This window comes from Rathayibacter sp. VKM Ac-2754 (assembly GCF_009807095.1).
GTDB lineage: Bacteria > Actinomycetota > Actinomycetes > Actinomycetales > Microbacteriaceae > Rathayibacter.
Genome location: NZ_WUCC01000005.1, coordinates 110,721 through 337,735 on the forward strand (window position 1 = coordinate 110,721; position 227,015 = coordinate 337,735).

The window sequence follows — 227,015 nt, forward strand, 5'->3', positions numbered from 1 at the left end:
GCGACCGAGCACAAGCGCCAGGTCCCGCTGTCGATGTTCGACGGCTGGTGGCGCTGACCGGTCGCGCCGGGCCGCCGGACGCGTCGGCGGCCTCCGACACGCTGGTCGAGTAGCCCCGCAGGGGCGTATCGAGACCCACCGGCTTCAGCGGATCGGGCTCGGGGCCCATCGTTCTGACGCTGGTGGATCTCGATACGCCCGCTGCGCGGGCCACTCGATCAGCGGGGGGGGCGGATCCGCCCACCCGCGGCGCGCGCAGGCGCCTCGCGCGCGTCAGGCCGTCGCGACCCGGTCGAGCCAGGCTCCGCTGACGCGGGCGCTGTCGGCGGGGGGCATGCTGGCGCGATCGACCTCGACGATGATCCAGCCGCCGAAGTCGGCCGGCAGCGCGGCGAGGACGCCGTCGAGGTCGATGCCGCCGAGGCCCGGCTCGAGGAAGAGCCCGCTGTCGGTCGCCCGGTCGTACGGCGTCGGGATCGCGCGGCTCGCCTCCGCGATGCCGAGGTGCAGATCCTTCACGTGCAGGTCGATCAGGCGGTCGGAGTACCGCTGGACCATCGCGACCGGGTCCATGCCGGCCCAGACCAGGTGGCCGATGTCGAAGGAGGCGCCCAGCAGGGCCGGGTCGATCGCGGCGAGCACGCGGTCGATCTCGTGCTCGGTCTCGACCCAGGTGCCGACGTGGTTGTGCAGGCCGGCCTGGACACCCTCCGCGCGCAGGACCTCCGCCGCCTCGGCGAGGATCTCGATCACGCGGTCGAGCCGACCCTCGTCGAATCCTGCTCCGACGGCGACCGCCTCGCGGGTGCGGACGACGCCCGGCTCGAAGCTGACCTCGGGCGCGAGGAACACCGTGTCGAGGCCGACGTAGTTGGTCTCCTCCGCCTTGCGCCGGACGCCGTCGAACCAGTGCACCCACTCGGCGCTGCCGCGCTCGAGGGTGCGACCCGAGTCCTCGGGCAGGGCGACGGAGGCGTAGCCCGGCGCGAGCTCGAGGCCCGACTCCTCGATCATGTGCGCGTAGTCCTGGAGGGTCTGCGTCGCGAGCACCTCGAGCATCGTGGCGCCGAATCCGGCATCGCGGATCTCGCGCAGCACCTGCGGGTACTCGTCGCGGAAGGCGGGGTCGGCGAAGCGCCACAGCGACTCGCTCGCGGGGTCGTCGGGATCGGCCTTCACGTTGATCCACTGGATGGCGTTGAGGGCGAACTGCGAACGGCGGAGCATGCGGGGACTGCTTTCTCGAGAGGAGTGGTGACGGTCGGACGCGCGGCGGGTCAGTCGGTGGCGGCGCGGGCGTTGTAGACGAGGGCGGAGCCGGCGTCGACGTGGGCGCGGTAGGCGTGGAACACGGCGAGCGCCTCGTCGCGGAGGACGCCGTCGACGACCTCGATGCCGCGCGCCTCGAAGGCGGCGGCCCAGTCCTCGCGCATGGGTCCCTCGTCGAAGGTCGAGATCTCCTCGAGCTCGGGGCCGGAGCCTGCCACGACGAGGCGGCGGACGCCCGACCAGAGCGTCGCGCCGTAGCACTGCACGCAGGGACGCCAGTTGACGACGAGGTCGTGGGCGGGCAGGCCCTCCCCGCCCAGGTCCCAGGTGCCGAGCGCGGTCTGCGCGAGACCGAGCGCGGTGACCTCGGCGTGACCCGATGAGACTCCGCTGCCGAGGACGACGTTGACGCCGACCGACACCACGCGGCCGGAGTCGCGCTCGACGACGATCGCGGCGAACGGGCCGCCGTTGCCCTCGCGGAAGTTGCGGTCGGCGAGGGCGTGGACGAGTGCCATCCGATCCTCGAGGCCGGGCAGGAACTCGGGGACGTCGCGCACGGCGTCCTCGATCCAGGCGGGCAGGGCGATCTCGTAGCGGGTGGCGAGCTGGTCGATGTTCACGGGTGGCCTCCTGGGCGGGGTGGGAGTGGGGTGAGAGGGGTGCGGCCTGCAGACCGCACGGGGGCGCTCACACGCGCGCGCCCTCCAGCGCGGCCAGCACCGCGCGGGTCGCCCGCACGGCGGTGATCGTCCCGGTCAGCGTCGCGTTGCAGACGACGGGGGTCGGGATCACGCCCGTCCCGGCGAGGTAGAGCCCCTCGACGCCCCACACCCGGCCCGACGGGTCGCAGACGCTGGTGCCGTCGTCCACCGCGCCCGAGCGGACCGTGCCGGTGAGGTGGAGCGAGGACCCGGGCGCGAGCACGACGCACTCCGTCTCGGGGTCGAACGAGCCGAAGCGCTCGGCGACGGTGCGGATCCGCTCGCGGGCGTCCTCGATCAGCGCGAGGTCGCGGTCGGTGTAGTCGAAGTCCACGCGGAGGCGCGGCATCCCCGTCACGTCGGTCTCGTGCTCCGAGAACACCAGCCGGTTCTCGGGTCGCGACTCCACCGGCGTGTAGAAGGAGAGGCCGACCGAGTAGGCGAACGGGGTGCGGTCCTCGTCGAGGAACACCGTGTTCATGATCTGCCCGTGGAAGGGCTGTGCGTCGCCGTTCTGCGGCAGCCAGAGCGAGTCGGTGGCGAACTCGCCCTCGCGCAGCATCGGCAGCCCCGCGGCGTCGAGGCCGAAGCGCTCGAGGTCCATCACCACTCGCGCGGTCACGAACGCGTGCTCGTTGAGGAAGCGCCCGAGCGCCTCCGGACGGATACCCGACGCGAAGAGCAGCTGCGGGGTGCGGACGACGTCGGCGCAGACGATCGTCACTCGCGCGTCGATGTCGTACTCGCGGCCGGTCGCGATCTCGCGCACCCGGGCGCCGATCGCACGGCCGTCCTCGTGGCGCACCGCCACCGCGAGCGTGCCGGCGCGCAGCTCGAAGGCGTCGTCGCCTCCGCTCGCGATCGGCGGGAAGACGCGGTTGGGGCCGGTGCGGGCCAGCGGGCCGGTCGGATTCCCGGCGACGGCCATCGGCATCGGCTGCGGGTGACGACCGGGGGCGCTCACCGACCCGAAGACGTCCTCGAGCACGTCGAGCACCACCCGCCCCGGGCCGGTCGGTCCGAGCGGGGAGTCGTGCACGTCGAGCAGCTGCTCGGCGCGCGCGAGGTCGGCGGCCCACTGCGCGGGGTCGCCGTCGTCGAACACCTCGCCGCCCGCGGGCCGCGGAGTGGCGGCCGTCCAGTGCACGCCCATCCCGCCGACGTTCCACGCGACCGCGCTCGCGGGCATGGCGCCGGCGTCGCCTCCCATCGCCGACAGGTTGTACATGCCGGGCTCGACGGAGCGGAGCTCGTCGGTGATGTCCGGAGTCACGTCGGCCCCGGTGTACAGACCCTGCACCCCGGTCGCGATCTGCCGGTTGTAGCGGCTCCAGATCTCGGGCTCCTCGCTGTCGTGCAGATGGAGGCCGGGAACCGAGCCCGCGGCGGGCCCGCCGTCGACCATGAGGATCGAGACGGCGGGATCGGCGTCGCGCAGGCCCCGGGCGACGGCGGCGCCCATGAGGCCGCTGCCGATGATGAGGACGTCGAGGGAGTCGGACACGGTTCTCCTAGCGGGCCGGTGGGCCGGGGTCAGACGGCGACGCGCGGCCGGATGGGCGGCGCGGCGAGGGTGGGGCCGAAGAAGGCGACGTCCATGCGGTCGAGCACGAACTTCACCGCTCCGATCAGCGGGGCGTCGGCGCCGAGCACGGTCGACCGCACGGCGACGTCGAGGGTGCCGAGACCGCGCATCGACGCGGTGACGCGCGGGCGGAGGAGGTCGTCCGCCTCCTCGAGCCCGCCGCCGAGCACGAAGAGGTCGGGCGCGACCGTCCACGCGAGGGTCGACAGCAGCTCGGCGAGGTGGGCGACGAAGGCGTCGAGCTCGCGCAGCGCCTCGGGGTCTCCGGCGCGGGCGGCCTCGACCGAGCGGAGCGCGCGCTCGCGCTCGGAGCGCTGCGGCGAGGTCAGCAGTCCGAACGGGGTGTTCTCCATCCGCCCCGTCGCGAGGGCGCCCGCCTCGACGAGCTCGCCCGCGGCCCCGCGGAAGCCGCGGTGCACCGCGCCGCCGATGACCAGGCCCACGCCGGTGCGGTTCCCGAGGATGCACCAGGCGAAGGCGGCGGAGTCGGCGGCGACACCGCGCCAGCGCTCGGCCAGCGCCGCCAGGTTGGCGTCGTTGTCGGCGAAGACGGGGACGCCGAGGCGCTCGGAGAGGGCATCGGCGAGCGCGAAGCCGTTCCAGCGCGGCGAGTTGACGAGGCGCCGGACGACACCGTCCTCGTCGATCGCGCCACCGGCGGCGACCGCGCCGGCGTGGATCCGCTCGCGGGGCAGCCCCGACGCGGCGACCGCCTCCTCGACCGCGAGGACCGCGTCGTCGACGGCGGCCTCGGGCGAGAGGTAGTCGTGGAGCGCCCGCAGCGAGCGCCCGAGGATGCGGCCGCGGATGTCGCAGACCACCGCGGAGGCGAAGTCGGTGTCGATCCGCACCGCTGCGACGAGCGCGCGGTCGGCGCGGAAGCGGAAGGTGCGCGGCGGGCGGCCGACGTCGGACCTGGCCGGATCCGGAGCCGTCTCGTCGACCCAGCCCTCTTCGCACAGGCGCGCCAGGATCAGCTCGACGGTCCGCCGCGAGAGGGCGACCTCGCGCACCAGCACGGCCATGGTCACCGGCTCGTCGTGCTCGGCGAGCGCGCGCAGGACGACGCCGGAGTTGAGCCGGCGGAGCGTGCTCGGGGCGACCCCGGCCCTCATCGGTGCTCACCGACCAGGGGCAGGACGTCGTCGAAGCGGCCGGCGACGACGGCCGGCTCGACGTCGTAGACGCGGGCGGAGTCGCCGGCCTCGCAGCGGGCGGGCGGCCAGGCCGGGTCCGCGCCGCTGACGAACGCGACGAGCTCGCGGTGCATGGTGGCGGCGAGCGCCGCGGGGGGCGCGTCGCCGAGGACCCGGGTGGTCGCCTCCGCGTCGAGGTGGTCGAAGAAGAAGGGCAGGTCGAGGCAGTGCCCGGCACCGCCGACCGCGGGCGAGACCCAGTCGAACGCGTACAGCCAGGTGGGCGCGGGGCCGTCGGCGCGGTTGCGCGCGGCCTGCACGACCGCGCGGCGGAAGAGCAGGTCGGTGGCCCGCGGCGGCGCGTCGGCGTCGCGCTCGATCCGCGGAGTGTCGAACTCGTCGGCGGTCGCGCCGATCAGGAGGGGCTTGTCGCGCCCCGCCAGAGCGGTGGCCGTCGCGACGGGCTCGGGCAGCAGGTCGTCGCCGGTCACCGGTGCGAAGACGATCGAGGCCCCCGGCATCATCGTGCGGGCGGCGGTCTCCGAGAGCTCGTCGGGGTCGAGGGAGGCGAACCCCGCGCGGTCCGGTGCGACGCCGAGTCCGAGAGCGAAGGCAGCGACCTGCGCGGACGCCTCCGCGAGCGGCACGCTGCGATCGGTCGGCGAGATCGCCACGGCGCGGGCGAACAGCGGCTGCGCCTCGGCGCAGCCGAGCAGCGTGAGCACCGCCCCGCCGCCCGCCGACTGGCCGGCGATCGTGACGCGGGAGGGATCCCCTCCGAACGCCGCGATGTTCGCCTGCACCCAGCGCAGCGCCGCGAGCCAGTCGCGGACCGCGCGGTTCGCGTCGCCCTCGATCACCGCGAAGCCGTCGACGCCGAGCCGGTAGGCGGCCGTGACGACGATCACGCCGTCGCGCGCGAACGCCGAGCCGTCGTGCCAGTCGCTGGAGGCCGCTCCGGTGACGTAGCCGCCGCCGTGCAGGTAGACGAGGACGGGGAGGGAGGAGGCGCCGACGGGCGCGACGACGTTGAGGGTCAGCGTGTCGGCGCCCGGGATCGAGTGCTCGGGGATCGTCGTGAACTCGAACGGGCGCCCGCGCTGCGGCGTGGCTCCGTAGGCGGAGGCGTCGAACGGCTCGGCGAAGCGGGCGCGCGGCTCGGGGGCGCGGAACCGGAGCTCCCCCGTGGGCGCCTCGGCGAACGGCACGCCGAGGAACCGGGCGATGCCTCCCTCGATGCGACCGACCACTGCGCCGCAGGGCGCCTCCACCGAGATGTCCATGCCCACTGCCCCTTCGGCGCCGATCACTCCGGTGCCCGTCACTCCGTTGCCCGTCACTTGAGGCCCGTCGCGACGATACCCTGCACGAAGTAGCGCTGCAGGAGCAGGAAGAGCACCAGCACCGGCAGCATCACCACCACCGCACCGGCCAGCACGAGCCCGTAGTCGGTGACGTTCTGCGAGGCCTGGCTGGTCGCCGCGAGGCCCACCGGGAGCGTGTAGGTCGAGGCGTTCTGGGCCACGAGCAGCGGCCAGATGAAGTTGTTCCACGCCGCCAGGAACGACATGATCGTGACCGTCGCGAGGGCGGGTCCGGCCAGCGGCAGGAACACCTGGGCGAAGATCCGCAGCTCGCTCGCGCCGTCGATCCGCGCGGCCTCGAGCAGCTCCTCCGGGATGCTCTCGGCGAACTGCCGCACGATGAAGATCGAGATCGGCAGCACGAGCGAGGGCAGGGCGATGCCCGCGAGCGTGTTCACGAGGCCGAGCCGCACCGTGACCACGAACTGCGGCACGAAGACCGCCGAGAACGGCATCATCAGTGCGATCAGCACGGCGATCGTCGCGGCCCGCCTGCCCGCGAAGTCGAGCTTGGCCAGCGCGTACCCCGCGGCCGCCGCGGCGACGAGGTTGCCCGCCACCACGATCCCGGCGACCACGAGGCTGTTGCCGAGGTATCCGGTGAAGCCTGCCTGCGAGAACAGCCGCCCGAAGTTCTCGAGCGTCGCCTCGGTCGGGAGCCATGCGCCGGGGTTCGCGCTGATGTCGGCGGTGGTGCGCAGCGATCCCGAGAAGACCCAGACGAACGGCAGGAGGGTGATCACGGCGAGCACCGTCAGCACCGGGTAGAGCACGGCCCGGCGGAGGCGGTCGGACGAGGCGCGGGTGCGCGAGGGGGGCTCCGGCTCGATCCGCGGCGGCGGCGAGACGGGAGCGAGAGGAGGGGCGGTGACGGTCATGAGCGGGACCTCAGCAGACGGAACTGCAGCACGCTGACGAGCGCGACGATGAGCAGGAGGAGGAACGACGCGGCGGAGGAGACGCCGATGTTGCCGAAGCCGAACTGGTGGTAGGTGTACAGCGCCATCGACTCCGTGGAGCCGAGCGGACCGCCTCCGGTGAGCAGGTAGGGCTCGTCGAACACCTGGAGGAAGAACACCGAGAGCAGCACCGAGACGAGCAGCGTCGTGGGCATCAGCAGCGGCACGGTGATCGACACCAGCCGGCGCCAGGGCCCGGCCCCGTCGAGCGAGGCCGCCTCGTGCACATCCTCGGGGACCGACTGCAGGCCGGCGAGGAAGAGCAGCATCGCGGTGCCGAAGTTGCGCCAGATCCCGAGGAGGATGACGACCGGCATCGCGAGGTTCTCGTCGCCGAGCCAGTTGGGGCCGGCGAATCCGATCGCTCCGAGGAACTCGTTGATCGTGCCGTTCTGGTTGAACGCGTACTGCCAGATCAGCGCCACCGAGACGATGTTGGTGACGACCGGGGCGTAGAACAGCGCGCGGAAGACGCCGCGCAGCCTCCGGATGCCCGTGTCGAGCGCCAGGGCCAGCACGAAGCCGACCGCCATCGTCACCGGCACCCCGATGACGACGAAGTACAGAGTGTTCGCCACCGAGCGGAGGAACGCCGCGTCGCCCAGCAGCACCGCGTAGTTCTCGAGACCCGTGAAGTCGACGCCGAACGGCTGCTGCAGGTCGGCGCCGCGGATGTCGGTGACGCTCATCGCGAGCGACGCGATCACCGGGATCGCGGTGAAGACTCCGAAGATCACCGCGAAGGGCGCGAGGAACAGCCAGGCGATGCCGGTGTGCCGGCCGTGCCGCTGCCGTGCGACGGGCTTGCCGGCGAGTGCGGTCACAGCCACGCGGTCACTCCGTGCCGATCGAGGCGGCCTGCTGCTGGGCGGCGGCCATCGCGTCGGCGGCCGTCTCCTTGCCGCGGGCGACCTTCTCCATCTCCTGGCCGAGGACCGTGGAGGCCTGGGTCCACGTGGTGACGGCGGGCAGCGGCTCGACGTCCTGGAGCTGGGTGAAGAAGGCGGTGAGCAGCGGCTGGTCGGCGATCGAGGGGTCGCTCCACGCGTCGACGACGGCGGGCATGCTGCCGGCGGCCGCGTACTGCGCGACCTGGGTGTCCTCCTGCGCCATCTCGCGCACGACCTTCCAGGCCGAGCTCGCGTTGTCGGAGGCGGCGGTCACGCCCCAGCTGCCGCCGGCGAGCTGGCCCGACCCGCTGTCGGGTCCGGCCGGGAGCACGGCGGTCGCGATGTGCGAGGCGGTCCAGCCCTCCTCGGCGGCGGTGTCGTCGAGCGTCGCCACGACCCACGGGCCGCTGATCATCGAGCCGGTCTGCCCTGAGACGAGGTAGGGCTGCGCGTCGAGGAACTGCGGGGTGTCGGGCGAGGAGACGCCGGAGGAGAAGAAGGAGGCGTTGAACTCGGCCGCCGCGATCATCTCGGGGCTGTCGAGCTGCCACTCCGAGCCGTCGTCGCTGAGCAGGTCGGCGCCCGCCTGGTGCGCGAAGGTCGCGAGGGTCTGGCCGTTGTAGGTGTCCCAGCCGACGTCGGCGCCGTAGCCCGACTCGGCGCCGCCGGCCTCGAGGCCCTGGAAGAACGGGAGCGTCTCGTCCCAGGTGGTCGGGGCGGTGACTCCGCCGGCCTCCGCGAAGTCGGAGCGGTAGATCAGGACGCGCGTGTAGGCGTACCAGGGCACCGAGTAGGTGGTGCCGTCGTACTCGCCGGCGTCCCAGGAGCCCTCGAAGAAGCTGTCGGAATCGACCAGGTCGTCGGGCACGGGGGCGAAGGCGTCGGAGGCGAGGAACTGCGTCTGCGCCTCGGTGTAGAGGAACGCGATGTCGGGCGCGGTGCCGGCGGCGACGGCGGTCTGCAGCTTGGTGTTGTACTCGTCGGAGGGCACCAGGGTCACCTCGAGATCGAGGTCGGGGTTCTCGGCCTCGTAGTCGGCGAGGACGGTGTCGAGCTGCTTCGCGTCGCCGTCGGGGGCCCAGAGGGTGACGGTGCCGGTGGCGGCGGAGTCGTCGACGGTGAGGTCGGCGGAGGCGGCGGCACCGGAGTCGGAGCCGCGGCCGCAGCCGGCGAGCGCGAGGGCGGTGACGGCGAGGACGCCGCCGGTGAGGAGGAGGCGGGAGCGGTGCGGGGCGGTGCGCGTCATGGGGGCTCCTGTTGTTGTGCTACTTCGTAGCGGAAGTGGAGGGAGGAGTCGCACGCGATCCGCGCGGTCGGCGGAGTTATGCGATGTTGTAGCGAAACTGCCTCGAGAAGAACCCGGCCGCAGCCGGGTCGTGTCCGACGGTAGACGCCGCCTGTTTCGGCGGCGTTTCCCGCGGGGCACGTTCTGATGACGTGGGCTGCGGGGCGCGGCTCCCCCTCACCGATCGAGTGGCCCGCGCAGCGGGCGTATCGAGATCCACCGGCGTCGGAAGGCGCGGCGTGCAGACCACCCGTCTGAAGCGGGCGGGTCTCGATACGTCCCTGCGGGGCTACTCGACCAGCGTGCTCGGGCGCACGAGGGTCGGGATGGCACGGCGCTCGATACGCCCCTGCGGGGCAGGCTACGGGCGGACGAGCGTCTTGATGGCGCGGCGCTCGTCCATGGCGGCGTACGCCTCCGCGATCTCGTCGAGGGGCAGCTCGAGGTCGAAGACGAGGCCCGGCTCGATCGCGCCGCTCAGCACGTCGGGGAGGAGCTCGGCCATGTAGCCGCGGACGGGCGCGACGCCTCCGTTGACGCCGACGTTCGAGCCGAACATCTGGCGCACGGGCAGCTCGGGGCCGCCGTTGGGGACGCCGACGTAGCCGACCATGCCGCCGGGGCGGGCGGAGTCGAGGGCCTGCTGCATCGACTCCTTGGTGCCGACGCACTCGAGGACGCAGTCGGCGCCGATGCCGCCGGTGAGCTCGCGGACGGCCGCGACGCCCTCGTCGCCGCGGGTGTCGACGATGTGGGTCGCTCCGAAGCGCGTGGCGAGGGCCTGCCGGGAGGCGTGCCGCGACATCGCGATGATCGTGGTCGCGCCGAGGCGCTTCGCGGCGAGCACGGCGCAGAGGCCGACCGCTCCGTCGCCGACGACCGCGACGGTCGAGCCCGCCGAGACTCCGGCCGAGACGGCGGCGTGGTGACCGGTGCCCATCACGTCGGCGAGCGTCAGCAGGCTGGGGATGAGGGCCGGGTCGGGATCGGTCCCGACGCGGAAGAGCGTGCCGTCGGCGAGCGGAACGCGCACCTTCTCGCCCTGTGCGCCGTCGGCGAAGCCCTGCTCGCCGACCTCGGTGCCCCACCAGCCGCCGGTCAGGCACGAGGTGGAGACGCCGTTGGCGCAGTTGGCGCAGGTGCCGTCGCAGATGTAGAACGGCGCGATGACGAAGTCGCCCGGGGCGATGTCGTGCACGTCGTCGCCGACCGACTCGACGACTCCGACGAACTCGTGGCCGATGCGGTGCGCCTCCTTCGTCGGGGTCACGCCGCGATAGGGCCACAGGTCGGAGCCGCAGACGCACGCCGCCGTGACGCGCACGATCGCGTCGCGCCCGGTCGAGAGCACGGGGTCGGGGACCTCCTCGAGTCGGATGTCGCGCTCGCCGTGGATGAGTGTTGCTCGCATGGGGACTCCCTGGTCGGAGAGGTGGATGGGGTGCCTCCACGCTACGCCGGAGGGGCGACGGACGAGGGCGGGGCTGCGGCGGCGCTCACGGGGGCGCCTCCTCCCAGCCGTCGCTGCCGACGACGACGTGCGCGAGGAAGCGCAGGCCGCACGCCTCCGCCCCCTCGATCAGGGCGCGGGTCGCCGCGCGGTCGGACGGCAGCACGTGGGCTTCGCCCGGGTGCGAGTGCGCGAGCGCGACGGTGGCGGCGCCCCGCGCGAGGACCTCGGCGAGCACGCCGGAGACGGGGAGGTCGGCGTGCGCGGGCGGCCCGTCGGCGAGGGTCAGCACGTCGCGCACGGCGCCGGCCTCGGTGAGCGCGACGGCGAGGACCGTCTCGGCGGGGCGGGCGGCGAGAAGGGGCGTCACGAGGGCGGCGAGGGTCGCGGCGTCGAGGACGCGGGCGGTGCGGCCGACGCGGTTCATCCTCCGCCGCAGCTCGAAGGAGGCGACGATGCGGCAGGCGGCGACCTCGCCGATGCCGCGATGACGGACGAGATCGGCGACCCCGGCCCGCGAGACAGCGTCGATGCCGCCGAAGCGCGCGAGGAGCTGCTGGGCGACGACGGTCGCGTTGGCCCCTCTGACGCCGGTGCCGATCAGGATCGCGAGGGTCTCCGCGTCGGTCAGCGATGCGGCTCCGTGGGCGCGCAGCCGCTCGCGCGGGCGCTGCTCGGGAGCGAGATCGGCCATGCGGGGACTCGCGGGCGGCACGGGAGGAGGAGGCATGGGCGCGACGCTACCGACCCGCGCTCCCCGCCGATCCGCGGATCCTCGCAGCTGTGGACGGATCGCCTCCTCCCCCGCCCTGTGGAGGAGCGCCGCCCCGTCGAGTCCGCAGGAGCGCCGAGTACTCGAAAGTTGCGGTAGTCGAGCGCGACTACCGCAACTTCTGAGGAACGGGCGGAGCCGGCGGCCTACGCCGCGGCGGCCAGCCCGGCCGACACCGTGAGCGCGTCGCCGTCGTCGGCGACCTCGACCAGCACCACGTCGCCGTCGCGGATCGAGCCGTCGAGCAGCGCCGTCGCCAGCTTGTCGTCGATCTCGTGCTGCATCAGGCGGCGCAGCGGCCTCGCCCCGTACTGCGGGTCATAGCCGCGCTCGGCCAGCCACCCGCGCGCGGCGGGCGTCACCGCGAGCTCGAGCCGCCGCTCCCCCAGGCGGCGCGAGAGCCGGTCGACGTAGAGCGACACGATCTCGCCGAGCTCTGTGCGGTCGAGCGCCTGGAAGATCACGATGTCGTCGAGGCGGTTCACGAACTCGGGCTTGAAGGCCTGGCGCACCATCTGCTGCACCGCCTCCTCCTTCTGCGACCGCGACAGGTTCGGGTCGATCAGGAACTGCGAGCCGAGGTTCGAGGTGAGGATCAGGATCGTGTTGCGGAAGTCGACCGTCCGCCCCTGCCCGTCCGTCAGCCGGCCGTCGTCGAGCACCTGCAGCAGGATGTCGAACACCTCGGGGTGCGCCTTCTCGACCTCGTCGAGCAGCACCACCGAGTACGGGCGGCGCCGCACCGCCTCCGTCAGCTGACCGCCCTGCTCGTAGCCGATGTAGCCGGGAGGCGCGCCCACGAGCCGCGAGACGGCGAACTTCTCGCCGTACTCGGACATGTCGATGCGCACCATCGCCTTCTCGTCGTCGAAGAGGTGGTCGGCGAGCGCCTTCGCCAGCTCGGTCTTGCCGACGCCGGTGGGCCCCAGGAAGAGGAAGGAGCCGGTGGGCCGGTCGGGGTCGGAGATGCCCGCGCGGGTGCGGCGGACCGCATCCGACACCGCTGACACCGCCTCGTTCTGCCCGATCAGGCGGCGGTGCAGCTCGGTCTCGAGGTGCAGCAGCTTCTCGGTCTCGCCCTGCAGGAGGCGGCCGACGGGGATGCCGGTCCACGCGGCGATGACGGCGGCGATGTCATCGGCCGTCACCTGCTCGTTGACCATGCGGCCCTCGACGGGCTCCTCCTCCTTCTCGGCGGCGGCGAGCTCGCGCTCGATCACCGGGATGTCGCCGTAGAGCAGACGGGAGGCGCGCTCGAGCTTGCCCTCGCGCTGGGCGCGCTCGGCCTCGATCCGCAGGGCGTCGAGCTTGTTCTTGAGGTCGCCGACGCGGTTGAGGGAGGCGCGCTCGCGCTCCCAGCGCTGCTGCAGCTCGTCGAGCTGGGCGCCGCGGCGGGCGAGATCCTCGCGCAGCTTCTCGAGTCGCGCCTTCGAGGCCTCGTCCTTCTCCTTCTTCAGCGCGAGCTCCTCGAGCTTCAGCCGGTCGACGGAGCGGCGCAGCTCGTCGATCTCGACCGGTGCGGAGTCGATCTCCATCCGCAGACGCGACGCGGCCTCGTCGATGAGGTCGATGGCCTTGTCGGGCAGCTGGCGGGCGGTGATGTAGCGGTTCGAGAGCGACGCGGCGGCCACGAGCGCGGCATCCGCGATGGCGACCTTGTGGTGCGCCTCGTAGCGCTCCTTGAGCCCGCGGAGGATCGCGACCGTGTCCTCGACGGTCGGCTCGCCGACGAACACCTGCTGGAACCGGCGCTCGAGGGCCGCGTCCTTCTCGATGTACTGGCGGTACTCGTCGAGGGTGGTCGCGCCGATCATCCGCAGCTCACCGCGCGCCAGCATCGGCTTGAGCATGTTCGCCGCCGCGACCGAGCCGTCGCCGCCGCCCGCGCCCATCAGGGTGTGCAGCTCGTCGATGAAGGTGATGATGCGGCCGTCGGAGTCGTTGATCTCCTTCAGGACGGCCTTGAGGCGCTCCTCGAACTCGCCGCGGTACTTCGCGCCGGCGATCAGCGCCGAGAGGTCGAGGCTGACGAGGCGCTTGTCCTTCAGGCTGTCGGCGACGTCGCCCGCCACGATCCGCTGGGCGAGGCCCTCGACGACGGCCGTCTTGCCGACGCCGGGCTCGCCGATGAGGACGGGGTTGTTCTTGGTGCGGCGCGTGAGCACCTGGCTGACGCGCCGGATCTCGGCGTCGCGACCGATGACCGGGTCGAGCTTGCCGCTCGCCGCGATCGCCGTGAGGTCGACGCCGTACTGCTCGAGGGCGGACTGCTCGCCCTGCTGACCGGCCTGCATCTGGTGATCTCCTCCGTGGTGATCGAAAGTTGAGTTCGACTGACTCAACTTTACCGCGCGTGGCTGTATTCCCGGGCGGAGACGCGATTCCCGCCGGTGCGCACTCAGGCCGTGCGGAGCTCGCCGCCGCGGAGCGTGCGCAGCGCCTCGCGGAGGACCACGCGGAGTCGCGGCTCGCCGATCCCGGTGAGCGCGGCGATCTCTGGCTGCGTGTAGCGGCCGGCTGCGGCGAGGAGGAGGAGCTCGCGGTCGGGGCAGCTCAGGCCGAGCACGTCGTCGCCGAGCGGGCGGCGGGCGAGGCCGCGCGCCGAGCCGAGCGTCTCGCAGAGCACCTCGAGCAGCCAGAGCACGGGCCGATCGGAGGCGGCGCCGTCTCGAGCGCGCCGCCAGACCTCGGTGAACGCCTCGGTGCAGAGCCGGTCCCGAACGGTGGGGTCGGTGTGCACGGTCGCGACGGAGGCGGCGAACAGAGGAGCGAAGCGGTCGTAGAGCTCGGCGAACGCGGCTCGGTCGCCCGAGGCCACGGCCCGGAGGAGGCGCGACGCCTCCTCGACCGGTGCCGGGCAGCTCTGCCCGTCGATCTCTGCACTCACCTGCTCAGCGTGTCACCGCGACGAGGACGGCGGGACCGCTTGCGCAGATCGACGGACCCGAGTAGCACCCGCGATCGGGGGTCGCGGCCGAGACTCCGCGTCGATCCGCGTGCACAACCGAGGAGGAGAGGAGTCGAATCGGCGCTGCGGGGCCGATCGCCCGCCTCCGCCTCGGTTCTGCACGCCGGAGAGGTCAGAGGCGCGGCCAGCGCGCCCGCGCGAAGCAGAACACGCCGTACGCGATCAGTCCGACCGCGACTCCGCTGAGCAGCGGCACCCCGAACGGCAGCTCGACGAGCGACTTCAGCGCCTCGTCGAGCCCGCCCGCCTGGGACGGGTCGTGCTGCACCGCGGCGAGGATGACGAGCACCCCGAGGACCGCGAGGACGACGCCCTTCGCCGCGTAGCCGACGATGCCGAGCCAGGTGACGACCGTGCCGGTCGTGCCCGCAGGCGTCGCGATGTTCTTCAGGAACCTCTTGGTGACTCCGCGGTACACGAAGACGCCGCCCACGACGAGGATCGCGAGTCCCACGATCACGAGGAGCACCACGCCGCCCGGCGCCTGGAGCACCTGCGCGCTCGCGCTCTCGGACGACTGCGACGAGCTCGAGCTGCCGCCCATCGCGAAGCGGAGGGTCGTGACGCCCAGCGCGGCGTAGACGATCGCCTTGGCCGCCTCCTTCGCGCGCTTGCCCCAGGTCTCGGCGGCGCTGTCGCCGGGCGAGACGAGGAAGACCTCGAGGACGCCCCACAGAGCGAGTCCGAGGAGGCCGATGGCGCAGACCCACAGCACGACGACTCCGCCCGGCTGCGCGGCGAGGGCGCTGAGGGCGCCGGTCTGGTCGGCCTCGCCGCCGCCTCCGCGCGCGACTCCGAGCGCGATGCCTCCGATGAGGAGGTGCACGAGTCCGTTCGCGGCGAAGCCGAAGCGCGCCAGTGTGCGCACCGCCGTCGAGTCCTGCGCCTCGTTCGCCGTGCGCTTGGCCTGATGTCCCGCCTGAGTATTCACAGGCTGGACCGTATCCGTTTCCACATCCCCGCACAGCCCCCTTGCACCCCGTGCTCAGCGCTGTGCGGCGGATGCGGCGCCACCCGGGCACCGGTGGTCACCGGGTTGTCCACACCTCTCCACAGGGTTATCCACACCTGTGGACGGGGGTAGCAAGGCGCACCGGGGGAACCCTGCACCGCTGAGGGAGCCGACCCGCGCGGGCGGCCTGGTCGGCCCGGGGTTCCCTCGCCGCCGAGCCTGCGGCCGGCCCGGCTCAGACGTCGACGGCGTGGACCAGGCCGTCCTGCACGCTGCCCAGCCAGTCGTAGACGCTGCGGATCGCGGCGGCGCTCTCACCCTCGGGCTCGACGTCGTCGGTGTCGACGATGCCGAGGCGCACCGCGAGGGCGAGCCGCATGTCGGTGAGCGCGCGGAGCCAGGAGAGGGCCGGGCCGGGCTCGAGCCGGACGGCGACCTCGCCGAGCCCGGTGAAGATCCGACCGTGCCCCGAGCCGTCGCCGGCGTCGAGCGCCGCGGTGATCGCGCGCGCGTCGTCCATCTTGCGGCCGGCCAGGTCGGCGCCGGTGAAGCGGCGGAACTCCGCCGCCGCCTCGGCGTCGTCGCGGTAGGCGTCGGGCAGCAGCCGGGCGAGTGCCGGGTCGGAGCGCGCCTCCTCAGAGGTGGCGCCGCGGTCGAGCAGCTCGAGCATCTCGCCGGCGAGGTGGCGGAGGATGCCCGCCTCCTCGCGGTCGAAGCGGGCGACGGCGGCACCGGAGGAGTCGCGGCGGAACGCGCGCATCAGACTCCGCCGTTCACTGCGCGTCGGCCGCTCACGCGTCGGCCCTCTGCAGCGTCGCCCACAGGCCGTAGCCGTGCATCGCCTCCACGTGCCGCTCCATCTCCTCGCGGTTGCCGGTCGCGACGACCGCGCGACCCTCCGTGTGCACCTGCAGCATGAGCCGCTCGGCCTCGGCGCGGCCGAAGCCGAAGTAGCTGCGGAAGACGTAGGACACGTACGACATCAGGTTGACCGGGTCGTCCCAGACGAGCACGATCCACGGCACCTCGGCCGCGGAGCGGGTCCCCACGCGCTCGTCGGGGCGCTCGATCGTGTCAGCCATCCCGTCCAGCCTAGGTCTGCGCGCGGTCACCCCCGGCGAGACTCCACGAGTCGTCATGCCCGCCGATCCGCCCGCCCACTCCTCGAAAGTCGCGGTAGTCGAGCGCGACTACCGCGACTTTCGCGGAATCGGGGCGGGCGGGGAGCGCGGGCGGCGTCAGGCCGAGAGCTTCGGCAGCACCTCGCGGGCGAAGAAGTCGACGTGGTCGAGGTCGCGCAGGTCCATGAACTGCAGGTAGACCCGCTCGGCGCCGGCCTCGCGGAGCGACTCGAGGCGGTCGACCGTCTCGTCGACGCCGCCCGCGATGCCGTGCTCGCGCAGCTCGGCCGGCTCGCGGCCGATCGCCGCGGCACGGCGCGTGAACTCGGCCTCGTCGCCTCCGCCGACCGCGATGAGCGCGACCGAGTGCACGAGGGAGGAGGGCTCGCGCCCGATCTCGCGGCAGGCGTCGTCGACGCGCGCGAAGGCCCCCGGGATCGCGTCGAACTCGGGGAACGGCAGGTTGAACTCGCTGGCGAAGCCGGCCGCGAGGGCCGGCGTGCGCTTGGGTCCGCCTCCGCCGACGATGACCGGCAGCGGGAGACGCACCGGCTTGGGCAGCGCCGGCGAGTCGGTCAGCGTGTAGTGCTCGCCCGCGAACGAGTAGCGCTCGCCGACCGGAGTCGACCAGAGGCCGGTGACGATCTCGAGCTGCTCCTCGAGCAGGTCGAAGCGGCGCGACGGGAACGGGATGCCGTACGCGGCGTGCTCCTCCTCGAACCAGCCGGTGCCGAGTCCGAGCTCGACGCGTCCGCCCGACATCGCGTCGACCTGGGCGACCTGGATCGCGAGGATACCCGGCGGGCGGTAGGTGACGGAGGAGACCAGGGTGCCGAGCGCGATCCGCTCGGTCTCGCGCGCGAGGCCCGCGAGGCTCGTCCAGGCGTCGGTCGGGCCGTAGCCGGGGTCGCCGTCGCCCATCCGGAGGTAGTGGTCGGAGCGGAAGAAGCCGTCGTAGCCGAGCGACTCGGTCGCCTGCGCGATGGCGAGGAGGTCGTCGTAGCTCGCGCCCTGCTGGGGTTCGGTGAAGACTCTGAACTGCATCGCTCCAGCCTGCCGCACGGCGGGCGGGTTCGGGGCGGCGGCTCGGCGCGACTGCGTCCGCTCCGTGTGCGATCTCTAGAAGGCGCGCGTGCGATCTGCAGGAGGCGCGCGTGCGATTCGCAGGCGATCGCGCGGATGTGGTCGATCCTGCGTGCATCCGACCGCCGCTCCGCGGGGATCGCCTGCAGACCGCACGACCGCCTGCAGACCGCACCGTCGCCGCGCCGGGTCGAGGTCGGCGGCGATCGGCGCGTACCTTCTGAACGGGACGAGCCGCAGACCCTCGCGCCCCAGGAGGCCTCCGCATGACCACGCCGCTCCGCTTCAACGCGTTCGTGATGAACACCCCCTCGCACACCCACCACGGTCAGTGGCGGCGACCGGAGGCGCGCCACGAGTCGTTCGAGGACCTCTCGTACTGGGTCGAGATCGCGCAGACGCTCGAGCGCGGCGTCTTCGACGCGATCTTCTTCGCCGACGTCGTCGGCACCTACGGCCCGGTCGGCGCCTCGCTCGAGGTGAACGCGCGCGAGGGGCTGCAGCTCCCCAACAACGACCCGTCGATCCTGCTCGCCGCGCTGATCGGCTCGACCGAGCACCTCGGCCTCGCGATGACGAGCTCGATCCTGCAGGCGCACCCGTTCGAGTTCGCCCGGCGGATGTCGACCCTCGACCACCTGTCGAAGGGCCGCGTCGCCTGGAACATCGTCACCAGCTACCAGGAGAACGCCGCCCGCAACTTCGGGCTCGGCCGCCTGACCGAGCACGACGCGCGCTACGCGCAGGCCGAGGAGTACCTCGACGTCGTCTACAAGCTCTGGGAGGGGTCGTGGGACGACGACGCGTCCTCGCGCGACAAGTCCGGCGCCTTCTCGCGCCCCGAGGCGATCCACCGGATCGACCACGTCGGCGAGCACTACCGCGTCGAGGGCCCCCACCTGTCGGCCCCGTCGCCGCAGCGCACGCCGTACCTCTTCCAGGCCGGCTCCTCTCCCGCGGGCCGCGCTTTCGCCGCGCGGCACGCCGAGGCGCAGTTCGTCGGCGGATCGACGATCGAGCAGACCCGCGAGCTGATCGCCTCGACGCGCGCGCTCACCGTGGCGGCGGGCCGGGACGCGGACGACGTGCTCTTCTTCGCTCCCCTCTCGATCATCGTCGGCAGCACCGAGCGGGAGGCCCGCGAGCGCGAGGCCGAGATCGACGCGCACACGAGCATCGAGGCGCACCTTCTGCACGCGGGGATGAGCGTCGACCAGGCCGACGGGCACCCGTTCCCGCCCGAGACGAGGCTCCGCGACATCACGACGAACGGCAACCGCAGCACGCTCGAGTCGATGATCCGCCTGCTGCCCGACCGCGACGCGACGGTCGCCGATCTCGGGCGTCTCGCCGTCAAGCGGCACCCGCGCCTGGTCGGCACTCCCGACCAGGTCGCCGACGGGCTCGCCGAGCTGCGCGACGCCGGCGTCGACGGGATCAACCTCACGCACTGGACGCTGCCCGGCACCTACGTCGACATCGTCGACCACCTGATGCCGGTGCTGCAGGCGCGCGGGCTGGCGCGCTCGCACTACGAGCCCGGCGGGCTGCGCGAGCGCCTCACCGGCTCGCCGCGCGTGAGCCCGCGGCACCCGGCTGCCCGCTACCGCGGCGCCTTCCGCGCCTGACCGGCCCCTCCATTCCTCACAAGTTGCGGTAGTCGCGCTCGACTACCGCAACTTCTGAGGAATCGCGGGCTACTGCGTGTTGGTGAAGATGGCGTCCTGGTAGTCGAAGCTCGGGCTGAGCTGCATGACGATGCTCGCCGGATCCGTGAGCGAGTACGCCTCCTTCCACGTGACCGTGCCGCCGGGCAGGATCACGGTCGAGGGGCTCGTGCTGATGTCGCCGGCCACACCGTCGGTGTCGAAGATGCGCGACGCCTCCACTCCGCCCGAGGAGACGTCGGCGTAGGTGAAGGGGTCGAGGTTCTGGGCGGAGCCGTTCGTGATGGTGAGGGTGAAGACGACGTTCACCGCCTGGTCGGCGCCGGCCGCGTACTCCGTGGGCGTGAACTCGGCGGGCGCCGAGACCGAGAGGGTGACACCGTCGGTGTAGGTGAAGGTCTCGCCGAAGCCGACGGTCAGGTCGTCGGTGGCGGCGGGAGGCGCCTCCTCGGCGGGCTCCTCGTCGAGCGGCAGCGGCTCGGCGGTCGCCGACGTGGAGGGCGCGGAGAAGTCGCTGCTGTCGAAGTCGTCCAGAGTGCTCGCGAGCTGCACGACGGCGACGATCGTGACGACGACCGCGATCAGGAAGCCGAGGACGCTCAGCACGAGGCCGGTGATCGAGAAGCCGCGCGGCGCCTTGCGGCGCACGAGCGCGATGATGCCGACGACCACTCCGGCGATCGCGACGGGGAAGGCGAGCCCGAACACGAGCGGCAGCACGGCCAGTACGACGGAGACGATGCCGAGCACCAGCGCGGTGATCGCGAGTCCGCTGCGCGCCGGAGCCGGCGGCGATCCGTACGCCGGGAGCGGCGCGTCGTTCGGCTCGGGAGCGGGCTGAGCAGGCGGGGCGGGGGGCGGCGGCATCGACATGCCGTCAGTATGCCAGCGCTGGGAAACCCCTGAGGGTGTCGCTCCCGGTGCTGGTGATCGGACCTTCCACGGGGCTCTTCCGCTCGACCGCGCCCGCGGGAACGGGCGCGGGGCCGGTCAGCTGGGCGACGGAACGGCGGGCATCTCCTCGGGGTCGTCGTCGTCCGCGGTGCCCGGAGTCTCGGCCTCGTCGATCTCGGCCGGGTCCTCCGGCGGCACCGGCAGGGAGTCGCCGTCGGGGCGGGTGGTGTCGGTGACGTCCTCGGGGGCGTCGAATCCGAAGCTGCTCATGGTCGCCTCTCCGCAGCGCGCCGGGGAGGCGTCGCCGCTGTCGGCAGCCTAGGTCGCGCATCCGGAGCGGTCAGGGCCTTGACGGCGGCCGGCCCGCAGCGCCGACCTCGGGCTCGCAGGATCCCGTTCGGCTCGCAGGACTCGACCCACACAGCACCTTGGGCTCGCAGAATCAGGCCGGGCTCGTCAGAACCGCGGGATTCCGCGAGCCGAACCCGGTTCGACGAGCCGAAAGTCACTCCACGCCGGGCCCGGCTCGCAGAACCATGTCCGGCTCGCCAGAACCGCCGAATCCCGCGAGCCGAACCCGATCTCGCGAGCCGGACGTCGGACGGCGCCCGCGCCCGGCTCGCAGAATCCCATTCGGCACGTCAGAAGCGTCGAATCCTGCGAGCCGGACCCGGTTGCGCGAGCCGAACCCGGTTCCGCGAGCCGGAGGTCGCGCCCCGGCGCCTCAGTGCACGTACTCCAGCAGGTCGACGCCGAGCGTCCGCATGCCCTCGAGGACGGCGAGGCGGTAGTGCAGGTTCGTGTCGTCGAACTGCGTGACGACCGCGTACGAGACTCCGGCCCGCGGGCCGCGCAGCACGCCCACCTCGGCGCGGACGCCGACGTCGGTGCCGGTCGTGTTGACGAGCAGGACGCCGTGGTCGGGCTGGCGGTGCGACAGCGGGTCGAGGCCGAACGCCGAGGCCACCATCGAGAGGTCGTTGTTGAGCGAGAGCCAGCCGATCACCCGCGAGCTGACGGCGGCGTCGACGACCTCGCCGTTGGCGAGGGTCGCGAGCAGCCAGGTGAGCTCGCGCGCCGAGCCGATCGAGAGCTGCGGGGCGTCGTCGGGGCCGCGCTCGTCGCGCACGACGTCGAGCAGCGCGGTCCGCGAGAGGCCGAGCGACTCGGCGCGCTCGCGCACGGCGTCGAGGCCGACCCGGCGGAGGAGCACGTTGGTCGCGAGGTTGTCGTTCGTGGCGCCCACGAACGCGGCGAGGTCGGCGACCGGCATCGAGGGGATCTGCAGGTGCTGCCAGAGGCCCGCCTCGGCGACGGCGTCGACGGCCGTGCGGTCGACGAGGCGGAGGTTCTCCTGCGGCTCGTTCGCGAGCCGCGCGGCGACCTCGATCAGCAGCAGCACCGTGCCGACGCCCGCCGTGGGCATCGAGACGGAGTCGTCGACGGCGAACAGGGTGCGGCCGGTCGCCAGGTCGACGGCGCGGGCCGAGACCACGACTCCGTCGATCGCGAGTCGGCCGAGCGCGTCGAAGCCGCTCTGGAAGTTGTCGTGCTCGTGCGAGCCCTTGTGACGCCCTCGGCGGGCGCGCCGGTTCTCGCGGCGGGTCTCGGGGGTGGGGATCACCACGGGTACGGCCCCTCTACGGGTCGATGGAGCGGACGTGCGGAGGGAGGGACCGTGGTCCGTCGACGCGCCGCGGCGGCGCGCGATGAACGGACGAGCCCGGGGGCATCGGTCGGCTCTCGATGCCCGGGGTGCCTCGTCCGCGGTGCGGGAAGGCAGTCGCCGGTGACTACCAGATGACGACGCGCTCGCTCGGCGGGAGCCAGAGGGAGTCGTCTTCGGTGACGTCAAAAGTAGCGTAGAAGTCGTCGATGTTGCGGACGATCTGGTTGCAGCGGAACTCGGCCGGAGCGTGCGGATCGATGGCGAGGAGGCGGATCGTCTCCTCGTCGCGGGACTTCTGCTGCCAGGCCTGCGCCCACGACAGGAAGAAGCGCTGGGCGCCGGTCAGACCGTCGATCACGGGCGGCTCCTCGCCGTCGAGCGAGAGCAGGTACGCCTTCCACGCGATGCTCAGGCCGCCGAGGTCGCCGATGTTCTCGCCGATCGTCAGGGCGCCGTTGACGTGGTGCCCGGGAGTCGTGGCGGGCGCGAGCGCGTCGTACTGCGCGATCAGCGCTCCGGTGCGCTCCTCGAAGGCGGCGCGGTCGTCGGCCGTCCACCAGTCGGTCAGGCGGCCGTCGCCGTCGAAGCGCGAGCCCTGGTCGTCGAAGCCGTGCCCGATCTCGTGGCCGATGACGGCTCCGATCGCCCCGTAGTTGGCGGCGGAGTCGCGGGACTCGTCGAAGAAGGGGAACTGCAGGATCGCCGCGGGGAACACGATCTCGTTGAAGCCCGGGTTGTAGTACGCGTTGATCGTCTGCGGCGTCATGAACCACTCGTCGCGGTCGAGCGGGCGCCCGATCTTGCCGAGCTCGCGGTCGAACTCGAACGCGGCGACGCGGCGGGCGTTGCCGACGAGGTCGGCCGGATCGATCGAGAGCGCCGAGTAGTCGCGCCAGCGGACGGGGTAGCCGATCTTGGGGGTGAACTTGGCGAGCTTCTCGAGCGCGTGCTCGCGGGTCTCGGCGCCCATCCAGTCGAGGTCGACGATCGAGCGGCGGTAGGCCTCGATGAGGTTCTCGACGAGGACGTCCATCGCCGCCTTGGCGCTCTCGGGGAAGTGGCGCTCGACGTAGATGCGGCCGACCGCCTCGCCGAGGGAGCCCTCGACGAGCGAGACGCCGCGCTTCCAGCGCTCGCGCTTCTGCGGGGTGCCGGTGAGGGTGCGGCCGTAGAAGTCGAAGTTGGCGTCGACGAAGTCGCTCGAGAGGTAGGCGGCCGCTCCGCGGACGACCTGCCACGAGAGCCAGTCGCGCCACGCGGGCAGGCGGTCGTCGGTCAGGAGCCCCGCGAGACCCTGGAGGAAGCTCGGCTGGCGGACGACGACCTCGGCGAGCGCTCCCTCCGGAGCGCCCATCGCGGTGAGCCAGACGCCCAGGTCGATGCCGGCGGCGAGCTCGTCGACCTCGGCCCAGGTGCGGAGGTTGTAGGTGGCCTGGCTGTCGCGGCTGCGCACCTTGTCCCAGTGCACGGACGCGATGTCGGTCTCGAGCTCGACGATCCGCTTCGCGCGGCCCTCTGCCGCGTCGACGCCGGCGAGCTCGAGCATGCGGGTGACGAAGGGGAGGTAGGCCTCGCGGACGGAGGCGAACTCGTCGTCGCGGTAGTAGCTCTCGTCCGGCAGGCCGAGGCCGCCCTGGTTGACGAAGACGAGGTAGCGCTCGGGGCTGCCCGGGTCGTTGTCGACGAAGAGGCCGAAGAGGCCGGGGACTCCCGAGCGCTCGAGCTGCCCGACGGTGGCGAGCAGGCCGGTGATCGAGTCGACGCGCTGCACGGTCGCGAGGTCGTCGGCGATCGGCGTCGCGCCCAGCTCCTCGGCGCGGGCCTCGTCCAGGAAGGAGGCGTACAGGTCGCCGAACAGGCGCTCCTGCGTGCCGTGGTGCGCGGTCTGCGCCTCGACGATGATGTCGCGGACGGCCTTCTCGGCCTCCTCCTGCAGGACGTGGAAGGAGCCGTAGCGGGCCTTGTCGCTCGGGATCTCGGTGCGGTCGATCCAGAGGCCGTTGACGTACCGGTACAGGTCGTCCTGCGGGCGCGTCGCCGGGTCGAGTTCGGAGAGGTCGATACCGGAGCGAGGCGTCGTCGAGGTCATGCGCACAGCCTACGTCGGGCCTCGGACACCGGGCTCGGGAGTCGGCGCGAGTGGCGCCTCCGGCCCCTGGAAACGCGTCCGGCTCGCGGGAATCGGGGATTCCTGCGAGCCGGACGCGGTCTCACGAGCCGGAGGTCGTCCGGGCGTGTGGCGGGGTCAGGAGACCGGGACGATGAGGCCGTCCCAGGTCTCGGTGAGGTGGTCCTTCGTGCGCTGGTCGGTGAGGAGGCCGTAGAGCGCCTCGATGCGCGGGTCGTCCTCGAGGTCGGGCGTCGTCGCGAGGATGTTGTAGTAGGTGCTGTCGGTGCCCTCGATGAGGATCGACTGGTCCTCGGTGAGGCCGGCCGGCAGCGCGAAGGTCGCGGTCACGAAGACGGCGTCCTGGTCGGGCAGCGCGAGGGCGAGCGACGCGTTCTCGATCTCGGTGAACTCGAGGTCGCGCGGGTTCGAGGTGATCCCCTGCAGGTTGGTCACGTCGTCGTCGACCTCGATGATGCCCTCCGAGGCGAGCAGCTTGAGCGCGCGTCCCTCGTTCGTCGGGTCGTTCGGGATCGCGACCGTCGCGCCGTCCTCGAGGTCGTCGAGGCTCTCGAGCGACTCGGAGTAGAAGGCCGCGGCCGGCAGGTAGACCTCGCCGGCGCTCACCAGGTCGCCGCCGGCCTGCGAGTTGTAGGTCTCGAGGAACGTCGCGTTCTGGAAGAGGTTCGCGTCGGTGCTGCCGTCGGACAGCGCCGGGTTCGGCGTGTTGTAGTCGCTGAACTCGACGAACTCGATGTCGAGCCCCGCCTCCTCGGCGAGGTTCTCGTCGACCCAGGTCAGCAGATCGCCGGCGGGCGTCGCGAGGGCGCCGACCCTGATCGTGCCGAGGTCGCCGGAGTCGGAGCCCGACCCGGCTCCGGCGGAACCGGAGTCGGAGGAGCAGGCGGCGAGGCCGACGAGGAGGGTGCCCGCGGCCGCGAGGGCGCCGAGTCGGACGAGCGGGGTGCGGAAGGAGGTGCGGTTCATGGGTCTTCTCTCGTTGCTGCGGGAGGTGCGGTGGGAGGGGAGGGGGTCAGGCGCGCGGGTCGCGGCCGTCCGCCTCGAGAGCGGCGATGGCCCGCTCGGGCTTCGCGCGCCGGTCGTGGCCGACGAGGCGCGCGGCGAGCGTCGCGAGGGCCTGCACGATCTGGACGATGACGAAGAGGACGACGATGACCGCGACGATGTGGATCCAGCTGTAGCGCTGGTAGCCGTAGGTGAGGGCGACGTTGCCCAGCCCGCCGCCCCCGACCACGCCGACCATCGCCGAGAAGTTGATGATCGAGGTGATCGTCGTCGACAGGCCCAGCACGATGGCCGGCCGCGCCTCGGTGAGCAGAACCCGCCGCACCAGCTGCCAGCGCGAGGCGCCCAGCGAGGACGCGGCCTCGTAGAGCCCTGGGTCCACCTCCTTGAGCGCGATCTCGACCATCCGCGCGAAGAACGGGATCGCGATGATCGCGAGCGGGACGATCGCGGCGGTCGAGCCGATGAACGTGCCGATGATGAGCCGGGTCAGCGGGATCAGCGCGATCATCAGCACGATGAACGGCACGGAGCGGCCGAGGTTGACCACGAAGCCCAGCACTCGGTTGATCGCGGAGCCGAGCGCCCGCGAGCCGCCGACGCGCTCGAGGAACCCGCCGCGCTCGGTGCCGACGAGGACGATGCCGAGCGGCAGGCCGACGAGGATCGTCACCAGCGTCGCGACGCCGACCATGTAGAGGGTCTCGCCGGTGCCCTTGAGCACGACCTCGAGCAGGTCGCTCCAGAAGGTGGGGGAGTCGACGTCGATCATGCGGGTCCTCCCCGGAGCCAGTCGACGGTGAGGCCCTGCGAGCGCAGGTCCTCGACGGCGCGGGCGACGGTGCCGCGGTCGCCGGGGAGCGCGAGGCGCGTGCGGCCGGCCTGGCTGCCTCCGATGGTCTCGATCACGGCCCCGAGGATCGACACGTCCATGCCGTAGCCGCGGGCGAGCTGCGCGATGACCGGGCGGTCGGCCGAGCCTCCCGAGAACGTGATGTCGATGATCGCCGAGCCGTCGTCCTCCGGGAGGGGGCCGAGCGGGAAGAGCTCGCGGGCGAGCGCCGAGCCGGGGGTCGACACGAGGCGGACGAGCTCGCCCTGCTCGAGGATCCGGCCCGACTCCATCAGGGCCGCGGAGTCGCAGATGCGCTTCACGACGTCCATCTCGTGGGTGATCAGCAGCACCGTCAGCCCGAGCTCGCGGTTGAGGCTGCGGAGCAGGTCGAGGATCGAGCGCGTCGTCTCGGGGTCGAGCGCGCTGGTGGCCTCGTCCGAGAGCAGTACCCGCGGGCGGCCGGCGAGGGCGCGGGCGATGCCGACGCGCTGCTTCTGTCCGCCCGAGAGCTGCGCGGGGAAGCCGCCCGCGAGCGAGGACAGGCCGACGAGGTCGAGCATCTCGGCGGCGCGGCGCGAGCGCTCGGCCCCGTGGACGCCGATGGTCTCGAGGGCGAACTCGACGTTCTGCTGCACGGTGCGGTTCGACAGCAGGTTGAAGTGCTGGAACACCATGCCGATGTCGTGGCGCGCGCGGCGCAGGGCGCGCTCGTCGAGATCGGTGAGGGTGACGCCTCCGACCTCGACCGTGCCGGCGTCGGGGCGCTCGAGCAGGTTGATCGCGCGGAGCAGCGTGCTCTTGCCGGCGCCGGACTGGCCGACGACGCCGAAGATCGTCCCCTCCTCGACGTGGAGGCTGACGTCGTCGAGGGCGCGGACAGCGCGTGAGCCGCCGAACGTCTTGGAGAGTCCGGTCGCGGTGATCACGGTCGGTGCTCCTGACGGACGGGGGATGTGCGGTCTCTCAGGCTACGGCGCGCCGAGGAGGCGTCGCGACGCGAGATGACGAAGTGTGACGCGCCGCCGACCTCCGGCTCGCAGGAACGCGTCCGGCTCGCAGGGTGGGGGGAATCCCGCGAGCCGGACGCGATCCCGCGAGCCGGAGGTCGGCCGGAGGATCAGCTCGCGGCGAGCACCTGCTCGACGTACGCGCGGATCGGCGTGGTCGGGTGCCCGATCAGGCGCGCGAGCGAGCCGTCGGTCTCGCCGAGCAGGCCGTCGGCGATGTTCGCGTCGAGGCCGACGACGAAGCCGACGCCGCCCTCGGGCACGCCCGCCCCGGTGAGGATCCGCGCGTGCTCCGCCGAGTCGACGTGCGTGATGGACGCCTCGCGGCCCGCGACCTCGGCGACCAGGGCCGCCAGCTCGTCGGTGCTCCAGGCGACGTCGCCCGAGAGCTCGTGCACCGAGCCGACCAGCGACGCGTCGGTGAGGGCGACGGCCGCCGCCTCCGCGTAGTCGCTGCGCGCGGCGCTCGAGACGCGGCCCTCGCCGGCGCTCGAGAGGGTGGTGCCGGTCGAGGCGAGCTCGCCGATCGTCTGCACGTAGTTCTCGTGGTACCAGCCGTTGCGGAGGATCACGGCGGGGACCCCCGCGGCGGCGATCGCCTCCTCCGTCGCCTTGTGCTCGGGCGCGAGGATCAGCGCGCTCGTGGTCGCCTTCGGAGCACTCGTGTAGACCAGGCGAGCGCCCGCGCGGGCGACCGCCTCGATGACGGCGGTGTGCTGCGCGACGCGCTTGCCCACCTCCGACCCCGAGACGAGCAGGACGGCCTCGGCGCCCGCGAAGGCGGCGTCGAGGGAGGCGGCGTCCTCGAAGGAGGCGACGGCGGTGCGCACGCCGAGGTCGGCGGCGATCTTCTCGAGCTTCGCGGCGTCGCGGCCGGTGGCGACGATGTCGGAGGCGGCGGTGCCGCGAGCGAGCAGGTGCTCGACCGCGAGGCGGCCGAGGTGTCCGGTGGCTCCGGTGACGACGAGAGTCATGGGGGTGGTCCTTCCGTTCTGGGCGGCGTCGGGGCCGCACTGGGGGAGAACCGGAGGGTGATCCGAGAACTTCCCGGAATGCAGTACCCACTATTTGGTTAGTACCTTCATGACCATCACGGATACCGCGGGGAGCCCGCTGCTCGTGGGCGACGTCTACGCCGCCGACTGCCCGAGCCGCGAGATCTTCGGCCACGTCACGAGCAAGTGGGGAGTGCTCGTGCTCGCGGCGCTCACCGACGGCACCCTCCGCTGGGGCGAGCTGCGGCGGAGGATCGGCGGCATCAGCGAGAAGATGCTCGCGCAGACCCTGCGCGTCCTCGAGGAGGACGGCTTCGTGCACCGGGAGGCGCACGAGGTGATCCCGCCGCGGGTCGAGTACCGTCTGACCCCGCTCGGCGCCGATCTGGCGGCGCGCCTGCTGCCGGTCGTCGAGTGGATCTCGGGCAACGTCGCCACGGTGATGGAGGCGCGCACGGCGCAGCGCACGTCCGTCTCCGCGCCGTCCGAGCAGGTGAGGTGAGCCTCACCTCGTTGTGAGACCGTTCACCTCTCGTTCAGGTGGGCGCCGACCCCGGGAGACTCGCGCGACCGCTCCCCCTGGTTTCCTCATCGGACCCCGCCTGCGATCGAAGGACGAACGACGATGACCGACACCTCCCGCCGACTCCTGCTGCCCATGGCCGGGCACGTCAAGGGCAAGCGCAGCCCCGTGACCTGCGCCCTCAAGTGCGCCAACGCGTGCTCGACCGCGACCTGCAACACTTCGCACAACAGCTACTTCCGCGACATCGTCTCGTCGCAGATCTCGCGCCGCTCGGCGCTCGGCCTCGGTCTGGCCGGCGCGGTCACCATCGCCGTCGCCTCCCCCGCCGCACCGAGCGCGGAGGCGGCCGTCGCGACCGCCGCGGACGCCGTCTCCCCTCTCTCCTTCACCCCGATCGCGCCGGTCGCCACCACCGTCGACGAGTTCACCGTGCCCGAGGGCTTCGCCTGGCAGCCGCTGATCCGCTGGGGCGACCCGATCTTCGCCGACAGCCCCGCCTTCGACATCCAGAACCAGACGGAGGCGGCGCAGGCCGCGCAGTTCGGCTACAACAACGACTACACCGACATCGTCGAGATCCCGGGCTCGAAGCGCCTGCGCGCGCTGCTCGTCGTGAACCACGAGTACACGAACGAGAACATCATGTTCCCCGCCGCGCAGCTCGAGGCCGAGCCCGAGCGCGTGCGAGCGGTCGCCCGCGCCGCGCACGGGCTCAGCGTCGTCGAGCTCGTCCGCACCGCCGTCGACCGCCCCTGGGCGTACGTGCGCGGCGGCGAGCACAACCGCCGCTACCTGATCGACACCCCGTACGAGGTGACCGGCGCCGCCGCCGGCTCCGACCTGCTGAAGACGGTCGCCGACCCCGAGGGACGCACCGTCCTCGGCACCCTCGGCAACTGCTCGGGCGGCACCACGCCGTGGGGCACCGTCCTCTCGGGCGAGGAGAACTTCAACGGCTACTTCCGCGCGACCGGCACGAGCGGCGCCGAGAAGCGCTACGGCCTCGCCGACGCCGAGACCGCGCGGCTCTGGGAGCTCGACGACCCGCGCTTCGACGCCCGCACCGCCGGCTACGAGAACGAGCCGAACCGCTTCGGCTGGATCGTCGAGTTCGACCCCTTCGACCCGTCGTCGACCCCGAAGAAGCACACGGCTCTCGGCCGCCTGAAGCACGAGGGCGCCAACGTCATCATCGCCCCCGACGGCCGCGTCGTGGCGTACCAGGGCGACGACGAGCGCTTCGACTACCTCTACAAGTTCGTCTCGAAGAAGCGCTACATCGAGGGCGACCGCGCGCACAACAAGACGCTGCTCGAGGAGGGCGACCTCTTCGTCGCGAAGTTCACCGGCGACTCGCCCGTCGCCGAGATCACGGGAACCGGCGCCGTCCCCTCCGACGGCGGCTTCGACGGCATCGGCGCGTGGCTGCCGCTCGTCGTCGGCGGCGTCTCGGCGATCGCGGGGATGAGCGTCGAGGAGGTGCTCGTGCACACCCGCCAGGCGGCCGACATCGCCGGCGCCACCAAGATGGACCGCTGCGAGGACGTGCAGCCGAGCCTGATCACCGGCCGGATCTACGTCGCGTGCACCAACAACTCCAACCGCGGCACCGAGGGCACGGAGGGGCCGACCGAGGTCAACCCGCGCACCGAGAACCGCGACGGCCACATCGTCGAGATCATCGAGGACGGCGGCGACCAGACCGGCCTCACCTTCACCTGGAACCTGCTGATGCTCTGCGGCGACGTGGCGCAGGGCGACGTCGTCTACTTCTCGGGCTTCCCGGCCGATCAGGTCTCGCCGATCTCGTGCCCCGACAACCTGGCGTTCGACTCCGTCGGCGACCTCTGGATCTCGACCGACGGCGCACCGAGCGGCATCGGCTACAACGACGGGCTGTTCAAGGTGACCCTGGACGGCGCCTCCCGCGGCAACGTCGAGCAGTTCCTGTCGGTCCCGCGCGACGCCGAGACCTGCGGCCCGATCGTGCACGACCAGGACCAGCACGTCTTCGTCGCCGTGCAGCACCCGGGCGAGGAGGGCAGCTTCGAGGAGCCGACCTCGTTCTTCCCGGACTTCGCGGCCACGGGAGCGGTTCCCGCCGGAGCCGTCGCAGCGCCCCGCCCGACGATCGTGCAGATCCTGCCGGCATCGCAGCTGATCGCCCCGACGCCGACGCCGACGGCCGGACCGACCACGGCTCCGACCCCGACGCCCACCGCGGCGCCGACGACCGCGCCGACCGCCGCGCCGACCGCGGGACCGACCGCCGCGCCGACCGCGACTCCGACGATGTCCCCGACGGTCGCGCCCACCGCGACTCCGACGGGCACCGCAGTGCCGCTGCCGACCGGCGGAACCGGAGGCGGACTCGCCTCGACCGGTGTCGAGAGCGTCGGCCTGATCGCCGGGGCGACCGCCCTGCTCGCCGCGGGAGCCGCCGCGGTCGGGCTCGGCGCGCGCCGCCGCTCGGCGGGCGACGAGGACGCGGAGACGCAGGCCTGATCACGGGGGGGGCGGCGGGTCTTCCGCCGCCCCCTCGTGCGCTAGGTTGAGCGCGATGTCGACCCTCCGAAGCCGCGAGTCCGCCGTTGTCGTGGCCGTGCAGCGCGCGCCGCTGACCCGGCCCCTCCTCCCCGTCGCCCGCGGACTCAGCCTCATCGGCGAGCACGCGGCGGGCTGGCTGATCCTCGGGGTGATCGGCGCGTTCGTCGATCCGTCGCGGTTCTGGGCCTGGGCCCTCTGCGACGTCGCGATCGTCGTCGCGCACGGGCTGTCGATCGTCCTGAAGCGCGTCGTCCGCCGCCCGCGCCCGCTGGGCGAGGGGGTGGAGGTGCGCGGCCACGCGCCGAGCAAGCTCAGCTTCCCGAGCTCGCACGCCTCGTCGACCACCGCGGCCGCGATCGTGTTCGCGGTGATGCTGCCCGCCCTCTGGCCGCTCGCGGTGCTCGTCGTGATCGCGATGCTCCTGTCGCGGCTGGCGCTCGGGATGCACTTCCCGACCGACCTGCTGGCCGGCGTCGTGCTCGGCACGCTCTCTGCGCTCGCCGTGCTGCCGCTCCTGCCACTGGCGTCGTTCTAGCTCGGGCCGCCGTCTGGCGGGATTGGCGCGCGACTGACCCTCGCCCGAGCCGCACAACCAAGGCTGAAAGACGGAAAGGCGTGAAGATCCGCCGTTTCGAGACTCTCGTCCTTCGTTGTGAGGGCGAACCCCGCGACAGAGGGCGACGCTGCCCCTGTCGACACTCCCCGCCCCCGCAGGATCGGACCGCATGAGCACCCTCGTCGTCACCGCCCACCCCGACCCGGACTCGCTCACGCACCACGTCGCGCGCCGGCTCGCCGGCTCGACGGGCGCGACGCTCGCCCACCTGGCGCAGGAGGGCTTCGACCCGCGCTTCACGCTCGAGGACCGCCGCGTCTACCTCGGCGAGGGCGCGCCCGCCGCCGACGTCGCGGCCGAGCAGCGGCGGATCGACGCGCACGAGCACCTCGTCCTCGTCTTCCCGGTCTACTGGTGGTCGATGCCGGCGCTGCTGAAGGGCTGGGTCGACCGGGTGTTCATCGCCGACTGGGCGTTCGGGATCGACGCGGCAGGCGGAGTCGTCCCGCGGCTCGAGCGCCTGAGCGTCCACCTGATCCCGGTGTCGGGCACGTCGGAGCGCTCGTTCGAGCGGCACGGGTACACGGAGTCGTTCCGCACGCAGATCGAGCGCGGCGTCATCGGCTACTGCGGGGCGCGGCACGGGGTGACGGCGTTCGTGCACGACTCGGAGGCGGAGGATCGCGACGCGACGGCGCGCTCGGTCGAGTCCGCGGTCGCGCGAGTCGCCGCAGCGCTCGTGCGATCTGCAGGAGGCTGATGTGCGATTCGCAGGCGATGCGGCCGCTCCCGCGCGGCTCATGCGGCGGGAAGCATTCTCCGTCCGCGAACACCTCCAGACCGCACCGGCACCTGCAGATCGCACGGCGGAGGCTCAGAGCAGGCGGCGCGCCGACGCCCACGCGGTGAGCTCGTAGCGCGACGACAGCTGCAGCTTGCGCAGCACCGCCGACACGTGCGACTCGACCGTCTTGACCGAGATGTACAGCTCGGCCGCCGCCTCCTTGTACGCGTAGCCGCGCGCGATCAGCCGCATCACCTCGCGCTCGCGGGCCGACAGCCGGTCGAGCTCGTCCGGCGCCTCCGCCTGCTCGCCGGCGAGCGCTCCGAAGGCGTCGAGCACGAAGCCCGCCAGCCGCGGCGAGAACACCGCGTCGCCGCCCGCGACCGCGAGGACCGCGCGGCTCACCTCGGCCCCCGAGCTCGCCTTGGTGATGTAGCCGCGGGCGCCGGCCCGGATCACGCCGACGACGTCCTCGGCCGCGTCCGAGACGCTCAGCGCGAGGAACCGCACCGACTCGAGGAGCCCGGCGCTGCGCCGCAGGACCTCGGCGCCGCCTCCGCCCGCACCGCCCGGCAGGTGCACGTCGAGCAGCACGACGTCGGGCCGCGCCACCGCGACCAGCGCCACGGCGGCGTCGACGTCGGCCGCCTCGCCCAGCACCTCGAGCTCGGGCGCCAGGTCGGCGCGGAGGCCGGAGCGGAAGATCGAGTGGTCGTCGACCAGCACCACGCGCGTCATCGCTCGGCCCCCGTGGGCAGGCGGAGGTGCACCTCGGTGCCCGTGCCGCCCGCTCCCGGCCGGACGGTCGCGCTGCCGCCGGCGCGCGCCATCCGTCCGATGATCGACTCCCGGATGCCCAGCCGGTCGCCGGGCAGCGCGCCGAGGTCGACTCCCGGCCCGCGGTCGCGGACGAAGACGTCGACGCCCGCGGCGGTGCACTCGAGGTAGACCGACACGTCGCCGCCCGCGTGCCGCGCGGAGTTGAGCATGGCCTCCCGCGTCGCCGCGAGCACCGGAGCAGCGCCCGGCACGGATGCGCCCACCGCGACCACCTCGAGCTGCACCGGGTAGTCGAGCTCGATCGCCGCGGCGATGGCGCGGATCTCGGCGGCCAGATCGTTGGCGACCGGCACGTCGCGTTCGAACAGCCAGTCGCGCAGCTCCCGCTCCTGCGCGCGGGCGATGCGGGCCACCTCGGTCGAGGCGCCCGCGCGGTTCTGGATCAGCGCGAGCGTCTGCAGCACCGAGTCGTGCAGGTGCGCGGCGATCTCGGCGCGCTGCTCCTCGCGCACCCGGGCCGCGCGCTCGCCCATCAGCTCGGTCCAGAGCGTGACGATGCGGGGCGCGGCGAGCACCCCGGCCGCCACCAGCAGCACGCCGACGGCGAGCACGGCGTTGACCGCGCTGGGCCGCGCCACCAGCACCGCGACTCCGGCGACGACGAGCACCGCGCAGGAGGCGAGACGCACCGCGGAGGAGGAGCGCGCCGATCGCGACGGGTCGCCCCGGTCGGGGCCGAGACTCCAGCCGACGGCGCCGCCGGCCAGGGCCGCGACCGCGGCGAGCGCCCGGGTGACCTCGGAGTCGTCGCCGGAGCCGATCGCGACGAGGACGGCGACCGTCGCGACGCCGGCCGCCACGGCGAGCAGGGCGGCGACCGGAGTGGCGCGGCGCACGCCGGCGTCCTCCGAGGCGGAGTCGGCGAGCGGCACGAGCGCCCACAGCCAGAGGTAGAAGAGCGCGCCGCCCCCGCCGAGCAGGGTCGCGACGACGAACACGAGCCGCACCGCTCGCACGCTCCGACCCAGGTGCACGGCCAGGCCCGCGCTGACACCTCCGAGGGCCGCGCTGCGCGGTCGCCGGAGCGATGGGCGGACCGCAGCGACGGGCAGGGTGGGGATGCTCACCCCTGCATCCAAACAGACGGGCGCGTCGCCCGGGGGTCGCGTCAGGGTCCGGTCAGGGGTTCCCCCGATAGCCCGGCGCCCACCGCCCACGGGACACTCGAGCCATGACAGCAGCGAGCACCACCCCGCCGACCGGCGGACCCGACGATCAGGGCGCGGACGACCGGGCGGCCGGACCCGGCGCACCGACCGCCACGTCGACCGCCGACCCGGGCACCGCCGGCGATCCGCCGAAGGAGAACCGCTTCTTCCTCTGGCTGCGCGCCCTCGACCTCCCCCGCCGGCCCGGCTGGATCGGCGGCGTCTGCGCCGGCGTCGCCGAGCGCCTCGGGATCGATCCGCTGATCGTCCGCGGAGTGTTCGTGGTCGTCGCCGTCCTCGGCGGGCCCGCGTTCCTCTTCTATGCGGCGGCCTGGCTGCTGCTGCCCGACCAGGACGACTCGCTGCCGGTCGAGCGGCTGGCCCGCGGCGACCTCGACCGCGTGCACGCCGGGATCGGGGTGCTGGTCCTGGCGTCGATGCTCCCGGTCGCCCAGGGCTTCTGGTCGCTCGGCGGCGTCTACACCGGGGCGACCGCGTGGGGGGCGTCCACGGGACGCGCCCTGTGGACCGCGGTCGTCGTCGCGGCGGCGATCGGCCTCGTCCTCTGGATCGTGCGCCGCTCCGGTCGCGCCTCGACGCCGACCGTCACTCCGGAGACCGTTCCCGCGACGACCGACGGGCGCCCCGAGAGCATCCCGTACCCCGAGCGGCCGACGGACGCCCGCCCCGAGGCGCCCGAGGACGTCGCCGCCTGGCGTGAGCGCCAGGAGCAGTGGAAGGCCGAGCGCGAGGCGTTCCGCGCCCAGGAGGCGGCGACCGCCCGCGAGACCGCGCGGCAGCGGGCGGAGGAGGCGCGCCTCCGAGCCCACGCCGTCACGGCCGCGCGTCTCGAGCGCCAGCGGCTGCGCCGGGCGGCGAACCCGCGGCTGCGGTTCAGCGCGACGCTGCTCGTGCTCGGCGCCGCGGCCCTCGTCGGGTCGCTCGTCTCGCTCTCGACGACCGGATCGACCTCGACCGTCGTCGGATTCGCCTCCGCCACGCTCGTGCTGGCCGCCGCGATCGTGATCGCCGGCCTCCTCCGCCGCCGCGCCGTGCTGCTGGTCGCGGTCTCGCTGGTCACGGTGCTGACGGCGTCGACGGCGGCGTTGCTGCCGCCGGATCGCGCGGTGCTGGGCACGGTCGGGTCGTACAGCCTCTCGAACGCGGCCCCCGGCGACTACGCGGTCCTGGCCGGAGACGTGCAGGTCACCGTCTCGCCCGACTTCGACGTCGCGGGCGGCGCCCTCGACGTCTGGCAGGGCGCCGGGTCGATCCAGCTGACGGCGATGGAGGGGACCGCCGTCAGGCTCGAGTCGTCGTCGAGCGACGGGGCCACCTGGCTCACGCGACGGGACGGCGACGAGTACAGCCCCGCCGAACCGGAGGGCGTGCGCTACGTCGACGGCCGCTGGCGGTGGACGCAGACCTTCGGCGATCCGGACGCAGAGCCGTTCGTCGTGCGTGTCGAGCAGGGCGGCGGATCGATCAGCGTCTTCGACGAGACGGGCGCGAGCGCCTCCGCCGAGACGAGCACCGGCACCGACCCGACCACCGCAGACCCGACCACCACCGACCCGACCACGACCGAGCCGACAGGGGCAGCGCGATGAGCACCGAGACCCTCCCCGAGACCACCGCGGTGACCGCCATCGCGCCCCCGCGCCCCCGGATCCGCGCCGGCGCGATCGTCTGGGGAGCCGTCGTCGCCGCCTTCTCCGTCTTCCTGCTGCTGGTCGCCTCCGACACCGCCCTGCGCGCCGACGTCGTCGACCGAGCGCTCGCCCTCGGCGGGGGAGGCGCGACCGCGCTGACCATCGCCGTCCTCGGCGGCATCGCGCTGCTCGTCGGCCTCGTGCGGGTGCTCGACCGGAGGTAGCCGCCGCGCACCGTCCGCTGAGAGGCTCCGTCATCGACCATCGTGCGTGACGAGGCCTCTCAGCTGACGTCGTGCACGGCACAACCCCCTGCCCCGCCCGAGCACGGGCGCGCAGACTCGTCGGAGTCCCCCGAGCACACCGCGTCTCGCGCGCGCCCGGGGCCCGACCCCGGAGACGAGACCATGCCCCCTCCCGCGCACGCCCCGCAGCACTGATGGAACTCGCCATCGCGGCGATCGTCGCCGTCTCGGTCCTCGTCGCCGTCGCCGTCTTCGCCAAGCGCCTCGGCGTCGCGGCGCCCATCGTCCTCGTGCTCGCCGGAGTCGGACTCTCGTTCCTCCCCGGCGTGCCCGAGGTGGTCGTCCCGCACGAGTGGGTGCTCGACGGCGTGCTGCCCCCGCTGCTCTACGCCGCGGCGATCAGCGTCCCGTTCCTCGACTTCCGCCGCAATCTGGCCACCATCACGGGGCTCTCGGTGATCCTCGTCGTGATCTCGGCCGCCGGAGTCGGGGTGCTGCTCTTCGCCCTGCTGCCCGAGCTCGGCCTGCCGCTCGCGATCGCCGTCGGCGCGATCATCAGCCCGCCGGATGCGGTGGCCGCCACCTCGGTCGGGCGCCGGCTCGGCCTCCCGCCGCGCCTGCTCACCCTGCTCGAGGGCGAGGGGCTGATCAACGACGCGACCGCGCTGGTCCTCCTCCGCTCCGCGCTCGCCGCGGCCGCCGGCACGCTCGCCACCCCGTGGGCGGCCGTGGGCGACTTCCTCTACGCCGTGGTGATGGCGGTGGCCGTCGGCCTCGTCGCGAGCATCGTCACCGTCTTCGTGCGCTCGCGCCTCGAGGATCCGGTGCTCAACACCGTCATCTCGTTCATCGTGCCGTTCGTCGCCTTCATCCCCGCCGAGGGCCTCGGCGCCTCGGGCGTGCTCGCGGTCGTCGTCGCGGGGCTGCACACGGGCCACGCCTCCTCGCGCGCCTTCACCGCGCAGTCGCGGGTGAACGACCGCATCAACTGGCGCACCGTGCAGTTCCTGCTCGAGAACGGCGTGTTCCTCCTGATCGGGCTCGAGATCCGCGGCCTGATCCAGGACGCCGACAGCGCCGTGCTCGGAATCCCGGCCGCGGTCGGCATCGGACTGATCGCGACCGTCGGGCTGATCGTCGTGCGCTTCCTCTGGGTCGGACCCGTGCTGCTCGGCGAGCGCTGGCAGACCCAGCGCGCCGAGCGGCGGGCCCGGCAGCAGAAGGAGCTGCTCGACTCGACCGGCGGCGTGCGCCTGCCGCGCGAGGAGCGGAGGAAGGCCCGGCGGCGCTTCGAGCTGCGCCGTGCCGACTACCGGCACTTCAGCCGCAACGACATCGGCTGGCGCGGCGGGCTCGTGCTCGGCTGGTCGGGAATGCGCGGAGTCGTGACGCTCGCTGCCGCGCAGTCGCTGCCCGAGGACATCCCCTACCGCGCTCAGCTCGTGCTGATCGCCTTCACCGTGGCGGTCTCGACCCTGCTCGTGCAGGGCAGCACGCTCCCCCTGCTCATCCGCGCGACCGGGATCCGCGGAGTCGACGTGCCGGAGGACCAGCGCGAGCTCGCCGGGCTGCTCGACGAGATCACCGAGAAGGGCCTCTCGGTGCTCGAGAGCCCCGGCGACGTGGTCGAGGGGGTCGAGGAGGTGGACCCCGACGTGCTCGAGCGCGTGCGGCAGACGTCGTTCCTGCGGTCGGAGGCGGCGTGGGAGCGGTCCCGCGGCACCCGGCGCGACGTGGCCGACACTCCGCACCGCCTGTACCGCGCCCTGCGGCTGGCGGTCGTCACGGCCGAGCGGGAGGCGCTGCTCGACGCGCGCTCGCGCCGGGCCTACCCGCAGCGCATCCTCGCCCAGGCGCAGTCGATGCTCGACCTCGAGGAGACCCGACTGCGGCTGCGCCGCGGGACCACGACGTGACAGACCGGAACCACGGCATGACGGACCGGGGCGGAGTCGACCCGAACGACTCCGCCCCGATGGCGATCACTGTAGGTGCCGCGCGCCGAGTTCGCTGGGGGCGTTGACTTCCGGGTTGGACGTCCGGAGGAGCGCTCAGAGCGCGCCCGGCGGCACCGGCGGCGCGTCGGGCACGTCGAACACCGCCGAGCGGGGGAAGAGCAGTGTCGGCATCCGCTGCGCCGGTGCGATGTCCAGCAGCTCGCGGGCGTCGGACAGCACGTGTGCGGCGTACCCCGCGTCGACCGCCCCCGGGTCGGCGAACGCGTCGATCAGTGCGCGGAGCACAGGGCGCGACGAATCGCTGAGGGACGGCATGACGGCTCGACTCGTTCGGCGGGTTCCGCGGCGCGAGAGCGCGCAACGGTGAGAGGAGGTTTCGGGCCTCCTGCGGCGTTCCAGGTGCCACGACGCTACCGAAGAGCCCGCCCCGTCCGGAGGACGGTTGACAGACGCCGGGAGCAGCCCGTCGACCCGCGTCCCGAGTGGCCGACCGCGCCTGACGAGGGGGTCAGACCCCCGGCGACCGCGTCAGGATCGCGACGACGAACAGCGCCGCCCAGAGCGCCCCGCAGATCAGCAGGCGCAAGTTGCCGAGCACGATGTCCTCGGGAGCCGACGCGCGGCCCCGCTCGATGTCGAGCGCGTAGAGGAAGAGCGCGGCGCCGAACGGCACCACCGAGGCCATCGACCAGAGCGAGTCGTCTCCGTTGAGGAAGAGGGCCCACAGCGCGTACGAGATCATCGTCAACGACGCCGCGACCGACCAGATGAAGCGCAGGTAGCCCGCCGTGTAGACCTTGAGCGTCGAGCGCGTGTGGCTCTCCTCCTTGCCCTCGCTCTGCAGCTTCTCGGAGTAGCGCTTGCCCGCCACCATGAAGAGCGAGCCCGACGACACGGCCAGGAGGAACCACTGCGTCAGCGGGATGTCGGCCACCGCGGCGCCCGAGATCGCGCGCAGAACGAAGCCGCCCGCCACGATCAGGATGTCGATCACCGGCTCGTGCTTGAGCCAGATGCAGTACGAGATCTGCATGACCAGGTACCCGGCGAGCGTCGCCGCGAACCAGGTGAACCCGGCGAGGAACGTGACCAGCGGCGGCACGATCATCAGCACGAAGGCCGCGATCCACGCCACGCGCACCGGCAGCGCCCCCGACGCGATCGCGCGGAAGCGCTTCTTGGGGTGGGCGCGGTCCGACTCGATGTCGAGCAGGTCGTTGAGCATGTAGCCGCCGGAGGAGGCGAGGCTGAAGGCGACGGCCGCGATGATCGCGGCGACCAGCACCTCGGGCTCGACGATCCGCGCGGAGGCGATCGGAGCGGCGAGGACCAGGACGTTCTTGAGCCACTGCCGGGGGCGCATGGCGGCAACGAGGGCACGAGCGGTACTCACGGCGTCTTCCTCTGCTGATCAGGGGGAGCGGACGCTGAGTGCGAGCCGCGACGGATTTTCGCATGGAGCGACGCTCAATCTACAATCGCCTCTGACCCGCGGTGCCCGCTCCTGGCGCGGCGCGCGGGCGACCACGATCGGCACGGAGAGAAGGCGCATGCGGACCACCGTGCTCTACGTGGCCTTCGCCGCGCTGGCGACCGCGGTGAATCTCGGCACCCAGATGCTCGTCGAGCTGGTGATGACGGGCGACTGGGCGACGATCGTCGCCGTCCTCGCGGGCACCCTGACGGGGGTGGTCGCCAAGTACGTCCTCGACAAGCGCTACATCTTCCGGCACGAGACGATGAACGCGGCGCACGGCGTGAAGACCTTCTTCCTCTACGGCGTGATGAGCGGCGTGACGACGCTGATCTTCTGGGGCTTCGAGTTCGGCTTCCTCCACCTCTTCGGCACCGACGTCGCCCGCTACACCGGTGCCGTGATCGGTCTGGCCATCGGCTACGTCGCCAAGTACCACCTCGACAAGAACGTCACCTTCCAGGGCCCTCGTGAGGAGCCAGCATGACTGCAGCCGTCTCCTCCTGGGGCCTGCTCTCGCGCGACCAGCACCGCGTCGTCGCCATCACGAGCGCCGAGCAGGCGCAGGACGCCCTGTCGCATGGCGACGGGGGCATCGCGCACGGCGTCGGTCGCAGCTACGGCGACGTCGCCCTCAACGGCGGCGGCGTGATCTGGGACTTCAGCGGCTTCGACCGCCTGCTGTCGTTCGACGACGAGACCGGCGTGCTCCGGGCCGAGCCGGGCGTGCTGCTCAAGGACGTGCAGGCGGTGTTCTCGCCGCGGGGCTGGATGCTGCCGGTGACTCCCGGCACCAAGAACGTCACCCTGGCGGGCGCGATCGCGAACGACGTGCACGGCAAGAACCACGCCTCGGCCGGCACGATCGGGCGGCACGTCGTGTCGTTCACGCTGCTCCGGAGCGACGGCTCGTCGTCGCGCTGCAGCCCGACCGAGAACGTCGAGCTCTTCGAGGCGACCATCGGCGGGCTGGGGCTCACCGGCCTCGTCGTCGAGGTCGAGCTGCGGCTCAAGCGCGTGCCGGGCCCGTGGCTGGTGACCGAGGACGTCCCCTTCCAGACGCTCGAGTCGTACCTCGACCTCGTGCACGAGTCGATGGACTCGTTCGAGCACACGGTGGCCTGGATCGACGTGACCACCGGAGGCGGCCGCCGCGGGGTCTACTCGCGCGGCGACACGACCGCGGCTCCCGAACTGCCGTCCTCCCGTGCCGGCTCGCTGCGGGTGCCGTTCGCCTTCCCGCTGTCGGTCGTGAACCGCGCGACACTGCCCCTGCTGAACCGCGCCTACTACCGCCTCAAGGCCACGGGCGCCGGCCGCTCGGTGCAGCACTACGAGCAGTTCTACTACCCGCTCGACGCGATCGAGGGCTGGAACACCATGTACGGCCCGCGCGGCTTCTACCAGTACCAGAGCACCGTGCCGTGGGAGGGGGCGCTCGAGGTCACCCGCGAGATGCTCGCGCTGATCGCGGCGTCCGGCACCGGCTCCTTCCTCGGCGTGCTGAAGACGTTCGGGGCGCTCGAGTCGCCGGGGATGCTGAGCTTCCCCGCGCCGGGCGTGTGCTTCGCGCTCGACTTCCCCAACACGCCCGCCGCCCTGCCGCTGTTCGCGCGGCTCGACGAGCTGGTGACGGCGGTCGGCGGCCGGCTGTACGCCGCCAAGGACGCGCGGATGTCGCGCGAGATGTTCGAGGCCGGGTACCCGCGCCTCGCGGAATTCACCGCTCAGCGCGACCCGGGGATCTCCTCCGGCTTCTCGCGCCGAGTGCTCGGGAGCTGACGTGACCACTGGAACCCCTTCGAAGATCGTCGTCGTCGGAGCGACCTCGGCCATCGCCGAGCAGACGCTGCGCCTCTGGCTCGGCACCGGCGCGCGCTCGGCGCTGCTGGTCGGGCGCGACGCCGCCCGCCTCGAGAAGCTCGCCACCGACCTGCGCGTGCGCTTCCCGGCGGCCGCCCTCTCGGTGTCCGCCGTCGACCTGACCGACCCGGCCGCGATCTCCTCCGTCGTCGAGTCGTCCCTCGAGGGCGGCGCCCCCGACACCGTGCTGATCGCGCACGGCGCGATGACGACCCAGGAGGAGGCGTCGGCCGACCTCGCCGTCGCCCGCGACGTCCTCGTGGTCACCGGCGTCTCGGTGGCCCTGTGGATGGAGGCGTACGCGAACGCGCTGACCTCCGGCACCATCGGCGTGATCGGCTCCGTCGCCGGCGACCGCGGCCGCAAGACCAACTACGTCTACGGCTCGGCGAAGGGCCTCGTCGAGCGCTTCGCGCAGGGCCTGCAGCACCGCCTCGCCGGCTCGCGGCTCTCGGTCGTGCTGATCAAGCCGGGCCCGACCGACACTCCGATGACCGCGTCGATGAAGCAGAGCGGAGCGTCGCTCGCCCCGGTCGAGTCGGTCGCGAAGGACGTGGCGTCGGCGATGTCCTCCGGGAACGCCGTCGCCTACGCGCCGGTGAAGTGGCGCGTGATCATGACCGTGATCAAGCTGCTGCCGGCCCCGATCTTCAACAGGCTCAACATCTGACCGGAGGCCTGCTGCCCGCTCGAAGGGTGCGGGCCCTCTCTCTTTCAAGCTTCAGTGCGATTCATCCGATCCGTAGAGAACGTGCTTCGACGCGGCGCGGTCTGTCGCTGAGCCCGCAGACCGAACGACGAGAGCCGCGTCCGGAACGCTTGCTGTTGTTATACATCGGCCCGATCTATAACAAGAAGCCCGTTACGCCTCCGCCGCGTCGGGCCCTTCCGCCCACACGTCGTACCGTGCGGGCATTCGCACCCTCCGGTACTGGATCAACGTGGCCTGGGCGACGCCGTGCGCCCGCTCTCGGCACCTCGGAGCTCGGGAACGGCGCGATCGCGAGGCGCTACGTCCCGACCGGGAGTCGCTGAGCTCACTCCGACCGACGCCGTCCGCACGGGCGGCACTCGCGTGACCTGCTGGGGCGAGCCCTCCGCCCACGCCGAGCCGCCCGGTCTGCCGGGGGTGGCGCGCCAAGCGGTGAGTGATTCGTGCCGAGGACGTCACTTCGGGCTCTCGGGTCCGTCTCATCACCATGGCACTCACCCTCCCCGCCCTTCAGAACCTCCCCTCGATCGACGCACGCGCGCGCAGACGCCGGCAGCGTCGACTCGACGCTCAGGCGATCGCCGCCGCCGCACTCGTCAACGAGCGCTACCTCGACCCCCGCTTCACCATCCCGGCCCTCGCCCGCGAGCTCCGCGTCCCGCCGCTCCTGCTGCGCGCCCGCTTCCGCCGGTTCTACCGGCTCCCCCTCGACGAGCACCTCGCCCTGCAGCGCATCGAGCTCGCGACCCTCCTGATGTCCGCCGCCCCGCACCGCCTCGGCGCGCTCGAGGAGATCGCGCACTCGAGCGGCTATCCCGACGCGGGAGCGCTCGACCGGGACTTCCAGCACTACTGCCGCACCCCGGCCCTCGCCGCCTGGTTCCGCCGGGGACGCACCCGCGTCGAGCCGACCATCGGAACCAGAGCGTGAGCCCGCAGCCGCGCCTCCGCCGCACCCGCCTGCGTGCCGCGCTCCGCGCATTCCTCGGCCTTCCCACACCCTTCGACGAGGACCAGGACGACTACTGGACCGCCCTCCCCCGCACCGCCCGCAGCGACGGCGGGACCGAGCACACGACGGCCCAGCCCTGAGTGTGGGAGAGGTCCCCCGAGCCCGCGCCGGCCTCGAGCCCCTCGAGGAGAGCGACCCTCGCACGCTGAAGCAGAGCGGGGCGTCGCTCGCCTCCGTCGAGTCGGTCGCCCGCAACGTCGCTCTCACCTCCGGCCGTGCCGTCGCCTGCGCCCAGGCGAGGACCGCCGCTCAGACGATGCGGAGGGAGATCTCCCCCACGCCGTCGACTCCCGCCTCGAGGCGGTCGCCGCGCTGAATCGGCCCGACGCCCGCCGGCGTCCCCGTGAACACGAGATCGCCCGGGCGGAGGGCGACGGACCTCGAGAGCGCCGAGACGATCTCGGGGATCGACCAGATCATGTCGCCGAGGTCGCCGGTCTGGCGACGCTCGCCGTTGACGTCCAGCCAGATGCCGCCCGCCTCGAGCACGTCGTCCCGACGGCGGATCGCGCCGACGGGAGCGGATCGGTCGAAGGCCTTTCCCCACTCCCACGGGCGCCCGTGCTTCTTCGCCTCGGCCTGCAGATCGCGCCGAGTGAGGTCGATGCCCACCGCGTAGCCGAAGACGGTGCGGGCCGCCTCCGTCACCGAGACGTCGACGGCCGCGGTGCCGATGGCCACGACCAGCTCGATCTCGTGGTGCAGGTCTCCGGTCAGCGGCGGGTACGGGATGTCGCCGCCGGCCTCGACGACCGCGTCGGCGGGCTTCATGAAGAAGAACGGAGCCTCGCGCTCGGGGTCCCCGCCCATCTCGCGGGTGTGCTCGGCGTAGTTCCGCCCCACGCAGAACACGCGTCGGACGGGCCACAGCTCGCTCGACTCCGCGAGGGCCACGGTCGTCCGTGCGGGCGGCGGGATCACGTACTGCATCAGCGTCTCCTTCTCTCGATGTCCCGGTCCCGTCACCAGCGGCGGACCTCCTGGTCGCTGCAGGTCAGCCGTCCCGCCAGAGCACCGCGGCGACCGCCCCCGCGACCGACGACAGCCCGAGCACGGCGGCGGCCACCACGAAGCCGGTCGGATCGCCGACGGCCCGCCCCGCGAGCGCCCCGCTGCCCGAGAAGGCGGTGACGACTCCGAACACCGCGGCGGTGCTCAGCATCAGCGAGCCGTTGTGCAGGACGGAGCGGAAGCCGTTGGCGACCGCTCGCCGGTCGGCCGCGACGCCCTGCATCACCCGCCGGGTGAGCGCCGCCATCACGATCCCCTCCCCGAGGCCGACGGGGATCAGCGCCGGCACGATCCACGCGGGCTCCGCTCCGACGGCGAAGTCCACCGCCAGCCAGCCGAGCCCGACGGCGACGAGGACGCCTCCGCCGATGGTGAGCGCCCGCGCCGACACCCAGCGACCGGCCCAGCCGGCGCCGGGTGCTCCGATCATCATGGCCGCGCCCATCGGCACGGCCATCGCGCCGGCCTCGAGCGCACTCGCTCCGCGGATCGCCTGGAGGTACAGGGCGACGAGAACGACGACGGAGCCGAAAGCGAACGAGATGCACAGGCTCGCGAGGTACACCAGCGCCCGCGGCCCGACGATCACCGCGGGATCCAGCAGCGGCTCCCGCGCACCGCCGCGTGCCAGTCGCGACTGCGAGTACGCGAAGACGACCACGACGAGGAGCGCACCGCCGAGGAGGAGCCAGCTCGCCGGCGCGGTCGGCTCGGCCGAGAGCCGCTCCCCCGCGAGGAGCACGCCGCCGATCCCCGCGAGCGAGAGCAGGGCACCCGCGAGGTCGAAGCGGAATCGGCGGATCGGAGGCGCATGCACGTGCGCCAGGGCGCGCCAGCCGAAGCCGATCGCCACGGCGGCGAGGGGCAGGGTCGCCACGAAGACCGCTCGCCAGTCGAAGTGCTCGAGCAGCAGCCCGCCCAGGAGGGGGCCCGCCAGAGTCGACAGGCCGCCGATCGTGACGTTGAGGCCGAGTACGAGGGGGAGCTGCGCGAGCGGGATCACGTCGCTGAGGACGGCGGTGGAGTTCGCGACCGCACTCGCGGCGGCGAGACCCTGCACCGCTCGCGCCGCGATCAGCACGCCGTCCGAGCTCGCGAGGCAGCACACGAGCGACCCGACGAGGAACGCGATCACCCCGCCGAGGTAGAACCAGCGTCGACCGAGCAGGTCGGACAGCTTGGCGAAGACCAGGATCGCCGCCGAGTTGCCGAGCAGGAACGCGAGGATCATCCAGGCCGCCGAGTCGGCGCCGCCCGCGAGCGTCGCGCTCATCGAGGGGATGGCGACGCTCAGCGCTCCGGCGGAGCCGAAGACCATGAAGCCCGAGACGGACGTCGTCGTCAGGACGGCCGCGCGCACCCCCGCGCTGGGCACGACCGGCGACTCGAGCACTGTCGCGCTCATGCCGCGGCCTCGTCCTCGCGGCGGTCGACACGCGGGACGACCGCGATCGACCCCGTCTGCGGCAGCGCGCTCCTCCTCCACGGTCCACCGCGCGCCAGTGCGCAGACGAGCGCGAGCAGCGCGCCGGCTGCCAGCACCAGCATGGCCAGGGTGAACCCCGCCTCCGCGGCCGGGCTCGCGTCGGGCTCGGCGTAGCTGTCGATCCCGGAGGCGGTGATCACGAGGAGCGAGACGCTCGTGCCCAGGGTCGCCGCGCTGTTGTAGAGCATCGACCGCACCGCGTTCGCCACGGTGCGCCGCGCCGGCTGCACTCCGTGCATGATCGCGGCGGTGTTCGGCGTGGTGAAGACGCCGATCCCGACGCCGACGAGCACCAGCCACAGGCTCACGGTGAGCACGTCCGCCCCGCGGGAGAAGAAGGCGAGCCCGGCGAGCCCGAGCACCAGCAGCCCGCCGCCGACCGCCGCGAGCGTGCGCACGGTGAGCACCCCCGAGAGCCGGCCGGCCAGCGGCGTCGCCAGGACCATCGCGAGGGCCATCACCATGATCACGACCCCGGCTTCGGCGGCGGACCGACCGCCGACGATCTGCTGGTGGAGGACGACCAGCAGGGTCACGCCGGCCCGCGCGAAGGAGTTGAAGAACGCGGCCCCGTAGGCCAGGGCCCTCTTGCGATCGTTCACCAGGGCGACGTCGACCAGCGGATGCCGGACGCGCCGCTCCACCAGGACGAAGAGCGTGATCAGCACGGCTCCGAGGGCCAGGCACGCCCAGACCCAGGGGTCGCCGGGCCCCGAGGCGGACACGCGGTTCACCCCGTACAGCACGGCGGCCAGGCCCGCCGCCGACAGGACCGCTCCCGCGTAGTCGAAGCGCTCACCGGCCGCGCCCGACCGGGTCGACGGTAGGAAGCGGATGCCGAGAGCGAGCGCGGCGACTCCGAAGGGCACGTTCACGAGGAACACCGACTGCCAGCCGAAGGTCGAGACCAGCACGCCTCCGACCGCGGGGCCGATCGTGTTCGCGACCGCCGCGGCCGTGAGGTTGAGGCTGAGACCGTAGGCCAGCCGCTTCGCAGGGAAGGCGTCGGCCACCAGGGCGGAGGTGTTCGCGACGATCGTCGCAGCGGAGACACCCTGCAGTGCGCGCACGGCGATGAAGGTGCCGGCGTCGGGAGCGATCACGGCGAGCCCGCTCAGCACCATGAAGGCGGCCATGCCCCACAGATAGATGCGCTTGCGGCCGATCATGTCCGAGATCCGCCCGAAGACGAGGATCGACGCCGTGTTGGCCAGCAGGAACGCGAGCAGGAACCAGTCGGCGAGGGCGGCCGGCGCTCCGAAGTCGTCCGAGAGCGCCGGCAGCGCCACGGTGACAGAGGTGGCGTTGATCAGGATGAGCATCAGTCCGAGGCTGGTGACCGCCAGGACCGAGTAGGCCGAGCGCATCATCGCCGGCTCGACCGCACGTGGTGAGGACGTGGTGGTTCAACTCCTTCAGCGGAACGGGGGTGGAGACGGCGCGGAGGAGAGGAGGGGACCGGTGCACGGCCGGTCCCCTCTGCTCACTCGGTCGCCGAGATGTTCCCGAAGTCGATCGCGTTCTCGGAGCGGTAGGCGAAGCCCGTCACGCTGGTGCGGAAGACCTGCGAGGGCTGGATCGAGCAGACGAAGATCTCGGGCGCCGACTCGATGAGCACCGTCTGCGCCTGGATCCAGAGCTCGCCCGCCTCCTCGCTCAACGGGTCCGGCAGTGCCTGCGCGGCGTCGACGTGGGTCCAGAAGGTCGCAGCCGACGCGTCCTCCCAGCGCGACGGGTTCGAGGCGTCGTTGTCGGGCTTGAAGAAGATGGTGCAGGAGTAGGTGGGCGTCTGGACCTGGCAGCGGTTGCGGTAGATGATCGCCTGACCCGTCGCCTGCGCCCTCGTGGTCCCGAAGTCGGCAGCGGGCATCTGGTTGATCTCGATGTCGAAGCCGGCGTCCTTCGCGTAGGACTGGATCAGCACGCTGGCGTCGATGAGGTCGGTCGTCGCAGTCGAGACCGACAGCGTGTACGCGACCCGGTCGACTCCCGCCTCCTCCAGCAGCGCGAGCGCCTTCTCGGGGTCGTACTCGTAGGTGGGCAGCGAGTCGACCGAGTAGTTCTTCGTGGACGGGTTGATGTTGCCGATCGTCGTCGTCGCCCGGCCCGAGTAGATCTGCTCCATGATCTCCGCGTACGGGACCGCGTAGGCCATCGCCTGGCGGACGCGCTCGTCATCGAAGGGGGCCTTGTTCGTCACAAGGGTGAGGTCGACGTACTCGATCGGGTTCTCGGCCGACGGCACGACGACTCCCTGGGCGTTCGCCAGGCGGCTCTGATCGGTCGGGCGGCAGCCCTCCGCCATGTCGACGTCGCCCGTCGACACGAGGGTCGCCCGCGTCCCCGCATCGCCGACGACCCGGAGGGTCACCTTGGCGATCGAGGGCTCGCCGTAGGCGTAGCCGCTGTTCGCGGTGAGGACCATCTCCTGATCGGGGGTCTGCGACGTGACGTGATAGGGCCCGTGACCCCAGCCTCCGTTGGTCTTCGCCCAGGTGACCGCGTAGGGGTCCTCGGCCGTCGTGTTCGCGAGGAGGGCGACGGAGTCGTAGATGTGGCCCTGCAGGTTCGCCAGCAGGCCCAGGAAGGTCAGACCGAACCCTGCGCTGGTGAGGGTGAAGGTCACCGTCGCGTCGTCGACCTTCGCGAGCGCCTCCGGCCCTGCGAAGCCGGCCAGCCAGACGCTCTTGGAGTACGTCCCGACGTTCCACTTGCGCTCGAAGGAGTAGAGCACGTCATCGGCCGTCAGCGGGTTGCCCAGGGGCGACACCACGTCGGGACGCAACCGGAAGGTGTAGACCAGCCCGTCGTCCGAGACCTCGTACGACTCCGCGAGGTAGCCGACGTACTCGTTGAAGTCCTGCACGACGGTGCCCTCCGTCTCGCCGTCGATGTAGGGGTTCCGGACGAGACCGGCCTGGAGGTTCGCGTTCATCTCGAACGACTCCAGCGTCAGACCGCCTCCGCCGACCACTCCGTCGAGGGTCGGGGCGAGCGCGGGGACCGCGACGACGAGCTCGGTCTTCGAGGCGCCCGACGCCTGCGGCGCCGCAGTCGACGAGCCCGTGCAGGCGGCGAGAGCGAGGGCGGCCAGACCGGAGACGCCTCCGGCGAGCACGGCGCGACGACCGATGGCAGCAGAGAGGATGCCGGCGCCGCGTGCGGAGAAGGAGGTGCTGGAGGGCGGGGCGAGGCGGGAGTTCGGGGTGGGATTCACGGTGATTCCTCTGATTCGGGCACAGCTGGACGAGGGTCCGACGGCGTCGGACCCCGAGTGCAGGGGGACAGTGGTGCGGGCAGTCAGCGAGCTGCGGCGGGGCCCCGGGTCAGCCGGGTCAGTGCTCCGGTCACGCCCGAGGCCGAGGCCACGGCGATGCAGAGCGCGAGAGCGGGGAACAGGGTGGTCCACCAGCCGCCGAGCATGACGTCCGAGACTCCGCTCGAGATCATCACTCCCCACTCCGGTGTCGGCGGATTGAGACCCACGCCGAGGAAGCCGAGTGACGCCGAGACGATGATCGAGATGCCGAAGATGGTCGAGCTGTTCTCGATCGCGGGGCGGGCCGAGTTCGGCAGCACGTGCCGGAGCATGATCCGCCACGGCCGCAGCCCTGCCATCACGGCGGCGTCCACGTAGGCGTCGCTGCGCACCTTCAGCACCTCCGCCCGGGTGAGCCGCACCTGGTTCGGGAGCAGGATCAGCGAGAGCGCGATGCTGAGGCTGAGGACCGATGGGCCGAACAGGCCGACCACGACGACGCCGACGATCAGCGGAGGGACAGCGTCTGTCAGGTCGATGAAGCGATTGACCCCGCGGCCGGCGACCCCCATCACTCCTGTCGTCGCCTCGTTCATCCCGACGATCAGACCGATGACCAGACCGAGGACCGTGGCGAAGATCGTGACCAGGAACGCCATCAGCAGATTGATCTGCGTGGCCGCGATCGTCCGCGAGAAGACGTCCATGCCGGTCGCGTCCGTGCCGAAGAGGTGGGTCGCGTCCGGCGCGAGGTTCGACGGGCCCGCCACCCGCTCGGGGTCGAACGGCACGATGACCCGGGCGAAGAGCGTGATGAGCACCAGGATCCCGAACGGGACGGCGCCGATCCAGACGGGTGCGCGCCTCCGAGTGACCTCGGAGCGGAGGCGCGGCTGCGGGAGCCGCAGGCGGGTGAGGGTGGTCATGGTGTCATCCGTCCACTCGTGCGCCGGGTCGCCGGCGCGGATCGAGGAGCATGTTGGCGATGTCGACGAGGAAGAAGACGACCAGGCACAGGGCGGCGATCACGACCAGGAAGCCCTGCAGGCCGAGGAAGTCGAGAGTCTCGACGGAGGTGATCGCGAACGTGCCGACTCCGCCGAATCCGAAGAGCTGCTCGATCACGACGACACCGCCGATGAGACCGCCGAACATCGCCCCCAGCATCACGACGGAGGAGGCGCTCGCGCGTCGCAGGATGCTGCGGTAGATGGAGGAGCGCGTCGCCCCGGAGGCGATCTTGAACAGCGTCGACGGGGCCGACACCTGCTCCTCGACTCCCAGATTCAGCTGCTTCCACAGGCTGGGCGTGTGCACCAGGACGATCACGGCCAACGGCAGCGCGTAGTGGGCCCAGAGCGACGCGAAGCCGACCCAGTCGCCGCTGATCACCGTGTCGATCAGAGGGAAGCCGGTGACGACGGGCAGCGTGGCTCCTGGATCGACCCGGCCGATGGGCGCCGGGACGATGCGCAGGAATGTGTAGAAGAGCACGAGGCCGAGGATGGCGACCGCGAAGTCCGGCACCGATCCCGCCAGACGTCCGTAGAAGCGCAGCGCCGCGTGCAGCTGCCGGTTGCTCGTCAGCATCGTCACGAGCGCGAGCGTGAGCGCCAGAGCGACGGCACCGAGCAGCCCCAGGGCGACGAGCTCGATCGTCGACGGGAGCCGCGTCATGATCTCTGTCCAGACCGGGCGTCCCGTGATGGGCGAGGTCCCGAGGTCGAGGCCCAGGAGCTGCCGCCAGAACGCGACGAGCTGGTCCCAGAGCGACCCGCCGAGACCCATCGACTCGGCGGCCGCGTCGTAGTCCTCGGTGGTGAAGCCGGCACTCGTGTCCATCCGCGCGAGCACGGGGTCGCCGGGCACGAGCCGGACGAGGAAGAACGCGACGGTCGCGAAGACCGCGATGTGGAGCGGGAGCACCAGGGCGCGGGTGATCCACCAGCGGTTGCGGTTCAGGAACGTGGTCACAGGCCTTCTCCTCTCAGAGCGGGTGTCGGGGTGGTCTCCCGCTGGACAGCGGTGGTCGGAGGGCCGACGGGCCGGGCAAGAGCGAGCCAGGACCCTCCGCGGGAGATCGACGCGACGGTCGCGGCGATCCCGAACGCGGCGAGGAGCAGCCCGGCGGCGACGAAGGCCGAAGCGACGGCCGCCCGATTCGAGACGACTGTGTCGTAGCCGTCGATGCCCACCGCGGCGAGGCCGGCGGTGACGAGCACCAGCGCGACGGCGGTGCCCGTCGTCTGAGCCCCGTTGAAGAGGAGGGAGCGCACGCCGTTCGCGATGCCCCGCCGCGACACGGGCAGCCCTGTCATGATCGCGGCGGTGTTGGGGGCGGTGAAGACGCCGTTGCCGGCACCCACCAGCAGCAGGCCGGCGATCAGCAGGCCGCTCGATGCCTGGCCGAACGAGGCGGCGGTGAGCCCGTAGCCGACCGCCGAGAGCGCGCAGCCGGTCGAGGACACGGTCCGCGACGAGAACCTCCTGGCCAGGACACCGGCCATCGGCGACGTGACCACGAGAGCCGCCGCGGTCACGGCCGCGATCAGACCGGCCTGCACGCTCGAGACTCCGAGCACGAGCTGCTGGTGCAGCACGACCAGCACGAGGACGGCGGACTGCGGGAACGCCATCAGGAAGGCGCTCGTCAGCGCGAGCGCTCTGGCCCGCTCGATCAGGATCGACGTGTCGATCAGGGCGACCGTCGTGCGCCGCTCCACCACCGCGAAGATCATCCCGAGGACCAGCGCGAGGGCGAAGAGGGTCAGCACGCGCGGGTCGTCGAGGCCCCAGACCGACACCCGGTTCACGCCGAGCAGGAGCGCCGCGAGGGCCGCCGCGACGAGGACGGCGCCCACGACGTCGAAGCGATCGCCGGCGGAGCGCGACCGGTGGTCCTTCGGGAGGATGAGCATCCCGAGGATCAGGGCGAGGACACCGAACGGCACGTTCACCAGGAACAGCGAGCGCCAGCCCATCGATTCGAGGAGCACGCCACCCAGGACGGGTCCCACGATCGAGGCGGCGGAGGCGGCCATGATGTTGATGCTCAAGCCGAGAGTCAGCATCGTGGGCGGGAACGTGTCCGAGATGATCGCGTTCGCGTTCGGGATGATCGACGCCGCGGCCACCCCCTGCAGAGCGCGCAGGACGATCAGGGTGATCGGATCGACGACGACGGAGGCGATCAGGCTGGCCGCGATCATCAGGACGAGTCCCGCGAGGTAGAGCCGACGCCGGCCGACCATGTCCGACAGCCGCGAGAAGACGAGCACGGTCATCGACAGCGCGAGCATGTACGCCAGCAGGAACCAGTCGGCGGTCGCCGCGGTCACGCCCAGGTCGCCCGAGATCGCCGGCAGCGCGACGTTGATCGACGTCGCGTTGACGAACATCAGCATGCTTCCGAGCGTGGTGACGACGAGGACCGCCCACGGAGAGCGCAGTGCCGCCATCAGGCCGTCAACTCCGCCTGGATGGGTTCGACCGGAACGAGGTGACGTGGAGCGCGGGTGTACGCGTCGAGGAGGGAGACCGTGTAGGGATGCGCGGGGCTGTCGAGCACCTGATCGGTCGGGCCGTGCTCGACGACCGCTCCGTCGCGCATGACGAGGAGCGAGTCGGCGACGAAGGCGGTGGCGGGCAGGCCGTGCGACACGAAGCCGAGCCCGACCTGATAGGTCTCGCAGTAGTCGCGGATCATGTTCAGCACGGCGCCCTGGACCGAGACGTCCAGGGCCGAGACGACCTCGTCGCACAGGAGCACCCGCGGGCGCACGACCAGGGACCGCGCGAGCGAGAACCGCTGGCGCTGACCGCCCGAGAGCTGGCTCGGATAGCGCCCGAGATGCGCCGGGTCGAGACGGAGCAGCTCGAGCACCTCGAGGATCTCGGACTCCGCGGCGTCGCCTGTGACGCCGCGGAGGACTCGGAGCGGGGTCGCCACCGCATCGCGGAGGGTGCGCCGCGGATCGAACGACGAGAACGTGTCCTGAGCGACGTACTGGACGCTCCTGCGCAGTTCGAGTGTCCCGGCCGCCGTCCGCTGCAGCAGCTGCAGCGACCGGCCGTTCAGGGTCACGTCGCCGGCGGTCGGCTTCTCGAGGCCGACGAGCAGGCGCGACAGCGTGGACTTCCCGGACCCCGACTCGCCGACGATCCCGAGCGAGGTCCGCGAGTTGATCTCGAGATCGACGGGCTTCACCGCGACGTGCCGGCTCGCTCCCCGTCCGAAGCTCTTGGTGACTCCCTCCGCCCGCAGCGAGACGAGCTCACGGACCGCGTTCACGCCGACACTGCTTCGTCGAGGTCGATCCGGCCCTGGTCGGCGAGGGTGGGCAGGCGGTGCATGCGCGCCGTCTGGAGGGTGGGCACGCAGGCCGTCAGCGCGCGGGTGTAGGGGTGGGTCGCGTCCTCCTCGATGCGGTCGGCCCGGCAGATGTCGACGATCCGCCCGTGGTACATCACGATCACCCGGTCCACGTACATCCGGCAGAGCTCGATGTCGTGGCTGACGATCAGGAGGCTCGCACCGGTCCGCTGCGTCATGTCGGCGAGCAGGTCCATCACGTCGCGGCTGACGGAGGCGTCGAGCGCCGACGTCGGCTCGTCCGCTATCAGCAGCCGCGGCTCACTGCAGATCGCCAGCGCGATCATCACCCGCTGGCGCATGCCTCCGGAGAGTTCGTAGGGGCGCAGCTTCAGGATGCGCTCGGTGTCCGAGAGGCCGACGCGACGCAGCCACTCGGCGGCGCGCTCTCTCGCGGCCCGTCGGCCGAGCCGGCCGACGCCGCGGAGCACGTCCGTGAACTGGCTGCCTACCGTGGCGACCGGGTCGAGCGAGGTCATCGCGTCCTGGAACACCATCGACATCCCCGGCGTCCGGTGGGGCACGGTGCGCAGGGCTCCGCGGACCACGTCCTCGCCGTCGAAGCGGAAGGTCCCGAACCGGCGCTGGACCGACGCATCGGTCAGCAGGCCGGCGACGGCCAGGGCCAGGGTCGTCTTGCCCGAGCCGGACTCGCCCACGATGGCGACGTGCTCGCCGCGCTCGAGGGTGAACGCCGCGTCGTGCACGGCGATGTGCCGGTCGGCGCCGCTGCCGTAGCTGACCTCGGCGTCCGTGATCGTGAGAAGGGGATCGGTGCTCACAAGCTGTCCTCGCATCGTCTCTAGAACTCGAGCAGGTTGTCGCGGAAGGTGTCGAACGAGTACTCGGTCCGGGTCAGACCGCGGCGCTGCAGCGCCGGCACCAGCCCGTCGGCGATCTCGCTGACGTAGCGGCGGTTCAGGTCGAAGTTGGCGATCAGGAAGCCGTCTCCGCCGACCTCCTGCATCACCTCGTCCATCTGAGCCGCGACGGTGGCCGGAGTGCCGACCAGTTCGAGGGAGCCGGTCCCCTTGGTCAGGAACTCCCGGGGCGTCTTGCCGATCGCCTGCGCGAGCATCTGCTGGTGGCCGTTCGTCGTCGCCGTGGCCGGGATCGGCTCGTCGATGGGGAACTGCGCGAAGTCGATGCCCGAGTGCCGCGAGAGGTGCAGAAGACCGAGCTCGGGGTGGGCCTGGGCGAACGCCTTCTGCCGAGCCGACTTCTCGTGGGCCTCCGCATCCGTCTCGCCGAGGACCGGCGAGACCATGAACAGCACCTTCACGTCGTCGGGGTTGCGGCCCGCGACGACCGCTTCTCGCCGGATGTCCTCGCGGAACGTCTTCATCGCCTCCGGGCCGCCTTCGACCCCGGAGATGACCGAGTTCGCCGTGCGGGCGGCGAACCTCTTGCCGCGGGGGGATCCTCCGGCCTGCGTGAAGACTGGGCGGCCCTGGGGTGAGCGCGGAGCGTTCAGCGGGCCGCGGGAGCGGTAGAACTTCCCCTCGAAGTCGAGGGTGTGCACCTTCTCGAAGTCGGCCCAGACCCCGTTCTCCTCGTCGACGACCACGGCGTCCTCGTCCCACGACTCCCACAGCTGGCAGGCGAGATCGAAGAACTCGTCGGCCATGTCGTAGCGGAGGTCGTGCTCCTCGAGCAGGTCCTTCCCGTAGTTCTGCGCGCCGCGGTGGCTGGACGAGGTCACCACGTTCCAGCCCGTCCGCCCCTGGGACATGTGATCGAGGGTGTTGATCTTGCGGGCGAGCATGTACGGGTGGTACTCGGTGATCGACAGGGTCGGCACCACTCCGATGTGGCTCGTCAGGTGCGACATGATCGGCGCGAGCACCGAGGGGTCCATCTTGGGAGTCGCCGTGGCGCTCGAGAGGTAGGCCTTCGAGTCGCCGCCGTAGGCGTCGGGGACGTAGTTGGAGTCCTCGATGATGATGTAGTCGAACCGTGCGCGCTCGAGCGCCTGCGCGGTGTCGACCCACAGCTGCGGGCTCGCCCAGTCGACTCCTCCGCGACCCGACCAGGTCCGGTTCCACGACTTCACGCCGAACCCGCCGGCGCCGAACCAGGCGAGGTGGAAGGGTTTCGCTGACATCTCGTTCGCTCCTTGTGACTCCGCTGCTGCGGGAGGGTGGTGCTCGATCGGTTCCGGTGGTGGTCTCCACGGTAGGCAGCCCGTGTTTCATCGCCGGTCGCAAGGGGTGAAGAGGCGATTACGCCATGCCCCCGATTGAGGAATCCCAGGTCAGCGGGTCGTTCCCGCGCGGGATGGCTCGGTGTTCGCCGCATCGGGACCGACCAGCGCTCGGCATCGGAGCGTCGGTGGCTCCGATGCTCCGACGACGAAGGCCGCCGCGGCGCCCTCGGGGGTGCTGCGGCGGCCTCCGTCGTGCTCAGTAGGCGAGCAGGTTGTCCTTGAAGTGCTCTCCGTCGTAGGAGCTGCGGATCAGCCCGCGACGACGCAGCTCCGGGGCGAGGCCGGAGGCGATCTCATCGATGTAGCGACGCGTGTGCGTGAGGCCGGTCTCGGCACGGATGAGGAAGCCGTCGCCTCCGACCTCGTCCACGATCTCCTCCATCCGATCCGCCACCTGGGCGATCGTCCCGACCATCTGCGGCCCGAGCTGGGCGCGCTCGGGCAGCGCCTCCCGGAGGGTCTTCCCCTCGTTGCGCTTCATGAAGTCCTCGAGGATCGACTGGTGGCCGTTCGTCGTGAGGTCCTGCGGCATCGGGGCGTCCAGGTCGAACTGGAAGAAGTCGATCTCGGTGACCGCGGAGATCATCGCGAGCGTCTGCTCCACCTGGAGGGGATCACCCATGCCGTAGGTCCGCTCCCACACCATCCGCGCCTCGGCCTCGGTCTCGCCCAGCACCGGAGCCGCGTGGAAGAGGACCTTGACGTCGTCGGGGTTGCGGCCGGCCCGTTCCGCCCGCTCCCGGACGTCGGCTCGATAGGCCTTCATCTTGGCGACGTTCGGGTTGCTGGCGACGATCACGTTCGCGTTCCGGGCCGCGAAGTCCCGGCCCTTCGGCGATCCGCCCGCCTGGCACAGCACCGGTCGGCCCTGCGGTCCCGCCGGCATGTTGAGGGGTCCGCGCGAGGAGTGGTACCTGCCCTCGTAGTGGATCGGGTGCACCTTGGTATGGTCCGCGTAGAAGCCGGTCGTGCGGTCCTGGACGATCGCGCCCGGTTCCCAGGAGTCCCAGAGCTTCGTCACGATCTCGACGAACTCCTCGGCGCGGTCGTAGCGCTCGTCGTGAGGCGGCAGCGTCGCCATGCCGTAGTTCTGCGCCGCGATGTCCTCGGAGGAGGTGACGATGTTCCAGCCGACGCGACCGCCGGTCAGATGGTCCATCGTGGCCATCACCCGGGCGAGGATGAACGGCGAGTAGAACGACGTCGACCCCGTCGCGACGAAGCCGATGTGCTTCGTCGCGCGCGCCAGCACCGGGAGCAGCGGGAACGGATCGAGCTTGGGCGAGTGCAGGCTGTGCTTGAGGTCCATCAGTGCCGAGCCGCCACCCGCCTCCGAGACCATGGTCGAGTCCTCGAACATCATGAAGTCGAAGCCGGCGCGCTCGAGCTGCTTCGCCATCGAGACGTAGTACTCGCCGGACATCCACTCGGTGCCGGTGTCGCCGCCCCAGTCGGAGCGCCACGCGGGGGCGGTGAACGAGGTGAACCACGCGAGGTGGAACGGTGCGGTCATCAGGCGACCCTCTCTTCGGTCTGCTGTGCCCCGGTCGGCAGGGCTCCGGTCCGGTCGATGCGCGGGTCGGCCGCGCGGGGGTCGATGCTGTCCAGGCCGAAGTGGCTCAGGATGGTCGATCCCTCGTAGGCGGTGCGGAAGAGTCCGCGCTCCTGCAGGATCGGGACGACGGAGTCGACGAAGTCGTCGATGGTCCGGGGCAGGATCGGAGCGACGAGCGAGTAGCCGTCGCAGGCACCCGCGCGGAACCAGGTCTCCATCGTGTCCGCGACCTGCACCGCGGTGCCGGTCGCGACGAACTGCATGTTGGCGAGACCCCCGACGTACGAGCGGTAGGCGACCTCCGCGATCGTCAGGCCCTCCTCCCGGGCCATCCGCGTGAACAGGCTCGCCTGGCTGATGCTCGCGGTCCTGACCGTCGGCAGCAGGTCGAACGGCAGGGGGCCGTCGGGGTCGTAGACCGTGAGATCGTGCTCGAGCAGACCCGAGAGGTGGGCGATCACGTCGGCCCCCTCGGCGTGGTTGTCGTCGAGCGCCGTCTGCAGCGCCCGCGCCTCCGCCTCGGTCTCGCCGAGGAACGGTGCGATGCCGAGCAGCACCTTCACGCTGTCGGGGTCCCGACCGTAGGCGGCCGCGCGCCGTTTGATGTCGTCGTAGTACTCCTGGGCGCGCTCGAGGGTCGAGCCGCCCGCGTAGATGGCGTCCGCCCATCGCGCAGCCAGGTCGCGCCCTTCCGAGGAGGAGCCGGCCTGGACGATCACGGGTCGGCCGGCCGGCGGCTGCGCGACGTCGAGCGCCGCGTCGACATCGAAGTGCTTGCCGTGGTGCCGGATCCGCTCGGCGGCCAGCTCCGGAGTCGCCGCCGCCGCCCAGAGCTTCGTCACGACCTCGATGAACTCGTTCGACCGCTCGTAGCGCTCGTCGTGCGGCAGCTGCGCGGCGCGGCCGAAGTTGCGCGCGGTCGCGTCACCGGAGGAGGCGACGTAGTTGATCCCGAGGCGCCCGCCCATGATCGACGCGGTGGACGCGGCTCGCCGGGCGACGTCGAAGGGCTCGTTGTAGCTCGTCGAGAGCGTCGCGATGATCGCGATGCTGGACGTGCAGGCGGCGAGCGCCGAGGCGAGCTCGAGCGGGTCCAGGCGGGTGCTCGTCGAGCTCGATCGACCCCAGTTGTGCACCGGGGTGTCGGCGATGAACGCCTGATCGAACAGACCGCGCTCGGCCGCCTGCACCGTGTGCACGTAGGCGGCGGTGTTCGGGATCCCCGTGAGGTCGCTCTCGGGATGGCGCCAGGCTCCGGAGTGCCTCCCGTACTCGCTCAGATTCACGCTGAGATGCATCGTCTTCCTCACGCCGCTCGCCCTCCGTAGCTCATCCGATCGGTGATCCCCAGTGCGTCGGCGAGCGTCGGCCCGCCGTCGCGCGCGGCTCCCAGCCGCTGGGCCAGGCTCGCGATCCCGCCGGCCGCCGACAGCGGCCCGCTCAGGCAGACCCCATCGACGCCGAGCTCGTCGACGAGCACACCGATGGATCCGGCGGGGCCGACGGTGAGCCCGTCCCCCCCTGCGCTCGCCGCGATCGCGAGCAGGACCAGCGGGACACCGCGCGTCGCGGCGACGAGGCGCTCCGCCTCCGATCGGTCGCGGGCGACCACGATCCCGACGTCGAGCACCGGGGCGAGGCGGGCTGCCTCGTCCTCGCTCCCGATGCTGCCGAACAGCACCGGACGGCGCGCGGGCGAGGGCGGCACGTCGAGCGGGCCGGCGACGCGGAACGACGTGGAGCGGTAGTCGATCGGGTGGATCCGCGCGTCGTCCTTGAAGTCGCCGGTGACGGCGTCCGGCCACTGGGAGCCGTCCTCCCAGCTGTCCCAGAGCTCGAGGGCGATCTCTGCGTACTCGGTGGCTCGGTGCAGCTCGTCGGCGGGGCCGATCCTCGAGCGCCAGTCGTAGGCCGACGCTTCGGCGGGGCCGGTCACCGTCCTCAGCAGCCAGCCGGAGCGGCCCTGCGCCAGGTGGTCGAGCGTCGCCAGCCGTCGCGCGGCGTGGTACGGGAATCCGTAGAGCGCGGAGTTCGCGGCGATGATCCCGATCGTCGAGGTCGTCATCGCGAGATGAGCGGCGAGGGTCGTCGACTCGAACGGCGCGACGCCTCCGGAGCCGGCCGCGTCGAGGACCGCGACAGCGGCGACGCCGGCGCGCTCCAGGGCCGCGGCGGCTTCGACCGTCTCGGCCAGTGCGGTTCCGGGGTCGAGGGTGGTGCCGGGGTCGAGCGAGAGCAGGGCGGTGACGATCATGTCCGGTCCTTCCGGTCTGTCGGGCGCATCAGTAGGCCATGAGGTTGTCGCGGAAGGTGTCGAACTCGTACTGCTTCCGCGTGAGTCCGCGGCGCTGCAGCTCCGGGACCAGTCCGTCGCAGATCTCGAGCGAGTAGCGCCGCGAGAAGTAGCTGTTCGCGATCAGGAACCCGTCGCCGCCCACCTCCTGCATCACCTCGTCCATATAGCCGGCGACGCTGTCCGGAGTCCCGACGTAGCCGCGCGCCCCCGCGCTCAACGGGTTGCCCGTGATCACCTCGCGGAGGACCCGGCCCTCCCACTGGGCGACCATCGACTGGTGCCCGTTCGAGACCAGCGTCGAGGGAAGCGGCTCGTCGAGATCGAACTGCGCGAAGTCGATCCCCGACTGCCGCGACAGCGAGGCGAGCTGGTACTCGACCTCGTCCGCGTCGAGGACCGAGAGCCGCGTGTAGCGCTCCAGCGCCCGCTCCTCGGTCTCGTCGATGACGGGAGAGACCAGGAACATGAGCTTGGTGCGGTCGGGATCGCGCCCTGCGGCGAGGGCGCCCGCCCGCACGTCGTCGCGGTAGGCCTTCATCTTCTCCGGGGTGCCGGCCGAGACGATGATCGTCTCCGCCCACTCCGAGGCGAAGCGGCGGCCGCGTGCGGAGCCGCCCGCCTGGCAGATGACGGGCGAGCCCTGGGGCGATCGCGGCGAGGAGAGCGGGCCGCGCGAGCGGAAGTACTTCCCCTCGAAGTCCAGCGGGTGCACCTTCGACCCGTCGGCGAACACGCCGTTCTCGAGGTCGAGGACCAGCGCGTCCTCCTCCCAGCCCGCCCAGAGGCCGTGCGCCACCTGCATGAACTCGTCGGCCATGTCGTAGCGCTCGTCGTGGGGGTACTGCTTGTCGCGGCCGTAGTTCTGCGCGCCGCCGTCGTTCGACCCCGTCACCACGTTCCAGCCGATGCGCCCGTCCGACACGTGGTCGAACGTGTTCATCATCCGCGCGAGCATGAAGGGGTGGTACTCGGTCGTCGAGCAGGTGACGACGATGCCGAGGTTCTCGGTCGCCTCGATGAGGAACGGAGCGAGGATCGACGGGTCGAGCTTCGGGGTGTCCACCGAGTGCCGCAGGTAGGCGTCGTGGGAGCCCTGGTAGGTGTACGGCACGTTCGAGGAGTCCTCGATCATGAAGTAGTCGAACCCGGCCCGCTCCATCGCCCGCGCGTGGTCGACCGCGAAGTCGGGCCGCGCGAAGCGGGAGACCGCCGAGCCGGCCCAGGCGTGCTTCCACGCCTTCGGCCCGAATCCCTTCGAGTAGAACCAGCCGAGGTGGAACGGGGAGGCCGTCATGCGGTGCTGCTTTCTCTGCGGGGGAGGGAGGAGGAGTCCGGCCGGCGCATCAGAACGCCATCAGGTTCTCGCGGAGCGTGCTGTGCTCGTAGGCCGTTCGGGTGAGTCCGCGCTTCTGCAGCTCGGGCACGAGGCCGTCGCAGATCTCGGTGACGTACCGGCGCGAGAAGTAGCTCTCGTTCAGCAGGAAGCCGTCGCCGCCGACCTCCTGCATCAGCTCGTCCATCTCGGCCGCAACGTCCTTCGCGGTGCCAGAGAGGGGAACGCACTCGAGACTCCGCTGGTAGCGCAGGACGTCGCGGAGGACCTTGCCCTCCATCGCCGCGGCGCTCGACTGGTGGCCGTTGGAGATCAGGCGCGGGAGCGGCTCGTCGAGATCGAACTGCGCGAAGTCGATCCCCGTCCCGCGCGAGAGCGAGGCGAGACCGAACTCGACCTCGCGCTCCGCGAAGTCGTACCGCGCCTGCCGCCGTTCGAGGGCCGCCTCCGTCGTCTCGTCGATGAGGGGCGAGATCAGGAACAGGACCTTGATCGAGTCGGGATCCCGGCCGGCGAGCGCCGCCTTCGCGCGCACGTCCTCGCGGTAGGCCTTCATCTGGTCGACACCTCGGGCGGCGCAGATGATCGTCTCCGCCCACTGCGCGGCGAACGTGCGCCCGCGGCCCGAGCCTCCCGCCTGGCAGATGACCGGTGAGCCCTGCGGGGAGCGAGGGGAGGAGAGCGGTCCGCGCGAGCGGAAGTACGTCCCCTCGTGATGGATCGGGTGCACCTTCGACCCGTCGGCGAAGACTCCGTTCTCGAGATCGAGCACCAGCGCGTCCTCGTCCCACGAGCGCCAGAGCCCGTGGGCGACGGTGAGGAACTCGTCCGCCATGTCGTAGCGCTCGTCGTGCGGGTACTGCTTCTCGCGCCCGTAGTTCTGCGCCCCGCCGTCGTTGGATCCGGTGACGACGTTCCAGCCGATCCGGCCCTCCGACACGTGATCCAGGGCATTCATCTTCCGCGCCAGCATGAACGGGTGGTACTCGGTCGTCGAGCAGGTCACCACGACCCCGAGGTTGCTCGTGGCGGCCGTGATGAAGGGCGCCAGCACGATCGGATCGAGCTTGGGAGTGTCGACCGAGTGACGCAGATAAGCGTCGTGCGAGCCCTGGTACGTGTACGGGACGTTCGAGGAGTCCTCGAGCATCAGGTAGTCGAAGCCGGCGCGCTCCATCGCGCGAGCCAGGTCGACGGCGTTGTCCGGCTTCGTGAACCGCGCGACGGCGGAACCCGCCCAGTCGTGCTTCCAGGCTTTCGGGCCGAACCCTTTCGAATAGAACCAGCCGAGATGGAAGGGATCAGAAGACATGCACACCACCGGTGAAGTGAGGGATTCGGGACGATTCCGAACCTATCGACGGCGTATTTCGGCTTCGCCCTGCGGCGGTGACATCGTCATTACGCCGGAGGCGGCGCCCGGACCGCAGTCGATCGCGACGGGCTCGCACCGCTCTCCCGCGCGGGATCCAGCCCGGTCGGCGCCCCGCCGACAGCCCGGATCCGGGGCTGATCGCCGGTCGTGGACGGCGCGGCGGGCGCCCGGATGCGGGGGCGGAGGCGGCGGACAGCGCCGCGTCCCCCCGGCGAACGGGTGTCGGAGGCGGCCGGCACAGGACCGCGCCCTCAGTGGCGTAACAGCGATGTAATGCCGAGGCGCACGTGTGTGTAATGCGCGGAGAGGATCCTTGTCGCCCAAGGATCCCAGCGTCGCGAATCCCTTCGACTCGACCGCGCAGTCATTCGTCTGGAGATCACATGGACCACTCGGCTCATCACGGCGGCACTGTCCGAGATCACTCGGCGCAGAACGGTTCGGCACAGAACGGTTCGGCGCAGAACGACTCGGCGCAGAGCGATTCTGCGCAGAACGATTCGGCGCAGGGGAGCTCCGCGCAGAAGGACTCCGCGCAGCGGGAGTTCCGCCGGCTGGCGCGTGAACGCGCCTCCGAGCAGAAGGTCGTGCGGATGCGCTCGGTGCTGAGCGTGCACGGCGCCCTGCGCACCGGACTCCGGACGGGCACCATCGCGCCGTCCGACCGGCTCGAGGAGTCGGTGCTCGTGCGCAAGTACTCGGTCAGCCGGAACGCGGTGCGCGCTGCCCTCCGCCTCCTCGTCGACGAGGGCGTCGTCTCGCGAGCCCCGCGCGCCGGGACGGTCATCCTCTGCGGCCTTGCCGACGTCCGCATCGACAACGGGGTCGCCTGGGCGAGAGCAGAGGACGCCGACCACGAACTGGTGACGACCGAGAGCCGCTGGATCCCCTCCACGCCGATCACACGGACCATGCTCGACACCGACGACGCTCAGGTGCACTGCACCGAGATGGTCGATCTTCTCGACGGCGAGCCGAGCCTCCTGTACGCCAGGTTCTGCCTCGCGGCGGGCGCCGGTCGCGCCTCGGTCTCGGGTGGTCGCGACGGCAGCTTCGAGGCCCTGTTCGCCGAGACCTACGGCAGCCGGATCGGCTCGATCGACTGCTGGGTCGAGGCGAAGGGCGCCGACGAGCGTGCGGCGGCACAGCTCGGGGTGGCTCCGGGCACGGCGCTGCTCGTGAAGTCCCGGCAGATCCGGGGAGAGGACGGCGTGCCGCGCGAGTACAGCGTGACCCACTACCTCGCCTCCCGGGTGGCACTGACGACGGTCCTCGACGGGGCGTCGACGCACGCGCCGACCGCCGTCCCACGGGTCCGCTTCGAGCACGGCGGGCCTGCGGTGTCGGCGTCCGTCGAGGAGCCGGGGGCGAGCGTGCACCGCCGCTCCGTTCTGGATGCGCACTCCGAGCTGCGCGCCGCCCTCCGCGGCAAGCTCTTCCGCGTCGACGAGCAGCTCGTCGAGGACGATCTCGCACGAGAGTTCGGCACGTCGCGCAACACCATGCGCACCGCGCTCGCGCAGCTCGTCGACGAGGGCCTCATCCGCCGCGACCGCCGACACGGCACGGTGGTCACGACGCCCATCGCCGAGCTGACCATCGACAACGCGATGGGATGGTACCCGGAGGACGCCGGACGCCACCGCACCGAGAGCCTCTTCGCCGTGACGATCCCGACTCCGCCGACCGTCGGGGAACGACTGGGCACGGGCAGTCCCACCGTGTCGGTCGATCACTTCCTCTCGCACCGCGATGGACGGCCCTTCGTCATCTACATCCGCTACTCCGAGCCGGCCGAGCACCCTCGCCCGCTCACGGATCCGACCCGGATGGACTTCGACGATCTCTTCCGCCACAGCTACGGGGTATCGCTCGACCGCATCGAGACGAGCGTCCACGCCGTCCGCGCCGGTGAACGCGCCGCCGGACTGCTCGGTGTGGCACCGGGGACGCTCCTCCTCCTCAAGGAGCGCCTGCTCGTGGGCGAGGACGGCCGCGCTCGCGAGTTCAGCCACAGCTACTACGTCGCCGCCGGCGTCGTGCTCTCGACGCGGCGGTCGGCGAGTCCGGAGGCGCGCGCGATCCGAGCGGCCGCCTGAGCCGGTCGCGCAGGCCCGCTCAGCTCCGAGGGGCGGGGTCCGGCGCGAACGACTCCGCAACGGCGAGCAGCTGCTCGACGCTGGGGTAGGCCCAGCGGAGATAGGCCGCCGGGATGCGGCTCCGCTCGGCGACGAGCTCGTGGGTCACCTCGGCCGGGTCGACCTCGACGACTGTTCTGGCGATCGCCGCGAGCCGGTGCGCCTCCCGATCCCGACGGATCTGCTCGAGATCCGCGGTCCGCTTGGGGCCGGGGCGGACGGCGGCGCGTCGACGCGATGACTCCGCCGCCTGCTCGCGCGCCCAGGTCCGGGTCGCCGCGATGTCCCGCCCGAGCTGCTGGACGAGCGCCTCGGTGTCCCGGTAGCGGCGTTGCGGCCGGAGCTTGGCGCACAGCTCGACCGTGATCTCGTGGCCGTAGAGCGAGCCGGAGAAGTCGAGGAGGTGCGCCTCGAGCAGCCGCTGCCCGTCGCGCCCGTAGAAGCTCGTGCGGCGCCCGACCGAGACCGCGGCGGTGTGCACGGAGTCCTCGGCGCTGTCGCGGACGATGCCCGCGTAGACGCCGTCGGCCAGACCGCAGTCGGCGAGCGGGATGTTCGCGGTCGGGAAGCCGAGGAGGCGGCCGCGGCGATCGCCGGGGACGACCACCCCGGTCACGGTGAACAGGGCGTCGGAGGCGTCGAGACGAGTGGTGACGGTCATGGCGGCGATCCTCTCGGGTACACCCGTCGATCGGGCGCCCTCCCAGTAGAGCGCGCCCCCGTTACACCCCGATGACCCGGCCCTTTCGATCGCATTGCGCCGGTTCCCTCCCCTGCGGCGCGTGATCGTGACGGTCATCAAGGCGTCCGTGATGGGGTCGAGCGCTGACCACGGTCAGGCCGTGGGGCGTCTTCTCCCACTTGTGCGGGCTGAAGACGATCTGCCAGGCCGCACGCCAGGCCGAGATCGAGTGCAGCACCCAGTAGACGGGGTTCAGCACCGCGAAGGCCGCGACCCGCCAGTTGTAGCGCTTCCACGCCGCGATCCCCGACACCACGATCATCAGCGCGTTCGAGAACAGCATGTTCGTCGTCCCCGCGACGATCAGCCACTCCGGAATGTCGAGCCCCAGGAACTGCACGCCGATGCAGCACCTGTTTCAGTCTTTACCACGCTTTATCCGATCTGGATAAAGCACCCTAACTCCAGTAAAGTCCGACACGTGGACGCCATCGACAACCCCTACACGCCGAACGCAGGTGCGCGGCCAGAGATCCTCATCGGCCGTGACGAGCAGACGGAGGCGTTCCGAACGCTGCTCGGTCGACTCCGCCGCGGGCGGACGGAGCAGTCGATGATCATGACCGGGCTGCGGGGAGTCGGAAAGACCGTCCTGCTGAACAGCTTCCGCTCCATCGCACTCGAAGAACACTGGGAGGTCATCGAGTTCGAGGCGGTCAAGCACGGCGAGGGTCGCTTCCGCCACACCATCGCGTCCCAGCTCAAGGCCGCGTTGCTCCGCCTGTCACCGCGTGCGAAGTGGACCGCAGCAGGACGACGAGCCGCCGAGGTGCTCAGCTCGTTCGCTGTCTCCGTCAACTCCGAGGGAACCTGGTCACTCGGCTGGGATGTCCCCGCCGCAGAGGGCCTTGCCGATCACGGCGATCTGGGCATGGACCTCGCGGATGTCCTGGTGGCGGTCGGAGAAGCAGCCGCCGAGCAGGGCGAGGGCATCGTCCTGCTCATCGACGAGGTCCAGTTCCTCGATTCGACGCAGCTCGAGGCGCTCATCCAGGCGATCCACAAGACCGTTCAGCGGAGCCTCCCGGTCACGTTCGTCGGCGCGGGTCTCCCTCAGATCGCAGAACTCGTCGGAGACGCGAAGTCGTACGCCGAGCGGCTCTTCAAGTTCCCCCGTATCGACTCGCTCGACGACGAGGATGCCAGAGCCGCCCTCACCGAGCCGGCCGCCACGGAGGGCGCGGTGTACGCGGATGACGCCGTCGACCTCGCCGTCGAGATCACGCGCGGCTACCCGTACTTCATCCAGGAGCTCGGTTACCAGGTATGGACGATCGCGAAGAGCGGCCGGATCTGGAGAGAGGATGTCGAGTTGGCGAGGGACGCCTACGAGGCGAAGCTGGACAGCTCGTTCTTCCGCGTCCGCCTCGACCGCGCCACGCCCCTGCAGACCGCCTACATGCGGGCGATGGCTGAGCTGGGGCCGGCGCCGCAGAAAGCCGGCGATGTCGCCCTGCTGATGAGCCGGACCTCGACGCAACTCGGACCGACTCGCGCGGAACTCATCGAGATGGGCCTCCTCTACACCCCTGAGCACGGCTACGCGGCCTTCACTGTGCCCGACTTCGACCGCTTCATGAAGCGAGCCGTCCCCACGCTCGAGGTGCCCGCCGTCGGCGCGCGACGTCAGCGGCGCCCCTCCGTCTGAGCACGCCGCCTCGATCCATCCGTCGAAGACGGCCCGTTCGAGCACGAGAGCACGGTGCTTTCGTGACGGATCGATCCCACCGACAGGGTGACGAGGCGCCGCGCGAGAAGCCGCCCTACGCCGGCGCCCCGATCGTCGAGTCCTCGTAGTCCTCCGTCAGCCCGTGGGGCGTCTTCTCCCACTTGTGCGGGCTGAAGACGATCTGCCAGGCCGCACGCCAGGCCGAGATCGAGTGCAGCACCCAGTAGACGGGGTTCAGCACCGCGAAGGCCGCGACCCGCCAGTTGTAGCGCTTCCACGCCGCGATCCCCGACACCACGATCATCAGAGCGTTCGAGAACAGCATGTTCGTCGTGCCCGCGACGATCAGCCACTCCGGGATGTCGAGACCGAGGAACTGCACGCCGATGTAGGTGATGATCGTGAAGCCCAGCACCAGCGGGTACAGGAGGAACGCCACCGGCGTCCCCATGATCAGCGCGACCAGGCTCAGCGTGCCGAGGATCCCGTTGACGCGGAACCAGCGCACGGGGTGCCGCGTGTTCACGCCCGCGGTCATCATGTAGCCCTTGATCCAGCGGGTGCGCTGCTTGATCCACGCGGGGACCTCGGCGCACGCCTCCTCCCAGGTGTTCGAGTCGACGACGCCCACGCGGTAGCCGTGCGCGGCCACGCGGAGGCCGAGGTCGGCGTCCTCCGTGACGTTGTACGGGTCCCAGGCGCCGAGCTCGCGCAGCACGCGCGTCTCGAAGTGGTTGGAGGTGCCTCCGAGCGGGATCGGCAGGTGCGACTGGTCGAGGCCGGGCAGCATCGCGCCGAACCAGTGCGCGTACTCGACCGCGAACATCCGGGTCAGCACGTTGTAGTCGGCGTTGAAGTAGCTCAGCGCGCCCTGCAGGCACACCAGCTGCTTCTGCGACGGGTCCACGTGCCGGCGCTCGAACTCGTCCTCGCGGAACAGCCGCACGCACTTGCGCAGCTGGTCGGGGTCGGGCCGGTCCTCGGCGTCGTAGATCACGACGAACTCGCCGCGGGCGAAGCTGAGGCCGTAGTTGCACGCGCGCGGCTTGGTCTGCGGGCCGCCCGGCGGCACGATCACCATGCGCACGTACTCGGGCGGGTTCATCCGCCGCACCGCGCCGATCGTCTCGTCGTCGTCGGCCTCGAGCAGCACGAGCACCTCGAGCTTGGCCTTGGGGTAGTCGAGCGCGCCGAGGTTCACCAGCAGCTTGCTGATGATGTTGGCCTCCTTGTAGGCCGGGACGAGGATCGTGTAGATCGGCAGCTCGTCGTCGGTCATGCGCGGAGGCGACACCGCGAGACCGCGGCGGCCGCGCTCGAGCGCCACCTCCTCCTCCCATGCCGTGACCGAGCTCTTGTTGAGCGGCGCGCGGAGCCCTGCCAGGGCCTTGAAGGCGATGTTCATCAGGAACAGCAGATTCGCGGCGGCGAGCACGATCACGAAGGTGATGCTCGGCGCGAGCACGACCCCCACGATCACCACGGCGGCCAGCACGAGCGGGGTGACGACCTGCCAGCGCCGCAGCCCCGACTTGGCCGACTCGTCGCCGCTCTCGACGGCGAGCGCGTCGGCGGCACCGAACAGCAGCGCGGCGCGGCAGGCGTTCTCGACCGCCATGAAGATGTCCCAGTCGGTGGTCGTGCGCACCGTGATCCGGGAGACGCCCATCAGCTCGCGCGCGCGCGCCAGCACCGTCTCGGTCGGCGGCACCGAGGTGGCGATCACGCCGGTGCCGTCCTCGAGCACCCGCCAGGGCACCCAGCCCTCGTCGACGAGGGTGATCGGGCCGATGCGCGCGAGGGTCTTCGCCTCGGGGGGCTCCTCGACCAGGTCGACCATCGGGGCGTCCCACTGCTCGGCGAGCGCCGCGTACATCTCGCGCCGGGTGACGGCTCCGTCGATGATGAGGTGCCGGCCGAGCAGGCCGCCCTCGCGGGCCTGGCGGCGCAGCGCCTCGTCGAGCTGCTCCCGGCTGATGAGCCCGCGGTCGAGGAGGATCTCGCCCACGCGTGCCGTCGTCGTCGCCATGCTCAGCCTCCGAGCCGCTCGTAGATCACGTAGATGCCCTGCGAGAACACGGGCCGGTAGCGGGTGTCGAACGAGGAGTCGCGCGTGATCGCGTCGTAGACGAGGTCTGCGACGCCGGTCTCGGAGAGCTCGGGGGCGTCGGCGGTGGTCACGAACACCCACTTCGCGTGCGTGTAGGGCGCGGCGAGGGCCTCGTCGAAGAGCTCGCCGGCCGAGCGGTTGTAGTACTCCGAGAGCGGGATGCCGATCTCGGGCAGCAGCGCGTTGCCGGCGGCGCTCTCGTCGATCAGGACTCCTCCGCCGTCGTAGTTCTCACCGAGGAAGCGAGCGGCGGCGGTCGCGCCCGACGCCTCCTTGAGGCCGACGTAGCCGCTCGCCTCGGCGATCACCGCGTTGCGGTCGAGGTCCTGCGCCCACCACGCGGTCTGCGCGCCGAGCAGCACGAGCACGAGACCCAGGGCACCGGCGCCCACCCGCGGGAGGCGCCGCAGCGCGTCGACGAGCACCGCCGCGAGCACCGCGAGGAACGGCAGCACCGACAGCGCGTAGCGGTTGTTCCACCAGTTCGTCGGCAGTGTCTGGTCGTTGTTCATGTGGGTCTGGCCGAGGTAGAGGCTGAGGAGCGAGAAGGCGTACGAGACGATCATCAGCCAGATCACGAGGGCGTCGTCCGAGATCCCGCGGCGCCACGCGAGCACCAGCGCTCCGGCGATCCCGAGCGCGACCGTGACGAGCCCCGAGGTCTCGAGCACCGCCCAGTTGTACGACCACAGCGTCAGGCCGGCGTTGCCCTGGTAGGCGAGCAGCCCCGCGTCGGCGACCGCCTTCTGCAGGTTCGCGGCCGAGTACTGCCCGTTCATGAACTCGAGCGGGTTGCTGTAGACCGTGAAGTTGTAGACCAGCCACCAGACGATCGAGATCAGCGGCAGCACGCCGAACGCGCTCGCCATCTTGATCGCGTACCGGAGCGACCTCTTGCGGCGCCACGCGACGATCAGCACCACGAGCGTGCCGCCGAACACGAGCACCCAGCCCTCGTAGCGCGAGAGCGTCGCGGCAGCGGCGGGCAGGCCGCAGAACACCATCATCTCGCCGGCCATCAGCGTGCGGCGGCTGGTCACCCAGTGCGAGAGCCCCGCGAAGCAGCCGACCATCGTGACGATGAGCACCGGCTCCGTCATCGCGGTCGAGAACGCGTAGAGCACCCCGGGGTTGGCGAGCACCAGCAGCACGGCGGTGATGCGCCCCGCGCGGAGGTGACCCACGCGCGCCGAGATCCGGTACACGCCGCAGGCGGTGCCGGCCAGGCAGATCATGCCGAGCAGGCCCGCCGCCCAGCCGGTGTGCCACAGCCAGAGCGACTGCACGAACGGGATGAGGATGAGGCTCGGGACGGGCAGCCAGACCGTGCCGAGCTGCGTGAACCCGGGCGCCTTCGAGTCGAAGATGCGCCGCGAGATCGCGAGGTGGCTCTGCGTGTCGGCGTAGGCGAGGTTGATGCCGGAGGAGGTGGTCACGAGGCAGGCGGCGAAGCCCACCAGGAGCGACACCACCAGCACGACGACCGTGCCGGGCACCTGCCGGCCGGTGACGGGCTGCCCGAGGCGGTCCCAGGCGCGCAGCCACCACCGGCGGGCCGCGGGCGGCGCGACCGGAGCAGGGGCGATCGTGCTGGTCACGGCATGCTCAGTCGGAGGAGGCGGGGCGCGCCGGCGGAGTAGCCGAGGGGTCGGCCGCGTGCTGGCCGTGCGGTGCGGAGTCCGGCTCCTGGGTGGCGCGCTCCTGCGCGTCGACGTAGGCCGCGACCCGGCGTGCCCGGCGACGGCGGGCGAGCCAGCCGAGCAGGATGAGCAGCCCGATGACGACGACCGCGACGACGAACCAGATCGCGTACGACGAGTAGTCGTCCTTGACCTCGTCCTGCGGCGTGATCTCGTTGCTGTCGATCTGCACGGGCTCGGTCGCCACTGCCCCCGTCACGGCGAGGTTGCCCGAGAGCGAGGTCCAGCCCTCCTCGGCGGCGAACGCGCCGATCGAGGCCTGCAGCGCGGAGGAGGCGGTCGCGTCGCCGTCGGGGCTCCAGCCGCCGAGCAGCACGAGATCGCGGCCCTCGGTCGTGAAGGCCTCGAGGGCCGCGTAGGGCGCGTCGGTGCCCACTCCGTAGCTCAGGCTCGAGGAGTCGATGGCGGTGAACTCGGCCAGGCGCAGCGGGGTCCGCAGCGCCTCCGCCTCCTCGGCGCCGGCCGCGACGACGAGGCCCGAGCGGTCGGAGTCGACGAAGTCGTCGAGGCCGACGACCGAGACGGCGAGCGGCGTGGAGTCGACCCGCTGCAGGGCGGCCACGAGGTCGCCCGCGCTGCGGAGCGCGTCGGCGCCGGTGGCCGACTCGCCGAAGGCCACGGCGAGCTCGCCGCCGAAGGCCTGCGGGAAGCGGCCGAAGCCGGGCGCGGCCGACTCGCCGCGGACCCCGGTGACGGTGGAGGAGGCTCCGTCGACGAAGAACTCGATCGGCACGGAGTCGGCCGAGCCGATGCAGAGCCCGTCGCTGTCGCGGACGGCCGAGAGGCGGACCGAGAGGCCGTTCGAGGATCCGAGCTGGCCGGTCGGGACCGACAGCTCCATGTCGACGGCGGTGTCGGCGCCGAGGACGCTCGAGCCGATCAGGAAGTCGTTCCAGTAGACGTTCGCCGTCGCCGTGATGCCCTCGGGGATCGCGGAGTGCGTGCCGACCAGCTCGAGGTCGACCGCGGAGACGGGGCCGCCGAACGCGGACTGCGTGATGGTCGTGTAGCTCGCCGCCGCTCCGGTGCTGCCCAGCGCGAGGCGGTCGGCGCCGAAGTCGGCAAGGGTGTGCTCGAGCGAGCTCGACGGCACGACCTTCTGCGCGAGGCCGGTCGTGCTGGCGCTCGAGGCGAGCCCGCGGTACTCGCTGCCGAGCGCGGCTCCGGCGGCGGCGAGGTCGCCCGAGGCGCCGGTGAGCGTCAGGACCGGCGTTCCGCCTTCGTCGCTGATCGACGTGACGACGTCGCCGTCCGCCGCTTCGAAGCGCACGATGCGGCCCTGAGCGGCGTCGAGATCGACGATCCCCTCGGTCGCGCCGTCCTCCGCCACGGTGATCGCGACACCGGAGGAGGGGTAGCGCGCGGCCAGGGAGGCGGCGGCCGACAGCCCCGCGGCGCGCAGGGCGTCGTCGGCGGCGTCGGGCACGACGATCGAGACGTCGGTGACCGAGTCGCCGAAGAAGTCGGCGACCGTGGTGGGCGCCGCGGCGACGCCGTCGCCGACGATCCCGACGTCGGAGACGGTGAGCGAGCGGCCCTGCACCTCGCAGAGAGCGCCGGCCGAGCCGGTCGCCCCGGTGAGCTGGAAGCCGATCGCGAGGACGCCGTCGACCGCGTCGCCCGGCTGGAGCGGGACGTCGAGCCGGGTCGCGGTCGCCGCGTCGATCGTCTGCACGGTGCGACCCGACACGATGACCGCGAGCGAGCCGCTCAGCGGCTCGAGCGCCTGGAGCGTGGCGAGCACGCGGGTGGGGGTGACGCCGTCGGCGACCGGGAGGGTCAGGTACTCGAGCCCGGCACCGGCGGTGACGGTGAGGGTCGAGGGGCTGGCGGCGGCCTGCACGACGGCTCCGGTCGCCGGGTCGACGAAGTCGGCCGCGGAGGCGCTCGACGCGGCGCCGAACACGAGGACGGCGCAGAGCGCGGGGGCGGCGACGGCCGCGAGAGCACGCCGGTGCAGGGAAGGAGAGGTCATGGAGCGACGATCCGATCGGCATACGGGAGAACGGGACGGCCGTCACTCGAGGATGGAGTCGAACGGTCGTGCCCGGGCCTCGGCGCGAGCCGTGGAATCGGCTCCGACGCCCCGTTCTGGCGTCAGTCTAGGGAGTGCAGGGCGACCGAGCCGGTCGTCAGCAATCGGTGCTCCGCCCCCGTCCGAGTGTCAGGACGACCGAAGACGTACCCCTGCACATCGGTGACTCCGAGCCCGCGGAGGAGGGCGATCGTCTCGAGGTCCTCGGCCCCCTCGACGATGACGCGCACCCCCGTGGCCACCGCGTACGACTGCAGTGCCCGGACGAGCTCGCGCTTGCGGACCTCGGTCGCGAGCCCGGTGATCAGGGCCCGGTCGAGCTTCACGATGTCGAGCGGGAAGGTCGCCACCGACGCCGCGGAGGAGCCCAGCGCGCCGTAGTCGTCGAGCGCGATCAGCACTCCTCGGTCGCGCAGGCTCTGAGCGTGCCGTCGCAGGTCGTCGGTCGCCGTGTCGAGGGTGCGCTCGTTGAGCTCGATGCAGAGCTGCACCCCGGGGAAGCGCCCGGGCATCTCCGCCAGGTGATCGCCGAGCCGCTCGGGCGCCAGCTGCTCGAGGTCGACGTTGACCGTCATGCACTCGATGCCGACCCCGGTGTCGCGGAAGCTCTCGGCCGCGGCCATCGCCTTCTCGACGACTTGCACGGTGAGGTCGTCGAGGAGGTCGAGCTCGCGGACCTTCTCGATGAGGTCGGGCGGGGCGATCCGGCCGACGACCGGATCCTCGAGCCGCACCAGCGCCTCGAACGCCCAGATGCGGTTGCTCGCGAGCTCGACGATCGGCTGGTAGGCGACGTCGAGGGTGCGGTCGCGGACGGCTCGCGACGCCGCCTCCCGCACCGGATCGGCGACGACCGAGGTGACGTCGATGGCGCTCGCGCGCTCGCGGCCGGAGCGGCCCCTCCCCCGCTTGAGCGCGAGCATGCTGCGATCGGCCTCGATCACGATCGTCGACGGATCGAGCTCCTCGTGCGCCGAGAACGCGACTCCGACGCTGACCACCGGCGCCAGCGTGTCACCGCCGACCGTCGCGGTCGCGCTGACCGTCTCGACCAGCGCCTCCGCGCGCCGGCGCGCATCCGCTGCCGAGCGAAGACCCCGCAGGATCAGCACGAACTCGTCCCCGCCGATGCGGGCCGCGAAGCCGCCCTCGGCGGTGGACTCGGCCAGCCGCTGACCCACCAGGCGGAGCATCTTGTCGCCGACGTGGTGCCCGCGTCCGTCGTTCAGGTCCTTGAAGTCGTCGAGGTCCATGAAGAGCACGGCGATGCCCTCGAACGGCCGGCGGTCGCGGTTGTAGGTCGCGAGGGCCGACTGGAACGCCCGCTGGTTCGGCAGACCCGTGAGCGGGTCGCGGTCGACGTAGCGGCGCAGCGACTCCACGTCGTCGCGGGCGCCGAGCGTGTCGGTGCCCATGTGCGCGAGGGCGTCGAGGATCTGCTCGTCCTCGGTGCTGAACGGCACCGGGCTGAGGCGCTTCGAGGCGACGACGTAGCGGGTGCGGCCGCCGGGCACCAGCATCACCGAGCCGATCTCGCTGCCCGAGGCCGGCTCGTCGCGCACCTCGATCCGGTCGGCCTCGATCGACGTCCGCGCGTGGGCGACGAGGGCGCCCTCGGCCTGCGAGACCCCGCCCCACGGCAGCTCGAGCGCCGCGTCCAGGACGCCGGCGAGCCGCCTCCGCACCCGCCGCACCTCGATCCGCTTCGCCACGCTGAAGACCAGCGCGCTCACGACGAGCAGCAGGAGGGGGCTCTGCTCGATCGCCGGGTCGCCCGCCATCGCCGGGACCACCACGCTGTCGAGGAACCAGACGGCGGTGCCGAGCACCCAGAGCAGCGCGATCATCAGAGCGACCCGGCGCGGCACGAGCGCGCTCGTCCCGACCTCCCAGTCCAGGCCCCAGCGCCCGCGCTGGCGGAGGACGTCGACGAGCAGGATGACCAGGACGAACACGACGGTCGCCGGCAGCAGCGCGAGCGGTTCGCCGATCGGGCCCCGGAGCAGGTCGAACACGTGCAGGTGGGCGTCCGCGGCGAGCGCCCCGAGACCCGTGACGTAGAACGCGATCGGGACGCTGCGGGTCTGCACCAGCTGGACGACGAGCGACGCCGCCGTCCACACTCCGAGCAGGCGCAGCGGATCCACGCCCGGCTGCACGACGACCAGCAGCGTCACCGTCAGCCCCACCACGGGCATCCCGGAGCGACGGCCGAGCGGGATCCGGAGCGCGGCGGTGAGCGCGACGGCCACGCCGAACGCGACGACGAACGCCCAGCTGAGCGGCGGCGTGATGATCAGCAGGCGGGCCGAGTTCGCGATCAGCGCGAGTGCGAACGCCCCGAGCAGCCCGGCGATCACGACGTCGAGGGGCCGGAGCCCGTGGGTGCGCTGCATGGGGGCATGCTAGGGCCTGCCGAACGCGATTCCACCTGCTCCGCACGGCCCGATCTGCGGCGTCTCGGGCTCGATCGACCTCGGGCGGCGGCCGATGCCGACATTCTGTGCAGCGCGAACGCCCCTGTCCTAGGGTCTGTACAGGTCGGGTGCGGACGCATAGTGAGGCCATGCCCCTTCTCTCCGTCGCCGCTGCCGAGCTCACTCGCCGCGGCCTCTTCGCCGCCCCCCTCGGCGCCACCCTCGCCACCGCCGATCCCGACGCCCCCGTCCTGCACTCCGAGATCGCCGCGCCCAGCGGGGTCGCGGGGCTCGACGCCTCCGGTCTCGTGCCCCTCGCGCAGCTCCCCGAGGCGGTGCGCACCGACTCCGGCGAGCGCCCCGTCGCCAAGGGCGAGCTCGTCTACAACGTGCAGGACTACGGTGCGACCGGCGACGGCAGCACCGACGACCTGCCCGCGATCGACGCGGCGATCGACGCCGCCCTCGCCACCTACGGCGGCGTCGTCTACTTCCCCCGCGGCATCTACCGCATCGCCGGATCGATCGGCCGTGCCAGCGGGCTCTCGAGCATCGCGTTCCGGGGGGCGGGCGAGCTGTCGACGCGCATCCGCTCACTGACGAACGCGCCGGTGGTCACCGGGGCCTTCTCGGCCTGCCGCTTCGACAACCTGATCCTCGACGCGAACGGTCTGGGCGGCGCGTGCGTCTCGGCGCACCTCGACAAGACCGTGCTCGACTCGCTGCAGCTCTACGGCTGGACCGACTACGGCATGCGCCTGAACGACGGCACCTTCGGCGACCTCGGGCTGCTCAACCGCATCCAGCGCTGCAGCATCGACCAGTGCACGGGCACCGGCATCTGGACGGGCTACCGGATGATCGACTCCTGGATCGTCGAGAACAACATCGGCGCCTCCTACGCCGACCTCTCGATCGAGGGCGGGCCGATCCGCATCCTGGGCAACCACCTCGACGGCTCGCCGCAGATCAACATCGAGCTGCGCGGCAACCGGCGCGTGACGATCGCGAACAACATCATGGAGGGGGCGCGGCGCCAGTCCCTCGTCTACACGATGCCGCCGTGGCTGACGGAGGATCTGGCGCAGATCCAGATCGTCGGCAACGCGATCAGCAACGGAGGCAAGGCCGCCGCGAACACGTACCCCGCGATCGCGATCACCGGCGTCTCCTCGGCGGCGCGCACCGTGGGCTTCAGCATCACCGGCAACATCTTCGCGTGCGAGGACGCGGGCGCCGGCTGGACGCACTGCGTCGAGGCCGTGAACGCGCGCGCCGTCTCGGTGCTGGGCAACCAGTGGGCGACCGGGCACATGAACGCGAAGCCCGTGCGCGCGGTGGGCAGCACGGCGTACGAGGTGATCGGCAACCACGGCGACAACGCGGTACGGACCACCTGAGCGCGGCCACCTGAGCCGTCGCGGCCAGAATCGAGGGGTGCCCCTCCTCGTCTCCTCCGCCGGCCCGCGCCGTGGCTGACGCCCGCGGCGGCGTCGCCTCGCTCGAGCGCCACCAGATCGCCTGGTACCTCGGTGCGATCGCGGCGGGGCTGGCGCTCGGGCTCCTCCTGCCCGGGGCGGCGCGGCTCGACGTCGCGATCACCCCGGTGCTGGGGCTGCTGCTCTACGCCACGTTCCTCGCGGTGCCATTCGGCTCGGTGCTGCGCGCGTTCCGCGACGGGCGCTTCCTGAGCGCCGTGCTGCTGGTGAACTTCGTCGTGGTGCCGGTCGTCGCCCTCGCCCTGTCGCGGTTCGTCGCCGAGGAGCCGGCGCTGGTCTTCGGGGTTCTGCTGGTGCTCCTCACGCCGTGCGTCGACTACGTGATCGTCTTCAGCGGTCTCGCGGGCGGGGCGGCGGCGCGGCTGCTGGCGGCCGCGCCCCTCCTGATGCTGGTGCAGATCCTGCTGCTGCCCGTCCTCCTCCGCGTGATGCTGGGAGCGGAGGCGGTGTCCGCGGTCGAGATCGGCCCGTTCGCCGAGGCGTTCCTGCTGCTCATCGTCCTGCCGCTCATCGCGGCGGCGGCGACCCAGGCGCTCGCGGCGCGGACGGCGGTGGGGCGGCGGATCGAGGGCGCCGTGCAGGCGGCGATGGTGCCGCTGATGGTGGCGACGCTCCTCACCGTCGTGGCGTCGCAGGCGGGCGCGGTCGGAGCCGCGCTCCCCCGGCTCGGGGTGCTGGTGGCCGTCTACGCCGCCTTCGTCGTGGTGATGACGGCGATCGGAGTCGCAGCGGGGCGGATCGCGCGCCTCGACGTCCCGGCGCGGCGGGCGCTGCTGTTCAGCGGGGTCACCCGCAACTCGCTGGTGGTGCTGCCGCTCGCCCTCGCGCTGCCGCCCGCGCTGGCGCTCGCTCCGGTGGTCGTGGTGACGCAGACCCTCGTCGAGCTCGTCGCGATGGTGGCGCTGGTGCGCCTGGTGCCGCGCCTCGTGCGGTGACCCCCCGGCGGGCGGTCGCCCCGATCAGCGCCGCGGCGCGGGGCGCGCGACCAGCACCAGCAGGCCGGCGACGGCGATCGAGGCGGCGACCACCGCCTCCGTCCACGGGGTCGTGTCGTACGACTGGTAGTTCATGATCATCGGAGCGATGGCGAAGGCGGCCAGCAGGTAGCCGGGCAGCGTGGCGCCGAGCAGGAACACGGCGGCGACCGCCGCGAACGGTGACTCGGTGGCCCAGAGCAGTGCCAGAGCGACGAGCGCGACGGCCGGGATCGTGCTGAGCACCAGCTGCAGCCCGACGTTCTGCAGGGGCGTCGGAGCACCGAGGATGCCCGAGACGAGGGCGTGCAGCCCGAGCAGGCAGAACGAGACCGCGACGAGGAGCGCCAGGAGACCCGCGACGCGGCCCCGCGGGGTGAACGCGCGATGGGCGGCGAGCACTCCGAGCGCGAGCAGGATCGTGCCGATCCCGTGGAGCTGTGCCGCCGACCCGACGTTCTCCCACGGGTCGGCGGGGAAGGAGTAGTCGAAGCGGTGGTCCTCGATCGTGCTGTCCTCGCGGGCCCAGCCGTCGGCCGCGACCACCCAGCGCTCGATCGAGGCGAGGAGCTGGAGCACGGCGGAGGCGAGGAGCAGCCCGGCCGCGCCGAGCGCCCAGCGCCGGCGCAGGGCGAGGGGTCGAACGGCGACGCTCGTCATGCGGCCAGGCTACGGGCGGGCCGCCGGAGCGGCGGTGAACACCCGGCGAACGCGCGACAGCTCGCGCCCGTGGTGTGCCACGGTGTCGGCATGACCCGACTCGACGCCTCCGCGACCGCTCACGTCGACGCGATGGCGCACCCCCGGCGCGAGCAGATCGAGGCTGTGCGGGAGGCGGTGCTCGCCGCCGACGACCGGCTCGTCGAGTCGGTGAAGTGGAACGCGCCCAGCTATGCGATCGGCGCGCACCTGGTGACCCTGCGCCTCCGGCCCGGCGACCGCGTCGAGCTCATCCTGCACCGCGGAGTCGCGCCTCGCGCCGACGCCGTCGCGCCCGTGCTCGACGACCCCCGCCTCGACTGGCGCGCCCCCGACCGCGCCGTGCGAGCCCTCGCACCCGAGGAGGACCCGCGCCTGCTGACCCCCCTCGTGCACCAGTGGCTCGCCGCGGTCGCCCCGCGTGCCGAGGGAACCCCGGACCGTCGAGACGGCCAGGAGTAGCGGGCCCCCTCGACGGTTCGGGGTTCCCTCGACGACCGGGCGCCGGCGCCGCGCCCGATAGCGTCGAGCGGTGAGCACCCGCACCCTCGACCGCAGCATCCTGCGCCTGGCCGTCCCCGCCCTCGGCTCGCTGGTCGCCGAGCCGCTGTTCCTGCTCACCGACTCGGCCCTCGTCGGGCACCTCGGCGCGGTGCCGCTCGCGGGCCTCGCCCTCGGCGGCGCGGTGCTGCAGACGATCGTCGGGCTGATGGTGTTCCTCGCCTACAGCACGACGCCCCGGGTCGGCCGCGCGCTCGGCGAGGGCGACGAGCGCCGGGCGGTGGCCGCCGGGATCGACGGCGGCTGGCTCGCGCTCGCCCTCGGCGCGGCGATCGCGGTGGTCGGTGCGATCCTCAGCCCGGTGCTCATCGGGCTCTTCGGCGCGGAGCCGGCGGTGGCCGAGGCCGGGGTGCGCTACCTGTCGGTCAGCATGGCCGGGATCCCCGCGATGCTCGGCGTCTTCGCCCTCACCGGGCTGCTGCGCGGGTTCCAGGACACCCGGACGCCGCTGGTCATCGCGGCCGGCGGCTTCGCGCTCAACGCCGGCCTGAACGCTGTGCTGATCTACCCCGCCGGCCTGGGGATAACCGGGTCGGCCCTGGGGACAGTGGTGGCGCAGTGGGCGATGTTCGCGGCCTACGCGGGAGTCGCCGTGCGGCTCGCCCGGCGGGTCGGCGCGCCCCTGCGGCCGCACCTCGCGGGGCTCCGCTCCTCCGCCGGCTCGGGCGGCTGGATGCTCCTGCGCACGGCGAGTCTGCGGGCGGCCATCCTGCTCGCGGTCGCCGTCGCCTCGGGGCTCGGGGCCGAGGAGCTCGGCGCGTTCCAGGTCGCGATGACGGTCTTCTCGACCGTCGCCTTCGCGCTCGACGCGGTCGCGATCGCCGCCCAGGCGCTGCTCGGCCGACTCCTCGGTGCCGGGGCTCGCGACGAGGCCCGCGCGGTCACGAAACGCTGTGTGACCTGGGGAATCGGTGCCGGAGTGGTGCTCGGCGCGGTTGTAACCCTCTCGAGCGGTTACCTGCCGTTCGTCTTCTCCAGCGATCCGGAGGTGCTCCGCCTGCTGCCCGCGGCCCTCGCGGTCGTCGGCCTCACGGCTCCGCTCGGCGGCTACGTCTTCGTCCTCGACGGGGTCCTGATCGGCGCGGGGGACGGCCGCTACCTCGCCCTCAGCGGCCTCGTGAACCTCGCGATCTTCGCTCCCCTGGCCCTTCTCGCGCCCTCCGCACCCGCGGAATGGCGCCTCCTGGCCCTGTGGATCGCCTTCGCGCTGGCCTACCTGGGCGCCCGTGCGCTGACCCTCGGACTCCGCGTCCGCAGCGACGCCTGGCTCCGCTGACCCGTCGAACAGAGTTTCGAACAGGCTGTGGACAAGCCTGTGGATAACTTCCCGACCAGCTTCGGTGGATCGGCCGTCTGCCCGGCGCTCTGACGGACGTGGATCTCGATACGCCCGCTGCGCGGGCTACTCGATCAGCGAGTGGAAGGCCCCCCGCCATCAGCATGCTGGTCGAGCCCGCAGCCGCCGCAGGCGGCGTATCGAGACCCACCCGCTTCGGTGGATCGGCCTTCTGCCCTGGCCTTCTGGCGGACGTGGCTCTCGATAGGCCCGCTCCGCGGGCTACTCGATCAGCGAGCGAAAAGGCCCCCCGCCATCAGCCTGCTGGTCGAGTAGCCGCCGCAGGCGGCGTATCGAGACCCACCAGCTTCAGTGGATCGGCCTTCTGCCCGGCGCTCTGACGGACGTGGATCTCGATACGCCCGCTGCGCGGGCTACTCGATCAGCGAGCGAAAAGGCCCCCCGCCATCAGCCTGCTGGTCGAGTAGCCGCCGCAGGCGGCGTATCGAGACCCACCTCCCTACGAAGACCCCCCGCCGCCCCCTCGCGGCCCCGCGCTCGTGTTCCCGCGGTGGAACACCGCACGGAAGCGCACCTCGTCCGCCGCCTCGCCCGCGAGCAGCGCGATCACGGAGCGCCCGGCGGCCCGCCCCTTGTCGACGGCCGGCTGCACCATGGTCGTCAGGTCGTACTCCGCGGCGAGCCCCGGAACCTGCACCCCGTCGAACCCGAGCACCGAGACGTCCTCCGGCACCCGCAGCCCGAGCTGCTCGGCGGCCAGGATGACCCCGGCGGCGAGGAGGTCGCTCTGCGCGATGACCGCGGTCGGCGGCTCCTCCGCACCGAGCAGCACCCGCCCCGCCGCCACGCCCTCATCCACGGTGCTGGCGGCCGCGGCCACCACCTCGACCTCGGCGAAGACGTCGTGAACGCCCGCCAGGCGGTCGACGGCCGTGACGCTCGAGCTCGAGCGCCAGTCCTCCGGGATCGGGCCGCGCCGCCGATCCTTGGCGAACGGCAGGGCGACGGAGGCGACGCGCTCGTGGCCCAGCGCGCGCACGTGCTCGGCGAGGGTGCGGCTGGCCTCGCGGTTGTCGAGCGACACGACGGCCGCACCGAGCTCGGTGAAGCCCTCGACGACGACGACCGGCACGCCGCGCCGCCGCAGGATCGCCAGCGAGTCGTCGACCGACGGGCTGCAGCCGACGAGGATCATCGCGTCCACCGGCGCGGTCGACAGCAGCCCCGCGCCCTCCTCGGTCTCGGTCAGGAGGAGGATGCCGGCGCCCGCCGCACCCAGCACGTCGGCGATGCCGTCGAGCATCGCGATCTTGATCGGGTCGCGGAACGCGTGCAGCAGCCGCTCGTCGACGACGACGCCGACGATGCCCGAGGTGCCCTTCCGGAGCGAGCGCGCCCGCGGGTCGGGTCCGCCGTAGTCGAGCTCGGCCGCCGCCCGGAGCACCCGCTCCTTGGTCGCGGCCGACACCGGCCCGGCTCCGCTGAACACGAGCGACGCGGTCGACGCCGACACTCCGGCGTGCGCCGCGACCCGCGCGAGAGTAGGGCGCGCGGGTCGGGTCCGCCGCGCCTCCGGGCCGCTCGACTCCACCTTGCTCGACTCCACGCTGCTCCTCGACGGGTAGGCGGCCGGCGTCTCCTTGACCGGCCCAGGGGGTTCCGGATAGCTTAGACCGACCCGGCTCGAATCGATTCGACAACGGGTCGCTCCGTCTTGCGGGGACCGGGACAGCACCGGGCCCGGCCCGCTCCCAGGAACACCGGTCATGACCTCCACCGCCGCCCTCACCCGCCCCCAGCTCGTCGCCTGGCGCAACGCCGTCTTCACGATCTTCGTGCTGAGCGGAGTGTCGATCGCGACCTGGGTCTCGCGCACGCCCGCGATCCGCGACGAGCTCGAGCTGTCGACGGCGGGCGTCGGCGTGCTCATCCTCGCGATGTCGATCGGCGCGATCGTCGGCCTCACCTTGTCGACCGCGATCATGGCGCTGATCGGCGCACGCCGCGGCATGGTCGCCGGCCTGACGATCTGCGCATCCGGCCTCGCGATCCTCGGCGTCGCCGCCGACTCGCTCGGCGCGCTCCCCGTCGCCTTCGCGGGGATGGCGCTGCTCGGCTTCGGCAACGGCGCGGTCGACGTGATGATGAACGTCGAGGGCGCCGCGAACGAGGCGGCCTTCGGCAAGACCCTGCTGCCCCTCTTCCACGCCTTCTTCAGCCTCGGGACCGTGCTGGGCGCGCTCCTCGGCGCCGCCGCCTCCGCCCTCGGCATCCCCGTCGCCGTGCACCTCGTCACGATCGCCGTGGTCGTGGTCGCGACCGCCTTCCTGGCGATCCGCTTCGTGCCGGTCCGCGACGCCGATGTCGCCCCCGACGCCGTCAGGGCGCCGGTGCGCGAGCGCGTCGCCGACTCGATCGGCGTCTGGCGCGACACCCGCCTCGTCCTCATCGGCCTGATCATGCTCGGCATGGCGTTCGCGGAGGGATCGGCCAACGACTGGCTGACCCTCGCGATGGTCGACGGCCACGGCGCCGACATGACCACCGCCGCCGTCGTCTTCGGCGTCTTCGTCGCCGCGATGACGGTCGGCCGCGTGATCGGCGGCCCGGTGCTCGACCGCTTCGGCCGCGTGCCCGTGCTGCGCGGCTCCGCGATCCTCGCCGTCGTCGGCATCCTGCTCTTCATCCTCGCTCCGGTCGACGCCCTCGTGATCGTCGGAGCCGTCGCCTGGGGACTGGGCTGCTCGCTCGGCTTCCCGGTCGGCATGTCGGCGGCGGCGGAGGGGCCCCACTCGGCCGCGCGGGTCAGCGCCGTCGCGACGCTCGGCTACGTCGCCTTCCTCGTCGGGCCTCCCGCGATCGGCTTCCTCGGTCAGGAGTTCGGCATCCTGAACGCCCTGTTCCTGGTGCTCGCTCTCGTCGCCGTGGCGGGGCTCGCCTCGCCCGCCGCGCGCAGCCGTCGGATCCGCGACACGGAGCCCGCATGAGCGCCCCCGGGCTCGAGCCCTGCCGCGTCGCCCTCGTCACCGGCGCCAACCACGGCATCGGCGCCGCGATCGCCGAGCGCCTCGCAGCCGACGGACTCGCTGTGCTGGTGGCCTACCTCGCCGAGGAGATCCCGGAGCACGAGCCCGAGCGCCAGCGCATCGCCCACCGGGCCGACGGCGAGCGGGTCGCCGAGCGGATCCGCGCCACCGGCGGCCGCGCGCGGGCCGTGTCCGCCGATCTGCGCGACGCCGCCTCCGCCGCCCTGCTGTTCGACGCGGCGGAGGAGTCGCTCGGCCCGGTCGACGTGCTCGTCAACAACGCCACCGGCTCCCTGATCGACACCTTCCGCGCCCGCGACGCCGACTGGATGGGGCGGCCGCAGCGCCGGGTCACCGCCGACAGCATCGACCGCCAGTTCTCGGTCGACGCCCGAGCGGGTGCGCTGCTGATCGCCGAGTTCGCCGAGCGCTTCGAGCGCCGCGGGGCCCACGGCGGACGGATCGTGTCGCTCACGTCCGGGGGCGAGCGCGGCTTCCCCGGCGAGGTGTCGTACGGCGCCGCGAAGGCGGCCCTGGTCGACTACACGATGTCGGCCTCCCTCGAGCTCGGCCCGCTCGGGATCACTGCGAACGCCCTGCACCCCCCGGTCACCGACACGGGCTGGGTGACCGACGACGTCCGCTCCGCGGTCGACGCCGACGACCGCTTCTTCGACGTCGCCCGCCCCGACGAGGTCGGCGACCTCGCCTCCTTCCTCGTCTCCCCCGCCGGCCGCCGCGTCACCGGCAACGTCATCCGCATGGCCTGACGCCCGCCCCCGGGATCACCTCCGGCTCGCAGAACCACCTCCGGCTCGCAGAAACGCGTTCGGCTCGCAGAAACCCGCGATTCCCGCGAGCCGAACGCGATACCGCGAGCCGAGCATGCGCCTCTCCCGCGCGGATCCGACCAGACGACTCCAGCCCGCGTGCACAACCGAGGACGAGACGCACCGACCCCCTCCGAAGCGCGGCGCCCTCCCCTCTGAGCCTCGTTCCTGCACGCCCACCGCCGTCCACCCCGGCGTCGAGCGCCTCCGTCGACCACCTCCGGCTCGCAGATCCAGCTCCGGTTCGCAGAAACCCGCGATTCCCGCGAGCCGAACGCGAATCCGCGAGCCCGACATCCCCCGCGCACCGGGACCGCGCCGCCAATAGGCTCCTAGGCACAGCGGAGGGGGACGCAGTGCGATTCGAGGCGCGTGACGGAGCGACCCTCCACGTCGACGAGCACGGCACCGCCGACGGCCCACCGCTGATCGCCGTCCCCGGCGGGCCCGGCCGGCACCCCGACTACCTCGGAGCCTTCGCCCCCGTCGCCGCCGCCCGCCGCATCCTCGTGCTCCACCCCCGCGGCGTCGGCCTGTCGGCCTCGACACCCGCGAGCTCGTTCGCCGACCTCGCCGACGACCTCGAGGATCTCCGCGCGCACCTCGGCGTCGACTCCGTCGATCTGATCGCGCACGCCACCGGATGCCGCTCCGCGCTGGTCTACGCGGCCCGCGCCCCCGAGCGGATCGCGCACCTGCTGCTGATCGCCCCCGGGACGGCCTGGCTCGGCATCGACGGCGACGACCGCGTCGCCATCGCCCGGCGCCGTCGCCGTGAGGAGTGGACCGAGGCGGCGATCGACGCGCTCGTGTCCGGCGACACGGAGCGCGATCCGGACCGCCGCCTCGCGCTCGTGCGCCGCGCCGCTCCCCTCGGCTGGTCGACCTGGGACGATGGCGCCCGCGCCCACGAGAGCGCCGCGCGCTGGTATCCGGAGGCGTTCGCAGCCTTCCCCGCCACGATCGACGCCCCGGCGCTCCGCCGCGCACTCGCGCAGGTCGCCTGCCCGGTCGTCGTCCTCGGCGGCGAGGACGACGCGCTGGCCGGCTCGACGCCGCTCGGGGAGCTCGCCGCGCTCTTCCCGCACGGCAGCCTCGCCTGGATCGAGTCGTGCGGGCACTACCCCTGGGTCGAGTCGCCGGCCGAGTTCGCGATCGCCCTCCGCGCCTCCCTGGCCGATGCTCCCCCGTCGCCTCCCCTCGGCCGACGCCGGTCGACACCCGGCCAGGAGTGACGCGGCGTCTATCCTCGACGAGTGCGCCTCGTCATCGCGCGCTGCTCGGTCGACTACTCCGGCCGCCTCAGCGCCCACCTCCCCCTCGCCACCCGCCTGCTGCTGGTCAAGGCCGACGGCAGCGTCCTCGTGCACTCCGACGGCGGCTCGTACAAGCCGCTCAACTGGATGAGCCCGCCCTGCACGCTGATCACCGGCGAGCCCGACGATGCGGCGAAGGAGGCGGGTGTCGTCGAGCAGTGGACGGTCGCGCACAAGAAGACCGGCGATGCGCTGATCGTCTCGATCCACGAAGTCCTCCACGATTCCGCTCACGAGCTGGGCATCGATCCCGGGCTCGTGAAAGACGGAGTGGAGGCGCATCTGCAGCGCCTTCTCGCCGAGCAGATCGACCTTCTCGGCGAGGGGCACACCCTGGTCCGCCGCGAGTACATGACGGCGATCGGACCGGTCGACATCCTCGCTCGGGATTCCCGTGGCGCCGCTGTCGCCGTCGAGATCAAGCGCCGCGGAGAGATCGACGGAGTCGAGCAGCTCACCCGCTATCTCGAATTGATGAACAGGGATCCGCATCTCTCGCCGGTCACCGGAGTCTTCGCCGCACAGGAGATCAAGCCCCAGGCGCGGACTCTCGCTCAGGATCGCGGAATCCGCTGCGTGGTCCTCGATTACGACACCATGCGCGGCGTCGACGACTCGCACACGCGACTGTTCTGATCCCCCGCTGATCGGGCGTATGGAGATCCACCCGCGTCAGAAGGCCAGGGCAGAAGCCTCATCTGCACAAGTCGATGGGTCTCGATACGCCCCTGCGGGGCTACTCGACCAGCGATCTTGCGCTTTCTCTCGGAGAAGAGTCCTCCCGCGGGCGGCTCCGTCCTCGCTGATCGAGTAGCCCGCGCAGCGGGCGTATCGAGATCCACGTCCGCCAGAAGGCCGGGGCAGAAGCTGATCTGCTGACGCTGGTGGGTCTCGATACGCCCCTGCGGGGCTACTCGACCAGCATGCGGGGCGGCAGACGGGCGTGCTCTTCTCGCACCGCTCGAACGAGACGCGTCTGGCAGACGAAAGGCCCCCGCGAGAGATCTCGACGGGGGCCCTCTGCGAAGCGGGAGAGGCGGCCTACTTGTGGGCCGCCTGGTACGCGGCCTGGACCTCGGCGGGGATGCGGCCGCGGTCGGAGACCTGGTGTCCGTTGGCGTTGGCCCACTCGCGGACGGCCTTGAGCTGCTTGGGGTCGCTCTTCGACGCGGTCGCGACGGAGGAGGCGGCAGCGGGGCGCGATCCGACGCGGCGAGCGCTCGAGACGAACTTCTCGAGGGCCGAGTGCAGGGCGGCGATGTTATCGGGGCCCAGGTCGATCTCGTAGTTGGCTCCGTCGACGCTGAATCGAACGGTTCCGCCTTCTCCCGAATCGATAGGGGTGCCATCGATGTCGTCGACGAGCGTGATCTTCTGTGCCACTTTTTCCTCCAGTGTGTGTCGGATCCGAGTCGCGTCGGATCCGGCGTGTATCGGATCCGGTGCATTCTCGGATCCGGTGTCTTCTTCTGACCGGGTGCATTCCGGACCCCGGTGTGTTCTCAGGCTCGATGTGCATCCGGATCCGATGTGCGACTGTCCGCGAGTATCGGACAGGCTCGTATCGAAGGGGATCGAACCCGAAAGGGAACGGACCCGCGGATCCGACCGTGATGAGCATCGGACCGATGAAGACGTTACCCCTTCTTCTGTCGATCGTCACGCTTATCGGCATCCTCCGACGTCTTTCAGTGCATTCGAAGGGTGGATATCCATGACAATGCCTCTCGAGACGGCCTGATTCTCGGAGGTCGCCGTCAACCGTCGATTACCGCGCCCATTCGAGCGGCATGAGATGCGACCCCCGATAGCGTGGAGTCATGACTCCGAGAGGCGGACCCCCCGCACGTCCCCTGAGGCCGGGCCCCGCCCGCAATGCCCCCGCGAGGGAGGCGCTCGAGGCGCTGGTCGCCGAGCCGACCCGCGAGGGAGTGACGCGCCTGCTCGACGCGTGCCTCGCCGGCTCGCTCGTCGTCGACGTGACCGGATCGCAGCCGGGCGGCGTCCCGCACGTGCGCACCGTCGCCACCACCACCGGCGAGCAGGTGCTGCCCCTCTTCACCTCGACCGACGAGGTGCGCGCCGCCGTCCCCCGGCAGCAGCACCCGCGCGTCCAGATGCTGGTGCTGCCCGGACGCGACGCCTTCGCCCTCATCGACACCGCCGACTTCGTGGCCGTCCAGCTCGATCCGGGCTCCCTCGCGCAGGTCATCACGCGCTCGTTCATCGAGGACGCCCTGCGCGCCGAGCCCTGACACGCCGCCGACATCGAACGCCCGTAGAGTGTCAGCCCGGCGGAGCAGCGTCGGAGTCACCGCGTCCCTCGAGGTCAGGAGCCCGCCATGTCCGACACCACTCTCGCGCCCGCCGGCCACGACGGTACCGCGGCGAAGACCTGGTCGTGCATCCTCTTCGACCTCGACGGCACGATCACCGACTCGGCGCCCGGCATCACCGGCACGCTCGTCGACACCTTCGTCGAGCTCGGCCGCCCGGTGCCCCTGCCCGTCGAGCTGCTCGCCTACGTCGGACCGCCCCTGCTCGACGCCTTCCGCGAGCTCGGCGGCATGAGCGTCGACGAGGCGCAGGCCGCTCTCGCCGTCTACCGCCGCCGCTACAACGCGGGCGGACTCTTCGACTCGAGCGTCTACCCCGGCGTCCCCGAGATCCTCGCGCGCATCGCCGAGGCGGGCATCCCGCTCTCGCTCGCCACGTCGAAGCCGGAGTCGGCGGCCATCCGCGTCCTCGAGCACTACGGACTCGCGCAGTACTTCACGATCATCTGCGGCGCATCGGAGGACGAGGTGCGCAGCGCGAAGGCCGATGTCGTCGAGGAGGCGCTGCGCCGCCTCCGCGCGCTCGACGTCGATCTCTCGTCGCCCGTGATGGTCGGCGATCGCGAGCACGACGTGCACGGCGCCGCCGCGCACGGCATCCCGACGATCATGGTCGAGTGGGGCTACGGCTCCCCTGTCGAGGCCGTCGGCACCATCGCCCTGGTCTCCGAGCCCCGCGAGCTCGAGAACCTCCTCCTGCCGTGAGCCCCGTACGATGAGGGCATGACTGGTCTGGGCGTCGTCCTCTCGTTCGTGCTCTTCCTCGGCGGGATCCTCGTTCTCGGCAACTCGTTCCTGCTGCCCGACATCGCCGGCTTCCTCTTCTTCGGCGGGATCCTGATGATCTCGGCGTCGCTCGCGCTCGCCTTCCACGTCCTGCCGAAGTCGCAGTAGCTCCGCTCAGCCGAGCGTGCTCGCGTCGAGGTTGATGACCGAGCCGATGTAGACCGCGGTGCCGGCTCCCGCGATCGTCGGATTCATCCGCAGGAGCTGCTGCACCGGGATGCCGAAGCGCTGGGCGATGTCGAAGAACGTGTCGCCCTGCACCACCGTGTAGCCGACGATCTCGCCCGCGCCGTCGCGCGTCGGCTCGCCGCCCGCGCCGGGCACCGCTCCGTTGTCGACCGCGTAGGCCGTCTCGGGGATCTCGGGCACGGGGTTCGGAGTGATCGTGACGGTCACCTCGGGGACCGGCACGAAGACGGTCGCGGTCGACTGCGGCAGCGCGGCGGTGACGGTCGGGTCGGGTGTCGGCGTCGCCGTGGCGAAGACGGTGACCGTGACCGTCGGAGTCGGGCTGGGCGCGGAGCAGCCGGCGAGTGCCGCGGTGACGGCGAGGGCGACGGCGGCGCCTCCGAGTGCTCTGGTGCGCATGGCGTGCCTCTCGCGGCGCCGACCCCCAGCGCACCCGTCCACCTTAGGAGATCCGCGCCCGGGTCTATCGTCGGAGTCGTGACCCCGCAGGAGCTCGAGAACCTCGCGCATCTGCGGCGCGCCCGCGACCTGATCGACCGCGAGTACGCCCGTCCGCTCGACGTGCCGACGATGGCGGCGCGGGCTCTGATGTCCCCGTCGCACTTCGCGCGGTGCTTCCGGGCGGCCTACGGCGAGACTCCGTACAGCTACCTGATGACGCGGCGTATCGAGCGGGCGATGGCCCTGCTGCGCGCCGGGGCGAGCGTCACGGACGCGTGCCTGGCGGTCGGCTGCACGTCGCTCGGCTCGTTCAGCGCGCGGTTCACCGAGATCGTGGGCCGCTCCCCCTCGGCCTACCGCGACGGCCCGCACGACGCCGTCGAGGCGATGCCCGCCTGCATCGCGCGCTTCCGGACGCGACCGCTGCGCGCGGCCGCGGCGCCCGCGCGCTGACACGACTACCTGCCCTGCATGCCCTCCTTGCCCTCCATGCCCTCCTCGCTGATCGAGTAGCCCGCGCAGCGGGCGTATCGAGATCCACGTCCGTCAGCAGGCCGGCACAGACGCCTGACCTGCTGACGCCGGTGGGTCTCGATACGCCCCTGCGGGGCTGCGGGCTCGACCAGCATGCATTGCGCCTTCCCCCCTCCGCATCGAGCAGGATCGGAGAAGCGGCGCGTCGGACGCGCGGCATAGAGTCGCCGCCATGAGCATCGAGCTGCAGTACGTGAACATCACCGTCACCGACGTCGACGAGTCGATCGCCTTCTACGGCGACGCCCTCGGCCTGGACGTCGTCATGGACGTGGCGAACGGAGGCTTCCGCTGGGTCACTCTCGGCAGCGACGCGCAGCCGGGCCTCGGCCTCACGCTCTCCGTCCCGCACGCCGGGCGCTCGCAGGCCGACGGCGACGCCCTCCAGGAGCTCCTGACGAAGGGCGTGCTGCCCATGCTGGTCTTCCGCGCGAGCGACCTCGACGCGACCTTCGAGTCGGTGCGCGCCTCCGGAGCAGAGGTGCTGCAGGAGCCGATCGAGCAGAGCTGGGGCCCGCGGGACTGCGCGTTCCGCGACCCGTCCGGCAACATGGTCCGCGTCTCGCAGGCCTAGGCGCGCGGCTCGGGCAGGATCCGCAGGCCCCCGCCGCCGTTCGCCGCGTCCATCAGGGCCTCGACCCAGGTCGGGTTGATGGTCGGCTGGCGGCTGCCGGCGAAGTGGAACTGCAGCGCGATGTTCGGGTTCATCCAGAAGGAGTGCCGCCCCCGCGCGCCCTCGGGCATCGAGTCGAGGGTCAGGCTGAAGCGCTCGTCGCGCCGGAACTTCGCGTAGACGACGATCTGGAGGTGGGCGAGGGTCCGGTCCTCGATCTCGATCACGGCCGGCGGAGTGCCGTAGAGGAATTGACCCATGGGGCCAGCCTATATCTAGTCCGACTCTTTACTAGCTTGTCTAGCTAATTCTCGGTCTCGGATGCTTCCTCGGCGTCGATCTCGTCGACCGCCGAGCTCATCCGACGGAGGAAGTTCACCACGGCCTCGGCCTCGCGCGCGTCGAGGTCCTCCGCGATCTCGAGCATCCGCCGATGCATCTGCTTGAGCGTCGCACGCACCTCCTGGTCGCTGTCGGGCGTCGCCTCGACGACGATGCCGCGGCGATCGGTCGGATGCGGCTTCCGGACGAGGTGGCCGCTGCGCACGAGCCGGTCGATCAGCACGGTGGTCGACGCCGACGAGATCGAGAGGTGCGTCGCGAGGTCCTTCGCGCTGACGACGACTCCGCCGCGCTGCTGACGCAGCAGGAACTGGACCGCGATCAGGTCGGTCTCGCCCATCGCCATCTTCTCGCGGGTCCGGCGCCGCATCGAGATCTCGGACACCCGGTAGGTGCGCATCGCGCTGAGCACCTCGACAGCGCGCCGCGTGGACGACTCGTCGGGATACCAGTACCCCGCGCCGCTCCTGGCCGTGGTGTCGCTCATCCGCTCATCCTAGACGCGAGGCCGATCCGGGACGCGGGCGGGGGCGCGCCGCCTACCCTGGAGCGGTGACCGCCACTCTCGTCGCCAAGGGCCTCTCCGGAGGCTATGCGCACCGCACCCTGTTCGACGGACTCGACCTCACGGTCGCTCCGGGAGACGTCGTCGGCGTGGTCGGCGCCAACGGAGCGGGCAAGTCGACGCTCCTGCGCATCCTCGCCGGCGAGATCCCTCCGCTCGAGGGCACCGTCGTGCTCGCGCCGGGCGACGCCTTCGTCGGCTGGCTGCCCCAGGAGCACGAGCGCCGCGACGGCGAGACGGTGGCCGGCTACATCGCCCGCCGCACCGGCTGCGCGGAGGCCTCGGCCGAGCTCGACACCGCCGCCTCCGCCCTCGCCGAGCCGGACCCCGACGGGAGCATCGCCGACCGCTACGCGCTCGCGCTCGACCGCTGGCTCGCGAGCGGCGCGGCCGACCTCGACGAGCGGACGCCGGTCGTGCTCGCCGACCTCGGGCTCGCCTTCGGGGAGCCGGGCGTCTCGGCCTCCTCGACCATGACCTCGCTGTCGGGCGGCCAGGCGGCGCGCGTCGGCCTCGCCGCACTGCTGCTCTCGCGCTTCGACATCGTGCTGCTCGACGAGCCGACCAACGACCTCGATCTCGACGGGCTCGAGCGGCTCGAGGCGTTCGTCCGGGGGCTGCGCGGCGGAGTGGTCCTCGTCAGCCACGACCGCGAGTTCCTGGCGCGCAGTGTGACCCGGGTGCTCGAGCTCGACCTCGCCCAGGGCACGAACTCGGTCTACGGAGGCGGCTACGACGCGTTCCTCGAGGAGCGCGAGACCGCGCGGCGTCAGCGGCGCGAGAAGTACGAGGAGTTCGCCGACACCAAGGCCGACCTCGTGTCGCGCGCGCGGACCCAGCGCGAGTGGTCGAGCCAGGGCGTGCGCAACGCGATGAAGAAGTCGCCCGACAACGACAAGATCCGCCGCAAGGCCTCGATGGAGTCGAGCGAGAAGCAGGGCCAGAAGGTGCGCCAGATGGAGAGCCGCATCGCGCGCCTCGAGGAGGTCGAGGAGCCGCGCAAGGAGTGGCAGCTCGCCTTCACGATCGGCTCGGCCCCGCGCTCGAGCTCGGTGGTGTCGACGCTCAACGGCGCGGTCGCACGGCGGGGCACGTTCACCCTCGGTCCGGTGTCGCTGAAGGTTGACGCGGGCGACCGCATCGGCATCACGGGGCCCAACGGCGCCGGCAAGTCGACGCTGCTCTCGCTGCTGCTGGGGCGGTCGGTCCCGGAGGAGGGTGGCGCGTCGCTCGGCGCGAGCGTCGCGATCGGCGAGATCGACCAGGCCCGCGCGATGCTCGCCTCCGACGTGCCGCTCGCCGACGCGTTCGAGGCGCTCGTGCCCGAGTGGCCGACCGCCGAGGTGCGGACCCTGCTGGCGAAGTTCGGGCTGAAGGCCGACCACGTGTCGAGGCGGGTCGGCGAGCTGTCGCCGGGCGAGCGGACGCGGGCGGCGCTGGCGCTGCTGCAGGCGCGCGGCACGAACCTCCTGGTGCTCGACGAGCCGACGAACCACCTCGACCTGGCCGCGATCGAGCAGCTCGAGCAGGCGCTCGAGGCGTACGAGGGGACGCTGCTGCTGGTCACCCACGACCGGCGCATGCTGGAGACGGTGCAGCTCACCCGCCAGTGGCGCGTGGCCGACGGCCTGGTGACGGAGGCGTAGCCCGCCGATTCCGCAGAAGTCGTCGTACTCGAGTGCCGAGCACGACGACTAGTGGAGACTCGCGCGGCGACCGGGCGCCTTCAGAGCGACGCGGCGCGCGACTCCAGCAGGGCGCGGGTGCGGTCGTTGCCGGCGAGGGAGGCGGCCGTCGCGAACTCGGCGCGCGCCTCCGCCCGCCGCCCGAGACGCAGCAGCAGCTCGCCCCGCACGCTCGGGAGCAGGTGCGAGCCCCGCAGCGCCCCCTCCGACCCGAGGCGGTCGACGATCAGCAGCGCGGAGGCGGGACCGGTCGCCATCGACACGGCCACCGCGCGGTTGAGCTCGACGACCGGGCTCGGCGCCACCCGCCCGAGGACCTCGTAGAGCAGCACGATCCGCTCCCAGTCGGTCTCGGCGACACTCGGCGCGACCGCGTGGCACTCGGCGATCGCCGCCTGCAGTCCGTAGGCGCCGCGTCCCCGGCCCACGCGATCCGCACGGAGGAGAGCCGCACGGCCGCGAGAGATCTGCGCGCGATCCCACCGGGTGCGGTCCTGATCCTCGAGCAGCACGGGCGACCCGTCGGCCGCGGTGCGCGCCGCGAATCGCGACGCCTGCAGCTCCATCAGCGCCACGAGCCCCAGCACCTCGGGCTCGCGCGGCAGGAGCCCCGCCAGCACGCGCCCCAGCCGCAGCGCCTCGTTCGCGACCTCGGTCCGGAGCCAGCGATCACCGGAGGTGGCGGCGTACCCCTCCGTGAAGATCAGGTAGACGACGCCGAGCACCGCGTCGAGCCGCGCCCTCCACTCCGACGGCTCCGGCACCTCGAACGGCACGCCGGCCGCCGCCAGCGACTTCTTGGCCCGGACGATGCGCTGCTGCACCGTCGCGACCGGGACGAGGAACATCCGGGCGATGACGTCGGTGCCGAGTCCACCGACGAGGCGCAGCGTGAGGGCGATGCTCGCCTCCCTCGACAGCACCGGGTGGCAGGCCGTGAAGACCAGTCGCAGGACGTCGTCGTCGATCGGCTCCCAGGTGTCGTCGACGCCCTCCTCGAGATCGCGGGCGAGGAGGCGGTAGCGGTCGTCGAGCGCGGCGCGGCGCCGCCAGCCGTCGATCGCGCGGCGCTTCGCGACGGTCGTCAGCCAGGCCCCGGGACTCCGCGGCACCCCCGACTCCGGCCACTGCTGCAGCGCCTCGACGAGCGCCTCCTGGGCGAGGTCCTCGGCCTGGCCGACATCACCCGTGGCCCTGGCGAGCGTCGCCACGATGCGGGCGCTCTCGATGCGCCACACCGCGGCGACGCTCGCCCGGATGTCGTCCATCTCAGTCGCGGGCGGCCTGCTCCTCGCGCCAGCCCGCCTCCTTCTGCACGAACTCGTTGTCGGCGAAGTCGGCGAAGTCGCTCTCGTCGGTCACGCGGCGCACCTCGAGCTTGTTGCCGGGGACGAGCGGGCAGCGCAGCGCCCACTCCTTCGCCTCCTCCTTCGAGGAGACCTGGATCATCCAGAAGCCGTTGAACAGCTCGTGGGTCTCGCCGTAGGGGCCGTCGGTGACGGCGGGCGGCTCCGAGGCGAAGTCGACGACGAAGCCGGTGGTCGCGACGTCGTCGGCGAGGCCGTCGCCCGCGAGCAGGATGCCGGCCTTCATCATCGACTCGTTGTACTCGCCCATCCTCGTGATGATCTCGTCGAAGGGGATGGCCGCGTAGGCCTCCTTGGCGGCGTCGGTCGCGCGCATGATCAGCATGTACTTCATGGGGTTCTCCGTCTGCTCAGTGGGGCGCTCTCTGCGCCCTCCTACTCTGGCGTCGAACGGCGCAGGCGGATATCGACACCGGTGCGGACATCCGGCGCGCGAGTTCGGCTTCTCGGCTCGAGACCCACCAGCGTGCGAGCGATCGATCCGTCGAAGACGCACCGTGTCACGGGTCGTTCGTGACGGATGGACGTGACCTCAGGCGCGTGGCCCTCCCTCGCTGATCGAGTAGCCCGCGCAAGCGGGCGTATCGAGATCCACGTCCTTCAGAAGGCCGGGGCAGAAGACTGGGCTGCTGAAGCTGGTGGGTCTCGATACGCCCCTGCGGGGCTACTCGACCAGCATCGGGCTCCTACTTCTTGGCGCGCACCGGGCGCGCGGCGCGCGCCGCGCTGTTGCGCGCGATGGCGGCGCGGACGAGCGCGGTGAGCGCCTCCTCGTCCAGCGCGTCGCCCTCGGCGAACTCGACCGAGCGGCGCTGGTTGCCGCCCAGCTCGCCGTTGAAGATCCCGGCGGGATCGGGCAGCGACGCCCCGTACATGAAGCCGAGCTTCACCTTGGTCTTGAAGATGTTGCCGACGACGAGGATCCCGTCGAACTCCCAGACGGGCGCCCCCATCCACTTCCACTCCTCGACGATGCCCGGATCGGCCGCGAGGATCACGCGCCGCGCCTCGGCGAGGAGCGTTCCGCGCCAGTCCGGGTGCTTCGCGATCAGCGCGTCGATCTCTTCGGGAGGCGTCAGCGCGTCAGGACTCTCGTCGGTCGTCATGGGCTCAGGTCTACCGCATCCGCCCGCTCGCCCGCCGCCCCGAACGACGACCGCCGCACCTTGCCCGCGTCGCTGCGCAGCGGCTCCCGCACCATCCGCAGCGCGCGGAGGCGGCGCTCGCGCCCCAGCCGCGCGTTCGCCGACGCGAGCAGCTCGCCACCGTCGACCACGGCGTCCCCGACGTCGACCACCGCCTCGATCGCCCGCCCCAGATCGTCGTCGGGCACGCCGAACGCGACCGCACCGCGCACGAGAGGGTGCGCCTCCAGTACCCGCTCGACCTCGATCGGGTACACGTTGACCCCGCCGCGCAGGATCAGGTCGTCGGCGCGGTCGAGCACCCACAGGTACCCGTCGGCGTCCACGCGGCCGACGTCGCCGAGCGTGTCCCAGCCGTCGGAGGTGCGCGACGAGGCTCCCCCGAGGTAGCGGTAGGCGGGGTCCCCGCGGTGCATCCAGATCCGCCCCGTCTCGCCGACGGCCGCCTCCGATCCGTCGTCGCGCAGGATCCGCAGCGTGGTCCCGCCGATCGGCCGCCCGACGCTGCCGGGGCGCTCCAGCCACTCCTCGCCGCGGATCATCGTGAGCCCGTTCGACTCGCTGCCCGCGTACACCTCGACCACCCGCGACGCCCCGAGCCAGTCGATCAGCGCCCGCTTGTCCTCGGGCGGGCACGGGGCACCGAGGTGGAGCACCAGCTCGAGCGACGAGACATCGCAGTCCGCGCGGTCGCAGAGCAGCAGCCGCCGGATCGTCGTGGGCACGAGCAGCGTCCACGTCACGCGGTGCCGGGCGATCGCCTCGAGCACCCGTCGCCCGTCGAAGCGCGGCAGGATCACCAGCGTCTGCCCCGTCATCAGCCCGCGGAAGGCGTAGGTGAAGGTCGCCGAGTGCATCAGCGGTCCGGCCACGAGCTGCACCCCCGCGAGCGGCAGGAACGCGGCGACCGGCGCCTCCGGATCGAGCAGCGCCGGCCCGCTCGCGAGCACGACCTTCGGCCGTCCGGTGCTGCCGGAGGAGGCGGGTGCCTTCCACGACGCGGCCCAGCGGTCCTCGAGGGGCTCGTCCGACCCCTCCGGCCGCCAGTCGCCCGGGCGCCACGGCACGGTCGCGGAGGCGGCGCCGACCACCAGCGCCGGCGCCGCCACCTGCTCGACCGCGGCGCGCTCCTCCGGTGACAGCTCGGTCGAGACGGGCTGCGGAGTCGCGCCCGCCTTCCAGATCGCGGCGCAGACGACGATCGCGTCGAGCGAGTTGGGGAGCGACACCGTGACGAGGTCGTCGGTCCCGACCCCGAGCTCGCGGTAGGCGCGGGCGAGACGGTTGCTCGCGCGGTCGAGCTCGCGGGCCGTGAGCGATCCCTCGTCGGCGATCGCGACGATCCGGTCGGGGTCCTCGGAGGCGAGGCCCGAGAGGATGCGCGAGATCGAGCGGCGGGTCACCGGGCCGCCAGCTCCTCGTAGAACCGCACGTGCGCCGCCGCGACGTCGTCCCACGAGTGCGAGAACGCCAGCGCACGGCCGGCGGCACCACCGCCCCCGCCGTCGAGCGCCGCCTCGAGAGCGTCCGCGAACGACTCCGGATCGCCGCCGTACCGGACCGCGTCGCCGAACACCTCGCGGATCACCGGCAGCTCCCGCGCCACCACCGGCACCCCCGCGGCGAGCGCCTCCATCGCCGCGAGTCCGAAGCCCTCCTTGACCGAGACGAAGCCGAGGGCCGAGGCGCCGGCCACGAGCGGGGCGAGCCGCTCCTCCGGGATCGTCCCGAGGATCGTCGGTGACATCCGCAGCGACGAGACCCGCCGATCGAACTCGGCCCGGTACTCCCGGTAGTCGAACAGCGTCTCGCCCCCGCCGAGCACCAGCGCCACCTCGCGCCCGCGCGACCGCAGCAGCGCCCATGCCTCCAGCAGCTCGATGCTGCCCTTGCGCGGCTCGATGCCGCCCAGCGCCAGCACGTACGGCCCGAGCTCGTCGCGCCAGGCCGCGGTCAGCGGGTCGGAGGCGGCGGCCGCGAACCGGGCCGCGTCGACTCCGTTCGGGATCACCACAGCAGAGCGACCCCACCCCGCCCGCACGTCGGAGGCGACCGCCGCGGAGACGCAGAGCAGCGCCCGCGGCAGCCGCACGGCCCGGTCGTGGCAGTCGCGCAGCTGCGGCGTCGTGAAGTCGTCCAGGTGGTGCACCGTCCGCACCGGCGCGAGGCCCGCGGCGAGCGCCGCGTTCGCCGAGATGCAGTCCTGCGCGTGCACGAGCCCGCTCTCCCCGCGCAGGGCGAGAGCCATCGCGTCGATCGAGCGCACGATCCTGTCGCCCACCGACTCCTCGTCGACGGAGACGAAGGGCACCACCCGCACGGTCACCGCCGGGTCGACCCCGCGGAAGAAGGAGGCGTCACCGCCCCGGGCGAGCGTCCACACGGTCACGTCGTGGCCGGCCCGCGCGAGGGCCTCGGCCAGCGCCAGCGTGTGCACGACCCCGCCGCGGGGCCGGGTCGAGTAGGTGAGCAGGGCGACGCGCATCAGACCCGGTAGGCGTGCTCCGCGCGATCGCGGAGGTGGTTCATCGTGCGGCGGGCCCGGGCCACGGAGGCCGAGATGTCGGCCGAGGCCAGCGCGAGCCCGCCCTTCGCCCAGGTCTTCGCGATGATCTCGCCTGCCGGGTCGACGACCTTCGCCTGCCCGAGGAAGCGCAGCCCGCCGAGCACACCCGTCTGGTTCGACGAGACGAGGTAGACCTGGTTCTCGGCGGCGCGGGCGCAGTCGTAGAGGTCGAACAGGTGCGCCTGGCGGTCGTTGCGGATCCGGTCGGAGCGATCGGTGACGCTCGCGGGCCACGCGCTCAGGCAGGCCAGCACCTCGGCCCCGTCGAGGGCGAGCGAGCGCGCCGACTCGGGGAAGGTCTTGTCGAAGTCGATCAGCATGCCCAGGCGGCCGACGGGCGAGTCGAAGGAGGCGAACGACGAGCCGGGCAGGTACGCCTCCGATTCACCCAGCGGCAGGTGCACCTTGCGATGCGTGCCGATCACGCGGCCGCCCTGCACGCAGACGGCCGTGTTGTAGCGGAGGTCGCGACCGCCCTCGAGCGCGCGCTCGGAGATGCCGAAGCAGACCGTCATGTCGCCCGCGAGCCCCGCCACCGCAGCGACCTCCGGCCCGTCGAGCTCGACGCTCGGCGGCAGGTCGTCGGGGCCGGGATGACGCATGTCGAGCAGGTAGCCGCCCAGGGTCGCGTCGGGCAGCACCAGCAGGTCGACGGAGCGCTCCCGCGCCTGCGCGATCATGCCCGGGAGCTTGGCGAGGGTGCGGTCGAGGTCGCGACCGAAGTGCGCCGCGACCGCCCCCATCACCGTCTCCGCCATGCGCCGAGGCTACCCGGCGAGGTCCGACTCGAGACGCCGTCCGACCCGCACGCGGCGGATCTCCGACGCGAGGTGCTCGGCATCCCGCGCGATCGCCTCGAAGCGCCCCGAGCCCCAGGTGTGCAGCCACGGCAGCCCCAGGAACGAGAGCCCCGGAGTGCTCGTCACCCCGCGCTGGTGGGTCGGGTGCCCGGCGCCGTCGAAGACGCCGACCTCGACCCAGCGGTAGTCGGAGCGGAAGCCGACCGCCCAGATCACGCTCGTGATCCCCGCCGCGGCGAGGTCCACCGACTCCACCTCCGCGGAGGGGCGCCAGACAGGCTCGTAGCGCGCCTCGAGCGGGGCGTCGATCCCGCGGGCCGCGATGAAGCGGTCGATGTCGTCCTTGATCGACTCGGCGACCGAGTCGGCGTAGTCGAGCGACGCCTCCGCCGTGGGGGCGAAGCGGAGAGTCGACCCCTCGACCGAGGCGAGCCGGCCGTAGAGATGCATGCCGTCGCGGGCGAACGCGCGGAGGTCGATATCGCGACCGCCTCCGCGCCCCGTCACGTAGTGGTTGGTCGACTCGCGCTTGGTGAGCCCGCCGACCTGCGCGTGCACGGGGATGTCGTAGACGCCCATGTCCTGCAGCCACGCGACGCAGTCGCGCCCCCGGTAGAAGCGGGCGACGCGGGGAGCGCTGCCGAGGGCGAGGTGCACGTCGCGGCCGGCGAGGAAGAGGTCCTCGGCGATCTGCGCACCCGACTGCCCGGAGCCGACGACGAGCACGCCGCCCGGAGGCAGCGCCTCGGCCGAGCGGTAGTCGGCCGAGTGCAGCTGCACGACGTCGAGCGGGAGGCGCGACGCGGCGGCCGGAAGCACCGGACGGTGGTAGCCGCCGGTCGCGATGACGACCTGGTCGGCCGTGATGCTGCCGGCGCTCGTGACCAGCTCGAAGCCTCCTCCGGCCCGCTCGCGCAGTCGGGAGACCTCGGTGTGCTCGGCGATCGGGGCGTCGAACGTGGCGGCGTAGCGCCGCACCCACGCGTGCACCTCGTCGCGGGTCATGAAGCCGTCGGGGTCGGGGCCGTCGTAGGGGTAGCCCGGGAGCCGGCACTGCCAGTTCGGAGTGACCAGGGTGAACGCGTCCCAGCGGCGGTCGATCCAGTCGTGGCCGATGGTGTCGCGCTCGAGGACGAGGTGGTCGACCCCGTCGTCGGTGAGGTGGCGGCTGAGCGAGAGGCCGGCCTGGCCGCCTCCGACGACCGCGACCTCGACGTGCATCCCGGGCGCGATCACGGTCGCACCGGATCCATCGCCAGCACCCGCACCGTGCCGCCGTCGAAGCGCCGCGCGGTCTCGACGATCTCGCTCCGCTGCTGCATCGCCGAGGTGCAGGCGAAGCCGAACTTCTCCTGCACCCGGGCGGAGGCGATGTCGAGCGCTTCGCTCGAGCGGGCCACGAAGTCCTCGACCGGGTACTGACCGCCGGCCGCGAGGAAGTCGTGCATCACCAGGCTCGGCGAGTAGCAGCGCTCCTCCGTGCCGTCGGGCCAGCGGACGTGGAAGGTCATCTCAGGCATCGATCAGCCCTCCCGTCCACTCACGGGCCAGGTCGTAGGCGTCGGGCCGGCGGTCGCGGAGGTGGAACATCCCGCCGCGCATCGCCTCGAACGTGCCGCGCACATCGATGTCGGCGACGGCCATTCCGGCGCCGAGCAGGGTGGTGGCGAGGATGTTCCCGCCCGGATCCACGACCTTCGCGTTGCCCACGTAGCGGAGCGATCCGAAGGTGCCCGACTGGTTCGACGCCAGCCAGAACACCTGGTTGTCGAGCGCCCGGGCGATGTCGAACTGGTTGAAGCGGTACGTCCAGCGGTCGTCCTGCAGGTTCTCGGCGGTCGCCGTGCGCGCGGCCGGCCAGGCCGAGAGAGAGGCGATGATCTCGGCGCCGTCCAGCGCCATCGAGCGCGCCGCCTCCGGGAAGGCCTTGTCGTAGCAGATCTGCAGCCCGACCCGGCCGACGGGGGTGTCGAAGGTGCCGTAGCCCGGGCCCGCCGAGTACGACATGTGCTCGCCCAGCGGCTGGTGCACCTTGCGGTAGCTGCCGTAGACCTGCCCGCCGTCGAGCAGAGCGGCCGCGTTGTAGCGAGTCTCGCCGTCGTCGTCGAGCTCGCAGAAGCCGATCGCGACCATCAGATCGCCCACGATCTCCTGCACCCGGGCGAGCTCGGGCCCGTCGACTCGGATCGCCGGCGGCAGCGAGCGCGACGTGGTCTTCACCGTGTCGCCGTGATTGCCGAGGGACGAGAGGTAGCCGCCGATCGCGGCCTCGGGGAGGACGATGAACGCGACTCCCCGCTCCCGCGCCTCCTCGGCGAGCTGGGCGATGAGCGCGTAGTTCTGATCGAGATCGCGGGTGAAGTTCGCCGCGACCGAGCCGACGCGAGTCATCGGGCTACAGGTTGTAGGTCGAGTTGATGATCGCGCCCTTGCGGGCGTAGTGGATCAGCGCGTCCTGCACGTCGAGCGGGTGGCAGGGGATGCAGCCCTCGATCAGGTCCTCCTCGCGCAGGCCGTGCAGCGCCATGCCGAAGCGGCAGACGAACACGCGGTTGCCCTCGTTGATGAAGGTCTCGATGGCGTTGTTCAGGTTCTGCTCGCCCGGGAACCCGGAGTCGCCGACCGTCGGGAAGCCGCGGGTCGCCATCGCGTTGATCGTGCCGGGGCCGTAGAAGTACAGCGCCGACTCGTAGCCCTTGCGCGCGGCGCGGGTGGCCTGCAGCACGGCGACGAAGCTGACGGAGGACTCGTGGGCGATGCCGTGCACGAGGGTCAGGTACGACTCCCCCTCCTCGGCCTGGTAGTCGGGGAACACCTTGGTCGAGCCGTAGAGGTTGCTGCCCTTGGGGAGCGACGGGTGCGCGATCTCGCCGCGCGACTTCTCGATGTTGGCGCTGACCTGGTCTTCGATCTCCTGCGAGACGGACATGTGGTTCCTCCTGTTTCCGGGTCTTTCCGGGTCGCCGATGAGACGGCGGGCGAGTGTGCGGGCTCCGGCGGGAGGCGCTGAGACGACGCGAAGAACGTCCGCCGGATGGAGCGGTGGTGCGGAGTGGAACGTCACCAGTCAACGGGCGGTGTGTTTCGGTGTGGTTTCGTCCGGAAGAAGCTCGTGTGACGCCGGTTCCGTAACCAGACCGCGTTCCGCTCGACATCGAGCCGAAACACGGCGTGCCTTGAATGGGAGGCGAGACGAACGCATCGACATCCCGGCCGCATCCCCCGCGGCCCGTCAGGCCGGCCACCGCCGCGCCATCAAGGAGTCAGCCGTGACCGATCTCACCCTCCGCACCCGCGTCGACATCGCCCTGCAGGGCATCCGCGTCGAGGCCCCCGTCCACCGCGAGGCAGGCGCCGGCCCGAGCGACGACGGGCACGTGATGCTCGGCGGCCTCGGTGCCGCCATCCCCATCAACCCGACGAGCCCCTACGTCGTGCGCGGCGACCGCCTGCTGCTCGAGGGCGCCGACATCGGCCTCGACGTCACTCCGGTGCGCCGCCCCCGCTTCTACGACCTCGAGACCGCCGACGGCGTCTCGTACGAGAAGATCGCCCGGCTGCACGGCCGCGACATCCTCGCGACCACCGTCGTGCAGACCTGCATGCGCTACGACGAGGCCGAGCGCTGCCGGTTCTGCGCGATCGAGGCCTCGCTCGAGGCAGGCTCGACCATCGCGGTGAAGACCCCGGCGCAGCTCGCCGAGGTCGCCGAGGCGGCGGCCCGCCTCGACGGCATCAGCCAGATGGTGATGACCACCGGCACGTCCAAGGGGCGCGACCGGGGAGCGACCCACCTCGCCCGCTGCGTGCGCGCGGTGCTGGAGGCGGTGCCGGGCCTGCCGATCCAGGTGCAGTGCGAGCCTCCGTCGGACGTCTCGGCGCTGCAGGCCCTGAAGGACGCGGGCGCGGTGTCGATCGGCATCCACGTCGAGTCGATGGACGACGAGGTGCGCCGTCGCTGGACCCCCGGCAAGGCGCGCGTCACCCTCGACGAGTACCGCTGGGCGTGGCGCGAGGCGGTGCGGATCTTCGGCCGCAACCAGGTCTCGACCTACCTCCTGGTCGGCCTCGGCGAGGATCCCGACGAGCTCGTCGCGAGCGCGCAGGAGCTGATCGAGATGGGCGTCTACCCGTTCGTGGTCCCGTTCCGGCCGCTGCGCGGGACGCTCGCGACCGAGGTCGACCACGTGCTGCCTCCGGCCGGCTCGCTGCTCGAGTCGGTGAGCGCGCGGGTCGCCTCGCTGCTCATCGCCGCCGGGATGCTGAGCACCGGGCAGTCGGCCGGATGCGCGGCCTGCGGGGCGTGCGGAGTGCTCAAGACGGCCGGCGCCTGATGCAGCTGTCGATCCTCGAGGGGGTGCGGCGCGCGCCGGCCTTCACCGTGATGCGGGCGGAGGAGCGCGAGCTCGCCGCGTACCGTGCGCTGCGGCGCGAGGTCTTCGTGGCCGAGCAGGGGCTCTTCGCGGGGAGCGACGCCGACGACATCGATGACGACCCGCGGGCGATCGTGCTCGTCGCGGTGACCGCCGAGGGTGCGGTGCTGGGAGGCGTGCGGCTCGCGCCGGTCGCATCGGGCCGCGATCTCGGCTGGTGGACCGGCAGCAGGCTGGTGGTGTCGCGGGAGGCGCGCGGCGGTGCGGGGATCGGCGCGGCTCTCGTGCGTGCGGCCTGCGCCGAGGCGGAGGCGCGAGGCGTCCTGCGCTTCGAGGCGTCGGTGCAGGCGCGCAACGAGGTGCTCTTCCGCCGCCTCGGCTGGGAGCGGATCGGCGAGCTGACGGTCGCCGGAACCCCGCACGTGGCGATGCGCTGGCCGCTCGACCGTCTCGATCGCGCGGCGCGGGCGGCGAAGTCGGCGCTCGGCTCCCTCCTGGCGCCGTTCGCGGCCGGTGGCGGCCTCGGCGGCCCGGGCTTCGTCGGCGACGACGGCGCACCCGTGCCCGGCACCGACATGGTGGCGGTCTGCGACGCGATCATCCCCTCGATGGTCGAGCGGCACCCGGAGTGGGCGGGCTGGTGCTCGGTGCTGGTGAACGTGAACGACCTCACCGCGATGGGCGCGACCGGCGTCGGGCTGCTCGACGCGATCGGCGCCCGCGACGCGGCCTTCGCCGCGCGGATCGTCAGCGGCGTCCGCGACGCGGCCGAGGCCTGGGGGCTGCCGGTGCTCGGCGGTCACACTCAGCTCGGGGTCCCCGCGGCGCTGAGCGTCACGGGGCTCGGGCGCACGACGGCGCCGGTGCCCGGGGCGGCGGCGCTCGGCGACGAGCTCTCGGTGACGGCCGACCTCGCCGGCGGCTGGCGACCGGGCTTCGCGGGAGCGCAGTGGGACTCGACCTCGGGGCGCCGCGGCGAGGAGCTGCGGGCGATGGCCGCCTCCGTGGGTCTCGCGCGGCCCCGGGCGGCGAAGGACGTCAGCATGGCCGGGCTCGTCGGCACGGTCGGCATGCTCGCCGAGGCGTCGGGCGGAGGCGCGGTGCTCGACATCGCCGCGATCCCGGCCCCGCCGTCGGCGGGCCTCGGCGATTGGCTCGCCTGCTTCCCCGGCTTCGCGATGATCACCGCCGACCGCCCCGGCGAGGGCCGGATGCACACCCCGCACACGACGACCGCCGCCGTCGGCCGCGTCGTCCCCTCGCCCGGCGTCCGCCTCCGCTGGCCCGACGGCGCCGAGACCGTCGCCGTCGCCGGCCCCGTCACCGGCCTCGGCGCCGCCTGACCCCCTCCCCTCCGAGGGAACCGGTTCTCGCCGAGACACCGCATTCTCAGCGGTGTCTCGCGCAGAACCGGTTCCCCCGGCGAGACCGCGCAACCCCGCGACAGCTCCGGGCCGATGCGCGCAGAGTGAGCATCGAGCCCGCTGACCGCGGGCGTGCATCGACGGAAGGAAGACCCCATGGTGGATCTCGGAGGCCTGGCAGACAAGGCCAAGAACCTGGCGAACAGCGACAAGGGCGAGGACGTGACCGACAAGGGTCTCGACGCGGCCGGAGACGCCGCCGGGAAGGCGACCGGCGGAAAGTTCGACGACAAGATCGACGGAGCCGAGCGCGCGGCGGACGGACGCATCGGCAACGAGTGAGCCCCCTCGGGGGAACCGGTTCTCGCCCGGACACCGCCTGCTGAGCGGCGTCAGGGGCAGAACCGGTTCCCCCGCGGGCTAGGCCAGCGCGTCCAGCAGCGCGAGCACGACCGCGGCCGAGCGGTCGGCCGCGTCGTCGACGTGCGCCTCGAACTCGCCCGGCGCGCACAGGTCCGAGATGCCGCGCACCGAGACGAACCGCAGCCCGTGCACGTGTGCCGTCTGCGCGAGCGAGACCGACTCCATGTCGGTCGCGAGCGCTCCGGAGAAGTGACCGCGCACCCGCTCGACGTGATCGCCCGAGACGAAGGTGTCGCTCGACACGATCAGCCCGCGGCGGACGACGACCTCGGGCACCGAGACGTCGGTGGCGAGCGCCGCGGCATCGCCGGAGTAGCGCTCGGGCATCCCCGGCACCTGCCCCATCGCGTAGCCGAAGGCCCGCGCGTCGGCGTCCGTCTGCACGTACTCCTCGCCGATCACCACGTCGCCGACGCGCACCTCGGCGCCCAGCCCCCCGGCCGAGCCGGCGCTGATCACCAGCGGCTCGTCGCCGAGCGTGCGGAGGATCGCCGCCGTCAGCCCGCCCGCCGCGTTGATGAGGCCGACACCCGTGCGCACCAGCACCACGTCGTGGCCGCCCAGCTCGAGGTCCCACTGCAGCGCGTTGCCGACGCTGCGCGGCTCGGAGGCGGCGGTCGCCTTCGCGAGGAAGGGCTCCGCCTCCTCGTCCATCGCGACCAGGATGATCGCCTCGCTCACGCGGTCACCGTCTCCCACTCGTCGCGGCGCGAGAGGAAGGTGCGCGCCGCCTCCTGAGCGCCCTCGAGCGAGTGGTTCGCTCCCCAGCCGCACTGCGTGTCGTTGGCCGCGGGCACTTCGTCGGCCTCGGTGATGTCGCGGAGGGTGTCCTCGACGAGCGAGAGCACCTCGGCGAGCTCGGGCTCGCCCTGCAGGATCAGGTAGAAGCCGGTCTGGCAGCCCATCGGCGAGAAGTCGATGACCTTGTCGGAGTGGTTGCGCGACTTCTCGGCGAAGAGGTGCTCGAGCGAGTGCACGGTCGGCATCTCGAGGTGGGAGGCGTTGGGCTGGGTGAAGCGCACGTCGTACTTGACGAGGTGGTCACCCGCCGGGAGCGTCTTGGCGTCGGCGAGGCGCACGTACGGCGCGGCGACGGTGCGGTGATCCAGGTTGAAGGACTCGACGTTCATGCGCGGCTGTTCCACGGTGCTCTCCTTGTTCGGCGGTGCCCCCATCATCCTCCGCCCGCCTGCCCGCTGCTCGAACAGCGCCGGAGGCGGCGTATCGAGTGGCGAGGGTGAACTCGGCGCGCATCGCCCTCCATGCTGGTCGAGTAGCCCCGAAGGGGCGTATCGAGACACACCAGCGTCAGCAGATCAGCCTTCTGCCCTGGCCTTCCGACGGACGTGGATCTCGATACGCCCGCTTCGCGGGCTACTCGATCAGCGAGAGAAAGGAGCCCGCGCTCACTCTCCCGGCACGAACCGGTACCCCATCCCCGCCTCCGTCAGCAGGAACCGCGGGTGCGCCGGGTCGGGCTCGAGCTTCTTGCGCAGCTGCGCGAGGTACAGCCGCAGGTACCCGGTGTCGGTGACGTGCGCCGGCCCCCAGATCTCGTCGAGCAGCGAGCGCCGGGTCACGAGCTTGCCCGCGTTCCGCACCAGGATCTCGAGCACCTGCCACTCCGTCGGCGTCAGTCGCACGGAGGCGCCGGCCCGCGTCGCGCTCTTCGCCACCAGGTCGACGGTCACCTCCCCGATCACCACGAGCGGCTCGCCGTCGGCCGGCTGCACGCGCCGCGACAGCGCCCGGATGCGCGCCAGCACCTCGTCCATCGAGAACGGCTTCGTCACGTAGTCGTCGGCTCCGGCGTCGAGCGCGCCGACCTTGTCGGCCGCCCCCGTCCGCCCCGACACCACCAGGATCGGCGCGCTCGTCCAGCCGCGCAGCGCGTGGATCACCTCGACCCCGTCGAGCCGCGGCATGCCCAGATCGATCATGTAGAGGTCGGGATGCTCGTCGATGGCGCGGTTGATCGCCTCCGTGCCGTCGCCGGCCGTCACCACCTCGTAGCCGCGCGCGGTCAGCGTGATCCGCAGCGCGCGGAGGATCTGCGGGTCGTCGTCGGCGATCAGGATCTTCATGCGGCTCCTCCCGAAGCGTCTGCGACACCGGAAGCCGAAGCGATCGGCAGCTCCACCACCATGGTCAGCCCGCCGCCCGGGGTGTCCTCGGTCTCGAGCGTCCCGCCCATCCCCTCGGTGAACCCCTTCGACAGCGCGAGCCCGAGCCCCAGCCCGGTGGTGTTGTCGTCGTCCCCCAGCCGCTGGAACGGCACGAAGATCTCCTCCCGCCGCGCAGGTGCCACCCCCGGCCCGTGGTCGACGATGCGGATCTGCGCGGTGCGGCCGAAGGCGCTGGTCGACACCCGCACGCGCGTTCCATCGGGCGAGTAGCGCACCGCGTTCGCGAGCAGGTTCACCACCACCCGCTGCAGCAGCACGGCGTCGGCGAGCACCGGCGGGCCGTCGAGGTCGAGATCGAGGTCGACCTCGCCCGGTCCGAGCCCCAGCTCGTCGAGCGCGGGCAGCACGACGTCGGCCGCGTCGAGAGGCGCGAGCGCCACGGCGAGCGCCCCCGCCTCGAGTCGCGTCACGTCGAGCAGATCCGTGACGAGCGCCGCGAGCGTCGTGAGGCTCTCGTCGGCCGTCGCGAGCAGCTCCGCCCGGTCGCGCTCGCTCCATTCGACGTCGCGCGAGCGCAGCCCGCTGACCGCCGCCGTGGCCGCTGCGAGGGGCCGCCGCAGATCGTGGCTGACCGCCGACAGCAGGGCGCTGCGCACCCGGTCGGTCTCGGCGAGCGGAGCCAGCGAGCTGGCCGTCTCGGTGAGTGCTTCGTTCTCGAGCACCGAGTCGAGCTGCGCCGCGACGACCTGCAGCAGGCGCCGCTCGCTGCCCTCGAGCTGGCGTCCGTGCAGCTCGAGCACCGCGTTCGCGCCGACCGCGATCCGCACGGGCTCCGCCTCCGGAACCGGCTCGCCGTCGACCGCGACCACCGCGCCGTCGCGCAGCAGCCGCACCCCGGTCAGCCCGAACGCCTCGCGCGAGATCTCGAGGATCGCCTGCAGCGCCCCCTGCCCGCGGATGACGCCGCCCGCGATCGTCGCGAGCAGCTCCGACTCCGCACCCGATCGCTTCGCCGCCCGGGAGCGCCGCGCCGCGCGGTCGACCACCGCGCTCACCAGCGCCGCGTTCAGCACGTAGAGCACGAGCGCGAGCGCGTGCAGCGGCTCGTCGACGGTGATCGTGTAGAGCGGATCGACGAAGAAGAAGTCGAGCGTCAGACCCGAGAGCACGGCCGCGAACAACGCGGGCCACACGCCGCCGACCAGCGCGACGAGCACCACGAGCAGCTGGTACGAGAGCACATCGCTCGTGATCGATTCGTCGCTCCGGAGGCTCGACAGCAGCCAGGTGACCAGGGGGCCGCCCACGAGCGCCAGCGCCGTGCCGGCGAGCTTGCGGCGGAGGGTCAGCGCGCCGTCGAGCCGCGGCAGCACCGCGCTGCGCCCGGCCGCCGAGTGGCTGACGATGTGCACGTCGATGTTGCCGGACTCGCGGATCACCGTCGCGCCGATGCCCGGCGTGAGCGCCGAGGCGAGGCGGCTGCGGCGGCTGACGCCCAGCACCAGCTGCGTCGCGTTCACCGACCGCGCGAACTCGACGAGGGTGCGCGGCACGTCCTCTCCGACGACCTGGTGGTAGCTGCCGCCGAGCGACTCGACGAGCGCGCGCTGCGCCTCGAGCACGTGCGGGCGCGGGGTCCGCAGCCCGTCGGGCGTGACCACGTGCACGGCGAGCAGATCGCCACCGGAGGCTCGCGCGGCGATCCGCGCACCGCGGCGCAGCAGGGTCTCGCCCTCGGGCCCTCCGGTGAGCGTCACGACCACGCGCTCGCGCGCCTCCCAGGTGCTGTCGATGCCGTGCTCGACGCGGTAGTCGCGTAGCGCGCTGTCGACCTCGTCGGCGAGCCAGAGCAGGGCGAGCTCGCGGAGCGCTGTCAGGTTGCCGAGGCGGAAGTAGTTCGAGAGCGCGGCGTCGATGCGCTCGGGCGGGTAGACCCGGCCGTCGGCGAGGCGGTCGCGGAGCGCCTGCGGGGCGAGGTCGACGACCTCGATCTGGTCGGCCGCCCGGAGCACCGCATCCGGGATCGTCTCGCGCTGGGGCGCCCCGGTGATCGCCTGCACGACGTCGTTGAGCGACTCGATGTGCTGGATGTTGACGGTCGAGAAGACCGTGATCCCGGCGTCGAGGAGCGCTCGCACGTCCTCCCAGCGCTTCTCGTGCACCGACCCCGGGGCGTTGGTGTGGGCGAGCTCGTCGACCAGCGCGACCTCGGGGCGGCGGGCGAGCACCGCCTCCAGATCCATCTCGTCGAGCACGACCCCGCGGTGCTCGACCGTGCGCCGCGGGATCACCTCGAGCCCCTCGACCATGGCGGCCGTGGCCGCACGGCCGTGCGTCTCGACGACGGCGACCACGACGTCCCGGCCCTCGGCGGCGAGCCGGCGGCCCTCCTCGAGCATCGTGTAGGTCTTGCCGACGCCGGGCGCGGCCCCGAGCAGCACGCGCAGGCGGCCCTTCGTCATGCTCCGGCCCCCACTTTCGGCTCGCGGGATCGGCTCCGGCTCGCAGGATCGCGGCGTTCCGACGAGCCGAACGCGATTCTACGAGCCGGAGGTGCTCCGAGGGCTGCGCTCACAGCCGCGCGAGCGCCAGGTTCAGCTCGAGCACGTTCACCGTCTCGTCGCCGAGGACGCCGAGGTCGCGGCCCTGCACCGATTCGGCGACGAGCGCGCGCACGCTCTCCTCGGGCAGTCCGCGCGCCTCGGCGACGCGGGCGACCTGCAGCTCGGCGTAGGCCGGGCTGATGTGCGGGTCGAGCCCCGAGGCGGAGGCGGTCAGCGCGTCGGCGGGCACCTCGGCCGGGTCGACCCCGTTGAAGTCCGTGATCGCCGCCCGGCGCTCCTCGATCGAGGCGACGAGGTCGGGGTTCGAGGGCCCGAGGTTCGAGCCGCTGGACGCGCTCGCGTCGTAGCCGTCGCCGGCCGCGGAGGGCCGCGACTGGAACCACTCCGGCAGCGGGTTCCCGTCGGCGTCCGTGAAGGACTGGCCGATGAGGGAGGAGCCGACGGGCGAGCCGTCGACGGTGAGCATCGAGCCGTTCGCCTGGGAGGCGAACGCGACCTGCCCGAGGCCGGTGACGGCGAGCGGGTAGACGACTCCGAGGGCGACAGTGAGCACGAGCATCGCGCGCAGCGCGACTCCGTACTGGCGGAGGCCCGAGCGGGTGGGATTCATGGGGGTTCTGCTTTCCGAGGAGGGTCTAGAAGCCGGGGAGGAGGGCGACGACGAGGTCGATCAGCTTGATCCCGATGAAGGGCGCGATCACGCCTCCCAGCCCGTAGACGAGGAGGTTGCGGCTGAGGATCTTCGAGGCGCTCAGCGCCCGATAGGCGACGCCGCGCAGGGCCAGCGGGATGAGCACGACGATCACCAGCGCGTTGAACACGATCGCCGAGAGGATCGCGGAGGACGGCGAGTGCAGCTGCATCACGTTCAGCACCGCGAGCCCCGGGAACACTCCGGCGAACATCGCCGGGATGATGGCGAAGTACTTCGCCACGTCGTTCGCGATCGAGAACGTGGTGAGCGCCCCGCGGGTGATCAGCAGCTGCTTGCCGATCCGCACGATGTCGATGAGCTTGGTCGGGTCGGAGTCGAGGTCGACCATGTTGCCGGCCTCCTTCGCGGCCGAGGTGCCCGTGTTCATCGCCACGCCGACGTCGGCCTGAGCGAGCGCGGGGGCGTCGTTGGTGCCGTCTCCGGTCATCGCGACGAGGTTGCCGCCCTCCTGCTCCTTGCGGATGTAGGCGAGCTTCTGCTCGGGCGTGGCCTCGGCGAGGTAGTCGTCGACCCCGGCCTCCGCGGCGATCGCGCGAGCCGTGAGCGGGTTGTCGCCCGTGATCATCACGGTCCGGATGCCCATCGCGCGCAGGTCGGCGAAGCGCTCCTTGAGCCCCTCCTTCACCACGTCCTTCAGGTGCACGACGCCGAGGATCCGGCCGGCGCCCGACGCATCCTTCACGGCGACGACCAGCGGCGTGCCTCCGCTCTCGGAGATGCGGTGCACCTGCTCGTCGAGCTCGGCGGTCGCGCGCGCGTCGGCCTGGAGCCAGGCGGTCACGGCCGAGCCGGCGCCCTTGCGGATCTGCGAGCCGTCGGCGAGGTCGAGCCCGCTCATCCGGGTCTGCGCGGTGAACGGGACGACGACGGCGTCACCGGTCTCGGGCCGCAGCCCCGCGAGGTCCACGATCGACTTCCCCTCGGGAGTCGGGTCGCTGAGCGAGGAGGCGGCGGCCGCTCGCAGCAGCTCGCCGCGGTCGGTGCCGCCCACGGTCACGAACTCGGTCGCGCGCCGGTTGCCGTAGGTGATCGTGCCGGTCTTGTCGAGCAGAAGCGTGGTCACGTCGCCCGCCGCCTCGACCGCGCGACCCGACATCGCGAGCACGTTGCGCTGCACTAGCCGGTCCATGCCGGCGATGCCGATCGCCGAGAGCAGCGCGCCGATCGTGGTCGGGATGAGGCAGACGAGCAGGGCGACCAGCACCGGCACGCTGACCGGAGCCGCTGCGTACGAGGCGATCGGGTTGAGCGTCAGCACGACCACGACGAACACGATCGAGAGACTCGCGAGCAGGATGTTCAGCGCGATCTCGTTCGGCGTCTTCTGCCGCGACGCTCCCTCGACCAGGCCGATCATCCGGTCGACGAAGGTCTCGCCCGGCTTCGACGTGATCCTCACGATGATGCGGTCCGACAGCACCCGCGTGCCGCCGGTGACGGCGCTGCGGTCGCCGCCCGACTCGCGCACGACCGGCGCCGACTCTCCGGTGATCGCCGACTCGTCGACGGAGGCGATGCCCCAGACGATGTCGCCGTCACCGGGCACGAGGTCGCCGGCCTCGACGACCACGTGATCGCCGAGCTGCAGATCGGCCGAGGAGACCTCGCGGACCTGCGCGTGCATCGCGGCTCCGTCGCCGGCCCGGTACTCGAGCAGACGGCGGGCCATGGTGCTGGTGCGGGTCTGCCGCAGGCTGTCGGCCTGCGCCTTGCCTCGCCCCTCCGCCACCGACTCAGCCAGGTTGGCGAAGAGCACGGTCAGCCAGAGCCAGATCGCGATGCCCCAGGTGAACGACGCCGGAACGGGCGCGCCGCCCGACTCCTGCGCCCCGCCGAGGAACGGCTCGGCGATCGCGAGCAGCGTGGTGAGCGCCGCACCGACCTCGACGAGGAACATCACGGGGTTCTTCACCATCAGGCGCGGGTCGAGCTTGCGGAACGCGCCGGGGAGCGCCGCGGTGACCTGCTCGAGGCTGAACGCCGAGGCGCCCCGCCTCGGGGCCCGCACGGGAGCCGGGCTTTCGAGTGTGCTGGTCATGGGGGTTACTGGAGTCCTTCTGCGAGGGGTCCGAGTGCGAGCACGGGGAAGTAGGTGAGTGCGGTGACGATCACGGTGACGCCGACCAGCAGGCCGACGAACTGCGGCCGGTGGGTGGGCAGCGTGCCCGCGGTCGACGGAGTGGTGCCCTGCCTGGCGAGCGAGCCGGCGAGCGCCAGCACCATCACGATCGGCAGGAAGCGGCCGAGCAGCATCGCGACTCCGAGGGCCGTGTTGAACCACGGGGTGTTGGCGGTGAGCCCCGCGAACGCCGAGCCGTTGTTGTTCGCGGCCGAGGTGAAGGCGTAGAGCACCTCCGAGAGGCCGTGCAGCCCCGGGTTCCAGATCGAGGTGCTCTCGACGTCGGCCCGCACGGCGGGGATCGCGAAGCTCAGCGCGGTCCCGGCGAGGACGAGGGTCGGCGTGATCAGGATGTAGAGGCTCGCGAGCTTGATCTCGTAGGGGCCGAGCTTCTTGCCCAGGTACTCCGGGGTGCGCCCGACGAGCAGCCCGCCGATGAACACGGCGAGGATCGCCAGCACGAGCATCCCGTAGAGGCCGGAGCCGACGCCGCCCGGGGCGACCTCGCCGAGCATCATGTTGAGCATCGGCAGCATGCCGCCGAGCGCGGTGTAGGAGTCGTGCATCGAGTTGACCGCGCCGGTCGAGGTCAGCGTGCTGGTCGCCCCGAACAGGGCCGAGCCGGCGATGCCGAAGCGCGTCTCCTTGCCCTCCATCGCGCCGCCCGCGGCCTGCGGAGCCGCACCGCTGCCCGCGAGCTCGAGGAGCGTGAGCGCCGTCAGCGAGACGACGAAGATCGTGGCCATCGCCGCGACGATCGCGTAGCCCTGCTTCGCGTTGCCGACCATCCGGCCGAAGGTGCGCGGCAGCGAGAACGGGATCGCCAGCATCAGGATCACCTGCAGCGCGCTGGTCCACGCCGTGGGGTTCTCGAACGGATGCGCCGAGTTGGCGTTGAAGAAGCCGCCGCCGTTGGTGCCGACCATCTTGATCGCCTCCTGCGACGCGACCGGACCGCCGGGGATGCTCTGCGTGCCGCCCGTGATCGTGGTGACGTCGGTGAATCCGCCGAAGTTCTGGATCACCCCGCCGGCCAGGAGGAGGACCGCCGAGATCACGGAGAGGGGGAGCAGCAGGCGGAGCGTCCCGCGGGTGAGGTCGACCCAGAAGTTGCCGATCGAGGCGCTGTTCCGGCGGGCGAAGCCGCGCACCAGCGCGATCGCGACGGCGATGCCGACTCCCGCCGAGACGAAGTTCTGCACGGCGAGGCCGAGCAGCTGCACCGAGTAGCCCATCGTCACATCGGGCGAGTACGACTGCCAGTTCGTGTTGGTGACGAACGAGACCGCCGTGTTGAACGACAGCCCCTCGGGGATCGCGGGGAACCCGAGCGAGTAGGGCAGAAGTGCCTGGGCGCGCTGCAGCGCGTAGACGAGGAGCACGCCGATGAGCGAGAACGCGAGCACCCCGCGGAGGTAGGCGCTCCAGCTCTGCTCGGCACGCGGGTCGACGCCGATGACGCGGTAGAAGCCGCGCTCGACGGCGAGATCTCTGGTCGTCGTGTAGATGTGCGCCATGTAGTCGCCGAGCGGGCGGTGGAGGAGGACGAGGATCAGGGCGACGGAGGCGACCTGCAGGATCGCGAGGAAGGTGTCCATCAGAAGCGCTCCGGCTTCACGAGGGCTGCGACGAGGTACCCGATCGCGCCGATCGCGAGGATCGCGGCGAGGGAGTCGAAGACGATCATTCGACGTCCTCGCTGATCGCCGCGCGAGGGCCGGAAGCGCGCGGCGTGGGCGCGAGCTTCTCGACCCCCTTGGCGATGACGCCGACGAGCGCGAAGACGGCGAGGACGCCGATCACGTAGACAAGGTCGAGCACGAGAACTCCATCCGGGGGCGGAGGACGCCCCCGAGTGCGGAGGCGTCCGACCGGCCCACGGCGAGTGCGGGGCCGGCACGAGTCCTGATGCAACACCCGCCGCCGGCGCCGCGGAGGGGTCCTAACGCCTTCCATACGCGTCGCCCGTCGTCCCTCACGGTCTCCTCACGGAGACGCGTCCGCGCGCGCGGCGACCGCCTGCTCCGAGCCGATCGATCCGTCGAGGACGGGCCGTCCGCGTCGCTGACACGGGCCATCTGCGACGGATCGATCGCCTCGACCACCCCGCTCAGCGCGCCGGCGGCTGATCAGGGCGTGAAGCGAGCCGACCGCGCAGGCTGCGGGCGCCCTATCCTCCTGCCATGAGTGTGACCGCCGGCTCCACGCGCGTCGTCCGTCCGGCCCCTCGGTCGCAGACCGATCGACTCGTGGTTCCCGATGCCCTGCGGGGCATCGCCATCGTCGCCATGCTGATCGCGCACGCGATGCCCCTCGTGCCGAGTCTGCGTGCCGGGGCGATCGGCTTCGTCGCGGGGAACGTCAACGACCTCGCCTCGCCGCTCTTCGCCCTCGTGATGGGGATGTCGGCCGCGCTGGTCCTCGCCCGTCCCGGCGCCTCCGGCCGTCGGGTCGTGCTGCAGAACCTCGCCCGCGCGGCGATCCTCATCGGACTCGGACTGTGGCTGAGCACCTGGGCGACGTGGATCGCGATCGTCCTGGCCTTCCTCGGCGTCACGCTCGCGATCGGGACGCCGATCCTCCTCCTCCGCTCCCGCGTCGTCGCCGCGATCACGGTGGTGATCGTCGTGGTCGGCGCACCGCTGAACGCCGCCGTCGCCGCCGCGGCCGATCCGCTGGTCCTGTACTCGCCGACCCCGGCGGGCTACGCGCTCACCTGGCTCTTCACCGGGCCGAACTACCGCGTGACGAACCTGCTGCCCTTCTTCCTCCTCGGCGCGCTGCTGCTGCGCCACGGCTTCCGGCGCGACCGCCTCCTCGCCGTGCTCGCCGTCGTCGCCGTGCTCGCCTATCCGATGCGACCGCTCCTCGAGCGGGTGACGGGCAAAGACTCCGTCTCGGGGAGCCACCTCGACACCCTGCACGACCTCGGGCTCGTCCTCGCCGTCCACGTGGCCGTCGTCCTGCTCACGACCGTCCGAGCCGCCCCCCGCGCCGCGATCGAGGCCGGCCTCGTGCCCTTCCGCGCGGTCGGGTCGCTCTCCCTCTCGGTCTACGTGCTGCAGGTCGCCGTCGTCGCCGCACTGGCGGGCGCCGGCTACGGATATGCGGTGGACACACCCTGGGCCTTCGCCGTGCTGGTGCTCGGGGTCTGGCTCGCGGGAGTGCTGTGGTGGCGCTTCTGCGGTACCGGTCCGATCGAGTGGGTGACCGGCAGGCTCACCCGGCTCCTCGTGCGGTGATCGGTGCTCGGCCCGGGTCCTCGGGCACGATGCAGGACGGGGCGGTGAGCGGAGGCCGCGCGGCGCGCCGGGCGACGCTCAGCGCGGACGGTGCAGGTGGCGCAGCTCGGTGCGGGAGCTGACGCCGAGCTTGCGGTAGACGGTGCGGAGCTGGGTCTTGACCGTGTTGACGCTCACCCCGAGAGCGGCGGCGATCTCGCTGGTGCTCTCGCCGGCGGCGGCGTGCTCGGCGACGGCCCGCTCGCGACGGCTCAGCGCCGTCCCCGTCGCGCGCTCGAAGCCCTCGCTGACGATCGTGAGGCGCTCGGACACGTCCGCGGCACCCAGCTCATCGAAGAGCACCGCGACCTCGCTCCGGAGCTCGGCGGGGAGGAACGCGAACGGGTAGTAGTAGCGGTGAGCGTGAGCGATTCCCACCGCCTCGGACAGGAGCTCGGAGCGCTGCGCGGCGTCGCTCGTGGCGATCGCGGTCGCGATCAGCGATGTGACGAGCACGCGGGGTCGGGAGCGGTCCACGCCCAGCAGGGGGGCGGCGAGCTGCAGCGCGGCGCGCGATCGGCCGGCGCGCGCGAGCCGCGCCGCGTGGACGGCGGCGGGGAACTGGCGGAGGAAGTGGGCGGACGCCGTGGGGCGGTCCGTGGTGTCCGGCCGCCCGAGCTCCTCCGCTCGCGCCGAGAAGAGCAGCCGCGAGATCCGGATGTACGCGACGTTGACGGAGTCGGTCCTCTGGGCCTGCGGGAGATCGGCGACGAAGGTGTCCAGCTCGTTGCGGAGCATCCGCGCGGCGTGCGGGTCTCTGATCGCGGTCGCGCTGGTGAAGAAGTACGCCGCCCAGTGCAGCGACCTCGCGAAGCTGCCGACCCCGTCGAAGAAGTCCGCGGTGGAGGGGAGCAGCTGGGCGGTCCGGACCAGCGAGGTCGCGAAGCGCGCCTTGACCGAGAAGTCGGGCTCCCACCAGTCGCCGGGGCGCTCGGGAGGTCGCTTGTCGAGCCAGGTCTGCGCGCTGGCGATGCGGCCGTGGAGAGCGTGCAGGTAGGCGATCGCGCCGGCGGAGGCACGCTGCATCATCCTGTGCCCGACGCTGGCCGCCCAGTCCCAGCTCTCGACGTAGTCGAGGACGGCGGCGTCGAGCTCGCCCGCGTGCTCGAGAGCGAGACCCCACTGGTAGTGGAACTCCGCCAGGGCCCCCGCGAGCGGCGAATCGGACTCGAGGGGCTGCCGGCGACGGAGCTCGTGCGCCGCCGTCACCAGGCGCACGACGTCCGCGCCCGCGCCGGCGAAGCGCGCGGCGGCGATCCGAGCGGTCAGGAGGGCGAGGCGGTCGATGGCGTCGCCCCGGGTCGCCTCGGTGAGGACCAGCCGGTACCCGGCGGAGAGGTCGGGGCCGCCGAGCATCCGCAGGACGTACTCCCGCCCGAACCGCAGCCGGGGATGGCCGTCCAGGATCGGATCGGGGAGCGTCTCAAGGACTGCGAGGAGCTCCCGAGGAGCGTCCTGCAGCAGCTCGACCCAGGAGCGGCCGAGGATCTCGACCACCGTGTCCCACTGCTCGGCGGAGGCGGCCGCTCGCAGGCGGTCCTTCGCGAGGAGGTCGACCGGTTCCATCGACCCAGTGTCACCCGAGGAGGGCTCAGCTGTCTCGCCCCCAAGGTGCCGGATGCAGGGAGATGCGGCACGGGGAGGCGCGGCAGCGGACCGGACGATGCTGGAGCCGGCCGGCGCCGTGGAGCTACCCTGGCGGCGTGCGCTCGCGGACCCGCCGCGGACGCCGGAGACTCCGACCCTCCGCCCGACGCGATCACGACCGTCGACGCTCCCGGCGCCTCCGCCCGAGACCCCGCGAACGGAGAAGCCCGTGGCCGACTTCAACGAGATGATCATCGACGAGTTCCGCGCGAACGGCGGCACCGTGACGACGGCCGGCTTCGGCCGCAGCCTCGTCCTCGTGCACCACTCCGGCGCCCGCTCGGGCGAGGAGCGCGTCGCCCCGCTGATGGCGATCCGCACCTCCGACGACGTCTGGCTGATCGCCGCCTCCGCCGCCGGCGCCCCGAAGCACCCCGCCTGGTTCCACAACCTCATCGCGCACCCCGACACCGAGATCGAGACCCCCGACGACGGCCTCGTGCCCGTCCGCGCCCGCGTCCTGGAGGGCGACGAGCGCGACGCCGGCTGGGCGCGCTTCACCTCCGCCTCCGACGGATTCAAGGACTACGAGCGGAAGACCACCCGCGTGATCCCCGTGGTCGAGCTCACCCGCCGCTGACGCTTCCCGCTCGGGCGCAGGGCACCGCCGACGGATCCGTGCCGAACCGGCGTCGCGCGCCTCAGCGGAACGGGACCGGCACCGCGTCCGGAGTCGACCAGCGCAGCGCGATCCGCTCGCGGAACCCGCCGCGGCGCAGCTCCGTCTCGAGCGCGTCGATGACGAGGGGGAGCAGCGTCCGCCGCTCCACGAGCACGTCGAGCACGATCGCGGCGCCCTCGGTCACGAGCACCGACCCCACCTCGGGCACGACAGCGATCCACTGCCGTGCGCCCACCTGCACGTTCCGATGCCCCCGGAGGCGCCGCAGCAGCTCGGAGGAGACACGCGCGTCGAGCGCAGACACATCGGCACGGAGGGCGATCATGCGCCCATGGTCACCGCCCCCGGCGTCCCCGCGGTGAACGCCCGCCCCTCCCCCGATGTCCCGGAGCCGTCCTCCACGAGACACCCCTGGCAGCGAGGGAACCCCGGACCGTCGAGGGGGCCCGCCGTACCGGGCGGCTCCGACGGTCCGGGGTTCCCTCACCCGGCCGCAGGGCAGCTCCGCGAACGACGAAGCCCCCGACCGGATGTCCGATCGGGGGCTGTCGTCTGCTTCTGAGAAGCACTGGTGCGCGAGGGGGGAGTTGAACCCCCACGCCCTTTCGGGCACACGGACCTGAACCGTGCGCGTCTGCCTATTCCGCCACTCGCGCTCACCACGGCACCGAAGCACCGACGAGAAAGACTAGCACCCCGGCGCGCCCAGCCCCGCATCTCCGGCTCGCAGAACCGCGTTCGGCTCGTCAGAACCCTCGATTCCCGAGAGCCGAATCGGTTTCCACGAGCCGAACAGGCCCCCGACCCCCGAGCACGTCCAGACCCGCCCGCCTCCCCCGCACACCCGAATCCACCCCGAGGAGCCCGCATCCAGAGCATCCCAGTAACATGCCCGTAGCCGTGCGCGGCACAGACCAGAGGGGCGCACCGACTCCCCGATCCGATCGTGACCGCCGCGAGGCGATGAACCGGAAGAAGACCGTGGGCATACTGGACAACTTCGAGAAGGGGCTCGAGCGCGTCGTCAACGGCGCTTTCGCGAAGACCTTCAAGTCGGGGCTGCAGCCGGTCGAGCTCGCGTCGGCTCTCCGGAGGGAGCTCGACACCACCGCCGCGATCGTCAGCCGCGACCGCATCCTCGTGCCGAACAGCCTCACCCTGCGCATGTCCACCGCCGACCTCGACCGCATGGAGCGGATGGGCTCGACCCTCATCGACGAGCTCACGACCGTCGCGACCGAGCACGCCAAGAAGCAGGGCTTCCGCTTCTCCGGCCCCGTCGACATCTCCCTCGCCGCCGACGCCTCGCTCAGCGACGGGATGGTCGAGGTCGACTCCCGGAGCGTCAAGGGCACCGTCGCCTACTCCCCCGTCCTCGACATCGACGGCAAGCGCTACCCGCTCACCAAGTCGCGCACCGTGATCGGGCGCGGCAGCGACGCCGACATCACCGTCGACGACTCCGGCACCTCGCGCAAGCACGTCGAGATCCTCTGGGACGGCTCGCGCGCCCAGGTGCACGACCTCGGCTCGACCAACGGCTCCAAGCTCGACGGCAAGCCCGTCACCCAGGCCCCGCTCTCGCCCGAGCAGACCATCTCGATCGGACGCACGCGGATCGTCTTCCGCATCGTCCAGGGCGGCGCACCCGCGCGCGCCCCCCGCGCGTCCGGTCACGCCGGGCGCTCCTCCGACGGATTCTGGGACGACCGGCTATGAGCGAGCTCACCCTGTTCGTGCTGCGCATCGCGTTCCTCGCGCTGCTGTGGTTCTTCGTGTTCGGCATCGTCTACGCGCTGCGCTCCGACCTCTTCGGTCAGCGGGTGCGCAAGCTGCCCGCCGGCGCCGCTGCACCGGCCGGGCAGAGCGACGCGCCGTTCGTCACCGCGGCTCAGCCCGTCGTCGCTCCCGCCCAGCCGGCTCCGGCACCCGCTGCCCCCTCCGCGAGGCGTACCCGCGAGGCGCAGGCCGAGCGCACCGATTCCGGAGGCGTCGCGACGGTCCACACGGCGCAGCGCCTCGTGATCACCTCGGGCCCCAAGCGCGGCACCGAGCTCGAGCTCAACGGCGAGCCGCTCACGATCGGCCGCTCCTCCGAGTCGACCCTCGTGATCCGCGACGACTACACGTCGACCCATCACGCGCGCCTCCTGATCTGGAACGACGAGTGGATGATCCAGGATCTCGACTCGACCAACGGCACCTATCTCGACGGCCGCCGCGTGGGCGCGCCCACCAAGGTGCCGCTGAACACCCCCGTCAAGGTCGGCACGACGACCTTCGAGCTGCGGCGGTCGTAGGGCGTGTCTTCCACCCGTGAGGGCACCGCGGCCGACGGTGCGGTGCGCGAGAGCGCCGCCGTCTCGCACGTCGGCCGCATCCGCTCCAACAACCAGGACTCGGGCTACGCCGGGCGGCAGCTCTTCGTCGTCGCCGACGGCATGGGCGGTCACGCGGGAGGCGACGTCGCCTCCTCGATCGCCATCAAGCGCATCGCCGAGGCAGACCGGCGCTACGCCTCCACCTACGAGGCCGAAGCCGAGCTCAAGCGCACCCTCCTCGCCGCCAATACGATGCTGGCCGACGCCGTCGTCGACCACCCCGAGCTCACCGGCATGGGCACCACCGTCAGCGCGATCGTCCGCGTCGGCGAGTCCGTCGCCATCGCGCACATCGGCGACTCCAGGATCTACGTCCTCCGCGAGGGAAAGCTCGAGCAGGTCACCACCGACCACACCTTCGTGCAGCGCCTCGTCGACTCGGGCCGCATCACCGAGGAGGAGGCGATGACGCACCCCCGCCGCTCCGTCCTCATGCGGGTCCTCGGCGATGTGCACACCAACCCCGAGATCGACACGCTCACGCTCGAGACCGAGCCGAACGACCGCTGGCTGATCTGCTCCGACGGCCTCTCGGGCGTCGTCCCGCACGACGAGATCCAGAAGGAGCTCTCGCGCGACGAGTCGGCGCAGCAGGTCGCCGACCGCCTGATCCGCGACAGCCTCTCGCACGGGGCTCCCGACAACGTGACCGTCGTGATCCTCGACGTCCCCGGCGCGAACGACACCGCGCGGGTGCTCGAGCCGACTCCCGAGCCCGTGATCGTCGGGTCCGCCGCCGCGCCGACGCCCCTCAGCACCGACGACTCGCAGACCCGGATCCGCATCCCCGGTCTCCGCCTGCACACCCGCGCCCCCGCGGCGCAGGGCCCCACCCACTTCGAGCCCGCCTCCGAGGACTACCTCGACGAGCTCATCGAGGAGGACCGCCGGCGCCACCTCCGCCGGCGGATCACCTGGCTCGTCGGGCTCTCGCTGGTGCTGATCGCCGGATTCCTCGGCGTCCTGCTCGCCTACGACTGGACCCAGTCGCGCTTCTACGTCGGCACCGACGGCGACACCGTGATCATCTACCAGGGCATCCAGCAGTCGGTCGGCCCGCTCTCGCTCTCCTCGGTCAAGGAGGACACCGGGATCCCGGTCGACTCCCTCCGCGAGTACGACGTCGAGCAGCTCGAGCAGACCATCAGCGCCGACTCGTACGCGGGCGCGGTCGACATCGTCGAGCGCCTGACGGATGCGAACGGAGCACCGTGACCGCCGCCGCGACGACCGACGCTCCGAAGCGCGAGCGCCCCCGCTTCCTCAAGCAGCGCCTGCGCAACCTCGAGCTGCTCCTCCTGATCGGCGCGTGCCTGATCGACGCGTCCGCGATCCTCCTGGTGCAGCTCGGCGCCCTCGGAGCGATCGACACCACCCTCGTCTCGCTGGGCGCGGGGCTCTCGGCGCTGGTGCTGATCGTGCACGTGGTGCTGCGCTTCGCGGCTCCGGATGCGGATCCCTTCCTCCTCCCGATCGCCACGGTCCTCAACGGCCTCGGCGTGGCCGAGATCTACCGCATCGACATCGCCGACGGCGCGACAGGCTGGGAGTCGGTGGCCGTCCGCCAGATCATCTGGAGCGCCCTGGCGATCGTGGCGGCGATCACGGTGCTGCTCGTCATCCGCAATCACCGGATCCTGTTCCGCTACACCTACGTCGCGGGGTTCGCCGCGATCGTGCTGCTCCTGCTGCCGCTCCTGCCGTTCATCGGCAAGGAGGTCAGCGGCGCCCGCGTCTGGATCGGCATCGGCGACTTCTTCAGCTTCCAGCCCGGTGAGATCGCGAAGATCGCCCTCGCGGTCTTCTTCTCGGGCTACCTCGTGCGCAACCGCGACTCGCTCTCGATGGTCGGGAAGACCTTCCTCAAGATGCGCTTCCCGCGCCTGCGCGACCTCGGACCGATCCTCGTGGTCTGGGCCGTCTCGATGGCGGTCATCGTCTTCCAGCGCGACCTCGGCACGGCGCTGCTCTACTTCGGCCTGTTCCTGGTGATGCTCTACGTCGCCACGGGCCGCACCAGCTGGGTGCTGATCGGCGTCGGCCTCTTCCTCGGCGGCGCGATCCTCGCCAGTCAGACCCTCGGCTACGTCGGCAACCGCTTCGCCAACTGGCTCGACGCCTTCTCCTCCGACCGCTACGGCGCCGATCCAGGAGGCAGCTACCAGCTCGTGCAGGGCCTGTTCGGCCTCGCGCACGGCGGGCTCCTCGGCACCGGCCTCGGGCAGGGCATGCCCGACATCACTCCCGTGCCGCAGTCGGACTACATCATCGCCAGCCTCGGCGAGGAGCTCGGTCTCGCCGGTCTCTTCGCGATCTTCGGCCTCTACCTGCTCCTGGTGTCCCGCGGCTTCCGGATCGGCTTCGCCGGGCAGGACGACTTCGGCCGTCTGCTCGGCGTCGGTTTGTCGTTCGTCATCGCCCTGCAGTGCTTCATCGTGATCGGAGGCGTCACCCGCGTCATCCCGCTCACCGGCCTCACGACGCCGTTCCTCGCGGCCGGCGGCTCGTCCCTGGTCGCCAACTGGATGATCGTCGCCGTGCTGCTCCGCCTGTCCGACACAGTCCGCAATCAGCCCCGTCTGGTGGTGTGACCCGCGATGAATCGAGAACTCAAGCGCGTCAGCCTCGTCGTCCTGACGATGTTCGTCGCCCTCTTCCTGTCGACGACCACCATCCAGGTGCTGCAGGCCGACACCCTGTCCGAGGACTCCCGCAACACCCGCACCCTCTACGAGAGCTTCTCGACCGAGCGCGGCGCCATCCTCGTGGGCGGCCAGCCGATCGCCTCCTCGACGCCGTCCGACGACCTCTACAAGTTCCAGCGCCAGTACGCGAACGGGCCGCTCTACTCGGCCGTCACCGGCTACTTCACGCTCAACCAGGGCACCACCGGCATCGAGCGCTCGCTCAACGACTACCTGTCGGGCACCTCGAACTCGCAGTTCTTCGACGAGATCGACAACCTCGTCTCGGGGCAGGACCCGAAGGGCGCCTCCGTCGAGCTCTCGATCGACCCGGTCGCCCAGCAGGCGGCCTTCGACGCCCTCGGCGACGACACCGGAGCCGTCGTCGTGACCGAGCCGGCGACCGGCCGCATCCTCGCGATGGTCTCCAAGCCCACGTTCGACCCCTCCGCGCTGGCCTCGCACGACACCGACGACGTGCTCGCGGCCTACGCCGCCCTCAACGACGACGCGTCGGAGCCCCTCGTGAACCGCGCCATCGGCGGCTCGCTCAACCCGCCCGGCTCCGTCTTCAAGCTCGTCGTCGCCTCGGCCGCCCTCGAGTCGGGCCGGTTCACCCCCGACTCCAGCTTCCCCAACCTTCAGGCCTACACGCTGCCCGGCACGAGCACGCAGGTCACGAACTCCGGAGGCGGTCTCTGCGGTTCGGGAGACACCGTCACGCTCGCGACGGCCGTCTCGCTCTCGTGCAACGTGCCCATGGCCGAGATGGGCGTCCAGCTGGGCGCCGACGCCATCCGCGGGCAGGCCGAGAAGTTCGGCTTCGACACCGAGCTCGAGATCCCGATGTCGGTCGAGGCGAGCACCTACCCCGAGACGACGGACGACGCCCAGACCGCGCTCACCGCCTTCGGCCAGTACGAGGTGCGGGCGACTCCGCTGCAGATCGCCATGGTCTCGGCCGCGATCGCGAACGGCGGCGAGGTGATGCAGCCGAACCTGGTCGACGTCATCCGCTCGCAGGATCTCAGCGTGCTGCAGCAGTTCGAGGAGAAGTCCCTCGGGCGGGCCGTGAGCCAGCAGACGGCGGACGCCGTGAAGGCCATGATGGTCGCCAGCGTCGAGGGCGGTGCGGCGACGAATGCAACAATAGGGGGCGTCACAGTGGCCGGTAAGACCGGTACCGCCGAGAACGGCGGGGACGACCCGTACACCCTCTGGTTCACCGGATTCGCGCCTGCGGACGACCCGCAGTACGCCATCACCGTCCTCGTCGAGGACGGCGGGGGGCTCGGCCAGACCGGGTACGGCAACCTGATCGCCGCACCCATCGCACAACAGGTACTAGAGGCGGTGCTGAACAAATGAGACCCACTACAGGGCTCACCTTCGGGGGACGCTACGAGCTGCAGTCCCGGATCGCCATCGGCGGCATGGGAGAGGTGTGGCAGGCGACCGATCTCGTGATCGGCCGCACCATCGCGATCAAGATCCTGAAGGACGAGTACCTCGGCGACCCGGGCTTCCTCGAGCGCTTCCGCGCCGAGGCCCGCCACGCCGCACTGGTCAACCACGAGGGCATCGCCAACGTCTACGACTACGGCGAGGAGGACGGCTCCGCCTACCTCGTGATGGAGCTGGTGCCCGGAGAGGCGCTGTCGACCGTCCTCGAGCGCGAGCGGGTCCTCTCGACCGACAAGGTGCTCGACATCGTCGCGCAGACCGCGCTGGCGCTGCACGCCGCGCACGCCGCCGGGCTCGTCCACCGCGATGTGAAGCCGGGGAACCTGCTGATCACGCCCGACGGCCGGGTCAAGATCACCGACTTCGGCATCGCCCGCATCGCCGACCAGGTCCCGCTGACGGCGACCGGCCAGGTGATGGGCACGGTTCAGTACCTGTCCCCGGAGCAGGCGAGCGGCCAGCCCGCCTCCCCCGCCACCGACATCTACTCGCTGGGCATCGTCGCGTACGAGTGCCTGGCCGGGCGCCGCCCCTTCACGGGCGAGTCGCAGGTCGCCATCGCGATGGCCCAGATCAACGACACCCCGCCCGAGCTGCCGGTCACGGTCGCCGAGCCGGTGCGCAACCTCGTCTACTCCTGCATCGCCAAGAAGCCGGCCGACCGCCCCGCGACCGCGGCCCACCTCGCGCGGGCCGCGCAGGCCCTCCGCTCGGGCGACGTGCGGGGCGCCGCCGTCGCCGTGCCCGCCGTGCTCGGAGACCTGCCGTCCACGCAGGCGACCACGGTGCTCCCGTCGGCGGGCGGCACCACCCAGGCGACGACCGTGCTCCCCTCGAACGCGACGACGGCGATGGGCGCGGGCGCTCTCGGCGCCGGAGCCCTCGCCGGAATCGACGAGCCGCAGGACGTCGTCGACGAGCCGCGCAAGCGCAGCCCGTGGACCTGGCCCCTCATCGCCCTGATCGTCATCCTCGCGGTGGTGATCGCCGGCACGATCTTCGCGTTGACCACCGGTGAGAGCACCGAGGCCCAGCCGACGCCGACCGTCTCGCAGACCCCCGTCCCGTCCGAGACGCCGACGCCCACTCCGACTCCGACGCCCACTCCCACCGCGAGCACCGTCGTCATCACCGAGAGCGACTACGTCGGCCGTCCGTTCGACGAGGTCGAGGCCGAGCTCGAGGCCCTGGGCATGGGAGTCTCGAGCGCCGACGGTCCGAGCGCCCCCGCGGAGGATCAGGTGGGACTCGTCCAGAAGGTCAACCCGACCGCCAACGTCCCGAAGGGGACGACCATCACGGTCACGGTCTACACCGCCGTCGCCACCCCCGACGCCCCGACCGCCGTCCCGACGGTGACTCCGGCGGCCGCGAGCATCGACGCGGGCGACACCTTCAACGTCACCTGGAGCAACTACAACCAGTGCCCGAGCGGCACCTCGGTGACCGGCTACCGCGTCACCGCGACCGGTGAGGGCGCCGCGGTCACGAGCACCAACCCCTCGAACTCGACCACCGCCGCCATCCAGGCCGGCCCCGCCGCGGGCACCATCGACGTCACCTACACCGTGATCTGCGGCGAGACGGAGTCGGCCGCCTCGCCGACCCTCACCGTCACCGTCGTCGCTCCCGCCCCCACCCCGACGCCGTCGGCCACGTCGAGCACTCCCACCTCGACCGGCACCCCCGACGAGTAGCCGGCGGCATGCCGCCCGAGCAACGGGCGACCACCATGCCGCCCGAGCAACGGGCGACAAGCATGCCGTCCGAGCAACGGGCGACAAGCATGCTGGTCGAGTAGCCCGCGCAGCGGGCGTATCGAGACCCACCTCCCTCCTGGACCCCGCCCAGTCGCGCCCCCGGCGGATCCGCCGGGCCCCGAATGTACACTTGCCGTGGCTCCCCGGGGGGTCGGGCCGAACGGATGGACAGGGGAGCGTGCGCGTGACGGATGAGGGCCGCCTGATCGCTGGTCGCTACCAGGTCGGGCCCCGGCTCGGTCGCGGCGGGATGTCCGAGGTCTACCTCGGCACCGACACGCGTCTCGGCCGCACGGTCGCGATCAAGGAGCTGAAGCTCTCGCTCTCGTCCGACTCCGCGTTCCGGCTGCGGTTCCGCCAGGAGGCGCAGGCCGCGTCGCGCATGTCGCATCCGACCATCGTCCGGGTCTTCGACGCCGGCGAAGAGGTGACGATCGACGACAACGGCTCCGAGAGCCGCCGTCCGTTCATCGTGATGGAGCACATCGAGGGCCGCCTGCTCAAGGACATCATCGCGGAGGGTCCGGTGGATCTCGACGAGGCCGTCCGCATCACCGAGGGCATCCTCACCGCCCTCGAGTACTCGCACCGCGCCGGAGTCGTGCACCGCGACATCAAGCCCGGCAACATCATGATCACTCCGTCGGGGCAGGTGAAGGTGATGGACTTCGGCATCGCCCGCGCCGTCTCCGACTCGGCCGCGACCGTCGCGCAGACGACCGCCATCCTGGGCACCGCGGCCTACTTCTCCCCCGAGCAGGCGAAGGGCGAGCAGGTCGACGCCCGCAGCGACCTGTACTCGGCGGGCATCGTCCTCTTCGAGCTCCTCACCGGCCGCGCACCGTTCCGCGGAGACACTCCGGTCGCCGTCGCCTACCAGCACGTCAGCGAGACCCCGCCCGCCCCCAGCTCGATCAACCCCGCGGTCACGCCCGCGCTCGACGCCGTCGTCGCGCGCGCGCTGTCGAAGGACCGCTACGAGCGGTTCCAGGGTGCCGCCGAGTTCCGCGACGACCTGGCCGACGCCGCGGCGGGCCGCCTGCCCGACCACCGTCCGATCGACGAGCTGACCACCTCGCTCTTCGCGGCGCGCAGCCAGGGTGGGATGAACGACTCCGAGCTCGCCCTGCGCCAGCTCGCCGAGGACAACTCGATCGTGCGCACGCAGCGCCGGCCGCCGGTGCTCTGGATCTGGTCGTCGATCGTCGTGCTCGCCGTCATCGTGGCCGCGCTCGTGATCTGGGTGCTCACGCTCCAGCCGACGACGACCCTCCCGTCGCAGTCGCGCGAGGTCCCGGCGCTCGTCGACACCAGCTACGACAGCGCTCAGTCGACGCTCACGGCACTCGACCTCGTGCCCAGCCAGCTCACCGAGTACAGCGACTCGGTGCCCGCGGGCGAGGTGACGCGCACCGACCCCGGCTCGGGGACGATCGTCGCCCCCGACACCGTCATCCGCGTCTACGTGTCGCAGGGCCCCCAGCCCGTGGCCGTCCCCGGCACGGCGGGGACCGCGCTCAGCGACGCGATCGCCTCGCTGACCGGAGTCGGTCTCGTCGAGGGCTCGCAGACCCGGCAGAACTCGCCGACGGTGCCCGCTGACATCGTGATCTCGACCACTCCGAGCGCCGGGCAGGAGGCGGCCCCCGGATCGCCCGTCGACCTGGTCGTCTCCTCCGGCTCCGTGACCCTGCCCGACCTGGTCGGCCAGTCGTTGAGCAGCGCGCTGGCGACCCTCGAGGGCGAGCAGCTGCAGCTCGAGGGCGTCGAGGCGCCCGACGAGACCTGCGACTCGGTGCGCGCGAATCCGCCCATCACGTCCCAGTCGCTCCCGCCGGGAGACGTGCCGCAGGGCTCGACGATCACTCTCGGGTACTGCGCGGGCTGACCGCCCGCTGCCGGCCGAGGGTCGTCAGGCGCGTCGGACGGTGCCGGCGGGGCTCGTCAGGCGCGTCGTGCGTCCGAGAGAGCCGGCGCCAGGCGCAGCACGTTGTCGTGCGCCACGGACTCGCCGGGCAGCGCGGCGCGGCTGCGGATGTCGCTCGGGGTCATGCCCTCGCGGCGCTTCAGCGCCCTCCGCAGGTGATCGGCCGACGAGAAACCCGAGGCCCCCGCGATCGTCTCGAGCGAGATCTCGCGGGGCCGACGGCGCAGCAGCTCGACCGCACTCGCCACCCGTGCGCGCTCGATCTCGCTCGCCACGGTGGTACCCGCGTCCTCGAACAGCCGCTGGAGCGAGCGCGTCGACACGTTGACGGCGTCGGCCACCGCCTCCGGGGTGCAGCGCGGGGTGCGGTGCGTCCGATCGATGACGGTCCGCGCGCGCCCGAGGGTCGCCGCGCGGACGCTGGTCGTGCCCGGCTGCGTGCCGACGGCCGTGAGGTAGGCGCTCACCAGCATCTGCTTCACGACGTGCGCGAAGCCGCCGATCTCCGATTCGCTCGGGAGTCCGGCTCCCGCATCGGCGGCCATTGCGAAGGCGGTCGTGAAGGCGAAGGCCGCCCGGGTCGAGCGCGCATCGGGATCGAGCGCGTACAGGCCCGACTCCGTGTCGAAGCCGTAGCGGCGCATCTCCTCGCGGCGGATCGAGAGCTGCAGCAGGGTGACCGGAGTGGTCGCCTCCGTCGTGAAGGTCGTCGCTCCGGGCTGGTACGAGATGGATCCCGGGCGCAGGAGCACCGTCCGCTCCGGTGCGACCATCCGCACGAAGCCGTCGATGAGGAACACGAAGTTCAGCACGGACGTGTCATCGGCGCCCCAGGTGCCGCGCAGGATCCGCAGCGGCGAGACCGAGACGACCGTCGCGCTGAGCTCGCTCGAGGCGAAGCCCGATCCGCTCATGCGCGGGACGGTACCCGGCTTGACGACGATCCTCGGACCGAGAGTCTCGAGCTCCCGTAATCCCGAATACGACCAGGAAATCGAGTCCACCATGTGATCTCCCGAAAAGTCTGTGTATGCGGTCAGCCCCCTGCCGACGCCCTCTGATTATGCAGGGAGAGAGCGCTCTCCTCTCCGCCACTTGTCCGTCAGATCGCGACACCAGCTTGGGGGGCATCATGACGGTTCGGATGTGTGCGGCCGCGATTCGACGCTGATTCGGACCCTGATGCCCACCACCTATAGCGCTCCGGTGGCGAGATCCGCATCAACCCTGACGCAGACATCCTACCCCCGTTCGAGTCACGTGGCGCAAGCGATCGACTCGACCTGCTGGTCGCGAATAGCCGGGCGATGAGAATCGCGTTCGCACCGGAATCGTCCCGCGATGAGCAGAACCGCTCGATGTGGATCCCCTCCAGCGCGAGTGGCCTCAATGCGTCGACTCAGACCGCGGAGACCTCGGCGAGCCAGTTGCCGAGCAGCAGTCGGCCGCCTTCCGAGAGCACCGACTCGGGGTGGAACTGCACGCCGACCACCGGCGCCGTCCGATGCCGGAGTCCCATCACGACCCCGTCGGCGGTGGCAGCGGTCACCTCGAGCTCGGCGGGCAGAGACGATCGCTCGACCGCGAGCGAGTGGTACCGCATCGCCGAGAACCCGGAGGCCATGCCCGCGAAGAGCGGATCGCCCTGGTGCAGGACGGCCGACGTGCGGCCGTGGAACAGCTCCGGTGCCTCCGACACGGTGCCACCGAGCGCGTGCGCGATGACCTGGTGACCGAGGCAGACGCCGAGCAGCGGACGACCCCGCTCCACAGCGTGGTGCACGAGGCCCACCGAGCCGGCGACGTCGCCGGGTCTCCCCGGCCCCGGCGACAGGAGCACCGCGTCGACCCGCTCGGCACGCACGGCGTCGCCCGGTGCGAGGTCGGCCGCCTCCACGACCTCGACCTCGGCGCCCAGCTCGCGCAGGTATGCGACCAGCGTGAAGACGAAGCTGTCGTAGTGGTCGACCACGAGGATCCGGGTCATCCCGCTCGCCGTCACTCCTGGACGGTGACGTTCTGGTCGAGCACGATCGACTGCACCCAGGGGAACACCCACTCGGCCAGCGCAACGAGCACGAGCACGAGCAGCACGAGCACGAGGAGCAGCCGGACCCACCAGGGACCGGGGAGGACACGCCACAGCGCCGCGTACACGATCAGCCCTCCTCGGCCAGCGAGGCCGCGATCTCGGCCGGAGCGCCGGCCGATCGGGGCTGCCACGACTCGAAGACGCCGTAGGCGATGATGCGCTCGGCCGTCGAGTAGAGCGGGTTGCAGCTCGTCAGCGTGATGAGCCGATCGGTCGGAGCGACGTCGGACGCCCACGGCACCGGGTCGATGACCTGCACATCGGACGGCTGCACGTACTCGAGGTTGCGGAACCGGTAGGTGTACCAGCCGTCGGCCGTCTCGATGTAGATGGCGTCGCCCAGCTGGAGCTCGTCGATGAGGTGCATCCCGCCCCCGTAGGCGCTGCGGTGGGCGGCGAGCGCGAAGTTGCCCGCTTCGCCCGGCATCTGCGTGCCCGGGTAGTGGCCGATGCTGCCCTCGTCGAGGACGTTGGCCGCGTCGATCCCCTCGGCGATCGTGCGCACCCAGCCCTCGCCGTACCGGGGGATGTAGAGGTTGCCGAAGGAAGTGTCGATCGCGGCCGCGGAGGCGACGACCGGGGCTCCGAAGTCGACCGGCGCCGCCTCGGCCGGCGCGCTCGGCGCGGGCACGGGATCCGCGGCGGCCCAGCCGTCGCGCAGCTCCGCCGCCTCGGAGGTCTGCTGACCGGCGATCACGGCGTCGTTCCACCACAGCTGCCAGCCGAGGAAGAGGAGCACCAGGACGCCCGCCGTCATGAGCAGTTCGCCGACGACGCCGAAGAACGAGAGGCGACGACGCGGACGGGCGCTCCTGCGCCGCGCGCGCGGGCGGAGAGGAGCCGCCTCGGGCTGCTGGTCGGACATGCGATGAGTCTAGGCGGGCGTCGTGAACCCCCGGTCGGGCCGGACGGGCCTGTGGACAGCTCTCCACAGGTCCCCCTCAGGGCCCGCGCTCCCGGTCCGCGGCCCCGGGCCGGTACAGTGGTCGGCATGGCACGAGCGACGAAGAGCCCGAAGCCCGAGCGCGACGAGGCCCGGACCGGAGAGCCGACCCCCAACCCGGTCTGGTTCAAGCCGGTGATGTTCGGCTTCATGCTGCTCGGCCTCGCCTGGATCATCGTCTTCTACGTGAGCCAGGGTGTGCTGCCGATCCCCGATCTCGGCAACCTCAACATCCTGATCGGCTTCGGGATCGCCTTCATCGGCTTCCTGATGACGACCCGCTGGCGCTGACCCCGCCTCCCGCGTGAACGACGCCCCGTCCGGCCCGCCGACGGGGCGTTCGTCGTCCGTGGCGCGACTCCGCGCGGCCGGCTGCGTCTTCGCGGAGGAGGAGGCGGAGCTGCTCGGGGAGGCGGCCCCCTCCCCCGAGGTGCTCGATGCTCTCCTGCGCCGGCGGGAGGCCGGTGAGCCGCTCGAGCAGATCCTCGGCTGGGTCGCCTTCCGGGGCCTGCGCATCCCCGTCGCGCCCGGCGTCTTCGTGCCGCGGGTGCGGACCGAGTTCGTCGTCGACACGGCCCTCTCGGTCCTGCCGGGCCCGACGGCGGAGGTGCTCGACCTCTGCTGCGGCGCCGGGGCCATCGGCCGGTCGCTGCTGGAGGAGCGCCCGGGCCTCCTCCTCCGCGCGGCCGACCTCTCCCCCGCTGCGGTCGCCTGCGCCCGCCGCACCCTCGGCGATCTCGCACCGGTGCACCAGGGCGACCTCTTCGACGCCCTGCCCGACTCCGATCGGCATCGCCTCGACCTCGTGGTCGTGAACGCCCCCTACGTCCCGACCGATGCCATCGCGCTCATGCCTCCCGAGGCGCGCCTGCACGAGCCGGCCGAGTCCCTCGACGGCGGCCCGGACGGGCTCGCCCTGCACCGCAGGATCGCGTGGGAGTCGCTCGACTGGCTGGCTCCGCGGGGCGGCGTCGTCATCGAGACCAGTCGCGAGCAGGCGGAGGCGAGCGCCGATGCCTTCGCCTCCGTCGGCTTCACCACCGGGATCCGGTGGGACGACGATCGCGACGCCACCGTCGTGGTCGCCCTGCTCGAGCGAACTACACGCGTGTAATTATCCCCAGGTGTGGAATCTCCTGTGGAGAACTCCCATGGCGCCCCGCAACGGGCGGACGGAGGGCGGATCGCGCCGCATCGCCGCAACGACGGCGCTCTCTCCGGGCCACTGCGGGAGCCGCGCGAATCACACCGGCGTAGTTCTCCCCAGTGTTAACAACTCTGTGGATAACTCCGTCCACAGCTGTGAGCGCGCGCTGTGGACGACGCTCACGAGCCCCGCGGGATAACCGGATCAAGCGGTGTCGGCCGCGATCCGGGACGCCTGAGCCGCGTCAGGCGAGGACATACGCAGCCGCGGACACCGCGACGAGGCCGACGCCGATCAGCCCGACCAGGAGGTTCTGGGTCCGGCGCTGCGAGCGCTGCCGGGTCCGCGTGTAGACGAGGCCGATCAGGGCGCCGGCGACGAGCCCGCCGACGTGCGCCTGCCAGGCCACGTTCATCCCGGGCAGGAAGCCGATCACGAGGTTGAGCCCGACGAGCACGAGGAGTTGCGACGCCTGTCCCCCCAGATGCCGGAGGATCACGAGGTACGCGCCCATCAGGCCGAAGATCGCTCCGGAGGCGCCGAGCACGGGGGTCAGCGGGTTCGACAGCAGCAGCACGCCCACCGATCCCGCGAAGCCGCTGAGCAGGAACAGGGTGAGGTAGCGACCGCGGCCGAGCATCCGCTCGAGGGCCATGCCGAACACCCACAGCGTGTACATGTTCAGAACCAGGTGGAACGGGATGACGAAGAAGAGCGACGTGCTGTGCAGGAACACCGAGGTCAGCATGCGCCACGGCTCGAAGCCGGCGCCGAAGCCCGGCAGCGTGTAGGCGGGGGCGTAGAGGAGACCGCCGATGACGGTGTTGCCGACGAAGGGCAGGATCTCGAGGATCCAGACGACGATGCAGAGCGCGATGATCGCGTAGGTGACCGTGGGCTGGTCGGCCCGGGTCATCGCGCGCACGCGCGAGACGAGCGGTCCGCGGGTGCGCGGGGCGGAGGCGCGCTGCTGCGCCATGTCGTCGGGGCAGATCACGCCGACGGGAGCAGGCGTCTGGCACTCCCCGCAGATGGTGCGGCCGCAGCGCTGGCAGCGCACGAAGCTCTGCCGGTCGGGGTGGCGGTAGCAGGAGTAGGCGCTGCTCGGCGGGACCTGGGTCACGAACGTGCCTCCGGTGAGAACGAGGGCCGGGCCCTGACGGACCCGGCCCTCGAGAGGTTGGTGGATGAGGCGATCAGGCCTCGGTGATCTCGACGCTCTCGATGACGACGTCGTCGAGAGGCTTGTCGCGACCGTCGGTCGCCACGGTCGAGAGCGACTGCACGAGCTTCTTGGACTCCTCATCGGCGACGGCACCGAAGATGGTGTGCTTGCCCTGCAGCCACGTCGTCGGAGCGACGGTGATGAAGAACTGCGAGCCGTTCGTGCCGCGGCCCGCCTGCTTGCCGGCGTTGGCCATCGCGAGGATGTAGGGCTCGGTGAAGTCGAGCTCGGGGCTGATCTCGTCGTCGAACTGGAAGCCGGGGCCGCCGATGCCCTGGCCGAGCGGGTCGCCGCCCTGGAGCATGAAGTCGGGGATGATGCGGTGGAACACGGTGCCGTTGTAGAGCGGCTCCGTGGTCTTCGCGCCGGTGGCGGGGTGGGTCCATTCGATCTCGCCGGTCGCGAGACCGACGAAGTTGCGGACCGTCTTGGGAGCGTGATTCCCGTAGAGGTTGACGACGATGTCGCCCTTGTTGGTGTGGAACGTCGCAACTGCGGTGTGCAAAGGCATGGGTGGATTCTCGCACAGCGCGTATGTAGGGCTCCGCAACGCCCGGTGTCAATGCGCTGGGTGCGCGATGCGGACGCCGCGTGATGAGTGGCAGTATTGACGCGTTCGCTGCTCGTAGCCGATGGAGGACCAACATGGGTCTGTCACGTAAGCACAAGAAGGACCTCAAGCGTCTCCGGAAGAACGCTGAGGCGGTCTGGAGCGAGCAGCAGGAAGTGCTGGCGCACGCCGCCGCTGTTCTCGAGAAGAGCCGCCGTCACGCGACCAAGTACGCGAAGAAGGAGGTCGTGCCCCTCGTCAAGGACACGTACCAGTCCCGCGTCCGGCCCGTGTACGACAACGGCGTCTCGGCGGTCGAGGGCACGTACTCGTCCGCCCGCGACGCCTACAAGCACAAGGTGCTGCCGACCTTCGCCGCTGTCGGCGGCACCGCCGCGGCCGCGTTCGAGGCCGCGAAGGACTCGAAGAACCGCGCGAAGCTCGCCGAGATCTCGAAGGCGCGCTGGGAGGAGCTGACCACTCCCCCGAAGAAGAAGAACACGGCCGGCACCGTCTTCGCCATCGGCGCCGCGCTCGTCGCGGTGGGTGGCATCGGCTACGCCGTCTGGCAGACGTTCCGTGCCGACGACGAGCTGTGGGTCGCCGAGGACGAGCCGGCCAGCGCCGCGCAGTCCCCGGCGTCGACCGCGTCCTGATCGACGGACTCCGGGCCGGATCTCGCACAGCGAGGTCCGGCTCTTCCGTCTGTCCGGCACCTCCTCGCACCGGGGTTAGGCTTCCGTGATGGACATCCGGGTCGCCGCGTACGGCGTGATCATCGACGGTGATCGCATGCTCCTCGCTCACTGGAGCCAGGGGCCCTGGGAGGCGTGGACGCTCCCCGGCGGCGGGATCGACGAGGGCGAGTCGCCCGCCGACGCCGCCGTACGGGAGATCTTCGAGGAGACGGGCTTCCACGCCGAGCTCGAGGCTCTGATCGGAGTCGACTCGCACGTCATCCCCGCGCACCGCCGCAGCGTCCCCGAAGCGGGCCCGCTCCACGCGATCCGCGTCGTCTACCGCGCCCGCATCGTCGGGGGCGAGCTGACCCATGAGGTCGACGGCTCGACCGACGCGGCCGCCTGGTTCCCGCTCCCGGAGGTCGACGGCCTCGAACGCGTCGAACTGGTCGACGTGGCGCTCGGGATGAACGAGGCCTGGCTCCTCCGCTGACCACTCGGGGAATCGCAGGGCCGATCGCGGCGTTCCCCTCAGTGTGATCATCGAGCTGTACACCTCCGCCTTCTGCGGCGCCTGCAACGCCGCACGCGCGGTCCTCGAGCGGGCCGCCGAGCTGGTGCCGTCGGCCGAGATCCACGAGTTCGACGTCGCCTTCCATCCCGGCCGGGCGGAGGCGGCCGACATCCGCTCGACCCCGACCGTCGTCGTGCTCGACGCGGAGGGTGCGGCCGTGTTCCGCGCCGAGGGCGCCCCCTCACTCCCCCAGGCGCTCTCGGCCCTGGCACTGGCGCTCCCGGCCGCAGGGTGATCCCGGGCCGTAGGGTGACCCCGGGAGGTCTCATGCGGCACGGCATCACGGGCGGAGGAGTCGCTCTCGCGGCGGTGGCGGCTCTCGCCCTCTCCGGATGCGCGACCGAGCCCGCCTCGACCGCGACGGTCGGGATCGGGCGCGGCGGCCAGTACGGGCAGGTGCTCGGCGTCGTGGTGGTCTGCTCCGGCCTCGTGAGCGGTCTCGATCTCGCGGCCGACGACCGCGCTCCGCTCGTCATCGGGGACGGGCTGCGCAGGATCACGCGCTGGGTCTCCCCCGCCGCCGTCACCGAGCTCGGCGCGACGGATCTGGTGGGCCGCACCGTCTGGCCGGCCGACACGGTGATCGACCGCTTCGCACCGGGCGTCGACTACTCCCTCGGTGCGTGGGCCGAGGACGAGTCCGTGGTCGCGCGCCGGGTGGTCTTCACCTCCGAGCAGTTCGACACCCTCTCGGTCGGCGAGATCATCATCGGCGACATCCGCGACGGCACCGCCGAGACGGTCTCCGTCGAGGCCTTCCTCGGCGCCGCCTGCGAGCAGGCCTGACGGCGCGCCAGCGCAGCGGACCCTGGTCTCATATCAAAGGCTGGACGCGCAGGGTTGAACAAGGCGGCTGCATTATCAACCGAGTAGACGCGGAGCAGCGGGAGCGCGCGGCCTCAGCGGCGTGGGAGGTTCTCGCGGCTCTGGACGCGTTCGCTGCACGCGCGAGACGTCGGCACCCGAGCCACTGACGCCCGTCCTGAGCAATTCGCCGAGAACGGCGGAGATGTGGAGCCTGGGAGAATCGAACTCCCGACATCCTGCTTGCAAAGCAGGCGCTCTACCAACTGAGCTAAGGCCCCGTGCAGACCGGTCGCGCGGACCGGAGTGCTCTCCCGCCAGATGGAGGCGAGAGGCGGAATTCGCGTGCCAGCGAATTCCGGCAGCCGACGCGACCCGCTCCATGGGAACGGGCCACCTCGACAAGCCGACCGCGGATCGCCGCGCGAGGAGCGGCGATCACAATTGGCTCGGGTGGGGGTACCAGGACTTGAACCTGGGACCTCTTCATTATCAGTGAAGCGCTCTAACCGCCTGAGCTATACCCCCGAAATGGCCAGATGAGACTCTACCTGACACGGAGTCAGAATCCCAATCGGCCGCTTCGACCGTGCGTCTTACTGGTTGGTGAAACCGACCAGCAGGCCGCCGGTGATCTTGACGCTCAGGTTGTAGAGCAGCGCGATGATCGCACCGAGGGCGGTGGTGACGATCGTGTTGAGCACGGCGACGACGACCGCGAAGCCCATGATCTGGGGCAGCGAGATGATCGTGTTGAGATCGAACGCCTCGGCGCCGGCGATGTCCTGCACGAGGCCGTTGACCTCGTCGAACACGCCGGTCTGCGCGAGCACCGTGTAGACGAGGTAGACGACGACGATCGTGATGATCGCCAGCGTCAGCCCCAGCAGGAACGACAGCTTGACGGCCGACCAGAAGTCGACGTAGACGAGCTTGAGTCTGACCTGCTTCGCCGCCGGGCTCTTCGCGGACTTCTTGGCGAGCTTCTCGGCGACGCTGCTACTCATCGGCAGACCCATCCTCCTCCGACACCGTGTGGGATTCGGAGGACGCCACTGCGGCGTCGGGATCCTCGTCCGGGGCGTCGAGATTGCGTTCGGTGTTCTTGGCGAGTGCGATGATGCGGTCGTCCTCAGCGAATCGTGCGAAGACGACGCCCATGGTGTCGCGACCCTTGGCCGGTACCTCGGCCACGGCAGAGCGTACCACCTTGCCGCTGGCGAGCACGACGAGCACCTCGTCGTCCTCTCCGGTGATGATCGCGCCGACCAGGTCGCCGCGCTTCTCCTCGAGCTTGGCCACCTTGATGCCCAGGCCGCCGCGCCCCTGGAGGCGGTACTGGTCGACCGCGGTGCGCTTGGCGTAGCCGCCCTCGGTCACCACGAAGACGTAGCCCTCGTCGCTCACGACGTTGGCGTCGAGCAGGCGGTCCTCGCCCCGGAACGACATGCCCCTCACTCCGGAGGTGGAGCGGCCCATCGGGCGAAGCGCCTCATCGGAGGCGGTGAAGCGGATGGACATGCCCTTGCGCGAGACGAGCAGCACGTCGCTGTCGTCCTCGACCAGCAGCGCCGAGACCAGCTCGTCGCCCTCGCGCAGCTTGATCGCGATGATGCCGCCGGAGCGGTTGGTGTCGTACTCGGACAGGGCGGTCTTCTTCACCAGTCCGTCGCGCGTGGCGAGCACGAGGTAGCGCGCCGCCTCGTAGTCGCGGATGTCGAGGATCTGCGCGATCTGCTCGCCCGGCTCGAGGGCGAGCAGGTTGGCGATGTGCTGGCCCTTCGCGTCGCGGCTCGCCTCCTGCAGCTCGTACGTCTTGGCGCGGTACACGCGTCCTGTGTTCGTGAAGAACAGCAGCCAGTGGTGCGTGGTGGTGACGAAGAAGTGCTCGACGATGTCGTCGGCCTTCAGCTGCGCCCCGCGCACGCCACGACCGCCGCGGTGCTGCGCGCGGTAGGAGTCGCTCCGGGTGCGCTTGAGGTAGCCGCCGCGGGTGACGGTGACGACCATCTCCTCCTCGGGGATCAGATCCTCGACGCTCATGTCGCCGTCGAAGCCGAAGAGGATCTCGGTGCGGCGGTCATCGCCGAAGCGGTCGACGATCTCGTCGAGCTCCTCCGAGATGATCGTGCGCTGGCGCTCCGGGCTCGCGAGGATCGACTTGTAGTCCTCGATCTCGGCCTGGATCTTGTCGTGCTCGTCGACGATCTTCTGGCGCTCGAGCGCGGCGAGGCGGCGCAGCTGCATGTCGAGGATCGCGCGGGCCTGGACCTCGTCGATCTCGAGGAGCTCCATCAGGCCGTCGCGCGCCTCCTCGACGGTGGGTGAGCGGCGGATGAGGGCGATGACCTCGTCGAGCGCGTCGAGCGCCTTCAGGTAGCCGCGCAGGATGTGGATGCGCGCCTCGGCCTCGTCGAGGAGGTACTGCGTGCGGCGCACGATGACCTCGACCTGGTGGTCGACCCAGGCTCGGATGAATCCGTCGAGCGAGAGCGTGCGCGGGATGCCGTCGACGATCGCGAGCATGTTCGCGCCGAAGTTCTCCTGCAGCGGGGTGTGCTTGTAGAGGTTGTTCAGCACGACCTTGGCGACCGCGTCGCGCTTGAGAACGACCACGAGTCGCTGACCGGTGCGACCGGAGGTCTCGTCGCGGATGTCGGCGATGCCCGAGACGCGGCCGTCCTTGACCAGCTCCGCGATCTTGATCGCGAGGTTGTCGGGGTTCACCTGGTACGGCAGCTCGGTCACGACGAGGCAGGTGCGACCCTGGATCTCCTCGATCGAGACGACCGCGCGCATCGTGATCGAGCCTCGACCGGTGCGGTAGGCGTCCTGGATGCCGCGGACGCCGAGGATCTGGGCGCCGGTCGGGAAGTCGGGACCCTTGATGCGCTGGAGCAGCGCCTCGAGGAGCTCCTCGCGCGACGCCTCCGGGTTCTCGAGCGCCCACTTGGCGCCGGCCGCCACCTCGCGCAGGTTGTGCGGCGGGATGTTCGTCGCCATGCCGACCGCGATGCCGACGGAGCCGTTGACCAGGAGGTTGGGGAAGCGGGCGGGGAGGATCGCCGGCTCGCGCGTGCGGCCGTCGTAGTTGTCCTGGAAGTCGACGGTGTTCTTGTCGATGTCCTTGACCATCTCGAGGGCCAGCGGAGACATCTTCGTCTCGGTGTACCGGGGCGCCGCCGCACCGTCGTTGCCGGGGGAGCCGAAGTTGCCCTGCCCGAGCGCGAGGGGGTAGCGGAGACTCCAGGGCTGCACGAGGCGAACGAGCGCGTCGTAGATCGCGGAGTCGCCGTGGGGGTGGAACTGGCCCATCACGTCGCCGACGACGCGCGAGCACTTCGAGAACGCCTTGTCGGGGCGGTAGCCGCCGTCGTACATGGCGTAGATCACGCGTCGGTGCACGGGCTTCAGGCCGTCGCGCACCTCGGGCAGCGCACGACCCACGATGACGCTCATCGCGTAGTCGAGGTACGAGCGCTGCATCTCGAGCTGGAGGTCGACCGGCTCGATCTTGTCGTGCCCGTGGATCACGACACCGGTCTCGGTGACGATGTCCTCGCCCTCGGAGGGGCCGGTGGGGGTGGTGGGTTCGTCTGCCATGAGTCTTTTCTCTTACTCGGCGGGGAGCTCGGGTGTGATGTGGGCTCGCGCTCGAGAGCGGCGGGCTGGAGGACGTCCAGGTCTCGATACGGCCGCTAGCGGCCTACTCGACCTCGACATTTGTCGGTTATCGCAGTGCGATAACCGATCAAATGTCGAGAAACCGCACGTCCTTCGCATTTTTCTGGATGAAGGAGCGGCGGGACTCGACGTCCTCGCCCATCAGGGTCGAGAAGATCTCGTCGGCCGCGGCGGCGTCGTCGAGGGTGACCTGGAGGAGGGTCCGCGTCGCGGGGTCCATCGTGGTCTCCCACAGCTCCTTGTAGTCCATCTCGCCGAGACCCTTGTAGCGCTGGATCCCGTTGTCCTTCGGCATCCGCTTGTTGGTCGCCGAGCCGTGGGCGAGCAGGGCGTCGCGCTCGCGGTCGCTGTAGACGTACTCGTGCGGCGAGTTCGACCACTTGAGCCGGTAGAGCGGCGGCTGGGCGAGGTAGACGTAGCCGAGATCGATCAGCGGACGCATGTAGCGGAACAGCAGAGTCAGCAGCAGCGTCGTGATGTGCTGGCCGTCGACGTCGGCGTCGGCCATCAGGATGATCTTGTGGTACCTGGCCTTGTCGGGGTTGAAGTCCTCGCCGATGCCGGCTCCGAAGGCCGTGATCATCGCCTGGACCTCGTTGTTGCCGAGCGCCCGATCGAGGCGGGCCTTCTCGACGTTGAGGATCTTGCCGCGCAGCGGCAGGATCGCCTGCGTCTCGGGGTTGCGGCCCTGGACGGCCGAACCGCCCGCCGAGTCGCCCTCGACGATGAAGATCTCGGAGATCGACGGGTCCTTCGACTGGCAGTCCTTGAGCTTGCCGGGCATGCCGCCGCCCTCGAGGAGGCCCTTGCGCCGCGCGGTCTCGCGGGCCTTCCGCGCGGCCATCCGCGCCGAGGCGGCCTGGATCGCCTTGCGGATGATGTCCTTGGCCTGGTTGGGGTTGCGGTCGAACCAGTCGGCGAGCTGCTCGCCCGTGACGCGCTGCACGAACGCCTTCGCCTCGGTGTTGCCGAGCTTGGTCTTGGTCTGGCCCTCGAACTGCGGCTCGCCGAGCTTGATCGACACGACGGCGGTCAGGCCCTCGCGGATGTCGTCGCCCGAGAGGTTCTCGTCCTTCTCGCGGAGGAGGTTGTTGGCGCGGGCGTACTTGTTCACGAGGGTGGTGAGCGCCGCGCGGAAGCCCTCCTCGTGGGTGCCGCCCTCGTGGGTGTTGATCGTGTTCGCGTAGGTGTGGACGCTCTCGGTGTACGCCGTGGTCCACTGCATCGCGACCTCGAGCGAGATGCGGCGCTCCTTGTCCTCGGTCTCGAAGTCGATGATCTCGGAGTGCACGAGATCGGACTTCTTGAGCGAGTTGATGTACTCGACGTAGTCGACGAGGCCCTTCTCGTAGAGGAAGACGTCGTTGCGGGGGCCGGACGTCTCGTCCTCGCCCTCGCCGTCGAACTCGACCTCGTTCTCGTCGGTGAGCGCGATGCGCAGGCCCTTGTTGAGGAACGCCATCTGCTGGAACCGGGCGCGGAGCGTCTCGTAGTCGAACTCGACGGTCTCGAAGATGCCGGCGTTGGGCCAGAAGGTGATGGTGGTGCCGGTCTCGTCGCTCGCCTCGTCGTGGCTGAGCGGCGCCTCCGGGACGCCGTCGGCGAAGGTCATGCGGTAGACGCCGCCCTGGCGCTTCACCGCGACCTCGAGCCTGCTCGAGAGCGCGTTGACGACGGAGGAGCCGACTCCGTGCAGACCGCCCGAGACGGCGTAGCCGCCTCCGCCGAACTTGCCGCCGGCGTGCAGCACGGTGAGCACCAGCTCGACGGTCGAGATGCCCTCGGTGGGGTGCATGTCGACGGGGATGCCGCGGCCGTTGTCGGCGACCGTGACGCCTCCGTCGGCGCGCATGACGACCTCGATGTTGTCGCAGTAGCCCGCGAGCGCCTCGTCGACGGCGTTGTCGACGATCTCGTAGACCAGGTGGTGCAGGCCGCGGGGACCCGTCGATCCGATGTACATGCCGGGGCGCTTGCGCACGGCCTCGAGACCCTCGAGGACCTGGATCTGGTTCGCGCCGTAGTCACCGGAGGACTTGGTCGACATGCCGGAGGAGGGGCTGGCGGAGCCGGTCGCGTCCAGGTCGTTCGTGGCGGGTGACGTGGAGTCGGTCGGCTCGGGTGTCATAGCTGTGGAGTTCTCCTCTGACGGTCCGACGCGACGCATCCGATGCATCGGATCGCAAGATCTTGCGGACGGGCGTCGCTGCGGTTCGGCGGCCCTCCATTCTACCTCGGAACGGGGTCGGCTCGAGGCGCTGGACGGCGATCTGACGCGCGATTTCTCGGCGGTCGACCGAAAATGCGTCCTCAGCCGTAGGTATCGCGCGGACCACGCCCTGGAATCGACCTGGGGCCCTTTTTCCAGTTCGGGACGTCCGGGCCCTGGAAACGGATCGCCGAGATGCCCGCGTCGGAGTAGTTCACCGCGATGTGATTCATGATCTCGATCCGCATCAGCCGCAGCTGCGTCGACCAGGCCGTCGACTCGCACGCCACGGTGAGCACGCCGTCGACGACTCCGAGCGGAGTCGAGTGCTTGGCCGTCTCCTCGCCCGCGATCGCGGTCCACGACGAGATGAGGTCGCCCTGGGCCAGGGGAGCGGTCCAGCCGAGCTTCTTCGTGAGGCCGTCGAGGACGTCGCCGAGATCGTGCGGGTCGCGGCCCTCGCCGAAGGGGACGGCGTCGCCCTTGGGCTCCGCGCGGTCGACCGTCTTGCGGACGCGGCGCGGTCCGTCGCCGCCGAACACCTCCTTGAGGTGGCGGTAGACCCGCGCGGCCTCGGAGTCGGGGGCCGGCGCACCGCGGCGGAGCGCCTCAGCCACGGTCGGGCTCCTCGGCGGCGGGTGCCTCGGCGGCGTGCGCCGGCTCCTCCTCCGCGGACTCCTCCGGGACGACGATGCTGCCCGCCTCGATGCGCACCGTGTGCGCCGCCAGGTCGGCGGGGACGTCGTCGAACACGGCGGCGGTGATCAGCACCTGCTCGTAGTCGGCCACCACCGAGGCGAGCCGCTCGCGACGGCGGGCGTCCAGCTCGGCGAACACGTCGTCGAGCATCAGCACCGGATCGCCCATCGGCGAGTCGCGCCGGAGCAGCTCGGCGGCCCCCAGCTTGAGGGCGAGTGCGAACGACCAGCTCTCGCCGTGGCTCGCGTAGCCCTTCGCCGGCAGGTCGTTGAGCTCGAACTGCACGTCGTCGCGGTGCGGACCGACCAGTGAGACACCTCGGTCGAGCTCGCGACGCCGCACCGAGGCCAGCGCGGTCGCGAACCCCTCAGCCAGAACCCGCCCGTCGGTCGCCGTGGGGGAGTCGGCCGCGTCGAGCGGCTCGCCGTCGTCGTCGACGGCTCCCTCGATGCTGAGTCGTGAGCGGAGGAGCGGACGCTGGTCGGCGCCGGCGACGGCCTCGTAGGCGCCGCGGACCGGACCGCTCAGCTCGTCGACCAGCGTCAGGCGCGACTGCATGATCTCGGAGCCCAGGGTGATCAACCGCTCGTCCCAGATGTCCAGCGTGCCGAGCTTCGATGTGTCGCGGATCCCGGTCGCGCGCGCCGACTTGAGGAGCGAGTTGCGCTGTCGGAGCACGCGCTCGTAGTCGGCCTGCACCGCGCTCATCCGGGGAGAGCGGAGGACGACCAGCTGGTCGAGGAACCTGCGGCGGGCCGAGGGATCGCCGCGGATCAGGAGCAGATCCTCCGGAGCGAAGAGCACGCTCGAGAAGAAGCGCGGCAGCTCGCGCGGCTTGATCCCGCCGCGGTTGATCTGCGCACGGTTGGGGGAGGAGCGGTTGATCTGCACCTCCGCCAGCAGGTCGCGGTCGGCGTTGCGGAGTCGGGCGCGGATCACCGCGCTGTCGCGGCCCGCGCGGATCAGCGCCTGATCGGTCGAGACCCGGTGCGAGCCCAGCGTGGAGAGGTAGCCCAACGACTCGACGAGGTTCGTCTTGCCCTGCCCGTTGCGCCCCACGAACAGGTTCGGCCCCGGCACCAGCCCCACATCGACGGAGGCGTAGTTGCGGAAGTCACTCAGCGCCAGCTGCGTCACATGCACGCGCCCACCTCCTCCACTGCTCCGCCGCCCGCGACCCTCTGACTCCGATGGGTCTCGATACGCCCGCTGCGCGGGCTACTCGACCAGCATGCAGTGAGCAGCTGGTCTGCGAAGGTCGGCGAGACACCTCCGCCTGACGATGATCCTCAGGAGTAGGCGGCCGTAGGCCCGCCGCCGCCGTGAGAGCATCCTGTGCCTCACGGTGGCGGCGGGCCGCAGGTCGCCGTCCGGAACCGGCTCTATGGGACTCAACCGCTTCGAGAAGCCGACCGCCGCGAGGACTGCCATCGGCAGTCCGAGCCAGAGAGCACGGCCGGCGGGCCGCAGGTCGCCGTTCGCGATCGGCTCTGCAGGACGTGACCATCCCGAGAAGCCGACTGCGTGAGGACTGACGCAGTCAGTCCGAACCGGTGGACTCAGTCCACCGCCTTGACACTGTGCCCGCCGAACTGGTTGCGCAGCGCCGCCACCGCCTTCATCGCGGGGGAGTCCTCCTGGCGGGAGACGAAGCGGGCGAAGATCGAGGCGCTGATCGTGGGCACCGGGACGGCGTTGTTGATGGCCTCCTCGATGGTCCAGCGGCCCTCGCCCGAGTCCTGGACGAAGCCCTCGATGTTCTTGAACTCCGGGTCCTGCTCGAGGGCGCGGACGAGGAGCTCGAGGAGCCAGGAGCGGACGACGGTGCCGCGCTGCCACGCCTTGAAGGTGCCGGTGACGTCCTTGATGATGTCGTCGCGGGTCTCGAGGAGCTCGTAGCCCTCGGCGAACGCCTGCATCAGCGCGTACTCGATGCCGTTGTGGACCATCTTCGCGTAGTGGCCGGCTCCGACCTCTCCGACGTGGACGAAGCCCTCCTCGCGGGGGCCCTCGGGGCGCAGCGCGTCGAAGACGGGCATGGCGTACTCGACGAGCTCCTTCGGGCCGCCGACCATCAGGCCGTAGCCGTTCTGGAGTCCCCACACGCCACCGGACACGCCGGCGTCGATGTAGTGGATGCCCTTGGGCTTGAGGAGCGCGTCGTGCTTGAAGTCCTCGGTGAAGCGGGAGTTGCCACCGTCGATGACGAGGTCGCCCTCGCTGAGCTTCTCGGAGAGGTCCTTGACGACCGCGTCCGTGATCTCGCCGGCCGGGACCATGACCCAGACGATGCGCGGTGCGGGGAGCACCGCGATCATCTCGTCGAGCGAGGCGGAGTCGGTCACGTCGGGGTTGCGGTCGTAACCGGTCACCTCGACGCCCTTCTCACGGAGGCGGGAGCGCATGTTGTCGCCCATCTTGCCGAGTCCGACGAGTCCGATGTGCATGGTGAACCTTCCTGGAGTTCGATGTCCGGCGGGCGGTCGCTCGTCGGGAGCCGTTCGGTCGCGACGTTGCGAAGGGGGAGTGTGCGGGCTGCCGATCAGTGCGGCGGCGGGGTCAGCGCAGCAGCAGGTTGGGCTGCAGCAGGTAGCGGTAGCTGTCGGTGCCCGGCTGGTCGCGCGAGGTCTGGGCGGTGATCAGCACGGGGCCGGGCTTGTTGGGGTTCTCGGTCTTCGTGAACGCGATGCGCACGAACTCCGAGTGCACGGCTGCGAGCCCGTCGAGCAGGAACTGCGGCTTCAGCGACACGACCACATCGGTGCCGGTGACGATCGCGTCGATGGTCTCGGAGGCCTGCGCCTGCTCCGACCCGATGGCCTCGAGGGTGAGCCCGTCACTGCTGAAGCTGAAGCGCAGGGCGGCCTCGCGCTCGAGCACGAGCGAGACGCGCCGGGTGGCCTCGATGAGGTCGCTGGTCGACATGACCGCGTAGTTCTCGACGGACGCGGGGAAGAGGCGCTTGACCGGGGGGAAGTTGCCCTTGATGAGCAGCGACGTCACGGTCTTGCGGTCGGCGGTGAAGGCGATCAGCTCGCGCTCGTCGCGGTTGGTGATCGCGACCGACACCGTGCCGGAGTGGCCGAAGGTCTTGCCGACCTCCTGCAGGGTGCGCGCGGGCACCAGGGCGGTCAGCGGTTCGGCGGGGGCCGGGTTCTCTCCGTTGTCCCAGTCGATCTCGCGGACGGCGACCCGGTAGCGGTCGGTCGCGACGAGTCCGATCGTGTTCTCGGTGATCTCGAGCTGCACGCCGGTGATGACGGGGGTGACGTCGTCGCGGGAGGCGGCGACGGCGACCTGCGAGATCGCGGCCGCGAAGGCGTCGGCCGGCACCAGACCGGTGGAGGCGTCGATCTCGGGGATGCTCGGGTACTCCTCGACGGGCATCTGCAGGAGCGTGAAGTGCGCCGAGCCGGCCGAGACGTGCACGCGCGACTCGTCGGTCGAGATGCGCACGGGTGCGTTCGGGAGGCGGTTCGCGATGTCGGCGAGCAGACGGCCGGAGACGAGGACGGTGCCTGTCTCCTCGACATCGGCGGCGATCTGCGTCTGGGCAGAGACCTCGTAGTCGAACGAGGAGAGCGTCAGCCCTTCGCTCGTCGCCTCGATGAGGATGCCCGAGAGGATCGGCAGCGTCGTGCGCTGCGGGAGCAGCTTGACCGCGAAGGACACCGCTTCGCTGAAGACGTCGCGGTTGGCTTGGAACCTCACAAGTGCACCCCTGACGAGTCGTGGACGAAGACCGACGCCCATCGTACTCGTCAGCCTCGCCGCGCCCGGAAGCGGGGGGAGGGCACCGCCCGATGCGAGGTCTGTGGAGAGGTTGTCGTTCGCCCCTCATTGAAGAGAGAACTGCGTTAACAGTGTTAACACGTGTGGAAACTGTGGAAAACCCTCGGGGCCCCTACTCCGGTGGGCGATGCGGACCCTCGCTGTCTGTGGAGGGAGTGTGAGCGCGCCCGTGGACGCCCTGTGGAGGGATCTCGGCCGGGTCGCGGCATTCCACAGGGGAGGCACTCGAGCGCACAGATCGGAGCCGGTTGTCCACAGTTATCCACAGGTTGCTCACACGTGTGGAAATCGACGAATCCGTTCGATTCAGCGAACGCCGACGGCGCGGCAAGCGTGCCCGGGGCTCCTGAGACCTCGCGCGAGCTCGCTGGTCGAGTAGCCCCGGATGGGTGTATCGAGACCCACCAGCGTCAGCAGAGGGGGCTTCGGCCTTCGCCTTCTGGCGGACGTGGATCTCGATGCGCCCGCTGCGCGGGCTACTCGATCAGCGAGGGAGGGGACGACCCGCCCGGAAGCCCGCTGGTCGAGTAGCCGCCGAAGGCGGCGTATCGAGACCGACCAGCTTCAGCAGAGGAGGCTCGAGCTCATACGGCCCCTGCGCGGGCTGCGGGCTCGACCAGCAGGGTGCAGGCAGCGGACCCGCAGCCCCTGCTCGCGAGGCCTAGCGGTTCGTCTTGATGCGGGTGGTCAGCTCGGTGACCTGGTTGTAGATGCTGCGGCGCTCCTTCATGAGCTCCGAGATCTTCTTGTTGGCGTACATCACGGTCGTGTGGTCGCGGTTGCCGAACAGCTGGCCGATCTTGGGCAGCGAGAGGTTCGTCAGCTCGCGGCAGAGGTACATCGCGATCTGACGCGCCGTCGCCACGGCCTGCGAGCGCGAGGAGCCGTAGAGGTCGTCGACGGTGAGCTTGAAGTAGTCGGCGGTGTGGTTGATGATCTCGACCGGCGAGATCACGTTGTCCTCGTCGAGAGTGATCAGGTCCTTCAGCACCGTCTGCACCAGCGACATGTCGACCGGAGTGCGGTTCAGGCTCGCGAACGCGGTGACGCGGATGAGCGTCCCCTCGAGCTCGCGGATGTTGCTCGACACCTTCGACGCCATGAACTCGAGGATGTCGTCGGGCACCAGCAGCTTCTCGCTGACCGCCTTCTTGCGGAGGATCGCGATGCGCGTCTCGAGGTCGGGAGCCTGCACATCCGTGATCAGACCCCACTCGAACCGCGAGCGCATGCGGTCCTCGAAGCCGGTCAGGGCCTTCGGGGGCAGGTCGGACGTGATGACGACCTGCTTGTTGTGGTCGTGCAGCTGGTTGAAGGTGTGGAAGAACGCCTCCTGCGTCTCGGCCTTGCCCTGCAGGAACTGGATGTCGTCGATCAGGAGGATGTCGACGTTGCGGTACCGGCCGTGGAAGGCGTTGCCCCGGTTGTTCGCGATCGAGTTGATGAAGTCGTTCGTGAACTCCTCGGAGGAGACGTAGCGCACCCGGATGCCGGGGTAGAGGCTCATCGCGTAGTGGCCGATGGCGTGCAGGAGGTGCGTCTTGCCGAGCCCCGAGTCGCCGTAGACGAACAGCGGGTTGTAGGCCTTCGCAGGGGCCTCGGCGACGGCGACCGCCGCGGCGTGCGCGAAGCGGTTGGAGCCTCCGATGACGAAGTTGTCGAAGCTGTACTTGGGGTTCAGTCGGGTGTCGGTCGCGGGGACCGTCCGGAGCTCCTCGACGACGCGAACGGGGGTGACCGCTGCGGAGGAGCCGGTGATCGGCTCGAAGGGGTTCATCGACTCCGACGACGGCGAGCTCATCGGCTCGTGCTCGATGTCGGGATTCACCACGAAGGCGAACGTCGTGACGCCGAAGGAGTCGTCGAGCGTCCCGATCGCGCTCAGCAGCGGCACGCGGACGCGCTGCTCGAGCATCCCGCGGGTGAACTCGTTCGGCACCTCCAGGTAGAAGGTGCCGGCCATGATGCCCTTGGGCTCCACCAGCGAGACGAAGCCGTACAGGGGAGCGGTGATCCGCTCGTCCTTCGAGAGGGCTCCGAGGATCACGTTCCACGCGTCGACCATCGACGTGTCGTCTGCCATCTGTCCTCGGTCCTCGTCGCTGTCGTGGTCCCGGTGTCGCCCGGTTCGTGGTGTCGCTGTTCCGGTGCCGCCCGGGGACCCTCGGTCGATCGCGGAGGCCCGGCTCGTCCGGCAGGATCTCGTGCTCGACGCGGTCGCGCGCAGGGCTGTGCCGCAGTGCTCGGCTCGACCGGTGCGGGGCTCGATCCATGCACAGGGTTATCCACGGGTCGGAGCGGACGCCAGCGCGGACGCGGGTCGTGGCCGTTCGTGCCTGTGGATAACTGCGGCTCAACACGGTAACGAACGGAGCCGACGGGAGACAAATCCACCACAGCGACACCCGCGTGTCAATGCGCGGAACGCGCCGCGGGACGTGCAGACTCGAGGATTCGCCCGCACCACATTTGACCGACGGGAGTGCAGGCCGTAGTTTTAATCAGTTGACGCCTGCCCGGGGTCGCGCGCCCGATCCACACGGATCGTGCCGAGTCGGAATCGGGCACCCCCCTCTTCCCGGGAGACCGGAGCCCGCGCCCCGGCGTGCGGCCCCGTTTCACTCGCGGAACACGTACGTGGAGATTGAACTATGAGCAAGCGCACCTTCCAGCCGAACAACCGTCGTCGCGCCAAGAAGCACGGCTTCCGTCTTCGCATGCGCACGCGTGCCGGTCGCGGCATCCTGAGCGCTCGTCGCGCCAAGGGCCGCACCGAGCTCTCCGCGTAGAGCCCGCTATACCGTTCAGCGGTGCTGGCCAGAGCGAATCGCATCGTCCACGGAGGCGAGTACCGGACAGTCGTCCGTCGCGGTGTGCGGTCCACGGGACCGCACACCGTCACGTATGTCCGCAAGACCTCCGGGTCCTCTCCTGCGCGGTTCGGATTCATCGTGGCCAAGACCGTCGGCTCGGCCGTCACCCGCAACACCGTCCGCCGCCGCCTCAAGGCCGTGGCGTTCGAGATGGTGGGAGTCACCGCTCCCGGGACCGAGATCGTGATCCGCGCACTGCCCGGCAGCGCCGACGCACCCTGGGCGGAGCTCCGTCGCGAGGTCGTCGGTGCGGTGTCCCGGACCGCGCGGCCGGCGCGGGATCGATCATGACCGCGGCTGCCGCTCCGGCGCAGACCCTCTCGCGGCCCTCGCGACCGCGTTCCTCGCGACTGCGTTCCTTACGTCTGGCGTGGGGACTCCTGCTGCTGCCCCGGAACATCGGGATCGCACTGCTCCTCGTGTACCGCGCCGTCGTCTCGCCGCTCTACGGCGACGTCTGCCGCTACTACCCCTCGTGCTCCGCGTACGCGCTGCAGGCGATCCAGCTCCACGGGCTCGTCCTCGGCACGGTCCTCGGGGCTCGTCGCCTCCTCCGCTGCCACCCGTGGGCCGCCGGCGGCGTCGACGACGTACCGACCTCGATCCCCCTGCACCGACCGGCCCCCGGCCGAACCCGCTTCGCCGTGACGCGATTCGGATTCGTCGCGGGCCCTCGAAAGGACTGACCCCCTCCCATGGACCTCCTCGGCACGATTCTCTGGCCCCTCAAATGGGTGGTCGAGCTGATCCTCGTCGCCTTCCATCAGCTGCTGACGATCATCGGCATGGAGGCCGCGGCGGGCATCACCTGGGTGCTGTCCATCGTGGGCCTGGTCCTCGTGATCCGCGCTGCGCTCATCCCGATCTTCGTCAAGCAGATCAAGAGCCAGCGGCGGATGATGGAGGTCGCTCCGCAGCTGAAGAAGATCCAGGACAAGTACAAGGGCAAGCGCGACCAGCTCTCGCGCGAGGCGATGTCCCGCGAGACCATGGAGCTCTACAAGAAGACGGGCACCAACCCGCTCGCGTCGTGCCTGCCGCTGCTGATCCAGATGCCGATCTTCTTCAGCCTGTTCTCGGTGCTGAACGACGCCCAGCGCAGTGAGCGCGGCGTCGGACCGCTCGACGCCGTTCTCGCCCGCCAGTTCGGCGAGGCGAACCTGTTCGGCATCGCCCCGCTGCACCAGTCCATCCAGGGCGCCCTCCAGGAGGGCGGCCAGGAGCTCGTCGTCATCATCGCCGTCGTCATGGTGGTGCTGATGACCGCGTCGCAGTTCATCACGCAGCTGCAGATCGTGTCGAAGAACATGTCGCCGGAGGCCAAGGCCTCGCCGACGTTCAAGCAGCAGCGCATCCTGCTCTACATCCTCCCCCTGGTCTTCGCCTTCTCGGGCTTCGCGTTCCCCCTCGGCGTCATGTTCTACTGGCTGACCTCGAACATCTGGACGATGGTGCAGCAGTTCATCGTCATCCGGAACATGCCCACCCCGGGCAGTGAGGCCGCCAAGGCCCGCGAGGAGCGCCTCCGCCGCAAGGGCAAGCTCGTCGAGGAGACGAACGTCGCCGGCGAGACGACGCTCGTCGAGAAGAAGGCCGTGCAGCGCCAGCAGCCCGTCAGCAAGAGCCGCGCCAAGAAGCAAGCCGGAAAGTAGCACCGCCATGACCGATTCGACGCAGACCTTCGACGCGACGCAGGCCGCCGCGGAACCCGCTGAGGCGCCCTCCGAGCAGCCGGAGTCGACCCTGTCGCAGCTCGAGGACGAGGGCGATGTCGCCGCGGACTACATCGAGGAGTTCCTCGACATCTGCGACCTCGACGGCGACATCGACATCGAGGTGCGCAACGGACGCGTGTACCTCTCGGTGACCGCCTCGGGCGACACGAACCTCCGGGTGCTGTCGCGACCCGATGCCGTGCAGGCCCTGCAGGAGCTCACCCGCCTCGCGGTTCAGACCAAGACGGGCGCGTTCTCGCGCCTGATCCTCGACATCGGCGGGTCCCGTGACGCCCGAGAGGCCGAGCTCGCGCAGCTCGTCGACCGGGCCATCGAGCGCATCGAGGAGGGCGCCACGTCGGCCTCCCTGCCCCCGATGTCGTCCTACGAGCGCAAGCTCGTGCACGACATGGTGGGCGAGCGCGGCTTCGTGTCGGAGTCGCGCGGCGAGGCGCGCGAGCGCCACACCGTCATCACCCGCGGCTGACCGCCGTGGAGCCGACTCTCGAGCCGGAGCCCGCGGCAGCCGCCGTCATCGCGGGGGACCGCCTGCCGCTCCTGCGTCGCTACGCTCTGGCGCTGGCGGAGCAGGGCGAGGAGCGCGGCCTGATCGGTCCGCTGGAGCTCCCCCGCCTGTGGACGCGGCACGTGCTCAACAGCGCCCTGGTGGCCCCTCTGCTGCGCCCGGGTCTCGTCGGTGACGTGGGAAGCGGGGCGGGGCTTCCGGGCGTCGTGCTGGGCATCCTGCGCCCCGACGTGCGATTCGTGCTCATCGAGCCCATGGAACGTCGCGTCGTCTGGCTCCAGGAGCAGATCGACTCCCTCGAACTCGAGAATGTCTCGGTTCTGCGTGCTCGCGCCGAAGAGGTCGCTCTCGCCCAGCCGCTCGACCAGGTCACGGCCCGGGCGGTGAGCGCGCTGTCGAAGCTCATCCCGCTGACCGCGCCACTGCTGCGCCGCGGAGGGGAGCTGGTCCTCCTCAAGGGGATCAACGCCGAGAAGGAGATCGGTGCTGCGGAGAAGCAGATCCGACGGTTCCGACTCTCGGCGCCCGAGGTGATCGTTCTGGGTGACGGCGTGCTCTCCGAGGTGACGAGAGTCGTCCGAGCTACAGTGGGTTGATCGCCCCGGCAGCATGCGAGATCACCTGGATCCCTGGCGCCGGTCGTCGCGGTACTCCCTCTGACTGAACTGCCGAGCGAAGGTTTCACGTGAAACATCCCGATCCTGCTGGACTGCCTGGCGGATTCGACTCCTCGACTCCTCTTGCTCGCGAGATCGCCGATATGACGCGCCGGCGTGCGCTGCTCAACGCGCAGCCGCTGCCGAAGCCGGAGTCGACGCGTGTGATCACCATCTCGAATCAGAAGGGCGGGGTCGGCAAGACGACGACCACCGTGAACCTCGCTGCAGGTCTGGCGCGCGGTGCGGCGAAGGTCCTCGTGATCGACCTCGACCCGCAGGGGAACGCCTCCACGGCGCTCGGAATCGAGCATCGAGCCGAGACGACGAGCGTGTACGACGTGATCGTCAACGACACGCCGCTCGCCGAGGTCGTGCAGAAGAGCCCGGAGTTCGACACGCTCTACGGAGTGCCGGCGACGATCCACCTCGCCGGTGCCGAGATCGAGCTGGTCTCGCTCGTGGCCCGGGAGCAGCGCCTCCGCCGAGCCCTCGACCGCATGCTGGATGCGATGGAGGAGCCGTTCGACTACGTCTTCATCGACTGCCCGCCGTCGCTGGGGCTGCTGACGATCAACGCCTTCGTCGCGGCGCGCGAGGTGCTGATCCCGATCCAGTGCGAGTACTACGCGCTGGAGGGCCTCAGCCAGCTGCTGAAGAACATCGACCTCATCGAGCGGCATCTGAACCCGAACCTCGGGGTGTCGACGATCCTGCTGACCATGTTCGACGGACGCACCAACCTGTCGCACCAGGTCGCGGCGGAGGTGCGCGAGCACTTCCCGAAGGAGGTGCTGAAGGCCGTCATCCCGCGCAACGTGCGGATCTCGGAGGCGCCGAGCTACGGGCAGAGCGTCATCAGCTACGACCCGCAGTCGTCGGGCTCGCTCGCCTATCTCGAGGCAGCTGCGGAGATCGCCCGACGCGGTGCACCGTCCACTCACACGACCGCTACCGAAGGGGAGGCCCGCTGATGGCTGCAAAGCGAACCGGACTGGGCCGAGGGATCGGCGCACTCATCCCCACCGGAGACGACACCCGCGCGCGGCCCGTCGATGTGTTCTTCCCGGATCAGAACGCGGGGACGACCGAGTCGGACGCGCTGCTCGAGGTTCCCGGCGCTCGTCTCGCACGGCTGCCGCTCGATGAGATCGTGCCGAACGCCGCGCAGCCGCGCTCCGTCTTCGATCAGGACGATCTCGCGGAACTGATCCACAGCATCAGCGAGTACGGAGTGCTGCAGCCGATCGTGGTGCGTCCGATCCAGGGACGCGATGGTGCGAAGTACGAGCTGGTGATGGGGGAGCGGCGCTTCCGGGCGTCGAAGGCGGCCGGGCTGTCCACGATTCCGGCGGTGGTCAAGGACACAGCCGACGAGAACATGCTGCGGGACGCTCTTCTCGAGAACCTGCACCGTGCCGAGCTCAATCCGCTGGAGGAGGCGTCGGCGTACCAGCAGCTGCTGAGCGACTTTGGCATCACCCAGGAGGCGCTCGCGACGCGTTTGGGACGCTCTCGTCCGCAGATCTCGAACACGTTGCGCCTGCTGCGTCTCCCGGCCGACGTGCAGGCCCGCGTGGCTGCCGGCGTGCTCAGTGCCGGGCACGCGCGGGCGGTGCTGTCCCTCGAGGATGTCGAGGCGATGCGGCGACTCGCAGACAAGATCGTGAACGAGGACCTGTCGGTGCGCGCGGCAGAAGCGGCAGCAGCGCAGATGAAGGCGCCCCGCGCCTCGAAGCGCGAGCCGGCGGAGGAGCAGGGCGGGCACGCAGGCCACCTGAGCTCGGTCGCGGACCACCTCGGTGACCGGCTGAACACGCGGGTGAAGGTCACGCTGGGGGCGCGTAAGGGCCAGATGGTCATCGACTTCGCGAGCATCCAGGACCTGAACCGCATTCTGTCCGAGATCGGCGAGCCGACCGAAGTGTCGCTAGCCCCCTGATGGGATGTTTCACGTGAAACATCGACGGCCCTACGCCTTGTCTGATTCCTTGGGCCCGCATCTGGAGGTGGTCAGGCGCGTCGTCGCGCAGCCTGGCTCCGAGCGGTACTGGTCGTCCTTCAGGGGCATGACCTTTCCGGTGACATCGGCCCTCGAACGGTCGGTTCTGTTCTCGCGGGTCGAGTAGCCCGCGCAGCGCGCGTATCGAGATCCACGTCCATTAGAGGGTGGGGTGGAGGTCTCGCCTGCTGGAGCTGATGGGACTCGATACGCCCCTGCGGGGCTACTCGACCAGTATCGGGGGGGCTAGCGCGGTCTTGCTCGCATTCGACATCCCGCCAGGCGCGGACGATCGGTAGCGGCATCGCCGCTCAACCCGTCCGCGCCGGATACTCGCCCACCGGTGAAGAGCTGTGACTTGTCATGCCGCCGGGGGGAGCAGATCCGGTTGGTCGATGGAGCGGCGATCGAGGAGCTCTGCGCTGAGCGACTTCGTGAAATGTTCGGAGGTCGCCAGGCGTCGTCGTACCGTTGCTGATCGAATAGCCCGCGCAGCGGGCGTATCGAGATCGACCAGCGTCAGAAGCTCAGGGCCGACAACTGATCTGCTGACACCGGTGGGTCTCCTAGGAGAAGTCACCCACGTGTGTGGCCCTGCCTCGCTGATCGAGTAGCTCGCGCAGCGGGCGTATCGAGATCCACGTCCGTCAGAAGCCGAGGTCAGAAGCCTGATCTGCTGAAGCTGGTGGGTCTCGATACGCCCCTGCGGGGCTACTCGACCAGCAGGGGAGGCGACCAGCGCGGACTTTTCCCTCCCCACGGAGACGCGACGCGACTTCGCCGCTCGATACGCCCCTTCGGGGCCACTCGACCAGCATTCGGTGTCTCCCTACCCGCTGGAGTTGGGGGTGGCCGGCACGCCCACCGGACGCCGGACGCCGTCAGGCTGACGACCAGCGGCTCACCGGCTGTCTCAGCCGCGCTGATCTACGAGGCGAGATGTTTCACGTGAAACATCCGGGCGTCAGCGGGGTGAGACAGCCAGCTTGGCGAGGGTCGAGTAGACGTCGCCGAGGTAGCGGCCGGACGCTTCGATCGCCTGGGGGACGAGGGAGGTCTCCGTCATACCCGGCAGGACATTGGCGTCGAAGAACCAAGGGAGCCCCGCGTCGTCGACGATGAAGTCGACGCGGGAGAGGTGGCGCAGGCCGAGGAGCTCGTGGATGGCGACCGCGACGCGGGCGACCTCGGCGAGTACCTCCTCCGACAGTCGGGCCGGTGTGTAGAACCGGGTCTCTCCCGCGTTGTACCGCGCTTCGAAGGTGTACCGGCCCTCCACGGGCTCGATCTCGACGGGTGGGAGCGCGAACGGTCCGTCTCCGAGGTCGAGGACGCCCACGGCCACCTCGGTGCCAGCGACGAGCTGCTCGATCAGAACGACCTCGCCGTAGGTGTAGGCCTCGACCATCGCACGGGGGAGCTGGCCCGACTCCGAGACGATGCTCACTCCTTGTGCCGACCCGCCCTGCGCGGGCTTCACGACGAGCGCGCCGGGCAGGTGCGCCTCGACCTGACCGAGGATCCCCGCCGCCCCCAGCTCGCGGAAGGTCTCGCGGGGGAGGGTGACGCTCCGAGGGGTAGCGAAGCCGGCGCGGCCTACCAGCGTCTTCGCGGTCGGCTTGAACCATGCGAGGCGCGCCGCGTCCGTCCGCGACCCGACGTAATCGAAGCCGGCGGCCTCGAGCAGCCCGAGCAGCGCGCCGTCCTCGCCGCTCGCCCCGTGGACGGCCGGCCAGACGACATCGGGCCGGCGCTCGAGTAGGAATGTCAGCAGACCGGCGTCCGGCTCGCGGAGGGTGACCCTGTGGCCCATGCTCGACAGGCGGTCGGCGACGCGGCGCCCCGATCGCAGCGACACGTCGCGCTCGTGGCTGATCCCTCCGCTGATCACGACGACGTCGAGAGTGCGATCGAGGACAGAGAAATCAGTCATGACCAGGCCTTTTGTGATTCGGAGTCGGCGGCGGCGGACACGTCAGGAGACGTTCGGCGGAAGAGCGCTGTCGCGCTGCTCGATGTCGGCGTTCGCCATGGAGCCCGTGCCGGCGAAGGTCGACAGCAGGTCGAGCTCGCCGTTGATGACGGTGGCGAGACGCCGGATGCCGTCCCCGATGCGCTCCGGAGTCGGATAGCAGAACGACAGGCGGATGTTCTGACGCCCGTCCCCGTTGCCGTAGAAGGCGGTGCCGGGCGTATAGGCGACGAGTTCCTTCACGGCGCGGGGGAGCATCGCCTTCGAGTCGAGGTTCTCGGGGAGGGTCAGCCAGACGTAGAAGCCGCCGTTGGGGTTCGTCCACGACAGTGACGGGAGGTGCGTCTGCAGACCGCGCAGCATGGCCTCCTTGCGCTCGCGGTAGACGCCTCGGAAGGTGTCGATCTGGCCGCGCCAGTCGGCGGTCTCGAGGTACTTCGAGATGACCAGCTGGCTGAACGACGACGGGCTGAGCACCGCGGCCTCGTTGGCGAGGATCAGACGCTCGCGGATGGCGTGAGGAGCGAGTGCCCACCCCACGCGGAATCCGGGGGCGAGGGTCTTGGAGAACGTGCCGAGGTAGATGACGCCGTCCTCCTCGAGGGAGCGCATCGCCTTCGGCGGGACGTCTTCGAAGTAGAGCAGGCCGTACGGGTTGTCCTCGAGGACGAGGATGCCCTCGGACTTGCAGATCTCGAGGATCTCGACGCGGCGCTCCCACGAGAGGGTCACTCCAGCGGGGTTGTGGAAGGTCGGGATCGTGTACAGGAACTTGATCGTCTTGCCGGCGGCGCGGACGCGGGCGATGTGCTCGCGGAGGGCGGCCGGGATGAGGCCGTGCTCGTCCATCGGCACGTGCTCGATCTGTGCCTGGTAGGAGCGGAAGATGACCATCGCCGTGACGTAGCTGGGGCCTTCCGACAGCACGACGTCCCCGGGGTCGAGGAAGAGCTTGGACACGAGCTCGAGGGCGTGCTGCGAACCCGTGGTGACGACGATGTCGTCTGCACTGGCGGAGATGCCCTCGAGGGCCATGACGTCGAGGATCTGCTCGCGGAGGACGGGCACACCCTGTCCGGAGCCGTACTGCAGTGCGACCGGGCCCTGCTCGCGCATGACGGACTCGATCGCGCCGGTGACGAGGTCCTGGGGGAGTGCGGAGACGAACGGCATGCCTCCGGCCAGGGAGACCACCTCGGGGCGTGACGCGACGGCGAAGAGGGCTCGGACCTCGCTGGCGGCCAGGCCGGCCGTGCGCTCCGCGTAGGAGTTGTACCAGGGGTCGAGATTGGTTCCGCGGTTGGTCACGATGGGTTCGCTTCGCTCGGTGGACGGGGTGCCCGGGACGGGTTCCGGGTCTGTCCACTGTACCGGCCGGGTCCGGGAGCGGGCGGGGAGGGCGGGGCCACTCGGGACGTGGTGGATCGGGGGGGTCTGCAGGGAGGTGGGTCTCGATATGCCGCCTGCGGCGGCTACTCGACCAGCAGGGAGAGGGTGACTGGTTCGCTGATCGGGTAGCCCGCGTCAGGACATCGGGGCAGAGGCCGGAGCTGCTGGAGCGGGCCGGTCTCGATATGCCGCTTGCGGCGGCTACTCGATCAGCAGGGAGAGGGTGACTGCTTCGCTGATCGGGTAGCCCGCGTCAGAACGCCGGGGCAGAGGCCGGAGCTGCTGAAGCGGGCGGGTCTCGATACGCCGCGTGCGGCGGCTACTCGATCAGCAGGGAGAGGGTGACTGCTTCGCTGATCGGGTAGCGCGCGTCAGAAAAACGGGGCAGAGGCCGGAGCTGCTGAAGCGGGTGGGTCTCGATACGCCGCCTGTGGCGGCTACTCGACCAGCAGGCAGAGGGTGACTGTTCTGCTGATCGAGTAGGCCACACAGCGGCCGTAGCGAGATCCATCCCCGTCAGAAGGTCGGGGCAGAAGCCGGAGCTGCAGACGCTGGTGGGTCTGGGTGCGTGCGACCACGCACTGTCCGACGTTTCACGTGAAACGGAGTGGGATGCACGAAGCCCCCGCGTCCTGGAGGGCGCGAGGGCTTCGGTGCTGATCAGGAGATCAGAGGAAGGCGGCGAGGTCGGCCTCGAGAGCCGGCTTCGGCTTGGCGCCGATGACGGTCTTGACGACCTCACCCTTCTGGTAGACCTTCATCGCGGGGATCGAGGTGATCTGGTACTTCGCGGCGGTCTGCGGGTTCTCGTCGACGTTCAGCTTGACGATCTCGATCTTCTCGCCGTGCTCGGCCGAGATCTGGTCGAGGATCGGCGAGACCATGCGGCAGGGGCCGCACCACTCGGCCCAGAAGTCGACCAGGACGGTCTTCTCGGAGTCGAGGACGTCGGCCTGGAACGATGCGTCGGTGACGCTCTTCGCGGTGGACATAGCGATTTTCTCCTTCGTGGGCCGGTCGTGCCGGCTCCAGTGGTGGGTGACGGGAAGGTCAGAGAGCGAGTAACTCGGCGTGCGGCGTGCCCTCGGTCGAGGCGGTGCCGTCGGCGAGCGAGGCCAGGTAGTGCTCCGCGTCGAGGGCGGCGACCGTACCGGAGGCGGCGGCGGTCACGGCCTGACGGTAAGTCGGGTCGATCACGTCGCCCGCGGCGAAGACGCCGGGGACGGAGGTCTGGGACGACCGGCCGACGACGGCGATGTTGCCCTCGCTGGTCAGGTCGAGCTTCCCGTGCACCACGTGGGTGCGCGGGTCGTTGCCGATCGCGATGAAGAGGCCGTCGAGGTCGAGGCGCGACTCGGTGCCGTCGACCGTGTTGCGCAGCTTCACTCCGTTGACGTGGCTCTCACCGGTGATGCCGATGACCTCGGAGTTGTAGACGAACTCGATCTTCTCGTTGTCGAAGGCGCGCTTCTGCATGACCTTCGAGGCGCGGAGCGAGTCCTTGCGGTGGATGATGTAGACCTTCGCCGCATGCTTGGTGAGGAAGGTCGCCTCCTCCATCGCCGAGTCGCCTCCGCCGACGACCGCGATCGTCTTGCCCTTGAAGAAGAAGCCGTCGCAGGTGGCGCACCACGAGACGCCGTGTCCCGACAGGCGCTCCTCGTCGTGCAGGCCGAGCTTGCGGTAGGCGGAGCCGGTGGCGACGACGACCGTCTTAGCCTCGATGCTCTCGCCGGAGCCGAGGTGCACGGTCTTGACCTCGCCCTCGAGATCGAGCGAGGTGACGTCGTCGTAGAAGGTCTCGGCGCCGAACTTCTCGGCCTGCGCCTGCATCGCCATCATGAGCTCGGGGCCGAGGATCCCGTTGGGGAAGCCCGGGAAGTTCTCGACGTCGGTGGTGTTCATGAGGTCGCCGCCGATCTCGACGGAGGAGGCCACGACCACCGGGTGCATGTCGGCGCGGGCCGCGTAGATGGCGGCGGTCCAGCCGGCAGGGCCGGATCCGATGATGACGATGTCGCGCACGGCAACTCCTCGAGGTCTGTGCTGAGCGGTGGCGGGTCGTGGGGGCGATCACCTCTCGGTGATCGACGGGGCGCGGACCGGTCGCTCGGTCTGTCCGCGGCTCCGAGGTCTACAACACATCCTAGGTGGGGGCTATTCCGCCCGGGTCGGCGCACTCGGGCGGCGGTCAGGGTCGAGTCGGACCCTCCGTGACGGGATCTGCGATAGTGCCTCTGACCGGGGAATTCTCGGAGGCGGCGACGGAGCGTCCCGGGCGCCCGACTCCGTGCCGAGAGATGTAGACGGTGACGGCGGCCGCAGAGGCGAACACGCCCGTCATCACCACCACGTAGAACACCACCGCGACCAGGCCGCCGGGGATCAGGGGCGGGTCGGCGAGGCGCGGGTCGAGGAAGGGGTACGGGTACCAGATCTGCTCGTGCTTCATCTGGTCGTAGACCAGCGGCGCGCGGACCATCGTGTAGACGAACCAGGCGACCGGGAACACCAGGATCCCGGGGACGACGGCCCAGGAGAGGCGGCGGCGCCCCGGGGCGAACAGCCAGTCGAGGATGAGGGCCAGGGGAGCGACGACGTGCATGACCTCGTTCGTCCACTCCTGGGGCGCTCCGGCACCCGTGACCACGGTGCCGCGCAGGAGCAGGTTGTAGACGACTCCGATGACGACCATGTAGCTGACGGTGCCGGCGCGCAGCCAGGCGAACCAGCGGGGCTCGGGGATCGCACCCCGTGCGAGGACCACTGCGCCCATCAGGAGCACCACCACGGCCAGCAGGCACGTCTCGACGGTGATGTAGCTGAAGAAGTTCACGACCAGCGTGGTGCGGTCGCGGAAGCGCGCCTCGACCCAGAAGGCGTACGAGTCGACGAAGCTCGTGACGGTCGCGGCCAGGACGGCGATCGCGACGATCAGACGGAGCAGGACGAAGGTGGAGCGCATCATGCCTTCCGGGTCGGCGGGGGAGAGGCGGCACTGCCGGAGACGCGCCCACCCTTCCACGTCGGGCGCGACGGCGCACCCTCTCACGGGTGACCACTCAGGGTCGCGGCGGTCAGCGCCCGAGGCGACGGAGGAGGGGCGCGGCCATCGCGCGCAGCTCGGGCACCTTCATGACCCAGAGGACGCCGAAGTAGACGACGGCCATGGCGGTGCCGATGGCCGCCATCGAGACGAGCGGCTCCAGGTACCCCGACACCGCGAACCCGCCCGGGCGGGTTCCACCGAGCAGCACGAGAACCCCGAAGCCGGCTGCGCCGGCGGGGACGGCGGCGAGGAGACAGAGGAGCAGGCGGACGACGATGCGCTTGCCGCCTCGCCCGCCGAGCCTGCGTCGGAGGAGCAGCGCCGCGACGAGCGCCTGGACGGCGATGCCCAGCGACGTCGACGCCGCGATGCCGACGGCGACGCGATCGGCGGGGAGGCGGACGACGACGAGGTATCCGGACACGGCGATGACGACCTGGATCACGGTGAACACGAACGGACGCGCTCCGTCGCTGAGTGCGTAGAACGCGCGCTGCATGATGGCGGTCGAGGAGAACAGGGGAAGGACGACCACGTAGGCGACGGCGATCATCCCGATCGCCTGGGCGTCCGCGAACGTGTCCGTGAAGACGGAGCCGAAGGGGACCGCCACGACGATGATCGCCGCCGCGGCGAAGACCAGCATCATCTGGACGAGCCGGACGGAGGTGGAGACGTCCGACCGGAACTCCTTCATCTCGCCGCGGGCGGTGTGGCCGCTCATCTTCGTGAAGTAGGCCATCGCGATCGAGATGGCGATGACGGAGTGCGGGAGCATGAAGATCAGCCAGGCCTTCTGAAGCGCGGCCGCGGACGGGCCCTCTCCGGAGGCCGTGGACGAGACCTGGCTCTCGACGATCCCGGCGCCGATGGTGAGCAGGACCGTGGCGAACGACCACAGCGACATCCGCCCGGCGGTGCCCAGTCCGACCCCGCGGAAGCGGAAGTCCGGTCGGTAGCTCAGGCCGACCCTCCGCCAGAAGAGGATGAGGAACAGGGACTGCACGACGATGCCCAGCGTCGCGCTGCCGGCCAGCAGGGCGACCATGGCGGGCGTCCACGAGTCGACGGGGCGGTTGCCCTCGGGATCGGCGCCGAAGACGACCATGAAGGCGACCAGCCCGGCGATGGCGACGACGTTGTTGAGGACCGGAGCCCAGGTGAAGGGCCCGAACGATCCGCGCGCGTTGAGCACCTCGCCGAGGATCGTGAAGAGCCCGTAGAAGAACACCTGGGGGAGGCACCAGAAGGCGAAGGAGACGGCGAGCTCGTACTGCTCCGGGCCGTAGCCCGGTGCGTACAGGCGCACCAGCAGGGGTGCGACCAGAGTCGCCGCGATCGTCGTCGCGAGGAGCAGCCCGAGTGCGAGGGTCAGGAGGCGGTTGATGTAGCTCCGGCCACCGTCGGCGTGCAGACCGGCCCGGACGATCTGGGGCACGAGGACCGCGTTGAGCGCCCCGCCCGCGATGATCGAGTAGATCGTATTCGGCAGGAGGTTCGCCGTCGTGAAGGCGTCGGCACCCGGTGCGACAGCGGCGCCGATCGTGTTGGCCATCACGATGGACATGACGAAGCCGAGGACTCGCGAGACCATCGTGCCGGAGGCGAGGACGGCGCTCGCGCGTCCGAGGGAGAAGCTAGCCACGCGGGTCCGTTCGTTCGTCGTCGAGGCCGGGCTGGACGGCGAGCGGTGCGTTCGGGTCCTCCTCCTCCTCGACCGGGTCGCCGCGGCGGCGGCGACGGATGTTGCGGAGGATGCCGGCGCCGAAGACGACGACGAGCACGATGCCGAGCACGAGGGTCCCGACCGTCTCCCAGTCGGCGCGGACGCTCGTGAGCACGCTCGTGGGCGTGCCGATCGCCGTGCCGTCGAGGGAGGTGAGCTGCATCCGGAGGCTGGTCTCGCCGTTGCCGACGCGGGCCTTCACGGGGATCAGCACCCGGCCCTGCGAGCGGGCGTCGATCATGGTGGGCTCGACCGACGCCTCGTCGATGTCGAGCACGGCGTTCGAGGTCGAGGCCTGGATGCGCACGGAGACCGGCCAGGGCAGGTCGTTGCGGACGTAGACCGGGATGCTCGAGTCGCGGGAGACCTGCGTGACGCTGTCGGCGGCCTCGATGGTCACCGAGGCGAGGGTGGAGTCGGCCAGCTCCTCGCTCGCGGTCACCGCCTCGCCCCAGCCGGGCGCGTCGCCGCGCCAGGTGACGGCGAGCAGCGCCAGGAGGTCGTTGCGACGCTTGCCGCTCAGCAGCTCCGGCTCGGTCAGGACCGCGGAGAAGGACTCGACGCGGGCGGCGGCCGTGAGCAGGTCGGAGACGTCCGCGAGGCGCTCCTCCGACTCCGGAGCGTCGACGACGGTGACGCCCTCGGTCGCCGGGGCGGTCAGGGCGACGGCGAGCGAGGTGCCCTCGGCCCAGGGCAGGCCGTCGATCGCGTCGAGGGTCTGCGAGAGACGCGCTCCGTCGATCGCCGCCCCGCGGTCGAGGGCGAGGACCACGTCGGGGGTCTCTCCGTCGCGCTGCACCTGGGCGAGGCCCGCCGTGATGGCGGTCATGCGGGAGCGCCACTCCGAGTCGGTGGGCGCGTCGACCGCCTCGTCGAGGGCGCTCGAGAGCGCGCTGTCGGCGACCACGACGTCGTGACCGTCGATGCCCGCGGTGGTCAGCGTCGACACGGAGGAGGGGATCGCCAGATTGGCGGAGGAGACGACCGTGCGGGTCATTCCGCTCGTGGCATAGACGTCGAGGTCGGCACCGCGGACCGTCAGATCGTCGGGCCAGGCGACCGAGCCGATCGTGGGCGACCAGTCGAAGGCGGTGAGCGACTCCGTCGTGGGGCGGGGCGGCCGGTCCTCCCCTTGCTGCGGAGCGTCGGCCGAAGCGGTGGGGCTCGGGGTTGCGGTGCTCGGCGGATCGGCGAAGAGCGTGCTGTCGATGCCGTAGTCGAAGGAGGTCGGCGTCAGCAGGGTCGACAGGCCCGACTGCGCCTGCGCGGCGACGTCGGCGTCGGCGTAGGGCAGCGCGAAGACCTCGTTCGGGGCCGACTCGAGCCTGTCGAGCCAGGCGCGCGCCGACTCCGGAGCGCTGTCGCCGAGGATCCGGATCGACGCGAGGATGCGCGGGTCGACTCCGATCGTCACGGCGCGGCCGAGCACGGAGTCGAGCTGGCGGGAGAGGGTGCCCGTGCTCTGCGTGTAGTCCTGCAGGGTCTCGGCCGGGATCAGGCCGTCGGAGGTGTCGGGCACGGTGAGCGGGACGAGCACGCTCACTCCGGTCTCGCGCTCGGCGGGGAGCCCTGCGGTCAGCTCGACGGCGCTGCGGGCGGTGGCCAGCGTCCCGCCGGGGCTCGTGACGGTGACGGCGACGGCGTGCGAGCCGAGCGCGGCGGGGTCGGCCGAGAAGGGGATCGCGGCCGCGGGGATCGTCAGGGTGACCTGGGCCGAGCCGGAGGGGAGGAGCCGGATGTCGGCGCCGTCGCCGGCCGGCGATCCCTCGTCGTCGCTCTCGCCGTCGAGCCAGGCGTCGAGCTCGGCGCGCGAGTCGAGGGTGTCGGAGTCGAGAGTGACGTCGACCCGGGCGCCGTCGATCGACTCGGTCGTGCCGTTGCGCACCGAGACGGAGAGCTGGAGATCCTGGCCCGGGAGCCAGACGCCGTCGTTCGCCGCCCCGACGGTCGCGGTGACGGTGGTGCTCGCTGCGGGCGACTGCTCCTGGGAGGGCTGGGGAGTCGGCTCCTGGGTGGTGGCGAGGGCCGGGGAGGCGAGGCCGATCAGAGCGATCGACAGAGCGGCAGCGCCCGCCGAGCGGAGCAGCTGCGCGGCCGCGGGCCGTCGTCGCGGGCGTTCAGAGGTGAGGACGCGCCGATGCATCGAACTCACTCGGCCTCCATGCGGGTGATTCTACGGGCAGGCCCCCGTCGGCCAGGCGGTGCGTTCTCCGGAGGGGCGTCCCGGGCTTGTAACTTGGTTGTGCGGTTACCGGGCCGTTCCGCGGATCCGAGCCGGTCGCGAGACACCCCCGCCGACTAGGATCGTGCGAATGCACAGCGTCCAGACCGCTCTCGAGACCCTCCGCGCTCTCGCCGCGACGCCGACGGTGGCCCGCCTCGCGGAGGCGTTCGCGGCGCAGGGACACGAGCTCGCGCTGGTGGGCGGCCCGGTGCGCGATGCCTTCCTCGGTCACGGGGTGCACGATCTCGACTTCACGACCTCGGCGCGACCCGACGACATCGTGGCCGTCGTCGCTCCGATCGCCGAGGCGCACTGGGACATCGGCCGCGCGTTCGGCACGATCGGCGCCCGCGTCGCCGGCGAGACCGTCGAGATCACGACCTACCGCAGCGACAGCTACGACGGGGTGAGCCGGAAGCCCGAGGTCGAGTTCGGCGACTCGCTCGAGGGCGACCTCGTGCGCCGCGACTTCACCGTCAATGCGATGGCGCTCCGGCTGCCCGAGGTGGTGCTGGTCGACCCCTCCGGCGGGGTCGAGGACCTGCTGGCGGAGCGGTTGCGCACGCCGTCGCCGGCCGAGCAGTCCTTCGGCGACGACCCGCTGCGGATGCTGCGCGGCGCGCGGTTCACCTCGCAGCTCGGCTTCCGCACGACGGACGAGGTCGAGTGGGCGATGGCAGAGCTCGCCGGCCGGATCGAGGACGTGTCGGCGGAGCGCGTGCAGGAGGAGCTGCGCAAGCTGCTGGCGACGCCCGCGCCGCGCGCCGGGCTGGAGCTGCTGGTCGACACCGGTCTGGCTGGTTACTTCCTCCCGGAGCTGCCCGCGCTGCGGCTCGAGCAGGACGAGCACCACCACCACAAGGACGTCTACGTGCACAGCCTCACCGTGCTCGAGCAGGCCATCGAGCTCGAGGAGGAGCGCCACCCCGGCGCCGCACCCGACGTGGTGCTGCGGCTGGCCGCTCTGCTGCACGACATCGGCAAGCCGGCGACCCGGCGCCTCGAGCCCGGAGGCGTGGTCAGCTTCTACCACCACGACGTCGTCGGCTCGAAGCTGGCGACGCGGAGACTGCGCTCGCTCAAGTTCGACAAGCAGACGATCACCGAGGTCTCGCGGCTGATCGAGCTGCACCTCCGGTTCTTCGGCTACACCGAGGGGGCGTGGACCGACTCCGCGGTGCGCCGCTACGTCACCGACGCGGGGCCTCTGCTCGAGCGGCTGCACATCCTCACCCGCGCCGACGTGACCACGCGCAACCGCCGCAAGGCCGAGCGGCTGGCCCACGCCTACGACGACCTGGAGCACCGCATCGCCGAGCTCGCCGAGAAGGAGGAGCTCGCGTCGAAGCGACCCGACCTCGACGGGACGCGGATCATGGAGATCCTGTCGCTCCGGCCGGGGCCCGAGGTGGGGCAGGCGTACCGGTTCCTGCTCGAGCTGCGACTCGAGGAGGGGCCGCTCGGCGAGGAGGAGGCCGCGCGCCGGCTGCGCGAGTGGTGGGCGACGCGGTCCTGATCGCCCGACGCGGATCATCCGATCCGCTGTCGCAGGACCGGGCGCGTCGGAGGGGTCGGATGGTAGGGTCGTCAGGTTGTCCATGACCAGACGCACTCGCGTCCGCGGGAGTGGACAGATGCTACATACCCTCCTGTCACGGAAATACCGTGGCCGTTCAGTCCGAAGGAGGTGGGTTAGTGACGCATCAGTACGAACTCATGGTCATCCTGGATCCCGAGATCGATGAGCGCACCGTCGCTCCGAGTCTCGACAAGTTCCTCAACGTCATCCGCACCGATGGTGGATCCATCGACAAGGTCGACGTCTGGGGCCGCCGTCGTCTGGCGTACGAGATCAACAAGAAGTCCGAGGGCATCTACGCCGTCGTCGACTTCACGTCGACCTCGGCCGCCGCGAACGAGCTCGACCGTCAGCTGAAGCTGTCGGAGGCCGTCATGCGCACCAAGGTGCTGCGTGCAGAAGAGGGCATCGCCCAGGTCGCCGCCGCCAAGAAGCTCGCCGACGAGAAGGCCGCCCGCAAGGCTGCCAAGGCTCCGGCCGCTCCCAAGGCGTAGCGCTCATGGCCGGCGAGACGATCATCACCGTGGTGGGCAACCTCACGGCCGACCCCGAGCTGCGGTACACGCAGGGCGGGCTCGCGGTCGCGAACTTCACCATCGCCTCCACGCCCCGCACCTTCGACCGCCAGGCGAACGACTGGAAGGACGGCGAAGCGCTGTTCCTCCGGGCCTCCGTCTGGCGCGAGTTCGCCGAGAACGTCGCGGGAACGCTGACCAAGGGCAGCCGCGTCGTCGCGACCGGCCGCCTGAAGCAGCGCTCGTACGAGACGAAGGAAGGCGAAAAGCGCACCAGCATCGAGCTCGAGATCGACGAGATCGGCCCCTCGCTGCGCTACGCGACCGCACAGGTCACGCGCGCCAGCGGTGGCGGCGGAGCCGGTGGCGGACGCGGACAGGTCGGCGGCGGTCAGGGCGGTCAGGGCCAGGGCGGATTCGGCGGCGGCAACCAGGGGGGCTCCGGCGGCAACGCGGGAGGCAACCGCGGTGGCCAGGCCGAGGAGCCGTGGGCCCCGAGCGCACCCGCCGGTGGCGACGTCTGGAGCACGCCGGGCAGCTACAACGACGAGACGCCGTTCTGAGCCCCCGGCTCGGACGCGCCCTCACCTGAATCACGCCTCGATCGCCTCGCGCTGTAGCGCCGGGCGACCAGGGGGCGAACCAGAATCTCAAAGGAAACCACTATGGCTGGAAAGAGCAGCGGCGACCGCCGCAAGCCGATCCGCGGCAAGGGCGCGAAGAACGCGGCCCCCGCGAAGTCGGTCCGCGTCGGCGTCATCGACTACAAGGACGTCCCGACCCTTCGCAAGTTCATCTCGGAGCGCGGGAAGATCCGCGCCCGTCGCATCACCGGCGTCTCCGTCCAGGAGCAGCGCCTGATCGCCCGCGCGGTCAAGAACGCCCGTGAGATGGCGCTCCTGCCCTACGCCGGCAGCGGAAGGTAGGCAGCGCTATGTCCAAGGTCATCCTGACCCACGAGGTCGACGGTCTCGGCTCCGCCGGCGACGTCGTCGACGTCAAGAACGGGTACGCCCGCAACTACCTCATCCCGCAGGGCTTCGGCGTCGCGTGGAGCCGTGGCGGCGAGAAGCAGGTCGAGCAGATCAAGACCGCTCGTGCCGCCCGCGAGCACAAGACCATCGAAGAGGCTCAGCACACCAAGCAGGTCCTCGAGGCCAACCGGGTGAAGCTGATCGTCAAGGCCGGCAAGGACGGGCGCCTCTTCGGCTCCGTCAAGACCTCCGACGTCGCGAACGCGGTGGCGGCGGCCGGCTTCGGCGATCTCGACAAGCGCAAGATCGTGATCTCCAACGCGATCAAGACGATCGGCGAGCACGAGGCCGTGGTGCGTCTCCGCGACGACATCCAGGCCACCGTCAAGCTGCAGGTGGTCGCGGCCAAGTAAGGCCGCGAGAACGCCGCGAAGGGCGGTGCGGCAGGGCTTCCGGGTCCTGCTGCACCGCCCTTCGTCGTTCCGTTCTCCACAGCTTCATCCACATACACCCTTTCCGGCGGACAACCTTCAATGTGGTCTGGAGACTCTTTTCCACACACAGCTGTGGAAAGCGGGTAATGCCTGGTCAGCGCCCGGAAAAAACTTCGTCGGCCCCTCGATTCCCACAGGGTTGTCCACATGTTGCCCACAGTGGATGCGGCGTTTCCCGCGATCTGTCCACAGCTCTCTCCACAGGCCGGTTTGACCGTGGCGACGGGCGGTCCGTAGGGTGGCGCAGCGCCCCGCGAGGGGAGCGGGACGAGCGTTCGCGTGCTCTGTCGGAGGTCGCTGGTAGACCTGACCCGACGGCGCGGCCGAGACGCCCACCCGCCCCGCGAGGCACCCGACAGGAGGAGGCGAAGGCATGACGATCGCGCACCTGGCGGTTCCCGGCTCGGACGGACGAGACGGACGAGGCGATGCTCCGCGCTCGAACGAGCGCACGCCTCCGCACGACCTGCTCGCCGAGCAGTCGGCACTCGGAGGCATGCTGCTCTCGAAGGACGCGGTCGCCGACGTCGTCGAGAGCGTCAAGGCGAACGACTTCTACATCCCCAAGCACGAGATCGTCTTCGAGGCGATCCTCGCGCTCTACTCGCACGGCGAGCCGACCGACGTCATCGCCGTCACCGACGAGCTCACCAAGCAGGGCGAGCTGCAGCGCGCGGGCGGTGCCGACTACCTGCACTCGCTCACCGCGATGGTGCCGACGGCGGCCAACGCCGGCTACTACGCGTCGATCGTGGCCGAGCGGGCTCTGCTGCGCCGCCTGGTCGAGGCCGGCACCCGCATCGCGCAGATGGGCTACCAGGGCGAGGGCGAGGTGCTCGACCTGGTCAACACCGCGCAGGCCGAGATCTACAACGTCACCGGCTCCGAGACGGCGGAGGACTACGTCCCGCTGACCGACGCCGTGACCGTCGCCATCGACGAGATCGAGGCCGCCGCGCACAAGGACGGCGCCTTCACCGGCGTGCCCACGGGCTTCGCCGACCTCGACGACCTCACCAACGGCTTCCACCCCGGCCAGATGATCATCGTCGCCGCGCGACCCGCGCTCGGAAAGTCGACCCTCGCGCTCGACTTCGCCCGCGCGGCCGCCATCAAGCACAACATGGCCACGATCTTCTTCTCGCTCGAGATGGGGCGCAGCGAGATCGCGATGCGCCTCCTCTCGGCCGAGGCCTCGGTGCCGCTGCAGCACATGCGCAAGGGCACGGTCGACCAGCGCGACTGGACGACCATCGCCTCGACCCGCGGCCGGATCAACGACGCGCCGCTCTACATCGACGACTCGCCCAACCTGACGCTCGTCGAGATCCGCGCCAAGTGCCGCCGACTCAAGCAGCGCATCGGGCTCAAGATGGTCGTCATCGACTACCTGCAGCTGATGACCTCGGGCAAGAAGGTCGAGAGCCGTCAGCAGGAGGTCTCGGAGTTCTCCCGTGCCCTCAAGCTGCTCGCGAAGGAGCTGCAGGTGCCGGTCATCGCCCTCTCGCAGCTGAACCGAGGCCCCGAGCAGCGCGCCGACAAGCTCCCCGCGATCTCCGACCTCCGCGAGTCGGGCTCGATCGAGCAGGACGCCGACATGGTGATCCTCCTGCACCGCGAGAGCGCCTACGAGAAGGACAACCCGCGCGCGGGCGAGGCCGACCTGATCGTGGCCAAGCACCGCAACGGACCGACGCGCACGGTGACCGTCGGCTTCCACGGCCACTTCTCGCGCTTCGCCGACATCCCGGCGGTCTAGGCCGCGTGGCCGATCCGATCGACGACGTCCCTCTCGACGGGGAGTCCATCCGCCTCGGGCAGTTCCTGAAGTTCGCGGGGATCCTCGACTCGGGCGGCGAGGTGAAGGAGGCCGTCGCGGAGGGTCTCGTGACGGTGAACGGCGAGGTCGACCGGCGTCGCGGACGGCAGTTGGCGGTCGGCGACATCGTCCGGTTCGGCGGGCGCGGGTTCCGCGTCGGCGCCTGACGCTCGTGTTCGACAATGTCAGCCCAACGAACAGTTCCGCGCGACATGTCAAAGTTTTCCGTTTTGACGGACATGTCCTGTAGATGTGCTGTCGTTGCAGGAGCGCGTCGGATCGACCACTCAGGTCAGTCAGCGGGCCAGTTCAGTCGTTTCCGTCGCAGGCCCGACGGCGAGAGGGAGAACACGAAAGGCGGTCTGACCTTCGCAATCCTGTCGATGGCGGCAGCATGCTCGAGGCAGAGATCACCCATCTGCTCGGCGGTGAGATCTCCGCGAGCGAGGGTGATCACTCGGGCGTCGTGCAGGTAGACGGCCCTCGCTTCCAGGGGCCGTGCCGCGATCATGTGGTCCTTCGCGAGGAGGACGAAGCCCGCTCGCGTCCCTTCACCGATCCACTCCTCATCGGGCATCGACTGCGCCCGTTCGTCGCCGAAGTACTCGGCGAGTGTGGTCACGTCCCAGCCTGCCTCGCGGAGTCGGGCGACCAGCTTTCGCTGGCCGAGAGATCGGTCCAGGAGCAGCCGGGGCGCAGGCACGTCACGCAGCCTGGATGATCAGCGATCGCAGCTCGCGACGCTCGAGGCCGAAGTCATCGCCGACCTCGGCCAGGGGCTCGCCGGCGCGCACCCGGCTGAGCACGTCCTCGACACGGACTCCGAGGCGGGCGATGGTCGGCTGGCCTGCGTTCCTCAGCGGGTCCACGACCACATCGACGCCCTCGAAGGTCGGGAGGGTGATCAGGCTGACGTACCCGTCGCGATAGCTGATGCTCCGCAGGAACTCGTGGACGACCTCCCTGAACACGCCCTGCTGATTGCGCACGACGACGAGGTCTCCCTCGCCGTTCTCGAACAGGATCTCGGCACCGTCGGTCATCAGACGTTGACTGAGGAGGGCGTTCTCGAGGCCGATGCGGTCGCGCAGGACATCGATCGCTGGTCGGATCCTCGCCATCGGGAGGCCCGCTCGACGGAACGACTCGATGATGTAGCCCTCAGCGAGCGCGGTGAAGGGGACCGTCACGCCGCGTCCCTCTCTGACTCCCGTCAGCAGCGGAGCGCTGTGCCCCCACTCTCCTTCGTGCCGCTGTCTGAAGCGGTGCCCGTGTGCCCAGCGCGTGAACGAGCTCGGCGGCGCCTGGATGATCCGGGCCGCCTCGCCCTGCGAGTAGATCGGCGTGACGTACGCGAGATCGAGAGCGGCCGGTGTTTGCATGCAAACAGGGTACCTGCGGGAGCGTGAGCTCGGGCGGTGGCGGGAGATATGGCGCGTGAGTCGCCGGCGCCGACGGGACGACGGGCGAGAGCGGCCGGGGCCACGTTTCGAGTGCGTTTCGCCAGGGGGTGTCCGGTGGGGGGCGATGGGCGCTCGCGGGTGACGGTGGTGGGGCGGCGGGCCGCTCCTGGGGCGTGCGGCGATGGGGTGCCGCACCGGAGAAGGGCTGATCAGAGGCGCTAACGGTCGGTGGTTCCACTGATCGGAGGCGGCCGGTGTCGGTTCGCTGCGGCGTGTCCGCAGAGGTCCCGGACGGGTGCGACACCGGCGCGGAGCCCCTCCTGAGCGCCGTCGGGGTGGCTTAACAGCAGCGAAATCCAAGTGTTCGACGGTGTTTACCGCTCGCCCGGGAACGGGGCCGAGCGGGCGGATACATTCGCAAGCAACCCGGAACGGGGCCGGTGAGAGTCCGGTTCCCACCGCCCCGGGCACACTGCTCCGAGCGGCCGCCCCCACCTCTGCGGCACGCTCGCATTCCTCGCACCGCCTCCTGCACGCCCCGACCCGGAGGGCTCCTGCGCCATGCCCTCCCGCGCCCGAAGGACTGCCATGTCTCCCGCACCCCACTGCCGCGCCGGCTGGATCGCCGTCGCGATCACCGGCACCCTCCTGCTCGCCGGCTGCTCCAACGGCGCCGTCGCGAGCTCCGACTCCGCCGACGCCGGCGAGGGAGTCGCCCACGCCACCGCGCAGATCGAGGCGGCCAGCGTCGATCCCGAGTTCACCTTCGAGGCCGAGCCGTTCGCCATGTCGGGGATCGCCGGCAAGACGATCTTCAACATCCCCAACTCGAGCGCGGTGCCCTACATCACCGCCGTCGACGAGGAGGGGGCGGCGGTCGCCGAGTCGTACGGAGCGACCTGGGTCGAGTACACCAACCAGGGCACGCCGAACGAGCACACGGCCGGCATCGACCAGGCGATCTCGCAGGGCGCCGACCTGATCCTGCTCTCGCAGGGCGTCAACGGCGAGCTCATCATCCCCGCGCTCGAGCGGGCGCAGGCAGCGGGCATCCCCGTCGTCATCAGCCACACCTACCAGAACGGCGACGAGCTCCCCGAGGACCTGCAGCCGCTGATCGCCGCGCAGATCACCGCCCCGTTCAACGAGTCGGGCGCGCTCAACGCCGACTGGGCGATCAAGGAGACGCAGGGCGAGGGCGACATGCTGATCATCACCTCGGCCGAGGTGCCGCCCTCGGACGGCATCGTCGCCGCGATGCAGGCCGAGTTCGACGAGTACTGCCCAGGCTGCTCCGTGAAGGTCGTCAACGTGCCGGTCGCCGACTGGGCCACCAAGATCGCCACGACCGTGCAGTCGGAGCTGCAGGTGAATCCGAACCTCGACTACGTGCTCCCGGTCTACGACTCGATGACGCTCTACGTGGAGTCGGGCGTCACCGCCGCGGGTAAGGTCGGCTCGGTCTTCACCTCGTCCTTCAACGGGACCCCCGACGTGATGAAGATCATGCAGGAGGGCGACGTCCTCACGATGGACATCGGCGAGAACGTGCAGTGGCTCGCGTGGGCGACCCTCGACCAGGTCGGCCGAGTGCTCACCGGCGCGCCGATCGTCGAGGACGGCAACCAGGAGACGCCGCTCAAGGTGTTCACGAAGGACAACGTCGACGAGGCGGGGACGCCCCCGGTCGCCGGGCAGGGCTACGGCGACGCCTACGTGGCCGGATACCAGGCCCTCTGGGGACTGCCGGAATGACCGCCGAGCCGATCGTCTCGATCCGCGGGCTGACCATGCGCTTCGGCGGTCTGACGGCTCTCGACGGTGTCGACCTCGACATCCGCCCGGGACAGGTGCACGCGCTGCTGGGCGAGAACGGCTCGGGCAAGTCGACGCTGATCAAGGTGCTCTCGGGCACCTACGCTCCCGAGCCCGGCGGCCGGATCGAGGTGCGCGGCCGTGCGGTGCCGCTGCCGGTGCCCGCGGGGTACTTCCGCCGCCTGGGCATCAGCTTCGTCCACCAGGATCTCGCGCTCGTCGGGCAGCTCAGCGTGGTCGAGAACCTGCGGCTGGCGAGCGTCGTCGCCGGTCGCGGGCCGTTCATCCGCTGGGCCGCCGAGCGCCGGGCCGCCGCCGAGCTGTTCGAGCGCTACGGAGTCGGGATCGACCCCGCTGCGACGGTCGACTCGCTGACCGACACGCAGCGGGCGCTCGTCGCGATCCTCCGCGCGGTGTCGGAGCTCGGCGAGAGCCGGACGCTGCTGGTGCTGGACGAGCCGACGGTGTTCCTGCCCAAGGAGGACGCCGATCTGCTGTTCCGCGTCGTATCGGATCTGGTGCGCGACGGCGGCATGTCGGCGCTGCTGGTCTCGCACGACATGGCCGAGGTGCTCGAGCACGCCGACCGGGTCACGGTGCTGCGCGCCGGCCGCGTCCAGGCGCACTGCGACACCGCCACGACCACGGCCGACGAGCTCGTCTCGCTGATCGTCGGCCGGGGTCTCGAGGCGCCGGCACGGTCGACGGCGCTCCTCGCGGGAGGTGCGCCCGTGGTCACGGTGCGCTCGTTGACCGCAGGAGTGGTCGACGGCCTCGACCTCGAGGTGGCGCCGGGCGAGATCCTCGGAGTGACCGGCCTCGCCGGCTCGGGGGTCGAGGACGTGCTGCCCGCGCTGTACGGCGCGATGCCCGCGACCGGGAGCCTCACCCTGCACGGCTCGACCACCGACCTCTCGCTCGCCGACCCGCGCACCTCGATCGCGGCCGGCACGGTCTACGTGCCCGCCGACCGGAAGACGCAGGGCGGAGTCGGCGGCCTGAGCGTCGAGCACAACGTGTCGCTCCCGGTGCTCGGGCGCCTCCGCGGGATGCTCGGGCTCTCGCCCGCCCGCGAGAGCGAGCTCGCCCGTCGCCTCACCACCGAGTACGACGTGCGGCCCGGCGATCCGTCGGCGCTGTTCGGCACCCTCAGCGGAGGCAACCAGCAGAAGGCCGTGCTCGCGAAGTGGATGCAGGACGAGCCGCGGCTGGTGCTGCTCCAGGAGCCGACCCAGGGCATCGACGTCGGCGCCCGCGCGGCGATCTTCTCGATGCTGCGGCGCTCGGCGGAGTCGGGGGTCGCGATCGTCTGCGCCTCGACCGACTACGACCAGCTCGCCTCCGTCTGCCACCGCGTGGTCGTGCTCGCGCACGGCCGGGTCCACGACGTGCTCGAGGGGGATCGCCTCGACCGCGACGCCATCGCCTCGGCCGTCGTCGCCAGCCTCGTCGAGCCCGCCGAGCTGCTCGTCGGCGCGGGCGCCGCCCCCTCCTCCGCCTCGCGCACCGTCAAGGAGACCGCCTGATGTCCACCACCGTCGACCGCCCCGTCGAGACCGTCCTCCTCCGCCCGAGCCGCCCCCGGTTCGCGTGGGCGCACACCGAGCGCTACGCCCTGCTGGGCGCCTGGGCGGTCATCGTGATCGCCTTCAGCATCGCGCTGCCCGACACGTACTTCACTCTCGGCAACCTGCAGAACGTCTTCGGCTCGCAGTCGGTGCTGCTGATCCTCGCCCTCGGCTTCCTCTTCCCGCTGACCGCGGGCGAGTTCGACCTGTCGGGTGCCTCCACGATGTCGCTCTCGGCCATGACCGTCGCGGTGCTGAACGCGCAGATGGGCCTGCCGCTCGGTGTCTCCCTCCTCGCGGCCGTCGCGGTCGGGATCACCGTCGGCCTCGTCAACGGACTGCTGACGGTCGCGTTCAGGATCGACTCGTTCATCGTCACCCTCGGGACCTCGACGCTGATGATCGGCCTCATCCAGTGGATGAGCAACGCCTCGTCGGTGACGGGCGTCGACTCGGCGCTGGTGCAGGCGACCGTCGGCTGGCGCGGCGTGCTCGGGCTGCCGCTCGCGTTCGTCTACGGCCTCGCCGCCACGCTGATCGTGCTGGTCGTGCTGACCTCGACCCCGGTCGGCCGCCGACTGCTCTTCGTCGGCATGGGCCGCCAGGTCGCCGAGCTCAGCGGTCTCAACGTGCGGCGCCTGCGCGTCGGCGCCTTCGTCGGGGCGGGCCTCACGGCGAGCGTCGCGGGGATCGTCTACGCGGGCACGCTGGGCGGCGCCGACCCCTCATCGGGCCAGTCGTTCCTCCTGCCTGCCTTCGCCGCCTGCTACCTGGGTGCGACGGCGATCCTCCCCGGGCGCTTCAACGCGATCGGCACCTTCATCGCGGTGTACTTCCTCTTCTCGGGCGTCGTCGGGCTGCAGATGCTCGGCGCGCAGAACTTCGTGCAGCAGCTCTTCTACGGCGGCGCCCTCATCGTCGCCGTCGCGGTGTCGCAGACGATCCGGAGGCACGCCGTCCGGTCGGCCGCGCAGGCCGCGGCGAAGGCGCGCACGACTACTCCGGCCTGACCCCCTCCTCCGAACCCCCACGGCCTCGGCCGACAGACGAAAGAAGGACCTCATGGACATCGGCGTTTTCATCCCGATCGGCAGCAACGGCTGGCTCATCTCGACCACCTCGCCCCAGTACAAGCCCTCCTTCGATCTCAACCTCGAGATCGTGCAGAAGGCCGAGGACTACGGCTTCGATTTCGCGCTCTCGATGATCAAGCTGCACGGCTTCGGCGGCCCCAGCGAGTTCTGGGACTACAACCTCGAGTCGTTCACCCTGATGGCCGGCCTCGCGGCGCGGACCGAGCGGATCAGGCTGTTCGCGACCACCGCCGTGCTGACGATCCCGCCCGCGATCGCGGCGCGCATGGCCGCGACCGTCGACTCCATCTCGCACGGCCGCTTCGGCCTGAACCTCGTCGCCGGCTGGCAGAAGGTCGAGTACGACCAGATGGGCCTCTGGCCCGGCGACGCCGTGCACTTCGAGCGCCGCTACCGCTACCAGACCGAGTACATGCAGGTCATGAAGGAGCTGTGGGAGACCGGCGAGTCCAACTTCCAGGGCGAGTTCTTCACGATGAAGGACTGCGTGATGAAGCCGCAGCCCACCTCGCACATCCCGATCGTCTCGGCCGGGCAGAGCTCGGCGGGCATGGAGTTCGCGGCGACCTACTCCGACTACAACTTCTCGATGGGCGTCGGCGTCAACACGCCGACCGCCTACGCGCCGCAGAACCAGGCCCTGCTCGAGGCGGCCGAGAAGACCGGCCGCGATGTCGGCAGCTACGTGCTCTTCATGGTGATCGCCGCCGAGACCGACGAGGCCGCGCAGGAGAAGTGGAAGCTCTACAACGACGGCGTCGACCACGAGGCGATCGCCTGGATGAGCGGCCAGGCGGCCGCCGACGTGAATGCCGAGAACGGCAACACCGCCACCCGCATCGCACTGCCCGAGGGCGCCGTGAACATGAACATGGGCACCCTGGTCGGCTCGTACGAGTCGGTCGCCCGAATGCTCGACGAGGCCGCGTCCGTCGAGGGGACCAAGGGGATCATGCTCGTCTTCGACGACTTCCTCGAGGGCATGGACGACTTCGGCCAGCGGATCCAGCCGCTGATGGCGACCAGGAACGCGGTGGTGCCGGCATGAGCGGCGCCCCGGTGCTGAACGTGGTGGTGGTGCAGTCGGGCGAGACCCCCGCCGACCACGGGGCGGCGGTGGACGAGCTGCTCGCCCTCTTCGAGGAGGCCGCGGCTCCGGACGTCGACCTCGTGGTGTTCCCCGAGCTCGCGACGACGCCGTACTTCTGCGGCGGGCACAACGAGGAGCACCGCTCGTGGGCCCAGTCGGTGCCGGGGCCCGACACGGAGCGCTTCGCGGCGGCGGCCCGCCGGCTGGGCACCGGCGTGGTCTTCGGTCTGTACGAGGACGCGGGAGACGTGCAGTACAACTCCGCCGTGATGATCGACGCCGCGGGCGAGCTCGTCGTCGGCACCGACCTGCACGGCGACCCCGTGCCCAGCTACCGCAAGACGTCCATCCCGACGAACGCGCTCTCGGCGGTCGACGAGAAGCACTTCTTCGCCTCGGGCACCGGGCCGGTGATGTTCGACGCGTTCGGCACCCGCTTCGGGATGCTGATCTGCTACGACCGCTCGTTCCCCGAGTACTGGCTGGCCTCGCGGGCGGCGGGAGCGGAGGTGATGCTCGTGCTGGTCTCGTCGATGGGGTTCCGCGAGACGCTGTTCACCCAGGAGCTGCAGGTGCGCGGGCTCGAGACCCAGACCTGGATCGTCGCGCCGAACCGCGGGGGAGAGGAGACGGTCGACGGACGCACCGTCAGCTACTTCGGCCGCTCGTGCATCGTGTCGCCGCGCGGCGAGCTCGTCGAGACGGCCCCGCCGCACACCGCCGGGGCGATGATCGCGGCGAGTCTCGACGTCGCCGAGGTCGCGGAGGCGCGCGCCGCCTTCCCGCTCGGCACCGATCGCTCGCCGGGCGTCTTCCGCTACCTCGCCGAGGTGCATGCGGCGCCCGACCTGGCGACGGTGTGAGCGGCGTCTACGAGGCGGTGCTGGCGTCGATCGCTCCGCAGCTCGAGAGCGCTCTGGAGGCGAGCCGAGCGCGTCCGCTGCCTGCCTCGCCGAGCGCTCTGGCGGCCGAGCCGGGGCACAGCGCTCAGTTGTTCGACCGGCTGCTCGCCGAGGCGGTCGCGGGTGCCCGGCCGGTGCCGGAGCCGCGCGCGATGGAGCCGGCGGAGCCGTTCGATCCGGTGGGCGCGGGTGTCGAGCAGCTGCTCGCGGCCTTCGCCTCCGGGCGCTCGACTCCGACCGCGGTGCTCGAGGCGCTCGCTCCGCTCTGGGTCGCCGACGGTGTCCGGGCGGATGCCGTGCTGCGGCTGATCGACGGGGCGGCGGAGGCGGCGGCCGAGAGCACGCGCCGCTGGGCCGACGGCTCCGCGCGGGCGCTCGAGGGCGTGCCGTTCGCGGTGAAGGACATCATCGACGTCGAGGGCGCGATCGTGACCAGCGGATCGCTGCAGACCGGCGACCGCGTGGCGCCGGCCGACGCGACCGCGGTGGCGCGCCTCCGAGCGGCGGGGGCGATCCCCGTCTTCATGGCGGCGACGACCGAGTTCGCCTGCGGCGGCCCCGTGAGCCGGCGCTACGGCGCGGTGCGGAACCCGTGGGATCCGCTGCGCTGGACCGGCGGCTCCTCCACCGGCTCGGGCGCGGCACTCGCGGCGCGCCTCGTGCCCCTCGCGCTGGGCAGCGACACCGGCGGATCGATCCGCGTCCCCTCCGCCCTCTGCGGCACGACCGGCATCAAGCCGACCTACGGTCTCGTGCCCCGGACGGGAGTCGCGAGCCTCTCGTGGACGCTCGACCACGTGGGCCCGATGGCCCGCTCGGCGCGCGACCTCGCGCTCGCGCTCGCCGTGCTCGCGGGGCCCGACGGAGTCGACCCGGTCGTCCCCGCGACGATCCCGCCCCTGGCGCTGGACGACTCCGTGCTCGAGGGCCTTCGGATCGGCGCCCCGCGCGGCTGGTTCGTGGAGCGGGTCGATCGCTCGGTGCTCGACGCCTATGAGAGCGCCCTCGACACCCTCCGCGGCCTCGGCGCCGAGATCGTCGACCTCGAGCTCGAGGGGATCGGCGAGGCCGACTCCGAGGGCTGGACCGTGTTCTACGGCGAGCTGGCCTCGAACCAGGAGGCGAACGCCGCGCGGGCCGAGCTCTTCGACGACGGCACCCGGGCGCGCTTCGAGCTGAGCTCCGTGCCGTCCGCGGCCGACTACCTCCGCGCGCTCCGCCGACGCCCCCTGGTGCAGCGCGACGTGCTCGAGCGGATGGACGCGGCGCGGGTCGATCTGCTCGTGACCCCGGGCGTCGGCGCGACCGCCCCGCTGCTCGCCGACCTGACGATGTCGGTCGACGGAGAGCGCTTCAACCTGCACGAGGTGATCCCGCGCAACACGCGGGTGTTCGACTACCTCGGCTTCCCGGCCCTGATGATGCCCGCGGGCTTCGCCTCCGACGGACTGCCCGTCGGAGTGCAGCTGGTCGGGCGCCCCTGGTCGGACGGACTCTGCCTCTCTGCGTGTGCCGCCTTCCAGGACGCGACCGCGCACCACCTGCCGACCCCGCCGGGTCCGCCGACGAAGGGCTCTCCGCATCACTAGCTCCACCCCCGACCCCGAGGACGTCCAGCGCACCGCCTGGAAGATCCTCACCACCTCGAGCCTCAGCGTGGTGCTGGTCTTCCTCAACTCCAGCGCGCTCGTGATCGCCCTGCCCGACGTCAGCCGCGACCTGGGGGCGACCGGCACGCAGTCGAGCTGGGTGCTCCTCGCCTACATGCTGAGCACGACGACCCTGATCCTGGTGTTCGGGCGGATCGCCGACATCGTCGGGAGGCGCCGGCTCTACATCGCCGGGATCGTCGTCTTCCTGCTGGCCTCGCTGGCGTGCGGCCTCGCTCCGAACGCCGGGTTCCTGATCGCGGCGCGCCTCGTCCAGGGAGTGGGAGCGGCGTCGATCGTGACGAACACGACCGCCCTGCTGACCGACGCGTTCCCGGAGCGGACGCTCAGCGTCGGTCTCGGTCTGAACGCGACCGTCGCCGCCGTCGGCCAGGTGGTCGGGCCGCTCGCGGGCGGGCTCGTCACCGAGACGCTCGGCTGGCGCTGGATCTTCCTCGCGGGGATCCCGATCAGCCTGCTCAGCCTGGTCTGGTCGCTGCGCGTCGTCCCCCGCCGCACGACGCCCCGCTCGAGCGAGCGGCTCGACCTGCTCGGGGCGCTGCTCTCGATCAGCGCGGTCGGGGCGATGGTCGCGGCGGTCTCGATCGGCGGATCCGCGGGCTGGACGTCTCCACAGCTGATCGCGGTCGCCGGCGGGGCGGTGCTGTTGGCCGCCTGCTTCGTCTGGAGTCAGCGCTCGGCGACGCATCCGCTGATCGATCCCGAGATCTTCCGCGACCGGGCGACGATCACGCTCTACGCCTCCGCGGCGCTCTGCGCGCTGAGCAGCTACGCGATGATCCTGCTCGCGTCGCTGTCCTTCCAGGCCGTCGACGGACTCTCGGCGCTCGACGCCGCGGTGCGGATCCTGCCGGCCCCGATCGGGACGACGCTCGCCGCCGTGGCCGCCGGCGTGCTCGCCCGGCGGTTCGGAGCCCGATCGCTCGCGACCATCGGCATGCTGCTCATCGCGGCGGGCGCGGGAGTGCTCGCGTTCTCGCTCTCGGCCCCCGACGGAGGCTGGATCACCTCGGCCGCTCTCGGCGCGGTCGGCGCGGGCATCGGCACCTTCATGACTCCGAGCACGTCGGCCCTGATGTCGCGGGTGCCCGAGCGGAGGCGCGGCATCGCCAACGCGATCCGCGCGGCTCTGCAGAACGCCGGCTACCTCTTCAGCACGGCCATCGCGCTGGCCATCGCCACCGGGGGGCTGACACTGGCCCAGCAGGCGGCCGCCTACGACGGGTCGCTGAGCGACCTCGCCGGCGCGGATGTGCAGACCTTCGTCGCGGGCATCCGCACCGCCGTGCTCGCCTTCGCGGGGCTGGGTCTGCTCGGAGCGCTCGTGACGGCCTTCGGGCCGCGCGGAGGGATCGCTCCGGTGGCGGCCGTTCCGTCGCGGTCGTGACCCGCCCCCTCCCCCCTTCCACTCCCTCCCGATGAGAACGGACCACCCGTGACCCCCACTACTCCTGACGCCGCCGATTACGCCGCGGCGGGCCTCGCCGGGCACCTCGCGCCCGGCACGCGGACGGCGCTCGTCGTCGTCGACCCGGTGCGCGCGTACACCGATCCCGAGTGCGCGCTCTACGCCGGTGTCGAGGAGCCGGTGGAGCGGATGCGCGAGCTGCTCGCGGCCGCGCGTGCCGCTGGCGTGCACGTCGCGGTCACGACCATGTCGCTCGCGGCCGACGGCTCGGACGCGGGAGTGTTCTTCCGCAAGGTGCCGGCGCTCGCCGCCTACCTGCCGGGGAGCCCGTACGGCGCGTTCATCGAGGGGCTCGAGGCCCTGCCGCAGGACACGCTGGTGCCCAAGCAGTACCCCAGCGCGTTCTTCGGGACCTCCCTCGCCTCCGGTCTGCGGGCGCGCGGGATCGACACGGTGATCCTCGCCGGGCTGTCGACGAGCGGCTGCATCCGCGCGACGGCGACCGACGCGATGCAGCACGGCTTCGTGCCGATCGTGGTGCGCGAGGCGGTGGGCGACCGGCTCGCGAGCGTCCACGAGGCCAACCTGTTCGACATCCAGGCCAAGATCGGCGAGGTGTGGCCGCTCGAACGGGTGCTCGAGCTGTGGAGCCCGTCCGCTGAGTAGGCTCGCGCTCATGACCGACCCCCGGCCTGCGCCGCCCGTCCCCGCGTGCTGGACCGACCCCCTCCCCGACTCCGCGATCGGCCGTGGGTACGTCGGCTTCCACCGCCGCTCGGACGCGGCCCGGCAGGTCTCGGACCTGATCCGGGCCGACATCGTCGCGGGCCGGTTCGAGGGCCCGCTGCCGTACGAGTGGGAGCTGCTCAGCCTCTACGAGACCACGCGGAATGTGCTGCGGGCCGCGCTCGCCCTCCTGAAGGAGCAGCGGATCATCACCCGCGCGCCCCGCTCCGGCACCTTCGGCGTGATGCCGGTGGCCTCGGTGAGCCTCGCGCGGACGGCCGAGGACGTCACGGTCTACGGCGACTCGACCGCGGGCGACAGCGGGGAGTCGCCGCACCTGAGCTTCGTGAACCTCACGGTGCAGCTCGTTCGCGCCCCCGAGGCGGTGCGCCGCAATCTCGAGCTGGTCGACGAGCGGGCCTTCTTCATCGAGTCGCTGATCTCGTTCGACGGCGTCCCCAGCCGGCTGCGCACGAGCTGGGTGCCGTTCGAGCGCTTCCCGACCCTGCTCGACACTCCGCTGGTCGGGAACCTGCCCGACTCGATCGCCCGGCTGCGCGGCGAGCGGGGCCAGGCCCGGCGGCTCCGGCTCAGCGCGGTGAACGCGGACGCGTGGACCGCCGACCTGCTCGACATCGCGCCGGGGATGGCGATCTTCCACATCGAGCGGCTGGTGTGCGCCGCCGACGGGACGCCGCTGGACTACGGCTTCTCGCGCTACCGGGGCGACCGGTCGGTGATCGACACCTTCATCATCTGAGAGGCGGTGCCGGGAGTGTCCGTCATGCCGGGGGCGCATCATGAAGGCGTGGGGGATTCGGACGACAGGGAAGAGGAACGATGCAGGTAGGCATTCACTTCATGAACTTCACGCTCCCGGGCGGCAGTGCGGGGATCGCTCCGATCCTCGGAGCCACGGCGAGGACGGCGGAGGACGTCGGCTGCGAGTGGTTCACGCTGATGGACCACTACTTCCAGATGGAGCAGTTCGCGACGAGCGAGGACCCGATGCTCGAGGGGTACACCTCGCTGGGGTTCGTCGCGGGACGCACGGAGCGCCTCCGACTGGGGCTGCTCGTGACCGGAGTGACGTACCGGCACCCGGGGCTGCTCGCCAAGATCGTGACGACGCTCGACGTGCTGTCGGGCGGGCGGGCGATGCTCGGCATCGGGGCGGCCTGGTACGAGCGCGAGCACCTCGGGCTCGGAGTGCCGTACCCGCCGCTCAAGGAGCGGTTCGAGCGGCTCGAGGAGACGCTGCGGATCTGCCGGCAGATGTGGAGCGATGACGACGGGCCGTTCGACGGGACGCACTATCAGCTGGCCGAGACGCTGAACCACCCGGAGCCGATCCAGCAGCCCGGCCCGCCGATCCTGATCGGGGGCGGCGGCGAGAAGAAGACGCTGCGGCTGGTCGCCGAGTACGGCGACGCGTGCAACCTGTTCGCGATCGGCGCGGAGGGGGTCGCGCACAAGCTCGACGTGCTGCGGAAGCACTGCGACGACGTCGGGCGCGACTACGACTCGATCACCAAGACGATCATCGGCGGCGGCGACCCGATCGGCGACCCCGACGGATTCGTGCGGGCGATGGAGGAGTACGCGGCGCTCGGGATCTCGCTGGTCGAGCTGTCGCCGCAGGGGCCGGACCCGGAGGGGTACGTGGCGCAGCTGGGCGAGGGCGTGATCGGGCGGCTCGGGGCTCTGGGCTGACGCGCGGGGGGCGCGCTGCTGACGCGTGGCGCGCCTCCGGAGTGACCTCCGGCTCGTGGAATCCGGTTCGGCTCGCAGGAATCAGCGGTTTCTGCGAGCCGAACGCGGTTCTGCGAGCCGGAGGTGGTCAGAGGGACGGCGGGCAGCCGCAGGTCTCGCCGACGACGAGGGTCGTGGGCAGCAGGACGTGGCGGGGGCCGGCGCCGGTGGCCGACTCGTCGAGGAGCTCGAAGGCGATGCGCGCCATGTCGCGCACGGGCACGGCGACGGTCGTGACGCGGACGCCTCCGAGCAGCGCCTCGCGGATGCCGTCGAAGCCGACGATCGCGAGCTCGGCGGGGACGTCGATCCGCTCCTGGGACGCCGCGCGGAGGAGGGCCAGGGCGTGCTCGTCGGTCGTGGCGAAGACGGCGCGCGGCCGCTCGGAGCGGAGGACGTGCCGCAGCTCCTGCTCGGCTGAGACGCGGTCCATCGGTACCCGGTGCAGGCGGCCGTCGACGCGGCCTCCCGCCTCGGTGACGGCCTCGGCCCAGTAGCGGGCGCGGAGGCCGGAGGGGCCGAAGTCGTCCGGTCCGGTCACGCAGTGCAGGTCGTCGTAGCCGTGCGCCAGCAGGTGGGCGACGGCGGATCGGGCGCCCTGCTCGTCGTCGAACACCACGCTCGGCTCGGCGTCGGTCGGCGGGGCGGAGTGCAGGAAGACGCGGGGGGCGGAGTCGGCGGCGCTCGCCGGATCGATCGTGACGAGCAGGGTGCCGGCCGTGCGGAGGTCGGCGAAGGTCCGCTCGTAGCCGCGCTCCACCTCCGGGTCGTACTCGGTGTTGCCGAGCAGCGTCAGCAAGGAGCGGCTGCGCGCCTCGTGCTCGACGTGGCGCGCCAGCTCGCCGAAGAAGGCGTTCGAGGAGTCGGGGACGAGCACGCCCACGAGGTTCGAGCGGCCGACGCTCAGCGCCTCGGCCAGGGAGTTGCGGCGGTAGCCGAGCTCGTCGATCGCCTCCTCGACGCGGGCGCGCAGCTCGCTCGAGACCGGGCGCGGGCCGTTGTTGACGACGTAGCTGACGACGGTGGCCGAGGTGCCCGCGGCCCGCGCGACATCGGCGAGGGTGGGGCGCCGGGGCCGGGGGGACATCCGGTCAGCCTAGGACACGGCCGAGGGGGGCGGATCGGGGGTCGGGTACATCACGTCACACCCCCCGAAAGAGTCACGCAGTAGGCGACATTCGCGGAATCGCTGGAAATCCGCTCGCGTCGTGACCCGACGTACCTTTACCCGGACCACTCCGCGTGCTTACCCTGCGATCCACTCACCTCGGGTGTACGGGCTCACGCTGACGTGAGCAGATCGCTGGCCTTGCATGCCGCACATGTCCGAACGTCATCCGTCCGATCGCGCCACCGGGCGTCTACGTCGGCTGCATCGAGCTCGAGGAGCCGTCGCGGCGACTGCGGGTATCGCGGTCCTCGCCGTCGGGTTCATCGTCGGCTCGCCCGCTCAGGCGGCGACGGCACCGGACCTCGGCACGGCGGGCGACTTCTCGGTGCTGGGCGGCTCGACCGTGACCAACACGGGACCCACCGTGCTGCCCGACGACCTGGGTGTCAGCCCGGGCACGGCGATCACAGGGTTCCCGCCCGGCATCGTGAACGGGACGACGCATGCCGCCGACGCCGTCGCGATCCAGGCTCAGTCCGACCTCGTCATCGCCTACGACCAGCTCGCTTCGCAGGCGCCCGACGACGACATCGCCGGCGACCTCGTCGGCCGGACGTTCCTGCCCGGCGTCTACAAGTCCTCCGGCCCGATCGGGATCACCGGAACGGTGACGCTCGACGCGCAGGGAGTGCCCGGGTCGATCTTCGTCTTCCAGGTCGCGAGCGCTCTGACGACGGCGACCGCCAGCTCGGTGTCGCTCGTCAACGGCGCTCAGGCGTGCAACGTGTTCTGGCAGATCGGGAGCTCGGCCACCCTCGGGACCGCCTCCAGCTTCTCGGGCTCGATCCTCGCGCTGGCGTCGATCACGGTGACGACCAGCACCACCGTCGACGGGCGGGCGCTCGCGCGGAACGGTGCGGTGACGCTCGACAGCAACCGGTTCGTCTCGTCGGCCTGCACTGCGGCGCCGGAGCCGACCGTGACTCCGACTGTGACTCCGACTGTCACGCCTACGGTGACCCCGACGGTGACGCCCACGGTGACTCCGACCGTCACGCCTACAGTGACCCCGACGGTGACGCCGACGGTCACGCCTACGGTGACTCCTACGGTCACGCCGACCGTGACTCCGACGGTCACGCCTACGGTGACTCCTACGGTCACGCCCACGGTGACCCCGACCGTCACGCCTACGGTGACTCCGACGGTCACGCCTACGGTGACTCCGACGGTCACGCCTACGGTGGCTCCGACCGTCACGCCGACCGTGACTCCTACGGTCACGCCGACAGTGACGCCTACGGTGACCCCGACTGTGACTCCTACGGTCACGCCCACGGTGACCCCGACTGTGACTCCTACGGTCACCCCCACCGTGACTCCGACGGTCACGCCGACAGTGACGCCTACGGTCACCCCGACTGTGACGCCCACGGTGACTCCGACTGTGACGCCCACGGTGACCCCGACTGTGACGCCGACGGTCACGCCGACCGTGACGCCGACAGTGACCCCGACGGTCACGCCCACCGTGACTCCGACGGTGGCGCCCACTGTCACCCCGACTGCGACGCCCACGGTGACGCCGACCGTCACCCCCACGGTGACGCCGACGGCCACTCCCACCGCGACGCCGACGGTCACCCCGACCGCCACGCCGACGCCGCGGCCGACCGTGACTCCGACGGCCACGCCGACCCCGACCCCGACCGCCACCCCGACGGCCACGCCGATCGTGACGCCGACGCCGACCGCCACGCCCACCAGCACTCCGACGGCCGTGGCGCCCGTCTCGACGCCGCGACCGACCGACTCCACGACGGTCCCGGTCCCCGGACACGGACCTCAGGGACCGCGTGCCGGCCTCGCCTCGACGGGTACCGACGGCGCGAGCATGGCGATGACGGGCTCGGCCGCGATCATGGTCCTGCTCGGCGGCGCGGCACTCCTGCTGCTGGCCCAGCGCCGAGGACGTGAGAAGCACCTGAAGGGCTGATCGCAGCCGTGACGGAGGCGATGCGCCGGGTTCCCGAGGGGGCCCGGCGCATCGCTGTGTGCGGGGGAGGCGCTGCGGGCCTTCTGCGCGAGGCACCCTCCCTCGCTGATCGAGTAGCCCGCGCAGCGGGCGTATCGAGATCCACCCGCGTCGGAGGGCGAGGTCGGAAGCCCGATCTGCTGAAGCTGGTGGGTCTCGATACGCCGCCTGCGGCGGCTACTCGACCAGCGAGCTTGCGGGGGTCTCCTAGAAAGGAGGACCCCCGGCGAGCGGTTCCCTTCTGCGAGGGCCACCTTCCTCGTTGATCGAGTAGCCCGCGCAGCGGGCGCATCGAGATCCACCAGCGTCAGAAGGTCGCATCTCGAGCAGCGGGCGTGGACTTCCCGCCCCGCCGAATGTTTCACGTCGCCGTAATAAACGGGCGGCCGACCGAAATACGGCGCGAGTATGGTCGCACGCTAACCGCTTAGACCACCGCCGAGACACCGAGCGGACCACCGCGCCGATCGGGCGCGCGAGTCCCGACCCCTGGAGCGCCGATGCCCGTCACTCTCACCCCGCCGCGCCGCGAGCGCGAGCGCTCCCTGCTGCAGGCGGCGCCGCCCGCCGACGCCTCCGCGTCGCGCGTCGTCTCGGCCGTCGCGCGCGCCTCCTGGGCGCAGGCCGTCGTGCGAGCGACCGCGAGCGCCAGCAACCTCTCGTTCGCGCAGACCCGCATCGCTGTGCTCGGCACCGGCCCCCTCGCCGACGAGCTCGCGACCCGCCTCGCGGCGATGGGCGCCCGCGTCGTCGTCGTCGGCGACGACCCCGTCGCCCTGCTCGAGTTCGCGCAGCGGGGCCTCGCGGTCGCGACAGCGGAGGCGGCGCGCCTGGGCGACGCGGTCCTCGCGTTCGCCACGGGGGAGCTCGCCGCGCCCGTCACCCCGGACGCCCTGGGGACCGGCGGCCCCCTCCTCCTCGTCGACGCGGGCGAGACCGAGCCCGCCGTCGTCGCGGTCACCGACCCCACCTCGGGGCGCGTCGGGATCGCCCGGCTGATCGAGGCCGACCGGGAGGCGTTCCTCCTCGTCGCCCGCGAGATCGCCGACGGATCGACCCGACGCACCCGCGAGAGCCTCGGTGCGCGATTCGCGACCGCCCTGCAGACGGTGACCGCCGAGGATCCGGCGGCGTCGCCCGACGACCTCCACCGCCGCGCCGACCGCGCCCTCGCCGAGGAGCTCCTCCGATGAGCATCCGCGACGCCTCGCTCTGGCAGCAGGGGCAGGACAAGATCGACTGGGCCGCGCGCTTCATGCCGGTGACCCGCGGAGTCGCCGGGCAGCTCCGCGAGAGCGGCAGCGTCCGCGGGCTGCGCATCGGCCTCGTCCTGGTGCTCGAGCCCAAGACCGCGACGCTGGCGCTCGAGCTCGCCGCCGCCGGCGCCGACGTGAGCGTGATGTGCGGCGCTTCGAACACCCACGACGACACCGCCGCGGCGCTGCAGCACGCCGGGATCGCCGTCTTCGCGCGGTCCGACGCGAGTGCCGCAGACGACCGGGGCTTCGCGCTCGCGCTGCTCGATCAGCGGCTCGACATCCTGGTCGACGACGGCTCCTCCGTGACCCGGCTCGCGCACACCGACCGCCCCGCGGCCTTCGACACGCTGCGCGGCGCGACGGAGGAGACCACCAGCGGGCTCCGTCCGCTCCGCGTGATGGAGCGCGAGGGGGCCCTGCGCATCCCCGTGCTCGCCGTCAACGACGCGCGCTGCAAGACGCTCTTCGACAACCGGCACGGCACCGGGCAGTCGACGCTGCTGACCATGCTCGACCTGCTCGCGACTCCGCTCGACCGCGCGCACGTCGTGGTCGCCGGCTTCGGCCCGGTCGGCCGCGGAGTCGCGCAGCACGCCCGCGCGCTCGGCGCCCGCGTGACGGTGTCGGAGGTCGACCCCGTGCGCGCGCTCGAGGCGGTCTTCGCCGGATACGACGTCGACTCCCTCGAGAGCGCCGCCTCGACGGCCGACCTGCTGATCTCGGCGACCGGCATCGCGCACACGATCGACGTCGAGCACCTCCTGGCCCTGCCCGAGGGCGCGGCCGTCGCGGTCTCGGGAGGCGTCGCGCAGGAGATCGCGATCGACGCGGCGCTCGCCGCCGGCGCGACCCGCGAGAGCATCGGGCACGCGCTCGAGAGCTTCCGTCTGCCGAACGGCCGCTCGATCGTCGTGCTCGACGACGGCGGCTGCATCAACTGCACTGCCGGCGAGGGCAACCCGATCGAGATCATGGACATCTCGTTCGGAGTGCAGGCGGCGGCGATCGACGTGCTCGCCCGCGAGTCCGGGAGCTTCGCGCCCGCCGTGCACCTGCTGCCGCCCGAGGTCGACGACCGCGTCGCACGCACCAAGCTGGCCTCGCTCGGAGTCGCGATCGATGCGCCGAGCCGAGCGCAGCAGGAGTTCCTCGGCAGCTGGTCGTCGACCGGCCGACGTGCCGTCCCGCGGCGGGAGGGCACGCGCTCGTGACCGAGCTGCTCCGCCTCGAGAACGTCGGCGTGACCTACCGCAACGCGCAGCAGCCGTCGCTGGTCGACGCGACGTTCTCGGTGGCGAGCGGCGAGATCGTGCTGGTCGCGGGCCCCTCCGGCTGCGGCAAGAGCACGCTGCTCCGCGTGCTCAACGGGCTCGTCCCGCGCTCGTACCGGGCGGAGGTGACCGGCCGCATCGAGGTCGAGGGGCGCGAGGCGACTCCGCTCGCCCTGCGCGACATCTCGGAGGTGGTCGGCACACTCCTCCAGGACCCGGCGAAGCAGGTGGTCGGGCACAGCGTGCTCGCCGAGATCGCGTTCGGCCTCGAGAACCGCGGCACCGCGCCCGCCGAGATCCGCGAGCGCGCGCACCGGGTCGCCGAGCGCCTCGGGCTGACCCCGCTCCTGCGCACCCCGCCGCACGAGCTGTCGGGCGGGCAGCTGCAGCTGGTCGCCTTCGCGGGGATCCTGGTGCTCGAGCCGCGCGTCATCGTGATCGACGAGCCGCTGGCGAACCTCGATCCCGACGCGGCCGACGTGCTGCTGCGGGCGGTGCGCGCCTACGTCGACGGAGGCGGTGCCGCCGTCATCGTCGAGCACAGGGTCGACGAGGTGCTCGCGCTCGACCCCGACCGGGTGGTCTACCTCGAGGAGGGGCGGGTCGTCTACTCGGGCGACGTCGCCGGGTTCCTCGAGGTGGCGTCTGCGGAGTCGGTGAAGCTGCCGTTCTCGGCGCTCCTCGCCCGCGATCACGGCGACGAGGACACCTCCGTCGAGGTTCCCACCAGCGTTCCGGGCGAGATCGCACGCCTCCACTTCGAGGGCGCCGAGCTCGGCTACGGCGCGCGCACCGTGGTCGCCGCCGTCGACCGCCGCTTCGAGGCGGGGGAGCGCGTAGCGATCCTCGGCCGGAACGGCGCCGGCAAGTCGACGCTGATGCGCGCCGCCGTCGGCCTCGTCACCCCGCGCCGCGGCCGCGTGCTGATCGACGCGCGCCCCGTGCACGAGCTCAGCGCCGCCGAGCTGGTCTCGACCTGCGGCTACCTCTTCCAGAACCCCGGGCAGGCCCTCTTCAGCGAGTCGGTCGAGGCCGAGCTCGCCTTCGGTCCGCGCAATCTCGGGGTGCCGGAGGAGGAGATCCCCGCGATCGCCGACGCCGCGCTCCGAGCCGTCTCGCTGCACGACGTCCCCGACATCATGAAGCGCCCGCCCCGCACGCTCTCGTTCGGGCAGCAGCGCCGCCTCGCCGTCGCGCTCGCCCTCACGCTGCGACCGCGGACCCTCATCCTCGACGAGCCGACGGCCGGGCAGGACGAGCGCTCGTCGCGTCACTTCCTCGACGCCGTCTGGGCCATCGACGGGATCGACAGCGTCTACTTCATCACCCACGACGTCGACATGGCGCTCGCCCGCGCCGACCGCATCGTGGTGGTCGACGGCGGCGGGATCATCGCGGACGCGACTCCGGCCGAGATCGTGCACGACGCGGCGCTCTGGCACGTGCCGGGCGCCGAGGCGGAGCAGCCCCGCGCGGTGCTCCGCGAGACCGACTTCGTGCGCGCCGCCCGGCGCCACGGACCCCCGAGCGGGCGCCTCCCCCGCCCGCTCGACCTCGCCCGGCGCCTCCGCCGTGCCGAGCAGACCCCCCTCGAAAGGACGCACCCGTGACCGCCTCCTCCACCGCCGCGAAGACGGGCCCCTGGGCCGTCTCGTCGCGCACCATCGTCTTCGGCGCCGTCGGCGCTGCGCTCTACGGCGCACTCGGCGCCCTGAGCTTCGTCATCCCCGGCACGATGATCTCGATCCGTCCCGCGATCGCGATCATCCCCTTCGTGGGCCTGCGCTTCGGCCCGGTCGCCGGCTTCTTCACCGGCGCCGTCGGCAACGCGATCGTCGACCAGATCATGGGCTACGGCTTCCTGACCTACTGGAACTGGAGCATCGCGAACGGTCTCGTCGGCCTGCTCGCCGGCCTGATCGGCTACTACGCGAAGGAGCCGCGCACCACCGGCAAGCAGGTCGTCTGGGCCGCCGCGATCGCGGTCAGTGCCGTCGTCGTGGGCCTGCTCTTCACGATCACCGACTGGGTGTTCCTCGGCCAGACCTTCGAGTACTGGTTCTTCGGCTCGTACCTGCTCGCGATCCTCGCCACCGGCATCACCGCGGTGATCCTCGTCCCCGTGCTCGACCGGGTCTGGAAGCCGCTCCAGAACCTCGCCGGACGCTGACGGGCGCGCGAGATGGAGGTATCGCCTCGGTATCTCGGCGGTGACTCCTTCCTCGGCCGACGGGATCCGCGCGTGCTGATCCTGGTCCCGGTGATGTTCGTCGTCGCCGCGAGCCAGGTGCGCGATCTGCGGTGGATGGCGGCGCTGCTCGTCGTGGCGCTGGCGTACTACTTCAGCGCGCGGATCCCGTTCCGCGAGGTCCGGACGAACTGGGCGGTCGTCGCCGTGTTCGTCGTGGTCTTCGCGGGGATCAACGGACTCATCGTCGGTGCCACGAGCCCGGGTGAGACCGGCGCGACCCTCTTCACGGTCCCGCTGGTCGGGCTGCCGATCACGGAGGGGGCGGTGTCGTACGCGGTGAACCTGCTGCTGCGCTTCATCACCCTGGTCGCGGTCGGCTTCCCGCTGGCGTTCGCGATCCGGCCCGGCGATCTGGCGGTCGCCTTCGCTCGGCTCGGGCTGCCCGCGCGCTTCGCGTACGGCATCGACCTCACGTTCAAGTTCCTGCCGAGCGCCGCGGCGAACCTGCAGGAGACCGCCGCGGCGCAGCGGCTGCGCGGCTACGAGCGGTCGGCGACGCGCAACCCGGTGCGCCGCCTCCGCGAGATCGCGCCGCTGATGGTGCCGGTGACGATCACCTCGTTCGTCGACGCCGAGGACACCGTCGACGCCCTCGATCTGCGCGGCTTCGGCACGGCCAAGCGCACCTGGCTGCGCGAGATCCGCTACACCCCGGCCGACTGGGTCGTGACCGGAGTCGCGGTGCTGCTCGCCGTGGCCGCGAGCGTCGCGAGCATCGCCGGTCTCATGCCCTCGGCGTGGCTGCCGTGAGCGCGGTGCTGCACCTCGCCCCGTGGGTGCTGCCCGTCGTGGGCGAGCCGATCCGGCGAGGCGGCGTGCTCGTGCGCGGCGAGCGGATCGTCGCGGTCGGCACGGGCGACGAGCTGCGCGCGCTCGACCCCGGCGCGACGGTGACGGAGTGGAGCGGCGCGATCGTTCCGGGCCTCGTCAACGCCCACTCGCACCTCCAGTACACCTGCATGGCGTCGGTGGGCGCCGGACGCTACGACGGCTTCGAGGACTGGTCGCGCGCGTTCCAGGTGGTCTACGAGGAGCCGCACGACTGGGGAGCCTCGGCGGCCGCCGGCCTCGAGATCGCGGTCTCGACCGGCACCACGGCCATCGCCGACATCGTCACCGACCTGGATGCGCTCGGCGTGCTCGAGGCGGGCGGCGTGCACGGGATCGCCTACTGGGAGCTGATGAGCCTCCTCGAGGACGACTGGCGGGGGAGCGGCCGCGCGATCACCGCGGAGCTGGTGCGCACCTCCGGAGTCACCCGCATCGGCCTGTCGCCGCACGCGCCGTACTCGCTCGACACTCCCGTGCTGAGCGACCTCACCCCGCTGTCGCAGGAGCTCGGCGTGCGCCGGCACCTGCACCTCGCCGAGTCGGCGTGGGAGGCGGAGTACACGATGCACGGTCGCGGCGACCTCGCCGAGCAGTGGCGGCGCTGGGGCTACGACGGGTTCCACCTGCTGCGCAACGGAGGCAGCGCCCTGCGCCCGGTCGCCTACGCCGAGACGATCGGCGCGCTCGGCGACGACGTGCACATCGCGCACGGGATCTACGTGGACGCGGACGACCGCGCCACACTGCGCCGCACGGGCACCTCCGTCGCGCTGTGTCCGCGCTCGAACGCGGTCATCGGGCTCGACGAGGCCCCGGTCGCCGACTACCTGCGCGAGGGCAACGCGATCGCAGTGGGCACCGACTCGCTGTCGTCGACTCCGTCGCTGGATCTGCTCGGCGACGTGGCCGAGCTTTACCGGGTCGCGCGGGCGCAGGGCTACGCGGAGCGCGACCTGCACCAGCGGCTGCTCACGGCGGCGACGCTCGGCGGGTCCGTGGCGATGGGGGAGGCGGAGTCGTTCGGCACGCTGGTGCCGGGACTGCTCGCCGACTTCGCGGTGCTGGGCATCGACGGCTCTTCAGCGGACGACGTGGTCGCCGCGATCGTCGAATCCGGCGAGGGATCCGCCCTCGCCACGATCATCTCGGGGGAGGTCCGATGGCAGAGCTGACGAACGAGGTGGTCGACCGGCTGAGCGTCGACGGCCGGGTGCTCGAGACGGTGCGCCGCCCGGCGCTCGCCGTATCGATGGGGCTCGAGCCGCATCCCGAGGGCGGCTGGTACCGGCGGACGTGGGAGTCGCCGGAGCGGGTACGGCTCGTGGGGGCCGACGGCTCGGTGCGCGAGCGGCCGGCGGCGACGCTGATCGTGTTCCTCCTGCCGGCGGGGGAGTGCTCGGCGTGGCATCGGGTGTCCTCGACCGAGAGCTGGATCTGGAACGGGCCCGGGCGGGTGGCGCTGCAGTACGGCGGCCTCGGCACTGAGCCGGTGGACGGCGAGACGGTGGTGCTGGGGTCTGCCCACGAGGGGCTGCCGGTGCAGGCCGTGGTTCCGGCGGATGTGTGGCAGCGGACGCTGCCCTCGCGCGACGACGCGGTGGTGAGCTGCATGGTGTCGCCGGGGTTCGACTTCGCGGACTTCTCGATGCCGGAGTAGGGGCTGACGCGCCGGCGAGTCGTGGGTCGCGAGCAAGGCGGGTACGAGCACTCGCGGGCGGGAGCGGTCGACGTTCAGCAGTGGCGCCGCGACTCGGAGAGCGACCCGGCTCCTGCCGGCGCGCGCCGGGCGCACCGCGGTGACGACGGCAGGGAACCGGCGCAGGAGCGACAGCGGAGGGCTGGAGCTGCGACCTCGCCGGGTGGGGACTCTCGAGCTCAGCTCAGCTCGGATCGGCTTGGTGGAGGTGCCGGAGTTCGGCGCGGGAGGTGATGCCGAGTTTGCGGTAGACGCTGCGCAGTTGCGTCTTGACGGTGTTGACGCTGACGGAGAGCGCGGCGGCGATCTCGGTGCTGCTCAGTCCGTCGGCGGCGTGCTCTGCGACCAGGCGCTCGCGGGGGGTCAGCGTCGCGGGGAGGAAGCGCCCTTCAACCTCGGGTGCTCGGAGTCGTTCGGCGACGTCGGTGTCGCCGAGGGCGTCGAGAAGGCGTGCTGCTTCGGCGCGGAGGTCCGGCGGGAGGAAGGCGAAGGGGTCGAAGTGCTGGTGGGCGTGTCCGACGAGTGCGGCTTCGGTGAGCAGATCGTGGCGGCGGGGAGTATCGGTGGTCGCGATGGCGGTGGCGAGCAGAGCGGGCACGAGAATGCGGGGACGGGAGCCGTCGACGTCGAGGAGGGGCGCGGCGATCCGGAGAGCGAGGCCGGCCTTGCCGTACCGGGCGAGGCGCATGGCGTGGACGGCGGCGGGTGCCTGGCGCAGCAGGTGCGCAGTCGTGGTGGGCCGGTCGAGGAGATCGTGGTGGCCGAGCTCGCACGCGCGGGCCGAGAGCAGCAGCCGCGTGAGGTCGACCTGGGCGGTGTTGACGGGGTCGTGTCTCTGGCCTGGGGGCAGGGAGGTGAGGAAGGCGTCGAGGTCGTTGCGGAGGCGGCGTGCGGCGTGGGGTTCTCGGCAGGTGATCGCGCGGACGAGGAACGCGGATGCCCAGTGCTGGATGAGCTCGTGCGCGTCCACGCTCTCGAGCAGGTCCTGACGAGGAGGCGGGCGCAGCTGCGCGGAGAGGATCAGCGACTCCGCGAGCTGCGCCTGCAGGCAGTAGGCGGGCTCCCACCAGTCCTGGGGTGTGGACGGGGGGATCTTGTCCAGCCAGGTCTGTGCCATGGCGATGCGGCCGTGGAGGGCGTGCACGTAGGCGAGCGCGCCCCCGGCGGCGCGCTGCATCATCCGGTGCCCGACGGTCGCGGCCCAGTCGAAGCTCTCGACGTAGTCGAGCAGCGCACCCTCGAAGTCGCCGGAGCGCTCGAGCGCGAGGCCCCACTGGTAGAGCATCTCGGGCAGGGCGCCTGCGAGCGCGGGGGTCGACTCGATCGACTGCCGTCGGCGCAGGTCGTGCGCGATCGCGATCAGGCGGATGACGTCGTCACCTGATCCGGCGGCTCGCGCGGCGATGATCTGCGCGGTCAGCAGGGCGAGCCTGTCGATGTCGTCAGCAGGATCGGCGGTCGTGGTGATGAGGCGGTAGGTGGAGGGGGAATGCTGCCCGGTGAGCATCCGGAGGTGCTCGCGTGCGAACCGCAGCCGCGGCCGGCCGTTCAGGACCGTACTCGGCACCTGGTCCAGGGCGGCCAGCAGTTCGTCGGGCAACTCCTGCAGCAGCTCGACCCAGCTCCGGTCGATCATCGCGACGACGGCGGCCCAATCCGCGCCCGAGGTCGCGGCCCGCAATCGCGCCGCTGTCGCTGACTGGTCAACCGGATGCATGAGGCCAGTCTCACTGAAATCAGTCGCCCGAACGCGGGACGGAGTCACTACTCGGTCAACCCGGATGAGGGGGATTCCTTTTCCGGCGGACCCAGGAACACCGGGTCGGTCGCCGGAGTGACGGGCACCGCGAGAAGAGGAGGAGGAACCTGACGAGTGTCAGGTCCCTCCTCGAGGTGCTTCAGACGGCGACTAGGCGCAGGCCTCCGCGACGTAGGTGAGGTAGTCGGCGGGTGTGGATTCGCTGTGCTGGGCGTCGGCGGAGGTGACGTCGGAGGCGATGACGTTGTCGCCGTAGTAGAGGTCTCCGTTGGGGGCGAGGTAGGAGGCCCAGCCGACGACGGTGGAGCCCGCCGGGACGCTGGGGCTGGCAGTCGGGGTGCCGAGGGGCTGGCCCGACCTCCGGTAGGCGACTCCGTTGGAGACGTAGGTGACGAAGTCCTGGGAGGTCGCTGCGTCGTGCTGCACGCTGGCGGAGCTGACGTTGGAGGCGATGACGTTGTTGCCGTAGTAGAGGTCGCCGTTGGGGGCGAGCCAGGTGGTCCAGCCGACGACGGTGGAGCCCGCAGGTACGTTGGCGTAGGCGGCCGGGGTGCCGAGGGGTTGGCCCGACCTCGTGTAGGCCACGCCGTTGGAGACGTAGGTGACGAGGTCCTGGGAGGACGTTGCGTCGTGCTGCACGTTGGCGGAGCTGACGTTGGAGGCGATGACGTTGTTGCCGTAGTAGAGGTCGCCGTTGGGGGCGAGCCAGGTGGTCCAGCCGACGACGTTGGAGCCGGCGGGCACGTTGGTGTAGGCGGCCGGGGCGCCGAGGGGCTGCCCCGACCTCGTGTAGCCGACGCCGTTGGAGACGTAGGTGATGAAGTCCTGGGCGGTGGCCTGGTCGTGCTGGACGTCGGCGGAGGTGACGTTCGTCGCGATGACGTTGTTGCCGTAGTAGAGGTCGCCGTTCGGGGCGAGGTAGGACGTCCAGCCGGCAGTGGTGGCGTCAGCGGGAACTGATGAGTACGTGGTGTTCCCTCCGTCCGACGTGTAGGTGTGTGCGACGGTGACGCGAGGAACCGTGACGGGCGCGGTGTCGGTGAGGGTGCCGGAGGACGCGTTGAAGGTGGTCGCGCCTCCGCCGATCGGCACCGTGATGTCGGGCAGCGTGATGGTGCCGTTCGCGTCGGCGGGTGCCGAGTAGGTCGTCGAGCCGCCGGCGAAGGTGTAGCCGTCGGTGAGGGTGACGCTGATCAGCTCTCCGGCGGCCGGAGCAGCGCCGTCGGTGGTGCGTCGCACCTGCACACCCGAGATGGTTCCGCACGCGACGCCGGAGTAGCTGGGCTGGGTGAACGCCAGCGTGGGCTGGTTGGACGCGGCGGAAGCCGGCGTCGCCACCGCCATCGCGACGACGGGGATCGTCCAGACCGATCCCTGCACGATCGTGCGTCGGCCGACTCCGTCGGGGTTGGGGACTGTCCAGTCCTCACCGATCTTGATGTCTCGATTGGGCGTGTCGCGATGGGTCACTGTCGTCTCCGTTGGGATCTGTGGGAAGGGAACGGACAGATCGTGACGGAATCTCGCGAATTTCCTGACGATTCTTCTGGTATTGGACCGCAAATGGCCGATGCGCTGGTCCGCTTCTGGCCTTTTGCGAGTTCGCGCGGAGCGCACTGATTGACTTCTCACCTGAGAGGCGCCTCGACCGACTGGTGGTCGATCAGGACCCGACGCGCTCCTCACGAAGGAGTGCCGCTATGCCTGCATCTCCAGTGACCTCCACGTCGCTGCGCGGCTCTGCTGGCTCGAAGTGGTTTCTCGAACGCGGGGTCTCGGTATCCGATTCGGAGGGATTGCAGCTCTACGCGAATGAGATGCTCGACGCGAGTACTCGGCTCACGCGAGTCTGGCACAGCAGTATCACCGCCGATGTTCACGTCGAGAACATCAAGTCATCGCTCATCTTCCTTCAGATCGAAGGTGTATCGATGGTGGAGCTGGAGGAATGGGAAGGGCCGAGAGAGCTCAGGCCGGGAGGCTTCGCTGTCTTCCCTCTCGACACGAAGTTCACCATGCGATCGGAGAGCGAGATCGCCCGGTACGAGACCGAGTTCGATCTCGAGGATCTTCCGCCATCACTCCGGGAGTTGGTAGCGCCCGGCTTCATCGAGAACGAACCGCTCCCCGGCTACCGTCAGCTGGTCGTCAGCGCTGCGAGCAGCGCACTGGGCTTCGGGCTCGCACCCGCAGAAGCGGGCTTCTCGCATTTTCTCCGCGGGTTCACCTCGTTCTTGACGGCGCTTCTCGTTCAGACTCTCGAGGACCGCCGCGCAGAACGACCTGACAGGGTCGCCCAGCTGTACGACTCGGCTCTCGGCGTGATCGAGCGCGAGTTCAAGGCTCCGGACTTCACGGTGGCCGATCTGGCGTCCGCCGTCGGGGTGTCTCCGCGCTATCTCCGTCGAGTATTCGCTCAGAAGGGAACCAGCCCGAAGTCCGTTCTGCGAGAAGTGCGTCTGAAGGTGGCCGACGAGTACTTGAGTGCTGCAGAGAACGGCGCTCGGATTCCTCGAGAGGTGATCGCCCATGTGTCCGGATTCGGTGACGCGCGGGCTCTGCGCCGAGCCCTGGAGCAACACGGTCGACGGCTGGATGACGTCGCATCCGACGACGAAGAAAATCCGATGCGCAGATGAATTTGTGTCGACCGCGCAATGGCGAAAGCCTGTAGGGAAAACTGTATTACCGGAAGTTTTCGCCGTACTCGCTCACTTCATTCGCGTTGATCGTCGGGCGGTGCGGTCGGTCAACTGCACGTCAGTCGCTTCGATCTCGAGCCGGTGGCGATGTCATCGCTGGTGCGGGCCGGAATCACCCAGCTGTCGCGATTGCCATCGATCACCGGAAATCAGCTCTTGCCGAGATCATGGGGCTCTCATCGCTCGAAGCCCGCGGCGAACCAGCGAGCTTCATCGACGGCCGCATCCACCTGCCGCAGACCCGGGTGCTCGGGGCGTACGGCGAGCAGCTGCCGCCACTGTCCAGCACCCCGCGACCGCAGGGCACCGGGGTGCTCATCCAGAGACGGCTCGAGTGCTCCCGCGGACGATGAGGGAAGCGGGGACCGTGTGCGTCCAGGTGTCACCGTAGGGATTCTCGAGGCGGTGGTGCGCCACGTCGATCGCGAGGGCTGCCATCCGCTCGGGATCGGGATGCACGCTGGTGACGTCGACGAAGGGCAGTCGGGCGACGCTGCTGTTCTACTCACTCTCGGACGGCGCGACCGCACGGCGTGAGCTCCGCGTCGACGCATTCTCTCGGCGGCGCGGGCGACGAGCCTTAACGGGGGGTCCGCCCCGCCCCGCCCCCCCTGCCACGCTGAGCCCGATACCTCGCGTCTCCGCGCGGGCGCACCTCCTCGGGAGTACACAGTGGCCTTCACGGCGATCCGCGGCACGTTCCTCGACTTCATCGACGACCCGTGGAAGCACGTGGGGAACGAGGAGGCGGCGACCCGGTTCCACGCCGACGGGCTCCTCGTGCTCGAGGACGGCATCATCGTCGACTTCGGCCCGTACTCCGAGCTCTCGGTGAAGCACGCCGACGTGCCGGTCACCGAGATCGCCGACCGGATCATCGTGCCGGGCTTCATCGACGGCCACATCCACCTGCCGCAGACCCGGGTGCTCGGGGCGTACGGCGAGCAGCTGCTGCCGTGGCTGCAGAAGTGGGTGTTCCCCGAGGAGCACAAGTACGCCGACCGCGACTACGCGCTCGAGGGCACGACGCACTTCTTCGACAACCTGCTCGCCTCCGGAACCACCACGGCGCAGACGTTCACCACCGGCAGCCTGACCTGCAACGAGGTCTTCTTCGAGGAGGCGGCCAGGCGCAACATGCGGATGATCGGCGGCCTCACCGGCATCGACCGCCACGTGCCGGAGTACTTCGCGAACACTCCCGAGCAGTTCTACGCCGACAGCAGCGCCCTCATCGAGAAGCACCACCGGGTCGGGCGCAGCCTCTACGCGATCACGCCCCGCTTCGCCTTCGGCGCCTCCGAGGAGCTGCTCGAGCAGTGCCGGCGCCTGAAGGAGGAGCACCCCGACGTCTGGATCAACACCCACATCTCCGAGAACCCGGCCGAGATCCACGGCGTGCTCGCGCTGCACCAGGACTGCCACGACTACCTCGCCGTCTACGAGAAGTACGACCTCGTCGGACCGAAGTTCACCGGAGGGCACGGGGTCTGGCTCTCGAACGACGAGTTCCGGCGCTTCTCGCGGTCGGGCGCCTCCGTCGCGTTCTGCCCGTCGTCGAACCTCTACCTCGGCTCCGGCCTCTTCCGCCTGGGCCGGGCGACCGATCCTGAGCACCGCGTGCTGCTCAGCCTCGGCACCGACATGGGCGGCGGCAACCGGTTCAGCCTGCTCAACTCGCTCGAGGACGCCTACAAGGTGGGCATGCTCAACAACACGATCCTCGACGGCAGCATCGTGCCCAGCGAGATGGACCTCGCGGAGTCGGAGCGCAACAAGCTCTCGCCCTATCGCGCCTTCTACTCCGTCACGAAGGGCGGTGCGGAGGCGCTGCGCATCGACGATCTCGTCGGCAGCTTCGACATCGGCAAGGAGGCCGACTTCGTCGCGCTGGACTGGACGGCCGGGCCCCCCGCCTCCGCCTGGCACCAGAGCCTCGCCCACGACGGCGGCGAGCTGACCCAGGACGCGGTCCGCGAGCTGCTGTTCGGCATCATGATGGTCGGCGACGAGCGCGCCGTCGATCAGACCTGGATCATGGGCGAGCTCGCCTACCAGAAGGCCTGACGGTGGCCGATACGACCGCCGTCTCGGCTCCCGTCTCGCTGGTCGCGCACCGACGCCTCGCCGAGGCGGACTACGCCCGCTACGAGGCGTGGCAGGAGTCGGTCGGCGAGCGTCTCCAGGGTCGGCCCGGCTTCCTCGGCCGCGAGGTCCTCCGCCCCGATCCTCCGCACCAGGTCGACTGGATCGTCGTCGAGCGCTTCCGCGACCGCGACGCCGCTCGCAGCTGGCTCCAGAGTCCCGAGCGCGCGAGCCTCCTCGAGGAGATGGCGGGCGTGCTCGTCGGCAACGACTCGGTCCACCTGTTCACCGAGGAGGCGAGGCACCCCGCCGAGGCCGCCTCGGTGCTGATCACGAGCCGCGTGGCGCCGGACCACGAGGCCGCCTTCCTGGCCTGGCAGCGCCGAATCTCGGCGGCGGAGTCGCACTTCGAGGGCTTCGTCGGGCACCGGGTCGAGCGGCCGATCCCGGGCGTGCAGGACGACTGGGTCGTCGTGCTGAGCTTCGACACGGAGGCGGACCTCGACCGCTGGATCGAGTCGCCGGAGCGCAGGGCGCTGCTCGCCGACGGGGCGGCGTACAACCAGCAGCTCTCGCTGACCCGGGCGAGCTACGGCTTCGGCTTCTGGGCCGGCCGCGACAAGCCGGTCCCGGACCCGGTGTTCAAGAGCAATCTGCTGGTGCTGCTGATGCTCTACCCGATCGTGTTCCTCTGGGGCTACTTCATCGCCGACCCGCTGTTCGCCGCGCACGGCGTGCCGTTCTGGCTGTCGCTGTTCATCGGCAACGTCGTCTCGACGCAGCTCCTCGGCTGGATCTTCGTGCCGTGGGCGTTCCGCAGGTTCAGCTGGTGGACCGCGCGGGGCCGTCCTGCACGGGTGTACGTCGCGGGGTACGCGATCATCGCGGGCTGCTACCTGCTGTCGATGGCGCTCTACGCGTGGCTGCTCGCCCTGCGGGGCTGACCGGGGTCGTTCGTCAGCCCGACGACTCCCGCGGCACCAGCCGCACCGGCATCGAGCGCACGCCCGCGGTCGCGCGGCCGTGGATCGCGTGCGACAGCTCCTCCGCGGCGGCGCGTCCCAGCGTCTCGAGCTGCATGTCGATGCTGGTCAGCGGGGGGCGCGCGGCCTCGACGAGCAGGTCCCAGTTGTCGAAGCCGACGACGGCGACGTCGCGCGGCACCGACCGGCCGGTCTCGCGGAGGTGGTCGAGGGCGCCGCGCGCGATCTGGTCGCTCGCGCAGATCAGGGCGTCGAGGTCCGGATGCGCGTCGAGCAGAGTCTCGGCGCACTGGCGGCCCCAGCTCTCCGACCACTGGCCGTAGAGCACGTCGCCGCCGACGAGCGGCAGGCCCGCCTCCGTCAGCGCCTGCTCGACCCCGCGGGCGCGGTCGTGCGCGGCGGAGTAGCTGGGCTCGCCGTTGATCAGCGCGATGCGCCTCCGCCCCCGCTCGATCAGGTGGCGGGCGGCCAGTACCCCGGCCAGCGCGTTGTCGGGCGTGAACGACGAGTCGCGCTCGTCCTCTGAGGGCGCGTAGGCGTAGACCACCGGCACCGGGATCGTCGCGGTGATCGAGGGTCGCGGGTTCGTCGTGCGGCCGAGCACGACGATCCCGTCGACGCGCTTGGCCAGCAGGTTCTTGATGTGGTGCTGCTCGCGGACGGAGTCGCCGCGGGCGTCGCAGAGGAACACCGAGGTGGAGCCGGCGCCGAACGCGTCCTCGGCGCCGAGCAGCACCGGCAGCACGAAGCGGTTGTCGAGATCGTTGGTGAGCATCCCGATCGTGCCGGTGCGGCGCGAGTTGAGGGCCTGCGCGAACGGATTGGGCGTGAACGACAGGGCCGCTGCGGCGTCGAGCACGCGCTGGCGCGTCTCGGCGCGCACCTGGTCGCGGCCGTTGAGTGCCTTCGACGCGGTGGCGATCGAGACGCCGGCCTCCCGCGCGACGTCGGACAGCGTGATCGTGCCCGCGGGCTTGCGTGCGGCGATGGCGTCCCCCGTCCCTCGGGCGCCGAAGAGCGCCGGGGTCCGATCCTCGCACAGATCCGAAAAGACCGAAAACGACATTCCTCTCGACATCACATCCGCCCTGTGTCTAGTGTGAACCCGCAGAAAGTAGTTTCGGTCCGGCTCACGGTCCGGACCAGGCACCGACACCCGTCAATGACGAAGGGAACATCCGCGATGAAGAGGAAGCACGCACGGGGCCTCGCCGCCGCCGTCCTGCTGGGAACGGCCGCGGCCGCGCTGACCGGCTGCGCGAGCGGTTCAGGAGGCGCCTCCACCGACGCCGCCGGCGGCACCTACACGTTCTGGGACCCGTACCCCCAGTTCGACGAGACCTCCGACTGGGCGAAGCTGATCGACGCGTGCGGCACCGAGGCGGGTGTCACCATCGAGCGCACCGGCTACGACACCACCGACCTCACCAACAAGGCGCTGCTCGCCGGGCAGCAGGGCAACTCGCCCGACCTCCTGCTCGTCGACAACCCCGTGGTCTCCACGCTGGCCGAGTCGGGCATCCTGACCACCACCGCCGACAACGGACTCGACACCGGCGACATCGACGCCAACATCCTCGCGGCGGGCGAGATCGACGGCGACACCTACGGGGTGCCGATCGGAGCGAACACCCTCGCGCTGTACTACAACAAGACCGTCCTCGCGACGGCCGGCGTCGACGTCGCCTCGATCACCGACTGGGCGAGCCTCACCGATGCGCTCGCGAAGGTCACCGCCTCCGGAGGCAAGGGCATCACGTTCTCCGGCATCGGCACGGAGGAGGGCAGCTTCCAGTTCCTCCCGTGGTTCTGGGGCTCGGGCGCCGAGCTCACCGAGCTCGACTCGCCCGAGGCGGTCGACGCCGTCTCGCTCTGGACCGACTGGGTGCAGAAGGGCTACGCGCCCAACTCCGTCATCGGCAACACCCAGACCACCAGCTGGCAGGAGTTCGAGACCGGCGAGTACGCGTTCGGCGAGAACGGCACCTGGCAGCTCGCCAACGCGAAGGCGTCGGGCATCGACTACGGCATCCTCTCCATCCCGGCGAAGGACGGCGGCTCGGCCCCCGCACCGACCGGAGGCGAGTTCCTCACCCTCCCGGTGCAGGACGACACCGCCCGCTACGAGACGTCGACGGCGATCGCCGAGTGCCTCACCTCGACCGACAACCTCGTGACGACCGACAACACGCTCTCGTACATCGCGCCGACCGCCGACGCGCAGGAGGCGCAGGTCGCCGAGAACGCCGACCTCGAGCCGTGGGTCACCGCCGTGCAGGCCGCGAAGGGCCGCACCTCGGACAACCTCGGCACGAAGTACCCGCAGATCTCGGAGCAGCTCTGGGGCGCGGTGCAGAACGCGCTCAGCGGCTCGCAGTCGCCCGAGGACGCCCTGAAGGCCGCGCAGTCGGCCGCGGAATCCGCCACGAAGTGATCGACGACCGCCGGGGTCGGTGCCTCGATGGATCGCCCCGGCGATCCGGTGCCGTCGGCAAGGAGAGACCATGACCACATCACTCGAGACGACGCGGCTGCTCCGCAGCGGTCCGCCGCCCGCCGTGTCGGCGATCGAGACGCCCCGCCGGCGGAGGCGACCCGAGGCCGGGCAGCTCGTCGCCTGGGCGTTCCTCGCCCCGCTCGTCGTCTACCTGCTCGTCTTCTACGCGTTCCCGCTCTACCGCAACCTCGAGCTGAGCCTGAAGGACTACACGGTCCGCTCGTTCGTGCAGGGCGACGCCGCATTCATCTGGTTCGACAACTACATCCGGGTGTTCCAGGATGCGACGTTCGGCCCGGCGCTGCTGCACACGGCGGTCTTCACCGGGGTGTCGATCGCCTTCCAGTTCACCCTCGGGCTGGCGCTGGCGGTCTTCTTCTACCGCCGGTTCCCGCTCGCGACGACGCTCCGGGCGCTGTTCCTCGTGCCGTGGCTCCTGCCGCTGATCGTGTCGGCGTCGACCTGGTCGTGGATGCTGAACAGCGACTCCGGCATCGTGAACGCCTTCCTGGAGTCGTTCGGGATCGGCCAGATCAACTGGCTCACCTCGCCGACGACCTCGCTGATCGCGGTGCTCATCGCGAACATCTGGATCGGGATCCCGTTCAACCTCGTGATCCTCTACTCCGGTCTGCAGAACATCTCGCAGGACCTCTACGAGGCCGCCTCGCTCGACGGCGCGACCGGAGCCCAGCAGTTCTGGCGCATCACGCTGCCGCTGCTGCGCCCGGTCTCGGCGATCACGATCCTGCTCGGCCTCGTCTACACGCTGAAGGTGTTCGACATCATCTGGATCATGACCAAGGGCGGGCCGGCCGACTCGTCGACCACGCTCGCGACCTGGACCTACCAGCTCGGCTTCGGCTCGATGCTGCCCGACTTCGGACCCGCGGCGGCGGTCGGCAACCTGCTGATCGTCCTCGCGCTCGTCTTCGGCCTCGTGTACATCCGCGTCCAGCGCAAGCAGGCCGACTCGTGACCGCGCGGCGCCCCTGGTGGCTGACGCTCGTGGGCATCGTCCTCACCGCGATCATGCTGTTCCCCGTCTACTGGATGATCAACGTCTCGCTCACTCCGACCGGGTCGATGCGCAAGGATCCGCCCGACTGGTTCCCCTTCTCACCGACCTTCACGGGCTACCAGGCCGTCGTCAGCGAGCAGCTGCCCTACCTCGGCACGAGCCTGATCGTGGGACTCGGCACCGTGCTGCTGACCGTGGCGATCGCGGCGCCGGCCGCCTACTCGCTCGCGAAGCTGCGACCGCGCGGCGGGCAGGGGCTCTCGTTCGTCCTCCTGATCGCGCAGATGATCCCGGCGATCATCATGGCGATGGGCTTCTACGCCATCTACCTCAACCTCGGGCTGCTCAACTCGATCCCGGGCCTGATCGTCGCCGACTCGACCATCGCGGTGCCGTTCGGCGTGCTGATCTTCACGGCGTTCATGTCGGGGATCCCCGACGAGCTGACCCAGGCCGCGCGGATGGACGGCGCGAGCGCGTGGCGCACCTTCACCTCGGTGATCATGCCGATCAGCCGCAACTCCGTCGTCACGGTCTCGCTCTTCGCGTTCCTCTGGGCCTGGTCGGACTTCATCTTCGCCTCGACCCTCGACAGCGGCGGCAGGCTCCAGCCGATCACGCTCGGCATCTACAAGTACATCGGCAACAACAACCAGGAGTGGAACTCGATCATGGCGACCGCCGTGATCGCCTCCATCCCTGCCGCCGTCCTCCTCGTCGTCGCTCAGCGGTACGTCTCGGCGGGTGTCACCGCCGGTGCCGTCAAGGACTGATCCGCTCTCTCTTAAGGAGACTCCCGTGCCCACCACCGTCACGACCGCCCTCGGCGGACCCGTCGCCCCGACCCGCAGCCTCCTCCGGCCGCTGCGGCAGGACGAGATCCGCCTGACCGGCGGCTTCTGGAAGCACTACCAGGACCTCAACGCGCAGGCGGTGATCGGCCACTGCCTCTCGTGGATCGAGCGGGTGGGCTGGTCGGGCAACTTCGACCGCGCCTCCGCCGGCACTCTGTCGACCGAGGCGGGAGGCGACCAGCACGCGGGCATCGAGTTCGTCGACTCGGAGGTCTACAAGCTGCTCGAGGCGATGGCGTGGGAGCTCGGCCGCTCGGCCGACCCCGAGCTCTCGGAGCAGTACGAGGCGCTCGTTGCGCACGTCGCCTCCGCCCAGGAGGAGGACGGCTACCTGCACACGAGCTTCGGCCGGCCGGGGCAGCCCGCGCGCTACTCGAACCTGGAGTGGGGGCACGAGCTGTACTGCTTCGGGCACCTGATCCAGGCGGCGGTCGCGCGTCTGCGCACCGGGCACGACGACCTGCTGCCGGCGGTCGCCCGGCGTCTCGCCGACCACGTCTACCGGGAGTTCGGGCCGGAGGGGCGCGTCGCGGTCTGCGGGCACCCCGAGATCGAGCCGGCGCTCGCCGAGTTCGCGCGCGCCACGGGAGACGGACGCTACCTCGAGCTCGCCCGGCTGTTCGTCGAGCGGCGAGGCACCGGCACGCTCGGGTCGATCCCGTACGGGCCCGAGTACTTCCAGGACGACGTGCCGGTGCGCGACGCCGAGGTGCTGCGCGGGCACGCGGTGCGGGCGCTGTACCTCGCCTCGGGCGCCCTCGACGTGGCGGTCGAGACGGAGGACGCCGAGCTCTCGGCGGCCGTGACCCGGCAGTGGGCGGCGACCGTCGCGCGCCGCACCTACGTCACCGGCGGGATGGGCTCGCACCATCAGGACGAGGCCTTCGGCGCCGACTACGAGCTGCCGCCGGACCGCGCCTACGCCGAGACCTGTGCGGCGATCGCCTCGAACATGCTCAGCTGGCGCCTCCTGCTGAGCTCGAACGACGCGCAGTACGCCGACCTGATCGAGCGCACTCTGCTGAACGCGGTGCTTCCCTCGACCCGCGAGGACGGCCGCGCCTTCTTCTACACGAACACCTTGCAGCAGCGTGTCGACGGAGTCGCGCCCGACGAGTCGGTCGAGACCGACCGCGCCCAGTCGAGCCTCCGGGCACCGTGGTTCTGGGTGTCGTGCTGCCCGACGAACGTGGCGCGGACGCTCGCGAGTGTCGAGCTGGGCTTCGCCACCGCGACGGAGGAGGGGGTGCAGCTGCACCAGTACGGCTCGTACCGGGTGAGCGCGGGCGGCGTCGTACTCGAGGTCGAGTCGGAGTACCCGAGTGACGGCGAGGTCGTGGTGCGCGTGCTCGAGGGGTCCGGTGTCGCACTGTCGCTGCGCATCCCTCCGTTCGCGCGCGGGGCGGCCGTGCTCGACGGTGCACCCGTCGATCCGCGGCTGACGGTGGTGGACGTCCAGGTCTCGGCCGGTGACGTCGTGCGGCTGTCGCTGCCGATGGCGGCCCGGTTCGTGACTCCGCACCCCCGGATCGACGCGGCCCGTGGCCAGATCGCGGTGGAGCGCGGGCCGTTCGTGCTCGCCCTGGAGTCGGTCGACCTGCCCGACGGCCTCGACACGGAGCACGTCGTGCTGGACGCCTCCGTCGAGCCGGTCGCGACGGCGGACGGAGCGCGCGTGACGGTGGCGCGTCGCGAGGCCCCGGCCGACGGCTGGCCCTACGACGTCTCCGCTCAGTCCGGAGAGCGCTTCTCGGCCGAGCTCCGCCCCTACTACCGCTGGGCGAACCGCGGCCCCTCCACGATGCGCATCTGGACACCGACGACCTGAGGCGCTCCTCCGTCACCGCCAGCCCGCTGGTCGAGTAGCCCCGCAGGGGCGTATCGAGACCCACCAGCGTCAGTCGATGAGGCTTCTGATCTCGACTTCTGACGCCGGTGGATCTCGATACGCCCGCTCCGCGGGCTACTCGATCAGCGAGAGGCGGCACAACGCTCACGACAGCAGCGCCGCTCCCGGGGGAACGGCGCTGCTGTCGGCGGGTGCTAGGCGCCGGTGCGGGAGTCCGCGTCCGCCGCGGTCTCGACGGGCGCGCCCTCGACCGTGGCGCGGTCGCCCTTGTCGCGGTCGCCGCGGGTCTTCAGGAGGCTCGCGATCGTCGCGACCGCGATGGTCGAGCCGATGAAGGTCAGCGAGAACCAGATCGGGATCTCGGGCACCCACAGCAGCGGCTGGCCGCCGTTGATGAAGGGGACCTCGTTGACGTGCAGCGCGTGGAACACGAGCTTGACGGCGATGAAGCCGAGGATCACGGCGAGGCCCTGGCTGAGGTAGACGAGGCGCTCCAGGAGTCCGCCGATGAGGAAGAACAGCTGACGCAGACCCATCAGGGCGAAGGCGTTGGCGGTGAAGACGATGTACGCCTCGTTGGTCAGACCGTAGATGGCGGGGATCGAGTCGAGCGCGAAGACCAGGTCGATGAAGCCGATGGCCACGATGGTCAGGAGCATCGGGGTGACGAAGCGGCGGCCGTCCTTCTTCACGGTGAGCTTGTCGCCGTGGTACTCGTCCGTGACGGGGAGGATGCGGCGGACGAAGCGCATGAAGGCGTTGTTCGACGGGTCGCCGTGGTCGCCCTTGATCTGCTGGTAGGCCAGCACGAAGAGCAGGGCGCCGAACAGGTAGAAGACCCACGAGAAGTTCTCGATCAGTGCCGCGCCGACGGCGATGAAGCCGCCGCGCATGATCAGCGCGATGACGATGCCGATCATCAGCACCTTCTGCTGGTAGATCTTCGGCACCGCGAAGCCGGCCATGATGATGAGGAAGAGGAAGAGGTTGTCGAGCGACAGCGCCTTCTCGGTGAGGTAGCCGGCGAAGTACTCGCCGCCGAAGCCCCAGCCGGAGACGATGCCGATCCCGACGCCGAAGAGCAGCGCGAGACCGATGTAGAACGCCGACCAGCGAGCGGACTCGGCGATGGTGGGCTCGTGGGGCTTTCGCACGTGGGCGAAGAACTCGTAGACGAAGAACGCGATCGTCACGGCGATCGTGATCAGCCAGATGGCGGGGGTGACCTGCACGGGGTACTCCAAGGGGTGGTCGACACGGGACCAAGGTCTCCTCCACTCCGGCCGACGACCTCGTGGAGGTGGTGGCGGAGCCGATGGCCCGGGACGCTCTGTCGCGTCCGTAGTGACGGGCTCACCGCAGTCGGGAGTACTCCCCTTGCTGACAACGACCCTACTAAGGGGAGCGGACCCTCCGACTGGGAGAAGGCCGAGAGCCCGGTCGCCCGCGACCTCCGTGCGTCACCCGAGCAGCGGCCGTGGGTCGAACGTCACCCGGATGCGCGTGATCAGACCGTCCTCGACGTGACTCCAGTTGACGGTCGGGACCGGCGGAGTCGTCGCCGTGTGCAGATCGAACCAGGTCATCGCGTCGGCGCCGTCGACGACGCGGGCGTGCAGCACGAGGTCGGTCATGATCGACTCCGCCATGCCGCGCAGGCCCGCGAGGCACTCGTCGATCCCGGAGGCGGTGCCCAGGACGCCGACGAAGTCGACGTCGGGCGCGAGCACAGTGCGGAGGCGGTCGAAGTCGCGGTCGCGCCACGCGTCGAAGTAGACGGTGGCGGCGTCGCGGGTGGCGTCGCGCTGAGCGGCGTCCTGCTGGTCCATGGCGGTGTCCTTCCGGTCGATGCCTCCAGCCTGCGCGTCGCTATCGCATCGGTCCAACATCTGATCAGGATGCGACCTATCATCGGGACTGATGGAACTGCACCAGATCTTCTACGCGATCTCCGTCGCCGACACCGGGTCGTTCACGGCGGCGGCGGCGCGCCTCCACGTCAGCCAGTCGGGGGTCAGTGCGCAGGTGCAGAAGCTCGAGCGCGAGCTGGGGGCGGCGCTGTTCGACCGCACCTCGCGGCGCATCTCGGTGACGGCCGAGGGCGAGCGGCTGCTCCCGGCTCTCCGAGCTGCGGCGGCGTCCGTCGACGGAGTCCGGGCCGCGGCCGACGAGCTCCGCGGCCTCGTGGTCGGTGCCGTGCGCCTCGGAACCGTCGCGGGCCTCACCTGGCCGGACCTCTTCGACGCGATCGCCGCGGTCCACTCCGCGCACCCCGGCATCGACCTGCGCCTCGTCGAGTCGACCTCGGACGACCTGCTCGCCCGCGTGCGCTCCGGCGACCTCGACGTCGTGGTCGCGGGGTGGACGCCCGGTCCGCCCGAGGGTCTGGAGTCGGCGACGATCGTCGACGACGCGCTCGTCCTCGCCGTGGCGGAGGGGCACCCGTGGGCGGCACGCGGGTCGGTCCACCCCCGAGAGCTCGCCGACGCCGACCTCATCACGCTGCCGCCGGGCACGGGAGCGCGAGTCGCTCTGGAGGCGTCGCTCGCGCGAGCGGGTCTCCGCGTCGCTCCCCGCTGGGAGGTCGCCTCGCCGGTCGCCCTCGGCGAGCTCGCCGCCCGCTCACTGGGCGTCGCCGTCGCGAGCGAGTCGACGCTGGCCGACGCGCCGGAGCTGGTGATCCTCCGCCTCGAGGACCCCGAGGCGAGGTCGCAGCTCGGAGTCGCCTGGCGGGCCCGCCCCGGGTCGGCCGCGCGTGCAGTGCTGCAGGAGCTGCTGCCTCCGGAGCCCCGGTAACGCGGCCGTCAGTGCACGATCGCGAGGAGTGCCGACTCGACACTTCTCGCCCCCGTGACCGCGCCGGAAGGGCGGGAGTCGGCGAACGGATCACCCGCGCCCTCGCCGGCTCCCCTCCGTTCGGCACTTCTCGCCGCACAGGCGGCATCGAAGCGGCGAGAAGCGTCCCCTGGTGCAGCGCGCCAGACACGCGCCGCGTCACACGGGTACGCACGCGGGCGGCCTCGGGGCGCTCGTGGCTAGCGTGACACCATGCCTGTCATCCCCACCTCCCACGCCGGCAGCCTGCCGCGCACGCCCGCGCTGATCGCCGCCAACGAGGCCCGCCGCATCGCCGACGACGGCTTCACCCTCGAGCGCACGCCCGAGTTCGACGAGCTCCTCGCGGGCGCCGTCGACGAGCTCGTCCGCCGCCAGGAGGCGGTCGGCATCACGATCCCGGGCGACGGCGAGTTCGGCAAGGCCATGTCGAGCGCGGTCGACTACGGAGCCTGGTGGTCGTACTCGTTCCAGCGGGTGGCCGGCCTGTCGGTGACCGAGGAGTCGATCTTCAGCTCGCAGCCCGTGCGCTCGGAGCCGGGTCGCGTGCGGCTGACGTCGTTCCCGGACCGCCGCGACTGGACGCTCTTCCGCGACGCCTACTCCGACCCCGACAGCGGCATCTCGACCGGCAGGACCGCGACTGCGTTCCCCTCGACCACCGGCCCCCTGAGCTACATCGGCCAGGAGGCCGTGGCGACGGACGCCCGGAATCTGCGCAGGGCGCTCGACGACGCCGGCATCGCCGACGGCTTCATCACCTCGCTCTCGCCGGGCAGCGGCGCGCGCATCCACAACGCGCACTACGCGAGCGAGGAGGAGCACATCTGGGCGTGGGCGGAGGTGCTGCGCGAGGAGTACCGCGCCGTGATCGACGCGGGCCTGATCCTGCAGATCGACGACCCCTCGATCGCCGAGAACTGGGACCAGATCAACCCCGAGCCGAACCTCGAGGACTACCGCGCCTTCACCCGCATCCGCGTCGAGGCGCTCAACCACGCGCTGCGCGGGCTGCCGCAGGACCGCATCCGCTTCCACCTCTGCTGGGGCAGCTGGCACGGACCGCACACCACCGACATCGAGTTCAGGCACATCGTCGATCTCATGCTCGAGATCGACGCGGGCTCCTACTCCTTCGAGGCCGCGAACGCCCGCCACGAGCACGAGTGGCGGGTGTGGGAGGACGTGGCGCTGCCCGACGGCAAGGTCATCGTCCCCGGAGTCGTCGGGCACGCCACCAACGTGGTCGAGCACCCCGAGCTGGTCGCGCAGCGCCTCGAGCGCTTCGCCTCCGTGGTCGGCCGCGAGCGCGTGATCGCCGCGACCGACTGCGGGCTCGGCGGCCGCATCCATCCGCAGATCGCCTGGGCGAAGCTCGACTCCCTCGTCCGCGGCGCCGGGATCGCCTCCGCGAGGCTCTGGCGCTGAGCGAGGGAACCCGCTCCCGTCGAGACAGCCGCGGAGAGGTGGCGGCCTCGACGGGTCGTGGTTCCCTCGGCGGCGTCAGGCGCCCAGCGGGTAGCGGGTGGCGTCGCCGGCCGCGAACGTGAACCAGACGGCGTCGCCGACGGCGAGGTCGAGGGCGGCGACGGTCCCGGGGGCGAGGTCGGCGGCGAGCTCGGCCGCGCGCACGCGCACCGCGTCGCCGCGGGGCTCGATGTCGGTGACGACTCCGGGGAGCACGTTGTCGGCGGAGGAGCGCGACGTCGCGACGCTCACGCGGCCGGGGCTGACGGCGATCGCCGCGCGGCGACCCTCCGCGATGCGCTCGCCGGGGGAGGCGACCACGATCCCGGAGTCGGTCAGCAGGCCGGACTCGCCGTGAGCCGTGCCGGTGAGCAGGTCGAGGCCGACCAGGTTCGCTGTGAAGGGCGTCGTCGGGCGGTCGAGGACGGCGCGGGTCGGGCCCGAGTCGACGACGCGCCCTCGCTCGAGCACGACGACACGATCGGCCAGGGTGTAGGCGTCGAGGACGTCGTGGGTGACGATCACGGCGGTCCGGTCGGCGAGCACCTCGCGCAGCAGCCGCCGGAGCGCGGGGGCGACCGAGACGTCGAGAGCGGCCATCGGCTCGTCGAGCAGGAGGAGCGCGGGGTCGGCGGCGAGGGCCCGCGCGACCGCGATCCGCTGCGCCTGGCCCCCTGAGAGCTGGGCCGGACGGCGGGCGGCGAGGTCGGAGGCGCCGACCCGCGCGAGCCACTCGTCCGCGCGGGCGCCGGCGGTCGTCCGCGGTGCTCCGCCGCTCCGCGGGCCGAAGGCGACGTTGTCGCGGGCGCTGAGGTGCGGGAAGAGGAGGGCGTCCTGGGCGAGCAGCGCGACTCCGCGGTCGTGCGGCGGACGCCACCGGCTCGGGCCGCGGGCGGCGAGGTCGAAGAGCACCCGGCCGTTCAGCGTCGCGCTCCCCGCGTCGGGCACGAGCAGCCCGGCGAGCACGCTCAGGAGGGTCGACTTGCCGGCTCCGTTCGGCCCCAGGATCGCGACGGTCTCGCCCTCGTCGATCAAGAGCTCCACGTCGACGCCGCGGGCGGCGAGAGCCGCGGTGAACTCGAGCATCACGCGCGAGCCCGAGTCTCGCCGACGCGGTGGGCGAGTGCGACGACCGCGACGGCGAAGACGACGAGCACCAGCGAGAGCGCGACGGCCGTGTCGGGGCTCGTCTCGCGCTGCAGGTAGATCTCGAGCGGGAGGGTGCGGGTGACCCCCTGCAGCGATCCGGCGAAGGTGAGGGTCGCGCCGAACTCGCCGAGCGCCCGGGCGAACGACAGCACGGCCCCCGACACGAGAGCGGGCAGCACCAGCGGCAGGGTGACGCGGCGGAGGACCGTGGTCGGCCGCGCGCCGAGGGTCGCCCCGACCGCCTCGAAGCGGGTGCCGACCGTCCGCAGCGCCCCCTCGAGGCTGAGCACGAGGAACGGCAGGGCGACGAACGTCTGCGCGAGCACCACTGCGGTGGTCGAGAACGCGATGCTCACTCCGAGCACCTCCAGCGACTGCCCGAGCAGCCCGCGGCGCCCGAACGTGTAGAGCAGGGCGATGCCGCCGACCACCGGCGGCACCACGAGGGGCAGCAGCACGAGGGCGCGCAGGATCCGCTGGCCGCGGAAGCGCGTGCGGGCCAGGACGATCGCCATCGGCACGCCGAGCAGCAGGCAGAGGAGGGTGGCGGTGAGGGAGGTGCGGAGGCTCAGCCCGAGCGCGTCCAGCGAGGCCTCGGAGGTGATGAGCGGCAGGAACTCGGCCCAGTTCACCCGGGTGATCATCGCCGCTAACGGCAGCACCACGAAGGCGCCGCCGACGACCGCGACGGCGATCAGCCAGCGGGGGACCCCGAGTCTCACGGCGCTCCGAACCCCGCGGTCTCGAGCACGCCGCGGCCGACCTCGCCGGTCACGAAGTCGGCGAACGCCTGCGCGAGGGCGGGGCTCGCCGACCCGGCCACGGGGGCGATCGGGTACGTCGTGACCGCCTCCGCCGCCTCCGCGAACTCGATGCCCTCGACCGCGTCGCCCGCCCCCCGGACGTCGGTGACGTAGACGAGCCCGGCATCCGCCTCGCCGCTGGTCACCTTGCCGAGCACGTCGGTGACCGACGACTCCTCGCTCACCGGCGAGAGCTCGACTCCGGTCGCTGTCTCGACCGCCGTGGCCGCGGCTCCGCACGGCACCTGGGGGGCGCAGACGACGGTCCTCACGCGCGCTCCGGCGAGATCGGCGAAGGAGGCGATGCCCGCCGGGTTGCCCGGCGGCACCGCGATCTCGAGCACGTTCGTCGCGAAGTCGACGGGGGCGGAGGCGTCGACCAGGCCGCCGTCGGTCAGCTTCGCCATGTTCTTCTCGTCGGCGGTGGCGACGACGTCGGCGGGCGCGCCCTCGGTGATCTGGGTGACGAGATCGGAGGAGCCGGCGAAGGTCAGGTCGACGGTGACGCCCGGGTTCGCGGCCTCGAACTCGTCGGCGAGCTCGGTGAAGGTGCTCGTCAGCGAGGCGGCGGCGAAGACGGTGATCGAGCCTCTCGGGTCGCCGTCGGTGGCGGTCGGAGTCGCTGTGCTGCACGCGGCGAGGCCCAGGGTCGCGGCGCCGGCGAGCACGACCGCGGCGATCGCCCTGGCGCTCACGCCTTGCCGCCCGGGGTCTCGATGATGACGGTCGTGGCCTTCACGACGGCGATCGCGATCGAGCCGGGTTCGAGGCCGAGCTCACGGACGGCCTCGCTGCTCATCAGCGACACGATGCGGTGCGGGCCGCACTGCAGCTCGACCTGCGCCATGACGGTGTCGGCGACGATGCCGGTGACCACTCCGACGAGCCGGTTGCGGGCCGAGCGGCCGATCTCGGACGGGTCGGCGGGGAGGACGGCGTTCTTCCGGGCGAGCTCGGCGACGGCCAGCGCGTCGACGACTCCGCGGCCGGCGGAGTCCTTCTCGCTCGCGAGCACGCCGAGATCGATCCATCGTCTGACGGTGTCGTCACTGACACCGAGGAAGTGCGCGGCATCCCTGATCCTCAACTGCGGCATGGAGGGGAGTCTAGCTCCGCATCCGCGGAGAGGATGCGATCGCACGAACACCCGGCGTTCCGGGGGCGGACGCGTGCTGTTCGCTCCGCACTCGTAGAGTCCGTCGCGTGGAACGAGTCGTGGAGCCCGAGGCGGTCGTCGTCCCCGTCGCCGCACTCGTGCTGGCGAGCGGCGCGGCGGTGGCGCTCGGAGCCGCACCGCTCATCGCGGGAGTGGAGCCGCTCTTCGCGCTCACCTGGCTGATCGGCTGGACCCTCGTGGTCTGGTCGGCCGTCCTCGGCGGAGGCTGCGCCGTGCGGCTCGTCCTCTGCGCCCGCTCGAGGAGCCCGGTGCTCCCGCTCGAGGTGGCGATCACCGTCGCCGCGCTGGCGCTCGTCGTGGCCGTCGTCGCGGTGCACCCGCTCTTCGCGAGCGGGAGCGGGACCGCCTAGGCGGCGACGCGGTCGTTCGCGTCGGCCAGCAGCGCGACCGAGCGCAGCCGCGCCTCCGTCGCGAGCGACGCGTGGGCGACGATGACCTCGTCGACCTCGGCCGTGCGGGCGAAGTCGGCGACGTAGTCGGCCACCTGCTCGCCCGTGCCGACCCCGGTGTAGGTCGTCATGCTCGCCACGTGCGCGCCGATCGGGGCGCTCAGCAGGGCGTCGAGCTCCTCGTCGTCGAAGGTGCGGTCGAGCGGGATCTGACCGCTCTGGCGCAGCAGCATCATCAGGCGGGCGCGCTTCATCTCGGCGAACTGGCGCTGCGCGTCGTCGGCGTCGTCGGACGCGATCGCGTTCACTCCGGCGATCACGTAGGGCGCGTCGAGCTGCTCGGAGGGGCGGAAGCCGCTGCGGTAGGCGGCGACGGCCTGGTGCAGCGCATCGGGCGCGAAGTGCGAGGCGAAGGCGTAGGGCAGGCCGAACGCGGCGGCGAGCTGCGCGCCGAAGAGCGAGGAGCCCAGGATGTAGAGGGGCACGCGGGTGCCGGCGCCGGGGGTGGCGCTCACGCCGGCGACGCGCGACTGGCCGGCGAGGAACGCCTGGAGCTCGAGGACGTCCTCCGGGAACCGGTCGGACGACTCCGGGTCGCGGCGGAGCGCACGGAACGTGGCCTGATCGCTGCCGGGAGCACGGCCGAGGCCGAGGTCGATGCGACCGGGGTGCAGGGTCTCGAGCGTGCCGAACTGCTCGGCGATCTGCAGCGGCGAGTGGTTCGGCAGCATGATCCCGCCGGACCCGAGCCGGATCGTCGAGGTCTGCGACGCGACGTGGGCGATCAGCACCGAGGTCGCGCTCGACGCGATCGACGCCATGTTGTGGTGCTCGGCGTACCAGACGCGCCGGTAGCCGCTCCGCTCGGCCTGCTGCGCCAGCGCGACCGAGGCCGCGAAGCTGTCGCGCGCGGTCTCTCCGGGGGCGATGGGGGCGAGGTCGAGGATCGAGAGGGGAACGCTCATGTGAGAGGCAACGCGCCGGGGGCTCTCCGTGTTCCCCGGCGCGTCGCCCCGTGCTCAGCCGAGGCGGGTGCTCGCGATGCCCCCGTCGACGTCGAGGACGGTGCCGTGCACGAACGACGCCTCGTCCGAGACCAGGAAGCGGACGGCGAGGGCGATGTCGACCGGGCGGACGGGGACGCCGGCCGGGGTCCCCGCGGTCATCGTCGCGAGGACGTCGGCGTCCGCCGCGTTCCCCGGGGTCGAGGTCGCGCCGGGTGCCACCGTGTTCACGCGCACTCCGCGGGGGCCGAACTCGGCGGCCCAGGTGCGGGTCATCTGCTCGATCGCCGCCTTGGAGCCGGTGTACGCGGCGCCGAACGGGATGCCGACCCGCGACATCCAGGAGCCGATGTTGACGATCGCGCCCGACCCGCGCTCGGCCATCGCCGGGGCGAGTGCGGCGACGAGCACGTGCGGCACGCGGATGTTCGTGGCCAGCACCGCCTCGAGATCGGCGTCGGCGAGGGCCGCGGTCGGCCCCACCGGGTAGACCCCCGCGTTGTTGACGAGGATGTCGACCCGGCCGCCGAGCACGCTCGTCGCGTCCCGGGCGAAGGCGCGGAGGGCGTCGTGGCCGCCCGAGAGGTCGGCGGTGACGGCGTGCGCTGTCCCGCCCGCGGCGGTGATGCCGTCGGCCACCGAGCGGGTGCGCTCGGCGCTCCTGCCGGTGACGACGACCTCGGCACCCGAGGCGGCGAGGACGCGGGCGACGGCCTCGCCGATCCCGCTGCTGGAGCCGGTGACGATCGCCGTGCGGCCGGCGAGGCGGGAGTCGAGGGGGAGGGACTGGAGGATCTGCTCATTGGACTGCATGGTCCATTCGTAGCACACCTCTGGACCGAACGGTCCACTCAGCTAGGCTGGCGGCATGGAGCAGACGACGCTGACCGAGCGGGGGCGCCTCACCCGGCAGCGGATCATCGAGGCCACGGGGGAGCAGATCCTCGCCACGGGCATCGGCGGGACGACCCTCGACGGCGTGCGCGCCGCGACTCTGACCAGCAAGAGCCAGCTCTTCCACTACTTCCCCGGCGGCAAGGCCGAGCTCGTGCGCGAGGTCGCGCAGTGGGAGGCGCGCCAGCTCCTCGACGCTCAGGAGCCCGAGATCCACGACCTCGGCTCGTGGGAGTCGTGGGAGCGCTGGCGCGTGCGCCTGGTCGAGTACTACATCGGCCTCGGCCGGTGGGCCTGCCCGATCGGGTCGCTGGCGAGCCAGGCCGCGATGGTCGACGCCGAGCTCGAGGCGGGCATCGCCCGGACGATGCGCGACTGGCGGGGCCTGCTCGCGGCGGGGGTGCGCCGGATGCAGGCCGCCGGATCCGTCGACGGGTCGGCCGATCCCGAGCGGCTCGCCGCGGTGATCCTCTCGGCCGTCCAGGGCGGGCTCGTGCTCAGCCAGCCGGAGCGGTCGGCGTGGCCGCTCGAGGCGGCGCTCGACAGCGCACTCGCGCCGCTGCACGGAGTCGCGGCCCGGTGAGCCGATCCGACTCCGCAAAAGTTGCGGTAGTCGCGCTCGACTACCGCAACTTTCGAGGAATCGGGCGTTCTCGTGACCGCCGCAGACCGCCGCGGCTCCGTCAGAATGATTCCGCGGACGGACGCCCCTGTCCGACGCGGGCGACGACGCACGAGCAGGAGCCGACGATGGCCGAGTTCCACCCCGATCTGCGCGATGCGCGCTTCCTCCCGCGGTTCTCGTTCGGCCCGCGGATCGTCAGGGCGATCAACCGGCTGCCCGCACCGCGCCGGCGCGCACCCGAGGATCTGCGGATCGACGATCTGCGGGTGCCCGGACCCGAGGGGGCTCCGCCGGTCGGCATCCGCATCTACCGTCCGCGGTCGCTGCGGGGTGCCGCTCCGGCGCTCGTCTGGGTGCACGGCGGCGGGATGGTCATCGGCAACCACCTGATCGACGAGGCGTCCAGCATCGACTTCGCGCGGACGCTGGGCATCACCGTCGTGTCGGTCGACTACCGCCTCTCGCCGCAGCACGTCGCTCCGGCCGCAGTGGAGGACGTCCACGCCGTCATCACGTGGCTCCTCGAGCACGCGGAGGGGCGCGGAGTGGACGCCGCGCGGGTCGCGATCGGCGGGGCGAGCGCGGGCGGCGGTCTGGCGGCGGGAGTCGCGCAGCTCGTGCGCGACCGCGGCGAGGACTCCCTCGCCTTCCAGCTGCTCGTGTATCCCATGCTCGACGACCGCACGGTGCTGCGCACCGACCTCTCGACCGACGGCGTCCGGATGTGGACTCCCGGCAGCAACCGGTTCGGCTGGACGTCGTACCTCGGTCACGCCCCGGGGCCGGTCCCCGCCTCCCCCTACGCGGCGCCCGCTCGCCGGGACGACCTGACCGGTCTGCCCCCGGCCTGGATCGGCGTGGGCAGCCTCGACCTCTTCCTCGACGAGGACGTCCGCTACGCCGAACGGCTCCGGGAGGCGGGGGTCGCGTGCGAGCTCGAGATCGTCCCGGGTGCGTTCCACGGCTTCGACGCGGTGATGCGGACGAAGGAGGTCTCGCGACGGTTCTGGCGGAGCCAGGCCGCCGCCCTCGAGGGCGCGTTCGGGCCGGCGGCGAGCGACTGAGGGCTCCCACTCCGCAGAAGTTGCGGTAGTCGCGCTCGACTACCGCAACTTCTGAGGAATCGAGGGCGCGCTCAGCGGCGGTGCAGCAGCTTCGCGCTGATGCCGGCCAGAGCGGCGCCGATGATCGGCGCCAGGAGGAACACCCAGACCTGTCCGAGGGCGTCCGGCCCGGCGAAGACGGCCGCGGCGATCGAGCGGGCCGGGTTCACCGAGGTGTTGCTGATCGGGATGCTGATCAGGTGGACGAGCGTGAGGGTGAGTCCGATCGCGAGCGGCGCGATCGCCTTGTACTCGCTCTTCGCGGTGACCGAGAGGATCACTCCGACGAACACGGCCGTCAGCACGACTTCGGCGAGGATCACCGCGCCCAGCCCGAAGCCGCCGGGCGAGAACGCGCCGTAGCCGTTCGAGGCGAATCCGGAGTCGCGGGCCGCGGCGAGGTAGCCGGCCGGTCCGTCGGCCGCGATCAGCGCGACGGCCCCCGCTCCCGCGACGCCGCCGACCAGCTGGGCGACGAGGTAGCCCGGGATGTGCCGCCACTCCGTGCGCCCCGCGATGGCGAAGCCGATCGAGACGGCCGGGTTGAAGTGGCCGCCCGAGATGTGGCCGACCGCGTAGATGCCCGTCATCACGGTGAGCCCGAAGGCCAGGGCGACGCCGAGGAATCCGACGCCGAGCGCGTTGGTCGAGTCCGGGAACGCGGAGGCGAGCACCGCGGTGCCCACGCCTCCCGCGACCAGGAGGAACGTGCCGAATGCCTCGGAGGCGTAGCGGGCGGCGGCCGAGTACTGCTCGGCGTGCTGCGTGCGCTGCTCGCTCGTGGTGCGGGTGTCGGGTGTGGCGGGCATGACTGTTCCTTCTCGGGTCCGGGTGGGTCGGCCCGGCGACGGGCGCGGGCACCGGGACACTCCAGCACCGCCACCGCCCGCGGCCGCCCACCGCCCAGACGCCTCCCGGCCGGGCCGTGACGACGCGTCGCTCTCCGGCCACCGGCCGCTCGCTGAGCGGCCAGGATCCGCGAGGCGTCGCGCGTCAGCCCGGGCCGTCGGCGCCGCAGACCTCGACCAGCGGTCCGTCCAGGCGGAGCAGCAGCCGCACCCCACGGGAGGCGCCCCGCGGCAGCGCGGCGGTGCGGACCGCCGCCGGGGTCAGATCGAGTCGCGACGGATCGGCGGGCAGGCGATGAGCGTCGGCGTCGTGGGCGACGCCGACTCGAGGCCGAGCAGCAGCCTCACGCCGGCGGCGCCGAGCTCGTAGTGCGGGAGGGCGACGGTGGTCAGGGGAGGCCGCAGGTGCGCGGCGATGACGTCCTGGTTGTCGAAGCCGATGACCGCCATGTCCTCGGGGATCCGAAGGCCGCGCTCGCGCAGACCGTCGTAGAGCCCCATCGCCACCCGGTCGTTGTGGCAGAAGACGGCGGTGGCCTCGGAGGCGAGGACCGCGGCGGTCGCCGAGTAGCCGCCCTCCTGCTCCGGAGCCGCCGGGAACACCAGCGACTCGTCGAACGGGATGTTCGCGCTCGCCAGGGCGGCCCGGTATCCGGCGAGCCGACCGGTCTGGGCGGGGGAGTCCGACGTGGTGTTGAGGAAGGCGATGCGGCGGTGGCCGGCGGCGAGCAGCTCCTCGGTCGCGGTCCGCCCGCCCTGCTCCTCGTCCGGCACCACGGCGAGCAGTCCGCTGCCGACGGCGAAGCAGTCGACGAGTACCGTGTCGGTCTGGTGCAGCGCGTCGGGCACCACGATCTCGCGGTGGTACCAGCTCGAGTAGAGGATCCCGTGCACCTGGTGCTCGAGCATCATGGCGATCGCCTCCTGCTCGACGGCGGCGTTGCCGTCGGTGTTCGCGACGAGCAGCACGTAGCCGTGCCGCCACGCCTCGTCCTGCGCTCCGTGGATGATCTGGCCGGCGAAGGGCGTCGTCGCGATCGCGTCCGCGACCAGCCCGATGAAGCGCGAGGTGCCTTGCGAGAGGGTCTTCGCGAGGGCGTTCGGGCGGTAGCCGAGCCGGGCGACCGCCTCCTGCACGCGCTGCCTCGCGTTCTCGCCGATCCGGGCGCCGGCCTTGTCGTTGATGACGTGCGAGACGGTCGCCACCGACACGCCGGCGGCCTTCGCGACGTCGCGCATCGTGACGACCGAGCCGTTCCGCGGGTTCTCCGAGGTGCTCATCCCTTGGTCGCTCCGCTCTCGAGTCCCTGGATCATGGCCTTGTTCAGAACCAGGAACACCAGGAGGAGCGGAGTCACCGTCACGCACACGGCCGCGAAGGTCGCGGTCCAGTCGGTGTTGCCCATCGCTCCGATGTAATTCTGCAGGCCCAACGGGATGGTCTTCAGCCCGTCGGAGAGCACGAAGGTGTTCGCGAAGATGAAGTCGTTCCAGATGAAGATGCTGTTGACGAGCACCACCGTGATGATCGTGTTCACCGACAGCGGCGACGTGATCCGGAGGAAGATCCGGTACGGCCCCGCGCCGTCGAGCGACGCCGCCTCGTACATCTCGGCGGGGATGTACTCGTAGAACGACGAGAAGAGGTAGACCGCCATCGGCAGCGCGAACGCCGCGAGCGGGATGATCATCGACAGGTGGGTGTCGAGGAGCCCGATCCGCGAGTAGTCGATGAACAGCGGGACGAGCGCGATCTGCACCGGGACGATGATCCCGAGCAGGAACAGCCCCCGCACGACCCGGCTGAAGCGGAAGCCGAGGACCTGCAGCGCGAAGGCCGCCATCATGCCCGCCACCACGATCAGCACGCTCGCGCCGAGGGTCACGATCAGGCTGTTCACGATGTTCAGGCCGAGGTTGCCGCTCGCGAACGCACGGGAGTAGTTCTCGAGAGTCACCTCGGAGGGGAGGGCGAAGGGGTTGCCGCCGGCGAAATCGGCCGCCGTGCGGAAGCTGGTGAGGAAGAGCCAGGCGAGCGGGTACACCTGCACCACGACGATCAGCACGACCGTGACGGTCAGCAGGGTGCGCTGGAGTCGCGCCCGCGGCGGCCGCGCGGGCCTCCGGCGCGCAGCGGGCGGCGCGGGTGGGCGCCGGTCGACCGGACGAGTGAGGACGGGGGTGGTCATGAGTCGTCCCTTCGACGCAGGAGCAGGAGGATGATGCCGACCGCGACGAGGCACTCGACGACGATGAAGACCGAGATCGCGCTCGCGTAGCCGTAGTCGGTGTGCACGAAGGCGGTCTTGTACATGTAGGTCGTCAGCAGCTCCGACGACTGCCCGGGGCCGCCGTTGGTCAGGAGGTACGGGATGTCGAAGCCGCGGAGGGCGAACGTGGTCGCCATGATCGTGGTCGTGATCCAGACGGGCCGGATGTAGGGGAAGCGCACCCTCCAGAACAGCTGCCACCAGGAGGCGCCGTCGAGGCGGGCCGCCTCCTCGAGCTCGCGGGGGACCGCGAGCAGGGCCGCGTAGATGATCAGCATGTAGAGCCCGGTGAACCGCCAGCCCTCCGGGATCGACACGGCGGCGAGCACCGTCGAGACGTTCGAGAGCCAGGCGGTCTGCAGGCCCTCGAGCCCGATCCAGCCGAGGGCCTGGTTGAGCAGGCCGAGCGGCTCGAGCGAGTAGATCCGCTGGAAGAGGATCGCGATCGCGACGGTCGAGATGACCGCGGGCAGCAGGTAGAGGGTCTTCGCGAGCTCGCGCGCCCGGGGGAGCGCGGTGAGCAGGCTCGCGACGACCAGTGCGCCGCCGAGCTGGAGAACGAGGCAGATCGCGAGGTAGCCGAGCGCGTTCCCGAACGACGTCCAGAAGACGTCGTCGCGGGTGAGCATCTTCACGTAGTTGTCGACACCGACGAACGCCATGTCGGTGATGCCGTCCCAGCGGAAGAAGCTCAGGACCAGGGACTGCACGATCGGCAGCAGCACCGCGAGGCCGTAGACGGCCAGCGGAGGGACGAGGAAGACCAGCACCGAGAGGCGCGATCGGCGGGGCAGCATCGAGGCCGCCCGGGGCCGGGACGGGCGCGTGCGCACCGTCCCGGCCGGGGCGAGATCAGCCATCGCTGTTCTCCGCCAGGGCGGCGTCCATCGTCTCGATGAACTCGTCGGGAGTGGTGTCGCCCTGCACGAGCAGCGTCAGCTCCTGCTGGAGGCGGGTGTTCGTGGCCGGGTCGAGCTGCGTGTCCCAGGGCATCGCGATCGCTGTGCCCACCGAGTCGGCCTGCTCGACCGCGCGGGTGTAGAGCGGAGTCGCGTCGGCAGGGATCGCGGTCGCCGCCGACGTCGTGGGCGAGAGAGCGCCGGTCGCCGCGTAGACCTCGGGGTAGCGCTCGAGGGCGAAGGCGAGGAAGTCGCGGACCAGCGGATCGAACGTCTGCGTGTTCACGGCCATCCCGATCCCCGACGGGGTGACGTACTCGTCGTCGGCGGTGACGGCTCCGTCGACGGTCGGCAGGGTGAAGTAGTCGACGGAGTCGCGGACCGCCGGATCGAGCGCCTCGGTCGCGAGGTTGCTCAGCTCCCAGGTCCCCGTGTTGTAGACGGCCGCCTTGCCCGAGGTGAACAGCGCCTGCGCGTCGGCGTAGCCGGTCGACGAGAAGCCCTCCTGGAAGCACCCCGCCTCGCCGAGTGCCGACAGCCACTCCGCTGCGGCGCGCCCCGCCGGATCGGCGAAGGACGCGTCGCCGTTCTTGAGGTCCTGCACGTACTCGGGGCCCGCCAGACGGAACGGGTAGTAGGCCATGTAGCGCTCGAGCGGCCACTGGTCCTGCCCGTCGAGCGCGATGGGGGTGATCCCCTTCGCGCGGAGGCTCTCGCACATCGCGGGGAAGTCGTCGAGGGTCGCGGGGACCTGCACGCCGGCCTCGTCGAGCAGCGCCTTGTTGTACCAGAAGAACTCGAGCTGGAACTCGAACGGCACCATGCGGAGGGACCCGTCGTCGAACCGCTGGTAGTTCAGCGCCGCCTCGCGGTAGTCGCCGGACATGCCCAGATCCTCGACCAGGAGGTCGATGTCGACCATGCGGCCCTGATCGGCGAGCTTCTGCGCGAACGGAGTCGCGTCGGTGTCGAACAGCTCGGGCAGCTTGTTCGCGGCGGCGAGCGTCTCGTACTTCTGCACGTAGGACGGCCGGTCCGGCGTGGTGATCAGGTTGAGGGCGAAGCCCGGGTGGTCGGCCGCGTACTCGTCGGCGATCTGCTGCATCGCCGTGATGACGCCTCCGTCGGCCGGGCGGGAGAGGAGCCACGAGATCTCGCGGGGGACGATGTCGCCGGCGGGATCGACGTCGGACGGGTCGACGGCGGCGGTGCTGCCGGCGCAGCCGGTCAGCGCGAGGGCGAGGGCGGCCGAGGCCGCGGCGAGGAACGAGGCCTTGCGCCTGTGGGTGGTCATGATCGGAATCTCCATTGATCGATGTGCGGGTGAGGTCAGGACGTGGAAGCGAGGAGCGCGTCGGCGCTCCGCGGGTCGGGGAGGCGCTCGCTCCTGGGTGCGAGGGCGAACGAGTCGACGGTGATGCGCCCCTCGCCGACGAAGACGCCGACGCGGCCGCTCGGCCGGTCGTAGAGGCGCGTGCTCAGCACCACGGAGTCGTCGAGGGTCGCGACGCAGAGATCGCCGTCGACGATCACGTCGAGCGTGTGCGCGCCGGGGTCGAGTCGGCACGGCCGCTCGAGCTCGACGGCGAAGGGCACGTCGCCCGAGATCTGCCACTGCTCGGTGCCGGTCGTCCGGCGGGGCCAGCGGTCGAGGACGAGTCGTCCGCGGCGCGGCTCGAGACGCAGCACGTAGCCCTCGTCTCCGTCGGCGCTCGCCCGCAGCACGACGCCGCACTCGGTGGTGCCCTCGCCGATGTCGAGTCGGGCGACGAGCCGGAACGAGCCGGGCGTCTCCTCCGGGGACAGGAGCTGCGCGTAGCCGTCGGGCGCGTCGAGGACGGTGCGGCCGGTCAGCTCGGCGGGCGTCTCGAACGTCGCGCGCAGCTCGGGTGCGGGGTGGAAGGCCAGCGTGCCGTCGAGGCGCTGCTCGGCCTCGATGACCGCGAGCGTCCCGGCCCACTGCCACGCCCCGTCGTCGGCCGAGCCCTCCCGGGAGGCGATCCAGCCGAAGAAGAAGCGCCGCCCGTCGCGCTCCGCCGACTTGGCGGCGTAGAACGCTCGACCGTCGATCGTGTCGTGCTCGGGGACGAGCCAGGGCCCGCTCGGATCGCGCGCCATCCGGTAGCGCGTGGTGAACGCGTCGCTGAACTCGGAGGAGACGAGGTACCACCACTCGCCCCACTGGAACACCTCGGGGCACTCGTGGGCGATGTAGCGGCGGGGGTCCCAGAACGGCTCGGCCGGCTGCCACGTGATGAGGTCGACGGAGGTGCACTGCGCGATCACCCCGCGGCGGCGTGCCGGGCCCTCGGCGTGGCGGGCGGTGACGAGCATCCGCCAGAGCCCCGCCCGTTCGTCGCGGAACACGAAGGGATCGCGCCAGTCGCCCGTCTCGTAGCCGGCGGTCGCGCCGAAGGTGTGCATCGGATGCCGCTGCCAGGTGCTCATGCCGTCGCCGCTGGTCGCGTGCGCCACGACCTGGAGTGCGCGGCCGTCGTCGCCGAGCCGGTCGGGATTCTGGCCCGTGTAGAACGCGTGGTGCACGCCGTCGGAGTCGAGCACGATGCTGCCGGTGTAGATGTTGTGGTCGGCGGCGGACGGTCCGCCCGAGGCGATCGCGACGCCGGCCTCGGCGAACTGCACGAGATCGTCGGTGACGATCCGGTGCCAGGGCATGCCCTCTCGCGGCAGTGCGCGCGTCTCGTGCAGATAGAAGAGGTGGAACTCGCCGTCCTCCTGCCAGGGGATGACGTCGCCCACCCAGGCGCCCTCAGGCCGGTAGAACCCTCGCTGGTCCATGATCACTCCGCTGTGTCTGCTGCCGATGCAGCACTGGTTAATCGGTTACGCAGACTGTAACCACTGCTCGCGCAATTGATCAAGCGGTTAATCAACCCGTTCTCGGATCGTTTCCCCCTCACCGGTCGGGACGTTCAGCGGCGTCCACGACCTTCGGCGGCGGCAGCCGGCCTCCGCTCACACGCGAAAACCCATCGCACTTCGGCAAAGAGAGCGCTCTCACAAAACTCTTGACCTCGCCGCACACTGCTCCGTATGCTCACAGCACACCTCGTGAGAGCGCTCTCAGCACCACGACGCAGCCGCGTGAGAGCGCTCTACCGAAGTGCCCTGACACCCATCACGAAGGAGTGACCGTGCACGCATCACCACGCACCAGGATCGCCACGGCGATCGCCGGTGCCGCCTCTCTCGCCCTGCTCGTCACCGGATGCGCATCCGGATCCGACGCCGCGGAGGGCGGCGACGTCGAACTCACCGTCACCACGTTCAACGCCATGGGGTTCGACGACCTCTACGCGGAGTACGAGGAGGCGAACCCCGGCATCACCATCGTGCCGAACAACATCGACACCGGCGGCAACGCCCGCACCGACGCCTTCACCAAGCTGGCCGCCGGCTCCGGGCTCGCCGACGTCGTCGCGATCGAGGAGGGCTGGCTCGGCTCGATCATGGAGGTCTCGGACCAGTTCGTCGACCTGCGCGACCACGGCATCGAGGACCGCAAGGCCGACTGGGTCGACTGGAAGTACGAGCAGGCCACCGACCCCGAGGGCCGCGTCATCGGCTACGGCACCGACATCGGCCCCGAGGGCCTCTGCTACAGCACCGCCGCCTTCGAGGCGGCAGGGCTCCCCACCGATCGCGCGGCCGTCGCCGAGCTGCTCGGCGGCGCGGACGCGACCTGGGAGGACTACTTCGCGGCCGGCAAGCAGTACCACGACGCCACGGGCAAGGCCTGGTACGACCACTCCGGATTCGTCTGGAATGCCATGGTCAACCAGCTCCCCGAGGGCTACTACACCGCCGACGGCGAGCTGAACATCGAGGGCAACCCCGAGCTCGAGGAGCGCTGGGCTCAGCTGACCGACGCTGCCGGCTCCGGACTCTCGGCCGCGCAGAAGGCCTGGGACTGGAACAAGGGCAAGTCGTTCACCGACCAGACCTTCGCCACCTTCGTCTGCCCCGCGTGGATGTTCGGCACGCTGAAGAGCAACGTCGAGGCCGGCGGCGGCGACGCCGCGGACACCGGCTGGGACTTCGCAGACGTCTTCCCCGGAGGTGCGGCCAACTGGGGCGGCTCGTTCCTCTCGGTCCCGACCCAGTCGGAGCACCCGGCCGAGGCCGCGGCGCTCGCGTCGTGGCTCAGCGAGCCCGAGCAGCAGCTGAAGGCGTTCGAGGCGGCCGGTCCGTTCCCGAGCACGATCGT

At 71.3% G+C, this 227,015-nt stretch carries 211 protein-coding genes, 3 tRNA genes and 1 pseudogene (2 of these 215 cut by a window edge); 94 read left to right on the forward strand and 121 right to left on the reverse strand.

Annotation, left to right across the window (positions count from 1 at the left end):
* A protein-coding gene (gene nadE, locus GRS92_RS10100) for an ammonia-dependent NAD(+) synthetase (protein ID WP_159855852.1) crosses the window boundary here: on the forward strand, positions 1-57 show its 3' portion. The gene continues 765 nt to the left of window position 1, outside the view; 57 of the gene's 822 nt are visible here — the last part of the coding sequence; its start codon lies beyond the left edge, outside the window; its stop codon occupies positions 55-57.
* 216 nt (positions 58-273) lie between these two features.
* On the opposite strand, the gene GRS92_RS10105 is transcribed toward nadE, so the two are convergent.
* The 16 genes from GRS92_RS10105 to GRS92_RS10180 form a co-directional block, all read right to left on the reverse strand.
* Positions 274-1,227 (reverse strand): sugar phosphate isomerase/epimerase family protein, encoded by a 954-nt coding sequence (locus GRS92_RS10105; protein ID WP_159855854.1) that lies wholly within the window; start codon positions 1,225-1,227, stop codon positions 274-276.
* A gap of 50 nt (positions 1,228-1,277) precedes the next feature.
* On the reverse strand, positions 1,278-1,892 hold the full coding sequence (locus tag GRS92_RS10110) for a hypothetical protein (protein ID WP_204162025.1): 615 nt from the start codon (positions 1,890-1,892) through the stop codon (positions 1,278-1,280).
* Between the two features lie 67 nt (positions 1,893-1,959).
* A complete protein-coding gene (locus tag GRS92_RS10115) occupies positions 1,960-3,477 on the reverse strand; it encodes a GMC oxidoreductase (RefSeq protein WP_204162382.1) in 1,518 nt (505 codons plus the stop codon).
* 29 nt (positions 3,478-3,506) lie between these two features.
* Positions 3,507-4,673 carry an ROK family transcriptional regulator gene (locus tag GRS92_RS10120; protein WP_159855856.1) on the reverse strand — a complete coding sequence of 389 codons (1,167 nt, stop codon included), beginning with the start codon at positions 4,671-4,673 and terminating at the stop codon, positions 3,507-3,509.
* Positions 4,670-6,034: a carboxylesterase/lipase family protein gene (locus GRS92_RS10125; protein ID WP_159855858.1), complete on the reverse strand. Its 1,365-nt coding sequence runs from the start codon at positions 6,032-6,034 to the stop codon at positions 4,670-4,672. The genes GRS92_RS10120 and GRS92_RS10125 overlap by 4 nt, the downstream gene beginning before the upstream one ends.
* Entirely contained in the window at positions 6,031-6,936 is a 906-nt protein-coding gene (locus GRS92_RS10130; protein ID WP_159855860.1) for a carbohydrate ABC transporter permease, read from the reverse strand. Before GRS92_RS10130 ends, GRS92_RS10125 begins: the two co-directional genes overlap by 4 nt.
* The gene (locus tag GRS92_RS10135) at positions 6,933-7,847 is read right to left on the reverse strand and encodes a carbohydrate ABC transporter permease (protein ID WP_327437436.1); all 915 of its coding nucleotides are present in this window, start codon (positions 7,845-7,847) and stop codon (positions 6,933-6,935) included. The genes GRS92_RS10130 and GRS92_RS10135 overlap by 4 nt, the downstream gene beginning before the upstream one ends.
* 4 nt (positions 7,848-7,851) lie before the next feature.
* On the reverse strand, positions 7,852-9,153 hold the full coding sequence (locus tag GRS92_RS10140) for an extracellular solute-binding protein (protein WP_159855862.1): 1,302 nt from the start codon (positions 9,151-9,153) through the stop codon (positions 7,852-7,854).
* Positions 9,154-9,553: 400 nt separating this feature from the next.
* Positions 9,554-10,603 carry a zinc-dependent alcohol dehydrogenase family protein gene (locus GRS92_RS10145; RefSeq protein ID WP_159855864.1) on the reverse strand — a complete coding sequence of 350 codons (1,050 nt, stop codon included), beginning with the start codon at positions 10,601-10,603 and terminating at the stop codon, positions 9,554-9,556.
* Positions 10,604-10,688: 85 nt separating this feature from the next.
* Positions 10,689-11,372: a JAB domain-containing protein gene (locus GRS92_RS10150; RefSeq protein WP_159855866.1), complete on the reverse strand. Its 684-nt coding sequence runs from the start codon at positions 11,370-11,372 to the stop codon at positions 10,689-10,691.
* 188 nt (positions 11,373-11,560) lie between these two features.
* A complete protein-coding gene (locus tag GRS92_RS10155; protein ID WP_159855868.1) occupies positions 11,561-13,708 on the reverse strand; it encodes an ATP-dependent Clp protease ATP-binding subunit in 2,148 nt (715 codons plus the stop codon).
* Positions 13,709-13,812: 104 nt separating this feature from the next.
* Complete coding sequence (locus GRS92_RS10160; RefSeq protein WP_159855870.1) at positions 13,813-14,301, reverse strand: hypothetical protein; 489 nt, start codon at positions 14,299-14,301, stop codon at positions 13,813-13,815.
* Positions 14,302-14,494: 193 nt separating this feature from the next.
* Positions 14,495-15,313 carry a DUF1206 domain-containing protein gene (locus tag GRS92_RS10165; protein WP_159855872.1) on the reverse strand — a complete coding sequence of 273 codons (819 nt, stop codon included), beginning with the start codon at positions 15,311-15,313 and terminating at the stop codon, positions 14,495-14,497.
* Positions 15,314-15,569: 256 nt separating this feature from the next.
* Positions 15,570-16,094 (reverse strand): DUF2017 domain-containing protein, encoded by a 525-nt coding sequence (locus tag GRS92_RS10170; RefSeq protein WP_159855874.1) that lies wholly within the window; start codon positions 16,092-16,094, stop codon positions 15,570-15,572.
* Between the two features lie 31 nt (positions 16,095-16,125).
* Complete coding sequence (clpS, locus tag GRS92_RS10175; protein ID WP_159855876.1) at positions 16,126-16,416, reverse strand: ATP-dependent Clp protease adapter ClpS; 291 nt, start codon at positions 16,414-16,416, stop codon at positions 16,126-16,128.
* 156 nt (positions 16,417-16,572) lie between these two features.
* Positions 16,573-17,499 (reverse strand): LLM class F420-dependent oxidoreductase, encoded by a 927-nt coding sequence (locus GRS92_RS10180; protein WP_159855878.1) that lies wholly within the window; start codon positions 17,497-17,499, stop codon positions 16,573-16,575.
* Between the two features lie 305 nt (positions 17,500-17,804).
* Here GRS92_RS10180 and GRS92_RS10185 point away from each other — a divergent pair, with 305 nt between their 5' ends.
* Positions 17,805-19,166 carry an NtaA/DmoA family FMN-dependent monooxygenase gene (locus tag GRS92_RS10185; RefSeq protein WP_159855880.1) on the forward strand — a complete coding sequence of 454 codons (1,362 nt, stop codon included), beginning with the start codon at positions 17,805-17,807 and terminating at the stop codon, positions 19,164-19,166.
* A 69-nt stretch (positions 19,167-19,235) separates the two neighbouring features.
* On the opposite strand, the gene GRS92_RS10190 is transcribed toward GRS92_RS10185, so the two are convergent.
* From GRS92_RS10190 to GRS92_RS10225, 8 genes are all read right to left on the reverse strand, one after another.
* On the reverse strand, positions 19,236-20,078 hold the full coding sequence (locus tag GRS92_RS10190; protein WP_159855882.1) for a DUF4190 domain-containing protein: 843 nt from the start codon (positions 20,076-20,078) through the stop codon (positions 19,236-19,238).
* Between the two features lie 117 nt (positions 20,079-20,195).
* Positions 20,196-20,369, reverse strand: a complete 174-nt coding sequence (locus tag GRS92_RS10195; RefSeq protein ID WP_159855884.1) for a hypothetical protein — start codon at positions 20,367-20,369, stop codon at positions 20,196-20,198.
* Between the two features lie 454 nt (positions 20,370-20,823).
* A complete protein-coding gene (locus tag GRS92_RS10200; RefSeq protein WP_159855886.1) occupies positions 20,824-21,726 on the reverse strand; it encodes a serine hydrolase in 903 nt (300 codons plus the stop codon).
* A gap of 166 nt (positions 21,727-21,892) precedes the next feature.
* A complete protein-coding gene (locus GRS92_RS10205; protein ID WP_159855888.1) occupies positions 21,893-23,857 on the reverse strand; it encodes a M13 family metallopeptidase in 1,965 nt (654 codons plus the stop codon).
* Positions 23,858-24,013: 156 nt separating this feature from the next.
* On the reverse strand, positions 24,014-24,862 hold the full coding sequence (locus GRS92_RS10210; protein WP_159855890.1) for a MetQ/NlpA family ABC transporter substrate-binding protein: 849 nt from the start codon (positions 24,860-24,862) through the stop codon (positions 24,014-24,016).
* A gap of 46 nt (positions 24,863-24,908) precedes the next feature.
* Positions 24,909-25,673 (reverse strand): methionine ABC transporter permease, encoded by a 765-nt coding sequence (locus GRS92_RS10215; protein ID WP_159855892.1) that lies wholly within the window; start codon positions 25,671-25,673, stop codon positions 24,909-24,911.
* Complete coding sequence (locus GRS92_RS10220) at positions 25,670-26,662, reverse strand: methionine ABC transporter ATP-binding protein (protein WP_159855894.1); 993 nt, start codon at positions 26,660-26,662, stop codon at positions 25,670-25,672. The genes GRS92_RS10215 and GRS92_RS10220 overlap by 4 nt, the downstream gene beginning before the upstream one ends.
* Positions 26,663-26,853: 191 nt before the next feature.
* Positions 26,854-27,717 carry an NmrA family NAD(P)-binding protein gene (locus tag GRS92_RS10225; protein WP_159855896.1) on the reverse strand — a complete coding sequence of 288 codons (864 nt, stop codon included), beginning with the start codon at positions 27,715-27,717 and terminating at the stop codon, positions 26,854-26,856.
* Between the two features lie 109 nt (positions 27,718-27,826).
* Between GRS92_RS10225 and GRS92_RS10230 the strand changes: the two genes are divergently transcribed.
* The 4 genes from GRS92_RS10230 (at position 27,827) to GRS92_RS10245 (ending at position 32,127) form a co-directional block, all read left to right on the forward strand.
* A complete protein-coding gene (locus GRS92_RS10230) occupies positions 27,827-28,240 on the forward strand; it encodes a winged helix-turn-helix transcriptional regulator (protein WP_159855898.1) in 414 nt (137 codons plus the stop codon).
* A gap of 123 nt (positions 28,241-28,363) precedes the next feature.
* On the forward strand, positions 28,364-30,769 hold the full coding sequence (locus tag GRS92_RS10235) for a PhoX family protein (protein ID WP_159855900.1): 2,406 nt from the start codon (positions 28,364-28,366) through the stop codon (positions 30,767-30,769).
* A 55-nt stretch (positions 30,770-30,824) separates the two neighbouring features.
* Positions 30,825-31,346: a phosphatase PAP2 family protein gene (locus GRS92_RS10240; protein WP_159855902.1), complete on the forward strand. Its 522-nt coding sequence runs from the start codon at positions 30,825-30,827 to the stop codon at positions 31,344-31,346.
* 190 nt (positions 31,347-31,536) lie between these two features.
* Positions 31,537-32,127: an NAD(P)H-dependent oxidoreductase gene (locus GRS92_RS10245; RefSeq protein ID WP_159855904.1), complete on the forward strand. Its 591-nt coding sequence runs from the start codon at positions 31,537-31,539 to the stop codon at positions 32,125-32,127.
* 114 nt (positions 32,128-32,241) lie between these two features.
* On the opposite strand, the gene GRS92_RS10250 is transcribed toward GRS92_RS10245, so the two are convergent.
* A complete protein-coding gene (locus GRS92_RS10250) occupies positions 32,242-32,889 on the reverse strand; it encodes a LuxR C-terminal-related transcriptional regulator (protein ID WP_159855906.1) in 648 nt (215 codons plus the stop codon).
* Positions 32,886-34,058 carry an ATP-binding protein gene (locus GRS92_RS10255; protein ID WP_159855908.1) on the reverse strand — a complete coding sequence of 391 codons (1,173 nt, stop codon included), beginning with the start codon at positions 34,056-34,058 and terminating at the stop codon, positions 32,886-32,888. The genes GRS92_RS10250 and GRS92_RS10255 overlap by 4 nt, the downstream gene beginning before the upstream one ends.
* A gap of 104 nt (positions 34,059-34,162) precedes the next feature.
* On the opposite strand from GRS92_RS10255, the gene GRS92_RS10260 reads away from it, so the two are divergent.
* From GRS92_RS10260 to GRS92_RS10270, 3 genes are all read left to right on the forward strand, one after another.
* Positions 34,163-35,749 (forward strand): PspC domain-containing protein, encoded by a 1,587-nt coding sequence (locus GRS92_RS10260; RefSeq protein WP_159855910.1) that lies wholly within the window; start codon positions 34,163-34,165, stop codon positions 35,747-35,749.
* Positions 35,746-36,015: a hypothetical protein gene (locus GRS92_RS10265; protein ID WP_159855912.1), complete on the forward strand. Its 270-nt coding sequence runs from the start codon at positions 35,746-35,748 to the stop codon at positions 36,013-36,015. Before GRS92_RS10260 ends, GRS92_RS10265 begins: the two co-directional genes overlap by 4 nt.
* A gap of 215 nt (positions 36,016-36,230) precedes the next feature.
* On the forward strand, positions 36,231-37,952 hold the full coding sequence (locus GRS92_RS10270; RefSeq protein WP_159855914.1) for a cation:proton antiporter: 1,722 nt from the start codon (positions 36,231-36,233) through the stop codon (positions 37,950-37,952).
* Positions 37,953-38,087: 135 nt separating this feature from the next.
* Here the strand turns inward: GRS92_RS10270 and GRS92_RS10275 are convergent, their stop codons facing one another.
* Complete coding sequence (locus GRS92_RS10275; protein WP_159855916.1) at positions 38,088-38,309, reverse strand: hypothetical protein; 222 nt, start codon at positions 38,307-38,309, stop codon at positions 38,088-38,090.
* Between the two features lie 193 nt (positions 38,310-38,502).
* A complete protein-coding gene (locus GRS92_RS10280; protein ID WP_159855918.1) occupies positions 38,503-39,387 on the reverse strand; it encodes a decaprenyl-phosphate phosphoribosyltransferase in 885 nt (294 codons plus the stop codon).
* Between the two features lie 157 nt (positions 39,388-39,544).
* Between GRS92_RS10280 and GRS92_RS10285 the strand changes: the two genes are divergently transcribed.
* The 5 genes from GRS92_RS10285 to GRS92_RS10305 all read left to right on the forward strand — a co-directional run bounded on the left by GRS92_RS10285 (position 39,545) and on the right by GRS92_RS10305 (position 43,135).
* Positions 39,545-39,955: a GtrA family protein gene (locus tag GRS92_RS10285; RefSeq protein WP_159855920.1), complete on the forward strand. Its 411-nt coding sequence runs from the start codon at positions 39,545-39,547 to the stop codon at positions 39,953-39,955.
* The gene (locus tag GRS92_RS10290) at positions 39,952-41,250 is read left to right on the forward strand and encodes an FAD-binding oxidoreductase (protein ID WP_159855922.1); all 1,299 of its coding nucleotides are present in this window, start codon (positions 39,952-39,954) and stop codon (positions 41,248-41,250) included. Before GRS92_RS10285 ends, GRS92_RS10290 begins: the two co-directional genes overlap by 4 nt.
* Position 41,251: 1 nt before the next feature.
* Positions 41,252-42,001 carry an SDR family NAD(P)-dependent oxidoreductase gene (locus GRS92_RS10295; protein WP_159855924.1) on the forward strand — a complete coding sequence of 250 codons (750 nt, stop codon included), beginning with the start codon at positions 41,252-41,254 and terminating at the stop codon, positions 41,999-42,001.
* Positions 42,002-42,530: 529 nt separating this feature from the next.
* Positions 42,531-42,974 (forward strand): hypothetical protein, encoded by a 444-nt coding sequence (locus GRS92_RS10300; protein ID WP_159855926.1) that lies wholly within the window; start codon positions 42,531-42,533, stop codon positions 42,972-42,974.
* Positions 42,971-43,135, forward strand: a complete 165-nt coding sequence (locus GRS92_RS10305; protein ID WP_159855928.1) for a hypothetical protein — start codon at positions 42,971-42,973, stop codon at positions 43,133-43,135. Before GRS92_RS10300 ends, GRS92_RS10305 begins: the two co-directional genes overlap by 4 nt.
* Positions 43,136-43,304: 169 nt before the next feature.
* Here GRS92_RS10305 and GRS92_RS10310 read toward each other — a convergent pair whose 3' ends face one another.
* From GRS92_RS10310 to GRS92_RS10380, 15 genes are all read right to left on the reverse strand, one after another.
* Positions 43,305-43,985: a fumarylacetoacetate hydrolase family protein gene (locus tag GRS92_RS10310; RefSeq protein ID WP_159855930.1), complete on the reverse strand. Its 681-nt coding sequence runs from the start codon at positions 43,983-43,985 to the stop codon at positions 43,305-43,307.
* 64 nt (positions 43,986-44,049) lie between these two features.
* Positions 44,050-45,471, reverse strand: a complete 1,422-nt coding sequence (locus GRS92_RS10315; RefSeq protein ID WP_159855932.1) for an MFS transporter — start codon at positions 45,469-45,471, stop codon at positions 44,050-44,052.
* The gene (locus GRS92_RS10320) at positions 45,468-46,922 is read right to left on the reverse strand and encodes an MFS transporter (RefSeq protein ID WP_159855934.1); all 1,455 of its coding nucleotides are present in this window, start codon (positions 46,920-46,922) and stop codon (positions 45,468-45,470) included. Before GRS92_RS10320 ends, GRS92_RS10315 begins: the two co-directional genes overlap by 4 nt.
* Before the next feature lie 113 nt (positions 46,923-47,035).
* Positions 47,036-48,769 (reverse strand): ABC transporter substrate-binding protein, encoded by a 1,734-nt coding sequence (locus GRS92_RS10325; RefSeq protein ID WP_159855936.1) that lies wholly within the window; start codon positions 48,767-48,769, stop codon positions 47,036-47,038.
* 83 nt (positions 48,770-48,852) lie between these two features.
* Positions 48,853-49,737 carry an ABC transporter permease gene (locus GRS92_RS10330; RefSeq protein ID WP_159855938.1) on the reverse strand — a complete coding sequence of 295 codons (885 nt, stop codon included), beginning with the start codon at positions 49,735-49,737 and terminating at the stop codon, positions 48,853-48,855.
* 4 nt (positions 49,738-49,741) lie between these two features.
* A complete protein-coding gene (locus GRS92_RS10335; protein ID WP_159855940.1) occupies positions 49,742-50,785 on the reverse strand; it encodes an ABC transporter permease in 1,044 nt (347 codons plus the stop codon).
* Entirely contained in the window at positions 50,782-52,269 is a 1,488-nt protein-coding gene (locus GRS92_RS10340; protein WP_159855942.1) for an MFS transporter, read from the reverse strand. The genes GRS92_RS10335 and GRS92_RS10340 overlap by 4 nt, the downstream gene beginning before the upstream one ends.
* A complete protein-coding gene (locus GRS92_RS10345; protein ID WP_204162383.1) occupies positions 52,269-53,102 on the reverse strand; it encodes an ABC transporter ATP-binding protein in 834 nt (277 codons plus the stop codon). Before GRS92_RS10345 ends, GRS92_RS10340 begins: the two co-directional genes overlap by 1 nt.
* Positions 53,099-53,965 (reverse strand): ABC transporter ATP-binding protein, encoded by an 867-nt coding sequence (locus GRS92_RS10350; RefSeq protein WP_159855944.1) that lies wholly within the window; start codon positions 53,963-53,965, stop codon positions 53,099-53,101. The genes GRS92_RS10345 and GRS92_RS10350 overlap by 4 nt, the downstream gene beginning before the upstream one ends.
* A gap of 20 nt (positions 53,966-53,985) precedes the next feature.
* Positions 53,986-55,287, reverse strand: coding sequence for an NtaA/DmoA family FMN-dependent monooxygenase (locus GRS92_RS10355; RefSeq protein WP_159855946.1), 1,302 nt, complete (start codon positions 55,285-55,287; stop codon positions 53,986-53,988).
* Between the two features lie 298 nt (positions 55,288-55,585).
* The gene (locus GRS92_RS10360) at positions 55,586-56,902 is read right to left on the reverse strand and encodes an NtaA/DmoA family FMN-dependent monooxygenase (RefSeq protein ID WP_159855948.1); all 1,317 of its coding nucleotides are present in this window, start codon (positions 56,900-56,902) and stop codon (positions 55,586-55,588) included.
* On the reverse strand, positions 56,902-58,242 hold the full coding sequence (locus tag GRS92_RS10365) for an NtaA/DmoA family FMN-dependent monooxygenase (protein WP_159855950.1): 1,341 nt from the start codon (positions 58,240-58,242) through the stop codon (positions 56,902-56,904). Before GRS92_RS10365 ends, GRS92_RS10360 begins: the two co-directional genes overlap by 1 nt.
* Positions 58,243-58,250: 8 nt before the next feature.
* A complete protein-coding gene (locus GRS92_RS10370; protein WP_159855952.1) occupies positions 58,251-59,198 on the reverse strand; it encodes an LLM class flavin-dependent oxidoreductase in 948 nt (315 codons plus the stop codon).
* Between the two features lie 28 nt (positions 59,199-59,226).
* Positions 59,227-60,534, reverse strand: a complete 1,308-nt coding sequence (locus GRS92_RS10375) for an NtaA/DmoA family FMN-dependent monooxygenase (protein ID WP_159855954.1) — start codon at positions 60,532-60,534, stop codon at positions 59,227-59,229.
* A 49-nt stretch (positions 60,535-60,583) separates the two neighbouring features.
* A complete protein-coding gene (locus tag GRS92_RS10380) occupies positions 60,584-61,885 on the reverse strand; it encodes an NtaA/DmoA family FMN-dependent monooxygenase (protein ID WP_159855956.1) in 1,302 nt (433 codons plus the stop codon).
* A gap of 656 nt (positions 61,886-62,541) precedes the next feature.
* On the opposite strand from GRS92_RS10380, the gene GRS92_RS10385 reads away from it, so the two are divergent.
* Entirely contained in the window at positions 62,542-64,047 is a 1,506-nt protein-coding gene (locus GRS92_RS10385; protein WP_159855958.1) for a GntR family transcriptional regulator, read from the forward strand.
* 19 nt (positions 64,048-64,066) lie between these two features.
* Here the strand turns inward: GRS92_RS10385 and GRS92_RS10390 are convergent, their stop codons facing one another.
* Together GRS92_RS10390 and GRS92_RS10395 are read right to left on the reverse strand one after the other, a co-directional pair.
* Entirely contained in the window at positions 64,067-64,747 is a 681-nt protein-coding gene (locus GRS92_RS10390) for a riboflavin kinase (protein ID WP_159855960.1), read from the reverse strand.
* 61 nt (positions 64,748-64,808) lie between these two features.
* A complete protein-coding gene (locus GRS92_RS10395) occupies positions 64,809-65,168 on the reverse strand; it encodes a hypothetical protein (protein WP_204162022.1) in 360 nt (119 codons plus the stop codon).
* Positions 65,169-65,249: 81 nt separating this feature from the next.
* Here GRS92_RS10395 and GRS92_RS10400 point away from each other — a divergent pair, with 81 nt between their 5' ends.
* A complete protein-coding gene (locus GRS92_RS10400; protein WP_159855962.1) occupies positions 65,250-66,476 on the forward strand; it encodes an ATP-binding protein in 1,227 nt (408 codons plus the stop codon).
* A 115-nt stretch (positions 66,477-66,591) separates the two neighbouring features.
* Here the strand turns inward: GRS92_RS10400 and GRS92_RS10405 are convergent, their stop codons facing one another.
* The 4 genes from GRS92_RS10405 to GRS92_RS10420 form a co-directional block, all read right to left on the reverse strand.
* Positions 66,592-68,526 carry a glycosyltransferase gene (locus tag GRS92_RS10405; RefSeq protein WP_159855964.1) on the reverse strand — a complete coding sequence of 645 codons (1,935 nt, stop codon included), beginning with the start codon at positions 68,524-68,526 and terminating at the stop codon, positions 66,592-66,594.
* A 2-nt stretch (positions 68,527-68,528) separates the two neighbouring features.
* Positions 68,529-70,205 carry an ArnT family glycosyltransferase gene (locus GRS92_RS10410; protein ID WP_159855966.1) on the reverse strand — a complete coding sequence of 559 codons (1,677 nt, stop codon included), beginning with the start codon at positions 70,203-70,205 and terminating at the stop codon, positions 68,529-68,531.
* 7 nt (positions 70,206-70,212) lie between these two features.
* Positions 70,213-72,282: a hypothetical protein gene (locus GRS92_RS10415; protein ID WP_159855968.1), complete on the reverse strand. Its 2,070-nt coding sequence runs from the start codon at positions 72,280-72,282 to the stop codon at positions 70,213-70,215.
* A gap of 122 nt (positions 72,283-72,404) precedes the next feature.
* Complete coding sequence (locus GRS92_RS10420) at positions 72,405-74,738, reverse strand: bifunctional diguanylate cyclase/phosphodiesterase (protein ID WP_159855970.1); 2,334 nt, start codon at positions 74,736-74,738, stop codon at positions 72,405-72,407.
* A gap of 170 nt (positions 74,739-74,908) precedes the next feature.
* Here GRS92_RS10420 and GRS92_RS10425 point away from each other — a divergent pair, with 170 nt between their 5' ends.
* A complete protein-coding gene (locus GRS92_RS10425; RefSeq protein WP_159855972.1) occupies positions 74,909-76,159 on the forward strand; it encodes a glycosyl hydrolase family 28-related protein in 1,251 nt (416 codons plus the stop codon).
* A gap of 71 nt (positions 76,160-76,230) precedes the next feature.
* Positions 76,231-77,193, forward strand: a complete 963-nt coding sequence (locus tag GRS92_RS10430; RefSeq protein WP_159855974.1) for a bile acid:sodium symporter — start codon at positions 76,231-76,233, stop codon at positions 77,191-77,193.
* A gap of 24 nt (positions 77,194-77,217) precedes the next feature.
* Here GRS92_RS10430 and GRS92_RS10435 read toward each other — a convergent pair whose 3' ends face one another.
* Positions 77,218-77,892 carry a hypothetical protein gene (locus tag GRS92_RS10435; RefSeq protein WP_159855976.1) on the reverse strand — a complete coding sequence of 225 codons (675 nt, stop codon included), beginning with the start codon at positions 77,890-77,892 and terminating at the stop codon, positions 77,218-77,220.
* A 90-nt stretch (positions 77,893-77,982) separates the two neighbouring features.
* On the opposite strand from GRS92_RS10435, the gene GRS92_RS10440 reads away from it, so the two are divergent.
* Together GRS92_RS10440 and GRS92_RS10445 are read left to right on the forward strand one after the other, a co-directional pair.
* Positions 77,983-78,393 carry a DUF1801 domain-containing protein gene (locus tag GRS92_RS10440; protein ID WP_159855978.1) on the forward strand — a complete coding sequence of 137 codons (411 nt, stop codon included), beginning with the start codon at positions 77,983-77,985 and terminating at the stop codon, positions 78,391-78,393.
* Positions 78,394-78,463: 70 nt separating this feature from the next.
* Positions 78,464-79,768 carry an MATE family efflux transporter gene (locus GRS92_RS10445; protein WP_159855980.1) on the forward strand — a complete coding sequence of 435 codons (1,305 nt, stop codon included), beginning with the start codon at positions 78,464-78,466 and terminating at the stop codon, positions 79,766-79,768.
* A 520-nt stretch (positions 79,769-80,288) separates the two neighbouring features.
* Here GRS92_RS10445 and GRS92_RS10450 read toward each other — a convergent pair.
* On the reverse strand, positions 80,289-81,395 hold the full coding sequence (locus GRS92_RS10450; RefSeq protein WP_235021926.1) for a LacI family DNA-binding transcriptional regulator: 1,107 nt from the start codon (positions 81,393-81,395) through the stop codon (positions 80,289-80,291).
* 160 nt (positions 81,396-81,555) lie between these two features.
* On the opposite strand from GRS92_RS10450, the gene GRS92_RS10455 reads away from it, so the two are divergent.
* From GRS92_RS10455 to nucS, 4 genes are all read left to right on the forward strand, one after another.
* Positions 81,556-82,776, forward strand: coding sequence for an MFS transporter (locus GRS92_RS10455; protein ID WP_159855984.1), 1,221 nt, complete (start codon positions 81,556-81,558; stop codon positions 82,774-82,776).
* Positions 82,773-83,585, forward strand: coding sequence for an SDR family NAD(P)-dependent oxidoreductase (locus GRS92_RS10460; protein WP_159855986.1), 813 nt, complete (start codon positions 82,773-82,775; stop codon positions 83,583-83,585). The genes GRS92_RS10455 and GRS92_RS10460 overlap by 4 nt, the downstream gene beginning before the upstream one ends.
* Before the next feature lie 416 nt (positions 83,586-84,001).
* Entirely contained in the window at positions 84,002-84,880 is an 879-nt protein-coding gene (locus tag GRS92_RS10465; protein ID WP_159855988.1) for an alpha/beta fold hydrolase, read from the forward strand.
* A gap of 21 nt (positions 84,881-84,901) precedes the next feature.
* A complete protein-coding gene (gene nucS, locus GRS92_RS10470) occupies positions 84,902-85,597 on the forward strand; it encodes an endonuclease NucS (RefSeq protein ID WP_159855990.1) in 696 nt (231 codons plus the stop codon).
* Positions 85,598-86,002: 405 nt separating this feature from the next.
* Here the strand turns inward: nucS and GRS92_RS10475 are convergent, their stop codons facing one another.
* The gene (locus GRS92_RS10475) at positions 86,003-86,344 is read right to left on the reverse strand and encodes a histone-like nucleoid-structuring protein Lsr2 (protein ID WP_159855992.1); all 342 of its coding nucleotides are present in this window, start codon (positions 86,342-86,344) and stop codon (positions 86,003-86,005) included.
* Between the two features lie 437 nt (positions 86,345-86,781).
* Here GRS92_RS10475 and GRS92_RS10480 point away from each other — a divergent pair, with 437 nt between their 5' ends.
* From GRS92_RS10480 to GRS92_RS10490, 3 genes are all read left to right on the forward strand, one after another.
* Positions 86,782-87,216 carry an SseB family protein gene (locus tag GRS92_RS10480; protein ID WP_159855994.1) on the forward strand — a complete coding sequence of 145 codons (435 nt, stop codon included), beginning with the start codon at positions 86,782-86,784 and terminating at the stop codon, positions 87,214-87,216.
* 87 nt (positions 87,217-87,303) lie between these two features.
* Positions 87,304-88,002, forward strand: a complete 699-nt coding sequence (locus tag GRS92_RS10485) for an HAD hydrolase-like protein (RefSeq protein ID WP_159855996.1) — start codon at positions 87,304-87,306, stop codon at positions 88,000-88,002.
* An 18-nt stretch (positions 88,003-88,020) separates the two neighbouring features.
* The gene (locus GRS92_RS10490) at positions 88,021-88,191 is read left to right on the forward strand and encodes a hypothetical protein (RefSeq protein ID WP_159855998.1); all 171 of its coding nucleotides are present in this window, start codon (positions 88,021-88,023) and stop codon (positions 88,189-88,191) included.
* 6 nt (positions 88,192-88,197) lie between these two features.
* On the opposite strand, the gene GRS92_RS10495 is transcribed toward GRS92_RS10490, so the two are convergent.
* Positions 88,198-88,671 carry a LysM peptidoglycan-binding domain-containing protein gene (locus GRS92_RS10495; RefSeq protein ID WP_159987689.1) on the reverse strand — a complete coding sequence of 158 codons (474 nt, stop codon included), beginning with the start codon at positions 88,669-88,671 and terminating at the stop codon, positions 88,198-88,200.
* A gap of 78 nt (positions 88,672-88,749) precedes the next feature.
* On the opposite strand from GRS92_RS10495, the gene GRS92_RS10500 reads away from it, so the two are divergent.
* Together GRS92_RS10500 and GRS92_RS10505 are read left to right on the forward strand one after the other, a co-directional pair.
* The gene (locus tag GRS92_RS10500; protein ID WP_159856000.1) at positions 88,750-89,166 is read left to right on the forward strand and encodes a helix-turn-helix transcriptional regulator; all 417 of its coding nucleotides are present in this window, start codon (positions 88,750-88,752) and stop codon (positions 89,164-89,166) included.
* A gap of 253 nt (positions 89,167-89,419) precedes the next feature.
* On the forward strand, positions 89,420-89,821 hold the full coding sequence (locus GRS92_RS10505; RefSeq protein WP_159856002.1) for a VOC family protein: 402 nt from the start codon (positions 89,420-89,422) through the stop codon (positions 89,819-89,821).
* On the opposite strand, the gene GRS92_RS10510 is transcribed toward GRS92_RS10505, so the two are convergent.
* Both GRS92_RS10510 and GRS92_RS10515 read right to left on the reverse strand, forming a co-directional pair.
* Entirely contained in the window at positions 89,818-90,120 is a 303-nt protein-coding gene (locus GRS92_RS10510; protein ID WP_159856004.1) for a DUF7882 family protein, read from the reverse strand. The genes GRS92_RS10505 and GRS92_RS10510 overlap by 4 nt on opposite strands.
* A 44-nt stretch (positions 90,121-90,164) precedes the next feature.
* Complete coding sequence (locus tag GRS92_RS10515; RefSeq protein WP_159856006.1) at positions 90,165-90,689, reverse strand: MarR family winged helix-turn-helix transcriptional regulator; 525 nt, start codon at positions 90,687-90,689, stop codon at positions 90,165-90,167.
* A 65-nt stretch (positions 90,690-90,754) separates the two neighbouring features.
* Here GRS92_RS10515 and GRS92_RS10520 point away from each other — a divergent pair, with 65 nt between their 5' ends.
* Positions 90,755-92,413 carry an ABC-F family ATP-binding cassette domain-containing protein gene (locus GRS92_RS10520; RefSeq protein ID WP_159856008.1) on the forward strand — a complete coding sequence of 553 codons (1,659 nt, stop codon included), beginning with the start codon at positions 90,755-90,757 and terminating at the stop codon, positions 92,411-92,413.
* Positions 92,414-92,493: 80 nt separating this feature from the next.
* Here GRS92_RS10520 and GRS92_RS10525 read toward each other — a convergent pair whose 3' ends face one another.
* From GRS92_RS10525 to GRS92_RS10570, 10 genes are all read right to left on the reverse strand, one after another.
* Positions 92,494-93,720, reverse strand: a complete 1,227-nt coding sequence (locus GRS92_RS10525; RefSeq protein ID WP_159856010.1) for an RNA polymerase sigma factor — start codon at positions 93,718-93,720, stop codon at positions 92,494-92,496.
* 1 nt (position 93,721) lies between these two features.
* On the reverse strand, positions 93,722-94,153 hold the full coding sequence (locus tag GRS92_RS10530; protein ID WP_159856012.1) for a YciI family protein: 432 nt from the start codon (positions 94,151-94,153) through the stop codon (positions 93,722-93,724).
* A gap of 352 nt (positions 94,154-94,505) precedes the next feature.
* The gene (locus tag GRS92_RS10535) at positions 94,506-94,925 is read right to left on the reverse strand and encodes a DUF1801 domain-containing protein (RefSeq protein ID WP_159856013.1); all 420 of its coding nucleotides are present in this window, start codon (positions 94,923-94,925) and stop codon (positions 94,506-94,508) included.
* Entirely contained in the window at positions 94,922-96,367 is a 1,446-nt protein-coding gene (locus GRS92_RS10540; RefSeq protein ID WP_159856015.1) for an AMP-binding protein, read from the reverse strand. The genes GRS92_RS10535 and GRS92_RS10540 overlap by 4 nt, the downstream gene beginning before the upstream one ends.
* Positions 96,364-97,449, reverse strand: a complete 1,086-nt coding sequence (locus GRS92_RS10545) for an MSMEG_0565 family glycosyltransferase (RefSeq protein ID WP_159856017.1) — start codon at positions 97,447-97,449, stop codon at positions 96,364-96,366. The genes GRS92_RS10540 and GRS92_RS10545 overlap by 4 nt, the downstream gene beginning before the upstream one ends.
* The gene (locus tag GRS92_RS10550) at positions 97,449-98,288 is read right to left on the reverse strand and encodes a carbon-nitrogen hydrolase family protein (RefSeq protein ID WP_159856019.1); all 840 of its coding nucleotides are present in this window, start codon (positions 98,286-98,288) and stop codon (positions 97,449-97,451) included. The genes GRS92_RS10545 and GRS92_RS10550 overlap by 1 nt, the downstream gene beginning before the upstream one ends.
* A 9-nt stretch (positions 98,289-98,297) precedes the next feature.
* Positions 98,298-99,566 carry an MSMEG_0569 family flavin-dependent oxidoreductase gene (locus tag GRS92_RS10555; protein ID WP_235021928.1) on the reverse strand — a complete coding sequence of 423 codons (1,269 nt, stop codon included), beginning with the start codon at positions 99,564-99,566 and terminating at the stop codon, positions 98,298-98,300.
* A complete protein-coding gene (locus GRS92_RS10560; protein ID WP_159856021.1) occupies positions 99,563-99,850 on the reverse strand; it encodes an MSMEG_0570 family nitrogen starvation response protein in 288 nt (95 codons plus the stop codon). The genes GRS92_RS10555 and GRS92_RS10560 overlap by 4 nt, the downstream gene beginning before the upstream one ends.
* The gene (locus GRS92_RS10565) at positions 99,843-100,721 is read right to left on the reverse strand and encodes a carbon-nitrogen hydrolase family protein (protein WP_159856023.1); all 879 of its coding nucleotides are present in this window, start codon (positions 100,719-100,721) and stop codon (positions 99,843-99,845) included. Before GRS92_RS10565 ends, GRS92_RS10560 begins: the two co-directional genes overlap by 8 nt.
* 4 nt (positions 100,722-100,725) lie before the next feature.
* Entirely contained in the window at positions 100,726-101,259 is a 534-nt protein-coding gene (locus GRS92_RS10570) for an MSMEG_0572/Sll0783 family nitrogen starvation response protein (RefSeq protein ID WP_056039940.1), read from the reverse strand.
* A gap of 340 nt (positions 101,260-101,599) precedes the next feature.
* Here GRS92_RS10570 and GRS92_RS10575 point away from each other — a divergent pair, with 340 nt between their 5' ends.
* The 3 genes from GRS92_RS10575 to GRS92_RS10585 all read left to right on the forward strand — a co-directional run bounded on the left by GRS92_RS10575 (position 101,600) and on the right by GRS92_RS10585 (position 104,409).
* Entirely contained in the window at positions 101,600-102,664 is a 1,065-nt protein-coding gene (locus tag GRS92_RS10575; RefSeq protein WP_235021930.1) for an MSMEG_0568 family radical SAM protein, read from the forward strand.
* The gene (locus GRS92_RS10580; protein WP_235021931.1) at positions 102,664-104,046 is read left to right on the forward strand and encodes an MSMEG_0567/sll0787 family protein; all 1,383 of its coding nucleotides are present in this window, start codon (positions 102,664-102,666) and stop codon (positions 104,044-104,046) included. The genes GRS92_RS10575 and GRS92_RS10580 overlap by 1 nt, the downstream gene beginning before the upstream one ends.
* A 177-nt stretch (positions 104,047-104,223) precedes the next feature.
* Positions 104,224-104,409 (forward strand): Rv0909 family putative TA system antitoxin, encoded by a 186-nt coding sequence (locus GRS92_RS10585; RefSeq protein WP_159856029.1) that lies wholly within the window; start codon positions 104,224-104,226, stop codon positions 104,407-104,409.
* Between the two features lie 78 nt (positions 104,410-104,487).
* Here the strand turns inward: GRS92_RS10585 and mtnN are convergent, their stop codons facing one another.
* From mtnN to GRS92_RS18860, 9 genes are all read right to left on the reverse strand, one after another.
* On the reverse strand, positions 104,488-105,171 hold the full coding sequence (mtnN, locus tag GRS92_RS10590; protein ID WP_235021933.1) for a 5'-methylthioadenosine/S-adenosylhomocysteine nucleosidase: 684 nt from the start codon (positions 105,169-105,171) through the stop codon (positions 104,488-104,490).
* Positions 105,168-105,620, reverse strand: a complete 453-nt coding sequence (locus tag GRS92_RS10595; RefSeq protein ID WP_082499043.1) for an S-ribosylhomocysteine lyase — start codon at positions 105,618-105,620, stop codon at positions 105,168-105,170. The genes mtnN and GRS92_RS10595 overlap by 4 nt, the downstream gene beginning before the upstream one ends.
* 276 nt (positions 105,621-105,896) lie before the next feature.
* The gene (locus GRS92_RS10600; RefSeq protein WP_159856031.1) at positions 105,897-106,574 is read right to left on the reverse strand and encodes a response regulator; all 678 of its coding nucleotides are present in this window, start codon (positions 106,572-106,574) and stop codon (positions 105,897-105,899) included.
* Positions 106,571-109,078, reverse strand: a complete 2,508-nt coding sequence (locus GRS92_RS10605; protein WP_159856033.1) for a sensor histidine kinase — start codon at positions 109,076-109,078, stop codon at positions 106,571-106,573. Before GRS92_RS10605 ends, GRS92_RS10600 begins: the two co-directional genes overlap by 4 nt.
* A 109-nt stretch (positions 109,079-109,187) precedes the next feature.
* Positions 109,188-109,790 (reverse strand): potassium-transporting ATPase subunit KdpC, encoded by a 603-nt coding sequence (gene kdpC, locus GRS92_RS10610; protein ID WP_159856035.1) that lies wholly within the window; start codon positions 109,788-109,790, stop codon positions 109,188-109,190.
* Positions 109,791-109,815: 25 nt separating this feature from the next.
* Positions 109,816-111,933: a potassium-transporting ATPase subunit KdpB gene (gene kdpB / locus GRS92_RS10615; protein ID WP_159856037.1), complete on the reverse strand. Its 2,118-nt coding sequence runs from the start codon at positions 111,931-111,933 to the stop codon at positions 109,816-109,818.
* 5 nt (positions 111,934-111,938) lie between these two features.
* Entirely contained in the window at positions 111,939-113,612 is a 1,674-nt protein-coding gene (gene kdpA / locus GRS92_RS10620; protein ID WP_159856039.1) for a potassium-transporting ATPase subunit KdpA, read from the reverse strand.
* On the reverse strand, positions 113,612-113,701 hold the full coding sequence (locus tag GRS92_RS10625) for a potassium-transporting ATPase subunit F (protein WP_159856041.1): 90 nt from the start codon (positions 113,699-113,701) through the stop codon (positions 113,612-113,614). Before GRS92_RS10625 ends, kdpA begins: the two co-directional genes overlap by 1 nt.
* Positions 113,698-113,835 carry a hypothetical protein gene (locus GRS92_RS18860; RefSeq protein ID WP_204162021.1) on the reverse strand — a complete coding sequence of 46 codons (138 nt, stop codon included), beginning with the start codon at positions 113,833-113,835 and terminating at the stop codon, positions 113,698-113,700. The genes GRS92_RS10625 and GRS92_RS18860 overlap by 4 nt, the downstream gene beginning before the upstream one ends.
* A 362-nt stretch (positions 113,836-114,197) precedes the next feature.
* Here GRS92_RS18860 and GRS92_RS10635 point away from each other — a divergent pair, with 362 nt between their 5' ends.
* Positions 114,198-115,256, forward strand: coding sequence for a DUF418 domain-containing protein (locus GRS92_RS10635; protein WP_159856045.1), 1,059 nt, complete (start codon positions 114,198-114,200; stop codon positions 115,254-115,256).
* A 78-nt stretch (positions 115,257-115,334) separates the two neighbouring features.
* Here GRS92_RS10635 and GRS92_RS10640 read toward each other — a convergent pair whose 3' ends face one another.
* Positions 115,335-116,861, reverse strand: a complete 1,527-nt coding sequence (locus GRS92_RS10640) for a helix-turn-helix transcriptional regulator (RefSeq protein WP_159856047.1) — start codon at positions 116,859-116,861, stop codon at positions 115,335-115,337.
* 250 nt (positions 116,862-117,111) lie between these two features.
* Here GRS92_RS10640 and GRS92_RS10645 point away from each other — a divergent pair, with 250 nt between their 5' ends.
* Positions 117,112-117,522, forward strand: a complete 411-nt coding sequence (locus GRS92_RS10645; protein ID WP_204162384.1) for a nitroreductase/quinone reductase family protein — start codon at positions 117,112-117,114, stop codon at positions 117,520-117,522.
* A gap of 61 nt (positions 117,523-117,583) precedes the next feature.
* Here GRS92_RS10645 and GRS92_RS10650 read toward each other — a convergent pair whose 3' ends face one another.
* Positions 117,584-117,889, reverse strand: coding sequence for a hypothetical protein (locus tag GRS92_RS10650; RefSeq protein ID WP_159856049.1), 306 nt, complete (start codon positions 117,887-117,889; stop codon positions 117,584-117,586).
* Positions 117,890-118,133: 244 nt separating this feature from the next.
* Positions 118,134-118,220: transfer RNA gene (locus tag GRS92_RS10655), tRNA-Leu, on the reverse strand.
* Between the two features lie 325 nt (positions 118,221-118,545).
* Here GRS92_RS10655 and GRS92_RS10660 point away from each other — a divergent pair.
* The 7 genes from GRS92_RS10660 (at position 118,546) to pknB (ending at position 127,741) form a co-directional block, all read left to right on the forward strand.
* Positions 118,546-119,283 carry an FhaA domain-containing protein gene (locus GRS92_RS10660; RefSeq protein WP_159856051.1) on the forward strand — a complete coding sequence of 246 codons (738 nt, stop codon included), beginning with the start codon at positions 118,546-118,548 and terminating at the stop codon, positions 119,281-119,283.
* Positions 119,280-119,864: an FHA domain-containing protein FhaB/FipA gene (locus GRS92_RS10665; RefSeq protein ID WP_159856053.1), complete on the forward strand. Its 585-nt coding sequence runs from the start codon at positions 119,280-119,282 to the stop codon at positions 119,862-119,864. Before GRS92_RS10660 ends, GRS92_RS10665 begins: the two co-directional genes overlap by 4 nt.
* 3 nt (positions 119,865-119,867) lie before the next feature.
* On the forward strand, positions 119,868-121,160 hold the full coding sequence (locus tag GRS92_RS10670; RefSeq protein WP_235021934.1) for a Stp1/IreP family PP2C-type Ser/Thr phosphatase: 1,293 nt from the start codon (positions 119,868-119,870) through the stop codon (positions 121,158-121,160).
* Complete coding sequence (locus GRS92_RS10675) at positions 121,157-122,536, forward strand: FtsW/RodA/SpoVE family cell cycle protein (protein ID WP_159856055.1); 1,380 nt, start codon at positions 121,157-121,159, stop codon at positions 122,534-122,536. Before GRS92_RS10670 ends, GRS92_RS10675 begins: the two co-directional genes overlap by 4 nt.
* Before the next feature lie 6 nt (positions 122,537-122,542).
* Entirely contained in the window at positions 122,543-123,997 is a 1,455-nt protein-coding gene (locus GRS92_RS10680) for a peptidoglycan D,D-transpeptidase FtsI family protein (RefSeq protein WP_159856064.1), read from the forward strand.
* Entirely contained in the window at positions 123,994-125,790 is a 1,797-nt protein-coding gene (locus GRS92_RS10685; protein ID WP_159856066.1) for a protein kinase domain-containing protein, read from the forward strand. The genes GRS92_RS10680 and GRS92_RS10685 overlap by 4 nt, the downstream gene beginning before the upstream one ends.
* Positions 125,791-126,037: 247 nt before the next feature.
* Positions 126,038-127,741, forward strand: a complete 1,704-nt coding sequence (gene pknB, locus GRS92_RS10690) for a Stk1 family PASTA domain-containing Ser/Thr kinase (protein WP_159856338.1) — start codon at positions 126,038-126,040, stop codon at positions 127,739-127,741.
* A 56-nt stretch (positions 127,742-127,797) separates the two neighbouring features.
* On the opposite strand, the gene GRS92_RS10695 is transcribed toward pknB, so the two are convergent.
* The 4 genes from GRS92_RS10695 to GRS92_RS10705 all read right to left on the reverse strand — a co-directional run bounded on the left by GRS92_RS10695 (position 127,798) and on the right by GRS92_RS10705 (position 130,737).
* Positions 127,798-128,694, reverse strand: coding sequence for a helix-turn-helix domain-containing protein (locus GRS92_RS10695; RefSeq protein WP_159856068.1), 897 nt, complete (start codon positions 128,692-128,694; stop codon positions 127,798-127,800).
* A gap of 485 nt (positions 128,695-129,179) precedes the next feature.
* On the reverse strand, positions 129,180-129,767 hold the full coding sequence (locus GRS92_RS10700) for an anthranilate synthase component II (RefSeq protein ID WP_159856069.1): 588 nt from the start codon (positions 129,765-129,767) through the stop codon (positions 129,180-129,182).
* Positions 129,768-129,778: 11 nt separating this feature from the next.
* Positions 129,779-129,937: a hypothetical protein gene (locus tag GRS92_RS18865; protein WP_204162019.1), complete on the reverse strand. Its 159-nt coding sequence runs from the start codon at positions 129,935-129,937 to the stop codon at positions 129,779-129,781.
* Positions 129,938-129,939: 2 nt separating this feature from the next.
* Entirely contained in the window at positions 129,940-130,737 is a 798-nt protein-coding gene (locus tag GRS92_RS10705) for a class E sortase (protein ID WP_159856071.1), read from the reverse strand.
* A gap of 126 nt (positions 130,738-130,863) precedes the next feature.
* Here GRS92_RS10705 and GRS92_RS10710 point away from each other — a divergent pair, with 126 nt between their 5' ends.
* Complete coding sequence (locus GRS92_RS10710) at positions 130,864-131,106, forward strand: cell division protein CrgA (protein ID WP_159856073.1); 243 nt, start codon at positions 130,864-130,866, stop codon at positions 131,104-131,106.
* Between the two features lie 58 nt (positions 131,107-131,164).
* On the forward strand, positions 131,165-131,929 hold the full coding sequence (locus tag GRS92_RS10715; protein ID WP_159856075.1) for a putative protein N(5)-glutamine methyltransferase: 765 nt from the start codon (positions 131,165-131,167) through the stop codon (positions 131,927-131,929).
* Between the two features lie 277 nt (positions 131,930-132,206).
* On the opposite strand, the gene GRS92_RS10720 is transcribed toward GRS92_RS10715, so the two are convergent.
* Together GRS92_RS10720 and GRS92_RS10725 are read right to left on the reverse strand one after the other, a co-directional pair.
* A complete protein-coding gene (locus GRS92_RS10720; protein WP_235021937.1) occupies positions 132,207-133,085 on the reverse strand; it encodes a rhomboid family intramembrane serine protease in 879 nt (292 codons plus the stop codon).
* A 73-nt stretch (positions 133,086-133,158) separates the two neighbouring features.
* Positions 133,159-133,698, reverse strand: a complete 540-nt coding sequence (locus tag GRS92_RS10725) for a peptidylprolyl isomerase (RefSeq protein WP_159856079.1) — start codon at positions 133,696-133,698, stop codon at positions 133,159-133,161.
* A 134-nt stretch (positions 133,699-133,832) separates the two neighbouring features.
* Between GRS92_RS10725 and GRS92_RS10730 the strand changes: the two genes are divergently transcribed.
* The 4 genes from GRS92_RS10730 (at position 133,833) to GRS92_RS10745 (ending at position 135,777) form a co-directional block, all read left to right on the forward strand.
* The gene (locus tag GRS92_RS10730) at positions 133,833-134,393 is read left to right on the forward strand and encodes a hypothetical protein (RefSeq protein WP_159856081.1); all 561 of its coding nucleotides are present in this window, start codon (positions 133,833-133,835) and stop codon (positions 134,391-134,393) included.
* An 88-nt stretch (positions 134,394-134,481) separates the two neighbouring features.
* A complete protein-coding gene (locus GRS92_RS10735) occupies positions 134,482-134,910 on the forward strand; it encodes an NUDIX hydrolase (protein ID WP_159856083.1) in 429 nt (142 codons plus the stop codon).
* Between the two features lie 43 nt (positions 134,911-134,953).
* Positions 134,954-135,226, forward strand: coding sequence for a glutaredoxin family protein (locus GRS92_RS10740; RefSeq protein ID WP_159856085.1), 273 nt, complete (start codon positions 134,954-134,956; stop codon positions 135,224-135,226).
* A gap of 32 nt (positions 135,227-135,258) precedes the next feature.
* Positions 135,259-135,777 (forward strand): hypothetical protein, encoded by a 519-nt coding sequence (locus GRS92_RS10745; protein ID WP_159856087.1) that lies wholly within the window; start codon positions 135,259-135,261, stop codon positions 135,775-135,777.
* A gap of 226 nt (positions 135,778-136,003) precedes the next feature.
* Here the strand turns inward: GRS92_RS10745 and GRS92_RS10750 are convergent.
* The 10 genes from GRS92_RS10750 to dnaA all read right to left on the reverse strand — a co-directional run bounded on the left by GRS92_RS10750 (position 136,004) and on the right by dnaA (position 148,262).
* Positions 136,004-136,076, reverse strand: a tRNA-Ala gene (locus GRS92_RS10750).
* Between the two features lie 173 nt (positions 136,077-136,249).
* Positions 136,250-136,323 (reverse strand) — tRNA-Ile (locus GRS92_RS10755).
* Between the two features lie 68 nt (positions 136,324-136,391).
* Positions 136,392-136,802 (reverse strand): DUF3566 domain-containing protein, encoded by a 411-nt coding sequence (locus GRS92_RS10760; RefSeq protein ID WP_159856089.1) that lies wholly within the window; start codon positions 136,800-136,802, stop codon positions 136,392-136,394.
* Positions 136,795-139,398: a DNA gyrase subunit A gene (gyrA, locus tag GRS92_RS10765; RefSeq protein WP_159856091.1), complete on the reverse strand. Its 2,604-nt coding sequence runs from the start codon at positions 139,396-139,398 to the stop codon at positions 136,795-136,797. Before gyrA ends, GRS92_RS10760 begins: the two co-directional genes overlap by 8 nt.
* Before the next feature lie 148 nt (positions 139,399-139,546).
* Positions 139,547-141,526, reverse strand: a complete 1,980-nt coding sequence (gene gyrB / locus GRS92_RS10770; protein ID WP_235021953.1) for a DNA topoisomerase (ATP-hydrolyzing) subunit B — start codon at positions 141,524-141,526, stop codon at positions 139,547-139,549.
* A gap of 263 nt (positions 141,527-141,789) precedes the next feature.
* Entirely contained in the window at positions 141,790-142,305 is a 516-nt protein-coding gene (locus GRS92_RS10775) for a DUF721 domain-containing protein (RefSeq protein ID WP_159856095.1), read from the reverse strand.
* Entirely contained in the window at positions 142,298-143,530 is a 1,233-nt protein-coding gene (gene recF / locus GRS92_RS10780; RefSeq protein ID WP_159856097.1) for a DNA replication/repair protein RecF, read from the reverse strand. The genes GRS92_RS10775 and recF overlap by 8 nt, the downstream gene beginning before the upstream one ends.
* Before the next feature lie 416 nt (positions 143,531-143,946).
* Entirely contained in the window at positions 143,947-144,834 is an 888-nt protein-coding gene (gnd, locus tag GRS92_RS10785) for a phosphogluconate dehydrogenase (NAD(+)-dependent, decarboxylating) (protein ID WP_159856099.1), read from the reverse strand.
* 112 nt (positions 144,835-144,946) lie between these two features.
* Complete coding sequence (gene dnaN, locus GRS92_RS10790) at positions 144,947-146,098, reverse strand: DNA polymerase III subunit beta (RefSeq protein ID WP_159856101.1); 1,152 nt, start codon at positions 146,096-146,098, stop codon at positions 144,947-144,949.
* A 742-nt stretch (positions 146,099-146,840) separates the two neighbouring features.
* Entirely contained in the window at positions 146,841-148,262 is a 1,422-nt protein-coding gene (gene dnaA, locus GRS92_RS10795; protein ID WP_159856103.1) for a chromosomal replication initiator protein DnaA, read from the reverse strand.
* Between the two features lie 568 nt (positions 148,263-148,830).
* Between dnaA and rpmH the strand changes: the two genes are divergently transcribed.
* The 8 genes from rpmH (at position 148,831) to GRS92_RS10835 (ending at position 153,891) form a co-directional block, all read left to right on the forward strand.
* A complete protein-coding gene (gene rpmH, locus GRS92_RS10800) occupies positions 148,831-148,968 on the forward strand; it encodes a 50S ribosomal protein L34 (RefSeq protein WP_056010217.1) in 138 nt (45 codons plus the stop codon).
* 21 nt (positions 148,969-148,989) lie between these two features.
* A complete protein-coding gene (rnpA, locus tag GRS92_RS10805; RefSeq protein ID WP_159856105.1) occupies positions 148,990-149,343 on the forward strand; it encodes a ribonuclease P protein component in 354 nt (117 codons plus the stop codon).
* Positions 149,340-149,738: a membrane protein insertion efficiency factor YidD gene (gene yidD / locus GRS92_RS10810; protein WP_159856107.1), complete on the forward strand. Its 399-nt coding sequence runs from the start codon at positions 149,340-149,342 to the stop codon at positions 149,736-149,738. The genes rnpA and yidD overlap by 4 nt, the downstream gene beginning before the upstream one ends.
* A 9-nt stretch (positions 149,739-149,747) precedes the next feature.
* The gene (gene yidC / locus GRS92_RS10815; protein ID WP_159856109.1) at positions 149,748-150,704 is read left to right on the forward strand and encodes a membrane protein insertase YidC; all 957 of its coding nucleotides are present in this window, start codon (positions 149,748-149,750) and stop codon (positions 150,702-150,704) included.
* Positions 150,705-150,711: 7 nt separating this feature from the next.
* Positions 150,712-151,254, forward strand: coding sequence for a Jag family protein (locus tag GRS92_RS10820; RefSeq protein WP_159856111.1), 543 nt, complete (start codon positions 150,712-150,714; stop codon positions 151,252-151,254).
* A 5-nt stretch (positions 151,255-151,259) separates the two neighbouring features.
* On the forward strand, positions 151,260-151,889 hold the full coding sequence (rsmG, locus tag GRS92_RS10825) for a 16S rRNA (guanine(527)-N(7))-methyltransferase RsmG (protein WP_159856113.1): 630 nt from the start codon (positions 151,260-151,262) through the stop codon (positions 151,887-151,889).
* Positions 151,890-152,053: 164 nt separating this feature from the next.
* A complete protein-coding gene (locus GRS92_RS10830) occupies positions 152,054-152,923 on the forward strand; it encodes a ParA family protein (RefSeq protein WP_159856115.1) in 870 nt (289 codons plus the stop codon).
* Positions 152,923-153,891, forward strand: coding sequence for a ParB/RepB/Spo0J family partition protein (locus tag GRS92_RS10835; protein ID WP_159856117.1), 969 nt, complete (start codon positions 152,923-152,925; stop codon positions 153,889-153,891). Before GRS92_RS10830 ends, GRS92_RS10835 begins: the two co-directional genes overlap by 1 nt.
* A 1,024-nt stretch (positions 153,892-154,915) precedes the next feature.
* On the opposite strand, the gene GRS92_RS10840 is transcribed toward GRS92_RS10835, so the two are convergent.
* The 7 genes from GRS92_RS10840 to GRS92_RS10870 all read right to left on the reverse strand — a co-directional run bounded on the left by GRS92_RS10840 (position 154,916) and on the right by GRS92_RS10870 (position 164,230).
* The gene (locus GRS92_RS10840) at positions 154,916-155,884 is read right to left on the reverse strand and encodes a D-alanine--D-alanine ligase family protein (protein ID WP_159856119.1); all 969 of its coding nucleotides are present in this window, start codon (positions 155,882-155,884) and stop codon (positions 154,916-154,918) included.
* A gap of 42 nt (positions 155,885-155,926) precedes the next feature.
* Positions 155,927-157,231: an aminotransferase-like domain-containing protein gene (locus tag GRS92_RS10845; protein ID WP_159856121.1), complete on the reverse strand. Its 1,305-nt coding sequence runs from the start codon at positions 157,229-157,231 to the stop codon at positions 155,927-155,929.
* A gap of 749 nt (positions 157,232-157,980) precedes the next feature.
* On the reverse strand, positions 157,981-158,304 hold the full coding sequence (gene trxA / locus GRS92_RS10850) for a thioredoxin (RefSeq protein ID WP_056039828.1): 324 nt from the start codon (positions 158,302-158,304) through the stop codon (positions 157,981-157,983).
* A gap of 58 nt (positions 158,305-158,362) precedes the next feature.
* On the reverse strand, positions 158,363-159,337 hold the full coding sequence (trxB, locus tag GRS92_RS10855; RefSeq protein ID WP_159856123.1) for a thioredoxin-disulfide reductase: 975 nt from the start codon (positions 159,335-159,337) through the stop codon (positions 158,363-158,365).
* A gap of 166 nt (positions 159,338-159,503) precedes the next feature.
* The gene (locus GRS92_RS10860) at positions 159,504-160,280 is read right to left on the reverse strand and encodes a Pr6Pr family membrane protein (RefSeq protein WP_159856125.1); all 777 of its coding nucleotides are present in this window, start codon (positions 160,278-160,280) and stop codon (positions 159,504-159,506) included.
* A 109-nt stretch (positions 160,281-160,389) separates the two neighbouring features.
* Positions 160,390-162,006: a murein biosynthesis integral membrane protein MurJ gene (gene murJ / locus GRS92_RS10865; RefSeq protein WP_235021938.1), complete on the reverse strand. Its 1,617-nt coding sequence runs from the start codon at positions 162,004-162,006 to the stop codon at positions 160,390-160,392.
* Positions 161,999-164,230 carry a DUF6049 family protein gene (locus GRS92_RS10870; RefSeq protein ID WP_159856127.1) on the reverse strand — a complete coding sequence of 744 codons (2,232 nt, stop codon included), beginning with the start codon at positions 164,228-164,230 and terminating at the stop codon, positions 161,999-162,001. Before GRS92_RS10870 ends, murJ begins: the two co-directional genes overlap by 8 nt.
* 169 nt (positions 164,231-164,399) lie before the next feature.
* On the opposite strand from GRS92_RS10870, the gene GRS92_RS10875 reads away from it, so the two are divergent.
* The 7 genes from GRS92_RS10875 to GRS92_RS10905 all read left to right on the forward strand — a co-directional run bounded on the left by GRS92_RS10875 (position 164,400) and on the right by GRS92_RS10905 (position 169,859).
* Positions 164,400-165,827 (forward strand): CCA tRNA nucleotidyltransferase, encoded by a 1,428-nt coding sequence (locus tag GRS92_RS10875; protein ID WP_159856129.1) that lies wholly within the window; start codon positions 164,400-164,402, stop codon positions 165,825-165,827.
* 179 nt (positions 165,828-166,006) lie between these two features.
* A complete protein-coding gene (gene rpsF, locus GRS92_RS10880) occupies positions 166,007-166,384 on the forward strand; it encodes a 30S ribosomal protein S6 (protein ID WP_056039816.1) in 378 nt (125 codons plus the stop codon).
* Positions 166,385-166,389: 5 nt separating this feature from the next.
* Positions 166,390-166,968 (forward strand): single-stranded DNA-binding protein, encoded by a 579-nt coding sequence (locus tag GRS92_RS10885; protein WP_159856131.1) that lies wholly within the window; start codon positions 166,390-166,392, stop codon positions 166,966-166,968.
* A gap of 102 nt (positions 166,969-167,070) precedes the next feature.
* A complete protein-coding gene (rpsR, locus tag GRS92_RS10890; RefSeq protein WP_056039813.1) occupies positions 167,071-167,331 on the forward strand; it encodes a 30S ribosomal protein S18 in 261 nt (86 codons plus the stop codon).
* Positions 167,332-167,339: 8 nt separating this feature from the next.
* A complete protein-coding gene (gene rplI, locus GRS92_RS10895; protein WP_159856133.1) occupies positions 167,340-167,792 on the forward strand; it encodes a 50S ribosomal protein L9 in 453 nt (150 codons plus the stop codon).
* A gap of 454 nt (positions 167,793-168,246) precedes the next feature.
* Complete coding sequence (dnaB, locus tag GRS92_RS10900; RefSeq protein ID WP_159856135.1) at positions 168,247-169,632, forward strand: replicative DNA helicase; 1,386 nt, start codon at positions 168,247-168,249, stop codon at positions 169,630-169,632.
* 5 nt (positions 169,633-169,637) lie between these two features.
* Entirely contained in the window at positions 169,638-169,859 is a 222-nt protein-coding gene (locus GRS92_RS10905) for an RNA-binding S4 domain-containing protein (RefSeq protein WP_159856137.1), read from the forward strand.
* A gap of 125 nt (positions 169,860-169,984) precedes the next feature.
* Here the strand turns inward: GRS92_RS10905 and GRS92_RS10910 are convergent, their stop codons facing one another.
* Together GRS92_RS10910 and GRS92_RS10915 are read right to left on the reverse strand one after the other, a co-directional pair.
* The gene (locus GRS92_RS10910) at positions 169,985-170,395 is read right to left on the reverse strand and encodes a DUF5615 family PIN-like protein (protein WP_159856139.1); all 411 of its coding nucleotides are present in this window, start codon (positions 170,393-170,395) and stop codon (positions 169,985-169,987) included.
* Between the two features lies 1 nt (position 170,396).
* On the reverse strand, positions 170,397-171,074 hold the full coding sequence (locus GRS92_RS10915; RefSeq protein ID WP_159856141.1) for a DUF433 domain-containing protein: 678 nt from the start codon (positions 171,072-171,074) through the stop codon (positions 170,397-170,399).
* A gap of 609 nt (positions 171,075-171,683) precedes the next feature.
* Here GRS92_RS10915 and GRS92_RS10920 point away from each other — a divergent pair.
* The 10 genes from GRS92_RS10920 (at position 171,684) to GRS92_RS10965 (ending at position 183,081) form a co-directional block, all read left to right on the forward strand.
* Positions 171,684-172,850, forward strand: a complete 1,167-nt coding sequence (locus tag GRS92_RS10920; protein WP_159856143.1) for a sugar ABC transporter substrate-binding protein — start codon at positions 171,684-171,686, stop codon at positions 172,848-172,850.
* Positions 172,847-174,436, forward strand: a complete 1,590-nt coding sequence (locus tag GRS92_RS10925; protein WP_159856145.1) for a sugar ABC transporter ATP-binding protein — start codon at positions 172,847-172,849, stop codon at positions 174,434-174,436. Before GRS92_RS10920 ends, GRS92_RS10925 begins: the two co-directional genes overlap by 4 nt.
* Complete coding sequence (locus GRS92_RS10930; protein WP_159856147.1) at positions 174,436-175,488, forward strand: ABC transporter permease; 1,053 nt, start codon at positions 174,436-174,438, stop codon at positions 175,486-175,488. Before GRS92_RS10925 ends, GRS92_RS10930 begins: the two co-directional genes overlap by 1 nt.
* A gap of 52 nt (positions 175,489-175,540) precedes the next feature.
* Complete coding sequence (gene rutA / locus GRS92_RS10935; protein ID WP_159856149.1) at positions 175,541-176,620, forward strand: pyrimidine utilization protein A; 1,080 nt, start codon at positions 175,541-175,543, stop codon at positions 176,618-176,620.
* A complete protein-coding gene (locus tag GRS92_RS10940; RefSeq protein WP_159856151.1) occupies positions 176,617-177,525 on the forward strand; it encodes a carbon-nitrogen hydrolase family protein in 909 nt (302 codons plus the stop codon). The genes rutA and GRS92_RS10940 overlap by 4 nt, the downstream gene beginning before the upstream one ends.
* The gene (locus GRS92_RS10945; protein ID WP_204162385.1) at positions 177,522-179,153 is read left to right on the forward strand and encodes an amidase; all 1,632 of its coding nucleotides are present in this window, start codon (positions 177,522-177,524) and stop codon (positions 179,151-179,153) included. Before GRS92_RS10940 ends, GRS92_RS10945 begins: the two co-directional genes overlap by 4 nt.
* A gap of 70 nt (positions 179,154-179,223) precedes the next feature.
* Entirely contained in the window at positions 179,224-180,621 is a 1,398-nt protein-coding gene (locus tag GRS92_RS10950) for an MFS transporter (protein ID WP_159856153.1), read from the forward strand.
* A gap of 48 nt (positions 180,622-180,669) precedes the next feature.
* Positions 180,670-181,308, forward strand: a complete 639-nt coding sequence (locus GRS92_RS10955) for an isochorismatase family protein (protein WP_159856155.1) — start codon at positions 180,670-180,672, stop codon at positions 181,306-181,308.
* 10 nt (positions 181,309-181,318) lie between these two features.
* Entirely contained in the window at positions 181,319-182,128 is an 810-nt protein-coding gene (locus tag GRS92_RS10960) for a GntR family transcriptional regulator (RefSeq protein WP_159856157.1), read from the forward strand.
* 80 nt (positions 182,129-182,208) lie between these two features.
* Complete coding sequence (locus tag GRS92_RS10965) at positions 182,209-183,081, forward strand: LLM class F420-dependent oxidoreductase (protein WP_159856159.1); 873 nt, start codon at positions 182,209-182,211, stop codon at positions 183,079-183,081.
* A gap of 127 nt (positions 183,082-183,208) precedes the next feature.
* Here GRS92_RS10965 and GRS92_RS10970 read toward each other — a convergent pair whose 3' ends face one another.
* Positions 183,209-184,207, reverse strand: coding sequence for a LacI family DNA-binding transcriptional regulator (locus GRS92_RS10970; RefSeq protein WP_159856161.1), 999 nt, complete (start codon positions 184,205-184,207; stop codon positions 183,209-183,211).
* Between the two features lie 235 nt (positions 184,208-184,442).
* Here GRS92_RS10970 and GRS92_RS19045 point away from each other — a divergent pair, with 235 nt between their 5' ends.
* The 8 genes from GRS92_RS19045 to GRS92_RS11010 all read left to right on the forward strand — a co-directional run bounded on the left by GRS92_RS19045 (position 184,443) and on the right by GRS92_RS11010 (position 193,535).
* On the forward strand, positions 184,443-186,227 hold the full coding sequence (locus tag GRS92_RS19045; RefSeq protein ID WP_159856163.1) for an ice-binding family protein: 1,785 nt from the start codon (positions 184,443-184,445) through the stop codon (positions 186,225-186,227).
* A 539-nt stretch (positions 186,228-186,766) separates the two neighbouring features.
* A complete protein-coding gene (locus tag GRS92_RS10980; protein ID WP_159856165.1) occupies positions 186,767-187,459 on the forward strand; it encodes an NAD(P)-binding domain-containing protein in 693 nt (230 codons plus the stop codon).
* Positions 187,456-188,736 carry an adenosylhomocysteinase gene (locus GRS92_RS10985; RefSeq protein ID WP_159856167.1) on the forward strand — a complete coding sequence of 427 codons (1,281 nt, stop codon included), beginning with the start codon at positions 187,456-187,458 and terminating at the stop codon, positions 188,734-188,736. Before GRS92_RS10980 ends, GRS92_RS10985 begins: the two co-directional genes overlap by 4 nt.
* Complete coding sequence (locus GRS92_RS10990; RefSeq protein ID WP_159856169.1) at positions 188,733-190,406, forward strand: ABC transporter ATP-binding protein; 1,674 nt, start codon at positions 188,733-188,735, stop codon at positions 190,404-190,406. Before GRS92_RS10985 ends, GRS92_RS10990 begins: the two co-directional genes overlap by 4 nt.
* On the forward strand, positions 190,403-190,966 hold the full coding sequence (locus tag GRS92_RS10995; protein WP_159856171.1) for an ECF transporter S component: 564 nt from the start codon (positions 190,403-190,405) through the stop codon (positions 190,964-190,966). The genes GRS92_RS10990 and GRS92_RS10995 overlap by 4 nt, the downstream gene beginning before the upstream one ends.
* Before the next feature lie 72 nt (positions 190,967-191,038).
* Complete coding sequence (locus GRS92_RS11000) at positions 191,039-191,797, forward strand: energy-coupling factor transporter transmembrane component T family protein (RefSeq protein ID WP_159856173.1); 759 nt, start codon at positions 191,039-191,041, stop codon at positions 191,795-191,797.
* On the forward strand, positions 191,785-193,050 hold the full coding sequence (locus GRS92_RS11005) for an amidohydrolase family protein (RefSeq protein ID WP_235021939.1): 1,266 nt from the start codon (positions 191,785-191,787) through the stop codon (positions 193,048-193,050). The genes GRS92_RS11000 and GRS92_RS11005 overlap by 13 nt, the downstream gene beginning before the upstream one ends.
* Positions 193,038-193,535, forward strand: coding sequence for a cupin domain-containing protein (locus GRS92_RS11010; protein WP_159856175.1), 498 nt, complete (start codon positions 193,038-193,040; stop codon positions 193,533-193,535). The genes GRS92_RS11005 and GRS92_RS11010 overlap by 13 nt, the downstream gene beginning before the upstream one ends.
* A gap of 223 nt (positions 193,536-193,758) precedes the next feature.
* On the opposite strand, the gene GRS92_RS11015 is transcribed toward GRS92_RS11010, so the two are convergent.
* Positions 193,759-195,291, reverse strand: a complete 1,533-nt coding sequence (locus GRS92_RS11015) for a helix-turn-helix transcriptional regulator (RefSeq protein ID WP_159856177.1) — start codon at positions 195,289-195,291, stop codon at positions 193,759-193,761.
* A 192-nt stretch (positions 195,292-195,483) separates the two neighbouring features.
* Positions 195,484-196,803 carry a hypothetical protein gene (locus tag GRS92_RS11020; RefSeq protein ID WP_159856179.1) on the reverse strand — a complete coding sequence of 440 codons (1,320 nt, stop codon included), beginning with the start codon at positions 196,801-196,803 and terminating at the stop codon, positions 195,484-195,486.
* Between the two features lie 230 nt (positions 196,804-197,033).
* On the opposite strand from GRS92_RS11020, the gene GRS92_RS11025 reads away from it, so the two are divergent.
* On the forward strand, positions 197,034-197,972 hold the full coding sequence (locus GRS92_RS11025) for a helix-turn-helix transcriptional regulator (RefSeq protein WP_159856181.1): 939 nt from the start codon (positions 197,034-197,036) through the stop codon (positions 197,970-197,972).
* A gap of 378 nt (positions 197,973-198,350) precedes the next feature.
* Here the strand turns inward: GRS92_RS11025 and GRS92_RS19230 are convergent.
* Positions 198,351-198,521: pseudogene (locus tag GRS92_RS19230) on the reverse strand (substrate-binding domain-containing protein); the annotation flags it as partial.
* Between the two features lie 186 nt (positions 198,522-198,707).
* On the opposite strand from GRS92_RS19230, the gene guaD reads away from it, so the two are divergent.
* Both guaD and GRS92_RS11040 read left to right on the forward strand, forming a co-directional pair.
* Positions 198,708-200,102: a guanine deaminase gene (gene guaD, locus GRS92_RS11035; RefSeq protein WP_159856185.1), complete on the forward strand. Its 1,395-nt coding sequence runs from the start codon at positions 198,708-198,710 to the stop codon at positions 200,100-200,102.
* Positions 200,103-200,104: 2 nt separating this feature from the next.
* Complete coding sequence (locus GRS92_RS11040) at positions 200,105-201,064, forward strand: antibiotic biosynthesis monooxygenase (RefSeq protein ID WP_159856187.1); 960 nt, start codon at positions 200,105-200,107, stop codon at positions 201,062-201,064.
* Between the two features lie 13 nt (positions 201,065-201,077).
* Here the strand turns inward: GRS92_RS11040 and GRS92_RS11045 are convergent, their stop codons facing one another.
* Complete coding sequence (locus GRS92_RS11045) at positions 201,078-202,169, reverse strand: LacI family DNA-binding transcriptional regulator (protein ID WP_159856189.1); 1,092 nt, start codon at positions 202,167-202,169, stop codon at positions 201,078-201,080.
* A gap of 117 nt (positions 202,170-202,286) precedes the next feature.
* Between GRS92_RS11045 and GRS92_RS11050 the strand changes: the two genes are divergently transcribed.
* The 4 genes from GRS92_RS11050 (at position 202,287) to GRS92_RS11065 (ending at position 207,303) form a co-directional block, all read left to right on the forward strand.
* Entirely contained in the window at positions 202,287-203,537 is a 1,251-nt protein-coding gene (locus GRS92_RS11050) for a sugar ABC transporter substrate-binding protein (protein ID WP_159856191.1), read from the forward strand.
* Positions 203,538-203,607: 70 nt separating this feature from the next.
* Positions 203,608-204,579, forward strand: a complete 972-nt coding sequence (locus GRS92_RS11055) for a carbohydrate ABC transporter permease (RefSeq protein ID WP_159856193.1) — start codon at positions 203,608-203,610, stop codon at positions 204,577-204,579.
* Positions 204,576-205,394 carry a carbohydrate ABC transporter permease gene (locus GRS92_RS11060; RefSeq protein ID WP_159856195.1) on the forward strand — a complete coding sequence of 273 codons (819 nt, stop codon included), beginning with the start codon at positions 204,576-204,578 and terminating at the stop codon, positions 205,392-205,394. Before GRS92_RS11055 ends, GRS92_RS11060 begins: the two co-directional genes overlap by 4 nt.
* A gap of 25 nt (positions 205,395-205,419) precedes the next feature.
* A complete protein-coding gene (locus GRS92_RS11065) occupies positions 205,420-207,303 on the forward strand; it encodes a glycoside hydrolase family 127 protein (RefSeq protein WP_159856197.1) in 1,884 nt (627 codons plus the stop codon).
* A gap of 215 nt (positions 207,304-207,518) precedes the next feature.
* On the opposite strand, the gene GRS92_RS11070 is transcribed toward GRS92_RS11065, so the two are convergent.
* Complete coding sequence (locus GRS92_RS11070; protein ID WP_159856207.1) at positions 207,519-208,556, reverse strand: TerC family protein; 1,038 nt, start codon at positions 208,554-208,556, stop codon at positions 207,519-207,521.
* A 228-nt stretch (positions 208,557-208,784) separates the two neighbouring features.
* Positions 208,785-209,153 (reverse strand): nuclear transport factor 2 family protein, encoded by a 369-nt coding sequence (locus GRS92_RS11075; RefSeq protein ID WP_159856209.1) that lies wholly within the window; start codon positions 209,151-209,153, stop codon positions 208,785-208,787.
* Positions 209,154-209,244: 91 nt separating this feature from the next.
* On the opposite strand from GRS92_RS11075, the gene GRS92_RS11080 reads away from it, so the two are divergent.
* Positions 209,245-210,120 carry a LysR family transcriptional regulator gene (locus GRS92_RS11080; protein ID WP_159856211.1) on the forward strand — a complete coding sequence of 292 codons (876 nt, stop codon included), beginning with the start codon at positions 209,245-209,247 and terminating at the stop codon, positions 210,118-210,120.
* A gap of 252 nt (positions 210,121-210,372) precedes the next feature.
* The gene (locus GRS92_RS11085) at positions 210,373-211,587 is read left to right on the forward strand and encodes a cobalamin-independent methionine synthase II family protein (RefSeq protein WP_159856213.1); all 1,215 of its coding nucleotides are present in this window, start codon (positions 210,373-210,375) and stop codon (positions 211,585-211,587) included.
* Between the two features lie 75 nt (positions 211,588-211,662).
* Here GRS92_RS11085 and GRS92_RS11090 read toward each other — a convergent pair whose 3' ends face one another.
* From GRS92_RS11090 to GRS92_RS11105, 4 genes are read right to left on the reverse strand one after another with little or no spacing between them, the layout of a single operon-like run.
* Entirely contained in the window at positions 211,663-212,712 is a 1,050-nt protein-coding gene (locus GRS92_RS11090; protein ID WP_159856215.1) for a sulfate/molybdate ABC transporter ATP-binding protein, read from the reverse strand.
* Positions 212,712-213,497 (reverse strand): ABC transporter permease, encoded by a 786-nt coding sequence (locus GRS92_RS11095; protein ID WP_235021941.1) that lies wholly within the window; start codon positions 213,495-213,497, stop codon positions 212,712-212,714. Before GRS92_RS11095 ends, GRS92_RS11090 begins: the two co-directional genes overlap by 1 nt.
* Entirely contained in the window at positions 213,494-214,273 is a 780-nt protein-coding gene (gene modA, locus GRS92_RS11100) for a molybdate ABC transporter substrate-binding protein (RefSeq protein ID WP_159856217.1), read from the reverse strand. The genes GRS92_RS11095 and modA overlap by 4 nt, the downstream gene beginning before the upstream one ends.
* Positions 214,270-214,674, reverse strand: coding sequence for a TOBE domain-containing protein (locus GRS92_RS11105; RefSeq protein ID WP_159856219.1), 405 nt, complete (start codon positions 214,672-214,674; stop codon positions 214,270-214,272). Before GRS92_RS11105 ends, modA begins: the two co-directional genes overlap by 4 nt.
* Before the next feature lie 107 nt (positions 214,675-214,781).
* Here GRS92_RS11105 and GRS92_RS11110 point away from each other — a divergent pair, with 107 nt between their 5' ends.
* Complete coding sequence (locus GRS92_RS11110; RefSeq protein WP_159856221.1) at positions 214,782-215,105, forward strand: hypothetical protein; 324 nt, start codon at positions 214,782-214,784, stop codon at positions 215,103-215,105.
* On the opposite strand, the gene GRS92_RS11115 is transcribed toward GRS92_RS11110, so the two are convergent.
* Both GRS92_RS11115 and GRS92_RS11120 read right to left on the reverse strand, forming a co-directional pair.
* Positions 215,102-216,109, reverse strand: a complete 1,008-nt coding sequence (locus GRS92_RS11115) for an LLM class flavin-dependent oxidoreductase (RefSeq protein ID WP_159856223.1) — start codon at positions 216,107-216,109, stop codon at positions 215,102-215,104. The two genes, GRS92_RS11110 and GRS92_RS11115, sit on opposite strands and share 4 nt — an antisense overlap.
* A gap of 54 nt (positions 216,110-216,163) precedes the next feature.
* The gene (locus GRS92_RS11120) at positions 216,164-216,961 is read right to left on the reverse strand and encodes an SDR family NAD(P)-dependent oxidoreductase (RefSeq protein WP_159856225.1); all 798 of its coding nucleotides are present in this window, start codon (positions 216,959-216,961) and stop codon (positions 216,164-216,166) included.
* A gap of 55 nt (positions 216,962-217,016) precedes the next feature.
* Between GRS92_RS11120 and GRS92_RS11125 the strand changes: the two genes are divergently transcribed.
* Together GRS92_RS11125 and GRS92_RS11130 are read left to right on the forward strand one after the other, a co-directional pair.
* Entirely contained in the window at positions 217,017-217,625 is a 609-nt protein-coding gene (locus GRS92_RS11125) for a TetR/AcrR family transcriptional regulator (RefSeq protein WP_159856227.1), read from the forward strand.
* Between the two features lie 167 nt (positions 217,626-217,792).
* Complete coding sequence (locus GRS92_RS11130) at positions 217,793-218,731, forward strand: alpha/beta hydrolase (RefSeq protein ID WP_159856229.1); 939 nt, start codon at positions 217,793-217,795, stop codon at positions 218,729-218,731.
* 71 nt (positions 218,732-218,802) lie between these two features.
* On the opposite strand, the gene aqpZ is transcribed toward GRS92_RS11130, so the two are convergent.
* The 6 genes from aqpZ to GRS92_RS11160 all read right to left on the reverse strand — a co-directional run bounded on the left by aqpZ (position 218,803) and on the right by GRS92_RS11160 (position 225,586).
* Positions 218,803-219,579, reverse strand: coding sequence for an aquaporin Z (gene aqpZ / locus GRS92_RS11135; RefSeq protein ID WP_159856231.1), 777 nt, complete (start codon positions 219,577-219,579; stop codon positions 218,803-218,805).
* Positions 219,580-219,879: 300 nt separating this feature from the next.
* Positions 219,880-220,899 carry a LacI family DNA-binding transcriptional regulator gene (locus tag GRS92_RS11140; protein WP_159856233.1) on the reverse strand — a complete coding sequence of 340 codons (1,020 nt, stop codon included), beginning with the start codon at positions 220,897-220,899 and terminating at the stop codon, positions 219,880-219,882.
* Entirely contained in the window at positions 220,896-221,807 is a 912-nt protein-coding gene (locus GRS92_RS11145) for a carbohydrate ABC transporter permease (RefSeq protein ID WP_159856235.1), read from the reverse strand. Before GRS92_RS11145 ends, GRS92_RS11140 begins: the two co-directional genes overlap by 4 nt.
* Positions 221,804-222,685 carry a carbohydrate ABC transporter permease gene (locus GRS92_RS11150; RefSeq protein WP_159856356.1) on the reverse strand — a complete coding sequence of 294 codons (882 nt, stop codon included), beginning with the start codon at positions 222,683-222,685 and terminating at the stop codon, positions 221,804-221,806. Before GRS92_RS11150 ends, GRS92_RS11145 begins: the two co-directional genes overlap by 4 nt.
* Positions 222,686-222,740: 55 nt before the next feature.
* Complete coding sequence (locus GRS92_RS11155; protein ID WP_159856236.1) at positions 222,741-224,081, reverse strand: ABC transporter substrate-binding protein; 1,341 nt, start codon at positions 224,079-224,081, stop codon at positions 222,741-222,743.
* Between the two features lie 35 nt (positions 224,082-224,116).
* On the reverse strand, positions 224,117-225,586 hold the full coding sequence (locus GRS92_RS11160) for a GH32 C-terminal domain-containing protein (protein ID WP_159856238.1): 1,470 nt from the start codon (positions 225,584-225,586) through the stop codon (positions 224,117-224,119).
* A gap of 356 nt (positions 225,587-225,942) precedes the next feature.
* Here GRS92_RS11160 and GRS92_RS11165 point away from each other — a divergent pair, with 356 nt between their 5' ends.
* Positions 225,943-227,015, forward strand: the 5' portion of a protein-coding gene (locus GRS92_RS11165; protein ID WP_159856240.1) for an ABC transporter substrate-binding protein. 238 nt of this gene lie beyond the right edge of the window; 1,073 of the gene's 1,311 nt are visible here — the first part of the coding sequence; the start codon lies at positions 225,943-225,945; its stop codon lies off the right edge, out of view.

Excerpts from the sequence above, each read along its gene's own strand:
- GRS92_RS10105 (WP_159855854.1), bottom strand. The coding sequence starts at position 1,227 with ATGCTCCGCCGTTCGCAGTTCGCCCTCAACGCCATCCAGTGGATCAAC.
- GRS92_RS10120 (WP_159855856.1), bottom strand. The coding sequence starts at position 4,673 with ATGAGGGCCGGGGTCGCCCCGAGCACGCTCCGCCGGCTCAACTCCGGC.
- GRS92_RS10130 (WP_159855860.1), bottom strand. The coding sequence starts at position 6,936 with ATGACCGTCACCGCCCCTCCTCTCGCTCCCGTCTCGCCGCCGCCGCGG.
- GRS92_RS10140 (WP_159855862.1), bottom strand. The coding sequence starts at position 9,153 with ATGACGCGCACCGCCCCGCACCGCTCCCGCCTCCTCCTCACCGGCGGC.
- GRS92_RS10145 (WP_159855864.1), bottom strand. The coding sequence starts at position 10,603 with ATGCGAGCAACACTCATCCACGGCGAGCGCGACATCCGACTCGAGGAG.
- GRS92_RS10150 (WP_159855866.1), bottom strand. The coding sequence starts at position 11,372 with ATGCCTCCTCCTCCCGTGCCGCCCGCGAGTCCCCGCATGGCCGATCTC.
- GRS92_RS10155 (WP_159855868.1), bottom strand. The coding sequence starts at position 13,708 with ATGCAGGCCGGTCAGCAGGGCGAGCAGTCCGCCCTCGAGCAGTACGGC.
- GRS92_RS10170 (WP_159855874.1), bottom strand. The coding sequence starts at position 16,094 with ATGCGCGCGTTCCGCCGCGACTCCTCCGGTGCCGCCGTCGCCCGCTTC.
- clpS (WP_159855876.1), bottom strand. The coding sequence starts at position 16,416 with ATGGCTGACACGATCGAGCGCCCCGACGAGCGCGTGGGGACCCGCTCC.
- GRS92_RS10180 (WP_159855878.1), bottom strand. The coding sequence starts at position 17,499 with ATGCAGTTCAGAGTCTTCACCGAACCCCAGCAGGGCGCGAGCTACGAC.
- GRS92_RS10185 (WP_159855880.1), top strand. The coding sequence starts at position 17,805 with ATGACCACGCCGCTCCGCTTCAACGCGTTCGTGATGAACACCCCCTCG.
- GRS92_RS10190 (WP_159855882.1), bottom strand. The coding sequence starts at position 20,078 with ATGTCGATGCCGCCGCCCCCCGCCCCGCCTGCTCAGCCCGCTCCCGAG.
- GRS92_RS10195 (WP_159855884.1), bottom strand. The coding sequence starts at position 20,369 with ATGAGCAGCTTCGGATTCGACGCCCCCGAGGACGTCACCGACACCACC.
- GRS92_RS10205 (WP_159855888.1), bottom strand. The coding sequence starts at position 23,857 with ATGACCTCGACGACGCCTCGCTCCGGTATCGACCTCTCCGAACTCGAC.
- GRS92_RS10210 (WP_159855890.1), bottom strand. The coding sequence starts at position 24,862 with ATGAACCGCACCTCCTTCCGCACCCCGCTCGTCCGACTCGGCGCCCTC.
- GRS92_RS10215 (WP_159855892.1), bottom strand. The coding sequence starts at position 25,673 with ATGATCGACGTCGACTCCCCCACCTTCTGGAGCGACCTGCTCGAGGTC.
- GRS92_RS10225 (WP_159855896.1), bottom strand. The coding sequence starts at position 27,717 with ATGACTCTCGTCGTCACCGGAGCCACCGGACACCTCGGCCGCCTCGCG.
- GRS92_RS10230 (WP_159855898.1), top strand. The coding sequence starts at position 27,827 with ATGACCATCACGGATACCGCGGGGAGCCCGCTGCTCGTGGGCGACGTC.
- GRS92_RS10235 (WP_159855900.1), top strand. The coding sequence starts at position 28,364 with ATGACCGACACCTCCCGCCGACTCCTGCTGCCCATGGCCGGGCACGTC.
- GRS92_RS10240 (WP_159855902.1), top strand. The coding sequence starts at position 30,825 with ATGTCGACCCTCCGAAGCCGCGAGTCCGCCGTTGTCGTGGCCGTGCAG.
- GRS92_RS10245 (WP_159855904.1), top strand. The coding sequence starts at position 31,537 with ATGAGCACCCTCGTCGTCACCGCCCACCCCGACCCGGACTCGCTCACG.
- GRS92_RS10250 (WP_159855906.1), bottom strand. The coding sequence starts at position 32,889 with ATGACGCGCGTGGTGCTGGTCGACGACCACTCGATCTTCCGCTCCGGC.
- GRS92_RS10260 (WP_159855910.1), top strand. The coding sequence starts at position 34,163 with ATGACAGCAGCGAGCACCACCCCGCCGACCGGCGGACCCGACGATCAG.
- GRS92_RS10265 (WP_159855912.1), top strand. The coding sequence starts at position 35,746 with ATGAGCACCGAGACCCTCCCCGAGACCACCGCGGTGACCGCCATCGCG.
- GRS92_RS10270 (WP_159855914.1), top strand. The coding sequence starts at position 36,231 with ATGGAACTCGCCATCGCGGCGATCGTCGCCGTCTCGGTCCTCGTCGCC.
- GRS92_RS10275 (WP_159855916.1), bottom strand. The coding sequence starts at position 38,309 with ATGCCGTCCCTCAGCGATTCGTCGCGCCCTGTGCTCCGCGCACTGATC.
- GRS92_RS10285 (WP_159855920.1), top strand. The coding sequence starts at position 39,545 with ATGCGGACCACCGTGCTCTACGTGGCCTTCGCCGCGCTGGCGACCGCG.
- GRS92_RS10290 (WP_159855922.1), top strand. The coding sequence starts at position 39,952 with ATGACTGCAGCCGTCTCCTCCTGGGGCCTGCTCTCGCGCGACCAGCAC.
- GRS92_RS10300 (WP_159855926.1), top strand. The coding sequence starts at position 42,531 with ATGGCACTCACCCTCCCCGCCCTTCAGAACCTCCCCTCGATCGACGCA.
- GRS92_RS10310 (WP_159855930.1), bottom strand. The coding sequence starts at position 43,985 with ATGCAGTACGTGATCCCGCCGCCCGCACGGACGACCGTGGCCCTCGCG.
- GRS92_RS10315 (WP_159855932.1), bottom strand. The coding sequence starts at position 45,471 with ATGAGCGCGACAGTGCTCGAGTCGCCGGTCGTGCCCAGCGCGGGGGTG.
- GRS92_RS10320 (WP_159855934.1), bottom strand. The coding sequence starts at position 46,922 with ATGATGCGCTCGGCCTACTCGGTCCTGGCGGTCACCAGCCTCGGACTG.
- GRS92_RS10330 (WP_159855938.1), bottom strand. The coding sequence starts at position 49,737 with ATGACCACCCTCACCCGCCTGCGGCTCCCGCAGCCGCGCCTCCGCTCC.
- GRS92_RS10340 (WP_159855942.1), bottom strand. The coding sequence starts at position 52,269 with ATGGCGGCACTGCGCTCTCCGTGGGCGGTCCTCGTCGTCACCACGCTC.
- GRS92_RS10355 (WP_159855946.1), bottom strand. The coding sequence starts at position 55,287 with ATGTCAGCGAAACCCTTCCACCTCGCCTGGTTCGGCGCCGGCGGGTTC.
- GRS92_RS10360 (WP_159855948.1), bottom strand. The coding sequence starts at position 56,902 with ATGACCGCACCGTTCCACCTCGCGTGGTTCACCTCGTTCACCGCCCCC.
- GRS92_RS10365 (WP_159855950.1), bottom strand. The coding sequence starts at position 58,242 with ATGCATCTCAGCGTGAATCTGAGCGAGTACGGGAGGCACTCCGGAGCC.
- GRS92_RS10370 (WP_159855952.1), bottom strand. The coding sequence starts at position 59,198 with ATGATCGTCACCGCCCTGCTCTCGCTCGACCCCGGCACCACCCTCGAC.
- GRS92_RS10375 (WP_159855954.1), bottom strand. The coding sequence starts at position 60,534 with ATGACGGCCTCCCCGTTCCACCTCGGCTGGTTCTACTCGAAGGGATTC.
- GRS92_RS10380 (WP_159855956.1), bottom strand. The coding sequence starts at position 61,885 with ATGTCTTCTGATCCCTTCCATCTCGGCTGGTTCTATTCGAAAGGGTTC.
- GRS92_RS10385 (WP_159855958.1), top strand. The coding sequence starts at position 62,542 with ATGCGCTCGGTGCTGAGCGTGCACGGCGCCCTGCGCACCGGACTCCGG.
- GRS92_RS10390 (WP_159855960.1), bottom strand. The coding sequence starts at position 64,747 with ATGACCGTCACCACTCGTCTCGACGCCTCCGACGCCCTGTTCACCGTG.
- GRS92_RS10405 (WP_159855964.1), bottom strand. The coding sequence starts at position 68,526 with ATGGCGACGACGACGGCACGCGTGGGCGAGATCCTCCTCGACCGCGGG.
- GRS92_RS10415 (WP_159855968.1), bottom strand. The coding sequence starts at position 72,282 with ATGACCTCTCCTTCCCTGCACCGGCGTGCTCTCGCGGCCGTCGCCGCC.
- GRS92_RS10420 (WP_159855970.1), bottom strand. The coding sequence starts at position 74,738 with ATGCAGCGCACCCACGGGCTCCGGCCCCTCGACGTCGTGATCGCCGGG.
- GRS92_RS10425 (WP_159855972.1), top strand. The coding sequence starts at position 74,909 with ATGCCCCTTCTCTCCGTCGCCGCTGCCGAGCTCACTCGCCGCGGCCTC.
- GRS92_RS10435 (WP_159855976.1), bottom strand. The coding sequence starts at position 77,892 with ATGACGAGCGTCGCCGTTCGACCCCTCGCCCTGCGCCGGCGCTGGGCG.
- GRS92_RS10440 (WP_159855978.1), top strand. The coding sequence starts at position 77,983 with ATGACCCGACTCGACGCCTCCGCGACCGCTCACGTCGACGCGATGGCG.
- GRS92_RS10455 (WP_159855984.1), top strand. The coding sequence starts at position 81,556 with ATGACCTCCACCGCCGCCCTCACCCGCCCCCAGCTCGTCGCCTGGCGC.
- GRS92_RS10460 (WP_159855986.1), top strand. The coding sequence starts at position 82,773 with ATGAGCGCCCCCGGGCTCGAGCCCTGCCGCGTCGCCCTCGTCACCGGC.
- GRS92_RS10480 (WP_159855994.1), top strand. The coding sequence starts at position 86,782 with ATGACTCCGAGAGGCGGACCCCCCGCACGTCCCCTGAGGCCGGGCCCC.
- GRS92_RS10485 (WP_159855996.1), top strand. The coding sequence starts at position 87,304 with ATGTCCGACACCACTCTCGCGCCCGCCGGCCACGACGGTACCGCGGCG.
- GRS92_RS10490 (WP_159855998.1), top strand. The coding sequence starts at position 88,021 with ATGACTGGTCTGGGCGTCGTCCTCTCGTTCGTGCTCTTCCTCGGCGGG.
- GRS92_RS10495 (WP_159987689.1), bottom strand. The coding sequence starts at position 88,671 with ATGCGCACCAGAGCACTCGGAGGCGCCGCCGTCGCCCTCGCCGTCACC.
- GRS92_RS10505 (WP_159856002.1), top strand. The coding sequence starts at position 89,420 with ATGAGCATCGAGCTGCAGTACGTGAACATCACCGTCACCGACGTCGAC.
- GRS92_RS10510 (WP_159856004.1), bottom strand. The coding sequence starts at position 90,120 with ATGGGTCAATTCCTCTACGGCACTCCGCCGGCCGTGATCGAGATCGAG.
- GRS92_RS10515 (WP_159856006.1), bottom strand. The coding sequence starts at position 90,689 with ATGAGCGACACCACGGCCAGGAGCGGCGCGGGGTACTGGTATCCCGAC.
- GRS92_RS10525 (WP_159856010.1), bottom strand. The coding sequence starts at position 93,720 with ATGGACGACATCCGGGCGAGCGTCGCCGCGGTGTGGCGCATCGAGAGC.
- GRS92_RS10530 (WP_159856012.1), bottom strand. The coding sequence starts at position 94,153 with ATGAAGTACATGCTGATCATGCGCGCGACCGACGCCGCCAAGGAGGCC.
- GRS92_RS10535 (WP_159856013.1), bottom strand. The coding sequence starts at position 94,925 with ATGACGACCGACGAGAGTCCTGACGCGCTGACGCCTCCCGAAGAGATC.
- GRS92_RS10545 (WP_159856017.1), bottom strand. The coding sequence starts at position 97,449 with ATGCGCGTCGCCCTGCTCACCTACTCGACCCGGCCCCGCGGCGGGGTC.
- GRS92_RS10550 (WP_159856019.1), bottom strand. The coding sequence starts at position 98,288 with ATGGCGGAGACGGTGATGGGGGCGGTCGCGGCGCACTTCGGTCGCGAC.
- GRS92_RS10560 (WP_159856021.1), bottom strand. The coding sequence starts at position 99,850 with ATGCCTGAGATGACCTTCCACGTCCGCTGGCCCGACGGCACGGAGGAG.
- GRS92_RS10565 (WP_159856023.1), bottom strand. The coding sequence starts at position 100,721 with ATGACTCGCGTCGGCTCGGTCGCGGCGAACTTCACCCGCGATCTCGAT.
- GRS92_RS10570 (WP_056039940.1), bottom strand. The coding sequence starts at position 101,259 with ATGTCCGTCTCGCAGGAGATCGAAGACCAGGTCAGCGCCAACATCGAG.
- GRS92_RS10580 (WP_235021931.1), top strand. The coding sequence starts at position 102,664 with ATGCAGCTGTCGATCCTCGAGGGGGTGCGGCGCGCGCCGGCCTTCACC.
- GRS92_RS10585 (WP_159856029.1), top strand. The coding sequence starts at position 104,224 with ATGGTGGATCTCGGAGGCCTGGCAGACAAGGCCAAGAACCTGGCGAAC.
- GRS92_RS10595 (WP_082499043.1), bottom strand. The coding sequence starts at position 105,620 with ATGAACGTCGAGTCCTTCAACCTGGATCACCGCACCGTCGCCGCGCCG.
- GRS92_RS10600 (WP_159856031.1), bottom strand. The coding sequence starts at position 106,574 with ATGAAGATCCTGATCGCCGACGACGACCCGCAGATCCTCCGCGCGCTG.
- GRS92_RS10605 (WP_159856033.1), bottom strand. The coding sequence starts at position 109,078 with ATGACGAAGGGCCGCCTGCGCGTGCTGCTCGGGGCCGCGCCCGGCGTC.
- kdpC (WP_159856035.1), bottom strand. The coding sequence starts at position 109,790 with ATGAATCCCACCCGCTCGGGCCTCCGCCAGTACGGAGTCGCGCTGCGC.
- kdpB (WP_159856037.1), bottom strand. The coding sequence starts at position 111,933 with ATGACCAGCACACTCGAAAGCCCGGCTCCCGTGCGGGCCCCGAGGCGG.
- kdpA (WP_159856039.1), bottom strand. The coding sequence starts at position 113,612 with ATGGACACCTTCCTCGCGATCCTGCAGGTCGCCTCCGTCGCCCTGATC.
- GRS92_RS10625 (WP_159856041.1), bottom strand. The coding sequence starts at position 113,701 with ATGATCGTCTTCGACTCCCTCGCCGCGATCCTCGCGATCGGCGCGATC.
- GRS92_RS10635 (WP_159856045.1), top strand. The coding sequence starts at position 114,198 with ATGAGTGTGACCGCCGGCTCCACGCGCGTCGTCCGTCCGGCCCCTCGG.
- GRS92_RS10640 (WP_159856047.1), bottom strand. The coding sequence starts at position 116,861 with ATGGAACCGGTCGACCTCCTCGCGAAGGACCGCCTGCGAGCGGCCGCC.
- GRS92_RS10650 (WP_159856049.1), bottom strand. The coding sequence starts at position 117,889 with ATGATCGCCCTCCGTGCCGATGTGTCTGCGCTCGACGCGCGTGTCTCC.
- GRS92_RS10665 (WP_159856053.1), top strand. The coding sequence starts at position 119,280 with ATGAGCGAGCTCACCCTGTTCGTGCTGCGCATCGCGTTCCTCGCGCTG.
- GRS92_RS10680 (WP_159856064.1), top strand. The coding sequence starts at position 122,543 with ATGAATCGAGAACTCAAGCGCGTCAGCCTCGTCGTCCTGACGATGTTC.
- GRS92_RS10685 (WP_159856066.1), top strand. The coding sequence starts at position 123,994 with ATGAGACCCACTACAGGGCTCACCTTCGGGGGACGCTACGAGCTGCAG.
- GRS92_RS10695 (WP_159856068.1), bottom strand. The coding sequence starts at position 128,694 with ATGAGCGGATCGGGCTTCGCCTCGAGCGAGCTCAGCGCGACGGTCGTC.
- GRS92_RS10700 (WP_159856069.1), bottom strand. The coding sequence starts at position 129,767 with ATGACCCGGATCCTCGTGGTCGACCACTACGACAGCTTCGTCTTCACG.
- GRS92_RS10705 (WP_159856071.1), bottom strand. The coding sequence starts at position 130,737 with ATGTCCGACCAGCAGCCCGAGGCGGCTCCTCTCCGCCCGCGCGCGCGG.
- GRS92_RS10710 (WP_159856073.1), top strand. The coding sequence starts at position 130,864 with ATGGCACGAGCGACGAAGAGCCCGAAGCCCGAGCGCGACGAGGCCCGG.
- GRS92_RS10725 (WP_159856079.1), bottom strand. The coding sequence starts at position 133,698 with ATGCCTTTGCACACCGCAGTTGCGACGTTCCACACCAACAAGGGCGAC.
- GRS92_RS10730 (WP_159856081.1), top strand. The coding sequence starts at position 133,833 with ATGGGTCTGTCACGTAAGCACAAGAAGGACCTCAAGCGTCTCCGGAAG.
- GRS92_RS10735 (WP_159856083.1), top strand. The coding sequence starts at position 134,482 with ATGGACATCCGGGTCGCCGCGTACGGCGTGATCATCGACGGTGATCGC.
- GRS92_RS10745 (WP_159856087.1), top strand. The coding sequence starts at position 135,259 with ATGCGGCACGGCATCACGGGCGGAGGAGTCGCTCTCGCGGCGGTGGCG.
- GRS92_RS10760 (WP_159856089.1), bottom strand. The coding sequence starts at position 136,802 with ATGAGTAGCAGCGTCGCCGAGAAGCTCGCCAAGAAGTCCGCGAAGAGC.
- gyrA (WP_159856091.1), bottom strand. The coding sequence starts at position 139,398 with ATGGCAGACGAACCCACCACCCCCACCGGCCCCTCCGAGGGCGAGGAC.
- gyrB (WP_235021953.1), bottom strand. The coding sequence starts at position 141,526 with ATGTCGACCAAGTCCTCCGGTGACTACGGCGCGAACCAGATCCAGGTC.
- gnd (WP_159856099.1), bottom strand. The coding sequence starts at position 144,834 with ATGCACATCGGACTCGTCGGACTCGGCAAGATGGGCGACAACATGCGC.
- dnaA (WP_159856103.1), bottom strand. The coding sequence starts at position 148,262 with ATGGCAGACGACACGTCGATGGTCGACGCGTGGAACGTGATCCTCGGA.
- rpmH (WP_056010217.1), top strand. The coding sequence starts at position 148,831 with ATGAGCAAGCGCACCTTCCAGCCGAACAACCGTCGTCGCGCCAAGAAG.
- yidD (WP_159856107.1), top strand. The coding sequence starts at position 149,340 with ATGACCGCGGCTGCCGCTCCGGCGCAGACCCTCTCGCGGCCCTCGCGA.
- yidC (WP_159856109.1), top strand. The coding sequence starts at position 149,748 with ATGGACCTCCTCGGCACGATTCTCTGGCCCCTCAAATGGGTGGTCGAG.
- GRS92_RS10820 (WP_159856111.1), top strand. The coding sequence starts at position 150,712 with ATGACCGATTCGACGCAGACCTTCGACGCGACGCAGGCCGCCGCGGAA.
- GRS92_RS10830 (WP_159856115.1), top strand. The coding sequence starts at position 152,054 with ATGACGCGCCGGCGTGCGCTGCTCAACGCGCAGCCGCTGCCGAAGCCG.
- GRS92_RS10835 (WP_159856117.1), top strand. The coding sequence starts at position 152,923 with ATGGCTGCAAAGCGAACCGGACTGGGCCGAGGGATCGGCGCACTCATC.
- GRS92_RS10840 (WP_159856119.1), bottom strand. The coding sequence starts at position 155,884 with ATGACTGATTTCTCTGTCCTCGATCGCACTCTCGACGTCGTCGTGATC.
- trxA (WP_056039828.1), bottom strand. The coding sequence starts at position 158,304 with ATGTCCACCGCGAAGAGCGTCACCGACGCATCGTTCCAGGCCGACGTC.
- GRS92_RS10860 (WP_159856125.1), bottom strand. The coding sequence starts at position 160,280 with ATGATGCGCTCCACCTTCGTCCTGCTCCGTCTGATCGTCGCGATCGCC.
- GRS92_RS10870 (WP_159856127.1), bottom strand. The coding sequence starts at position 164,230 with ATGCATCGGCGCGTCCTCACCTCTGAACGCCCGCGACGACGGCCCGCG.
- GRS92_RS10875 (WP_159856129.1), top strand. The coding sequence starts at position 164,400 with ATGCACAGCGTCCAGACCGCTCTCGAGACCCTCCGCGCTCTCGCCGCG.
- GRS92_RS10885 (WP_159856131.1), top strand. The coding sequence starts at position 166,390 with ATGGCCGGCGAGACGATCATCACCGTGGTGGGCAACCTCACGGCCGAC.
- rpsR (WP_056039813.1), top strand. The coding sequence starts at position 167,071 with ATGGCTGGAAAGAGCAGCGGCGACCGCCGCAAGCCGATCCGCGGCAAG.
- rplI (WP_159856133.1), top strand. The coding sequence starts at position 167,340 with ATGTCCAAGGTCATCCTGACCCACGAGGTCGACGGTCTCGGCTCCGCC.
- dnaB (WP_159856135.1), top strand. The coding sequence starts at position 168,247 with ATGACGATCGCGCACCTGGCGGTTCCCGGCTCGGACGGACGAGACGGA.
- GRS92_RS10915 (WP_159856141.1), bottom strand. The coding sequence starts at position 171,074 with ATGCAAACACCGGCCGCTCTCGATCTCGCGTACGTCACGCCGATCTAC.
- GRS92_RS10920 (WP_159856143.1), top strand. The coding sequence starts at position 171,684 with ATGTCTCCCGCACCCCACTGCCGCGCCGGCTGGATCGCCGTCGCGATC.
- GRS92_RS10925 (WP_159856145.1), top strand. The coding sequence starts at position 172,847 with ATGACCGCCGAGCCGATCGTCTCGATCCGCGGGCTGACCATGCGCTTC.
- GRS92_RS10930 (WP_159856147.1), top strand. The coding sequence starts at position 174,436 with ATGTCCACCACCGTCGACCGCCCCGTCGAGACCGTCCTCCTCCGCCCG.
- rutA (WP_159856149.1), top strand. The coding sequence starts at position 175,541 with ATGGACATCGGCGTTTTCATCCCGATCGGCAGCAACGGCTGGCTCATC.
- GRS92_RS10940 (WP_159856151.1), top strand. The coding sequence starts at position 176,617 with ATGAGCGGCGCCCCGGTGCTGAACGTGGTGGTGGTGCAGTCGGGCGAG.
- GRS92_RS10960 (WP_159856157.1), top strand. The coding sequence starts at position 181,319 with ATGACCGACCCCCGGCCTGCGCCGCCCGTCCCCGCGTGCTGGACCGAC.
- GRS92_RS10965 (WP_159856159.1), top strand. The coding sequence starts at position 182,209 with ATGCAGGTAGGCATTCACTTCATGAACTTCACGCTCCCGGGCGGCAGT.
- GRS92_RS10970 (WP_159856161.1), bottom strand. The coding sequence starts at position 184,207 with ATGTCCCCCCGGCCCCGGCGCCCCACCCTCGCCGATGTCGCGCGGGCC.
- GRS92_RS19045 (WP_159856163.1), top strand. The coding sequence starts at position 184,443 with ATGTCCGAACGTCATCCGTCCGATCGCGCCACCGGGCGTCTACGTCGG.
- GRS92_RS10980 (WP_159856165.1), top strand. The coding sequence starts at position 186,767 with ATGCCCGTCACTCTCACCCCGCCGCGCCGCGAGCGCGAGCGCTCCCTG.
- GRS92_RS10985 (WP_159856167.1), top strand. The coding sequence starts at position 187,456 with ATGAGCATCCGCGACGCCTCGCTCTGGCAGCAGGGGCAGGACAAGATC.
- GRS92_RS11010 (WP_159856175.1), top strand. The coding sequence starts at position 193,038 with ATGGCAGAGCTGACGAACGAGGTGGTCGACCGGCTGAGCGTCGACGGC.
- GRS92_RS11015 (WP_159856177.1), bottom strand. The coding sequence starts at position 195,291 with ATGCATCCGGTTGACCAGTCAGCGACAGCGGCGCGATTGCGGGCCGCG.
- GRS92_RS11025 (WP_159856181.1), top strand. The coding sequence starts at position 197,034 with ATGCCTGCATCTCCAGTGACCTCCACGTCGCTGCGCGGCTCTGCTGGC.
- GRS92_RS11045 (WP_159856189.1), bottom strand. The coding sequence starts at position 202,169 with ATGTCGTTTTCGGTCTTTTCGGATCTGTGCGAGGATCGGACCCCGGCG.
- GRS92_RS11050 (WP_159856191.1), top strand. The coding sequence starts at position 202,287 with ATGAAGAGGAAGCACGCACGGGGCCTCGCCGCCGCCGTCCTGCTGGGA.
- GRS92_RS11055 (WP_159856193.1), top strand. The coding sequence starts at position 203,608 with ATGACCACATCACTCGAGACGACGCGGCTGCTCCGCAGCGGTCCGCCG.
- GRS92_RS11075 (WP_159856209.1), bottom strand. The coding sequence starts at position 209,153 with ATGGACCAGCAGGACGCCGCTCAGCGCGACGCCACCCGCGACGCCGCC.
- GRS92_RS11080 (WP_159856211.1), top strand. The coding sequence starts at position 209,245 with ATGGAACTGCACCAGATCTTCTACGCGATCTCCGTCGCCGACACCGGG.
- GRS92_RS11085 (WP_159856213.1), top strand. The coding sequence starts at position 210,373 with ATGCCTGTCATCCCCACCTCCCACGCCGGCAGCCTGCCGCGCACGCCC.
- GRS92_RS11090 (WP_159856215.1), bottom strand. The coding sequence starts at position 212,712 with ATGCTCGAGTTCACCGCGGCTCTCGCCGCCCGCGGCGTCGACGTGGAG.
- GRS92_RS11105 (WP_159856219.1), bottom strand. The coding sequence starts at position 214,674 with ATGCCGCAGTTGAGGATCAGGGATGCCGCGCACTTCCTCGGTGTCAGT.
- GRS92_RS11115 (WP_159856223.1), bottom strand. The coding sequence starts at position 216,109 with ATGAGCGTTCCCCTCTCGATCCTCGACCTCGCCCCCATCGCCCCCGGA.
- GRS92_RS11120 (WP_159856225.1), bottom strand. The coding sequence starts at position 216,961 with ATGCAGTCCAATGAGCAGATCCTCCAGTCCCTCCCCCTCGACTCCCGC.
- GRS92_RS11125 (WP_159856227.1), top strand. The coding sequence starts at position 217,017 with ATGGAGCAGACGACGCTGACCGAGCGGGGGCGCCTCACCCGGCAGCGG.
- GRS92_RS11130 (WP_159856229.1), top strand. The coding sequence starts at position 217,793 with ATGGCCGAGTTCCACCCCGATCTGCGCGATGCGCGCTTCCTCCCGCGG.
- aqpZ (WP_159856231.1), bottom strand. The coding sequence starts at position 219,579 with ATGCCCGCCACACCCGACACCCGCACCACGAGCGAGCAGCGCACGCAG.
- GRS92_RS11140 (WP_159856233.1), bottom strand. The coding sequence starts at position 220,899 with ATGAGCACCTCGGAGAACCCGCGGAACGGCTCGGTCGTCACGATGCGC.
- GRS92_RS11145 (WP_159856235.1), bottom strand. The coding sequence starts at position 221,807 with ATGACCACCCCCGTCCTCACTCGTCCGGTCGACCGGCGCCCACCCGCG.
- GRS92_RS11150 (WP_159856356.1), bottom strand. The coding sequence starts at position 222,685 with ATGCTGCCCCGCCGATCGCGCCTCTCGGTGCTGGTCTTCCTCGTCCCT.
- GRS92_RS11155 (WP_159856236.1), bottom strand. The coding sequence starts at position 224,081 with ATGACCACCCACAGGCGCAAGGCCTCGTTCCTCGCCGCGGCCTCGGCC.
- GRS92_RS11160 (WP_159856238.1), bottom strand. The coding sequence starts at position 225,586 with ATGGACCAGCGAGGGTTCTACCGGCCTGAGGGCGCCTGGGTGGGCGAC.